A 230,686-nucleotide genomic window follows, 5' to 3' on the forward strand; every position below is an offset into this window, starting at 1 on the left:
TCCGCCCTCACCTACGACATGATCTTTACCCAACCCGTGCTGTACGAGTTCCAGAATATTACCGTCCCCACCCTCCTTATTATCGGGCAACGCGACCGTACCGCCTTAGGAAAAGCCAACGTTCCGGAAGAAGTGCGAAAAACAATGGGGAATTATCCTGAACTGGGAAACGCTGCCGCGAAAAAAATTCCACACGCCACGCTGGTACCTATCGAAGGTGTAGGACATCTTCCCCACATTGAAGCCTATACGAAATTTATTGCGCCCCTGCTGAAGTTCCTGAAAGAATAACCCTATTCCTCCAGCAGCTTTACGACATACTCCAACGCACTCTGATTCGCAGGATTGTCCAGCGCATGCGCAATATCCAGCTTTTCCCGGGAGGTAAGATGCCAGGATAAAGCCGCCGCCTTGTCCTGCTTCTGCGGCACATACTGGAAAATTACCCGGTGAAATTTATCCGGGAAATATCCTTCCATATAATTCAGTAAATCATCCTGGTCAAAATCCTGCATGGCGCTCCAGTGCTGCTGCATGGTAAACAACGGCTCAAACAACAGGTCGCTCAGATCCTTCGTTTTTTTGATCGGGGAAATGTCATTCTTGCGGGTATCGCGGATCTGGATATATATCACCCCGCTGGTATTTTCATTGATCCATTTATTAAACGTATATAAATATCGCAACGTGGTTTGCTGACCAAAATTATCGCGGATACCGGCGTCCATCACATCCACAATAGGATTGCTGGGAAGGAACGCATTAGGCAGTACATAAGGAAACGTAGCACACATACGGATCGCGCTGGTTACTCGCAGGTCCATCGCATCCTGTGCCGCAAAGTATTGTCCGAAATCCACCCCGTCGATATCCCTCACCTGCCGTGTAGGATACTGGTACTGCGGGCTGCATAAGTAACTGACTGGCTGCGGGGAAATCATTAACCGGCGCCCGTCTGCATTAATAGTAGCATTCCATATCAGCATGGGAATGTCTGCATGGGCTTCCGGCTCCCGGTAGTCTTTCAGCGTTTTATCCAACACACTGTCAGTATGCTCATTCAGCTGCATTTCAAATGCATAACCCCTATCCTTTGCGTAATGATTTTTCCCGATACTGAAACTTCTCCACGGTGTAATAAAATCATTCACGGCCATAGCAGAAAATACAGAATTGAGTAAGTCCTGTGATACCTTCTCTGCATATATATTATCAGACAGGCGGATAGGTTTCCCCTGCTGCTGTTCGTAATACAACTCCCGGAAATAACTGGCCCCCAGCATACCCCCGGAGGCGCCGGTCATCAGCACCGTGTGCTTCATCAGCCGGCCCTGCAGCATACTGTCCAGTCGCTGTAATACGTTTACGCTCCAGGTGGCTGAACGGCTGCCGCCGCCGCTGAAATTCATTACAATTAGCGGGGGCTTTTTTCCCGCCGGGAACTTCTTTCTCCAGTTCTCTAATATCAGCAGGGTTTGTTTCTTATCCGCTTCGTATCGCTCCCGGGTAAAAAATTGTTGCAGGGCCGCCACACTGTATTCCGGACGGGCCTTCTTCTCCCGGTAATTCAACCCGTAAGCCTTATTACGGTTATCCACCCAGTTATGTTCCACCATCCAGTTCAAACCAAACAACATCACCAGCAATATGGGAATAGACCAGGTTTGCAGCATATAGGAAAAGGCGCCCGCCACCCCGATGAGAAACGCAAAAAAGATGAGCACACTGGCGCCCGCAGGAATTCTGAACACATCATAATCCATCATGTAAGCCAGTATCACCAGGAAAACCAGCGAGCACCCTACGGTAATCATCGCAGCAAAGTGATGCTGCTTGAGGATACTGTCGAGGTAATGCTTATTGTAGTGATCCACATTCCTCGCCCTTCTGATACGCCAGGGCGTAGAGAAATAATTATGTACCGGCAGCGCATTTTCATCTGGATCCTGGTTGGGTTTCAGGATCATCCGCAGGAAGTTTCGCGGATTACCGAAACGCTTTTCCAGGCGTCTGCCAATATTTTTATCTGCATTAAAAAAATAGAAAAAACAGAAGAAGAATATAAACAACACTCCGCAGATAAACCCTTCCCCCAGCAACATGATATCCGGAACGGTATTGAGCTGTTCATACCGCTGGTATTCCCATCCGCGGTAAAGCATACTGAAAATAAATACCAGCGGTATGATGGCATTATTAAGGCAATACCTGAAAAATGGCTGCGAAGTGGTGGCCAGGAACTTAAACCGGCCGGTATGCAATATAAAGGTGGTAATCTGCCAGCTCATAATAAACATGCCGGTGGCTAGTCCCAGGATAGTAGTACTGTAGAAATTTACTTTGCCCAGGTATTCCGGCGCCAGGTAAAGTGCATCTCCACCAAACACCTTGGCAAAACCACCGTTGATGGTGCTGAACAGGATCACCCAAAAAATAAGTAATACCTGGTACTTCCTGAAATGCAGGAGCAGCAACTGTATAGGGAAAGAATAGTAAGTTTTTATCAGTAATAACTTCACCTTCATCAGACGATTATTACGAATAAACCTACGGAAAATTTACGGATTTATGACGGCGGGAATTTACACCGGGCGGAAAATCAATTCCCGCTTCTCACGCCCCGGCTGAGGAACAGGGTCCAGATCAGCGACAGCATCAGCAACATCCCCACACCCTGGTGTAAAATTCCATAACTGATGGGAATCTTCACCTGGCTGTTTAACAGGGTCAGCACGCCCAGCAGCACCTGCAGCAATACCAACAGCAATGGCAGGTAACGGATGGTGTGTAACAGGCTGTTAGCCGGTGTTTGTGCAGCTTTCCACCACCAGATGGCGATGAGAATAGTAATCAGGTAGGCCAGTCCGCGGTGAATGAATTGAATGGTAATCGGGTTATGCGCAATATCTGTAGCGAATCCGCCTTGCGAAAACATGCCGGCAGGTACCCAGGAGCCATTGATGTCCGGCCAGGTATTTGCCACCAATGCCGTATGCAATCCGGCCATGAAAGCACCGTACACCAACTGCACTACCAGTAATACCAGCAACCAGATATTCAGTTTGTATAAAGCCGGAACTTTTAATATTTCTATTGGATGCACACTCAGCTTCAACGCAAACCAGAACACATATGCCAGCAACGCCAGCGCAGATATAAAGTGAATGGCCAAACGGATATGGTTAACATACAAATTTTCCTCATTCAGGCCGCTCTTCACCATGATCCATCCTATCAAGCCCTGCAAACCACCTAACACAAACAGGATGATCATCGGGTTTATCATGCTCTTGTTAATCTTCTTCTTAATAACAAAGTAGATAAACGGAATAATAAACACAAACCCCATCAGCCTCGCCCAATCGCGATGCAGCCACTCCCAGAAGAAAATAAACTTAAAATCCGACAAGGTAAAGTGGCTATTAATATACTTATACTGCGCTATTTGTTTATAGCCATCAAATGCTTTCTGCCAGGCCGCTTCATTCATCGGCGGAAAAGCGCCCAATAACGGCTGCCATTCAGTAATGGACAGGCCCGAGCCGGTTAAACGGGTGATCCCTCCCAGCAATACCTGAACTATCAACATGCCCACGCCTATATATAACCAGATGGCCACGGGGCGGTTATTTTTTATTGTAACTGCTTCCATAAACGGTGCAAAAATAGGGAATGAATGCCTAACAAGCCGGTTAAATACTCACATTATTTTAACAAAGGCGTAATGTTCTGTTAATCCGCAGGTCGGAGCTTTGCATTGAAAATTTAAACGGCACCATTGTATTAGCTAATACCGCCCTAATTAAAAAAAGACGAACACATTAAAAAAATAATGTCATGAAACATTTACGTTTTGTTGTTTTAGCACCCAAAGTAGCTTTGTTGGTATTTGTTACTATCCTATCTCCGATTTTACATGCTGCGGCACAGTCAAAAACATTTGCTTACAATGCAGCACGACTGGCAAAGGAAAAACCTGTACGGGAAACTCCCATCGAAGCTTTCAACGTACATATCACGCAATTGCAAAAGGACCAGCTGTTATTCCAGCTTTCTGTGGATAATCCTTCCAACGAAAAGCTGACGCTCTACATAAAAGACAATTTCAATAACACGCTGCACCGCGAAACATTGCCTGCTACCCTGCGCTTCGAAGCACGTTACAACCTCGGTTCTCTTGAGGATGGAGACTACACCTTCGAAATCAGAAGCGGAAAAAACAAACTGGCAGAAAAAGCTATTGCCATAAAAACGCAGACCATGATCAACAGGAGCGTTTCCGTATCAGAGTAGTCCCACATCGCATAATTGAAAAATGAAAAGAGGTGGTATCCGTAAAACGGTACCACCTCTTCTTTTATTATTTCCTATCTCCTATTTACGTACTGATTCATACACGGCCTCAAACATTCTTTCCCGGGTATGCAGCGCCGTTATTTTCGTGTTAACGCCGCCGTTAGGATACACCCTGTTGCTCAGGAAAATAAATACCAGCCCCGATGTTGGATCCGCCCACACACACGTCCCCGTATAACCGGTATGCCCGAAGGTAGCCGCAGAAGCACTCCTGGCAGGGTACGGTTCCCGCCGGGTAGCATTGTCTTTTTCCGGCTTATCAAACCCAAGACCACGGCGGCTGATATGGCTGTTATACGCCGTAAACAACTGCACCGTTTCCGGCTTAATATACTGCACGCCATTGAAAGATCCTTTGTTCAGTAACATCTGCATGATTACCGCCACATCATGCGCATCAGAAAATAATCCGGCATGACCAGCCACCCCACCAAACATAGCTGCTCCCGGATCGTGCACATCTCCCCGCAATAACTGCATGCGGAAAGAATACTCACGCTCCGTAGGAACAATCTCCGTCAAAGGAAAACGCGTTCTCGGCAAAAAGCCCGTGGTCGCCAATCCCATCGGAACGTAAAAAGTTTCACTCACATATTCGTTCAACTTCTTACCCGTTAACTGCTCCACAATTTTCCCCAGGAAAATAAAATCACAGTCGCTGTAAACATACCCCTGCCGCGGCGATAACTTACTATCCAGTATCCGCTGCCACATGGTATCTACATAGCTGTTTTCCATGTACATCTCATCCGCCACGCGGATGCCGTGGGTAGCGTCCGGGCTGGCGTGATAGAGCACCGTATCGGGCTGCGCATTGTTATAAAGGGTTTCTTTATAAAACGGTATAAAGGCTACCAGTCCTGCCTGGTGCAAAAGAATATCGCGGATGCGCAATCCTGCTTTATCTGTACCCAACACCTGCGGCAGGTATACGCCCAGCGTAGCATCCAGGTTCAGTTTCCCTTCATCATATAACCGCATCACCGATAAAGTGGTAGCGCATACTTTGGTCACAGATGCCAGGTCATAAATAGAAGTGGGCGTTACCGGTTCCTGTTTGTTGTATTCGTAGTGGCCGAAGCAGCGGTTATAAATAATCTTCCCGTCCTTCAGGGCTAATACCTGCGCTCCTGGCGCGGCGCCGCGGGCAATCATATCGTTGGCCAAACCATCGATCTGCAGCAATGCCTGCTCATTGATGCCGGCTTCCAGCGCAGTAGCGGTAGGCAATAAATTAAACTTGTTCACTTCATAAGTGATGCCGGTGCCGGAAGGCAAATCCGGGCATACGGTTACCGGTAGTTTTCCGGATGGGCCCAGCTGCCCGAAAAGCAGGTCGGCAGCGGCTCTCTGGGTGGTGCTGTCATCTTCATACGCCGCCACCAGGTGAGGCGCGTCGCAGAAATACTGGATTGCATACGGGTTACCAAAAACAACCGTCACCGAAGGCATTTCCGATTGGAGCTGGCGGATAATCAGTCGCTCTGCCATCGACAACCCGAAGTTTCCGGCGGGCCGGCGGCTGTAGTCATGTAAACTGATAATAACCGCCTTATAGTCGCGCTGTATGCGGGATACAATAGGAGCAATCTGTTGTACGGACTGCCGCGAGGTGAAAATAAACGCATCCGTACCGGGTTTGTAATTCTTCACCGATTCCACGAAAGTGTTGCTGGCATCAGCTCCTACGGCAATTACCGCCAGCTTTTGCTGGGTCATGGCCGGTGAAAAAGGCACCAGTTTCTTATCGTTGCGTACCAGGGTGATGGCTTTCTCCGCAATACGTTTACGTAAAGTATCTGTTTTGGCGTTGATGTCTTCTGCCAGATGATCAGTATCGATGTGCTGCGGCTGCCCTAGTCCGAGGTTATATTTGGCGCGCAATACTTTTTTCACGCGTCCGTCTACTTCTTCCTGGCTGATTTTACCGGCTTTGATAGCCTTCTTAATAGCCTCCACGCTGCCTTCTGCGGTGGATGGAAGAATCATCAGGTCGTTGCCGGCAAGCAGCGACTGTAGGGATTCCTGTCCGTTGGTATAGAATTTTGCGATGCCTTTCATTTCAAGTGCATCAGTAACGATCAGTCCTTTAAACCCCATTTCATTCTTCAGCAGTTTAGTAACGGCATTATAAGAAATAGAGGTTGGTGTATTTGGTTTTTTATCGATAGAAGGAATATAAAGATGGCCAATCATTACAGATTGCACGCCGGCAGCAATAGCTTCGCGGAAAGGATACAACTCCAGGGAATCGAGCTGCGCTCTTGTTTTATTGATGGTGGGCAGGTCCAGGTGTGAATCTACATTGGTATCGCCATGGCCGGGGAAGTGTTTGGCGCAGGCCATAATGCCGGCATCCTGCATCCCCCTGATGGTAGCTACTCCCATGCGGGCTACCTGGTATTTATTTTCTCCAAAGGAACGGTCGTTGATCACCGGGTTGGAAGGATTATTATTCACGTCCATGTCGGGCGCAAAATCAATATGAATACCCAGGCGACGGCATTGTTCTCCCATGAGCTTTCCGGCATCATACGCCAGGGTGGTATCCTGCATAGCGCCTATCATCATGTTCCGCGGTAATGAAATAACACTGTCGAGGCGCATGCCAAGCCCCCATTCGCCGTCAATGGCTACCAGCAAGGGTACTTTTGAAATAGACTGGTAGTAGTTAGTGAGATTGGCCTGCCGCACCGGGCCGCCCTGGAAAAAAATGACGCCTCCTACTTTGTTATCCTGTATATCTTTAACGACGGCATTAATATGATCCTGCCCGAGATTGGAATGCGCGCGGATCATGATCAGCTGGGCGATACGTTCTTCGGGGGTGAGCGATTGAAACACACTATCTGCCCATTGTGAGGCTTTGTCCTGCTGTGGCGCCACCTTTTGTGTAGTCACTTTTTTATGCCTCTTCTTTTCCTTAAATACCAGGGGCGCAGAAATGGCGCTGCCTGTCATCATTAGGCCTGTAAGTCCTGCAACCAATAATTGTTTCCTCATATCATAAACTTACAAATATTCATGCGGAAATCCAGCCCGACAGCCCTGAATATCAAAGAATTACTAATAATAATCATATGATTTTGTCAGATCCAAACTATTTCATTAAATTAGAATACCCTGTTGAAGATATTTTATGGATTCTGGTAAAAAATTGAAATGTGTTCACTATTTTGTCAGAATATTTACATTTAGTTTAATCAATCGTAATTTTAATTACCAATACATTCATCTGTTTCTTATATTTGCAACCTTGCGAGTAAAGTAGATTTTAATAAAACATGGTCAATCTCATTTTATTTGGCCCTCCCGGTAGCGGCAAGGGTACACAAAGTGCTAACATTATCCAGAAATACGGACTTATTCATCTTTCCACGGGCGATTTGCTTCGCAGCGAGATCGGTGATAAAACACCCCTGGGACTGGAAGCCAAAAAGTTTATGGATCAGGGCCAGCTGGTACCGGATGAAGTGGTGATTGGCATGATCAGCTCTAAGCTGGACGCTAATCCTGATACACGTGGTTTCATTTTCGACGGCTTTCCCCGTACCACTGCGCAGGCAGAGGCTCTGGATAAACTGCTCGCATTGAAAAAAACGTCTATCTCAACCGTTCTCTCACTGGAAGTACCGGAAGATGCGCTCATAAAACGCCTGCTGAACCGTGGATTAACCTCCGGCCGCAGCGATGATGCCTCTGAAGATGTAGTGAAAGCGCGTATCGTGGAATATCATAATAAAACGGCTCCTGTGGCTGATCACTATGCCAAATTCGGCAAATTCAAAAAAGTGAAAGGCGATGGTACAGAAGAAGAAGTATTCGAACTGCTCTCCAAAGAACTGGATGAACTGGTAGGAGAAAAAGTGCAGTAAGCGGAATCCCGCTGTGATTAAGACTTTTAGCATCTTATTATACAACGCAAAGATTGTAAGTAAAGAGCTCCTGGCACATGATGGTGCTAATTAGCTCAAACTTCACGATCTTTGCGTTTTGTTTTTCTGTGGTAATGGACCCCAGAGTATTAAAAATTGAGAACTAGTGGAAAAAGCAAACTTTGTAGATTATATCCGTGTATTTTGTAAATCCGGGAAAGGTGGCGCAGGCAGTATGCACTTTATGCGTACCAAGTTTAATGCGCAGGCCGGCCCTGATGGCGGCGATGGCGGCAGAGGCGGACATGTTATTTTAAGAGGCAATTCACAGCTGTGGACCCTCCTGCACCTCCGCTGGCATAAAAACCTGCTCGCAGAAGACGGTGAAAACGGTAGCGGCGACAACTGTACCGGCCGTTTCGGTAAAGATATTATCATCGAAGTTCCACTAGGTACCCAGGCTAAAGACGAAGAAACCGGCCAGGTGGAAGCCGAAATCCTCCACGACGGCCAGGAAGTGATCTGGATTCCCGGCGGACAAGGCGGTAAAGGTAACGCCTACTTTAAATCTGCCACCAACCAAACACCCGAATACGCTCAACCCGGTATGCCCGGCAGGGAAGGCTGGAAAGTAGTGGAGTTAAAAGTTTTGGCAGATGTTGGACTGGTAGGTTTCCCCAATGCCGGCAAATCCACCCTCCTGTCTACTATCACCGCAGCTAAACCTAAAGTGGCCGACTACGCCTTTACTACGCTAACCCCACAACTCGGAATGGTGGAATACCGCGACAATAAGTCGTTTTGTATCGCCGACCTCCCCGGTATCATCGAAGGCGCCCATGAAGGAAAAGGATTAGGCCACCGTTTTTTACGACATATTGAAAGAAACGCCGTATTATTATTCCTTATTCCAGCTGATAGTGCAGACCACCGCAAAGATTTTGAAGTATTGGTAAATGAACTGGAACAATATAATCCCGAATTACTGGATAAACAGTTTCTGCTGGCCATCAGTAAAAGCGATATGCTGGACGATGAGCTGAAAACCGCTATATCAGCCGAGCTGCCGGAAGATGTTCCACATGTATTTATTTCCTCTGTTACAAACCAGGGCCTCAGTGAATTAAAAGATATCTTGTGGGAAGCCCTTAACAGGAAAGTAGATACTACCGACGCTGTAGACGCAGAATAACTGTTCCTTCCGTAAAAGGGGACTATGCCTGACGTCAATGTTCGTACAGTATCCCGTATACCATGAAGATATTTTTTCTCCCCGCAATCGCATTGCTGTTGCTGCCTGCCTGCCATCGAACCGTAACATCCGTAAAGGAAAAACCGGTGCAGATCGATACCATGCAGCTGATAGCCATGCCTGCACCAACAGCGAAAGTTGCCTCCAACGAAGTATACGTAGTGTGCCGCGACTCTACTACGTATATCCGTTTCGGTGACTGCTATTTCTCCCTCGACTGGATCATACCGGATACACAACTCAACGACTTTGAACTGCATCCGGATACCCTCTACTTCCGGCTGGCACACCTCCGTACCATCGAAGGCCAGATGCTGGCCGTTACCACCGGCGAATCAAACAGGATAAAAGTATCACAGTGCTACGAAACCAGCGCCGTTATTGAGCAGCAACCACTGCTCCTGTGGAAACATTACCGATCTCCCTGGGAAACACTGTTCCCCGAAGCCAACAACTTCTTCATCTGCAGAACATATACCGCTGCCGAAAAACGCCGGTTCCCATCAGCCACCCTCCACGCATTACAGCAACATGTAAAACAACATTATTCCCCCGCCGCTTATTCACGCGTTGCCCAAATGAATAACTTCCCGGAACCACCCCTGCAAATTGAAATCAGCCGGTACTATATACGGCTGGATGGTTGCTACAAACAAACAACCAACAGGATCAATAAACTACTCATCATTGATGTAAACTTTAATGGATAATACGCATGAATTAACCAGCAACGCAAAAGCATCGCCGGTTATTCATTGGCTGTATTTTCACCATAAGGGTACTCTTGTTTCAACTATTGAAAAGGCTGAAACAACATGGCAGTGCACAAACAATTCCTGTAATTTTTGCTTGCCAGGATGGGATAGTTTACACAACTTTTACAGCCCTCCCAAAAAAGAGGGTCCTGCGTAATTTCATGATAGGTAACCGGCTCGAAACCCAACCGGGTATTTAGTTTCATAACAGGTAAGCCCGTAGTAATGCTGAATATTTTTGACGCTGGATAAAGCAGCCGGCTTAACTCAAATATTTTCTGCTTGATGGCCTGTGCCACTTTCAATCCACGGAATGCCGGCGCTACAATTAAACCGCTGTTGGATACAAACCTGTTCTCTTCCCAGGATTGTATATAGGAAAATCCTGCCCATATGCCCTTCGCCGTAAAAGCAATAACGGCCTTCCCTTCCAGGATCTTTTCCTTTATTGTAAGGGGATTTCTTTTCGCAATCCCGGTACCTCTTGCCTTCGCAGAGGCTTCCATTTCTGCCACAATAGGCAGCGCAAAATCAACGTCCATAGCCGTAGCTAACCGGACGACAATTTCCTCATCTGTTTCCATTACCAGTAAGTTGATATTGTATGTAAAGTGGATAAATTGAATCCGGTATCAGTGAATACATCCGGATCCTGCTCACGGCATCTGCCAGGGGAACCCGGCAAAGTACCGGTAAAAAAATACGGGTAATCGCTTCTTTCACAACCGTATTACCCCGTTCGTATAACCGGCCGGCCAGCTGCAAACACTTGCCTGCTGCCGAAAAATTCTGTGCCCTCAGCTGCTTATCGGTATACTTCGTAAAGCAGCCCATGGTTTCGTTAATATGATGTACGGCAGGAAACTGGTGCAGTTCTTCTTTTAGTGCAGGTATTGTGTCCTCTATGCAAGCTGGCACTTCAAACTGATTAATCATGGTAACATCATTTTGCAGGTATATGCCAAATGCTATTCCATATTCTGTGTAGGAATGTTAAAACTTAGCGGGAGCAAGGGTTTGCAAAGGAAACGTTAAAAGCGAGAGATAAAAACGGCGTAAAAAACCTTCCGTTTCTGAAGGGTGTTTTCAAAAATGGAAAACCGGAAGGATGATCCTTTTTATGCTACCTGCGCAGGAACCGCTTTGGATACGGCCGGAGCCACTGCTTTCTTTTTCTTCTTGCGGGTTCTGTTCAGCCACATAAGGGTACCGGTGGTAGGGAAGATAGCGCCCAGCAGTGCGAGGATTAAAGCAAATATTTTAGACGGCGTACCAAAGATGGCGCCGGTGTGCAACGGTTTTATTGTTCCCCGGATCTGCTGCCCGAGGTTCCTTTGCGCAAAAGTTTGCGACGACAACACTTTTCCATTAAACTGATCCAGGTAGTAAGTGGTGGTGGCAGCTTCGTGCAGCGCGTCTGCCGGAAGCAGGCTTACCATAAAGGCCGCGGAGCTGTCTTTCGGCGCAGTAAACGAATAAAACAGCGCATCGGGAACGGCATGTTTGGCTACTGCCAATGCCGTTTCATAAGATATACTTTTACCATTCGCCTCCACTGCCGGAGCCGATAGCGGTGCTGCCGAAGGCTTGGGAGAGGTTCCCAGTGAAGCATACAACGCCTTGTTAAACCATTCAAACGACCAGGTTAAGCCCGTGAAAACAGATACAAAAAGGAAGATGGAAGTGTAAAAACCCAGTACAATGTGTAAATCATTGTTCACCCTTTTCCAGTTACCGTCCCATTTGATTTTAATCCGCTGCCGGAAAATATTGCGCGTTTTGGGCCACCAGAGAATGATGCCCGTAACCAGGATAAACAAAAATATAAGAGTGCTGATACCGGTAATCAGTTTACCTACAGCGCCCGCCAGCAGCCAGCGGTGCAGGGAAAATACCTGGTAGTAAAATGTTTGCTGATAGCTGTATAGTTCTATGACTTTACCGGTGTAGGGATTTACAAACGCAATACGTCCTTTTTCTTTCTTCGGGCCCGCGCCTTCTTTTTCACCAGCCTTAGCGGCCCCTTCTTTCTTTCCTGTCTTACCTCTCCGCTCCCCGCCTTCTTTTGGTCCACCTTTTTTACCTTCCTCCAGCTGCACCTGCAGCGCCCGTGTGGGGTCCGCAAACACCTGTATCCTTGCAATACCTGCACCCGGAACGGCCTGTTTTACCAGCGTAGCCACCTTGTCCAGCGGTAAACGCGCTCCTCCCGGCTCCACGAAATAACGGTCACGGTTAAACGCTTCCGTCAGCTCCTTCTCAAACACCAGTAAGGCACCTGTTAAACAGCTGATAGTGATCACCAGGCCGGCAGTAAGGCCCAGGTATAAGTGAATGCGCCGGAAAAATACTTTCATGTCAGAGTCGATCGTACCTGCAAAGAAAATCCACGCGCGGGGTATTATGGTATCGGAACCGGAATATTATTTACGCAATACAGAATTTCTTCAGTATTTCTATAAAATAAAATTGCCATATGTATGGTACACATATGGCAATTCCCTGTATTGAAAATATCTTACATCAACCCTCCCAGCATTCCGCCGGCAGCGTTTTTCATTTCTGCTTCCCAGGAATTCTCTGCCTCTTTCAGTGCACGGTTCAAAGCAGCCAGCAACAGGTCTTCCATTTCTTCCTTATGCTCCGGTGCGAAAAGACGCTCCGCAATATCAATACTTTTCACCTGGCGGTTACCATCCACGGTTACTTTTACTGCGCCATCGCCGGCCTCGCCGGATAAAGTTACGGTAGCCAGACGCTCTTTGCCTTCCTGCATTTTCTGCTTAATCTGCGTCAGCTTTCCAAATAAATCACCAAACATGTTTCTTGTGTTTTTAAGAAGAGCAAATATAGCAGATTTTTAACGGTGGCAATCCCCTCTGCTAAATCCGCACTATTCCGTATCTTACCAGCACGTAATCGTATCACTAATAATGGAAACAAAAGTTTGTATCATAGGCGCAGGGCCCGGTGGAGCCACCGCAGCATTGCAACTCGCCCAGCTTGGCATTGAATGTATCGTAGTAGATAAAGCCGTTTTTCCACGGGATAAAGTATGTGGAGACGGACTAAGCGGAAAAGTGCTCACCCTCCTGGAACGTATCGACAAAGGCATCGGACAACGCCTCCAGGAAGCAATTTTTAAAGCAGACAGCTGGGGCGTTACCTTCGTAGCTCCCAACCGCATCGGGATGGATATTCCCTACCGCCTCGGATACCAGGAAGATAAGAGCAACCCAAGGGGCTTCGTTTGCAAACGTATCGACTTCGATAACTTCCTCGTTGATGAAATAAAACGCCGCCCCGAAATCCAATTATTCGAAGGCAAAAGCATCGATAAATATGAGCTCAAACCAGACGGTTACCACCTCTCCAGCAAAGACGGCTCCTTCAAAGTAAAAGCCGACGTGGTAATAGTAGCCAACGGCGCCCACTCCGGCTTCACCCGCGATGTGGCCGGTATTAAAATGGAACCCAAACATTATGTAGCCGGTATCCGCGCCTATTATAAAGGCATCACCGGGCTGCATAAAGACAACTTCATTGAACTGCACTTCCTGAAAAATATGCTCCCGGGCTACATCTGGATATTCCCCCTCCCCAATGGCGAAGCCAACGTAGGCGTGGGAATGCTCAGCAACTCCGCCCGCAACAAGAAAGTAAACCTGAAACAGCTGATGCTGGATACCATCGCTACCGACCCGGTAATGAAGGAACGCTTCAAAAACGCGGAACTCACCGGCAGCATCGACGGATATGGCCTGCCCCTCGGCAGCAAAAAAAGAAAACTGCATGGCGAACGCTACATGCTGGTTGGCGACGCCGGATTCCTGATCGACCCCTTCACCGGGGAAGGCATCGGCAACGCCCTGTACTCCGGCAGGATCGCCGCCCAGCAAGCCGCTGCAGCCATCGCCGCCAACGACTATTCCGATACCTTCTTCAACGCATACGACGAGGCAGTATACCGCATCCTCGGACCGGAATTCCAGGTGAGCACCAAATTGCAGAAACTCATCAAATACCCGTGGCTATTTAATATGCTGATGAAAATGGGCTCCCGCAATAAACAGCTGAAAGACCTGATGTCATGCATGTTCCATGAGGTGGACCTTCGAAAGAAACTGGGCCAGCCCATGTTCTACGTAAAATTGTTATTTAACAGATAAAAGCACCACTCCGTCGTGAAATTTTTAGGCCAATTATCCGTCATCCTCCTTTTCTCATTCAACATGAGCGCACAGGTACCTTCCAATCCGGAACATACGCCAGCAGCCACCCTGCTAACAAAGGACATCGCCAATAAACTGGTGGAACTGCCCCTGAAATGCCTGGACCTGGAATTTCCCTATAAAACAGGGATCGTATTCACCGACAGCTCACTGCTCACAACGCCTAAAAATTATCATCCCGCTTTCTATGGCTGCTTCGACTGGCATAGCAGCGTGCACGGACACTGGATGCTGGTGCGCCTGCTCAAGTCTTACCCCGACCTGGCCAAAGCCTCCGTCATCAGAAGTAAACTGGCAGCGCATCTATCTTCAGAAAATATAAAAATTGAACAACAACTGTTCAGCAGCGCAGAAAATAAAAGCTTTGAACGCATCTATGGCTGGAGCTGGCTCCTGCAACTGCAAAACGAACTGCTCACCTGGAACGACCCATTGGGAAAAACCATGAGCCAGAACCTGCAGCCACTGGCCACTCAGTTCTCCATCGCCTATATCCAGTTCCTCGATAAAATCATGTACCCGATCCGCGTAGGAGAACATACCAACCTCGCCTTCGGATTATGCCTCGCCTGGGACTATGCCGTTACGGCAAAAGACGAACCCCTGCAAAAAGCCATACACAACGCCGCCATGCGCTTCTACGCCGCCGATAAAAACGCCCCCATACAATGGGAACCCGGTGGCTACGACTTCCTCTCCCCCTCCCTCGAAGAGGCCGACCTGATGCGCAGGGTAATGCCGCAGGCAGACTACCGCAAATGGCTATACGCATTTTTACCCGGTCTTTTTGAGAACAAGATAAGTATCCTGCAGGTGGCACAGGTAAAAGATAGAACAGACGGGAAACTCGTTCACCTCGATGGATTAAACCTGAGCCGCACCTGGTGCCTGGAGGCCATCGCGGAACACGGCGGCAAAAACCAGCAGGCCATTCAGCAACTGGCCCACGCACACATGGAAGCAGGACTGAAACAGGTTTTCAGCGGCAGCTATGCAGGCGAACACTGGCTCGCATCTTTTGCAGTTTATATGTTAACTATCGGAAAACAACCGTAAATTCATCAACAAAAATTTTTATTCCCCTATACCCGGCCGCCCATAAAGGGGTATCAATCAACATCACTATACTATGCACGTCATAAATTCCCGTGCCTGGAAGTTAGTATTATCCCTGCTGCTGATACTAACCCCCGCCATTGCACCCGCCCAAAAAGTAAATACCAGCCCCGCTCCGGCATGGCTCGTCCCCTTTACGCCCGATCTCTCCAAAAAACCCAACGCCAAAAATATCAGCGATGGCTATTACCTTCTGCTGCTGGAAGAGCAAAGACATACAGAACTGAAAAGCAATTACCAACACTTCATCCGGCAAATTATCTCAGAAGCCGGCATACAGAATGGCTCGGAAATTTCAGTGGAATACGATCCCCAATATGAAAAACTTACATTCCATAAAATAGTGATCCGCCGCGATGGAAAAGAAATCAACCGCCTGCCTGGCGCAGCATTCAAACTGCTTCAGAAAGAAAAAGACCTCTCGCGGTTCATCTACAGTGGTACCTACACCGCATACCTGATCCTCGAAGATGTACGGAAAGGTGACCAGATCGAATACGCCTATTCCATTAACGGCGATAACCCCATCTTCAACGGGAAACTGGATAGCCGCATCTATTTCGTTGCCTACGAACCCATTGTCAATTACTATAAAAATCTGATCGTTAGCCCTCAAAGGCAAATCCACTTTAAACGGTATAACAATGCAGTCGCACCCCTCCAAAAATCATGGAACGGCCTCACCGTATACGAATGGAATAAAGTAGACATCAGGGAAACGGATAACACCAACTTTGTTCCTTCCTGGTATAATCCTTTTACCTATGTACAGGTAAGCGAATACACCTCCTGGAAAGAGGTAGCGCAATGGGGCATGAAGGTCAATCAAAAGCCTGCACCCGGTCCGTTGCTGACCGGCAAAATCGCCGCTTTTAAAAAATCGGCCAATGGCGACCCCGCTGCCTATCTCCTGCAGGCATTACGATTTGTTCAGGACGATATCAGGTATATGGGCATCGAAATGGGAGAATACTCCCATCGTCCCAATAATCCGGACAGGGTACTGGCACAACGCTTCGGGGATTGTAAAGACAAAGCCCTGCTGCTTTGTACCATGCTGCGCGCCAATAATATTGTAGCCGACATGGCCTATGTTAATACGGATCTGAGAGGAACCGTCAGCGAATCACTCCCTTCCCCCAACGCCTTCAACCATGTTATTGTACATGCGGTACTAAACAATAAAACATACTGGCTGGATGGCACCATGTCCTACCAACGCGGAGGCCTCGTTGATTTATGCGAACCAGACTACGGGAAGGCACTCGTGGTAACCGATACCACCACGCAACTCACGCCGATCGTACCCGCTACCCGTGGCAAAATTGCCGTCCGCGAAGTTTTTACACTGCCGGACGATGAAAATAAAGATGGTAAACTGGAAGTAGTAACTACCTACCAACGTGATGATGCAGACGCACAACGTGCTGAACTGGCTGGCACCAGCATGAAGGACAAAGAAAAATCCTATCTCTCTTTTTATAAGAAGTTATATGGAGAAGTGGAGATCAGGGACTCCATCACCACCCGCGACAGCTTAGCCGGTAATACGATATATGTGAATGAAAGCTACCTGGTACACAACATCTGGGAAAGAGACAGCAGCACCAACAAGCTGAAATTCACGGCCAACGCGCAATCCTTTTATGACGTGCTTTCCTATATCTCCGACGATAAACGTAAAGTACCGGTGAGCATCCGCTATCCATACGACTTCGATTATCAAATCATCCTGCACACACCGGTGAAGTGGTCGCTGGATCAAACACCACTGCACCTGCAGAATGATTACTACTCCTTTGATTATACGGCCAGCATCAAAGGGCAACAGGTCCTGTTATCCTATCATTTCAAAACCTTCAGCGATCATATCCCCGTAAAGTTTATACCGCAATATGTAGAGGACCTGAAGAAGATGAATGAAATAACTTCTATGGATCTTACCTGGAACCCAGGCACTGCTGCCACGCGTCATCCGGAAGGGAAAGGAAACTGGCTGGCTATCGTACTGGCAGTTTTATCTGCCGCTGCATTTGCCGCCCTCGCATTTGTTTTTTATAAGCATTCTGTTACACCCGCCGGGGAAGCACCGGAATCGCAGCCGATCGGCGGCGGACTGGTACTGCTGGCCATCGGGTTATTGTTTGCGCCAATGGGAGAAATCACCGGGATCTGCAAAATGGATGTATTTGATTACTCCTACTGGATCAGCATTTCCGACCGGCAGGACCTGGGAAATATCACCCTGGTACAGCTTTTCCTCATCATGGAAATGATGATCAATGTATTTATGCTGGCATACAGTATCCTGCTGGCCGTGTTGTTTTTTCACCGTCGTGATACCTTTCCTTTTGCACTGGCAACTTTCTATTTCATTGCTACTATTTCTATTTATGCAGATAATTCCCTGAATCACTATTTCTTCAAAACAGAAAAACCGCAGGATATTTTCAGCGTTAATTCCATCCTCTGGCCATTAGTGCGCATGGCAGTATGGGTGCCTTACCTGCTCATTTCACAAAGGGCTAAAAACACTTTTACTGTACCATACCGGCCACCACAGGGCTAAATATTATTTACATACTTCCTCACCGTGAGGAGGTTTACAACATACACCAGTCCTAATACCAGCGCGATACCTGCAAATACAGGTATTCCCGGCCAGGTGCTCACCTGCATCTCATGCTGCGCCAGTTCACCTGCCGCCCAGTATTGCAGCCCCGTTACCAGCAGCAACGACAAAATTCCGATTACAATATACAGGGGTACAAACTGCCGCAGCAGGTACCGCTGCAATTGTTTGGGAGCAGTACCCAGTATCACCAGCAATTGAATTTCCCGCTTGCAGGACGCAATCACCAGTTGTATAAACATGCTGAAAACCAGCAAGGCAAAAAACAATAAGATCAGTCCAAAAAATCCAACCACAGATACGATCGTTTGTACAATCAGCCTTGTTTTGCTGAACTTCAGTTTATCCTGGTTCGTAGTATAACCATTGTCCTGTAAAAACTTCACCAGCTCCGGGTTAGATGGATCCGGCGTTTTAATGATCACACGGGAAGTACCCGCGGTGGTGGTCATTCCATACTTTTCATTGGCCCAGGACATAAAAGACGCCGGTACAAGAAAGGAAGAGATCCGGTCGGAGAAGCCAACAATATGCCCCATGTACTGATCGGATACCTGGTTGTTGGAAATATTTACCTGCAACGGCAATGCTTTTACGGTTTCCTGTGAAATCTGCGGCAGGTCCTGGCTCAGGGAAAAACCAAAGTTGTAAAGGTTCAGGAAGTCATTAGGCAAAATAATAGGAATAGTACGGTCGCCCTCACTCCATTTCCAGTCCTGCCCTTTCACATCCAGGAAGCTATCCGGTACTGCTTCAAAAAACATATCAGTAGCAAAGTGCAGGTCGCCCGGCGCCTGAACCACTACCTTATACTGGCTGGAGGTTACTAACCCAAACGACTGCACGAATGGCTGCTTTCTTATATTGGCAATTTCTTCGGGGGTAAAAATACTTTTAGACGATTGCCCCATCATGGCGTTGGTGATGGTTTTATTGATCACGAGGAAGTCGGCGGTTTCATTCTGGTTTTTGCTGCTGTACAGCAGCTGGCTGAAGTTGGAATGCGCCTGGATGGCGATGAGGATCAGCAGCATCGCAATGCCCAAACCAACTGCCGCCATCAGGAACCGGGTTTTTCCCACACCGGTTTGAATAATTTTCTTCAGTAATTCAAAAAATGGACGCATGAAATAACATTAAAGATGATAATGCACATCATAAGGGAAGTGCTGGTCATTATCCAGGTCTGTTAAAATGAACCCGGCATTGCGGGCTTTACATTCATCGGCAATCAGTGCGGCGGCGCGCTGTGTATTGTCTTCATCCAGGTGGCTGAAGGGTTCATCCATCAGGAGCCATTGAAAAGGCTGTACCAGCGCCCTGATAATGGCAATACGCTGTCTTTCGCCATACGAAAGGGTTTTGCCGCTTTGCTCCAGCACGTGCGACACATTGAGCCGGGCGGCCATTTCATCAATCTTTTCCGCAGGATAATAAGGCTTTGGCTCCATTACCCGCTTCAACGAAATGTTTTCCCTGGCACTGAGCTGCTCAAAAAGGCGAAGGTCCTGGAATACAATACTGATATCCTTTTGCCGCATCACGGCTATTTCGTTCTTATTATATGCCTGCCATGGCCGATCATTCACCTGCACTTTTCCCGTATAGTCGTACCGGATATGATAGAGGTAATGGATCAGGGTAGTTTTGCCGGTGCCGGAAGGCGCCTTGATTTTCACAAAACTGCCTGGCTGGAAAGTGACGTCCTGGTTCCAGATGTCCGACGACCGTTGCCGGAGCTTATCCTGCAATGGTATGGGCATGAGCTGATTGAGCTGAATCTGCATAGTGGCATTTACTGTTAACAGTAGCGAATATAAATGATATATTTTACGCAAAAGAAAAGGGCGCAACGGATATCCGGCGCCCTTTTCCTGGTCAGGTTATAAATTACTGTGCAACGGTAGTATCAACCGGTGCAGCAAATATGCTGTCTTCATACGCTTTGTCCTTGGCTTTCCTGGCCTGCATCACTTTTGCAGCTTCAGTGCCCAGGTTGATCAGCTGTACCAGGCTATTCTGATCCTTATTTTTAAAGGTCAGCACCGCTTCTCCATGCTGTACATCACCGCCATCAGCTTTGCTTACAAAGGTTACGTCTTTCAACAGTTCCTTTGCTTTCTTGGCTACTGGTTTCTCGTCTTCTTCCATTTTATCTTCAGGAATTACGCTGGCTATTTTTTCAATGTCTACATAACCACCCAGCATGCTGCCTTTTACTTTTCCTTCGATACCATCAGGTAATTTGATGTGGCCTTTGCCACCCAGGTATTCCTGCAGCAACACGCTGTCGGAGCCCAGTGTCACAAATTTCTCGTTGATGGACATCGCCGGCATGGTAGCCGCTGCCATTGGATTTACCACTACATAATGATCTCCTTCCTTGGTAAATACTTCTTTCAGCATCGGGGAAGTCATAATTTTATTGAAGGCATCCTTGTTACCAACTTTCAGGCTGAAGATCCATTTAGCGTCTGGTTTCTCAGTGAACTCGCCGGGGAAATAAGGAGATTCCTTTTTGGTGATAGCGAAGTCAGAAGCCACGTAGGTCAACTGGCCTTCAAATGCGTTCAGCACATCGTCCATAGACAGGCCGGATTTACCCATCATCAGGTTCACCATACCATCCATACCCGTTGCTTTCACGATATCTCCGATCATGCGGAAATCAAAGGCATAAGAAATGAAACCGGTGATATTCTGGGAAGGATACTTCTTCAGCATATCCATATCGATCTCTTTCTTACCATATTTTTTATAGATCGCCGCCATTTCTTTACCCATGTAAGAGTGACCGTTGAAAACGATTTTACCGTTTTCAAAGTTAACCGTACCGGTATAGAAAGAACCTTCCATCAGTTTCTTTACGTTGGCAGGTATCATGGTAAACTGACCGCTGTTGTAAATGGCTTCCGGGTTTACAAAGATACCGGCGTCGGCATCTTCTTTCAGTAACTTAGCGAAAGGCTCAATGGAACCGGCTGTTTCATCTTTTTTCAGGTGAAAGAGATGATCCACTTCTGCTACCCAGGTTTTTATCTGCGCATCGTCTTCTGTTGTCACCAGGGCAGCAGGAACGGCTACTGCGGTGTCTATTATTGCTGTTGCAGAGTCTATTATGGGATCTCCATAATCGGGAGATGAAGAACCGCCCGGGTTATACTTTTCCAGGTTGCTTGGATCTACTGCACTGATATAGATAACGGCAGATTTGTTCCATCCGATTACGGCATGTTGCTTTTCTTCCCAGATATATTTAAAGTCATTTTGTGTTTTCAGGGAGAAATTTGCGATGTTCTTTTTGAGATAGGCCTCAAATTTGTCGGCATCTTTCAGGCTGGCGGTAAGGCTGATGTAAGATTTATGTTCTGCCGGCTGGCCCTGGAACACAAAAGAGGCAAAGAAGTGGCTTTGCATGTCGATACCGGAGTTTTCGGCATCTTTCCAGGCCTTCATCACTTCATTGGAGGTGTCTTTACTTTGGGTGGCTTCAAACAGTTTATCCATGGTAATACCATTCGTCACCAGCTTGGTGGTCAGTTGTTTGGCATTCAGGTCCACTACCACACCAGCTGTTTTCGGGATGTACCGGCTCTCGTCAGGGGTTTTAGAGCAGGAAGACAGCATAACCGCTGTCGTCGCAGCGGCTAACAAAACTTTGGAAATTGATTTTTTCATAAAAGCGTTAAAAATTAAGAAAATTATTCGGAGCAACACTATATCGAACATGACATTCCCACTATCGTGGTATTTCATTCGTGCAAAAGTACGTATATTTTTGTAGCGCATATGTCTCATTTTTCCCTGGCACATACAATATTTCCATACTGATTAAGTTTATACCTTTGCTACTAACTATGAAACTATTACTAAATACCATAGAAAAACCATTATGTTCCTGATTATGCTACAATACATACGGCCCGTTGCGGCTGTAGAACACTACATGGAGGCGCATACCGCCTTCCTGCAAAAACACTTCGACAGTGGCCGGTTCATCTTATCAGGCAGGCGAAAGCCGAAGTCGGGGTCTGTTATCTTGTGTAATGCGGCTACCCGCAGGGAGGTAGAAGAGATTATGAGCGAAGATCCGCTGGAAAGGTTCCAGCTGGCCCTTTACGAGATCATAGAGTTTGAACCAACCAAGTATGCCAACACACTGGGAAAATAATATTTCCCCCTGTAATGCCGTGCCAATCGTTTTTGCTTCTTTACTTCCGGGATAATTACTTCATAAAGTAGATGACCTTCGTGAGCCATTTGCTACTGTCCTTTTCTTTGCCCGGACCAATCACATACATTTCTATAGTGGGTGGTACAATGGTCCTCCCTTTATCGGTAATAAAGTTTCTGATCGCCACATGCGCATTGGCTACCTTGCCGTGAGGCCCCACGTAATCGGCATATGCAGCCTGTGCTGCCGGCAGGGTAATAATTTCATAGCCCGGAGCCGGTTTACTTCCTTCCGGTACGGGGATCGCAGCGGCCATATCAGTTTGCCCCTGCTTCCGGTCCCAGCTGAAAAAAATGCCGCAGGGCACGCCTGGCTGCAACCGGGCAGCGGAAGCTGCATTAAAAATGGTCCGGAGGTTGGAATGGTAATAGTCGCTGATTTTGCTGATAGGGATGGTTTTTCGTACAGCCGCATACGTTGTTGCCGGGAAATTCATCTCTCTTACCGTCACATCAATGCCATTGGGTGCATTCGGGCCTTTTACCTCTGCTTCCGCCATACTCTTCAGGTTATTGAGCCCCTGCTCAAAGTCCTTCTCCAGTGCGCCTTTCATAAAAAGGGTCATTACATTCTGAGGCCGGTCGTAATGGGTATCAAATCCCCACACAACCTTTGTTTTCCCTGCCGCTTCCGATAACCGGAAAAACACATCTGACTCGGATGCAAACGGCGTGATAAAGGTAAGCTTCTGGGTAACCGACTTATAAGGGTCCATGGACAGGTGTTGCAGCTTTCCCTCCCCGATCTTGCTGCCTTTCCACGAGTCTACAGCGCCAATGGAGCCATCTTCACCAGTGATAGTATACCTGGCGCCGGGGTCCATCTGTTTCCAGGTGCTCCACTCATTAAACTTCTCGAATTTCACAATATCATTCCATACAATTGTCGCGGGGGCATTGATTTCCACTGAACGCTCCACATGCATGGTAGTGGGCGCAAAAAAGATCAGCGCAATTGCAATGAACAGGATGATTCCTATGATCCAGGCGAGCGTTTTAAGTACTTTCATGTCTGTCGGGGGTTGATGATAATAAAAATACATCTTTTTATTGTTCAACCGACAGATGATACTGACAATCAGGGCAGAAGAATGTTTGACTACTCCAGTTCTTTGTCACCGTTTTTTTTATCTTGCTGGTACTGTTCATCCGCTTCCTGCGCTTTTTCAAAGTCCAGGATCACCGAATTAATACAGTAACGGAGCCCGGTTGGCGGTGGTCCGTCGTCGAATACATGCCCCAGGTGGGATTTACAGCGGCCACATAATACCTCCGTCCTATGCATCCCATGACTGTTGTCCGGAGAATAAATAACACTGGTTTTGGTAAGTGGCTGAAAAAAACTTGGCCAGCCACAGCTGCTGTCAAACTTGGTATCTGAAACAAATAAAGGGTTACCACAAGCAGCACAGTAATAGGTTCCGTTCTCCCTGCTATTCCAGTATTTTCCTGTAAAGGCCCACTCTGTTCCTTTCTCCCTGGCAATATGATACACGTCTGTTGGCAGTACTTTTTTCCATTCTTCGTCTGTCAGATTTACTTTAGTGGCATCCGTATGGGAGTAAATCTCTCCCTTCTTTTTTCCATCTTCCATTGATTTCTTTTTTTCCCCATTTTTGGGGTAAGTATAGTTGGTATACCCTGATAGAGATAGTCAAAAATATCAGTTTCCATAGGTACATATGTAAAGTTTTGATTCGTTAACTTCTCATTAACACTATCATTGTGATTACTGGGTCGTTGGCCGGTTCCTTTTTTATCTCTACATAAATTACGTATGAACAAGCATAATGGATTGTTATTTCCTGCAAATCAAGGGGCTATTTAACAAAACAGTTAATTTTTTGTTTAAAACTGTCTGATAATCACCGATGAGCAACTGCATATAAATTGTTAACTTTACAGCAAAAGGCTAGTAAGTGGCGGATATCATCAATTTATTACCAGACAATATAGCGAACCAGATAGCTGCAGGGGAAGTGATACAAAGACCGGCATCAGCGGTAAAAGAATTACTGGAAAATGCAGTGGATGCAGGTGCTACCGATATTCAACTGATCATTAAAGATGCAGGCAAGGAGTTAGTGCAGGTAATTGATAACGGCGGCGGTATGAGCGAAACAGATGCCCGGATGTGCTTTGAACGACATGCCACCTCTAAAATACAATCCATAGAAGATCTCTTCCAGATCACCACCATGGGATTCAGAGGAGAAGCGCTGGCCTCCATTGCCGCAGTTTCCCAGGTAGAACTTAAAACCCGCAAAAGAGGCGCGGAAGTAGGCACCTACGTGGAAATTGACAACAGCTTCGTTAATAAACAGGAACCTTGTCAAACTGCTGAAGGTACCAGCATTGCCATGAAAAACCTGTTCTTCAATGTGCCCGCACGCAGAAACTTCCTGAAAAGTAATGCCGCGGAAATGAGACACATCGTAGACGAGTTCATCCGTGTGGCCATGTCATTCCCGCAACTGCAGTTCTCCCTGACAAGCAATAACCAACAGCTGTTCCACCTGGACAAAGGATCGCTCAAACAGCGCATCGTGGCCATCCTGGGACAACATTATAATGCACGCCTCGTAAGCGTTAAGGAAACTACCGACTACATGAATGTGTACGGATTTGTAGGAAAACCTGAAACCGCTAAAAAAACCAGGGGCGACCAGTTCTTTTTTGTCAATAACCGCTTTATCAAGAGCTCCTACCTGAACCACGCCGTGATGAACGCATTTGCAGACATCATCCCGGCCGACAGCTTCCCGCTCTATGTATTGTTTATTGACGTAAACCCCGAACATATCGACATCAACGTACATCCTACCAAACAGGAGATCAAGTTCGATGATGAAAAACTGATGTATGCCTTCGTGCAATCGGCGGTAAAACACTCCCTGGCCCAGTTCAGCATCACTGCCACACTGGATTTCGACCTGGACCCGAGCATTCAGGCCCTGGACGCGGTAAGTAAACCCTTCACCGCCCAGCAGCAGCATGAATCCATCCAGAGCCCCCTGTATAAATCATTTACACAGGCCAACCAGGCGCACATGATCGATAAAAGCAGCAACAGCAGCAACCTGAAGCACTGGAAAGATCTGTACGAAACAAACAGTAATAACGAAACTACTTATACCATCGCCCCGGAACCGGAAACACGGCCGGCTGTAACCTACGAAAGTCAGCCGCATGCCACCGCCTCCGTGATCGATGAACGCTGGCAGGATACCGCCACCGATCAAAAAGTACCGGTACAGGTGCACCAGCAATATATCCTGTCGCAGATAAAGTCAGGCTTTATATTAATAGATCAGCAGGCCGCCCATGAAAGAATCCTCTATGAACGCTACCAGCGTGCCTTACAGGAAGCTCCCATGGCCACCCAGCAAAGCCTTTTCCCGCAAACCCTGCAACTGCCCCCGGCAGATGCAGCCCTGGTCAGCGAAATGCTGGGCGACCTCCAAACACTGGGCTACGACCTGGAACCATTTGGAAACAATACCTTCATCGTTCGCGGTACCCCCGCCGATATCCAGAATGGTAACGATCACGCCACCATCCAGAGCCTGCTGGAACAATTCAAAAACTTCAGCCACGAACTGAAAGTAAATAACCGCGAGCAACTGATCCGCTCAATGGCACGTAATAACGCCATACCAGCCGGCAAAATACTGGCTGCCCGCGAAATGCAGAATATCATCGATGAACTCTTCGCCTGCAGCATGCCCAATGTTGCTCCCGGCGGCAAGTTCACGTTTATATCATTTAAACTCACAGACCTCGCGCGTATGTTTGAACGCGGGAACTGATGTCAGGATACTAAAAATCCGGGGAGACAGAGCAGGCATTGCCCAGCTTTACTCTCCGGATCTTTAAACAACGGCTCTGCCCGCATAAACCCGCTCTCCTGATAGCTTCCAAACCCTTTACAGCAGAGGATCTCCAGATCAAGTCCACCTCACCTCCAGCATTTCTCCGTGTTTAGTCCATGTGTAATGCAGCTCCTATCCATATGCAACGTAGGTTTGCGCCTACCGCAAGGTTAGTGCTATACCATCATTCTGCCATAAAGCATTCTTCTATCTGCCCGTACAACTTCAGGAACATCTTATACTTTTTACGATAAGCCTCAAACCGGGTGGCATCCGGCGTAAATACCGTTTGCGCCTGTTGTGAGGGCCGCTCCGGCCATCCCAGCACGTTAGCAGCCAACAGGATAGCACCAAGCGCAGAGGCGTCGCTTTCCTGCTGCAGGTGCATTTCCTGGCCAAAGATATCCGCCAGCAGCTGTATCCACCCCGGCGCATTGGTAAAACCACCGCTCACAGAGATCCTTTTCACCGGCCCGGCAGTTTCTTCCAGGGCCTCTTTAATGCTCAGCAACGCAAAACAAATCCCTTCCAGCACGGCGCGGGTGAAGTGCGCCGGCGTATGCTGGGGCTGAATACCGATGAAGGCCGCGGTAGCATGACTGTTCCACACCGGCGCCCTTTCCCCCAGCAGGTAAGGTAAACAAAGGAGTTTTCCGGGGTCAGTTACCAATGCCTCTGCCACCAGGTCGTTCAGCGCATCCAGTGGCTGCCGCAGGAAATCCCTCACCAGCCATTGCAGCACCACACCTCCATTGTTGGAGGCGCCACCGGTAATATAAATATCATCTGTCAGGAGATAGGTGAATAGCCGGCCACGGGCATCAGTGAGTGGTTGGGCGCCTGCCATCCTTACCGCTCCGCTGGTGCCAATGGTAAGCGTGGCATGTCCTGCATCCAGCGCACCACTGCCCAGCTGGGCCAGGCAGCCATCGCTGCCACCAATCACAAAAGGCGTACTGGCCGGGATACCCAGCATGGCTGCCATATCCGGCAACAGCCCGCTCACCACATGATTAGCCGGCACCGGCTGTGGCAGCTGCGCAGCCGTAATACCCGCCACGCCCAAAGCCGTTTCATTCCATTGAAGCGTGTGAATATCAAACAGGCCGGTCGCCGACGCAATGGAATGATCTGTTAACCAGCGTCCGAAAAAATGATGAAAGATGTATTCCTTAATACCGGGAAACATGGCCGTGGCAGCAAATAAGGCAGGCTGCTGCTCCCGCAGCCACATGATTTTGCACAGGGGCGACATGGCGTGTACCGGCGTGCCGGTTTGCCGGTAAATCAGCCTTCCTTCCGGCGTATCGCGTAATCCCAGCGCGTTGGGCTCGCTCCGGTTATCAGCCCAGATGATTAACGGTGTAAGCGCCACCCCCTCCCGGCTCACCGCCATTATGCTGTGCATGGCGCTGCTGAAGGAAATGGCCGCCGGCGCGCCTCCTGCCTGGGCTACCACTTCCCGGATGCTGGCTATTACCGCTTCCAGGATCACCCCCGGTTTTTGCTCGCTGTATCCCGGCTGCGGGTGACTGGTACCATATGCCTGCTGAAACACCGCCAGAATTTTTCCGTCCATTCCTTGCACAATCGATTTTGTACTGCTGGTGCCTATATCTACACCAATAATATATGCTGTATGATCACTCATAAAAAAAACCGTTCTTTTTCCGCATTTAATTTATAGATTTAAAACCGGTGTTCTTCTAAAAAGTCTAAAATATCCACGCAAATGGCTTTCGAAATCAAAAAACAGGGGAAGGTTTATGACGTTTGTATTGTTGGTTCCGGCGCCGGAGGAGGCATGGCCGCAAAAATCCTGTCGGATGCCGGCCTGAAAGTAGCCCTTCTGGAAGCGGGCCCTAAATACGATCCGGCCGACCCGGAGCAGGCAACACAGCTGAAATGGTCATATGAATCGCCCAGAAGAGGAGCCAGTACCACCCGTCCTTTCGGCGACTTCGACGCATCCTATGGCGGATGGGAGCTCAACGGTGAACCTTACACGAAAAAAAACGGAACTGAATTCGACTGGTTCCGCTCCCGCATGCTGGGAGGCAGAACCAACCACTGGGGCCGCATCTCACTGCGGTTTGGCCCCCGCGACTTCAAACACAAAAGTTATGATGGCCTCGGCGACGACTGGCCCATTACCTACGATGAGGTGGCGCCCTTTTACGACCGGGTAGATAAGATGATCGGCGTGTTTGGCAGCAAAGAAAACCTGCCCAACGAACCGGATGGCTTCTTTCTGCCTCCACCTAAACCCCGGCTCCATGAGCTGATGGTGAAAAAAGCAGGCGATCGTTTAGGCATCCCCGTTATTCCGGCGCGCTTATCGATATTAACCCGCTCCGTAAATAAAGACCGCAGCCCGTGCTTCTTTTGCAGCCAGTGTAACCGCGGCTGTACCGTGTACGGCGACTTCTCCGCTTCTTCAGTACTGGTGAAGCCAGCCATGAAAAGCGGACATGTGGACCTGTATACCAACGCCATGGTGCGGGAAGTATTAACAGACGGCAATGGCAAAGCCACCGGCGTAGCTTACGTAGATAAAACAGACCTGCAGGAATATTCCGTAAACGCACGGGTAGTTGTACTGGCCGCCAGCGCCTGCGAATCGGCCCGCTTGCTGCTGAACTCAAAATCAGCCAAACATCCTAACGGATTGGCCAACTCCAGCGGTGTAGTAGGTAAATACCTCCACGACTCAACCGGTTCTTCACGCGGAGGCTTCCTGCCCCAGCTGATGGACCGCAAACGATATAATGAAGACGGCGTAGGCGGCATGCATATGTATGTTCCCTGGTGGGGCGATAACAAGAAACTGGACTTCGCCCGCGGCTATCACATCGAATTTGGTGGCGGCATGCACATGCCGGGATATGGCTTCGGCTTCGGCATGGAAAATATGAACGGCCGGGCGCCTGGTCGTGATGGCCAAACCAAAGCAGCCGGTGGCTACGGCGCTTCACTGAAAGATGATTACCGCCGCTTTTATGGCTCCCAGATCGGCTTTGCCGGCAGGGGCGAATGTATTGCGCGGGAAGATAACTACTGCGAAATAGATCCGAACGTGGTGGATAAATTCGGTATTCCGGTACTGCGTTTTAACTACACCTGGAGCGATCATGAAATCAAACAGGCCAAACACATGCAGGATACGTTTGAACAGATCATTCATGAAATGGGCGGCATCGCCTTTGGTACCAAGCCGGGAGCCGATACCAAATACGGACTGGAAAACCCGGGCCGCATTATTCATGAAGTAGGTACCACCCGCATGGGTGACGACCCAAGCAAATCCGTGCTGAATAAATTTAACCAGGCACACGAAGTAAAAAATCTCTTCGTTGTAGATGGTGGCGCGTTTGTGTCACAGGCAGATAAAAACCCTACCTGGACCATACTCGCGCTATCTATGCGGGCATCTGAATATATCGTGGATCAATTGAAAAAACAGAATCTCTAATCTTTTAAGTTTTTTTCATGGATAGAAGAGAATCACTCAAAGCGCTTGCACTGGGAACGTTATCAGTTGGTACCATTTTATCTGCCACCAGTTGTGAAGATAAAAAAACAACGGCTGATAAAAATGATCATCCCAATGTGAAAACCACCGGCTATGGCCGTACTCCGGAAGAAGTGCTGCGGGATAAATCGTTAACAGAACAAAAGTTCTTTACCGACGCCGAAATGAAAACCATCACCATCCTGGCGGATATCATTATCCCGGCAGATGAACATTCCGGCAGCGCCTCCGATGCAAAAGTGCCGGAGTTTATAGAATTTATTGTAAAAGATATACCGGAGCATCAATTGCCTATGCGCGGCGGACTACGCTGGCTGGATATGCAATGTGCCAAACGGTATAATAAGTCATTTGCAGAAAGCAGTGCAGAACAACGTATCGCCGTAGTGGACCTGATTGCCTGGCCGGGAAAAGCGTCCCCGGAAAACAGCCAGGGCGTCGCATTTTTCAACCGCATGCGTAATCTCACTGCCACAGGCTTTTTCACCAGTAAAATGGGCATCAAGGATCTGAACTACATCGGTAATACGCCCAACGAATGGGATGGCGTACCTGACGATGTATTAAAGCAGTACGGTTATGCCTATGATGAAAAAACACTGGCTACCTGTCTGAAAATCGAAGACAGGGGCAAGCTGATGACCTGGGAATAACGATCAAACTTGCTATTTCATAATTTAAATCCAGAAAACTTCACATCAATGATTCCAGAAAAAAAGAATGAGGGAGAAAACGGTGTTTCCCGCAGATCATTCCTGAGAAACGGTGCGCTCGCCGCCGCCGGTTTCATGATAGTTCCACGTCATGTATTAGGCCGTGGCTTTGTAGCGCCAAGCGATCGCCTGCGGGTAGCAGGTATCGGCGTAGGCGGTAAAGGCTTCAGCGATATATCTGAATTTGCTAAAGGTCCGGCTGATATTACTTTCCTGTGTGATGTAGATAAACGTCGCGCAGCCGAAGCCGTGAAGAAATTCCCTAAGGCAAAGTTCTATACCGACTTCCGGGAAATGTTTGACAAGGAACACAAAAACTTCGATGCTGTGTCTGTGTCCACACCGGATCACACACACGCCGTAGCAACAATGGCCGCTATGCAGCTGAAGAAGGATGTATATGTGCAAAAACCATTAACCCACGACATCTACGAAGCACGTATGCTTACACAGGGCGCCAACAAATACAAGGTAGTAAGCCAGATGGGTAACCAGGGCTCTTCCGGCGATGGCGTTCGTCAACTGATGGAATGGTACAATGCCGGACTTGTTGGTGATGTACACACCATCTACTGCTGGACAGACCGTCCGGTATGGCCACAGGGCGTTCCCTGGCCAACCACCCGCGAGGAAGTTCCTGCAGAACTGAACTGGGACCTGTGGTTAGGTACCGCTCCTAAAAAAGATTACGTGGGTAACCTCGTGCCTTTCAACTGGCGCGGCTGGTGGGATTATGGTACCGGCGCTATCGGCGACATGGGCTGTCATATCATTGAACCTCCTTTCCGTGTATTGGGCCTGGGCTATCCCACTTCTGTTGAGTGCAGCGTTGGTAGCGTATACGTGGGAGAATTCACCCGCGGATATTTCCCGGAAAGCTGCCCTCCTTCTTCCCATGTAATTATGAAATTCCCCGGAAAGAATGGCAAGGAAGTAACCCTTCACTGGATGGACGGTGGTATTCAACCAGAGCGTCCGGAAGAACTGGGACCCAACGAAACAATGGGCGACGGTGGTAACGGCGCCTTGTTTATCGGTGATAAAGGCAAAATGATGTGCGGTACCTACGGTATGTATCCTAAGTTGCTGCCTACTTCCCGCACTACAGAAGCAAATGTGCCGCAAACTATTGCACGCGTACCGGAAGGCCACTACGTACAATGGGTAAACGCTGCTATTGCCGGTTACGGCAGCAAACAACAGAAAGCGCTGAGCTCTCCGTTCGATATTGCCGGTCCGCTTACAGAAACGATCCTGATGGCTAACCTGGCTATCCGTAGCTTCGATATCCGTAAGGCAAAAGCAAATGGTAAAGGCTTTGATTACCCGGGCCGTTATATCAAACTGCTCTGGGATGGTAACAATATGAAGATTACCAACTTCGACGAAGCCAACCAGTTTGTGAAACGCACTTACCGCGATGGCTGGTCACTGGGCGTATAAATGATATCCATATAAAAAGAAAATGCCGCGATAATCCGCGGCATTTTTCTTTTATGAAAAGCTGGTACATGAATCCCGCTATTGATAATCGTCTTGTTGTTTCAGGTTACTGTTCTTCCTGATTTCATTGGCAGGAATAGGCAGTAAGTAATTCTTCGCCTTATTAAATTTACGGGACTGGATACTGTATACATGGTATACAAAAGGATGTCCGGCAATCATTGATCCCAACACCTCAATGCCAAAAGCATTTTCATTAAAAGCCGTTTCGGCATCCCTCCACCTGCGGGCATCAAAGAAACGGTGTTCTTCATAAGCCAGTTCATACCGTCTTTCATATTTCAACACGGCCCATAAAGCGGCTCCGGATGCAGTAGTAGCAGGCATCCCGGCACGTTCGCGTACCTTATTCAATATAATACGGCCGTTCGCCTCATCGCCATATCCAATAGCTGCTTCTGCATAGTTCAGCAGAATTTCTGCATACCGGAAGAAGATCCAGGACTGGTCGCCTCGGAAGAACTGGGCATCCAGGTTTTTGTCCATAAACTTACGCAGGTAATAACCGGAGTAAGTACCATTCCAGTTTTCGATGGTACTGTTGCGGGTATCAAGTCCCCACACACTGTCCCTTCCATTAGCGGCTTCATATTTCCCGGTTTGTATCACTCCTACCGGGTCCGTTTTGGCGGCATCGGAAGGACGTGGTTTCCACTTAGCCCCATCATATAAAATGGTGGCGTAAAAGCGGGGATCCCGGTTTTCATACGGCGCCTTTGCCTGGGCAGCATTGCTCCATGAAAAAGCAGTACCATCTTTCATCTGGTAGCCGGTCACAAAATTCTCAATAGGCACATTTCCGCCCCAGTTGTGATACCCGTTAGGACCATTGTACAGGTCGTGAGAAGTACCCAGTAATGCTTTATCATATTGCTTAACAAAGATCATCTCCGGGTTATCTTTATCGAGGAACACCCGGGTATAGTTCTCTACCGGGTTGGCGGTAGGCTGGTAAAGGCTGTAAGTGTTAAGGTCCATTACCGCTTTTGCCGCATCCATTGCCAGTTTGTAGCGGTCTTTTTGTAAGCCGGATTTATACCCCATTAAGTCATTAGGCACTTTCGCATCATTGAACAGGTTGCTGGCGGCGTAAAGCAGTATCCTGGATTTCAGGGCCATAGCAGCGCCCCTCGTCACTCTTCCTTTGCTTGCCACGGCATCATAGGTGGCCGGTAGTTGTTGTGTAGCCAGGTCACATTCCGCTGCAATGAACTTAATACATTCGTCGAAAGTGGCTCGCTTCACACTCAGGATCTCCTGTTCATCTCCCTTAATATTAAAAGTTTTGGTGATCAACGGAACACCGCCATAGTATCTCACCAGCATGTGATAATACCAGGCCCGCATAAAATGCACTTCGCCTGTCATGCGTGTCCGCACGGCTTCATCGGTCAAAGGCACGTCTGCAATTTTCTCCAGGAACATATTACAGTTACGGATAGCCTTGTAGTGCAAATCCCATCTGGCAAAATCGTTGATGGCGCCCACATCATCGGCGGAGGCGTTACCCTGCACCACCCTGGAGGTATTGTAGTCGTGGATAAACCGGCTTTCGTCTGTCATGGAGGAAAGCATTACTTCAAGGAAACCGGGACGCATCTGTACATACAGGTCGTTTACAAATGCCTGTACCAGGCCCACATCTTTCCACACGTCATTTTCTTCATACTCGGTTAAAGGCTTCTTTTCGAGGAAGTCTTTATTGCAACCGGCGGAAACCGCACATAGTAGAAACGCTCCCGCTATATATCTGATAATTGTTGTTTTCTTCATGGCACATTAATTAAAAGGTTACGTTTAATCCCACATTATAAATCTTGGTTTGTGGATAGAACTGTCCGCTTCCACTTGGCGCTTCGGGGTCAAAAATCTTCACTTTGTCGATGGTAACCAGGTTCTGGCCACTTACATATACCCGGAGGTTTTGCAGTCCAATCCGTTTGCAAAGGGCGGTAGGTATGTTGTAACCAAGATCCAGGGTTTTTAAACGGACATAGTTGGTATTCCAATACCAGAAAGTATTCTGACGGTTTACCCAGTACTCACGGTCACGGTCGTACGCTCTTGGCCATGATCCGTTGATATTGTCTTCTGTCCAGCGGTCTTTTACATATGCCATCGGGAAGTTCCCAATCAAACCGGATTCTGTACGCAGGTACTGGCTTGCGCCTGTAGCGCCCTGCCACAGCATGGTGAAGTCGAAGTTTTTGAACTTGGCGGTCATGGTCAACCCGAAAATCCAGGTAGGATTTTCTGTACGGTCCATGCGAATACGGTCCAGGTCATCAATGGCGCCATCGCCGTTTTTGTCCAGGAAGATAACGTCGCCAGCTCTTGCGCCGCCAACGTGCGGGCTTTTATCCACTTCATCCTGTGTTTTATAAATACCAATGGCTTGGTAATACAGTGGTGCGCCTATCTGTTTGCCGGTAGCCTGCTGATATGCGGGCAGGTTCGGCGTTTCGTCGAAGAACAGTACTTTATTTTCTGCGTGAGTAACGGTTCCTATAATTTCATAATGGAATTTTTTGATGTCGTTCTTGTGGCTCAGCACCAGTTCAAACCCTTTGTTTTCCACCTTGGCAATATTTTCCTGCGGCAGGGTCATACCGGTATAGCCGGGCATCGACTGGCTGCGGCTGGCGAGGATATTGGATCTTTTAGTCAGGAAGTAATCTCCTTCAAAGGCCAGTTTATCTCCCAGTATTTTTGCTTCGATACCGAAATCATAGTTGTTGGCTACTTCCCAGGTAATAGACTCGTTGGGCGACCGCAGCTGGTAAAGGCCTTTATTCAGGTCTCCGCCCAGCATTACACCACCGGCACTGAATCCATAGGTGCTCAGGTACTGGAACGGATCGATCTGGTCATTACCCATTTGTCCCCAGGACGCGCGCACTTTAAAGTAGTCCAGTGTGCGGATGCTTTTTTTCCAGAAGGCTTCATTAGACAATACCCAACCTGCGGAAGCACCGGGAAACAGCCCCATACGGCGGCCTTCCGGGAAATTCTGGGAGCCATCGTAACGCATGTTGTAATCAAACAGGTAGGTTTCCTTGTAGTTATAGGATATACGCCCGAAGTAATTGCGGCGCGCATATTCAAAGCCGCTGCCGGCATTATTCTTTTCTTTGTCGCCACCCAAATTCAACTGGTCCAGCTTATCACTGATAAAGTACCTGCGGTTTGCAGAGAAGCCATCATTTTTCAGTGTGGCCTGTTCAAAGGCGATGAAGCTGCTGAGATTATGCTTCCCGAAAGAACGTACATAATTCACTTTGAAGTTGACAGTGGTTTGGCGCAGCGTACTAAACTGTTCCGTTAGTTCAGGCGCGCTTACACCCCTGGAACCCGCATTCAGCTTATGCGTAGGATCATTGGCATCTGCCAGCGTGTATAATGTCCAGGGTTTAATGTACGATTTGTAGAAGTCGAAGTTCTGATCGTAGGCAAAGCTACCATCTACAAACAATCCTTCTACTCCCGGAATATTTACAACGGCCGACATGTTGGTGTTGATCACATAGTTCTTATCGTTGGTGTAACCGATTGCATTTGTTCCTGTAACAACGGGGTTATCGCCGTATTCAATATCAGGTCCGGGCAGTCCGTTGGGCCAGATAGCGTTTTCTGTAGGACGGCCGCGCATCAGGGATCTGAAAATAGACCCGGCGCTGCGTGGAGGAAAGTTCCTGTTTTCCAGGCGTCCTGCCAGGTCGAAACGCAGGCGGATGTAATCACTCACTACTGCATCGAGGTTAGCCCTTACGTTCTGTTGTTTGTAATTGGTGGCACTGCTTTTATAAATACCGTCCTGGAATAAGGATCCGAGGGAAACGTAGTAAGACATTTTCTCTGTACCGCCGCTGAGCGACAGATCATGCCTGTTTTGCAAAGAGTATTTTTTAATCGCTGCATCGTACCAGTTGGTATTGGGATAGAGCCACGGATCGGAGCCGTCTCCAAATTTCTTGATCTGTTCATCTGTATACTTCGGAGCGTCTCCTCCATACTTTAAAATTTCGTTCACCACTTTGGCGTACGTAGGCGCATCCGCCATTTCCGGCAGCCTGGTAGGCGTTACAAACGACTGGTTGAAGCCATAGCTCAGGGTCGGTTTACCTCCTTTACCGCGTTTGGTGGTAACGAGGATAACGCCATTGGCCGCGCGGGAACCATAAATGGCCGCGGCAGCATCTTTCAGAATGGACACACTTTCGATGTCGTTGGGGTTCATGCGCTCAAAACCATCGCGCGGGAAACCATCAATTACAACGAGCGGATTACTGTTTCCTAAAGTACTGCGGCCACGGATAAAAATACGGGAGCCGTCGTAACCGGGCTCTCCACTGTTGTTAACGGCAATAATGCCGGGAATACGGCCAACAAGCGAGTTAGAGATATTAACGTTAGGTGACTGCTGTAACTCGGCGCCTTTTACAGAGGATACTGCGCCGGTTTTTGTAACTTTTTTCTGTGTACCATAACCTACTACTACGTACTCGTCCAGGGTTTTCTGGTTCTCTTTCAATACAACATTCTGGGTTGTCTTTCCGTCTACTTTCAGCTCCTGTGCATCAAAGCCAATGTACTGGAATACGAGTACCGCATCTTTTTTAACATCGGTTAATACATAGTTGCCTTTTTCATCGGAGGTGGCGCCTTTCTTGGTGTCTTTCACCAACACCGTAACCCCGGGCAGCGGGTTACCGTTGATGTCTTTAACCTTTCCCTTAACTGTTAGATTTCCTTGTTGCCATACACTGGGTAATGGCGCGCGCGCAGTGATGGCGCTGCTGGTGGTCGCAAACAGGCATAGCAATAGCATAGCCTTTGCATAACGTGGGTTCATGCTACAAGTGATTTTGGAAGATGATGAAAATTTGTCTGTTAACTAGCTTTTCATAACGACGAAACGGGTATTCATGTCTATGTAAGATAAACATGAAAAGTTTAATTATTTTCTAAAAATAAATGTCTCAAATACAATTATTTTAAAATTTCTTCCTTAAAAAAACGAATAAATGTAATTTCTACTCGTATGAGTATTTGAGCGGCTAACCGGAGCAGCTGGTTATTATATTATTAAAAAAACCACTGGCAAACAGCCCGGCGGTTTTTTTTGCATAATTTTATACCCTGAAGCGTTATTTAAACGTTATAGTAACATCAACCATATGGTTTTATGAAAAAACGTTACTTTCTCATAGCTATCCTTTCAATGGTTACCTTATTGTTCTCCTGCAGTAAGGAAATGAGCGATGAAGGAGAAGGTGCATTACCTTCCAACAGCAATTGCGAATATGCCCCCTATACGAACGGCTCCTCCTTTTCCTATATAAACGTAAATAGCTCCGAAGACACGACCAGCTACACCCTCACGGTTTCAGAAGATACTACCATCAACGGTGTAGTGTATAAAAAAGTGGGTAACGACAGTGTATTTACCTGCTCCAACTGTAAAGATGGCATCTATACGCAGGTGGCCAGCATCCTTACTTTCCAGGGTTACAGCGCCGACAGCCTCGAGCTTACTTATCTGAAAGACAATGTCCCCGTGGGCACCAGCTGGAAAGATACCATCACCGTGAACAACGGCGGAGTGACCACATCCGGCATCCTGGAATTTACGATTACAGAAAAGGATATCACCAAAACGGTGGGTGGCAAAAACTACGCCTCCGTGATCGCTGTAAAAATGGATGCCTATGCCATTGTTTTTGGCAACCCGGTTTCTGTGGGCACCATCTCCACCAGCTATTACGGCAAAGGGGTGGGACTGATAGAAGCTGATCAGCTGCACGACACCACCACCATCGTTTCCTATACCATAAAGCCTTAATAGGCTGTGCTTACCATCGTGAGCAACCGCTCTACCGCCCTTCTCACACTGGTAGCGGATTCATGATGATTATTCACCAATACACTGAATACCAGCGTTCTCTTTTTCTTCGTTTCCAGGTAACCGCTCAAGGCTACCACGCCATTCAGCGTACCCGTTTTGGCATGTACTTTCTGTTGCTGGTAGTAGTTCTTTAATGTTCCCCTCCCGCCGGTGGGGAAAATCTGCCAGAGGCGTTCCTGCGGGAACTGTTCGCGCATCAGGGTGAGCAGGGTTACAAAGTCGCGGGGCGTAAACAGGTTATACCGGGAAAGCCCGGAGCCATCCTCCCACTGCGGCGGATGCGGCAGGCTTTTGAGGTTGCCGGTAAGCAGGTAGCTAATTGTGCGGGCGCTGCTGATAGTGTCCCACAAAGCGGAAGCAGCCATCATCAGCGTTTGCTCTGCAAAAAAGTTATCACTGCGCTCCATCATCGGTATAAACAACGAATCTGCCGGGATACTTTTCAGTATTTTGAAGTTGCCGGCCGGCGGTATAACGGCCAGCCCTATACGCTTATGCAGCGTGTCTTCCAGCCGCTGCCGCAGCTCTTGTACAGACCCGGTAATAAAAGGAACTTCCGCATTCTCCAATGCCTTATCCTTCGGGTTGTATTTCAGGTAGAATAAATTATTGCGTTCGTCTCTCGATGTGATCGTTTCGCTCAGGGTATCATCTTCTGCAATATCCAGGTCATAGAAAGCAGGCACAATACTGTTGCTATTCCCCTGGTGACGGATACGTACCACATTACCGTACATGGGCCATTCATTCAGCTCCGGCTGATAGTCGTCGGCATAATCACCCCAGCCCCAGCCCGGGCCAAAACGTTGGTTGGTATTCACACCGGGTACCAGGTAAATCTTTTTAGTGGTTTGCTGCAACAACTGCAGCAGGGGTTGATAGTGATAGTCCGGGTGCAGAAAAGATGGGTCTCCCATTCCCTTTACAAAAAGGGCTGTATCATTTTCATAATACCGCGCCGCGGGAAGGGAATCTCCCAGCAACTTTAATCCTGCATACAACGAGAAGATCTTAGTATTGGATGCGGGGGTGAAAAACTTATTGTCCTGGTATTGATACCAGTATTTCCCGGTAGCCGGTTCATAAATACAGATGCCCACATGTGCCTGCTCCATTGGTATTTTATGAAGCAATTCTGCTTCCGCCCATTTCTTTATCGCTGCCACCTGGGCGGTTACACTTCCCCCGGTTATGACGGATATAATTACTACCAGTAATTTTTTCATAGATGGAAATTACGAATTGTGCATTACGAAACAGGGATTTGTGAGAAGACCATTTTATTGATCTTCCCCCAAATCCCTGATCCGTTCTTTACCTGGTAATTTTTATCAGGTAAAATATTTGGTAATACCTGGTTTTGCGTAAGCATAATTACCAGATGCATCCGGCATAACCGGTGGCTGCGCATCAAATGAGTATGATTTAGGATGCAGGTCCAGACCGGAGTTCAGCGCTACATTCCAGTCGATCACCTGACCGGAATAGGTTGCCAAACGGCCTATAATAGCAGAAAGGGTGGCTTGTGCGCCTCTTTCCGCATCTGCAAATTTGTATTCGCCTTTGGCAATGGCGGCAAACAGTTCATCGTGTTCCGTCTGGTAAGGATTGTTTTCCTTCTTCTTATCAAACTGGTATAACACTTTGCCTTTATGGTCCACTATCTGGGCTTTATCACAGAAGATACGACCCTTTGTTCCTACAATTTCCTCGTCTACTTTGCTGGGAGCGTCTTTCCAGTGGCGGCACTGGCTGTTCATTACTACGCCATTGGCATAACGGTACTCCACAAAGTGGTGGTCAAATATTTCACCAAACTCCTTGCCGGTACGCACGGCACGGCCGCCCATACCTCCTGCGGTAACAGGAGTAGCGCCCATAAACCAGTTGCCTACGTCAATATTGTGGATATGCTGTTCTACGATATGATCGCCGCACAGCCAGTTGAAATAATACCAGTTACGCATCTGGTATTCCATTTCAGTATATTCAGGTTTGCGTGGTTTTACCCAAAGTGCGCCCTGGTTCCACCACACCTGTGCCGACAGCATATCACCGATCATACCGTCCTGGAAGCGTTTGTATAGTTCGCGGTAAGAATTCTGGTAGCGGCGTTGTAAACCTACTACTACGTTCAGTTTTTTGGTTTTAGCTACCGCAGCAGCTTCCAGTACTTTTTTAATACCGGCGGGATCTGTTGCTACCGGTTTTTCCATGAAGATGTGTTTCCCCTGTTTAACCGCTTCTTCAAAATGAATGGGTCTGAAACCCGGAGGGGTGGCGAGGATCACTACATCTGCCAGCGCAATGGCTTGTTTGTAGGCATCGAAGCCGATAAATTTATTGCCTTCCGGAACGTTTACCCGGCTGGCTTTGTCGCCCAGTGCTTCTTTAATATCATTGAAGCTGTTATTCAACCTGTCGGGGAAGGCATCTGCCATCGCTACCAGCTGCACGTTTTCTTTTGTGCTGAGCGCCTGTGTAGCGGCGCCGGTACCACGGCCTCCGCAGCCAATGAGGGCTATTTTGATAACACCGGTAGATCCTGAGAAATAATTAGCTTTTGATAAAATAGGCATAGCCAGCAAACCGCCAGCAAGCAAAGTAGTTTGCTTTACGAATTCGCGGCGGCCTTCACCGTGGAATTTCTTTTCGTTGTCCATAAATGAATAAGATTTTTAGATTTTTGGATGTTGAATCTTTCTAGCGTGCACCTTTATATTTTGCGATCATCTCTTCAAAAAATGCTGTGGCTTCTGCTGCTGTTGGTTGTTTAACGGGTCTTACTATTCTGAAGCCAACAAAGGGGGCGTCTGCATTCCACCAGGAGCTTTTAGGAATCTGTGGGTCGCGGCGGTTCCAGATGGGGTCCGACTTCAGGCGGGCGGCGCTGCGGAGCAGCGGGGCTTCATCCTGGAAACTGCCGCCTTTCAGCAGCCGCGGGGTTTTAGCAGTTGGCTGTGTCCAGGGATCAGTAGCTGCCGCGTTGGCTACGCCATTTTCGTCGTATTGATCCAATGTCCATTCTTCCACATTGCCCAGCATATCATATAATCCCCAGGCATTGGGTTTCAGCTGTCCCACCTTATGGTATTTATTATCACTATTGCCCTGGAACCAGGCATACTCTTTCAGCTGACCGGCGTCGGCGCCAAAAGGATACGCGGTGGTGGAACCTGCCCGGCAGGCGTATTCCCACTCTGCTGCGGTGGGCAGGCGGTAAAAGACACCGGTTTTTATATACAGCCACTGGCAATACATCAGGGCCGCATACTGGCTCATACTGTTGGCGGGGAATCCACCGGATTTACCCATGCCCAGCGTAAGATCAATATATGGCGGGCTGGGACGGGTCATCCCGTCTGGTGTGGGTGTTTTATCCTTTTCCGCATCAGCATATATATCGTATTCGTCAAAAGTAACTTCAGTGGCGCCCATCCAGAAATCAGACACGCTTACCTTCTTTGCCGGGCCTTCATCTTTATTCCTTCCTTTTTCACTGTCGGGGCTTCCCAGTTGAAAGCTCCCCCCTTGTATAGGTACCATTTTAAAACTAACATCGGTTCCGGGGATCTGCTGGCTATAAGCTTCGAACGCCTGCTTTGATTGTGCTAAAACAACAACCTGGCTGAGCAATCCGCCCAGCATTAAGGTCACATACGGTTTAATCATCTAACGTGTTTGAAAATATAAGTGGGTGAATCTAAAAAAAACTAACGGGGAAAGCAATATTTTTTTATGAATGCGAAAATGAGCTGATGAATTGAAAAATTTTTATCAATATTAGTATTTCCTTAGAAAAGCGATTAAATTTAGCTCCCTGTCAATTATACAATCAATCAAACGTTATGGAAAGAAGAAAATTCCTGCAAAACGGCGCCCTGGCCGGTATTTCAGCGCTGGCAATGGGAGGCATCAGCAACACTGCACAAGCCGCCGGCGATAACAATGCCAGCCTGGCCGGAAAGCCGTTTAACATGAACTATGGCCCGCATGACGGCATGTTTAAAAACAGCGCCAATGGCGGTAACTTCCTGGACCAGATAAAATATATGTACGATCAGGGATTCCGGTCTATCGAAGACAATGGCATGCTGGGACGCTCTCCTGAGGAACAATCCAAAATAGGCGACCTCCTGAATAAATTAGGGATGACCATGGGCGTGTTCGTAGTAGATACCGGCAATAACTGGAAACCTTCCCTGGCCACAGGCAAACAGGAATTTAAAGATGCCTTTATTAAAACCTGCAAAGCCAGCGTAGAAACAGCCAAACGCTGCAATGCCAAATGGGCTACCGTGGTACCCGGCTACTTTGAACGCACACTTCCTATCGGTGTTCAAACCGCACATGTAATCGACGCACTACGCAGCGGCGCGGAAATTTTCGAACCGCATGGCCTCATCATGGTGCTGGAACCCCTGAGCGATAACCCCGACCTGTTTCTCCGTACCGCCGAACAAAGCTTTGAAATATGCAAGGCCGTTAAAAGCCCTTCCTGCAAAATATTATACGACATCTACCATATGCAGCGCAATACCGGCAACCTTATTCCTGTAATGGACTGGTGCTGGGACGAAATTGCCTACATCCAGATCGGCGATAACCCCGGTCGTAAGGAACCAGGCACCGGTGAAATCAATTATAAAAACATCTTTAAACATCTCCATAACAAAGGATATAAAGGTGTATTAGGCATGGAACACGGGATGGCCGGAAAAGGAAAAGAAGGCGAAGACGCACTGATAAAAGCATACCGCGAAGCAGACAGCTTTATATAACCACTGATATTTAGCTGTTGGCAGCAGATTACATGCCGGCCGCCAACAGCTAAACTTTGCCATTCACTTTTTTTTTCGCTAACTTAACTAGTAAAATGATCTACAATGGGTTTCCTGCTTCGTATACTAGTTAGTGCTTTGGCTGCCATGTTAACCGCTTACCTGCTGAAACCGGCAGTAAAAGTAGATAGCTTCATCACCGCGCTGATATTGGCGCTGGTGTTAGCACTGTTAAATGCCCTGGTTAAACCCCTGCTCATTTTACTCACGTTCCCGGTAACTATTGTTACCCTCGGGCTTTTCCTCTTTGTTATCAATGCCCTGATCATCCTGCTGGCCGCTAAACTGGTACCCGGTTTTAAAGTGGACGGTTTTTGGTGGGCCCTGCTTTTCAGTATAGTTATGACCATCATCAACAGCGTTATGATCAGCCTTGCCGGCGGTAACAACGATTAGCCATTACCTTTACTGCCTGTTAAAAAGCCAATTCATGCACTTTGACCGGTCAGACCTGAACGATGCGCAATTACAGTCTTTCTATAAAGCATTGGTATACCCACGGCTTATAGAAGAAAAAATGCTGCTGTTACTTCGGCAGGGTAAAATAAGTAAATGGTTCTCCGGCATCGGCCAGGAGGCTATTGCGGTAGGCGCTACCCTGGCGCTGGAAGCAGACGAGTGGATACTCCCCCTGCATCGTAACCTCGGTGTGTTTACAACCCGTGAAATGCCCCTCCACAAACTACTGCAGCAATGGCAGGGAAGTGAAAACGGCTACAGTAAAGGTCGCGAACGCTCCTTTCACTTTGGCAGCAAAGCACATCATATTTGCGGCATGATCTCGCATCTTGGCCCCCAGCTGTCTGTTGCCGATGGCATTGCACTGGCGCACCAGCTGAAAAAAGAAGAAAAGGTATCCCTCACTTTTACCGGTGAAGGCGGTACCAGCGAAGGAGAATTCCATGAAGCGCTCAATGTGGCGGCGGTATGGGGCCTGCCGGTCATCTTCCTGATAGAAAATAATGGCTACGGATTAAGTACCCCCGTCAGCGAACAATATCATTGCGCCAACCTGGTGGATAAAGCCATTGGCTACGGCATGGAAGGCGTACAGATAGATGGCAATAACCTGCTGGAAGTATATCAAACCATACGCACCGCAAGGGCCTATGCCATCAAGGAACAGAAACCCGTACTGATAGAGGCCATGACCTTCCGCATGCGCGGACATGAAGAAGCCAGCGGCATAAAATATGTGCCTCCGGAGCTGTTTGAAGCCTGGGGTAAAAAAGATCCCATTGCGCAATATGAATCCTTCCTGGTGCAGGCAAACATCCTTTCTGCAGAAAGTATTGCCGCCATCCGGGAAGAACTGAAGCATGAAATAGATGTACAGGTGGCCACGGGCTTTACCGATGTCCCTTTTTCCGCCGATACACAAACAGAGCTGAATGACCTCTATGCCCCGGCGCCCGCTCCGGTAGCCGCTTCTGGGCCGTCTTCAGAAAAACGGTTTATCAATGCCTTATCTGATGGTCTTAAACAGGCGATGGAACAACACCCTGAGCTGATCCTGATGGGGCAGGACATTGCAGCTTACGGCGGCGCTTTTAAAATCACCGAAGGCTTCCTGGAGCAGTTCGGCACAAACAGGGTGCGGAATACTCCCCTCTGCGAAAGCGCGATAATCGGCGCTGCGCTGGGCCTGTCTATCGGGGGATTCAAGAGCATGGTGGAAATGCAGTTTGCCGATTTTGTGACCTGTGGCTTTAACCAGATTGTGAATAACCTCGCCAAAATACATTACCGCTGGGGCCAGGCAGCCGATGTAGTGATCAGGATGCCCGCCGGTGGCGGTGTTGGCGCCGGTCCCTTCCATTCACAAACCAATGAAGCGTGGTTTACCCATGTTCCCGGCCTGAAAGTGGTATACCCTTCCAACCCGGCAGATGCAAAAGGCTTGCTGACCGCAGCTTTCGCCGATCCCAACCCGGTTCTGTACTTTGAGCATAAGGCACTGTACCGCAGCATCAGTGGGCCAGTACCTGATAATTATTACACCATTGAAATAGGAAAAGCCGCGCTGGTAAGGCCCGGAGAAGATATCAGCATCATTACCTGGGGCAGTGGCGTGCACTGGGCATTGGAGTATGCCCAACAGCACCCGGCGCTTTCGATCGCTATATTGGACCTGCGTACCCTGCTCCCACTGGATTACGCCGCTATCCGGGAAATAGTGGCCGCAACGGGTAAAGTGCTGATCCTGCATGAAGACACGCTGACAGGTGGCTTCGGCGCGGAAATCAGCGCCTGGATCGCCGAACACTGCTTTCCTCTCCTGGATGCACCGGTGATGCGGTGCGCCAGCCTGGATACCCCTGTGCCTTTTGCCGGCCCGCTGGAAAAAAATTTTCTCGCCAAAGCAAGGCTGGGCAAGTACATTCAGCAATTAACCAGCTGGTAACCGACCGTATGATTGGGAATATGCATTGAAAGTTTTAATTTGCATCCGGAATAATATAAAATCATTATACAATGTTGATGAATCTTTTAACAGTAGTACACACCACCAACTTCTATAAAGTTGGCGATAGTATCGGAGGCTTCCTGGCTCCTGTGGCCATTATCGTTTTTGCTGCCATGTTTATCTACGCATGGGTTAAGTACGCAAAGATCTAATTGCAATAGTTTTTCACATCGCATTATAAAAAGGGGCCATCTCAATGAGATGGCCCCTTCTATGTTTAGCGTATTATTCTTCGGGAGGTATATATTGATTATAATAGTGCCTTGTGTAACGTAAATTCTCTTCATCAAAACACACGAGGATCACTTCCTCTATTTCCGTGTTTTTCTCCAGGTACTTCACGATGGTATCCATGGCTATTTTCGCGGCAAGATCTTTAGGGAAATGGTAAATGCCGGTACTGATATTGGGGAAAGCGATACTTTTCAAATGATGCCGGGCCGCCAGCTCCAGTGAATGCCGGTAGCAATTGGCCAGCAGGATATCTTCTTCCCGGGTACCATTGTTCCAAACAGGTCCTACGGTATGTATAACATGTTTTGCCGGTAAACGGCCGGCAGTAGTGATTACTGCTTCTCCGGTTTTGCATCCTCCCTGCCGGGCAACAATAGCCCTGCAATCATTGAGTATTTCCGGTCCGCCTGCACGATGAATAGCGCCGTCTACACCGCCTCCGCCTAAAAGCGAAGAGTTAGCCGCATTAACAATGGCATCTGCCTTTACTTTCGTGATATCACCTTGAATGATACTGATCTTTCTATGTGCCATAGGATTATACAGTTCTTACATATACCAGTTTCCCGGTTTTCTTTCCACTTTCCCTGATGTCTATTTCAAAGTCCGGAAAACTTTTTAGCAATTGCACCAGTTTATTGAATCCAAAGTTACGGGAGTCAAAATCCGGTTGTTTCTTCAGCAACAGGTTCCCCAGTTCGCCCAGGTAGGCCCATCCGTCTTCGTCTGCAATATCATTGATACTGGTGGATATTAAAGATACCAGCTGCTTATCTGCTTTACTGATGCTGTTCCGTTTATCTTTAGTGGTTTTTGTGGTTTTCTCTGTATCTGTTTTCTTTTCTCTTACCTGTAAAATTTCCAGGTAAATAAATTTGTCGCACGCGGCCCTGAAGGCGCTGGGTGTTTTTTGTTCTCCCATGCCGTATACAATCATTCCGGCCTCCCGCAAGCGGGTAGCCAACCGGGTAAAGTCGCTGTCGCTGGATACGAGGCAAAAGCCATCCACCCTGCCGGTATACAGTATATCCATCGCATCAATGATCATAGCGGAATCGGTCGCATTTTTACCGGAGGTATAACTGTATTGCTGAATGGGAGTGATCGCATAGTCCAGGAGCACCCCTTTCCATCCTACCACCGTGGGTTTTGTCCAGTCGCCGTAAATTCTTTTAAAGGTAGGATTACCATACTTGGCTATCTCTTCCAGCATCCCTTTAATATTATGATACGGGATGTTGTCAGCGTCTATCAGCACTGCCAGGCGGAGGTCTTTCGTGGTATTATCCATTGTTTTAATTTTTGGGTTGAAGGGGAACACCAACAAATGTAGCCAATTACTGAAAACTAAAAACGTGCCGGCTGCAGTTATTTACTGCCACCAGCACGTCAGTTACTTCAAGTGATCTGTTTAGCTGAGGTATGCGCGGATCATCCAGGCCAGCTTCATGTGCTTTTGCAGCATTTGTGTGGCAAAATCTGCGGCTCCTTTATCTTTATATTTCTCATCGAATTCATCGATAAGCCTGCGCAGGTTACGGATAATGGTTTCATGATCATCCAGTAATTCCTTTAGTTGTTTTTTCTGATCGTTGGAATACTCCGACTCCAGCAGGTTGGTCAGTTTCAATACATCTGCATAGCGGCCTTCTGCATAATGTCCCAATGAACGGATGTATTCTGCTACTTCATCGCCAAAGTCCTGCAGCTCTTCATATTGTGCTTCATAGAACTTATGCATTTCCATGAAATTACTTCCTTCGATATTCCAGTGAGAATTGCGTGTTTTAGCATAAATCAGTAATTCGTCGGCCAGTACTTTATTCAATTCTAATGCTATTTGTTTTGTGTTTTCTGCTGAAACACCAATGTTTGCTTTCATATCATTGCGTTTTTTTGGTTACTATAAATTTAATATTTCCCTGGTTACCGGGCTATGATGATTATCATAATTTAACAACCGGTTAATATAAACAGGCTACTGCTGATTTTTGTTCATGAGATCGCCGGGGTGGCAATTACTTTGCTAAAATTGTACCATAGTTCCTAATTTTGTGTACATGTATCAGTCGAAGGAAAGCATCTACACGCTGCATTTTATACTACTTTGTCTTAGCAATGCGCTCTTTTCTGCCAGCTTCAATATGATGATCCCTGAGCTGCCGGCCTATCTTACCCGGATGGGTGGCGCGGATTACAAAGGATATATTATTGGCCTGTTCACCTTAATGGCGGGGCTGTCGAGGCCATTCAGCGGTAAGCTTACGGATACAATAGGACGTGTACCAGTTATGATTTTCGGGTCGCTGGTATGTGTAGTGTGCAGCCTGATTTACCCTTTAATCAGTACTGTAGGCGCATTCCTGTTACTGCGGTTCTTCCACGGGTTTTCTACGGGGTTTAAGCCTACGGGCACTTCTGCCTACGTATCCGATATGGTGCCGGTTACGCGGCGTGGTGAGGCTATGGGTATGGTAGGGTTATTCAGTACTATCGGTATGGCTATGGGGCCGGCTATTGGCGGATACGTGGCAGTACGATGGAATATTAACATCATGTTCCAGTTGTCTGCGGTGTTTGCGTTGTTGTCTGTAGTTATTCTCATAGGCATGAAAGAAACCCTTACCAATAAACAGCCGTTCCGGTTTTCCCTGTTAAGGATCTCCGGCAGTGAGATTTTTGAACCATTGGTTTGGTCGCCGGTGATCATCACTTTCCTTACTTATTTCAGTTATGGCGCTATTCTCACTATCATCCCGGATTTCAGCGCTTACCTGGGGATAAGCAATAAGGGTCTTTTCTTTACTTTCTTTACGGTGAGCTCTATCGGGATCCGGCTATTGGCGGGCAGGGTATCAGATCAGTTTGGCCGCGTACCTGTTTTAAAGATTTCAGCGCTGATGATGGCAGGTTCCATGCTGATGATGGCACTGGCGCACAATAGCATATTACTGCTTTCCTCAGCGGTGGTATATGGAATTTCCGTGGGGCTGAACTCCCCTGCCGTTACCGCCTGGACGGTAGATCTTGGCCGGCCGGAACACCGCGGGCGCGCGCTTGCCAGCATGTATATTGCTATGGAAGCCGGTATTGGCCTTGGTGCTTACTTTTCAGCCTTCATCTATAATAATCACGCGACTAATTTCCCTCTTACGTTCTATATATTTGCGGGCATTACGCTAATGGCCACTTTATATCTCAGTTTTATTTATAAGCCCCGGAAGGCCGCAGACGCTATTCACTAACATCTGCATCAGCAATCCCGGTTGCAGGAATTACGGTAATCTGCTCTTCTTCCTCAGGCAATGACAAGTCTGCTGCCGGATCTGACATCAAATCTTTTGGCAGCACCTTCTTATTATCAAGCCCCAGTTTCCGCATTCTTTCGGCGCGGCCTACGAGATTGCCATTCCCGGTGGAAAGCTTATTCATAGCGCTTTCATAAACATTCTGGCTACGTTTCAGGTGTTCCCCGATCAGGCCCATATCTTCTGCAAAGCCTACAAACTTATCATACAAGGCGCTTCCCTGTCGCACAATTTCTTCCGCATTCTTATTTTGTTTATCCAGCCGCCACATATTATCAATCACGCGTAAAGTGGCCAGTAAAGACGGCACGCTCACCAGTATGATTCTTTTACGGAAAGCGAAATCATACAAGTCCTCCTCCACCTGCATAATGGCCAGGGCATAAGCCGGCTCAATAGGAATAAACAACATCACAAAGTCGGTGGTGTTCTTGTATAGCGTATGATACGCTTTGGCGCTAAGTTCCGTTACATGGTTCTTCACCGATTGCAGGTGCATCCTGAGGGCATGCTTTTTTTCTTCTTCGTTGGTGGCACTGCAATATTGTTCATATGCCTTCAGCGATACTTTGGAATCGATCACCAGTTGCCTGTTTTCAGGCAATTGCAATACCAGGTCGGGTTTCCTCAGTTGCCCTGTTTCGTCACGCTGCGCATCCTGGGTAAAATAATGCACTCCCTTTTCCAATCCGGAAGCCTCCAATACCCTTTCCAGGATCATTTCCCCCCAGTTTCCCTGTTTTTTAGTGTCTGCCTTCAGAGCGTTCGTTAAGTTATTCGCCTCCTTGGACAATGTTTGATTGAGCAGTAACAGCCGCTGCAACTCATTCTTCAATTCGGTGCGCTGCGCCGTTTCCGCTACCAGCGATTGCTGCACACTACTGCGGAAGTTATCAATTTTCTCCGCCAGCGGCTTCAGTACGTCGTCCATTTTCACTTTGTTCTGCTCCATGAACGTACCGGAAATACGGTGCAACAGCTGCTGCGCTATATTCTCAAACTGGATTTTAAAATCCTGCTGTACCTGTTGCAGCCGCTCCTTTTCCCCGCTCAACTGCAGCTGGAGATATTTATTCTGCTCCATGATACGGCCCTGCTCCGACATCAGCACCGAAAACTCTTCGTTTAACCGTTCCAGTTGTTCCTGCTTCTCTTTTACTAACATCCCTTTATCATCCAGCATATTCTGCAGGTACTCCTGCCGGGCCTCCAGCAGGTTATATTTTTCCTGCAGGGCCGCCTGGCTGGCTTGCCAGGCCTGCTGCTGCTGCGCCAGCACTGCTTCCTGCACCCGCTGCTGCTGTTTAGCCGCGAATAAAAGATAGCCAAGCACCAGTATCGCAATTCCCGAAATGACTATTAGTATGATCATGATAATTTCCTCTGAAAGCAAAATAACTTATTACTACGCACTGAATCTGCGTTGCGGTGAACAGATAACTTCTTCAAACATCATTAAAAAAGCAGGAACAACCGGAAATGATCCGCCCGTTCCTGCTTTCAATATTATAAACCCTGTTATAAACGTTCGTACAGCTTACGCAGTCTTTCGCGGGTCATCAGCTGCTGCCAGTCTTTACCCAGCGCGTTTTCCCACAATGGGGCCATACCCAGCGATACATTGATCATGGTTTCAAACTGCTCATCTGTCAAGCCTTTGGTGATTCCCTGCGGAATATCAATCTTATGCTTTTTCACCATCTGCTTGAACTTTATCACTCCCTCAGGATAGAATTCTTCCAGCTTATCAAACACAATACAGTTACCAATACCGTGCTTGGTACCCAACAGGTAGGCCAAACCATAACTCACGGCATGCGCCACACCCACCTGGGAATAAGCAATACTCATCCCCCCCGCATAGGAGGCCATCATGAGTTTCTCGTCGGCATCGTCATCCCATTCATCCTTTTGCAGGAAAATTTCCTCACACAGCTCCTGTGCCTTTTCACCATATGATTTACTGAACGCATTCAGGTAAGTACCTTCCAGCGATTCCACACAGTGAATAAAGCAATCCATCGCAGTATAAAAACGCTGGTTTGCCTCCACGGTGCTGGTCAGCGCAGGGTCCAGCACAATCTGGTCAAACGGCGTGAAGTCAGAATTCATACCCAGCTTACGGGTTGGTCCCGTTAACACACAGGTACGGCTCACTTCCGCTCCGGTACCGGAAATAGTAGGAATACCCACTTTATATACACCGGCTACTTTCACAAGATCCCATCCCTGGTAATCAGCAGAAGAACCCGGATTGGTCATCATCAGGGATACCGCTTTGGCCATGTCCATTACAGAGCCGCCACCAATACCAATGATCCCGGATACCATACCGAATTCCGCTTTGAGCTCATCACGGATCTTATCAACCGTTTTTGTTTTGGGCTCATCGGTCACATCAATCACCACAATTTTGTCCTTGCCTTCCAGCGGAAGACGGGCCAAAAAATCATTCTTATCCTGGAAGTACTCATCCACGAAGAATATCATGGGAGCATCGCCTATGCGCCTGGGGGCCAGTATTTCACCCAGCTGATCAAAACATCCGCTGCCGTAAACTACATAGTCCACCATTTTAAAATTCCTGAATTTCATATATCCGTGTTAGTTAGGTATTATAAAAGTTTTGCTGCCTTTTCCAGGTCTTCCGGCGTATCTATTTCCACGCCCATATAAGAAGTCACTACCATTTTCATAGGAATGCCATTCTCCAGGTAACGCAAACATTCAATTTTTTCGGCCGCCTCCAGTGGCGTCATCGCCAGCTGGGTGAAATCCAGCAGGGTTTGTTTACGGAAGGCATAAATACCGATATGCTCGTAGTAAATGCTTCTGATCTCTTTATTCCGCGGATAGGGAATAACGGAGCGGGAGAAGAATAATGCGTTGAAGTTCTTATCTACCGCCACCTTCACGTAATTAGGATCTTCTATGGATGCGGGATCTTTCAGTTCCTGCATCAGCGAAGCCACCTGTACTTTCTTTCCTTCTTCCCCTTCAAATACCTTCAACAGCTTTTCCAGCGGCTCTTTCTGTGTAAATGGCTCGTCGCCCTGCACATTCACTACAATATCCACTTCCATATCTACAACGGCTTCAGCTATACGATCGGTACCGCATTCATGCTCTTTTTTGCTCATAACGGCTTTGCCGCCGTTACTTACAATTTCATTATAGATAAGATCACTGTCTGTCACCACCATTACATCGTCGAAAACACCGGTGTTTACTGCAGATTCATAGGTTCTGAGTATCACTGTTTTATCCCCCAGCTTAGCCATCATCTTACCTGGGAAACGGGACGCCCCATAACGGGCAGGTATCAACGCTATTTTTCTCATGTAGTATGGTTTTAACTGCAAAGGCGCAGGCAACAAATATACATTGCTGCCCGGCGCCTTCACCAGATCAATTATAATGCGCTTTTAACTGCCTTCACCAGTTTCTCTGCTCTTTCCCGGATCTCTTCTTCGCTCCAGCCCAGGTTAATCGGGGTGGAAATGTTTCTTCCGATGATATCATCTGAAGCAGGGAATTCTTTGGTTTTGTAAACCTCCATTGCCTGTTTCAGTTCTTTTGCAAAGGGAGTTAATACATGCCCTTCTTTAAAATGCTGCCACTGGCGGATGTAATGCCAGTTGTTATCATAATAATGGAAAGCGGCCAGTCCGGCGGCTTTCATTGCAGCAGCTGCTTTTGCTGCCTGGGCTGTTTCCGGCAGGAAAAACGACAGGAAGGTAGCGCTGTCGCCGGCTTCATCCGGCAACCGGCGGAAGGTTACACCCGGCACAGTGGCCAGTGCATCCTTGAATATTTTCTTGGTCTTACGCTGTATTTCCAGGAACGTATCCAGCTTGCGGATCTGCGCCAGTCCCACTGCAGCATGCAATTCGGAAATACGGTAATTGTAACCGATAAATGGATGAAGGTCAGCGCCACGGTCTACCCCGAGGTGATCATGACCATGGTCCGTATACCCGTCACATTTAGTATAAATGTCTTTATTATTGGTAATGATGGCGCCCCCTTCTGCACAGGTGATCGTTTTTACGAAATCAAAAGAAAACGTACCGGCATCGCCAATGGAACCCAGCGCTTTTCCTTTATAGGAAGCGCCAAAGCTCTGGCAGGCATCTTCCAGCAGGAACAGGTTATGCTTTTTACAAATGGCCTGTAACGCATCCAGATCGGCCATTGCGCCGCACATATGCACCGGCATTACTGCCTTTGTACGGGGAGTAATAGCTGCTTCCACCGCTTTGGGGTCCAGGGTCAGGGTATCGTCCACATCTACCAGTACCGGTGTGGCGCCTACGGAAAATACCGATTCAAAGCTGGCCACAAAAGTAAAGGTGGGCATAATGATTTCATCGCCCGCGCCCAATCCCAGGGCAGCCATAGCGGTGGTTAACGCGGCCGTACCACTGGAGGCAAGCTGGGTATACTGTACATTCAGTTTATCGCAAATAGCCTGTTCCAGCTCCTTTGCTTTCCAGATGCCTTTACGCGGACCGTCGAATCCGTAACGCATCATTATTCCTGTTTCCAGTACGTCGTTTACTTCTTTCCTTTCCTCGGCTCCAAATAGTTCATATCCGGGCATAAACTGTTGATTTTAAAATATAATTTGAATGAGTGCTTTTTCAATAGTGCTGCAAAGTTACTATAATAGGCATTGCGTTACATCGGAAAAACTGTTTATCTTTTGCTAAAAATTCACCATGCGTTTTATACTGTTCCTTACCCTGTTGGGGGTTTTAGCCGGAATGCCCGCTCACGCGCAGAAAGCCCTGCCCGCCGATCAGCAACAGATTGCTGCACTCATGGCCACGCAAACGGCCGCCTGGAATAAAGGAGATATCGACGGCTTCATGACTACTTACTGGCATTCCGATTCCCTGCTGTTCATCGGTAAAAACGGGGTTACCTATGGGTGGCAGGCCACGCTGGACCGCTATAAAAAAACATATCCGGACGCCGCGGCAATGGGCAAACTGGATTTCAAATTGCTGGAATTCAAGCCCCTGGCTTCCGATACCTACCTCTTAATCGGGAAATGGCACCTGGAAAGGACTATAGGCGACTTACAGGGCTACTTCAGCCTCATCTTACAAAAAATAAAAGGACAATGGAAAATTATTGCTGACCATAGCAGCTAAAAAAACCATCCCAGGAATAGGATGGCCGCTATACACCACAACATTAAAGAAGTTCTGGACTTCTTTTTCTTTAGAAGTAAAGTTTAAAAGTTTTCATCTGATATGGTAAAATGTTCAATGCTTTGATTTCTTACTGGCTTCACTATCCCTCACCGCTTTGTTCTCCTTTTCAGGTTTATCAGACAAATCGCCATGTAAGGGATTACGGTTAGTAGTGCCTTTATCCTGGTCTAATATGTCTACCGGTTTCTTCTTCCTGTCACGATACTCACCGGTATGATCTGTTTCCTTCTTTTTCATAATCTCTTTTTTTGAAGATGAAAATATGGGAGATACACCATGGGAATCACAAACACTATTCCACCCTCAAAACAGGCCATTTTGACGAGCTGGCGAAGGGTGTCCGGGGCATCAGTTCCACAAAACCCTGATGCACAGTGAGAAAGAATAACAACACACCGGCTGCGGAAATATTGCAGTTCTGATTAACATTAGATTTACAAAAACTATGATCATTATCTCATATCTACGCACTATCTTCGATGCCTCAAACAAGTTTTAACCCGTAACCTCTGATCAGCCACGAGTAGTTTTAATCAAGTTCCTGCCTAAAGCCAATTTTTTAGTTTTAATCCAAGTCCTGTTTAGAACCCGGTATCTATTTACTATAACTAATTACTGGTTATGCCCGGGAAAATTATGCGCGTTGCCACCGCTCTGATGGCTGTTGTTATTTATTGCAGTTGTACTAAAAAGACTGACCTGGCGCTGGATACGCCGGAAAAAACACCTCCTGCAGATACGTCGGTGGTGCCCGAAAACAAAGTGGACCGCAACGCCCTCTTACTGTTGGTAAACGGATTACGCAACCGTGGCTGTAACTGCGGTACAGAATCGATGCCTCCTGTAGGCGCCCTTACCTGGAATGGCCTGTTGGAAAGAGCGGCTTATGACCACAGCAAAGACATGGTACTGAATAAATATTTCGACCATACCGGGCTCAATGGTTCCACACCTGGTTCCCGCCTCGATGTAGCCGGATACAAATGGACCTATTATGGAGAAAATATAGCTACCGGCAGCCTGAACGAACAAGCCGTGATACTTGGCTGGCTAAACAGTCCGAAACATTGTCACAATATGATGGATGCTAATTTTAAAGAGATCGGTATTGGTCGCTATAACAACGACTGGACAATGGAATTGGGCAGGAGGTCCGTTGCCAACTAAATCAGGGGGCGCTCATCTTTTTGCGCCACATACGCCATACAAAGTAAAGATAGGCTGCCATGGAAACGCCAAACCAGCTGTAGAAGAAGATCATCCTGCCAGGAGTAGACTCCTCCGGCACAGCAAATCCAAGGTACAACCCGAGGAATACATTGATCATCAACCAGAAAAAGCCAATAAAGATGGTCCGCATTATTTTTATGAGGAAATGAAACAACTCATAATCCATCTTATTGGGATCCGGCGCCGGTTTTTCCTGTTCTTCTTCCATAATCTTTTATATCAGCACTACTAAGGTATGCACAGTTTGGCAAGGTCTGTACTGTCGCCCTTAAATACATTAAAATCCACAGTGGTCCGGATGCCGTTTACCCGGCCGATGTCGCTGTGCTGCCAAAACAACCAGGCCCTGTCGGAACGCGGCCGCTCCTTCTGATAGTAATGCGCGATCCACAAAGGATAGCGATCAAATTCGCTGCCAAGATAGGTTTCGTAAAAATGAATGTTAGTGTAGATGATGGGTTTTACCTTGTATACCTTTTCCATTTCCTCCAGCCAGATTTTCGCCGTGCTGCGGATAACGGCGGCAGGCTGGTTGTTGCTGGTTTCGATATCCAGTACCGGCGGAAGATCCCCTGACTGCAGGTCGGCCACATTGTGGAAGTTAATGGCTTGCTTCAACGGGTCACGGGTAGCATAAAAGAAATGGTAGGCGCCCCGGATTAAACCAGCCTTACCCGCCTTGTCCCAATTTATCCTGAAGGCGGCGTCCTGCCGTGTAATACCTTCCGTGGCTTTTATAAAGGCAAAGGATATACGAATTTTATCTACCTGCATTTGTTTTACTGCCGCCCAGTTGATGTCTTTCTGAAATTTAGAAACATCTATCCCATGTATCTTATAATTCACCGGCATGTCAATTCCAAACTCTTCATAGCGTACAAATTTCACTTGCTTTTCCCGCTGGCGCCACCATAAATAAGCCACTGCGGCCAGTACTACCAGTAATATTAATAATAATCGGATCCGGATGCTTTTCACTTTTGCTTCTGTTAGTTGCAGGGTAATTGGGTAAGGATGCTGTAATAAATGCCGGCAGTCCTATTTTTTACAGCAAGTATAGGTTATAATTTGTTTAAAGAAGCTACTTTTACAGCGGTCAAGTGATTTTTTATGCCCGATTTTAACCTGAAGGATACCCTTAATTTGTTTTCAAAGTTTACACTGCGCCGCGGTTTAAATGCCGGCAAAGTACTTGGAAGCTATTTCATGAGCAAGTGGACCAACAAACCGGTTCAGTGGGGCTATCCTATTTCTATATCTTTTGAGCCTACTACGTCCTGCAACCTCCGTTGCCCCGAATGCCCCAGCGGGCTCAGGGCCTTTACCCGCCCTACCGGCATGCTGGAACAGGACTTTTTCAGGAAAACGATCGATGAAATTTCCAAAGAACTGCTATACCTGATCTTTTACTTCCAGGGAGAACCTTATCTCAATCCCGGTTTCCTGGACATGGTGAGATATGCAGCCGATAAAGGAATTTACACCGCTACCTCCACCAACGCCCACTACCTCACAGACGCCAATGCGAAGAAAACAGTGGAAAGTGGACTGGACAGGCTCATCATCTCTATCGATGGTACTACCCAGGACGTATATACGCAGTACCGGGTAGGCGGCCACCTGGATAAAGTGATCCAGGGTGCAAAAAACATCGTAAAATGGAAAAAAGAGCTGAATTCATCCAAGCCTTTTGTCTTTTTCCAGTTCCTTGTAGTAAAACCCAATGAACACCAGATAGAAGATATTAAACGGCTGGCCAAGGAAATAGGCGTAGACCAGGTGCGGTTTAAAACTGCGCAGGTATATGATTATGAAGAAGGCAACCGCTTAATTCCTACCATCGATAAATACTCCCGCTACCATCGCAACGAAGATGGTACCTACGCCATAAAAAACAAGCTAAGCAATCATTGCTGGCGCCTGTGGCATTCCCCGGTGGTTACCTGGGATGGCCTGGTAGTACCCTGCTGCTTCGACAAAGATGCACAGCACAGGCTGGGCGATCTGAAAAAAGAATCCTTCAAAACACTGTGGCATAATAAAGAGTATATCCGTTTCCGTAGCCAAATCCTCGAAACCCGCAAAAACATAGATATCTGCGCTAACTGCAGTGAAGGCACCAAAGTTTGGGGATAATCACCTGCTGCAGAATTTTTTTCTCATTGACATTCAATCCATTAACTACATTTATAGTTTAATACTACAAAAATAGTTTTTAAACTACAGAAATAGTTATAGATTAGTGTTATGAAAAAGCTATCCCGTAAAGAAGAAGAATTAATGCAGGTAATGTGGGATCTCGAAAAAGCATTTGTAAAGGATGCCATCGAGCAGCTCCCCGACCCGAAGCCGCATTACAACACCATCGCTACGCTCATGAAGCGACTGGAAGATAAAGGGTATCTCGCCCACCATGAATATGGTGGCTCCTTCGAGTATTACCCCACCATTGCAAAGGAAAGTTATAAAGACACTTTTATGAAAAAGGTACTCAATACTTTCTTTGATAACTCCTATCTCAATATGCTGGCTTATTTCGCTAAGGAAGAAAAAATCAGTGCGGAAGACATGAAGACGCTGGTAAAGATGATCGAAAAAGATAAAAAATAACGTGTATGCCTACCCTGTTTATATATATTCTGCAAGCATCCTGTGCAATGACGCTTTTTTATCTCCTGTATATCAGCTGTTTTAAGAAAGAAACATTTTACCGGTATAACAGGATCGTTCTGCTGAGCGCTTTCATATTCTCAGCGATATTGCCGCTGCTTCCCCTCCCTGCATGGCAATGGACGCAAAAATCAACAGAAGCCGCAACACCGGTAAGCGTTTACTTTAGTGATAACGCGCACGCATCTACGCCGGTAACCGGTGTCGCAGTGGAACACCACTGGTGGGACCCGCTGATGCAGCATGGCGGTACCATATTGGTAGCAGCATACATAACAATAGCCGCTTTCCTGCTGTTGCTGCATATACTGCAGCTCTTAAAGATTCGCCGCCTGGTGCGGGCAGGCAATGTATACATGCGTAATAACATACGTTATGTACAGCTCCCCGGAATAACAGCGCCCTTCTCTTTTCTGAGAACCATTTTCTTCGATCCTAACGCACATGCCCATACGGAATTGCAACATGTTCTCAAACATGAAGAAGCGCATGTACAGCAATACCACTCTGCTGATATGCTGCTATCAGCCCTCTACTGCTGCATTTGCTGGATCAATCCCTTTGCATGGCGTTGTAAAAGAGCGCTGCAGCTGAACCTGGAGTTCCTGGCAGATGAAGCCGTCATCCAAACCACCGACGCCCCGGATGCCTACCAGTACAGTTTACTGAAGATAGGCCTGGCCGGCAGCCGCGTAACCATCGTGAATCATTTCAGCAAATCATTCATTAAAAACAGAATACTCATGATCAACAAAACCCAATCACCCCGGCTACGTACCTGGCGGTACCTCCTGCTGCTGCCGGTATTTGCACTGGCAGCGGGCCTTCTGGCAGCCACTTCTCCATCATCAAAAAACGACGCGGGCACTAAATACCTGGCCACAGAAAACGACCGGCTCTATGGAGTGGTTACGCCATTAACTTCTGATAAGGACTTCGCGGAGATGAAGGATGCATTGGAAAAAAAAGGTATAACGCTGAACATCCCGACCCTCAGACGTAATAAGAACGGGGAAATCACAGCAATTGATTTCAAACTGGTGTCGGGTACCTGGTCAATGCGGGAAACAATGGAAGTTCCGTTTACACCTTATTTCTTTTATTGTGCTGAGAAGGAAGGCGGAATAGGTCCTTTTCCAATGAAGAATTGCCCCCGGCACCTGCAGGACCTTGCATTGGCAGAAGGTAATGGAGCCGCTAAAGGGATTACTACCGACTCCACCTTTTTGAATCGCTTTCCAGGTGGAGAGCACGCATACCGCAAGGTGTTTGCAAAAAATGTCCGCTATCCGAGGGCAAGCCAGCAAAGCAAAACGGCCGGTGTGGTCAGGCTGCAATATAAAATTCAGCCCAACGGTGTCATCAATAATATAGAGTTGCTGGAAACGCCGGATAAAGCACTTGGCGATGAGGTAAAACGTGTTTTAGAACAGCTCCCTACCTTTGCAGCGGATCCTTCGGGGAAAACTGTTACCGTTTCCCTGCGCATATCATTTATGCTGGATAATGGCGCAGGTGGATTTATTAAAGGATCCGACGCAGATAACGCGGATATAATTGTAGTGGGATACCTGCCGAAACCGATTTCCTTTATTCAGCCACTGTCTCTTTCTTTTTTCGACGACCCTTCGTCACCTTGTTAAACAGGTTGATACCTAGTTGAACACCTATAAACTCAAGTGCTGTCATTAATGCCCCGGTAGCAAAATTCTTAAACTTACCACTTCCCCAGGCCATCTTAGCCACATTCATGGCTACGTTCAGGGCACCGCTATGTTTTGCGCTACCGGGGATAACAGCATTCAGGGCCATCTTTTTATAGTTGTCCCTGAAAAAATCCACCCTGTTTCCCATTTCATTTTCCAGCTGCCTGGACTTCATTTTTAGCCGGGTAATTTCCAGCTCCAGTGATTCGAAGCTGTCTATTTTCTTACTCATGTGTAAACATTTATCATTGTTTATCCTTTCATGGTGTTTTCAGTGGCTTCTTCATCAGGAACATACCCCGAATCTACAGGTTGCTCCGGATGTTCCTTTGTCCGCTGATTGTGAATATGATTGGAATGCTCATCCTGGTCCGTAATTTCATCTACCAGTTCAGTAATCAGCAATTTAGCCAGTGGCCGCTGTATCAGCTGCTTACGGAACAATAAAATAACCAGGAATAACAATATAAATAATCCTGCAGCACAGCTGAAACCAATGGTAAAACTATTGGTCATTTCCCCGATCCAGAAGCCTACTACCATGCCCAGGAACACAATCACAAAAAAGAACAGCAGGAAAGCCATCAAAAGAGAGAAAAACAATCCCAACGCTTTTGACAGCTTTCCTGCTGCCTGGAGCTTAATCAGGTCCAGTCTGGTTTCCAGGTATTCCCTGGCTACTTTTCCCGTTTGGGAAAAATAGTTGCTGAAATTATCTTCCATGCAAATCAATTTATTCAAATGGGGTTATGCCAACTCATTCTCTAACTCATCCTGGAACTGATCTTTCTTCTTTCTCCATTTTTCTTTCAGCTTTTCAGACTGATCTCTTAATTTTTCTACCAGCTCATCTTTTTTATCGGAATTGAGGAAATACCCTACTGCAACGCCCACGGCTGCACCTACAATAAATGAAACCACGGCTTTGGAACTGTTACTCATAACTAAAGGTTTTTAAGATGTTATAAATTAGGTTTTCTTTTTTGGTAACAGAGGTGCAACAAACATTATTCCATAAATGACAATTGAATAAAAAGCTGTGTTAAACCTCCGCCAAATAAGAACAAGCTCTCCGTAATTTTGTTTAGGGTTTATAAAAGTATAACGGTGCGGCCGGTCTGTTTTTTGACATACCGGATAATTACACGATATTATGTACTATGAGCTATCTTGACAACGACCGCCTTAAACAAATTGGCTTTTTACTCCTGATCCTATTTCTTGCTGTGCTCCTGTTTATGGAGATGTTCACCTTTTTTCCCGGCTTCCTGGGAGCTGTTACCCTGTATGTAATCAGCAGGAAATGGATGTTCAAACTGGTAGAACAACGTAAGTGGAGAACAAATCTTGCCGCTGCACTGCTGATGGTACTCTCCTTCCTGGTGATCCTGCTGCCCATAGGCATGCTGATAAACATGCTCGGGGCTAAAGCCGCTTATGCCGCCAACCACTCCACAGAACTCATCAACAGCCTCAAACAAACCAATGCCCGGCTGGAAAATAGCCTGGGATTCGGCCTGCTCACCGCAGAACGGCTGCAGAAAATACAGGAAAATATCACCGCCTTTTTACCCGGGTTCCTGGGCGCTACCTTCAATACGCTTACTACCATTGCCCTGATGTATTTCATGCTGTATTTTATGCTGGTAAACGGCCGGAAAATGGAAGAGAACCTCTATGAGTATATTCCCCTGAAAGATAAAAATGTGGAAAGACTGGGTAAAGAGTTCAACACTTTGGTAATTGCCAATGCCGTAGGTATCCCCCTCATTGCGGTGGTACAGGGTGTTATTTCTCTGATCGGCTATTTAATTTTTGGAATCCCCCAACCTTTTTTCTGGTTTGTGATCACCTGTTTTACCGCAATGTTGCCGGTGATAGGCGCCGCCGCTGTGTATGTGCCACTGGGAGTTTATTTACTGGCTTCCGGCAGCACCTGGCAGGGCATAGCGGTGCTGGTGTACGGATTCGGCGTGGTGGGCACCTCCGATAACGTTGCGCGGATGTTGCTGGCAAAGAGAATTGCAGACGTCCATCCCCTCATTACTATATTCGGTGTAATCATTGGCGTTAGCCTGTTTGGTTTCATCGGCCTGATTTTCGGCCCCTTACTCATCTCTATGTTTATCCTTTTGCTGGATATTTACGGAAATGAGTTTGTGATAAAAAGAAGGGATATCGCGCAGAAGAAACCGGCCACCGATACAGATGTCCGCGATACGCCCGGAACAAGGTAATCAGCGGTAATAATTATTTTCGGAGATATAATTAATCACATTATCAGGTACCATAAAACGGACAGATTTTCCTTCTTTCAGCCATTTTCGGATATCTGTAGCGGAGATGTCCAGCATAGGCGCATCCAGTATTTCAATCCGGGCGCCAAAGGTGTCTGTTATTTCATGCCCCGGCCGGCGGTAAACATAGATCGGATAATTTTTCACGATCTGTTCGTAATTTTTCCAGCGCGGTAAATTCTGAAAGCTGTCGCTTCCCATAATGATGGCAAATTCCTGTGTTGGAAATTTCTCCTGCAAATACGTGAGCGTGTCCACTGTATAGGACGGCCGGGGTAACGAAAACTCAATGTTGCTGGCCCGCAGCCGCACTTCGTCTTTGATGGCCAGCTCCACCAGGTGAAAGCGATCATGTTCATTCAGCAGGGCCGACTGTGGTTTCAGCGGGTTATGCGGCGAAACCACCAGCCATACTTTATCAAGATCAGTATTGTGCGCTACGTAATTGGCAATGATCAAATGCCCCGTGTGTATAGGATTAAAAGACCCAAAATACAAGCCTATTCTCATGTTTTCATCGTATAAATTGCCAATGGCTACTTCATAATGCGTGTAAAAATAGGTATTTATAGCGGGAACATGGAAATAAGGCTTATTCCAGTGGTTTGAATTGTTCAAACACCTGGCCGCAGTTCTTGCAAAAATGGATCGCACGGCACAACGTAGAGCCGAAAGGAGAACGTAAATAAGTTTGTTCGCTGCCGCAATGCGGGCAGGGAACCTCCATCATAAGTTCTGGGCTTACCTCTCCCGTCAATACTTTGGGAGGGGCTATGCCAAAGGTTTTCAGCTTTTCCTTGGCGGCAGGCGTCATCCGGTTGCTATGCCAGTGCTCCTGTTTGTCCACTTCAACGCTAACGGCTATACCAAGTTCTTTTTCCAGCACTGTTTTAATGTTATGCCGGATATAACTCACCGCCGGGCAGGCCGCAAAAGTGGGAATCATTTTAATATGCACCGCCGAGTCATTCAGATCCACACCGGTGATCATTCCCAGATCCACTACGCTCAATACCGGGATCTCCGGGTCCATCACCGTTTCCAGTGCTGCATATACATCGGCTATCGTAATTGTTTTGGAAGACATCATTTACCAGCTGGCCTCCGTATCCAGGTTAAACACTTCACTCATTTCTCTCAATAAAGGCTGCAGGTGCGGCGTATGAAGTCCATGACGGCCGCCATACACCGGAACAATAGCACTTATCTCCGGCAGGTTCAGGGAGGCCTTTACCAATACCGGGTAAATCCGATCCAGCCAGCGATGGTACAATCCCGTTTCACCAGGATATACCTTGTCTTCAATCAAAGCCTCTTCATATAGCTGCGAGGGTTCAAAAATTCCCGCCGCCAGTGCAATCGTTTGGTCGAGCGCCTGCTGCATACGGTCGTAGCTTTCTTCTCCCGCCCGGCTCAGTTGCATAATCCATGCATTTGCATGCAGCGTATGATATTTCAGCTCCCCCTTTACTTTTTTGCTCAATAGCCGGAAAGGTTCATAACTGCTGTCCTGTAAACTTTCATAACGGACTGATTCGGCCAGGTCAAATAAAAAGTGCCGCATCAGGCTGAAATCATATTCACCATTAGGCATCTCTACCAGGTGCGACGACTTGAATTCTTTCTCCGGACGGAGAAATGCAAATGTATCCGGATCTTTTCCTCCGAGATCTTCATGAAGCATGCGATACAACGCCCATGCATGGCCTATTTTGTCCTGCGCCATGGAAGAAAAAGCAATATCTTCTTCCATCACAGGTCCCAATCCCGTCCACTCAGAATTACGATGTCCCTGAATCAGTTCATCGTCTGCCATTTTTATAATCAGGTCTGTTAGTGCTGCGTTGTTCATTTGGATTGTTTGAATTTATTGATCTTCTCCATCACTTTAAAGCCACTGGCATCCCGGTAGGTTTTCTCCATATTGTTGGCAAACATATCTTCATCTTCCACATCAAAGGCCAGAATGTCTGCACTTTTCACGACCCAGAGATTGACACATTTTTTCCGGCGGGCAAATTGCTCTTTCGCAAAAACCAGTGCCAGCTGCGGGTCCGGCGCATGTACACAGCCCACGTGCTCATGATGAGCGCCTCTCTTCTCCTGGTGAAATACCTCGTATATGTTCCAGTTCTCTCCCTCCTCCACTTTCACTACTTCCCCGGCCGGGCCCAGTTTCAGCCTGTTTACACGGGGATCTAAAGAATCGTTAGACATGAATATTTGAATAGTTTTAATGATAAAGTTTGATGCCGCTTTCTCTGCCGGCACATCCTAGGCCACCGGCAATACCCGTTTTTCTGTTGGTTTCATGAGCGCTTTGCGTACCCAACGGCCCTTTTCTTCTGCCCACTTGCGCACCTGCAGCCGTTCCATATTACAGGGTCCGCCGCCGTTAATCACCCGGAAAAACTCGTCCCAGTCGGGGTCCGTGTATTCCCAACGGCCGGTCTCCCCGTTTTTGCGCAGCGCAGGATCCGGCAGAGTGAGGCCCAGCTCCCAGATCTTAGGCACATAGGACTCCAGGAATTGATTCCGCATATCATCATTACTCGCCATTTTCACTTTCCATTGCATCAGTTTTTCACTATGACTGGAACTTTTGTCCGGAGGACCAAAGAAATGCATAATAGGCTGCCACCAGCGGTTGAGGGCATCCTGCAGCATTTCCTTCTGCGCCGGCGTACCCGTTGCCAGTTCAATAAAAGCGTCATGGCCCTGTTTGAGGTGGAAGCTTTCTTCGTAACAAATACGCTCCAATGCCCTGCAATAGGGACCATACGAACCCTTCGCATTGGCAACCTGGTTTACAATGGCTGCGGCATCAATCAGAAATCCGATAACAGCTACATCTGCCCAGGTTTCCGCCGGATAATTAAATACGTTGGAGTACTTGGATTTACCGCTGAGCAGGTCGTTAATCATCGCCTCCCTTGATTTACCGAGTGTTTCGGCCGCATTGTACAGTAACTGCCCGTGCCCTATTTCATCCTGCACTTTGGCGATTAGCGCCAGTTTGCGCTTGAAGCCCGGCGCCCTCGTAATCCAGGTGCCTTCCGGTAATGCCCCGATAATTTCTGAGTGAGCGTGTTGTTCAATAAGGCGTATTAACTGCCTCCGGTATTCCACCGGCATCCAGTCGCCGGGTTCTATCTTTTCCCCTCTGGCAATACGTTCCTCAAAAGCAGCGAGCTTTTCCGGCTCATCATGCTGCTGTTCTTCCCGCAACTGATTTCTGTTGGGTTCGTCGAAAATATATCCACCGCCGTACATAGTGCGATTGTTTTGGTCGCTAGTAAATTACGGAAAAAAGACCGTTTCAGCAGGAATTGATTGTTAAAACAGCGGTATTCAAATGTTATAGAATCGCCAAATTTTTCCGTCATGAAACAGATAGCCGGCCATTCCCTTAATTTTATTACCTTCTAACCGATAATGCTGTCTGCTGCTACCATACTGAGCTTTTTGCTATTGTTCACCGGGCATAAAAATCCACGCCCGGAGGGCCGGCATTATACCGTCATACAGCTGAATTTCGAAGAAAAACAAACGCCCGCACCGCCCGGATCCGATACTATTTATTATGATTTCGAAAGAAAACTGCAATGGGAGGATTTTCAGGCAAAGCCTTCGCCCAACGGCCCCAGCGCTGCAGTTTCCTACACCAGCTTTGCCTATGAGGGCAACAGCAATCTCGTAAATGATACCCTCCGGATCACGCTAAACCTTCAGGTGTTCTTTATAAAAAGCGCGTCGTGGGTAAGGCCGGAAGCAAGGAACAGCTATGCCCTGGCACATGAACAACTTCATTTCGATATTACCCGCCTGGTGGTGGAACGGTTTAAACAGAAGCTCCGGCAAACCGCATTGAACCGCGACGACTACGATAGTATCATACAATATCAGTACCTTCAGTCTTTCCGGGAGATGAACCGCCTCCAGTACCGTTTCGACCAGGAAACCCACCACGGACTGAACGCTGCAGAACAGATCCGCTGGCGGGATAAAGTAAATGTGGGCCTGAAAAACAACGGCGTGCTTCCGGAAGAACTGGGTATTGAAGGCATTAACTTCCGACCCATACAATAACAACCCGTTTTAACGTTTATTCATAGCGGTTATGCAGCATAAAAAAGGATCTATGCAACCAAATAATTTTTACCACTCATTGCTCACTGGCTTAGTGCTCATTTTTTTGATGACTGCCTGTAATAAAAAAGATAGTAATGCCCCGCGAAACCGCGGAGGTGATGGCGTAACCGGCTCCGTCAACGACAGCGTCTTTTTCATCGCAAAAGATATATACCTCTGGAACGACGTTTTGCCCGACTCGGCAACATTCAAACCCAATCAATATGCAAATCCGATCGTGCTGTTTAACGCATTGAGAACCTATAAAAAAGACGCTTCCGGCAATAACCTCGACAGGTACAGCTTTGTAGACAACGGCGGCACCTCCAGGGCCTTACAGGAAGGAATTGCGGGCGATATGGGCTTTGAAGTCGGCTATCAAACAGATTCTACCTTGTTTGTGGTGTATGTATACCCCGGCTCTCCGGCCGGTAAAGCTGGTATTAAAAGAGGCTGGCAGTTAATTGACGTAAATGGGGTTACCCGCTTCCGGGTAAATGATGGTACTACGGATAATATGCTGAATACCGCCTTCGGCAGCGCCAGCGCCTCCTGGGGTTTCCGTAAACCAGACAACACTACCCAGCAGTTTAATTTAAGCCGTGTAGATTATAAGCTGAATCCTATTCTTTATTCTCACTTATATGACTTTAACGGCAATAAAATCGGCTACTTTGTTTTTAATAACTTCGTAGCATTATCCGACGTAAAAGCGCAGATAGACTCAATTTTTGATGCTTATACAAAGGCAGGAATAAAGCAGGTGGTTATTGATCTGCGATATAACGGTGGCGGGCTTATTGAAACAGCAGAATACCTGGCCAACATCCTGGTGCCTGCAGCCAAAAGCAATACCACCATGTATTCCCAGTATTTCAATAACAACGTGAATACTAACAATTATGGCCCCTACTTCAAATACATGAAGGCCGTACCTTATTATCCCAGCGTAAACTGGTCGGATATCTTCTACAGCGAAGCTACTACCTATAAAACAGCGAAGTTCCAAAAAAGCGGCGCACTTGCCTTAAACAAAGTTACATTCCTGGGTACACGTAATACCGTATCTGCCAGTGAACTGCTGTACAATGTGCTGAAACCGGTAATGACCACCAAGCTGGTAGGAAGCAACACTTATGGCAAACCTGTTGGTTTCATTAATATCTCTTTTGGTAAATATGATATGTACGCGGTTAACTTCCAGACAAAAAACTCGGCTAACGAAGGCGATTATTTCAGTGGCCTTCCGGCAGATATAAAAGCAGAGGATGATTTCTCGCTCGACTGGGGCGCCCTCAGCGACCCGTTATTACGCGCGGCACTCATTGATATGGGGGTTGACGCCGGTTCACTGGGCCGTGCAGCAAAATTAAACGGAAACAGGCTGGCTGTAACACCTGCCAACAGGCTGGAATCCACTAAATTTAAAGGGATGATACAAACCATCCGCCAATAGCCGGTAGTTTCTTTTGCGGAACTACCGGACTTCATTTTTACATCGTTTTAGCGCCGCTATATTTGTTCTCCGGCATATCGCTGTCCAGTTTCTTCACCACTTCCAGCACCGCCTGTACTGCCCTGTAATAGAAAGAATGATTAATGCGCGAATATTCATCAGAGAGATGATGGTAATCCGGGTGATCTTCCACGCCGAAGTACAGGAACGGGATCTTTTGTTTAAAGAATTCATACTGATCGCTCTGTTTCGTCCAGTCGTCTGTACCACTTTCCGGTTTATCATGACCAGCTATTAGTTTCACGCTGCTGCGGGCAGCCACATCATCGGTATACTTCTTCAGATCCGGAAACTGGAATGTGCCGCATACATACAATTCGTTTTTGTCGTTATGGGCAATCATATCCATGTTAATATTCTGCCGGATTTGTATAAGTGGCACCGGGGACTGTGCTACAAAGGCTTTAGCTCCCTGAAGTCCTTCCTCCTCTCCATCAAAAGCGGCGAAAATAAGGGTATAACGGGGCGGGTGCGTTTTAAAATAAGCAGCCATTGCCAATAATCCGCCTATGCCGGAAGCGTTGTCGTCTGCGCCGTTATACACGGTATCCGCACCATTTGTTTTGGAGGTAATACCAAGATGATCATAATGCGCAGAAATAACAATCACTGTATTCAGCTTACCGGGGATATAGCCGTACAGGTTAGTCCCCATAATTTTCTTATCTCCTTCCTGGAAATAGAAAGGATATTCGTAGGTATCGTGATAAGCGGATAAGCCAATTTTTTTGAAGCGGTCGAGGATATAAAATTGCGCCATACGGCTGCCGCGGGTACCCGTTTTCCGGCCTTCCATCTTATCGGCGGAAAGCGTTTTCACATCTTTCATCAATTGCATGGAATCAACGGAAGTTTGCGCAATCGCAGGCAGCGCAAAAAGCAGGCAAAAGCTGTAACAAAGCCATTTCATAAACATTGCATTTATGGTTAACTATACCTGCAATGTACAAGATATTATTTGAAGATATTAAAGATGATCAAACTGCACACATAGGCCAGTGCAGTCATGTAAACAAGTTGTATCAGCGGGTATTTCCAGGATTTGGTTTCACGTTTTACAATGGCCATTGTACTCATACACTGCATGGCAAACGCATAAAAAATCATTAAGGACAACCCGGAGGCCAGCGTGTATACCGGCGCTCCGTCAGGCCAGGTAGCCGACGACAGTTTTTCCCGGAGAGTAGCGTTATTGTTATCAGGATCTTCTCCCACACTATAGAGGGTAGCCATAGTACCCACAAACACTTCGCGGGCAGCAAAAGAGGTGATCAGTGCAATGCCGATTTTCCAGTCAAATCCCAGCGGACGGATGGCCGGCTCAATGGCATGACCGAGTACCCCTGCATAGGAATTGGATAATTTGGCAGATTGAAATTCCTTATTCAACACCGCTGCTTCGGGAGATTCAGCAGGCACTTTCGCGAGAAGTTGTTCATATTTGGCATGTACCGGTTCCATTCTGCTGGCAGGACCATAAGAAGCCAGGAACCAGAGGATTACAGATATTACCACAATCACCTTACCGGCGTCTTTCACAAATATTTTCGCTTTCTCCACCATGGTGGTTCCCACATTGGCCCAGCGCGGGGAGCGGTAAACCGGTAACTCCATGATGAAGTAACTCTTTTCTTTGATGCGTACAAACAGCTTCATGATAGCCGCAATGAAGATGGCCATGAAGAAACCCAGCAGGTAAAGCCCCATCATAATAAGTCCCTGCAGGCCAAGAATACCGAAGATCCGCTTGTCGGGGATGACCAACGCAATCATCATGGTATAAATAGGCAACCTCGCAGAACAACTCATTAAAGGCGTTACCATAATAGTGATAAGCCGTTCCTTTTTATTCTCAATAGTACGGGTGGCCATGATAGCGGGTACAGCACAAGCCACTCCGCTGATCAGCGGCATCACTGACTTTCCGTTTAATCCCACCTGCCGCATCAGGCGATCCGTCAGGAAACTGATACGGGCCATGTAGCCAGTATCTTCCAGTATGGTGATCAGGCCAAACAGGATCATGATCTGGGGAATAAACACGGCAAAACCGCTGATACCAGCCAGGATCCCATTGATGAAGAAGTCGGTAACTTTATTGTCGGGGAGGATATTGCTCAGCCATCCGCTCAGCGCGCCAAAGCCGCCTTCGATCCAGTCCATGGGGTATGAAGCCAGCCAGAAAATGCTTTGGAACAGGAGGAACATCACTACCAGCAAAATTACGTAACCCCAGAAACGGTGCAACAGGAGGTCGTCTATTTTTTCAGAACGCAATTGCTTCTGCAGCGGATCATTTTCCACTACCGTCGCTTTCATGATATGTTTGATCCGGCTATACCGCTGCATGATCTCTTCGGCCTGAATCTTTGTTTTATTAAACTGGTATGTTTCCAGTGCGCCATGAATCGCCTTTTTCTGTGTAATGTCTATAAAAGGCAGATCGTCTACGTTAACGGCTATATGTAAAGCGCCGTAATCACTTTTCACCGGTACTGTTTTACGTACCTCGTCAATCACGTCTTTAGCCAGCGCGTTGTTATTAATAAAATCCCTGGGAGGAGTGCTGTAATGGGAACGCATCGACAGGTCTATTACTTTCTTGATTTCCGTAACCCCTTTATTTTTTCTTGGATTGATGGCTACTACGGGTACGCCCAGTTCCCTTTCCAGTCCGTCCAGGTCTATCTCCACTCCCTTTTTACGGGCAATGTCCATCATGGTGAGGGCTATAATGACCGGGATTTTGAGATCGATGATCTGGGAACAGAATAACAGGTTACGTTTAAGGTTGGAAGCATCCGCTACAATGATCACGAGGCGGGGGGTATCTTCGTTTTGCTGGTTAATCAGCACATCATAGGTAACATATTCATCGGCGCTTTTCGGATACAGGCTATAAGTTCCCGGCAGGTCGATAATATTGGCTGTTACGCCTGATACTATCTGAGCTATCCCGGTTTTTTTATCTACCGTTACGCCCGGAAAATTACCCACCTTCTGGTTTAAGCCGGTGAGCGCATTAAAAAGGGAACTTTTACCACTATTCGGATTACCTACCAGCGCGATGTTTATGGGAGCCTGCATTCCTTATCTTATCCTATTTATTAATATTAATTGCTGAAGATGCAAAGTTAAACATTAATCAGCCGGCGGAATGATCCGATCGGGAAAATCTCAGAATGGTAATTTGCCGGAAAAGATAAAGCGAAAACAGTGGCTTGTTTTCGCTTTATCTTTTTAAAAATTAATTATTTATATAGATTAACTGTGAAACATGTTAATGAGGGAATAAGCCAGGAAAGATACATCGCCTTCGATGGGCTGGTTCTTTTTCACCGCTTTAACTGCATTTTCAGCGGCGGGTCCCTTGTAACGGTAGCCTTCATTGGAAGAGTCGGTATTCGCCTTTTCCGGCGCCGGTTTCTTTTCGTTGACGTCGTCGGTACCATCGGGTGTCATTTTCAGGTTCAATGGTCCGGGCTGGTCATTATCGAAATCGTTATCCCAGTCGCCATTGTCGTTACGGTCGTACCGGCTAAAGTCATAGTTACGGTATACTTCGCGGTCTATTTCAATATTCTTTCCTACCGGTACTTTAATGGTTACTGTAATACGCTGACCGCGGTACTTGGAGTGCGGCGGCAGGGAAAACCCTTCCGGCAGGTACAATACAGAGTCCTGTTGGTTCAGGTGGAACGCTATATCATGAGCCAGCATTTTTGCCTGTTGAACGGTACGGCCCCTGGAAAAGCGGGATACATCTACCGAGAAACTGTCGGTCGGGCTTTTTTCAACCCTTATCCGGATGTAGTTAATCAACACGGTATCGTCTGCGATCAGTAAGTGATCATCAAAGAAACTGATGTCGTCGCCATTGATTTCAGACAGGATACCAGGCGTTCTTTTCAGTATCAGCTTGCCTTTCGATGGCTGTTGAATGGCTATTGCTTCCGTTTCTGTTGCCGGTCTTCTGAAATCTTTTACAAAGGACGTAGCAATGATGGCGGCGAAAGTCAGTCCAAGTAACCAGAGGAAGGTTAAGGTATAACCTGCATAGCGGTTGCCTTCTTTTACACCGGTGAGTTTACGGATGATGAATATAACCAGTGCAACAATCGGGATGCCTATGAGCAATCCAACTGCAGGCCATAACAATGCGCTTTGCACCGGAGCGCCGAGTAACAGATCCTTGATGGGAAAAAGGGCCGCGGAAGTGGCTGCAATGGCTATTCCTGCCACTATCAGGCAGATCAGCATCACTACAGCGAAGAAGTAAAAGAACCCTTTGGTAACAGCTACCAACACTTTACCTAATCCACTTGCCAGGCTCACAAAAAAGCGTTCGATATCACTACCTACCTGCTTGCCGCGGCCCTGAGAAAAATTTCGGATATCATCTCCTACATTTTTCACCTGGCCTTTCATATGATTTAATTCTTCCTGGATGGTGGACTTGATAGTGTTCAGATCCACCTTCTCTCCTCTCATTTCCAGCTTTTCCGCTGCCGTGTCGGCAGACGGAGTTGCTATCCAGAGGATGAAGTATACAAGGATACCGGTACCAAAGCCACCGATCGCCAACAGGGCGAATATGATACGGAAGATCACCGGATCGATATTGAAATAAGCGCCTAACCCGCTACATACGCCACTTAGCACCTTATTTTCCGGATCGCGGTACAGGCGTTTGCGTGGGCGGGGAATATATCCTGCAAACGGATCGTCTTCCTTTGTTTGTTGAGTGCTTTCGCCGGCAGCGTCGTCGAATTGCTCTGGTGTACCCATGGAAGCTTTTACTGCAATTACATCTTCATCAGTAATACAATGAGCGCCTTTTTTCAATTTATCCTGGAATATTTCAGCAATGCGGCTTTCAATATCAGACACGATTTCATCCCCGCCTTCCTCTTTCGAGAAATATTTTTTCAGGCTCCCGAGATACTGATTCAGTATCTCATACGCGCTATCCTCGATGGGGATAAGGCGGCCTGAAAGGTTTATGTTGATTATCTTTTTCATTACCAGTTGATTTTAGGTTTTAGGTTAGTCTTCCTTTACAGGGGTGTACTATTTTGTGTTAATTGATGCACCGCATTGGCCAGTTCGTTCCAGGTACTTTCCAGTTCTTTATAAAAGGTTTCCCCTTTATCTGTCATGGAAAAATACTTCCGTGGGGGGCCTGAGCTGCTTTCTACCCAGCGGTAAGTGAGTAATTCCGCATTTTTTAATCTTGTTAATAAAGGATAAAGAGTGCCCTCCAGGATATCCAGCTTTGCTTCCTTCATCTTTTCGATGATATCTGAAGGGTAAGCTTCTCCTTGCTTAATGACGGACAATATGCAAAACTCCAGCACTCCCTTCCTCATCTGCGATTGTGTGTTATCAATGTTCATGGCAAGTGAGCTTTAATGTTTTTTTCTAATGGTGGTTTCTGATCAGTTATTAAAGTGTTTGATAGCTATTCTTTCAACTTTACGATACAAAAATAGGAAACTTTTACTACTATGCAATACACAATACCATAGAAAGCAAAATAACTTGTTTAGAACGTTACCCGGCAAAGCCTATAAAACGCAATACAGCTGCGGATCTTACAGAAAAATCAGGCTATAACACCGGCTGCAGGATAATGATGACCGGTTTTCAGCCGGGATAAACGGAAAGGAACAGTTGGGGCCGCCTTTTTATGTTAAAATCCTTTAACATTATTTTAATTGGGATTTTTTACCATTTATGGTTAACCTCTATTACATTTGCATTAAGCGTATTATACACATGAAGAAATTAATCGGCATATTCCTGCTGGCACTGATGGTGTCACAACTGCTTCCGATCAAGGAAGTAGGGAAGCTGTTATTTAATAACCAGATTGTGGAAGAACACCCGGTTGATTGTGGTGGTGATCATATAAAGATTGCGAAAGAGCTGAAATTTTGTAAACAGTTTGACGAGATTCAGTTTAACCCATTACTCATTCTTGGTATTTTACAATATCATTTAATGGAAGATATTCCCAGCAACCCTGCTCAGGAAATACACGCCCCTCCTCCCAATACGCACATCGCGTAATTTCGTTTTGCAGTTGTCATTACAACAGCTGTTTTTCTATTTTATTTATTACTGATTTTTTCAAACACTGCCCGCGCTACGTGTATCCATTAAGGCGATACCTGTATGTAGCCGTTAACGGGGTGTACTATTACATCATTGTAGCTTCCACGGTTGCAGCATTGGCTGCTATCCGGAAGTGTGATCCCTCAACGGAAAAGCAAATTTTATGAACAAGCAAATATCAATATTCTCCAATATAAAAGGCGATTTTTCAGCCGGCCTTGTTGTTTTCCTCATTGCGGTGCCATTGTGCCTGGGAATCGCCCTGGCCTCAGGAGCGCCCTTGTTTGCCGGTATGATTTCCGGTATCATCGGTGGCCTGGTAATCGGCTTTTTAAGCGGCTCGCAATTGAGTGTAAGTGGTCCTGCAGCAGGTCTTACCGCTGTTGTACTGGTGGCTATCACCAAACTTGGCGCCTTCGATGTATTCCTCCTGAGCGTGGTAATAGGCGGCGCCATCCAGCTTATACTGGGATTAATCAAAGCAGGGACGGTAGCCAACTACTTCCCTTCCAATGTAATCACAGGTATGCTTACCGCTATTGGTATCATCATTATCCTGAAACAGTTACCGCACGCATTTGGCTATGATGCCGATTCGGAAGGTGATTTCAACTTTATTCAGGTAGATGGCGAAAATACTTTCAGTGCCCTGCTTTCCACGATTAACCACATTAATCTTGGCGCAACATTGATCACCATTATCTCCATTCTCATTATTCTGTACTGGAGCAAGATCCCGAAGCTCAATGTAGTGCCAGCGCCACTGGTAGCAGTAATTACCGGCATATTGCTGAATACAGCATTTTCCGGCAGTGAGCTGCTGGCACTGGGATCTAATCACCTGGTAACTTTACCGGTAGCCGGTAGTTTTGGTGATTTCGTGAACCAGTTCACGCTCCCGAATTTCAGCGCCATCACTAACAAAGATGTTTGGATTACCGGCGCTACTATAGCAATAGTAGCTTCCGTGGAAACCCTGCTGAATGTGGAAGCCACCGAAAAACTGGATCCTCTGAAACGCCATACTTCTCCTAACCGGGAATTGAAAGCACAAGGTATTGGTAACATGATCAGTGGCTTAATTGGCGGTTTACCAATCACCTCTGTAATTGTACGCTCCAGCGCTAATATCAATGCCGGTGGTAAAACCAAACTGGCAACAATGACGCATGGTGCATTATTACTGGTTTGTACGGCCCTGATCCCTGCATTATTAAATAAAATTCCGCTGGCTACCCTGGCGGCAGTATTGCTGGTAACTGGTTACAAATTGTGCAAAATTTCCATTTTCAAGGAAATGTTCAAAAATGGTAAGTACCAATGGGTGCCTTTTGTTGTAACCGTATTAGCCATCGTGTTTACCGATCTGCTGGTAGGTATTGCATTGGGTATGATTGTAAGTGTGCTCGCCATTTTACGTGGTAATATGAAAAGCTCTTACTATTTCCGCAAGGAAAAATACCACAGTGGCGACAGCATCCGCCTGGAACTGGCACAGGAAGTTTCTTTCCTGAACAAGGCCAGCATCCTGCTTACGCTGGATCATATGCCTGAAAATATTACACTGGTGATTGATGCACACAAAACTGCTTATATCGATTTTGATGTATTGCAGACCATCCGCGAATTCAAAGACATCAAAGCGCCACAAAAAAACATCAAAGTAATCCTGACGGGATTTAAATCCGTGTACAACATTCAAAATACACCAGACCTTTCTGTTGAAGAACAGTCGAGGCTGAATTCCCCGCAGGTACACACTATTTCTTCCGGTAACCATAAAGAGTTACTGAAAGAGCTGCAGTTAAATTAAAGGCAGGTACACCTTTAATGTAAAAACGTAACGGAAACCATGCTTACATCCGTTCATTTTTCAATTTCAAAAAATGACAATTATGAAGACATTGAATAAAATATCTCAAGCCAATATATCTCCTAAAAAAGCACTGGAATTGCTGCAGGCCGGTAACACCCGGTTTGTGGAAAACCTTCGCCTGAACCGCAACCTGCTGCAAATGGTGAACGATACTTCCGACGGACAATGGCCCATGGCGGCTATCGTTAGCTGTATGGACTCCCGTACCTCTGCAGAGCTGATCTTTGATCAGGGATTGGGCGACATCTTCAGTATCCGTTTAGCCGGCGCCGTTATTTCCGATAATGTACTGGGCAGCCTCGAATATGCCTGTAAGGTAGCTGGCTCCAAATTCATCGTGGTGTTGGGCCATACGAAATGCGGCGCGATCAAGGGTGCCTGCGATTCCATTGAAATGGGTAACCTCACCGGGCTGTTAAACAAAATAGCCCCGGCTGTATTTGCAGAGAAAACTATTAAACAGGACCGCAACTCCCATAACGGCGAATTTGTGGAAGCGGTAAACGCGATCCATGTACAACGCTCTGTGCAGGCCATTATGGAACAAAGCAACATTCTCCGTGAAATGATCCAGAAAGGAGAAGTCGGTATTATAGGCGCGATTTACGACGTAGAAACCGGGATCGTAAGCTTTATGGAGCAAACGCTGATCCTGGAAAATAACATACCGGAAGGAGCAACAGCAGTAGCTGTTTAAGCTGTCCGCCTTTTATAGAAGAGAATAAATTTGCTTTTTCATAAAAAGAGGGAGACTCTGATAACACGTTAGATCAATTATTTAAAGGCATTGATCTGGCTGTTATCAGCGGTCTCCTTTTTTTATATCTGTTGCAACCGCGCGGCAGCCTGTTCCAGCGTAGCCTGTTTCTTCGCAAAACAAAACCGGATGACATGATCATCTTTTCCGTCCTGGTAAAACGCAGACACGGGGATCACCGCCACACCAAATTCTTTGGTCATACGGATCGCAAAATCCTTATCCCCTTCATCTGATATCCGGTCGTATTTCATCAGCTGGAAATAGCTTCCCTGGCTGGCCAGCGGGGTAAAACGGGTACCTTTCATTAACTCAAGGAAATAGTCTCTTTTCTGCTGGTAAAACGCCGGTAACTCCAGGTAATGAGATGGCGTTTCCAGGAATTTTGCCAGTCCGTACTGCATGGGGGTATTTACAGAAAAACAAAGGTATTGGTGCACCTTCCGGTACTCCTTCATCAGGTGCTCCGGCGCTACACAATAGCCCATTTTCCAGCCGGTATTATGAAACACTTTTCCAAAAGAGAAGGTAACAAAGCTATTCCTGAAAATAGCGGGATAACGCAATACGCTGTGATGCTGTGCGCCGTCGAAAACCAGGTGTTCATATACTTCGTCTGATAATACGATCAGGTTAAACTCATCCACCAGTTTTTCCAGTTCCTGCATATCATTTTCCTGTAAGATGCTCCCTGTTGGATTATGCGGGGTGTTCAGCATAATCATCCTGGTGTGGGGTGTGATTTTACTTCTTACTTCGTCCCAGTTGATCCGGTAGCCCGGAAACGAAAGGGAAATGAGCACGGGCACTCCCCCGTTTACCAATACATTGGGAATATAGCTGTCGTAGGCCGGTTCAAAAATGATCACTTCATCACCCGGATGTATACACGTAGCAATGGCCGTAAAAATAGCATAGGTGCCCCCGGGTGTAATGGTAATTTCCGAATCGGGATGTACCTGCTGCTGGTAAAGACTACTGATTTTTGTGGCAATAGCATTACGCAACTGCGGAAGGCCCGGCATAGGGGCATATTGGTTATGCCCTTGCTGCATGGCTTCATTTACCATAGCTTTCAGTTCATCACTGCAATCGTAATCGGGAAATCCCTGGGAGAGGTTAATTGCCTGGTGGGAAGCCGCCAGTGCGGACATGACGGTAAATATGGTGGTGCCTACGTTGGGCAGTTTTGAGATCATTGCCGGATTTTTTGATATTGAAATTCAGACATCTGCTGGTGAGAAAGTCTTTTCAGCCACTAAATATCTGAATTTCAATATCAAAAATCACAAAAATATTTACAGGAACTTCTCGCCTTTGTTGCGCTTGATTTCCCCTACATATTCTTTGATCTGTTGTTCATTTTCTTTTTTGCAGATGAGCAGTACATCGTTTGTATCGATTACGATGAACTCATCCAGGCCCTGTAACAGCACCAGTTTATCGTTAGGTACTTTCACCATGCATTTGGTAGCGTCTATCACCACCACGTTTTTACCCTGCACTGCATTGCCGAGGTAATCCTTTTCGAGGTTCTCATAGGCGGAAGCCCAGGTACCCAGATCACTCCATCCGAAATTGGCGGGGATCACATATACGTTGCTGGCTTTTTCCATGATACCGTAATCGATAGAGATATTGGTACACTGCGGATATACTTTCTCCATTACCTCTTTTTCCTGGGGGGTATTGAGTGCGGGTGTAGCCTGTTCAAACAGTTCATCTATCTCCGGAAGATATTGTTTAAAAGCTGCCAGGATAGTTTTTACATTCCATACAAAGATGCCGGCGTTCCAGAGGAAATCACCGCTTTGCAGGAACGTTTTGGCCAGTTCCAGGTTGGGCTTTTCTGTGAAGGTTTTCACCTGGTATACGTTATCCGCCACGTGTTGTGGTTCAAACTGGATATAGCCGTAACCGGTATCCGGGCGGGTAGGTTTGATTCCCAGTGTAACCAGGGCGCTGTTTTTCTGCACAAACAGCAGTGCATTTAAACAGGAATTGGTAAACGCCGGTCCATCCATGATCAGGTGATCTGCCGGGGCACAAATAATGTTGGCCAGCGGGTCCTGTTTATGGATTTTATGGGAAATGTAAGCAACACAGGGAGCTGTATTTTTACGGGATGGTTCGCTCACAATATTGGCTGTGGGCAACTCCGGCAACTGATCACTCACCTTGCTGTTATATTGATGGTGGGTTACCACGAATATATTTTCCTTTGGGATGAACTGCGCGAAGCGTTCATAAGTCCATTGGAGCAGGGTTTTTCCTGTGTTCAGGATATCCAGGAACTGCTTGGGATTGTCTGTGCGGCTATGGGGCCAGAACCGGCTGCCTATTCCCCCTGCCATTATTGCCACGTAAAAATGGCTGTTCAGCTGTGTCATTTCTAAATAATTCCTTCTCTGATTAAATCATGTAAGTGAATAATACCTTGATACCGTTCACCGTCCATTACCAGCAGTTGGGTAATATCGTGCTGGCGCATCATCTCTAAAGCGTTGATGGCCAGTTGATCCTGCTGGATCATTTTCGGGTGAAGCGACATTATATCTTTTGCCGTTACAGCTGCTGTAGGAACATCTTTCTCCAGCATTCTGCGCAGGTCGCCATCTGTAATGATACCCTGAAGTAATCCATTTTCATCCACTACGGCAGTAACACCCAGCATTTTGGATGAAATTTCCACAATCACCTCTCTCAATGAGCTGTTTGCTGATACCTGCGGGGCTTTGTGCTGTTTGCTGAGATCCCCGACCTTAAGGTACAATTTCTTTCCTAAAGCGCCTCCGGGATGGAACTTGGCAAAATCTGCAGCAGTAAATCCGTGCCATTCTATCAGGCAAACGGCCAGGGCGTCTCCCATCACCAGCTGTGCCGCCGTACTGGTAGTGGGCGCCAGGTTATTTGGGCAGGCTTCCTTACTAACCGTGGTATTAAGTACAAAATCGGCTTCCTGGGCTAAAAACGAGCTTGTATTCCCCACCATGGCAATTAAAGTGTTGCCAAAGTTCTTCACCAGGGGAACAAGCACCTTTATTTCGGCGGAAGTACCGCTTTTGGAGATGCACATTACCACATCTTCCTCGCGGATCATGCCCAGATCTCCGTGGATGGCATCTGCTGCATGCATGAAAAGGGCCGGCGTACCGGTAGAATTAAATGTAGCCACTATTTTCTGGGCAATAATGGCGCTTTTACCAATGCCTGTCACCACCAGTCTCCCCTGGCATTGAGCGATCTTTTCAACAACTCTTTCAAAATCTGCATCTATAAAATGCTGCAAATCATTAATAGCTGATGCCTCCATCGCAATTGTGCGCCTGGCTACCTGTCCTATATTGATAGTTTGATTCCTTTTCATGTCGATTTACAAATTTATCATTTTTTAACCAGCACTGGAGCGGTCAAGTAATTTATATTGATACTCCGCGCTTTTTTAAGTAACTTCGTGTCCCCTAAAAAACATATAAATATATTTCGTCATTTGTTGGTTCTTTAGAGTTAAAATTTGAATGCAATGGCTGTTGTTAAGGAACGTTTGATGGATGCATTACGCGAACACTTCGGGTTCGATTCCTTTAAGGGAAATCAGGAAAAAATTATAAATAGCATCCTCTCAGGCAAAGATACTTTTGTGATAATGCCAACCGGCGGAGGTAAATCATTATGCTATCAACTACCGGCGCTGATGAGGCCGGGTTGTGCGCTAATCGTTTCACCCCTTATTGCGCTGATGAAAAACCAGGTAGACCTGGTTAGAGGCTATAGCAGTAAGGACAATGTGGCACATTTTCTAAACTCCACCTTATCCAAGGCGCAGATCAAGAAAGTGCGGGCCGACCTGACGGCGGGAAAAACCAAGCTGCTCTATGTAGCTCCGGAAACCCTCACCAAACAGGAAAACCTCGATTTCTTCAAGGAACTGGAAATCTCTTTTATTGCAGTAGATGAGGCACACTGTATTTCTGAATGGGGGCATGACTTCCGGCCGGAATACCGCCGCCTGAAGGAAATGATCGACCAGATCAGCGATAACCTGCCCATTATTGCCCTGACCGCTACTGCTACCCCGAAGGTGCAAAGCGACATCGTAAAGAACCTGTGTCTGAACAAGGCCAATATCTTTATTTCTTCCTTTAACCGCCCAAACCTGTATTACGAAATCAGGCCCAAACGCAAAAAGGATCAAACCATCAAGGATATTGTTAAGTTCATTCATCAGCATAAAGGCAAAAGCGGTATCATTTACACGCTGAACCGTAAAACCACCGAGGAACTGGCGGATATGCTGGTAGCCAACGGCGTTAAAGCGGTAGCCTACCATGCCGGCCTGGACCCTACTACCCGGGCACAACGCCAGGATATGTTCCTGCATGAAGATACTGAGGTAATTGTAGCCACCATTGCATTCGGAATGGGAATCGACAAGCCCGACGTACGGTTCGTGATCCACTACAACATTCCTAAAAGCCTGGAAAACTACTACCAGGAAACCGGCCGTGCCGGCAGGGACGGACTGGAAGGACATTGTATCTGCTACTACTCCCATAAGGATGTGCAGAAACTCGAACACCTTATGCGCGATAAGTCGCTCAGCGAACGTGAAATGGGCGCACAGCTCATTAACGAAACCGTTGCATACGCCGAAAGCGCCGTATGCCGCCGCCGGGTTATCCTTCACTACTTCGGAGAACATTACGAAACGGAGAATTGCGGCCAGTGCGATAACTGCCGTAACCCGAAAGAAAAAATAGAAGTCAGAAACCGCGTGGTGATCATGCTGAAAGCCATCCGCTCCCTCGAAGAGCGCTTTGGCAGCGAATATGTGATCAATATCATCACCGGGAAAACCAGCCCCCAGATCAGCACCTACCGTCATGATAAACTGGAGGTGTTTGGAGAAGGAAAAGAATTTGACGCGCACTTCTGGAACTCCCTGATGCGCCAGATGATGCTGGAAGGACTGATAGAAAAAGATATTGAGGAATACGGCCTGCTTAAAGTAACCGATAAGGGCGCCAAATTCCTCAAAAAGCCCTACTCCATCATGGTTGCACTGAATCACCAGTTTGATGAAGACACCCTGGATGAGGAAGAGGAAGCCGCCGCGGAAGCACAGGCATCTGCAGACCCCGCATTGTTTGAAATGCTGAAGGAACTGCGCAAGAAAGTATCCAAGGAAAAGAACCTTCCCCCGTTTGTTATTTTCCTGGAAACTTCCCTGGAAGATATGGCCACCCAATACCCTACTACCGTTCAGGAACTGGAAAAAATCCAGGGCGTGAGCAAAGGGAAAGCTGTTCGCTACGGCAAACAGTTCCTGGATGTAATCACCAAATACGTAGAGGAAAATAATATCACCAAGCCGGACGATTTCGTTATGAAAAGCGTGGTGAATAAAAGCGGGATGAAAGTATTTATTATCCAGAATATCGATAAGAAAATACCGCTCGAAACCATTGCTAAAAATAAGGAACTCTCCCTCTCCCAGTTACTCGACGAAATGGAAACCATTGTTGCCAGTGGTACCAAACTGAACATCGATTACTGCCTGGATGAAGAACTGGATGATTATGCACAGGATGAAATCATGGAGTATTTCAAAGGCTGCGAAACCTCCAGTCTCGCCCTGGCCAGGGAAGAACTGATTGAAAATGATTATTCGCTGGAGCAACTGAAGCTGATGCGTATAAAATTCCTGGTGGTATACGGCAACTAGTCCGGCTATAAGTACAACTGATGAGCATTAAACAAATACAGGAAACGATTGCTTCCGGGAGGGAGAAAGTAGTATCACACCCGTTATACGCGGAGCTGCAAACATTGGATGATGTTCGCACTTTTATGCAGTATCATGTATATGCTGTATGGGACTTCATGTCTTTATTGAAAGGACTGCAGCAACAACTTACCTGTGTAAATGTACCATGGATACCCGTGGGCAATGCCGCTACCCGTTACCTGATCAATGAAATTGTTACCGGGGAAGAAAGCGACGTGGATAAAGAAGGTAACCGCTGCAGCCATTTTGAACTGTATGAACGCGCCATGCAACAGGCTGGCGCCGATACCAGCCCGATAGAGGCGATTATAGCTGATATAAAGGCTGGAAAGCCTATTGAAAGGGTGCTGGCCACCGCCGACCTTCCTGAGGCCATAAAGGGTTTTCTTAGCTTTACATTTGAAGTGATTGCTACCGGTAAGGCACATATTATGGCAGCGGTGTTCACCTTTGGCAGGGAAGACCTGATTCCCGACATGTTCCTCGCACTGGTAAAAGACCTCGATCAGAAGTTTCCGGGCAAGCTGGATACCTTCATTTATTACCTGGAAAGACACATAGAAGTAGACGGTGACCACCATAGTCAACTGGCCATGCAAATGGTCAATGAATTATGTGGCACGGACAAAAATAAATGGGATGAAGCTGCTGAATACGCCCGCCAGTCGCTGTATTGGCGGCATGAACTTTGGAGCAGTATTCTCAATGAAAAAGTGATTTCGTAAAATTTTCTCAAAAAAATTTTGCAATTCGAAAGAATGTATTACTTTTGCAATCCCCTCACGAGAGAGGGCAATAAAAAACGGATGGTGCGGTAGCTCAGTTGGTAGAGCAAAGGACTGAAAATCCTTGTGTCGCCGGTTCGATCCCGGCTCACACCACAGAAGCGGGAACATTACTGTAAAAGGTTTTGTTCCCGTTTTTCATTTCCCCTAAAAGCCGTACCAGGCCCGTCATTTGGCGGAATACTTCATTCACCCGCGGGGTTCGACACTGTTCATTTTCCTATTATATAGAATTGGGGTAAAAAAAATTAAACCTTATTGGTTTTGCTATCTACTAATAAGTCTGGCAGACTTTTTTTACGACTTTTAAATAATGGAACATTGGATGTATGAATAATCTTCCGGCACTATAATACTGCGCCATATTAATGGAGAAGAATCTTTCAGGCTTATATGTAACTGGAACGCTTTACTTTTCATAGTGTAAGCAATTATAAACGGTAGACATCTTTATTGGAATATTTCCTGGTATTTATTTTCGATTTCAATAACCTCTTTATCTGTCAAAGCTTCGAACTCTTTTGCTCTCGCTCTTTCAGATAGTTGTCCTCTTCCTTGTTCCAGAAAACGGACAAGCAAAGCAACTGTTTTATCTGGCATTTCAAAGTAGTTGTCCAGATAATCTTTCATAAGATCATACTTTTCGAGATAATCAACTTCTTCAGGAATGGTTTGCTCGATGGTTTGCTGAACGCAACTATATAAAAACTCCACCTGCTTGGTTGCATCAAAATACCGGTAAAAATCAATTGTATCATTCAGTACTTCAACGTTATTATTTTCAGTGGGTTTCCATTCCACCAAATTAAGACGCGGCCTTGAAAAACCCTCTAACACCCGGCGGTACTCATCCAATCGCTCCAAAATGATGGCAGAAACAGGAAAGATTATTCCTTTTGAAATATATTCTTTTCTTAAAAGCACATGATGGATCAGGTACCGGTGAATCCTACCGTTTCCATCCGCGAAGGGATGTATAAATACAAATCCAAAAGCAATCAATGCTGCAGCTAATACGGCATCAAAGGAACCATCCTTTTCCAATTTTTGGTTGGCAGCGATCCAACCATCTATTAATGCATCAAGGTCCTGCCATTTGGCTGAAATATGATCTGGAATGGGTGTCCCATGTCGTCTGTCATGTTCACCAATAAACCCTTCGTGATCGCGGAATCCCATCTTGGTGAATCGCGGGTTATCTATTACTATCTGTTGTAACCGGATTAGTTCGTCTTTCGAGATTGGTGTTTGACCTGCCTGACCGATAGCCCGTCCCCAACGCTGTGCCCGGTTCTGCGGTGGTCTTTCTCCTTCAATGGCATAAGACGCTTTTGAATCTTTTAATAACAAAAAAGCCGATGTTCTCGCCATAACATCCGGGTGAATTTTTCCGATGATCCTTTTTATCTGTTGGGATAAATCAAGACTGATATATTGCTCTAATAAAGCAGTCTTTCTGATCATAGGACAAAAATCTTTAACGCCGGGAAGGTTATTTCTTATCCGATGCCTTTTAGAAGTCTCCAGTCTATCACGACAAGCATATTGAATGTCTTCATCAACCAGGTTAATATAATTACCAGCTATCAGATCAGGAATTTCCAGTTGAAAACCCATCAACCACTCGTACAAGAACCATATTTTCCTGCTGTATTGGCCCGTTGGTTCATTGCTGATCACCTTACTAATCTCTTCTGCATCCAGCTTTTCAAATAATTTTTTTAGTAGCCCAAGTTCAATTCCTTCATACTTTAATGCAAAAGTCAGGTGCCCCATGAGAGTATCTTCAGGCATATGTCTGGGTGTAAAAACAATCCATTCTTCCGTTTTGTATTGCTTGTGCTTTTGGCTTATAAGAGCCAGGATATCAGGAAGCGGAGCCTGTAAATTATAGGCCTTTAATATCGCCCCATATCCTACTAAATAACCTTTTTCAGGCGAAGTTCTCTCCTGAAATACCGTTATTAATTGTGAAAAGCTGTTAATTCCCATCTTATTTCATGAAATATAGTTATATCTAATTTATGAAAATTATTTAGAAAACATGAAATGTGATTAAAAATTAAGGCTATTTGTGAAAACTAGTTATTTGATATATCTAATATATTCACAAATTTCTGAGTGAATGGCTCACTCATATGAAAAGCCCAACTTGTATTCCGGGTAATCTTTAATATCTCATTCGCTCCCACTTATTCACCGCAAGCTTACCCCACTCAATGATTTTGCAAATTTTCGAACATCCCCTGCAAATAGATCTGGTTGTTCCATTGCCGTAAAGTGTCCTCCCCTGGGCATTTCAGTCCATTGCTGCACATTAAAGAGTCGTTCCGCGAATTCCCTGGGAGCCGGTACAACGTCTTGGGGGAATATAGCCACGCCCGTAGGAACTTCCACTTTCTTAATTTCCATACTTTTTTCCTCCTGTTGTATTGAAACGGCCGCCTCATAATAGAGGCGCATTGCTGAAGTTATTGTTTGCGTAGCCCAGTATATAGTAAGATTCGTAAGTAATTCATCTTTGGTAAAAGTATTTTCAAGCTTGCCATCACAACCACTCCAACTAAAGAACTTTTCTATCAGCCATGCAGCAAGCCCCACAGGCGAATCATTCAATCCATATGCCAGCGATTGCGGCTTCGTAGATTGTATTACGGCGTAACCTCCTTCGGTTTGACTCCATTGCTGACCGGTTTGCACGTATTTCTTTTCAGATGCCGTCAACGCATCCGGGGAGATAGAGAACAGATGACGCCAGGGGATATCGGTAAGATGAATACCTTTAAGAATTTGAGAATTATTAACCGCAATTTGCTCCGCTATGGTGCTACCCCAATCCCCACCATGCACTATAAAGGAGGAATAACCCAACTCCTCTGTCATCAATTTTGCAAACAAGGATGCTATGTGTTTTGGATTCATACCCGGCGATGTCGGAATATCCGAAAAACCATAGCCTGGTATGGATGGAACAACCACATCAAAGGAAAACCCATCATCAGGAGCAACCAACAGCGGAATTGCTTTCAGGAACCGCATAAACGAATCCGGGTAACCATGTATCAACAAAAGAGGCACGCTTGTTTTGCCTTTGCCTTTTTCATGGATAAAATGAATCCCTTCGTTGTCGATAGCAGTTCTAAAATGCGAAAACGAATTAAGGAAGGCTTCATTCTTTTTCCAATCGAAGTTATGCAACCAATAATAGCATAACTCTTTCAAATATGTTGTGTTTGTGCCCGTTTTCCAGTTGTCGTTGTTAATGTCATTGGTCCAGCGTGTCATCGCCAGGCGGTGACGTAAATCGTCGAGTAGAGATACGTCGATGTTTATAACATAAGGCTGTTTCATAATTTCTGTTTATCCTCTCCCAACAAAAATTGTGACACCTTGAATTGGCTGATTCCGATTTATCAGATGAATGCCCAAATAGAACGTTTCATCATTGCCCTTCTATGTTAACGGTTATTCCAAGTATTCGTCCTATGGCCTCTTTCACCTCCTCCGCCCGCTCATTAAACCGCAACCCCGATTGTGTCACCAATCTTTCAAATGTATGAATACTTCCATTTTTTACCAGCTGCTGCAGTTGCAACATACTCTCCGGGCTTATCACTTTTTTATCATACCAGCTCGAATATAAAACAAGGTAGTGAACCTCAAAAGCAGACTGGTTAAAATAAGACACGATTTGCCCGATGTCAAATGCGCTGTTATCTATTACCAGGCTGAGGCTAAAAAGAAAAGAGGTATCCGATACTGCATGATACTCTATAACCGATTTAATGCGGCTGAGCTGGTCGTCTGACCGGCAGTACGGGTCCGGAGTATTTACGACAATAAATTTCTCCTTCCACAAAGCATCCAGTTTTATGGGTTGTTTGAAGAGATAAAACCGCTTTCGCTGAAACAAGTTTTGTATCGTTCTTGTTTTGCCTGAATGAGGATCACCAACAATGACAAATAATTTTCGTGGGTTAAAATTCATTCTCAAAAAAACACGGAAAACATCAAAAAAATGTTAACCAATTGTGAACGGACTATACTTTTTCTGCCAGCCAGGCAATCAATTGCGCACAGGGGAAAAGTAACAGCTGTGCAAGTACCGTTCCGGCAATACGGGCAATTACCATATAGGCAACAAATCTTCTGAAAGCGCCCTGTGAAAGCTTCCCTAATACCACATCATCCGTGAGTATAGATAAATGCGGATCAATAAACAATACCATCAGCACCGTGGCCATACCGTTTATAACACCCGATAAATTACTGGCTGTTGTTCTGTATTCTGGATTCAGATATGCAGCATACACACACGATAAAACCGAAATTGTTATTACTGCGCTGGCCAATACATTGTAGATAAAAATACGCCAGGGCATATCCCTGTTAGCAGGCAATTCCAGGAATTGCTCTTTTGTGGGCATCCGCATGCTCTCTTTCATGAACTGCATACCGGCGCCGGATAAGCCAACATAAAATAACCTGGGAATAGATTTATGTACACTAAAATGCACCACTGCCTTAGACAATAACCGCTGAAAAGTTGGGATCAACAGTGCGCCAATTATAGCGCCAATAGTACACGACAGAATAATATACCTGAATATCTCCATATTGGAGGAAAGCCCCTGTTTCAGGTCCCGTTCTACCGTTTTGGCCAGTAACGGCGCCTGCAACGTATTGGCGGTGCGGGATAAAAGAGCAAGGATATTAAATAAAGAAAAGGTAATGGCAATTCTACCGGTTTTTACACCTACCAGTCTTACAGCATAAGACAACGTAGTTATCCCGTTAATAAACATCGTAAGGATAAGCACAATAATAATCTGAGTGGCCATTTTAGTAATCCTTTAAAGGATTACTAAAATAATCATTATTCCGTTCTCAGGCTCTTTACCGGGTTAATAGCCGCTAACCGGTGAGTCATCCACACAATGATCACCCCTACCAGTATTGCCAGGGTTAAGCCCACAATCAGGAAAGGCAATACCCCAATGTTGATCCGGTAGGCATAGTCCATCAGCCAGCCATGTAAGAGATACCACGATAATGGCCAGGCAATGATATTGGACACAACAATGATTCCTGAAAACTCTTTTATAAAAAGCAGGAGGACGTGTAAGCCCGATGCACCGAGTACTTTTCTTATTCCCATCTCTTTATTCCTCTTTGCAATACTCATAGTAACAATTCCCAGCACCCCCAGCAACACAATCATCAGTGATACTGCAGTGGCAGCCTTTGCAGCCTTCCGCATTTGTGTTTCCGTATCGTATAACTGCGCTATACTATCATCCAAAAATTTGAAATCAAAAGGAGCATCCGGGAAAACCTGCTGCCATTTTCGTTGCAATGCAGCCACTTGCGTCGCCGTATTTCCAGGATTAAAGCGGAACGATAAATAGCGGTATATATTTATTCCCCGTACCGGCTGAAAATAAACCGGGCCTATGGCATCATGCAGACTTCCAAAATGAAAATCCCGGGTAACACCACTCACATACAGCACCTGGTTAAAATTATGCAACCGCAGCGGCTTATTGATGGCTTCTTCCGCACTCCTCCAACCTAATGCCTTTACCGCCGCTTCATTAATAATAATTTTGGCAGCATCTTCCGGGGCGCCATTATAAAAGCTTCCTGCATCCAGTTTGATATCGTAAGTGGCGAGGTAGCGCTCATCTGTAATAAGTGACACCGCCGAAACAGCAGTACTGGAATCATTTTCCGGCCTGTAAATCCTGCTGGCGCCACTGGCTGCCCCGTCGGGGATCACATAGGCAAAGGTGGCATCTTTTATTTCCGGCATTGCCCGGAACTCCTCCCTCATTCGTTCCATATGTGCTACTCCCGCTATGGTCCAGTCGCGCGGCACGGCAACAGTCACCAACTTTTCCTTATTATACCCAAGGTCTGAATTGAAAAAGAAAGCCACTTGCCGGTCTATTACAATCGCAGCAATAAATACCACGATGGCTGTCACAAATTGTACGGTTACAAGCGACCGCCTGAATAATAATTTCTCCTTTACATCCTTTAACTTCCCTTTCAATGCGGTTACAGAAGGTTGCGCAGATAATACAAACGCAGGATAAATACCTGCCAGTAAGCCGGTAAACAGGATTACCAACAATGGTAACACGGCAAACCAGGCAGGAAAAGAAGATAACGCTGGAATGTCTTTCCCGATCAGTTCTCCAAACCAAGGTCTTACTATAAAATACAAACCCAGCGATACAATAAAAGAAAAAGTAACGACTAACACCGACTCGGTAATAAACTGAAGTATTAACTGCAGCCGCTTTCCTCCCATCGCCTTTCGTACGCCTATCTCCTTTAATCTTGTTAAAGAATTACCGATAGAAATATTGACAAAATTTATAATCGCCATCAGCAGGATAAACAATGCCACTAATGAAAATACGGTGATCATTTTTCTCGCCAGCCCTTTATTCATAAGGAGGTACCAGTGCTTCAAAGATACCGGCGTTACCTCCAGCGTACGTTGAATTTCTGCGTCCGTATTGGTAGCCAATAATGTTTTTATTGGCCCCTGGAGCTGGTCAGCAGTAACACCCGGTTTTAGCATTACATAGCCCACAATATAGGGCGATAACCAGCTGTTAAATCCAAACTCCCTTCCAAAATAACGTATGCTGGCGGGTGAAAGAAATATTTCATTTCCGGGTTTAAAAAAGTTGGTGATGGTATTAAAAGGAAGATCTTTTATTACAGCTGTTACTTCAAAATTATCATTCCTTCCATCGAAGGATTGTATCCTTACTAACTTCCCTACCACATCTGTTTTGCCAAAATACTGCTTTGCTTTCTTCTCCGTAAGCACCACCGCATTTGGCTTATCCATTGCGGTGTGCGGATCACCATAGGCAACCGGAAAATTAAACATCTCAAAAAAAGTTGAATCCCCTGGCTGTGCCCCTTCCCTGAAATGCTTATCTCCCACTGAAATAACAACATTGATTCCATCGTGGGCATAAGCTTTTTCCACCAGCGAGGGATAATTATCCTGCAGTGCCTTGGTTAGTGGTCCTAATGTTGTTAACTCTGTTCCTGTTTCCGGATTTGCCCATTTGCTTCTCAGTAGAAAAATGCGGTCACTATTCTTCACAAAGTGGTTTACCTGGTATTCTCCCCAGGCATATGCACCGATCAACAATACAAATGTGATCCCGATAGCTAATCCCCAGATATTCACGATAGCAAAAAAACGGTTCTTCGCCATATTTCTCCAGGCAATCAGAAAGTAGTTCTTTATCATAAACAAATGAATAGTGGTTTGTTCTTCCCGCGAAAAAAATGCCGCACCCCAACGTATTGATGATCAATAACCTTATAAAAGATTTTTGTCCGGTACCGGACAACTTTTGTTCACTTTTGTACGGGCACATCCTGACCGGAATAGTACCTGTCTCCCGTAAATTACCATATACATCCTTTCTTTTTATTTGTATTTTGTACACTTATTCCTCGTTAGTAAATATTAAAACATGAGAACACTGTTTTGCATAAGCTTTCTATTGTTAACCCACTGGGTATCTGCACAGGAAAAAAATATCCGCATTGCTACCCGCAACATTAGCCTGGTATACAGCATTAACCCGGAAGGCCGGTTAATACAACAATACTTCGGACAACAGTTACAGCCCGATATGGCGGATACCCTTGCAAAAGGGAAACAGGAGGCCTATATAACCGCCGGCATGGAAAGCCTGCTGGACCCGGCTATCCGCATCGTTCACAACGACGGAAATCCTTCCCTGGAGCTAAAATATGATACCCATACATCCGCAAAAACCAGCGATGACATCATTGCAACTACCATTACACTTAAAGATCCCGTATACCCGGTAACCGTTATCCTCCACTTTGAAGCGTACTATAAAGAAGATATTATCAAAGCATGGACGGAAGTAAAGCACAACGAGAAAAAACCGGTACAGCTAACAGCCTACGCCTCCTCCATGTTGCACCTGAAAGCAGATAAATACTGGTTAACGCAATTCCACGGCGATTGGGCAAAGGAAGCTGATATGCAGGAACAATATCTTACCACCGGGATGAAAATCCTCGACAGCAAACTGGGCGTAAGGGCTAATATGCTGCAATCGCCCCTGTTCCTGCTGTCATTAAATCATCCTGCTGAAGAAGAGAATGGAGAAGTATTGGCCGGAACATTAGCCTGGACAGGAAATTTTAAGTTTGGATTTGAGGTAGATGAACACAACTCACTCCACATTAATTCCGGTATTAATCCTTACGCAAGCGACTATACGCTAAAACCAAACGAAGTTTTCACCACGCCGGCATTCATCTTCACCCTGTCGGCCAAAGGCACAGGACAAGCCAGCAGAAACTTTCATCACTGGGCACTCAACTACGGCATCCTTGATGGACATTCCCCACGTTTAACCCTGCTCAATAACTGGGAAGCAACCGGCATGGACTTCAACGAACAACGGCTGACCGGTCTTTTCAGCGGGGCCAAAAAACTGGGGGTCGATCTGTTCCTACTCGACGACGGCTGGTTTGCCAATAAATTTCCACGCAATGCAGACAACGCAGGCCTGGGCGACTGGGAACACAACACCACCAAACTTCCGCATGGATTGGGCTACCTCGTACAGGAAGCAGAAAAACAAAACATAAAGTTCGGTATATGGCTGGAACCGGAAATGGTAAATCCAAAAAGTGAGTTGTATACAAAGCATCCCGACTGGATACTTCGCCTGCCAAACCGCGCTGAAAACTATTACCGCAACCAGATGGTGCTGGATCTTACCAACCCTACAGTACAGGATTTCGTGTATGGTGTAGTAGATAAAACCATGTCGGAAAACCCGGGCATCGCTTATATCAAATGGGATTGTAACCGGATGCTAACCAATACCTATTCTCCCTACCTGAAAGAAAAGCAGTCGCACCTTTTTATCGATTATACCCGTAGCTTATACAAAGTGCTCGACAGGGTAAGAGCGAAATATCCTCACCTGCCAATCATGCTTTGCTCCGGTGGCGGCGGCCGAACAGATTATGGCGCCATGAAATACTTCACCGAATTCTGGCCCAGTGACAATACCGACGGACTGGAAAGAATTTATATCCAGTACGGATACTCACACTTCTTCCCGGCCAATACAATGGCCGCACATATCACCAACTGGGGCAGCCAATCCCTGAAATTCCGTACCGATGTAGCCATGATGGGCAAACTGGGATACGATATCAAAGTGGACGATTTTACAGAGAAAGAATTACAGTTCAGTCGTGATGCAGTAACTACGTATAAGCGTATCAGTGATATTGTGTGGTATGGCAATCTTTACCGGCTTATTTCTCCCTATAAGGAAAACAGGGCGGTATTCCAGTATACCAGCGATGATCAGCAAAAAAGTATTGTTTTCAGCTACCTGATGAACATTGCAAAAAACGACGTATTTACACTCGTAAAACTGCAGGGACTGGATCCTCAGAAACGTTACCGCATCAACGAAATAAACCTGTTCCCGGGAACACATTCTTCCTATCATTTTGATAGGCTCTATAGCGGCGATTTCCTGATGAAAGAAGGCATTCAGCTGGTACCTGGCAATGGCAGATCACTAAGCAGCAACATCCTTGAAATAACAGCCGAATAAAGTACCGTATATTTAAATGGCCTGTTTCCGGTAACGATGGAAACAGGCCATTTTCTTTTGAAAGAAAATGAATCGCAGGTGATTTATTATCTTCAATACTTCAAACTACAGGGATATGCTTCCTTTCGCCAATATGCCTTATGGTAATGCCCCTGGATACTGCTTTCCGCTAACGGAGATCTGTATGTATATCCTTTTGCTTATTTGCGGCTGGCACGCCCTGAAAAAAGGAACCGCACATATGGCGTGGTTACTGGGGGCACTGTGTTTCGGGTTGTTGCTGGAATATGTAAATGTAGCCACCAGCAGCGGCTATGTGTACGGGCAATTCTGGCTCATGTTGGGCAAGGCGCCGCATAATATTCCGTTTTGTATTGGCTGTGGTTGGGCGGTCATTATTTATTCGTCGCGTTTATTTACAGATAACTTTGGGTTGCCGTTATGGGCGGCAGCGGCGCTGGACAGCCTGCTGGCATTGAACATCGATGCAAGTATGGATGTGGTAGCCTATCGCCTGCATATGTGGCACTGGGATTGGGTGGGCAGGGGCTATCCTTCGGAAACGCTTACCGGTCAATGGTTCGGCGTGCCATACGCTAATTTCTATGGCTGGTTGCTGGTGGTATTTTTCTATTCCCTCTTTGGCCGGCTGCTGGAAAAAGTAGCCGTCACCCGGGTATGGAAGGCATTGCTGCCTTTACTTTCCATTCTCCTTTCACAGGCTGCCCTGTGGATATCCTTATTTCCATTGGCCGATTTACTGAAACAGGCATTTGGCATCAGCAGTATGCATCGGCTCATTGCCTTGATAATACTACTGTCGTTAATGGTAGCAACGGGTTTTGCCAGGAGAAATAGCACCAGTGCCCATTACTTTCCGCTGGCCGCATGGATTGTTCCGTTATGGTTCCACGTGTATTTCCTGGCCTGGTTATTCCTGGGTGGGTTCTCCCGCGAAAATAGCTGGATGACGGCTTTCTCGCTGCTAAATGCAACGATTGGTATATTGATACACGTACCCATGTTGATAAAAAAGCAGCCTGTAACTATTTTAACGGAAACATGTTAATATTAATACTTAAATAATTTTTACTGGTGAAAACACTGATCGGTTATCTAACAGGTGCAGAATGGCATATTTACATCAAAATAGGCAGTATCGTCTTACTGATCCTTATTTTCATCGGATTGATTGCTACCATTCTGCTTGAAAACCGCAACCCGGTAAAGGCTATCGGTTACATCCTGGTGCTGGTATTTATTCCCGTTGTTGGTTTAATTGTTTACTACTACCTGGGACGAGACCTGCGTAAAAGAAGGCGGTTTACGCTGAAAGGCAGTAAAGATGAAGTATTGTTTTCGAGGTACTGGGAGTCACAGAAACCACTGATAGAACAAATGCAGGTAGAACTCCGGCGGCTGGCAGGAAATAAACAGGAGATTTCAGCCATGCTGCTTAATACGCGGCAGTCTATCCTCAGCAAAAATAACAGGGTACAACTACTGATCAACGGAGAAGAAAAGTTCCCGGTGGTTTTCAGCGCACTGCGTGCTGCGAAACATCATATCCATATAGAGTACTACATGATTGCAGATGATGATGTGGGAAATGAAGTAACCAACATCCTGATCGAAAAATTAAACCAGGGTGTACAGGTACGTTTTCTGTACGACGATATGGGCAGCGACCGGATCGGGGATATTCCTGAAAGGTTAAAAGCACATGGCGCCAGTGTATACCCTTTTTCTCCTGTGCTTGTAGATTTTTATCTGAACGCCAATTACAGAAATCACCGGAAAATTATCGTGGTAGATGGCAAGGTCGGCTTTGTGGGCGGCATCAATCTCGATGAACGGTACATCAACAATGGCAAGCATCCTACTTTCTGGCGGGATACCCATCTGAAAATTGAAGGCGATGCGGTAAACATACTGCAGCTGCAGTTTCTGATGAGTTACCGTTATTGCAGTAAAGAAGTATTTCCTTTTGCAGAACCGTTCTTTGGCCGGTCAGATTTAACGGGTACCTGCTTTGTAGATATCGTTGCCAGCGGGCCCGATTCAGAATGGCCTGTTGCCATGCAGAGTATTCTTATGGCTATTAATATTGCCAAGAGAAGAATCAGGATCTCTAATCCCTATTTTATTCCTACTGAAGAGCTGCTCACCGCGCTGCAAATGGCGGCGCTGGCGGGGAAAGATGTACAGCTGATGCTGCCGTTAAAAGGCGATTCCTACATTGTACAACATGCCGCCCTCTCCTATCTGAAACCTTTGCTGGCGGCAGGTATCAAAATATATTTTTACACGCGTGGTTTTATTCACGCGAAAACGATGGTGATAGATGATAATCTCGCCTGGGTAAGTTCCGTTAATTTCGACAACCGCAGCTTTTATCTGAATTGTGAAATAGGTGCTTTGATCTATGATACAGAGGTGGCTACCCGGCTGAATAAGGTGTTTGAAGAAGACCTTTTATATTCAGTTCCTGTTCAGGAAACCCGCTGGAACAGGCGCAATATTCTAAAGCGGTTTATGGACGCTGTTTGTCGCCTCCTTACACCGCTATTATAAGCCCTAATCCTTGTCTTCATCCAGGTTGAGGAACTCACCGTTATCTTCTTCCAGATCTTCGTGTCTGTCGCCTCCTATGCTGTAAATATTGTTTTCCTCATCCTCCTCTCCGATAGCTTCTGCTTCATCGTCGAGTTCAGCACCGGGAATATCAAGGTCATCTCCCACTTTATCCTGGCGCCAGGTTTCTTCCTGTTCATTATTTTCCCTGGACTTCTTTTTATCAGGCGATAATTCACTGTTTCTACGGAAAGAGCCGGTTACCTCGTTAATATCCAGGTCTACTTCTTTATCCCGGTTCTTTTTGTTCATGATATCTTCGCTGGCAGGGTATTCGGGGTATCCAGGAAACTGATCATCTTCATTTTTAGATAGTTGTTGATCTTCCTTTCCGGTTTTATTCTTTTTGTTGCTCATAATCAAATCTTTTATTGAGTAGGAAAGCAGAAAATGCCGTGCCACATAAAGCAGCAGGCATTGTATCAGGATGATAACAACGCAGCAGAATGATTGTTTACAGGATGGATCAGCGTTTTTTTCCTACCAGGTTTAACTGTACTGATAAGCCGGCAGAGTACAGTTTCACCTGTCCCAATCCGACCCCATGCAGGGGAATTTTTGCATATGGCTGTAGCCCAACAATTAACCTTCTTCCGGCAGGGTGCTGGTAAAGGGCGCCAACATTCAGTATGGCAAGATAATGCTGGTTTTCATTATCTACCGTTCTTTCCTTTTCGGGAGAATACTTGTATACATATTCATACTTTTCTTTCAGCATAAAATAGTTAGAGATACCGAGTGTGGCACTCACCGTATTATTTTTTACCTGTAAGAATGTATAGTTGATATTCACTGGTATATCGAGTACATCACAATTCGCATTTACCTTAACAACAGGATCCCACGGATTATTGTAAAGATTTTTATAATCACCGTTTGTAGCGCCATATAGCTTCTTACTGTATACAACTCCACTTGTAACAAACCAGTGCTGGCTAAAATAATAATGCGCCAGCACACCAGCGTTAAAGCCGACGTTTCCATATTTAAAAGAGGGCGCAACGTTCAGATCTGGTCCGAAAGTTACTCCTATATACAATCCTTTTGAGTTGATCTTCCGACGTACGGGTTTTTTATCCTGATCCGGCTGTAACTTAGTATCTACGGGTATTTCAACAGGTCTTCCTATTTTCGTATATACGTTAAAGTTATTACTGTTCTTTGTTTTCAGCAGATCAAAAGCGGTGTGATTAATTGTTGGGGGTACACCTTTATCATTTCCTGTTTCTTTTCCTGCATCTGCAGTAATATCTGGTGTAGTTGTTTTTTCCGGTATATCCTGACCTGTTGTTTTATTTGCCTTCGGCAGATAGGTGTTTGTCTGCGAAAAGGTTTGCTGACGGCCGGTGTTTACGGCTGTTGTATTTGTTTTTGGCAGATGGATTCCTGACGGGGAAATCGTTTGCTGTTGGGCGGAATTTTCTGTCGTAGTATTTGTTTTTGGCAGCTGTTTACCTGATGATAAGTCGCTGTTTTGCTGCGTTTTTGTTGCTGTTGACGTAATTGTTCTTGTTCCGGGCAGTTGTACTGCACTGCTATCCGGCGTGGCAATACGCTGTCCGTCTGTTGTGATGGTATGCTGTTGCTGATCCTGTGAAGAAACTATTGTTGCACGTGAAACCGCTTTATCCGTTGCTGATGGTTGCATGATCCACCAGCCTAAGCCACCCAGCACAGGCAATAACAACAGCCACCACCAGCCTGCTGGTCGTTTCTTATTATTTCCTGCATCAAGCTTCGATTCCATTTTTTTCCATGCATCCTGGTCAAAAGGAATATCAGCTTCATTCAGCTTATTACGGATACTATTTTCAAACGCGTCATTCATTTTTGTATAAGGGCATATTTATGTCTATTCCATCAGCAGTGCTCATGGATGCTTTAATAATTCTTTCTTTCAGTATTTTCTTTGCTTTAAATAGATTCGATTTGGAAGTTCCTTCTGAGATTCGCAACATACCTGCTATTTCCTGGTGCTGGAAGCCTTCCATTATATACAGGTTGAAAACAGTTCTGTAAGCCGGAGGCAAAGCCTGTACATGTTTCAGCAATTCATCATAGGATAGTTTGTCAATAATTTTTTCATCCGTTCCTGGTTCCGGTACCTGGTTGATATCATCAGTAAAAACCAGTTTCTTTTTACCTCTTAAAAAATCGATGGCGGTATTCACCATAATTCTGGCCAGCCATGTTTTAAAAGGCCGGGAGGTATCGAATGTTTCAATGTGTTGGAATATTTTAAGAAATCCGTCGTTCATAATTTCAACTGCCTCATCTCTGTTCTGTGCATATCGCAAACAAATGCTGAGTCCATACCCGAAAAAGTTCCGGTATAACGCTTCCTGACTGCTGCGTTCTTTTCTGCAGCAACCGGCAATCACTTCATTAATATTATTCAGCTCATGCACAAAAATATTCTTACCTGCTTTTGGTATTAGGTGCTGTTATTTTTTTGTCAGGGAATAATTGTTTAAATAAACTCCAGGCTGAAGATAGATACGGTGGAAAATCAAAAAAGGTTGCTTTTTCCGGAAAAATAAAGTTCTGGTTCAAAAACATGCATTTTTAGCCGTTTTTATCCCTTTTACCCCTTTTCTAACACTTATATCCACCAAAGAAGAGATCATTAAAATTTACCGCGTTTCTGAAGGTCGATTTTCGGGCATTTTTGGTCATTTTTTGTCTGTGCCCGGTGATAAACCAAAAAAAACGGGCAGATTGTAAAAACAACACTACCCGCTATAAAAGCTTTATATTTTTATCGTCCCATATAAACCATCAGGATTTGTACATCACTTGGATTAACTCCACTAATGCGACTTGCCTGGCCAAGGGTATGCGGACGAATTTTATTAAATTTCTGTCTTGCTTCGTTCGACAATGAAACCAGTTTTGCATAATCGAAATTGGAAGGTATCACGAGATCTTCCAGTTGGCTCATTTTCTGCACCAGTTCATTTTCCTTTTCAATGTATACATCATACTTGATCTGGATTTCTGCCTGTTCCAAAATATCCTTACTAAATCCGGCGAGTGCCTGTCCTATTTTTTCCACCTGGTCTTTCATGGCAAAAATATCGAGTCCCGGACGTAATAAAATCTGGTGCGCTTTCTGTTTTTGGGTTAACGGAGCAGATGATTTCTCTGCAAGTAGTCCGCTGATTTCGTCCGGCTCTATGGACAATTCTTTCAGGATGCGCTTAATTTGTTCTACGCCTTGTCTTTTTTCCTGCACCTTCTGCATTCTTTCTTCAGAGGCCAGCCCCATTTTATAGCTCCTTTCTGTCAGGCGCAGGTCGGCATTGTCCTGGCGTAACAGGGTGCGGAATTCTGCCCTGGAGGTAAACATACGGTAAGGTTCTTCGGTGCCTTTATTAATCAGATCATCGATCAGCACTCCAATATATGCTTCACTTCTTTTCAACACAAAAGGTGCTTCTTCCCGGGCCTTCAGGTGGGCATTTATGCCCGCCATGATACCCTGGCATGCAGCTTCCTCATATCCGGTAGTGCCGTTAATCTGCCCGGCAAAGAAGAGGTTTTGAACATGCTTGGTTTCCAGGGAGAACTGAAGCTGGGTTGGTGGAAAGAAATCGTATTCAATGGCATATCCCGGCCGGAACATCCGGCAGTTTTCAAATCCTGGTACCAGGCGAAGCGCTTTCATTTGCACATCTTCCGGCAAAGAGGTAGAGAATCCGTTTACATAAATCTCCACGGTGTCCCAGCCTTCTGGTTCCACAAATAACTGGTGGCGTTCTCTTTCTGCGAAGCGGTTTATTTTATCTTCAATGCTGGGGCAATAACGGGGACCTGTTCCCTGGATACGTCCCTGGAACATGGGCGACCTGTCAAAACCAGTACGGAGCATTTCATGTACGGCATCGCTGGTATAGGTAATCCAACAACTTCTTTGTTGTGCGGGTTTAATTCTTTCGACATCCAAATAGGAGAATCCAACAATCTCTTCATCCCCTTTCTGTTCTTCCATTTTTGAATAATCGAGGCTCCTTCCATCAATACGTGGAGGTGTACCTGTTTTCAAACGGTCGCTTTCAAAACCCAGGGAAACGAGTTGTTCTGTAATGCCCGTAGCCGCTTTTTCTGCTACCCTGCCACCGCCAAATTGTTTATCCCCGATATGGATTACACCGTTGAGGAAAGTCCCGTTGGTGAGCACCACCGCCTTCGCCTGGATCTCATGGCCTAGTCCGGTAACAACGCCGTGGCATCTTCCATCCTTCACTAAAAGGCCTTTTACCATATCCTGGTAGAAGTCCACATTCGGTGTTTTTTCCAGTGCTTCCCTCCATTTTGCGGCGAAAAGCATGCGGTCATTTTGCGTACGGGGGCTCCACATAGCGGGGCCTTTCGACCGGTTGAGCATACGGAACTGGATCATAGACTGATCCGTTACTATCCCGGAATATCCTCCAAGCGCATCTATCTCTCTTACAATTTGTCCTTTGGCAATGCCCCCCATAGCGGGGTTACAGCTCATTTGAGCAATGGTTTGCATATTCATGGTTACCAACAAAACCTTGGACCCCATATTGGCAGCAGCGGCAGCGGCTTCACAACCTGCGTGTCCTGCGCCTACAACAATTATATCGTATGATGGAAACATAATAACTTTAGAAAGTGCAAAATTACGTAGAAGAAAGGAGAATGTGGTTGCCAATGTGAATGTTCCACGTGGAACATTCCGTGGAGGATTCAATAGCTCATCCTTAGCATCTTCTTTATCCTGTTAATGTTTCACGTGGAACATAATTAGCGGGCAAGAGATGTAAGTTCCCATTAGAAAAGGATGCTATCCTGATTCAAAACCTTTTCATTAGTTATGAATCACCTATTAGAAGATCCGGTAAACATCAGAAGTATGACGACGAATACGCTCTTTTTTTCATCGATTTTAATTATCTCTTAGTCTTTCCCTTTAGACACTTATTCAAATCCTCCTCTCCTCGCATAATAATACACTGGAGAATCCCCTGCGGGAAGTATCTCTTTAAGTTGTAAAACACTTCCTCCGGAAATGAAAATTGCTTCCCGGGTGATGGGTACCTATATCTTTAAGACCCTCCAACAAACAGGGAATCCAAAGCACGATTATCGTTTGTAGCTCTTGCAGTTTCTTGATACAAATGCAAGAAGCAATTAAGAATACACTTGAGACACCCCGGCTCAAAGTCCATCCACTGTCATAGAAACTCAGTTATATAAAATCTGGTAAATGCTGCTCTCCTGCATCATTTATTACGCAGATAAAGCTACTCTTAGCATGGAAAAATTGCTCAATAGTAATTCTGTGATAACAAGCCGGCTGGCAGAAAATAAACTCCAGGAAACCAGGCATCCTAGGTTTCTCTCCATTATCTAAATCCTGTACCTTTTCAATCTGCATAACTAAATGCAAAAGCCTACAGTTTGCTTCTGGTATTATCAACAGATTCCTCAAACAACATCTATAGGCAAAGCCGGAATAGCAGTCCTAAATTGGCTCACAGGCATGGAATATCAAATGATATTCAGCAGAGCTGCGCATAAGAAGAATGTCCCTATCCTTCCAAAGCTTGTTAACATCACTTGGTTGTTTTGGAAAAAGAATTGAAGGTCCTGTGTCGCTAAATTCGGTAAAGAGTACCAAATGTCTTACCATCAACAAATACGGCTGAGGAAAAATACAGCGGCGCCTACCTCCTATGAGCATTACCACTATAGCCATCATCTAAACCAATCTGGCGATATCATGTTCACTTAAAACGGCATGCATAGATCATCATATGACTTGATAGAAATCAAAAGTCCAGATCATGAAGGAAACAGCATTACCATGCTTATTATATGCCCGGTTCCCCCCTTGTGAATTACGCCCACCTCTTAAACCTTACAAATCAAAGCTCGGTTTTTAAATAAATCCCTTTTTAGATGTTCCACGTGGAACATCTAAGTTTGTTCTTTCTTATAGTAAATCTTTTATTGGAGGCACTTCATGAAATGTAAAGAATTCTGTCCTTGCTTATGAACACCATAACAGAATATCTGCCGGAATAAGATTAACGGCGCCATTCGCAATATTAAACAGGAAATCGTTTCACTTGATTCCAAGCCTATTCATTCCCATAACCCTAAATGGGAATCCCCTCCCAAAATGCTACATGCAGAAAAATTGAAAAGATTTATAAGCACAACACTTGCCTAGCGGATAATATCCAGTAACACAATGTTGCCCTGGTTGTACTGTACAAACATATAACCAAATGCCTCTTACCCCGGTCAATATCCCTTCCTCCTGCCCCGTTATATCGGAGGTCCAGGCCAAACGAAAACTAGTGCCGTAAACCAAATACAGGATTTACAACCCACACTGTAAACTTATTTCAGGACTTAAAACCTAAACAGTAAACTTTAAACAGGATCATCAAGCAAAAATGCAATCCAATTCCAGGACCTTTGAATAAAAGATGGAAAATCAAAAAGAAAGCCTTGGTTACTTTGTTACTGTAAAGCTATTACTGCACCGAAAAGCAACATTGTAAGCTAAATCTGTGTTCGACGCTGGGGGGTGTAAAGTTTTTCCAGTATAACCACCCTGAGCTGTAAGGTTCTTTTCGGTATAAAACAGGGCATAGTGTATTGTAAGTGTATGGGAAGTGTATAATGAGTGTATGAGGAGTGTATTGTGAGTGTATGGGAACTATATGGGAACTATATAGGAACTATATAGGAACTATATAGGGACTATATGGGGACTATATGGGGAGTACGACACATACGCTACTCCTAGGTAACTGAGAAGTAACTGAGAAGTATCCGAGAAGTATACCACGGGTAATAACGCTATATGCAGGATCCCCAGGTTTTATAACGCCCAGGTTAATCATCTCCAACGATTCCAAACAATGAATGTTCCACGTGAAACATTGTAAGGCTCAAAAGCCTATTTACTACCAAAATACTTTACCAGGTACTCATCCTCTTTACTTCTCATAAGGACAGCGTCCTTTTTACTTTTGTCTTTAAAACCACATAAATGTAGTGCACCGTGAAAAATAACCCTGTGCAGCTCCTGGGCTACCGGTACCTTAAACTTATCTGCATTCTCCAGCACCCTATCCACGCTAATGTATATTTCACCTTCCGTAATGGCCGGGTTCTCCCCCATTTCAAAAGTTACGATATCCGTATACGTGTCGTGCTGCAAAAACTGTTTGTTGATCTCCAACAAGTAAGCATCTGAACAAAAAACGTAGTGTAAACTCTCCAATCCCTGTCCTTCTGCAGAAAAAAGATCACTTAAAAACACCTTTAGCTTCCTCTTTTCTTTTAAATAATCCTTTACCTCGTGCGATGTAAACTGAATAGCCATCTATACTGAAAAAATTTATGTAGATGTAAAAGTAAAGTGAAATTTTGGATTGGATGACCTTTCTTTTTGCATATTGGCTATACAGCGGTAACTTTGCTTATCATTCATAAGTATGCTCCCCATTGTGCTGGTACTAAGTTTAAACAGATTAACAAGCAGGAAATGAAAAAAGGCATTATAAAACTATCGTCCCTGTCGACAGGAAAAAGCGCGATCATTATAGAATTTGCGAAAGACGATCTTCATATTAAACTGATGGAAATGGGCTGCGTACCAGGTGAAACAGTAAAAATTGAAAAAATTGCCCCGTTGGGAGATCCGATTTCAATTATGGTGGCTGGCTATAATTTGTCACTTAGAAAAACAGAAGCAGATCATATTTGGGTAGAGGAAATTTAGTTTTCCTCTACTTTTTTCTTGTTTTTATCCCCAAAAACCAAGAAAATTTTATAACAAAAAGAGCATTTTCCGGAAAAAACACACTTTTACCGCTATTTTTCCACACATTCTTGAGCTTTTTTCTTCCTTCAATGAAATTTTGATGGACTCCCCCACTTATTAACAAATCTTCCAAAAGAAATTCAGCTTTCTCTTTAGTTTCTTAGCCGAATTTTCCCTGATTTATTAATAATTTTCCTTTTTTACCCCTATTCCGACATTTTATACCAAGAAATTTTTGAGGGAAATTCTTCTTCTTAATGTCGCCGGCCAGATTCCGTTGTGAAACATTAACAATTTGCAGAGCGTTTAGAATGAATCCAGCCAAAATTCTCCGGCGTTCCCCTGCACAATTGAAAAACACGCAAATCTCAGCACCTTCTCAAAGCGCCTACAATGCATCCCCAGTGTATAATTCCCGAGGTATAAAAATATCCCCGATTCTCAAAGCCTACCCAATGAGCTGAGCGCGCCTCCGTTTTACAAAACCTGATCCGAGCCACGAAGAATAAAAATATTCAATTCTCAGCGCCCTCCTGAGCCGCTCAGAATTACACCGGAATATCATATCCGGGCTTATACAACAAATCCTGTCGAATATTAGATTCTCAGATCACTACTTGCATCCTGACAATCGCCTGAAAATTTCCAGCGTGCATTTTTAAAAGCGGGTAAACAAATATTCAATTCTCAGGGCACTACAAGTGAAGTGAGACTGCGATGTAAATTGAATAAACAGGAACAAGTGCAAGGAGCTATTAAATATCAGATTCTCAGCGCCTTGACAAAGCGCTGAGAATCGCATGAAATATGTGTTGACAAGGCTACCCCAATCAACACTCTATTCTCAGCAAACTACAAGTCAGCTGAGAATTGCATGAAATATAAAATCTCGGGATAACCCCAGTAAAAAGAAAAAGAATCAATCCTCATAGCCTTCTTTAAAAATCAATAAGCTGCCGGGTCAGAAAGCATTTATTTGTTTCAAAAAACATGGCTGAAGATCTCCTAACAACAGAAATAGAAGGTCACTAAAGAGAGAAAAACCGTATGGATCAAGGTAGTTGCAAAAAAAATAAGGGGTTGACATTGTAATGAAAATCAAAACCATGGGGTATCCCTGTCTTCTAAAAAAATATTGAACTGTCAGGGCCTTAAAAAAATAACTACTGAGACTTCCTTAAAAGAAAAATTACACACACGATTCCATGCAAATAAGAAATATCTCATTCTCACGCCAATATCAACGCGCTGAGAATCAAATATTCTCTCAAATCCTTCACTTACCCAATACCTCCTTTTTATTTTTAATTCTCAGGGCACTAAAAAACTATTTCAAAGGGTTTTTAACATCAAACAAATCAGGGGTCCCTGTATTGTTGCGCTTTTATGGAGAATGGTGTAGTCCAATCACAGATAAGAGATTCTCAGGGCCTTTGTAACACGCTGAGAATTAATCGGTTCGTACATACATACGAAGGCCGTCAGAATACAAGATTCTGACGGCCTTCGGTAAATACCTACTTTCCTATATATAAAAAATAAAATTTAAATAGTGTTGTTAATCAGTCAGTTAAACTAAAGCCCGGCTTGTGCACTAATTTCCAGCATACGCTCAATTGGCTTTTTAGCGGCTATTCTCAGACTTTCTTCCATTGTAATTTCCGGTTGTTCGTATTCCATGCACAGATACAATTTCTCCAGTGTATTCAGTTTCATGTGTGGACAGTCGTTGCAGGCACACGCGTTATTGGGCGGAGCAGGAATAAATGTTTTGCCCGGATTTTCCTTTTGCATCTGGTGCAGTATACCGGTTTCTGTAACAACGATATATTCCTGCGCATCATCTTTCTGACTAAACTTCAGCAAACCAGTGGTGGATCCGATATAATCCGCAATAGCCAAAACTGCCGGTTCGCATTCCGGATGCGCTATCACTTTAGCTTTGGGGTGACGGATTTTCAATTTTGTGATCTTTTCCAGGGAGAAAATCTCATGGACCATGCAGGCGCCGTTCCATAAAACCATGTCTCTACCCGTTTTTTTGATCAGATAGGCCCCTAAATTCCTGTCGGGGGCAAATATGATCGGCTGGTTGTGTGGCACGCTTTCGATGATTTTCTCGGCATTGGAGCTCGTGCAAATGATATCGCTGAGCGCCTTGATACCCGCGGAGCAGTTAATGTACGAAATCACAATATGGTCCGGGTAACGGTCCCTGAACTTCTTAAACAGCTCCGGAGGGGCACTGTCGGCCAAGGAACACCCCGCCTTCAGGTCCGGTAACAGCACTTTCTTCTGGGGACTGAGAATTTTTGCGGTTTCAGCCATAAAATGCACACCCGCGAAAACAATCATGTCGGCATCTGTTTTGGCAGCCTGCTGACTGAGGCCTAAACTATCTCCGATGTAATCGGCGATATCCTGGATATCGGGTTCCTGGTAATAGTGAGCCAGGACGATAGCGTTTTTTTTCTTTTTCAAATTTTCTATCGCTTCAAACAAATCCAGAGAAGGATCGACTGATATATCCAAAAATCCGTTGCGTTGCAAATTTTTTTTCGCGTCAGCGATTTCCATAATCATAGCTATATACTTCTTTAAATATTTAAAAGAAAAGCCCACTACTATTAGGGCTGTGAATATGTGGAAATTTAATTTCCAGCTCACGTACAAATGTAGTTGTTATTCCTTTTTATTACGCTTTCCACACGAAATTAACATGCCATTTCCGCGCCAATACTGGGTTTTACTACTTTCATCCACATACGTGGATATCCTCCAAGGTTAAAATCTTTTTCGTGTGTAGTGTATTAGGAAAATGTTAAAAGAAGACATTTCGTATCCACATTTCCACCTCCGGGTTTTTAAGGGTAAATTTAACCACAATAACAAAATTAGTTTTACCTGTGGACAGAGGCACCTTTTCCCACCTTATTTTGCGTTTTACAGGGGTTTTTACACATCAATTGTGGAAAAGAATCTCTTGGAGATGAAAAATGGTCAAAATGCATACGGGCCTAAATTAGCCCCGTTTTATTCACAAATTTATGTGAATTAGAAAATCTGCTTTTTTCACATTTGTGAATAACCTTTTTTTAGGTTTTGACACTTAATTTCGGCCAAATACCTGCTGTAATCAGTGTTTAAAAATATTGGGCCCACAAAAAAAAGGAAGATGTTAATTGGCCCTTCATGTGGAAAACCTGTGAATGTTACATAGCCCACAAAAGTGTTATAAGCACCTGTAACCCTTTACTGTATTGAGTTTCAGAGTAAAAAATACTCTTTTGCAGTTACAGTTTATTTATTCTATTTTTGCTATCCTTAAAAATGTAGACTATATAATATATGTCAGTAATTCAGAAAATCAGGGACAAGTACGCCGTCATGATCGTTGTAGTGATTTGCCTGGCTATTGTTAGTTTCCTGTTGCAGGATGCCTTTTTTGGCAAAAGTTCTCTATCCCGTCGCGATACCAGCGTGGGTAAAGTAAATGGTGAAGATCTCGATTTGGCAGAGTATCAACGTCGAATTCAGGACGCAGAAAACAACGCGCGTCAGCAAATGCCTAATATTGACGAACAGACCCGTCAGTATATCCGCGAGCAGGTTTGGAACGAATTTCTGAATGAACAAATTATGCAGGCTCAATACAAAGTATTGGGTATCGACGTAACTGAGGCAGAAGTGGTAGACCAAATCAAAGGTAAAAACCCTAACCCGGTTGTGGTGCAGCAATTTACCCGCGATGGCCAGTTTGACCGTAATGCTTTGCAACAGGCTATTTCACAGGCAGGCAGCAATCCACAGATCCGTGAAGGCTTGCACCAGCTGGAAAGCTATATTGCGAAATACCAGGAGCGTTTGAAATACGTGACCCTTGTTAAACAAGGTATCTACTATCCAAAATGGCTGGCAGCGCAACAGCAAAAAGATAACAGCCAAACAGCGACTGTATCTTATGTAAGCGTTCCCTATGCTACCATCTCCGATTCCACTATTAAAGTAACTGATGCAGAACTCGATCGCTTTATCCAGGATCACAAACAACTGTTTAAAGTGGAAGAGTCCCGTAAAATTGAATATGTATCCTTTGACGCTATCCCTTCTGCTGCCGACTCAGCAGCTGCTATTCAGCAGATAATGGCGATGAAGCTGGAACTGGATACTACAAAAGACAATATCGCCGGTTTTATCAACCGTAATTCAGATATTAAATATTACGACGGATATATTTCCAAAAATGAAGCAAAAGTTCCGATGAAGGATTCTATCGTGAATCTGCCTGTAGGAACTGTTTTCGGACCATACTACGATAATAACCTGATCGTTTTTGCGAAAATGATTGATCGTAAAAATATGCCCGACAGCGTAAAAGTACGCCATATCCTTATCGCTTCCGGCGCTCAGGGTGGTTTACCGGATTCCATCGCTAAAAAACGTGCAGATAGCCTTGAGCTGGCTGTAAAAGGCGGTGCAGACTTTAAAGCCCTGGTTGACCAGTTTTCCGATGATCCGGGTAGCAAACAAACCGGTGGTGAATATGAGTTGACTCCATCTTCCCAATTTGTTCCTGAATTCAAAGACTTCGCCTTCGATGGTTCAAAAGGCCAGGTGAAAGTAGTAAGAACACAGTTTGGTTACCATGTTATTGAGATCCTGGATCAGAAAAATATTGGTCCTGCTATTAAAGTAGCGTATCTCGGTAAATCTGTAGAGGCCAGCAAAGAAACTAACAACAACGCATTTAGCGCTGCCAGCGGTTTTGCCGGTAAAAGCGGCACTGCTGCTGCTTTTGAGAAAACAGTACAACAGGAAAAGCTGAATAAAAGAATCGCTGATAATGTACGTCCAATGGATTTCGTGATCCCCGGTATCGGACAATCACGCGAACTGGTACGCTGGGCTTACGAATCCAAACAAGGTGATGTAAGCAAGGTATTTACCTTCGATGATAAATACGTAGTGGCTGTTTTAACCAATGTACGTAAAGAAGGTACTGCTCCGCTCGCAGATGTACGTCCCCAGGTAGAAGCTGAAGTTAAGAAACACAAGAAAGCAGAACAGATCATCGCTAAACTGCAAACTCCGGCTACCCTGGATGCAGCGGCTAAATCTACTAACCAACCGGTGCTGAATGCAGAAGGCGTTTCTTTCGCTACTCCATTCATCGCTTCCCTTGGCTTTGAGCCACGTGTTGCCGGCGCATCTTTCAATAAGAACTGGGGCACTGCAAAAGTATCTGCTCCAATTGAAGGTAATGCAGGTGTATATGTGATTAAAGTAGACAGCTTCCAGCCGTCTGCCCAACCAGCCCAAGATATCGCTTCCCAACAGGCGGCTTACGAACAAGGTGTTAAATCCATGCTGGATCAACAGCTGTTCGAAGTGCTGAAAAAGAAGAGCGATGTGAAGGATACCCGTGGTAAATTCTTCTAAATCACTACATTTTTTACTGACATAAGAAAAGGGAAGCACTACTGCTTCCCTTTTTTATTTCCCCCTTTTAGTGCCTTTCTGCCCTTATTCCTATTCCTGCGCCGATATTCGTAAATTTGTATTCTTAAATAGGGACAAAAATGGAAGAAATCATAAATAAAGTAGCGCAGAGTGGACTGGAAACCATTGATTTAGAACAGTTTTACCCAAAAGGGGAAATTGTTGTTTTTGATATGAAGGATTACCTGTTTATGGAGCTCATTCTGAAAGAAAAGGATTTCCGGGCGGCTATGCAGTCGCACGACTGGGAGCAATACCGCGGAAAGAACGTGGGGCTTATTTGCTCTGCAGACGCCGTTATTCCTTTATGGGCTTATATGCTGGTGATGACCAACCTGGAACCGGTGGCGGCCTATGCTGCTTTCGGAGACGCAGCATTTATACACAATACATTATATCTCAGAAACCTGGGAGAAATTGACCTTTCCGCTTTTACAGATAAAAGAATTGTTATTAAAGGATGCGGTGATAAACGGGTAGGAGAAATTGCTTACGCGGAAATTACACGCCTGTTGCGCCCGGTAGTAAAGAGTATTATGTATGGAGAGCCTTGCTCCACCGTGCCCGTGTATAAGAAGAAAAGCTAAAACCAGCCTCTTTTCCGGAAAAATAATACCATCAGCACCAATAATATCCCCATACCTCCCAATGTAAAATAATATCCATTGGGGGATGCCAGTTCAGGCATATGCTGAAAATTCATTCCGTAGATACCAGCAAGCAGTGTTGGCGGCGCCATTAATGTAGTTACCACCGCCAACACTTTCATGATTTCATTCATCTTCAGGTTCAACTGCGTATGATACATCTCCTGTAAGTTCAGCACCATATCGCGGTAGTTATCCGCCAGATCATTACATTGAATGATGTGATCGTAGATGTCCTTGTAGTATTTAGTTACTTTATCATCCAGCAGATCGCTCTCACTTTTCAGAAAGCCATTTACCAACTCCCTTACCGGAGCAATAGCCCGTTTGAACAGGAAAACCTGGCGGCGTAAATAATTAATCCGCGCCAACGTACGGGTGTTGGGTTGATGTTGAACCAGGTCTTCCATCATTTCAATCCGTTCCCCCAGCTTATCCATAACAATGAAGTAATTATCAATAATTACATCCAGCAATGAATAACAGAGGTAATCGGCGCCACCATTGCGGATCCTGGATCCGGTTATCAGCAGCTTGGCCCGCACAGGGTCAAATACATCCCGTGCAGGGTCCTCCTGGAAAGAGATCACAAAGTTTCTGCCCAGTACAATACTCACCTGTTCCAGGTCGATAGATGAGGTTTCACTATTGAAATAAATCATGGGAAGCAAACAAAACATCCGGTCATTGATTTCATCCATCTTTGCCCGTTGGCCCACACTCAGAATATCTTCCTCAAGTAACGGGTGGATGATGAATTGTTCACATACCGCATGCACCTCTTCTTTCCTGATACCATCAATGTTGATCCAGCTTAATTGGGGAGCGTTGGCATATTTAAAGGTGTCCTCTATTTTGTTCAGCACCAGCTCTGAGCAAAGATTAATATTATAATCAAAAACAGTGATCTTGGTTTTTTCCACCGGCTTGCGGGATGGGACTCCTTCCGCCGGATTAAAGTTCATGATGCGTTGCTTCTTCACCTTGAACGGGTTTAGTACTTGTACTACGCCGGGAATAGGCAATTTATTTTTGAAGGCCATATATGCTGATGTTAGCAGGATTGATTACCGAATTTAAAGCAAAAATCCGTTAATAGTAGTGAGCGGAACTATCATACCGGGTTAATTCTATTTGTTTGAAGGGAAAGAGATTAGGTGCCGCGGTTGTTTGAAATCACTCGTACGGTGCCGAAAATATATGCGTAATTTAAATCCTATAGGACATGTGGACTATTTGTAGGTGTTTGATAAATGAGATTATTTTTTTAGAGAGATAAAAAAAGTCGCCCGTCATATTTACAGCCGGGCGACTTTTTTTCAAATTCTGTGAAGGATAACAATATCCTTAGAACTTTGGCAACTCAATTACCGGAGGAGTGCCGGTGGCAGGGCGTTCAAACAAATCGCCATACTGTGCATTGGCTGGTTTGAAACCACTGTTCCATAAATAGAACCATCCGTTTTCTGAGCCGCCGCCATAATCAAGCCTGTCTTTTGCTTTAGCGGTGGCATCATTGGAGAATTTGGCCTTGGTAAGTTCTATCCATTCGCCGGTATTGGTTTTAATCCAGTGGTTACCGAAATATCCTTTGCGGCCAAGATGACCATTTTCAAAAGAGAAATTTTCCAGGAAGGAATAAAGGTGTCCCATGTACTTTCCGTCTTTTGGCGCCCTGAAGCTGGCAATCAGTTTCCACTCTTTGTGTTCCGGCACATAAAAGTATGCGGTGTAAGTAGTGGTATTTCCCGTTGGCACGCTGTGCATCAGGAAACGATAGGTGTCCCCGGCTTTCCAGTTGTACACCCAATGGCTATGTCCACCGGTGCCTTCGCCGCCAAACCCGCTGGCGTCTACACTGTCTCCTTTTGCCAGCATTACTACCTGGTCTTCATACTTTACCTTGCTGCGTTCCTCTGGTTCTCCACCGGCATCCCATACAGAAAAAATAATTCTTCTTTCTGTGGGAGAATTTACCTGCATACCAAAATAGCCCCTGTGAAAACCACAGGACATGAAATAGGTACCCAGTTTATCTTCTCCTTCCGGCACCTTAATTTCTCCATAAAACCATTCTACATTTTTACCTTCGGGAACAGGATAGTTTAAATGTACAGAAGCCGCACGGCGCCAGGGTTTGGCGTTATACTGCATATCTTTTACCGCGGATCCGGAAAGGCTTACGCTTTTTACATCTGCATATATACTTCCCTTCTTCTCCACTCCTTTTAATGACACACAGTAAAAGCCTGCTTTTTTTATTGTTGTTTGTAATACGGGTACCGTTACAAAATCTGTATTGTTAGGTATGCTTACTATTTTTTGAGCGCCATTTACGGAAACAGATACCTTACTTTCTGCATCGGCTTTTGCCAGTAACGACACTTTGAGGGTGCCGGGATTCGCCACATGGAAATAAAAATTAACGGTATTGCTGTTATCCGTCCAGTTTACAACGCCGTGGCGTTCACTGATTTCTACATGTTCTTCCACCGGATCGGCATAGGCGGCAAAGCCGGGAAGCTCAGCCACAGGCGCCTGTGCAAAGGCCCTGTTGGCAGCAAAGCAAATAGCCAGCGATGCTGCAAGGAGTGTTTTCTTGTTCATTGTTCTTAATTGTATGTCAACAAATAAAGCTGCATCTGCTTCCAAATGCAATTTTGCCGGAAAAAAATTACAATCGAATGAGATTCCTTTTTATATCCCATGCAATCAACGGTATGTGCATTAATTTATACAGGCGCAAACGTGCTGATCTTGTGAGAGGTACCGTGCACGTAGGTGAATGCAAAGGGAATTGTTTTTGTGGCAGATGGGATGCTGCCGCGGTATTTATCTGCCGGAGGCAGCATATTCCAAAAACTATAAAATATTATTTTATGGCAAACCAGTTAAAAGATAAGAGAATAGCGGTTTTGGTAGCAAACGGATTTGAAGAAGTGGAGCTTACAAAGCCCGTGGAGGCGCTGAAGGAGGCAGGCGCTACAGTAGATATTATTTCTCCCGAAGGGAAAACTGTTCGTGCCTGGGCGGAAAAAGACTGGGGAAAGGACTACCCGGTGGACAAGGACATAAAAGAAGTGGTGGCATCTTCGTATGACGCGTTGGTATTGCCCGGTGGTGTAATGAACCCGGACCGTTTGCGTACCAATGACCGCGTGGTGGCTTTTGTTACCGGTTTCTTCGACGAAAGCAAACCTATTGCCGCCATTTGCCACGGTCCCTGGACGCTGATTGAAACCGATGAACTTGATGGCCGGAAGGTAACGTCTTATCCGTCTTTAAAAACGGATCTTGAAAACGCAGGTGCATTATGGGTGGATGAAGAAGTGGTGACCGATAAGGGATTGGTTACCAGCCGTACGCCAAAGGATTTACCTGCGTTTTGTAAGAAGATGATTGAAGAAATTGCAGAGGGTCCGCATGATCAGCGCGGCAATGAAGCACGTAAAGATGGTGTACATCAATTGGGATAATACCCGGGAACAGGAGTGAGCAACCTCACTCCTGCTTTTATTTTTTCTTCTTTTTGTATTTCACTTCTACATTAGCCACCCCAGTGTTCAGCATGCCTATTTTGGAGGCGGCTTTGTGCGACAGATCAATAATGCGCCCTGGTACAAACGGTCCGCGGTCATTGATACGAACCTTTACGCTTTTTCCATTTGCGATATTGATAACAGTAACGCGCGTTCCGAAAGGAAGTGTTTTATGTGCGGCAGTAAGCGACCGCTGGTGGAAGGTTTCGCCACTTGCGGTACGTTTTCCATCGAATGAGTTGGCATAATAGGATGCTTTCCCCGTTTCGGTAATTTTCCGGCTACAGGAAGAGGCGCCTGTCATTATCAGGATAATGAACAGCAATACCCAATTGCGTTGTGAGGGTGCAGGGATATACATGACGGATAGCGATTTAGACAATGACCTAAAAATAAGTCAATTTCCCGACGCTTTCAGTAGCTCGTGGCGGGGAATTTGATGAATGGCAGGCGGCTGAACAATGTGAGAGATCAGCTGTTTTTATCTGGCACTCATCCTAACAAATTACTTATGGCAACACTTGTAGCGGATCAATTAGTAGATATGCTGGCAAATGCCGGTATCAAGCGCATTTATGCGGTAACCGGCGATAGTTTGAATCACATCAACGATGCTGTGCGTCGTGATGGACGGATCCAATGGATTCATGTCCGGCATGAAGAAGTGGGGGCTTATGCTGCAGGAGCGGAAGCACAGCTGAACGGGCTGGCTTGTTGTGCCGGCAGCAGCGGACCCGGGCATGTTCACCTGATCAATGGATTGTATGATGCGCACCGGTCGGGCGCATCGCTGGTAGCCATTGCGTCTACCTGCGCTACCAATGAATTTGGCAGCGACTATTTCCAGGAAACCAACACCATTAAGTTGTTTGACGATTGCAGTCATTATAACCAGGTAGCGGCAACAGCCGAGCAGGCACCCCGCATGTTGCAGGCTGCCTTACAGCATGCGGTGCATAAGCACGGCGTGGCGGTTTTAGGATTGCCGGGAGATGTAGCAGCCGCTGATGCAAAGGAGATCCCTACTGCCACGAAGCTGTATCATCCTAAGCCCGTTGTTTGTCCGTCGGCACCAGAATTAAAGCAGCTGGCCGGGTTACTCGGCGATGCGAAGAAAATTGCGATCTATTGCGGCCTGGGCGCCGTAGAAGCACACGATGAAGTAGTGGCTTTGTCGCAATTGTTAAAAGCGCCTATTGCATACTCGTTCCGCGCAAAAATGGGTATTCAGTACAATAATCCCAACGAAGTGGGCATGACGGGTTTGCTGGGATTGGCATCGGCTTATAAAAGCATGCATGAAGCCGATGTGTTGTTACTGCTGGGAACAGATTTTCCGTACACGCCATTTATTCCTGAGAAGGCGAAGATTATCCAGATAGATATCCAGCCGGAAAGGCTTGGCCGCAGGGCCACACTGGAGTTAGGTTTGTGCGGGGATATTGCAGATACACTGAAAGCGCTTCTGCCAATGCTAAAGGAAAATACCGACCGGCAATTCCTGGACGAAATGGTAGCATTTTACCGGGAAGTGCAAAAGAAAATGCAGACTTATGTAGAAGACACCGGCAAGGAGAACGCCATCAGCCCTGAGTATGTAGCGGCTACCCTCAATAAAATTGCAGCAGATGACGCTATTTTTACTGTAGATACGGGCATGACCAATGTTTGGACAGCCAGGTACCTGGAAGGCACCGGCAAACGTACCTTGCTGGGATCTTTTAACCATGGCTCTATGGCGAATGCCATGCCGCAGGCAATAGGAGCTGCGTTGGCGCAACCAGGCCGGGAAGTGTTTGCTTTGTGTGGCGATGGCGGGTTAACAATGTTGCTGGGCGACCTGATGACCATTAAACAATATCAACTGCCGGTAAAAGTAATCGTGTTTAATAACCGCGCCCTGGGCATGGTGAAGCTGGAGATGGAAGTGGCGGGGCTCCCCGATTGGCAAACGGACATGGTGAATCCTGATTTTGGGGCGGTAGCAGTGGCCATGGGCTTCACAGCGTTTACCATCCGTAAACCGGAAGAGGTGGAAAGCATATTGGCCCAGGCAGCAAAAACGGCAGGACCCGTGCTGGTAAATGTATTTACTAATCCAGAGTCCCTGGCTATGCCGCCAAAAGTGGAATTTGCCCAGATGAAAGGATTTGCGCTCTGGATGGGGAAACTGATCCTCAGCGGAAGATATGAAGATGTATTTGATGCGGTGAAGTCGAACTACAAGCACCTGAAAGATGTGCTGTAAATATGAATTTATGGGGAGATGATTTCAGGACCATCTCCCCATAATATTAAAACGGATAACCGATGGCAATGTTAAGAATGAGATTTTTTTTGCGCCAGTCGGGATCGCTGAAATCTATTTTATCAAACACCCAGCGTTCGTTCTCCGGCAGGTAAGGAACACGGAATGGGATAGCCAGATCGAGGCGTACTACTACAATAGAGGCATCAATGCGCAAACCTACCCCACCGCCAACGGCAATGTCTTTATAAAAAGTATTGAAGGCAAATTTACTACCCGGCTTGTCCGGAACATCTTTCTGTAACCAGATGTTACCGGCATCCACAAAGGCTGCCACATTAAACACACTGGCCACGTGCACCCGCAGTTCAGAGTTGAATTCCAGCTTGATATCGCCGGCTTCATTAGCCAGCAAGGCGGAAGTATCCACGGCGGGGTTGTGATAAGATCCCGGACCGAGGGTACGCGCCCTGAATGCCCGGATGCTGCTGCTACCACCGGTGAAAAACTGTTTTACAAAAGGCAGGGTGGCTGAGTTGCCATATGGCAAACCGTATCCAATCAACAGGCGGTTTACCCATTGTTTGCCTTTGCCCAGCTGCCAGTAGTGGCGCGCTTCTGCAGTGAATCTTTCATACTGCGCAAATGAATTCCCAAGTAATGTTTTTTGCCCGGTATCATTTTTCGGAATGATCAACCCGGCAATGTTTCCTGAGATATCTATATTGCCGCTCAGGTAGAAACTGTGTACCCGGTTGGCTTGCTGGTTATTGTAGGTGATCGTATAGTTGCCGCCGAGGATAAATTGTTTTTCAATAGCGTTGCGCTGACTTGGATCGTTTGCCAGGATACTGTCGTATGCCGGTGTTGTTTTGGTAGGCAACACATAGGTAAGCGCAACGGGTGCAAAGATATGACTCAGGTATTGTGTCCGTTGCCACAGGTATTGCAGCTGTAGCGTATATGCGTTAAGGTTATACAGATCGGCGCGGCTGTATAACTCATAGCTGGCGCTTATTCTTGTTTTAGGTACATAGGGTGTGCGGATGTTCAATCCACGGAAGGGTGTGATGAACCTCGGAAAAGTAACAGCTGCTTCTGCACCGAGGCCATACGAATTGGAGCCTCCTGCATTTTTATTACCGGTTTGCCATTCCAGTCCGCCACGCAACCCAATTTCAAGCAATGCTGCAGAATGGAGCCAGTTGCGATTTTTAGCGGTAATCTGTATTTGTGATCCAATGAACCCGTTAGATTTAGAGGTACCACGTAGTTCTGTTTGAAGGGAACGGCGTTTATATGGCGTAAGGAAAAGTTTTGCGTCCAGCCACCCGCTGTCGAGTGCCACCCGGTTGTTTACCATGGCCCTGTAGTTGTTGGCCTGGGAGGTATCACGGGCGTAGGTGCTATCGCGCCGGTTCAGGTTCCTGCCGGAGGTATCGCGCCGCCTGGAGCTGTCCCTGTTGCCGGTAACATTGGGGCCGCCGCCCACTAAGTTGTGAATAGAGGTATCCCTTACCGGCGAAAATTGTCCCTTTACAAATTTGAATACGCCCAGGTTAATCAGTCTTTGCAGGGTAATATTATGTGAACTCAGGCGATACAGGCTATCTGGCCGTAAAAACACGGAGCGGTCAAATGCGGATGATTTAAACCGGTGGGCGGAGTCCACAATGTAAATGCCCTTGTATCTTACCGGAGTTCCCTGTGTAGAAGCGGAGTCGTTATCCAGCGAATAGTCCGGGAACAGAACGATGTCATGCATCCTGTAAGGCCGGAGCGCCAGCAGTGGCGTGTTGTCTTTTATCTTTACAAAGAGGTCAACCGTACCGCTATTGGTACTATCTACCTGTACCAGTAAATAATCAGGTGTAAAATAATAATAACCTTGTTCTTTCAGCGCGGCGTGTATCCGTTCCCGTTCGGCTTTAACTGAATCGAGCGAATAATTGGCGCCAATGATCAAAGAGCTTTCCGGTTTGGTATAAGTAACGGTTTTACCGATGGCGCTACTATCTGTCAAATAGGTGACACTTTTAATGGTATACCGGTGATTGGGAGTGGCTGTGTATTTGATGGAAGCTTTTTTCTTGCCAGATAACTTAATAGCAGAAACAACGCCGGCCTGGAAATAGCCGTTATCCACCAGGTATTCTTCCAATACCTGTGAGGTGTAGTCGGGTTTTGCCTGGCTCAGCAACACGGGCGGTTCCCCCCATTTTCTTCGCAGCAGGTAGTTCAATCCTTTCCCTTTGGGTTCATTGCCTAAATTGTACAGCCACAACTTAATGGGCATACCGAGAAATTTACGGTTCCTGTTGGGACGGATTCTTTTATCCATTCCTTCCATGAGCGAGCTATAATCTTTCGGTCTTTTTTTAGTAATGGTGTCAGTGATCCATTTTACGTCGCTGCCAGTATATAGCCGGTCTCCTTCAGGTACGGTACGTGTGGTACTGCAGGAGCTGACTGCCAGGATTACCAGGCATAACAGGCTACAGCAAATAATGATATGGCTACTTACTTTTCGCATCAGGCGTTGTCGTATTTTTATCGTTCTTCTTTTTGGTATCGCGTAACCGCTGTTTTTTAGTATCAGTTTTGGACCGCTGCAGAATTTCGCGGAACTCATCATAATCCATGATCAGTGCAAAGGCAACTCCTGTTTCCACTACCTGTCCTTCGAGCACTGTTTGACTGTCGTTGCGCTGATATACCCTTATCCGGTAACGTCCGTCGCGGGTAAGTTTATATTCTACGGAGATATCACCGATCAGGGAGCTGGCATTTTGCTGGCTTCCCTGCAACATGATATTGGAACCTACGGAAACGGTTAAGCGATCATTAAATAACTGTTTGGAGGCGCCAACTTTCAGGTTGGTGGATTCCTGGGCGGAGCCGGAGGAATAATCTTCCTGGTTCTGCAGGTCGAAGTTGAGATCCACTCCTTTGATCAGGTTGCCCGCCATGTTATTGAGCTGTTGTGAAAGTATTTTACTTACACTGTTTTTCGCTGCCTGTCCTACTCCACCGCCGGAGCCGCCATCGAGTGTACTCATAGGGTCATCCGGGATAAAGGAGTTCAGCACCAGCAGTCCCATTACCTGTTTATTCAGCTCAGAGGGCACCTGGTTAATTTGTTTCAGGCGGTTATATGGTGTTCCGTTCAGGGTATTCCTGTCGTTCTCTGCCAGGTCCAGGCGGAAGCTGATATCAGGCTTCATGAGATTGCCTTTGATCATCAGGTATACCTGGAAGGGCATCCGTTGTTTATAGGTATTTCGTTGTTCGGCAGACATGCTTTGAAGCTGATCTGCCACCAGGTCGTAGGCCGGCGCATTCACCGTGTATTTGGCGGTGATATCCAGGTCGGCGCTGGTAGCGTCTCCATTGAACGATACGAAGCTGCCCTTTTCTATATCGAAAGAGCGTTTAATGAGCTGGTTCAGTGACATCTCGTATTTACCTTCCGTTATTTCGTAGCGGCCGGTAAGACTTAACTTACTGCTGGGATCCAGCGTGGCATTAATGCTGGCGGTACCTTTTGCCTGTACATAATCACCGTTTTGTGAATCGATGATAATTTTAAGGACAGATTCCGGAGTAATATCGAGGTTACCGGATAAGAACATGCCTTTTAACCGCGTGGTTTTAAACCGAAGGCTATCTTCACGGGCGAGTAGTGCAGAATCGACAGGATTGGATTTATCCACAAATTCGATCACGCCTTCCCTGTTGGCGAGTCCCGGCTCCTCTTGCGGCAGCGTCATGGTAACGCTGGATTTGTCGCGCAGCTTTACGATGGCATCAATTCTCGGCAGGTCGAGTGTGCCGCGGATCTTCACTTTACTATCTATATAAGCGGGTCCATAAATCCACTGGTCCGGGTTTTGCTGCCGGCCAAGAGCCATGAAGTTATCGGCAGTAACATCGAGGTTAAAGCTATACCGGGTGAAATTCCTGGTATTAATGCGGCCATCTACCACCAGTTCATTATTGGCGCTGTCGGCTATTACCAGGTTATTCAGTTGTATTCCTCTTTCATCCAGTACAATATCTTCATCCGGTAAATGGAAAGTGCTGCCGATCATGGTTACCATGCCTGCAGCATTATCGAAATGCAGGCTTCCCAATACTTTGGGGGCCGACGGTGTACCTGTAATATTGAACTGCCCGGTGGCACTGCCGGACATTTTAGTAACATTGCCCATCGTGAATGGTTCCAGCGAGGCGATGCTCAGTTTATTGATATCCAGCTGGGCATTGATAGTAGTGTCGTAGGTGCCGTCCACCTTTACATCATTATCGTTGCCGGTTAATCCGGCTGTAAGTTTATATTGGCCAGGGCCGCTGTTTTCCACATTGGCGTCTAATGTTCCCATGCGTGTATTCTTCACCGTTAGACTGTCTACTTTCAGCGTGGCGTGAATCAGTGGTGTTTGGTTCCAGTTACGTACAGTCGCTTCTGCATTCAGGATGCCGTTGGCCAGCAGGGTGTCTGTTGCCAGTAGGGCGGTGATGGTCGACAATTTAAAATTGGCGATGTTGGCCTGGAGTGCAGGAGTGGCGCTGGTATCAGGCTTGGTGGCCACCTGGATGGACTGATCGCCCTGCGACAGTTTGATATTCGCCGTATCCGGTGCGCCATTTTTCATCCGGAGAATATTGTTCTCTGCCACAGTCCATTCCTGTTTGTTTAACAGCAGTCCGGGTTTGAGTGACAGCTGCATGGCATTATCTTTCAGGAACGTAAAAATGCCGCCCAGTTTATACTTGGGCTGCCGTTTAACATCATCCAGTACTACGTCAAAGTCAACCACACCAGTGTTGGCATAAGCCGTAAGATAGGTATGTTGCAGCGGGAATGTAGGGTGCGCCATGCGGGCCAAAGATGCCCCGAGCCGCAAAGAGGTGTCCTGGATAGATACGCCTATGCGCAGGCTGTCGACCTGCAGGGAATCATAATTAATTTTCGGAAGATATGCGTTTGCGATCAGCAGGCTGCTGTCGCTGTTGAGGCGGCCATTCATCACCAGCGGCACTTCCATGCGCAGTGTTGGAATCATCTGGTGTAAATTCTTTGGCCACTGTAAAGAGGCATTCCACTGCAGTGATTGTCCGCCGGGGACCTGTACAATAGCGCCGGAATCGGCCGGCATTAATGGTTTATTGATAATATTGGCGAAGGCGGCCCCCACTTTTGTATAATCGATATGGCCGTTGGCGCTGATCAGGCCAAACGGACTTTTTAAGGTGAGGTATTGCTGATCCTTGTATTCGGCTACCAGGGAGATGCTGTCCAGCGGAAATACCTGTCCCTGTGTGGCTATCTGCCATTTTGTTAAAAAGGCATTGCCTTCTATGCGCTGTGGTTCTATGCTGTTGAAATCTGCCAGGAGATTGCCCTGTACCGTTAACGGTTCTGAATACCAATGGGTGGCATACAGGTCGGCTTTGGCCAGTTCCATATTTACTTTCAGTCCCTGGATGGTAGTATCCACCATTTGCCCGCTGATATCGAAAGTGGCGGTGATGCTGCTATCTGCGCTTTCGCCCTGCGCTTCAAAATCGCCTTTGTTGATACCGGCGATTACGCTTACGTCGTGATACGTATAGGCGTTATAGGTAGCTTCATCCAGTTGTGCCGTGGCTTTGGCTACCATTTGTTTTAGCGTATAGCCCTCACCGGTAGCGCTCAGTTTGCCGGACATCCAGCCGTAGGTAGTATCGTATAGCATTGCTCCCGGGTTTATGCGGAAGTATGGAATGCTGATGGTGTAGCTGCTGCGGATGCTGTCGGTAATATTGACGAGGCGTGCGTTGATATTGGCGTTGGCGGTTTCGCTTTTCAGTTGTAATTGGGTAACGAGGTCCTTCATGCCGCCTTTGAACATACCGGTAATCAGCATGTTTTCCGGCAGGCGTGGCGTATCCGGGAGGGTACCCGCGGGTAGCCAGGCGCGCAAGGGTTTGTTGCCCGTTTGTATATAAAGCGCAGGAAGATCGGCGCTGAGCAGATCCGGGTTTGTAGCATGGAGCACCTGGCCATTGTCTGTTTTGATCAGGTTGCCTTCATGATCGTTGACGTAGAGCTGTTTAATATTCAGTTCTCCCAGGTTTCCTTTTAATATAGCCGCCAGCGTTAGTTGTTTATTCCATAGCTGGTCGAATGATTTGTTTTTGCGTGCGTTGGGAACGAAGGGGAGCCACTCTCCCAGTGCTACATGCACAGAATCGAGATTGGCATCCAGTCCGAGCTGGTCCAGATGGTCGGAAATGCCGGACCAGGAAGGCACTGTTACGATGATCTGTTTGCGGAAAATGCTTTTATTGGTTTGCAGCAGGAAGTTGCGCAGCGCCAGTGTATAAGGCGTGAACAATACGTCCATATTGGCTTTGCGGATGGTAAAACCGGACTTATCCCGGGCAGTCAATGATTTTATTCCCACCATAATACTATCCGGCTTATACCGGATATGGCTGATTTTACTGGAGAATTGAGTTAGCAGCAGGTGATTATAGTCAGGATCTGGTCCCGCGGCTTTAGGTGCGGGGCCACCGTTATCGTAGCGCAGGGCAAGTTTATCAAGATTTACCTGGGTGGCAAATACCTGCCAGGTATTTGGCGTGGTATCGTTTGGCGCGGCGGGAACGGAGTCCTTTCCGGCAACCATCATTACCAGGCCGGCGGTGTTGCTGATGGAAAGATCGCCCATCTGTATACGGGTAGAGTCCTGGTCCAGGTTGCTGTTGCGTAATTGCAGGGCGCCTATTTTCCAGGCGGTGGTAATACCGGAGCCTTCATCTGCATACAGGAAATGACTGTTGTTGATCTGTAGTTTTTTCAGGAGCAGATGGAGTGATGCGCTGCTGGTATCGGCCGGTGGTGGCGGCGGGGCGGCAGAGGTAACAGCCGGGGCGATGTACTTTTGCCGGAAAAAGCCTTTCAGTCCATCGAGGGTAATGCCCCTGAACGCGTAAATGCCATCATCTATGAGGAGGTCGTCCGGATCAATGTGTAAACTATCCCAGGTGAGCACTGCAGACATGCCGCCCTGCGCATCTTCATAGCTTACTTTCACTTTACGAAATGAAATGTCTTTCAGCCGGAATTGCAAGGTGGTGCCGGTTTCCGGCGCCAGGGTATCCTTATCCCCGGAAGGGGTTACAAAGGCATCTATGGCAAACTGGTAATTAAAGGCGGAATCGCCGGGGTGCCGGTAGGCATTTACCAGCAGGGTGTCCCACTCGAGTTTATCTATTTTCAGTTCATTGCTGATCAGCGACAGGAGGTTGTAATGTACTTTGAGGGAGCCGGTATAAAAAAGGGCCTGGTTGGCGGTGTCGGCCACATATACATTCCGAAGTTCCAGGTACTGCCAGCCACGTGCGCGCAGGTAGCCGATCTGCACTTTGGTGTGCAGTTTTTTCCGGAGGTATAATTCTCCCTGTTCTCTTAAGTAATTCTGGACGCCGTTCAGTTGTAATAATAAAACAGCCATTACGGGCAATAGGAGCACCGCAACAATAATCCATATAAGCCATCGCCACCAGGGGCGGCCGTGTTTTTCTCCGGTTTCTGCTGGTTCTGTCACTATGATGTATTACAAAAGTAAATTACTGAATATAAACGCAAAAGCACGTTTATGGTTTACTTTGCCGGCAGGATAGTGCAACCGGGCGCTTGCCTGCGGGTACAACAAAATCCATACCTCAGGGGTACCGGCAACGAATCGTTATTGCAAGAATACATCAAATACGGTAACGGACATACTTTTTTTGGCGATGGAAACAGAATGGGGTGAGTAGTAATATGCACAGATTGGCGAAAAGGAAATGGACCGGACGGGTTGGTTTTTATTACTTAGTTATCCTGATTCAGGGCATTTTTATCTTCTTTTTCAATTCTTCTTTTTACTTTATCCACATCTTCTGCCGGGGGAAGGCTTTCTGGTTTTACACCTCTTTCCAGGAGCACATTTCTAACGGCGGTATTGTTGTCAACATGTTCTTCGGTAATATCCTCTTCTCCTTTCAGGTCTTTTTCCAGTACATTATGACTGGTGAGTTCTGTGGCGAGGTCTTTTGCTTTAATGGTAATAGTGGGAAGGAAATCGGCCAATGCCCTGTTTTCGGGAATGACCAGTTTTCTCTTCATATCGCGGGTGGTAAATCCTCCGAAAAGAGCCTCATCGCCCTTCGAGCGGATCCGGGCAAATCCTTTATCGTCCACCCCTCTTTCGTAAATAATACCGGATAATGCCTTTTCTGACTTCGATAGCTTTTCCCGGGCATTAATACGGTCAATATCCAGCAATCTTTTTTCAACAATTTCCTGTTTGCGGGTTTGCACGGCAAAGTAGGTTTGGGCAAATGCAATCGGATCTTTTTGGGTGTCGCCACTTTGAGCGATCAGGTAGCAGGCGTAACGGGTAAGCGCGATGTCCTGAAGTTCCCTCGTTGCATCACTGCCAACAGCGACCATTTTGCTGATGTCAGCAAAATGGTCTGAAACCAATACACCACTGTTTTCACAGGAGGCTTTTGCTTTGTCAATTACTTTCAAAAAGTTTCTCCACTGCGTATAGCCAAGAATTTGCTGCAATTCCCTGGCGCTCCAGCATTCGATACCCTTGTGTTCATAACAAGCCTGTTCAAATTGTTTAAACAGCGCTTCAATTAATTCTTTTTTCATGAAAAAATATTTATTCATCTCACAATATTGTAATAGGCACAATATACCAAAGCCATAACAGCAGTGGGTTAACGAAACTTAAACAGTATCATTTTGAAAGAAGAATAATTACTTTGTTCCGGGTTTATTCCGTTGATTAAACCGGAAGATATAATACTCCAGCTGATCTTTCTTTTCCCTGTCGCCCCTGAATTCGTCGAGCAATACGCTGTCTTGCGGGAGAATATATTTTTTGAGATTGTAGGCAGATAGTTCCAATATCTGGCCTGTCACCACATTCAGCACTTTTTTGAGTACCACCGGTGTGCTGATGCTGTTTGTTGTCATATCGGCCTGGTTTAAATAGCCCCGGGAGGGTTGGATGCCGTGCAGGGCATATATGCAGTAGTAGCCGATTTCCTGTAGTTTATTAAGACCGTTGTCTTTGATGTAGATGTTCCTTCCGTCGCAAAAGCCCCAGTAGTTTTTCAGTTTGTGTTCCTGGCCGGCGCCATCCCGGAGCACCAATTCATTCCTGTTGGCCAGCAGATAGATCTGCGCGGCGGAGCTGCGGTTTTTTATAACCAGGTCTCCTTCTTCCGAAGGATTATTTGATTGAAATTCCTCAAAGGTTTTATACAGGCCTTTCTTTAGTTGAGGTGCGTCTGTAATCAGCACATTTTGCGCTGCTACGGAAATACCGAGTAACAGCAGGTTCCAAAAACACAACAGTTGTTTCATAATAAACAAATGTATTGGGTTTAGGAAGTGAGGTTAGCCGGAAATAGCTGAACACCGGCTTTGTTTCTGCTGATGTTTGAATTATGTCTTTAAAATCAGGAGAGGGTGGCGTTAACAGCAGGCATTAAGCAGAAGCTGGCGGTTTCCCGGGAGGGAATCCTGTCTTTTAAAAAAATATAGGCCGGGTAAAAACCCGGCCCGGCTGAAGGTTACAACAAAATCTAAACCTGCTTATGAGAAAAATTTTGATTTACAGTTTTGAATTATAAAGCCATTGCCTGCAGTGAATGGTCTTTGCTTTCCAGCTGGGAGCTGCCCATCAGGAATTCGTCCACTTTTCTTGCGCACTCACGACCTTCGCTTATTGCCCATACCACCAGTGACTGTCCGCGGCGCATATCGCCGGCAGTGAACACTTTAGGAATAGATGTCAGGTAGTCTTTTTCGGTAGCTTTTACATTACCGCGTTCATCTCTTTCCACTTCCAGCTGATCCAGTAAGCCGGTATGCTGCGGATGTACGAAGCCCATAGCCAGTAAGGCCAGTTCGCAGGGTACATCTCTTTCTGATCCGGGAACTTCCGTGAATTTTGCCGGTCTGCCGTCGGCGCTGGCGGTCCATTGCAGGTCTACCAGGCGCAGGGCTTTCAGGTGGCCGTTATCATCTCCGATAAAGGATTTGGTGGCGATGGCCCATTTACGGTCTGCTCCCTCTTCGTGGGAAGACGATGTTTTTAAGACCATCGGGTAGGTAGGCCATGGCATATACGGCGTACGTTCGCCCGGAGGTTTTGGTAATAACTCCAGCTGTGTAACGCTGTTGGCGCCATGACGGTTACTGGTTCCCACACAATCGGAGCCGGTATCACCACCACCAATTACAATTACATTTTTGCCGGTTGCCAGTATATCGCTGCCTTCTACTGCAATATTGCTTACTCTTTTATTCTGCTGCTTCAGGAAGTCCATCGCATAGTGTACGCCTTTCAGCTCACGGCCCTGGATAGGCAGGTCGCGTGGAATGGTGGAACCACCAGCCAGTACAATTGCGTTGTATTCTCTCAGCAGATCATTGGTACTAACGTTAACGCCTACATTGGCATTGCATTGAAACACCACGCCTTCTTCTTCCATCAGTTTCACACGGCGGTCTACTACCCATTTTTCCAGTTTGAAGTCCGGAATACCGTAGCGTAAAAGTCCGCCCGGTGCATCGTCGCGTTCAAACACGGTAACGGTATGGCCGGCATAGTTCAACTGTGCTGCTGCGGCTAAACCGGCGGGGCCGGAACCAATAACAGCTATTTTTTTGCCGGTACGCATACGGGGCGCTTTTGCCTGTACCAAACCTTTATCGAAAGCTACTTCAATGATGTGTTTTTCTATTTCCTCGATAGCTACCGGAGGCTGGTTAATACCGAGCACACAGGCGCTTTCGCAGGGAGCCGGGCAAATACGGCCGGTAAATTCCGGGAAGTTATTGGTCGAGGACAGTATATCATACGCTTCTTTCCAATCCTGGCGGTATACGGCATCGTTAAATTCCGGTATCACATTACCCAGCGGGCATCCGCTGTGGCAAAAAGGCACGCCGCAGTTCATACAGCGGGCAGCTTGCTGATTTAATTTATTATCGGGGAAGCGTTCTACAAATTCATTATAGTGACCAACCCTTTCCCGGGGATCCGCTTTCCCGGGCAGCTCGCGTGTAAATTCCAGGAATCCTGTAGGTTTACCCATAATTTTCCTCCACAAGTCCCTTACCTGCAAGGGATATTTTGATGATGAATGTTAATTGTTCAATTAATGACCTACTTTCTGACCCTGTACTTTGTCTGATTTCAACGCTGCCTTGTATTCTTTCGGGAACACTTTCACAAAATGACGCAGTTGGTTTTCCCAGTCTTTCAGGATAAACTTCGCCACGGTGCTGTTTGTGTAGGCGTGATGTTTTGTGATCAGATCCTGCAACATGGCTACATCTGCCTGATCCAGCGGATCGAGGTCAATCATATCCCGGTTGCAGTAGTTGGCGAAAGTGCCTTTCACATCGTATACAAAGGCAATACCACCGCTCATACCTGCTCCGAAGTTGCGGCCGGTTTCACCCAGTATCACCGCTTTACCACCGGTCATGTATTCACATCCGTGATCACCCACTCCTTCTACTACTACGGTAGCGCCGGAGTTACGTACACAGAAACGCTCGCCAGCCTTACCGCGGATGAAAGCTTCACCGGAAGTTGCTCCATAGAAGCAAACGTTACCTGCAATGATATTTTCTTCCGCCTTGAATCCTGCTTCTCCGTGTGGATAGAGGATCAGTTTGGAGCCAGACAAGCCTTTACCAAAGTAGTCATTGGCTTCCCCTTCCAGTTCCAGCGTTAACCCCTTAGTGGTGAAAGCGCCGAAGCTCTGGCCTGCAGATCCGATAAATTTGAAATGCAGGGTGTCTTCCGGTAATCCTTCGCTCTTGTAGCGTTTGGATATTTCGTTAGACAAGATGGTACCGATGGTACGATCTGTATTTTTTACAGGGAACTGCTGATATACCCTGGCTTTCTTTTCCAGTGCAGGCTGTGCAGCCTTCAGCAGTTGCCAGTCGATTACCTCGCTGATGCCGTGATCCTGTTCTTCCTGTTTGTACAGGCCGGTTTCGGCAGAAGCTTCTTCTTTATATAAGATCGGTGACAGATCCAGTTTTTGTGTTTTCCAGTTGGTGATGTTATCACGCATCTGGAGGCATTCTACCTGACCCACCATTTCATTGATGGTGCGGAAGCCCAGGTCTGCCATGATTTCGCGGAGTTCTTCCACGAGATAGGTGAACAGGTTTACCACGTGCTGCGGATCGCCGGTGAAGCGTTTGCGCAGTTCAGGATCCTGGGTAGCCACACCAACAGGACAGGTGTTTACATGGCATTTACGCATCATGATACAACCTTCTACCACGAGGGCAGCGGTAGCAACACCCCATTCTTCAGCACCTAATAAGGTAGCAATCGCAATGTCGCGGCCGGTTTTCAGCTGGCCATCTGTTTGCAGTACTACCCTGCTGCGGAGCTTATTTTTTACGAGGGTCTGGTGTGATTCGGCCAAACCGAGCTCCCATGGCAAACCTGCGTGTTTGATGGAGCTTTCAGGAGAAGCGCCGGTACCGCCATCGAAACCTGAAACCAGTACCACATCGGCGTGTGCTTTTGCAACACCGGCAGCGATAGTACCAACACCAGCCTTGGATACCAGCTTCACGCTGATACGGGCGGCACGGTTAGCATTTTTCAGGTCATAGATCAGCTGTGCCAGATCCTCAATAGAATAAATATCGTGGTGAGGAGGTGGAGAAATGAGGCCCACACCGGGTGTGGAGTGCCTTACTTTTGCGATCCACTCATCCACTTTATGGCCGGGCAACTGCCCGCCTTCGCCGGGTTTTGCACCCTGCGCCATTTTAATCTGTAATTCGTCGGCATTGGTCAGGTAGTAGCTGGTAACCCCGAAACGGGCGCTGGCAACCTGTTTGATGGCAGAACGCATAGAGTCGCCGTTTTCCAGCAATTCATAACGCAGCTCATCTTCCCCACCCTCACCGGTATTGCTTTTTGCGCCGATACGGTTCATGGCAATGGCCAGTGTAGAGTGTGCCTCATGGGAAATAGATCCAAAGCTCATAGCACCGGTAGCAAAACGCTTGAAGATGCTGGATGCTGGTTCTACTTCATCAATGGAAATAGAAGGACGATTCTTTTTAAACGTAAACAGGCTCCGTAAAGTGGCTGCTTTTTCGCTTTGATCGTTTACTGCTTTTGAATACTTTTTGAAAGCAGCATAGTCGCCCATACGGGTAGCCAGCTGCAGATAGTGAATAGTAGTGGGGTTAAAGAGATGGAATTCTCCTTTACGTTTCCACTGATATACGCCACCCTCTGTTAAACGCTGCACCGGTGTTTCTTTACGACCGTAGCCCATCCAGTGTTTAGCCAGTGTTTCACGGGCAATTTCATCGAGCCCCAATCCCTGGATACGGGAAACGGCGCCGGTGAAATATTTATCAACAGTTGCCTGGTTGATACCCAATATTTCGAAGATCTGTGCACCCTGGTATGATTGCAGGGTGGAGATGCCCATCTTGGAGAATACTTTCAGGAGGCCGTCACAGATAGCTTTGATATAATTTTTCTTCAGTTTATCTACGTCGAGCGCGGTGTCCAGTTTGCCATTCAGCTTCATATCGCGGATGGTGCTGAGGGCCAGGTATGGGTTGATGGCGGTTACGCCAAAGCCCAGCAGGCAGGCAAAGTGGTGTACTTCCCAAACATCACCGGCTTCCACGATCAGTCCTACCTGGCCACGGTAACCCTTGCGGATCAGGTGGTGGTGAACGGCGGATGCAGCCAGGATAGATGGAATGGCGGCGTGTTCTGAGTCGATAGCACGGTCAGAAAGGATGATCACTTCAAAACCGTCTTCCACGGCGTCTACCGCGTAGCGGCATAAGCGGGCCAATCCTTTTTCCAGGGAGCCGGGCTTACCGTCTGCCTTGAAATAAGTGTGCAATGTTTTGGCCTGGAATAAGCCGGTATCGATACTGCGGATCTTTTCCAGTTCGTGGTTGTTGAGGATCGGGTGGCGCAGCGCCAAACCATGGCAGTGCAGCGGATCTTCATCCAGCAGGTTACCGTTGTTGCCTACAAAAGTAGCCAGCGACATCACCAGTCTTTCCCTGATAGGATCAATCGGCGGGTTGGTTACCTGTGCAAATAATTGTTTGAAATAGTTACAGAGATGTTGTGGCTGATTGCTCAGGACTGCCAGCGGAGTATCTGTACCCATGGAGCCAACAGGTTCCTTGCCATCAATTGCCATTGGGGCAATGATGTGATCCAGGTCTTCTGTGCTGTAACCGAAAGCGCGCTGGTATTTAAAGATCTGGTCGTGTTCCAGGTGAGTAAAGGTTACTCTTGGTTCCGGCAGTTCTTCCAGGCGGATCTTATATTTATTCAGCCATTCGCCATAAGGTTGCTGGGAGCAGATCTGTTGTTTCAGCTCTTCATCACCTATGATGCGGCCCTGGTCCATGTCTACGATAAACATTTTACCAGGTTGCAGGCGGCCTTTCTCTTTAATATTTTTTGGATCGATGGGCAATACACCGGCTTCAGAAGCCATGATTACGCGATCGTCTTTTGTTACCACGAAGCGGCTCGGACGTAAACCGTTACGATCCAGGGTCGCGCCAATAATTTTACCATCGGTGAAAGAAATGGAAGCAGGACCATCCCATGGCTCCATAAGGGAGGCATGATATTCATAGAACGCTTTCTTTTCTTCGCCCATGTCTTCGTTGCCGTCCCAGGCTTCCGGTACCAGCATCATCATTACATGCGGCAGGGAGCGGCCGGTCATGGTGAGCAGCTCAATCACATTATCCAGGCTGGCAGAGTCGGACTGGCCTTCTTCCACGATGGGAAGCAGCATTTCCATCTCTTCTTTGCTGAAATATTTGGAAATAAAGTCCCTTTCGCCGGCGCGGAGCCAGTTAAGGTTACCTTTCAGCGTATTGATTTCCCCGTTGTGGGCAATGTACCTGTAAGGGTGGGCCAATCTCCAGCTGGGGAAAGTGTTGGTGGCAAACCGGGAGTGGATGAGGGCAAAAGCCGACACCATTTTCTCATCGCTGAGGTCTGTATAATAATGACGCACCTGGTAGGTGGTCAGCTGACCTTTATATACAATTGTTTTATAAGAGAGGGACGCAATGTAAAACAGCGATTTCTCTTTAGGAACGGTATTGCGAACAGTTTTGGAAACGTAGTTACGGAGCACAAACAATTTGCGCTCAAAAATTTCCGGATCGCTGATATGATAAGGACAGGCAATAAATACCTGTTCAATTTCCGGTTCTACAGAAAGGGCTGATTCACCAATACCATCCGGGCGTACCGGTACTTTACGGTAACCCAGAATTTCCAGGCCCAGTTTCTCTGCGCTGCGTTGAAATATTTCACGGCATTCTTCACGCCAGCGTGGCTCTTTCGGAAAGAAGACCATGCCTACACCGTATTTTCCAAACTCCGGTAAGGCGATGCCCAGTTTCAGGCATTCATCATACAGGAACTCATGGGGCGTTTGAAACAGTATTCCTGCACCATCTCCCGTGTTCTGCTCACAACCGCAGGCTCCGCGGTGTTCCATGTTTTCCAGCATGGTTAAGGCATCACGTATAATATGGTGGGATTTACGACCCTTGATGTGGGCAGTAAAACCTGTTCCGCAGGCATCATGTTCAAATTCCGGACGGTATAAACCTTGCGTTTGCTTCACTTCATCCATTTGGTTTAGATTTTTTGCTTTGGCACACCCTTCCCTTCTGACTTGCGCCGCGGGTGATGGTGTACGATATAATTCGGGAACGGTTTAAAGATACTAAAGGAACGCGGTATTTTTTGTATAAACTTTTGTTAGACGGTTAAAATTTAGAAAAACATAAAAAGATGGCGGTAATTGTTAGAATATTTGAAAAAATGGCTGCTCCCTCAGGACAAATTGGTTCCATTTTAAGGCTCAGACCGGCACCTTTAAAGTGACCCGGATTATAACACTTTTGTGCGAGGTGCTTTTTCAACCGCCCTGTATTATATTTGAATGATACCCTTTACTAACATAAACGCCTATACCAATTTTATGCTCCCAAAGCTATTCATGAGTGCGTTTTTAGTGTCTGCCGGATTTCTGCTGCCGGCCCGCGCACAGGATGCCGCCGAAGCGCCGGCTGCCATCTCACAAAAAAAAGTAAGCCTGGCGAAGGCCTCCCCCTTTACCGCCGACAGCCTGCAGGCGAAAGTATCCGGAATTGCCATTGTCAGCGCGGTATGGGATACCGCCCGCATTGGCTTTTTACAAACCGGACTTTTCAATAATAAGGCAGAAGCCATCCCTGATAAGGAAATGGGCAGGTACCTGCAGGAGTTCGTAAACAATACCTTCGGAGGCATATTCACCCCCGGTAAGCCCCGGCTTATATGGGTGGTAGAAGATCTTCGCATTGGGGAACGTACTCAGATGATGGGAGAAAAAGCCTACGTCCGTGTAAAGGCAACCGCCTACGTACAAACCGGCGACGACACCTACAAATTGCTGAAAGCCATGGATATAACACATTTGAACAATGGCTTTGATGTAACCCACCAGCACCGGAACAATATCTCAAATGCATTCAAGGAATTTTATGCGGCCGGCGCCGGGGTCCTGGATTCAGTGCTGGCGGACGCCGGGCCGGGACTCTCCTATGCCGCGACCACAGGAATTTATGCAAAAAAGCGGGAACTGCCGGCGCTGAAGGACCCTGTTATGAACGATGGTATATACCTGTCATTCGCCAGTTTCCTGGAGAACAAGCCTGATATCCTGCAATATGAAACAAAAGGGAAAGCGGGCAAAGTAAAGGTGTATGCTATTCCCGGCGATGGCCAGAAAACAATTGTTCCTGCCTTATGGGGTGTGGTAAAAAACGGGGCGGTGTTTAAATACAATGATAAATCACTGGTAGGGCTTTCCCGCAGCGGTTATGGCTATGTGATCACTTCTTATTTGTCGGCCTATGAAAGGAGGCAAAGCGCTATTATAGGCGGGGCCTTAATGGGCGGCGTTGCCGGCGGGTTGCTGGGGTCTACTGTTGCACTGCAGCACACAGATGCCTTCCCGGAATTAAAACTTCCTGCAGAAGCCACCGCGATAGATATGGAAACAGGCGCACTGATTTTTTAATGCGCCTGTTTCCCGCTGCTATGGCTCGAAAAGGAATTGTACTTTTCCATTTAACTGCCGCATACGCAGTGGCTCGCTGATATGACTCTCATTCTGTAATCTGTCGAGTGCGGTGACGATGTAGGTATACAGCTTCCCTTTCACATAAGTGAGGTCCTTAAATTCAGGATCGGACGATTGCGACAGGATGCTGATAATTTTCGTAGGGTCGCTGACGTTAATCGCTTCGTTTTGCTCAAACCGGTACAGGACATACTGTTTGGTGTGGCCGCTGGTATCATCATCTGCCCAGTGTATTTCCAGTCCTCCCGGCCGTTCAAAGGCATCAATAAAGTAAGGCGCTTCGGGTGTTTCCTTTGGCAGCCACGGCATAATGGGCCGTAATGCAGGGTACTTATAAAGACGGGTACGCAACGCATCTTCAATGCCCAGCGGGTTGCCGCGGAAAGAGGCCGCACTGTAAAAAATACTGCCCTGGATAGTGTTCAGTGTTCTCGCTTCTTCTATTTGTGCCGGTAATTCATTTGGATTTTTCCAGGCCGCATTGCTGCCAATCCGGTACACGCCGTGGCCAATATACACGTGGCGGCCATAGCCATGTTGGCTCCACCAGTTCAGTAATATTTCGTAGTCGGCCAGCCGGTGTCCGCGCTCCCAATAGATCTGCGGCGCCACATAATCGATCCAGCCGTTTTTCAGCCATTTCAGGATATCGGCAAACAGATCGTCGTAGTTGGTTTGACCGCCTTTGGTATAGGATCCTTCCTGGTCTTTGTCTTTGTTACGCCAAACGCCAAAGGGACTGACACCAAACTTTACCCAGGGTTTTTCTGCTTTGATGGCTACGCTCAGCATTTTTATGATGGCATCTGTATTGGCGCGGCGCCAGTCATCTTTCATCATATTGTTGCCATACAGGCGGTAGGAGCTGTTATCCGGGAATTCTTTTCCCGGAACCCGGTAAGGATAAAAATAATCATCGAAATGTACGGCGTCGATATCGTAGCGTTTTACCACGTCGCGGATAACCATCGTTACATATTCGCGCACTTCCGGAATGCCCGGATCAAAATATTTTTTATTGTCGTAAACAACGAACCATTGTGGTTTCAGGCGGGTAATATGATTGGCTGCCACGCTGCTGCGGCTTGTATTAAATACAGCCCTGTATGGGTTAAACCAGGCATGAAATTCCATGCCGCGTTTATGCGTTTCTTCCACCATGAACTGTAACGGATCATAGTACGGGTTTGGCGCCTGCCCCTGCACGCCCGTGAGGTATTCAGACCAGGGCTCATATGGAGATGGATAAAAGGCGTCGGTAGCCGGGCGCACCTGCACCACTACCGCATTCATACCATTTCGCTGTTGCTGGTCGAGTATGGCAATGAATTCCTGCTTTTGCTGCTCTGTACTCAGGCCCCGCCGCGATGGCCAGTCAATATTTTCCACAGTGGCAATCCACACCGCTCTTAGCTCGCGTTTGGGGGGCAATTGCGCCCATGCCTGCTGCATTCCGATAATCAATAGTATTGCGCCTGCTATAAATTGCTTCAACATCTGCCTGACTTTTTAACCGTAAGATGCGAAAATAGCAAAAAGCAGGGCTGATCCGATACAAATATGTGATTCTTATGAAGATAGGGAACTAATCTTTCTCCATCTTCAGCTTCGTAGCAGGCGCCTGGTAATCTTCCGGCAAATATTCTGTTGGGACCGTGGTCATATTTCCATCGCGGTGTGCAATGAAATGCGGCGACATAATTTCAATACCCGCAGCATTAAACTCATCTATGATATGCCGGTGCAGATCAGAATAGATGACTGCCATTTTATGGGAATGATCGGTATATACATTGATTTCGTAAGCGATGGCAAAATCATCCAGGCTGGTTTGTAAAACAAAGGGCGTTTTGTCTTTCATAACGCCGTCTGTTTCTATAGCAGCCTTGATCAGCATTTCATGTACTTTTTTCCAGGGCACTTCATAGCCGATAGTAACGGTAGTATGTAAGATGAGGCCAAGGTCTTTGCTGGATGTGGTGAAGTTAATGGTATGGCCACTTAATATGCTGGCGTTGGGCACTGTAATTTCTTCGTTCTTAATCGTGCGCAGCCTGGTTACCAGCAGGTTCTTTTCAATTACATCTCCCGTAATTTCCCCGATTTTTACCCGGTCTCCGATCTTAAAAGGGCGCATGTACGTAATTACAAAACCCGCTATCACATTGGAAATGGCGGAAGAAGAACCCAATGAAAACAAGATGCCGAGGAAAACAGAAACGCCCTGGAATATTTTTGAATCTGATCCGGGCAAATAAGGAAATATGACAACGAACATAAAGGCGTACAGCAGGAACTTGATCCCGCTTCCGGTGGGTCTTGCCCAATCGGCATAAAAACCTTTGAGCGAGAGGTTGCCGGTGGCCACTTCTTCCGAGAGATAGTTCACCAGTTTTACCAGGTACCGCGTGATAAGATAAATTACGATGATGGTGAGTAATTTGGGAAGATAATGCAGGAAGCCCACCAGGATGGATTTGATGGGGGATAATGTCCAGTTGATCAGTTTATCGGCGATGCCTTTTGTCCATGGAAAGATGCTGAATACAAAGGGCAGCGTAATATAAAAGACAAAAAGAATAGCCACGATCCTTACTATACGCAACGCGTTAAAAACAATACCGATCTGCTTTTGCTGGTTCAGCAAAGCGTAATCTTTTACTTTTACGCCTTTGAAATAGCGGTCTTTTTCACGGACAATCCTTTTGCGCAGGCGTTTGAACAAGCGGTTGATGCCGTATACGATAGCGGAAAATATAACGATGATCAGTAACAGCCAGGCGATCCTGACAAGGACATTCTGCAGGCTGCTGTCTTTCTTTTCCTGTAATATCGCGTTGCGTACAGCGGCGGCATACTTTTGCGCAACAGGTTCTTTTTCCTGGTCCAGCCAAAGAGCGTCGTCATTTGTTACGCTTAGCAGCACCAGTTCATTATAGGTAACGTCTATATTGTTTTCGTTGGGTATAACTTTAATTGAATCAGGTATAAAAAAGGGATCGTCGGCCAGCTGCGACAGTTTATGTTCAATGTTTGCTGCACGGTCGCTTGGGTTCAGTGGTCCCAGTTTGTTATAAATATAGAAGAGGGTATCACGGCGGAAGGGTACTACGGGAATGCCTTTGCTGGTAGCTTTCAGCTGGATAATCCGCTGGCGGGCAGCTACTTTTTTCAGGGAGTCGGCCTGTTCAAAAGCGGAGAGTTTCTGTTGCAGTTCTTTTTTGCGGTTGTCGTTGTCGTTACTGATCAGCAGCAGTTGTTGCTGCAGCTGTTTTTTCTGTTCGTCGTCCGCTTTCTGGAGAGAATCGTTTTCCCGGAGCAGGCGGGTGGTAAGGATCAGTTGTGAGTTTGTGAGGGAGTCGCGGGTGGCTTTGCTGCTATCATTTTGTGCGTTGCACAGCAAAGCCAAACCAGTCAGAATGGTAATAAAGTAGAGGGTAAAAGCAGTTTTCATTCCCGGAGCTTTTCTTTAATGTACGGAAAATCCGGGTAGTAAAACGCCTATATCTTCCTTTTTGTATACTGGCTGTAGTCCGGCAAACTTGCTTCGTATTCCTGGTGCATGAGCGGGGATGTGAGGAGGAAGTCGGCCGATGCGCGGTTGCTCGCCATCGGGATATTCCACACCACACCTAAGCGCAGCAGGGCTTTGATATCCGGGTCATGAGGCAGGGCTTCCATTGGGTCCCAGAAGAAAATGATTACATCGAGTTCCCCGGTGGCCACGAGTGCGCCAATTTGCTGATCGCCGCCCAGCGGGCCACTCAGGAGTTTTCTTACAGATACATCCAGCGCCTGTTCTATCAGCAGACCGGTAGTGCCGGTTGCATACAGTTCATGGCGGCTCAGTACCGTTTTATTATAAGTGGCCCATTCAATTAACTCCGCCTTTTTGTGGTCGTGAGCGATGAGGGCAATTCTTTTGCGGGCTTTTAAAACTTTTGATGTTTGCATATGTGACCACAAAAGTAATAAGTGACGCGCAATAATTAAATCTAATGTTAGTGTTTATCGTTGCTGTCCAGAACAGCCAGGTCGCGGTCAAAAATGTAAAGACCGCCCTTGTCTTCCCCGATCAGTTTTAATTTATCAAGAATATGCCGGGCCAGGCGTTCTTCTTCAATTTGTTCGGTCACATACCATTGCAGGAAATTGTGAGTGGCATAGTCCTTTTCGCTGAGGCACAAATCCACTAGGTTGTTGATCTCTTTGGAAACCAGCAACTCATGACTAAACACTTGTTCAAAAATGGCATGTATGCTTTTGAATTTCACGGTAGGTTGCTTTAATGCAGGAACCAGGCCATGACCACCTCTTTCGTTAATAAATTTCAGGAGCTTCAGCATGTGGCCCCTTTCTTCATCGGAATGGCGGTACAGGAACTGGGCCACGCCATTGTACCCCTGCACCTCTGACCAGGAGGCCATTGCCAGGTAATATTGGGAGGAGGCTGCTTCCATTTCCACCTGCTGGTTCAGTGCGTCATAAATTTTTGGAGAGAGTTCTTTCAATAACATAATGAAAAATTTGTATAATATGAAGAAGATCGAGGTGTGACGGGGATATCACCGGGAACTATACCGGGATTGTAAATTTCGATAGACTACATTTAGATGCATCCCGGAAATCTGCCTGAAAAATGCTACCTTTGCATAAGTAAATTAGGATAAAATGATTAAAACAGGAAATCCAATCATCAGCATATATACGGAGATGACGCCAAACCCGGAAACCATGAAGTTTGTGGCAAACAAGCTTCTGTACCCTGGCAAAAGCATTGATTTCCCGGATGAAGCCAGTGCCAAACCGTCTCCTTTAGCCATAGAGCTGTTTAGCTTCCCTTTCATCAGGGGCGTATTTATTATGGCTAACTTTATTACGCTTACAAAAACCAGCGAAACTGACTGGAACGATATAATTCCTACTGTTAAGGCCTTCCTGAAAGAATACCTGGAAGACTCCCGTCCTGTTATCAACGAAGATGAGGTGATTATTACCAAATCTACCGCGAGCAATGAAGTGAGTGCAGACGATACAGATGTGGTAAAACGGATTAAGGAATTACTTGAAAACTATGTGAAACCTGCGGTTGAAATGGATGGCGGCGCCATTCAGTTCAAGGACTATGAAAATGGTACGGTTACACTGATGTTGCAAGGTTCCTGCTCAGGCTGCCCCTCCTCCATGATTACGCTGAAAGCCGGCATTGAAGGCATGATGAAGCGTATGATCCCTGAAGTGAAGGAAGTTGTGGCAGAAGCAGAATAAGCCATAGTTGAGTGAATGATAGTGTTAAACGAAAGCACAGTCTTTATGGCTGTGCTTTTTTTTGGCGTTTAACCGGGAAATAAATGCCAGCTACTCCTATACAACACAAGCAAACAGCTACAATGAGAAAATTACTACTGATCGTTACCGGCATCGCCCTCGCCCTGCAACCGGTACAGGCGCAAAAAAAGAAGAACGTGGACAGCGCATCGGCTGTTATTACCTATGGTTTCAGCAGCAATGGGAAAGCCATCCCCGGCAACGAACAGCAATTGATGATTGATCATCACCGTGCACACATTGTTAGCGGTAGCAGGAAACAAAAAGAAGAGCAGTTCCTGGAATTGCAGGAGCAGGCTACCCTGCAGGTGTTAAGTCTTCCCAACGGGGAAGTATATACGTTAAAAAAAGCCTTTTCTGAATATACCACCCCGGAGTTACTGCCGGATACCGCTACTATCCTCGGATATGTATGTAAAAAGGCAAAGCTGCTTATCCGTTCCAATACCATAGAAGTATGGTATACCAATGATCTCCCGCTGAAAGGCACTCCCAATCTTACTATTGCGCCCGGCCTGGGCCTGGTGCTTAAAACGGTACGTAACGGCAACAGCGAAACGGTTGCAAAGAAAATTACCTGGCGTAAAATAACGGCTGAAGAACTGGCCTGGCCATCCAATACCGGTACCCTAGTAAACGATGCCGCGTATACACGGCAGGTAATAGACAGCCGCTATACCACCCTCCCCGTGTTTAACCAGGAACAGATCAGCTGGGGCAATAATTCGCCTAACCCTCCCGGTGAGCAACTGAACCAAACCTATCATTTCGCGGGCGGCACCGTGATCCTTAAAAAAGTAAGCCTGCCGGCAGTGAAGAAGGGCCAGACATTATTTGCGGAACTCACGCAATACTCCAACGGGGATGCGTACGACAGAACCGGTTCCGTATTTATGATCCCCGCAGATAAAGCCATCTCTTTCCTGGATGGTTTGCAAAAGGGCGTTGGGACGTTACCGTTATTTACGGCTAAAAACGGCAAGCAATACCAGGGCATGGTGGCCACTGATAATTATTTGCCGGCACTGGAAGTATTGCGCTTTTTTACGCCATTCGGCGTACGGCAGTTTAACAACCAGGTAAAGATTGCCGGTTACAACTGGGCGGACTCTGTGATTTACAAACAAGACATCACTGAGCTGCACAGCCGCCTTCAGGGCGATGTGTGGCTGGGCGTATATATTGGCAATTACGATAAAGGCGGGCATAAAGTAAGTCTTAGTCTTAAATACTACCCAGGCGATCCGGAAGATGAAAACCGGCCGTCAGCCAACTGGATATACCCGGTTTTCAATACCACCAACCTGATGGAAATGGCCGGGCAGGAGTATGCTACCCTGTTTGATAAAGACTCCCTGAAAGTAACCGTGACCATTCCGGAAGGGGTTAAAAATATTCAGTTAAGGTTCCTGACTACCGGCCATGGTGGCTGGGGCGGAGGCGATGAGTTTAATCCTAAACAGAATGAAATTTTTGTAGATGGGAAACGGGTGTATCATTTTATTCCGTGGCGCACAGATTGTGCGACCTATCGTTTATCTAACCCGGCATCCGGCAACTTTGGCAACGGGCTTTCCTCCTCTGATCTAAGCCGTTCCAACTGGTGCCCGGGCACGCTTACTTCACCGGTATTCATTTCGCTGCCAGATATCACTCCCGGACAGCATACCATACAGGTGGCTATTCCGCAGGGAAAGCCGGAAGGGACCAGCCAGAGCTTCTGGAACGTATCCGGTACACTGATCGGAGATAAAAAATAATTTTTCCGGGATGCAGTATCTGCTGCATCCCGGATGCCATAATCCGGAATTATTTATCCACTTTCGCACTATGAACGATTTATACCAGGGCATATTAGAAGGTCTTCACCAGATGACCTGGCTGGAAGCAGTAGCTGTTTTTTTTGCTGTCTTGTCGGTCATCTTTCAAAAAAATAATAACATACTGGTATACCCTACCGGCATCGTGAGCACGGGTATTTATACCTATCTCCTGTCGAGAGAGCATTTCAAGCTATATGCTGATGCCGCGCTGAACGCGTATTACCTGGTGATGAGCGTATACGGCTGGATCTATTGGGCAAGGAAAGGCCCGGAGGAGCCGGCAACGCCGGTAATGCGCAGTACCAGTAAAGAATTGACCACCGCCGTTTTCATTGCACTGGCCGGCTGGGGAATTTTCTATTTCCTGCTAAGCCGCTTTTCCGATTCCAATGTGCCGGTGATGGATGCCTTTGTATCCGCTACTGCCTGCGCGGGTATGTGGTTGCTGGCCAGGCGGAAACTGGAAAACTGGATATTCCTCAATATTTCCAACCTGGTAGCCATCCCGCTGTTAATATATAAGCATTTGTATCTTACTGCCGGGTTAACCGTCTTTTTATTTACCATTGCCATATTCGGGTATCTTAGCTGGAGAAAAGAAGTGTTGCAAAGAGAAATGTCTCATAAATGAAGAAAGTAGTTGTTATAGGACCTGAATCTACCGGGAAGAGCACCCTCAGCGAAAAGCTGGCGGCACATTTTAATACCGTATGGACGCCGGAATATGCGCGTGAGTATCTTGATCAACTCCAACGGCCGTACGAAGAATCCGATCTGCTGGAAATTGCCGCCGGCCAGATAGCGCTGGAGCAGCATATGGCCCGGCAGGCCAATGGGGTGTTGATCTGTGACACAGACCTGTATGTAATTAAGGTATGGAGCGAACATAAATACGGCCGCTGTGATCCGCGGATTTTACAGCAAATTGCCCGCCAGCAGTGCGATTTGTATCTGCTCACCTATGTTGATTTGCCGTGGGAAGAAGATCCGCAGCGGGAATATCCCGACCCGGAAATGCGCCATTATTTTTATGACATTTACCGGGAAATCGTCAGTAATTCCGGTGTTGAATGGAAAGATATCAGGGGTACTTATGAAGAGCGGGAAGCCCTGGCAATAGCTGCCGTGCAGCAGTTACTGAACCGGCCCTGATTATTTTCTGCCGGTAACCAACTCCATAATATCAGGGTCCGGCGAGAGGTTACGCATTTGCACCAGTATCTTACGCTGCCGGTAAGCCGTGATCCGCGCAGGCGGATTAATGGTATATTTAAGCGGGTTAGGTAAACAGGCGGCAATCATAGCGGCTTCCTCCCTGTTAAGGCTCGCGGCGCTTTTTTGATAGTTGGCCTGGGCGGCCGCTTCCACCCCAAACACGCCCTCTCCCATTTCTGCCACATTCAGGTACACTTCAAGGATACGCTGCTTACCCCAAATTTTTTCAATCATGAAAGTGAAGTATACTTCCAGCCCTTTGCGGAACCAGCTGCGTCCCTGCCAGAGGAAAACATTTTTTGCTACCTGCTGACTGATCGTGCTGGCGCCTTTGATTTTTTTGCTTTGCTGGTTGTGCTTCATCGCCTTTTCGATGGATTTGAAGTCGAAACCATTATGATCTGTAAAAAGCTGGTCCTCGCTGGCTATCACGGCCAGTTTGGCGTGTTGTGATATTTCATCGTAATTCACCCAGGATTTCTGAAGTTTTTTATCTGTTCCCCAAAGGCTGAACCAGCTGGAGATTTCTGTAATGGTAATAGGCGGGTTCACCCATTTCAGCAAGAGGATGTATAAAAATTGTGCAACAATTAAAACCAGTACTACTCTCTTCAGTCTCCTCCACGTTCTGGGAACAATGCCTTTTAAATTCATTGCGTAGGTTTAGAAAAATCGGGACGAAAGGTAGGCTAAAAACCTGAAAGTGAAACACAATCGTTAACTTTATATATGCTATTAAACGTACACCCGGATAACCCGAATCCCCGTCATTTAAAAACGATTATTGAATGTTTAAAAGACGGGGGAATTATTATTTATCCAACTGATACGGTTTATGGTTTAGGCTGTGATATTACCCAACACAAGGCCATAGAACGTATTGCGAGGATTAAACAGATAGATCCGAAAAAAGCAAACTTTTCATTTATCTGTTACGACCTGAGTCATTTGTCGGACTACGCGAAAAGTGTGGATACGCCCATTTTCCGTATGCTGAAAAAGGCATTGCCTGGTCCGTACACCTTTATTTTGCCTGCCAGCCGCATGGTGCCCAAATTATTAAAAACGAAGAAAGACACCGTGGGTATCAGGGTACCGGACAATAATATTTGCCGCACTATTGTAAAAGAACTTGGCAATCCCATTATGAGTACTACGTTGCCGATAGAAGATTACGTAGAAGAATATACGGACCCGGAGATCATTTATGAGAAATTCGGTAACCAGGTAGATATTGTAATAGACGGAGGACCCGGCGGTATGGGTTTTTCTACTGTTGTGGATTGTACCGGTGCAGAACCGGTGTTGGTCCGTGAAGGCATTGGCAGTTTTGAAGAAATATCCTGATATATGCAGCGATGGTGGATAAGTGTGGTTTGTTTATTCCCCGGCATGATAGCCGGGGCGCAAACGCTTACGTTGAAACCCGCAGCCCCGGTGTTGTCGGTGGCAGTGAAGCCACTGCCGTTTACGTTGTGTGATACTACCGGATTCCTGTTAAAACCGGCAACACTGCTTTCCGCTTCCACCCGGAAATTCCCCACTCCTGTTCCTGTAACTGCCCCGGTTTACCGCCTTGCAGCCGATGAATATTACCAGCAGCACTTTGGTTTTTTTTGTAAGAAAGAGTGGGTTTGGCAAAAACAAACAGGCGTGCCGCTCAAGTTCCGTTTAGGAAGCTATTCTTACGCCCAGCAACAGGAAGGAAAACGTTAATTTCTTTTACTGTATTTGTTTTGGAAGATAATAATTGACGAAGTCAATAATTATTAGTTGACCATGGCAAATATTTTTTAAAAAGATAAATATGATTAGCCAGGATAAAAAGGGCCACTAAACGGCCGATTCTGATAAATATTTTGGGGAGATAAAAGCGAATATATCCGCTTATATCTCCCCCAATCTTTTAAAATCAAAACTGATCAAATCAAGACAATCAGTATAATCAATCTAATCCTGCTCCAAGACAATTTAAAATCGCCGGAGGCGATCCTATTTAATCCCCAGTTTCTTTGCAACATCTGCTGGTAACGCTTTTTTGTTTACCATGTAGCAGGTGGTTTTATAGGCAAAGTAAGGCTCAGAAGCGTAGAAATATCCCTGACCCGGATTATCGGTACCCCAGGAGTTTTTCACGCGGAAGTATTTGTTTCCGTTCTGATCTTTTACCAGGCCTACAATATGCATACCGTGATCATCCTGTGTTTCGAAGTTATCGAAAGCCTGTTGGCGTACTTCAGGGGTGATTGTTTTTTCTTTGCCTGGTTCCAGGAAAGCATTTTTTCTTTCTTCGGCGGTCATATCCGTCCAGTCTTTTTCAGGAACGATAGCCAGTCCGTCTTTAAAATTGAATCCTTTTTCGCTTACATCAGCAGCCCATGCAATGGAATAGCCGTTCATGATAGCATTTTCAGCGATGGCGGTAAAGTCATTCAGGTTTACGTTATATACTTTTTCCCAGTTCCAGTTATCCGGTACTTCCAGTACAAACTGTGAATTGTACGGGTGGTGTGTGAAGGAAGAAATCAGTACGTAATCATCGGCGTTCAGGCCCAGTTCTTTTGCGAAGGTCTGCGGCGTATAGGTTTTACCGTTATACTGGAATTTTTCCGGAGCGTCGCCCATATAGGCATTCAACACGCCATCGAAAGCTTTTGACCAGTCGGGGTTGATAGTGCCCTGTGCATTGCCTATTTTATTCACCATACCTTCCAGGAGGCTTTCCATTTCAGCGTGGTTGTACATTTTACCTTTATTGCCATCGTAGGCTGTTTGTGGCACCAGTCCATATTCACGTAGGCAGAGCAGATCATCCGGGAAACCGCCGCCTTCACCGAAGTTGGCTTTTCCATGCATGCGTACATAGTTAGCGGCTTTCAGCGGATACATTTTGCGTACCACGTACATTTCACTGAGGTTCAGTCCTTTATTTTTACCGGTGCGAAGTATTTCTGATTCAAAGAAAGACAGGCCGGAAAAAGACCAGCAGGTGCCGGTACGGCCCTGGTTTTGCACATCACCTGCGTCGAGGTTCTTTAAAACGGTAAACTGATAGTGGCTTCCCTCTGTGTTGGTACTGCTTTGTGCATATGCGCCTACGCTGCAAAGCATGGCTGCACACATTATCCATTTCTTCATGAGTATATCAATGATTGGTTTAAAACAAAGGACCAAAAATAAGGGAAAGCGGGTATTTGACAGACGAAAAGATGGATGAACGGGGCTTGCTACAGCTACTTTTAAAGATTGTTCACGTGAATTACAGTTATTTCTCCTGGTAATGATTGCGGGTGATTTCCCATTCCCAGAGATCTTCTCCTTCTTTATTTTTAAATGTACCTACAAATCGCATCCCCGCTTTTTGTAATATTTTAACGGAGGCGTTATATTCTTCTTCAGTGTGGGCAATGACCCGGTGAACATAAGAATGTCCGAAGGCAAAGCGGATAAGGCCTTCAGCCATTTCAGTGCCCAATCCTTTTTCCCGGTAGGCGGCTGTTATTTCATACCCCATTTCCACAAGCCCATCTTCATTGGGCTTGCCTTTGAAGCCGCCGGCGCCAATCAGCCGTTTATCGGCGCGGTGAATCACCAGGTAAAAGAACCAGCCAAGCATGGCGGGGTCGTTGCGTAATTTATCATACGCCACCAGAACCATTTCGGGATACTCCGTCCAACCTTCCGGAACAGAAATGCCAAGCAGGTCGGCCAGGTGATCGTTGCCCTGTAATAGCAATTCGAAATGCTCCAGTGAGCACGGCAACAATTGTAGTCGAGGTGTTTGGATCATGTTTGAAAACTAGTAAACTGTTTTGGGAAATACAATAGCGGCTTTTAGCATTTAATTCATTAGCTTTTAGCATTTAACAATCCCGCCGGGGAAATATTCCCGCGAATCAGATGTTACCTGCTAAAAGCTAATTGCCACAGCCGAATTTAGTGCGCCTCCAGCCAGTTATTGCCGGTGCCCATTTCCGCTTCAACCGGAACCGACAGCGGTAAGGCGTTACGCATAAGATCTAATATAAGGGGTTTAATAATCTCCAGTTCAGAACGGTGCGCATCAAAAACCAATTCATCATGTACCTGCAACAGCATGCGGGACTTGAGGTTTCGTTCTTTGAATGCTTTATGTATAGCGATCATCGCCAGTTTAATCATATCTGCAGCAGTACCCTGGATAGGCATGTTAATGGCGTTCCTTTCGGCAAAGCCACGTACCACCGCGTTAGAGGAGTTGATGTCCTTTAACCAGCGTTTGCGTCCCAGCAGGGTTTGAACATAACCATTTTCTGACGCAAATTTTATCTGGTCATCCATATATTTTTTGATAGATGGATACTGTGCAAAATAGTTATCAATCAGCATTTTGGCCTCACTGCGCGGAATGCCCAGGTTTTCTGACAGGCCAAAGGCGCTTACGCCATAGATGATGCCGAAGTTTACGCTTTTAGAATTGCGGCGCATATCGGACGTAACTTCTTCCAGGGGAACGTTATACACTTTTGCTGCCGTAGCCGCGTGGATGTCTATTCCCTGCTGAAACGCGGCCATCATTTCTTTGTCTTCGCTGATGGCGGCAATAATGCGTAGCTCAATCTGCGAATAATCGGCAGAGAGCAACACAAATTCCTCGTTGCGCGGAATGAAGGCTTTCCTTATTTCGCGACCCCTGTCTGTACGAATTGGGATGTTCTGGAGGTTGGGGTTATTGGAGCTTAAACGGCCGGTTACTGCCACTGCCTGGTTATAGGAGGTGTGTATCCGGTTGGTGCGCCTATTCAGCAATAACGGCAACGAATCTACGTAAGTGGATTTCAGTTTGCTAAGCTCCCTGAAAATAAGGATGTCCTCTACTATTTTATGTTTGCTGGAAAGCTTTTGCAGTACATCTTCACCGGTGGCATACTGGCCGGTACGTGTTTTCTTTGCTTTCGGGTCCAGTTGTAATTTTTCAAACAACACTTCTCCCAATTGCTTGGGCGACGCCAGTTTGAAACGAACGCCTGCCTGTTCGTACACACTTTCTTCTGCCCGTTTGATTTCTATTTCCAGCTCCTTTGAATAGTCTGCCAGCGCGGTGGTATCGAGGGCAATGCCTTCGTACTCCATGTCGGCAAGAACTTTCACGAGTGGGTTTTCAATATCGTAGAATACTTTGTCCACAGCCTTTTCGGGCAACAGCGGCGCAAATCTTTCTTTCAGCTGCAATGTTATGTCGGCATCTTCCGCAGCATATTCTTTGATCTTTTCTATTTCCACATCCCGCATGCTGCCCTGTCCTTTTCCTTTTTTGCCAATCAAGGATTCTATGGAAACCGGCTCATACTGAAGGTATTGCGCGCTCAGCACATCCATGCTCCTGCGGCCTTCCGGCTCAATCAGGTAGTGGGCCAGCATGGTGTCAAACAGGGTGGTGGTAATTTCCATGCCGTACCATTTCAGGATCAGCATATCATACTTGATATTCTGCCCGATGAGTACAATGGAGGGGTGCTGGAACAGCGGTGTAAATTCATGAATGATGGCACGGGCAGCAGTGTTGTCTGCCGGCATGGGAATGTAATACGCCGAACCTTTTTTAAAGGAAAAGCTCATACCTACAATTTCCGCATCATTGGCGTCGGTGCCGGTTGTTTCGGTATCAAAAGACACTTCTGACTGTTGCAGTAATTGCTGCAGCAGGGCCGTTCTTTTTTCCAGGGTATCAATTACCTCGTATTCATGCGGGGTGTTGTGAATATTTTTATCTGCCAGCAGGATGTTGCCGGTTTCCACTGTTTCTGTGGTGACGGTTACTTCTTCTGTAACAACAGTGCCGAAGAGATCTGTTTGTACCACCCGCGCTTTAGCTTCCACACTGGCGCTGCCGGCAAAACCATCTCCCAGTATTCTTTTACCAAGTGTTTTAAATTCCAGCTCCATGAAAATGTCGGTGAGCTTTCCTTTATCGCAATCTTTGATACAGAAATCTTCTTCATGGAAGGTAACCGGAACATTTGTGATGATAGTCGCCAGTTCTTTGGACAGCAGGGCATTTTCACGACCGGCTTTGATTTTCTCTCCCATTTTACCGCCAATGGTATCGGCGTTATCCAGCACATTTTCAAGGGTGTGATATTGTGCCAGTAATTTCATCGCTGTTTTTTCACCGATGCCTGCAATGCCGGGGATATTATCCACTGCATCACCCATAAGGCCGAGGATATCAATCACCTGGTGTACATCTTTGATCTGCCATTTTTCACACACTTCCTTGGGCCCCATGATTTCTTCCTTGTTGCCCATGTATGGTGGCTTGTAGATAAAGATATTATCACGGACCAGTTGCCCGTAATCTTTATCCGGGGTTACCATATAAACGGTGTAGCCTGCATCTGCGGCCTGCCATGCGAGTGTACCTATTACGTCGTCCGCTTCATAGCCATCCAGCTCTACTACAGGAATATTGAAGCCTTCAATGATCCGCTTGATATCCGGTAATGCATCCAGCAGGTCTTCCGGGGCATCTTCCCGGTTGGCTTTATAGTCAGTATAAGTGGTGTGACGCTCGGTAGGCGCGTGCGTGTCAAACGCAACGGCTATGTGAGTAGGCTTTTCTTTATTAATGAGGTCCAGTAAAGTAGTGGTAAAACCAAACTGCGCATTGGTATTTCGACCCGCACTGGTGATGCGGGGATTCCTGATCAGGGCGTAATAAGCCCTGTAAATCAGTGCCATGGCGTCCAGTAAAAATAATTTCTTTTCCATTGCTAAACCTACAAGATTTAATTTGAATCTGCAAAATTAAGATAGTACTACCATATACGGTGAGGATGTAACTTTACAAATAAAAAAAATCAAAAAAGAATGAATAAAATTTATCATTTGTCGACCTGCGGAACCTGTAAGAAAATCCTGGAAGAAACGAAGGCAAAGGAGCGCGGATTTATTTTGCAGGACATCAAGAAAGATAAGATCACGCCGGCGCAGCTGGATGAAATGAAGGCGCTTTCCGGCAGTTATGAATCTTTATTCAGCCGCAGATCGCAGCAGTACAGGCCGATGGGACTGCATGAAAAGAATTTAACGGAAGATGATTACCGCAGCCTGATATTACAGGAGTATTCTTTTCTGAAACGCCCGGTGGCTATTACCGGCGGAAAGATCTATACCGGTGCGGAGGTGAAAAATATTTAGCAGGAGAACATTTTACGGATACTGAAGAAAAAAGGGACGGCTGAATTCAGCCATCCCTTTTTTAATAATCTCAGAGGGATTGTACGAACTGTTGTACGACCTGTTTGTACTGGTTCATATCCTGTTCATGATGAAAAGACCGGAAGGGGAAGCGGGCTGCTTCGTCCAGTGCCGTTTTCAGGTGAAAACGTTCCTGCGGAAGCGAATAGAAGTACCCTTTCTCCATCAGGTATTCACCCAGGTATACCTGCTCTGATTGTCCGGGTGTAGGGATAAGAATTGCTTTTTTATTCAATTTGGCCAGATCCATGAGGGTGGTATACCCGGAGCGGCTTAATACCATATCTGATGCCAGCATGGCATCGTTTAATTCGCTGGCGTTGAGGTGATTAATTTGTGTAACACCGGGGGCCACCTGTTCATGTTGCGGGATGCCGGGTTTTCCACTTACGATCAGTGCGGTGATGGACAAGGATTTGATCTGGTCCAGGATCAGTTTTTCCAGGTTGGTGCGTTGTGGCTCCGGCCCGGAGATCAGCACCAGCAGATCGTACTTCTTTTCCACGCCCGGTTTTTGCTCAAACCGGCTAAGACAACCGATATAAGTGGTATGCGCAGGTAATTGGCCGGGATGCGCCAGTTCGCCGGAGAGATTGTTACTGCCGGGATAATCGGGAATCCAGCAGGCGCTGTATTTGTTAATGAAACGATAATTTATTTTTTGCAGGGTCCGCTCTATCCAATCGCCAAAAGGTGTTTTAATCAGCAGTTGGTGGGTAATGAAAACAGTGGGGATATTTTTGTGATATAAACCGAAACGGTTGTCTGAAATAACTGCATTGATTTGATACTCAGCGACTATCTTCTTCAGCCATCGTTGTTCATAGTTTACCGCACGGAAAATTTTAGGTATTTGCTGAATGATTTTCAGTCCAAAAAACTGTCCTTTTTGTGCATATTGGATACGGTAGCCGGGGAGCGGAAGTATGGTCAGTTGCGGGAATTCCTGCTGTAGCAGGGCAGCGTGTTTGCCTTCAGCCGCAATAAAAACCTGGCAACCTGCGTTTAGCATTTCACGGATGAGCGGAATATCCCGGGTGGCGTGTCCAAGGCCCCAATCCAGGGGAACGATTAAAATTTTTCGGGACGAAATAATTGTGGACAAATATTTTAAAATTTTTTACGAATTTAGCTTAAATTACAAAAGGGCATTGTTAAGAAAAGGTAAACACTTCAGGAAGGTATTCAAAAATAGCCAGTATATAATTAGCAGTATGAAAAGTATAAAATGGATCGTAGTCTTTTTTCTTTGCGGATGCCTGGTGATGGAAGGGTGTAAAGTTTTTAAGAAAAACGATTGCGGTTGTCCTACCATGAATAAAAAAAGAATGCACTAATACGACGATCTGTTTGATAGCAACGACGACTTTGACAACGACTGACAACTAAACAATTTTTGCCTTATCTTTTTGAACTATCCTTTGATACCTGGCCAAACAATATTTCGGGGAACAGTCAAATTTTTTATTCATGAAACCTGTAGATAGAGATTTATTAATCCTGCTACATGAAGATAGGTACACGGAACAGCAGATTCAATCTGCGGTGAGACAAATCAGCGAAATGCTTTCGTTGATTGAGACGATGGATTATCTCTGTGCAGTTATGGAAGTTATGGATTGTAACAAAAGCCGGATTACCAGCAAACGAACCGTGCTGGAAAAAGCAATTTCACGTAAGTCGCATAAGCCTTTCGAATTTATTATTCACAAGAACTAGTAGCCTTACCTCTACAAATTCCCGTTATAGTAGCTTTGACCCGCTGCCCTTATCTGCCTGGTTTTGCTTTTTTTTAAATTCTTGTTGTACGTTTGCCATCAAATAAACGCAATTTACTGATGGCAGATTTTTCGCATCTGCAGGATTTCCTACATCCTGTTTCAAAGGCATTTTTAAACGATGACCAGGAATACGATCCATTCCAGGTGGGCGGTGTAATTGACGCATACGAAGATGACCATCATCCGGATATAGACGCAGCAGATATTATTCTGCTGGGTGTAGGAGAAGAAAGAGGCAGTGCATCCGGCAAAACGGATACACACGGTCCTGATGCCATCCGCCGCGAATTTTTCCGCTTGTACAACTGGCACCGCGATATTAAACTCGCAGATGTTGGCAATTTGTTGCCAGGTGCATTTCTTGCCGACGCATATGCAGCCATGAAAACTGTTGTTGCAGAATTATTAGCCGCCAATAAAACCGTGATCATCCTGGGCGGTTCACACGATCTTACCTACCCGCAATATAAGGCCTATGCGGCGCAGCAATTAATTATTGAAGCCACTGTTGCTGATGCGCTGATAGACCTGAAAGAAGACTCCAGTATCCGCAGCGAACGCTTTTTAATGGACATACTCACGGAGCAACCCAACTACCTGCGTCACTACAATCATATCGGTTTCCAGAGTTATTTTGTACATCCGCGGATGTTAGAAACACTGGATAAACTTCGCTTCGACTGCTACCGTCTTGGCCGCATCCGTGAAAACATGGAAGAAGCGGAACCGGTACTGCGCCATTCAGACCTGTTCAGTCTTGATATCAATATCATCCGGCACACCGATGCACCGGCTAACCAGCTTTCACCAAATGGATTCAGCGGTGAAGAAGCCTGTTCCCTGGCCAGATACGCCGGCATGAGCAGCCGCCTCTCCTCTTTTGGTATTTACGGCTACCGCCCCGAAAAAGATAAAGAACACCTCACCGCCCGGCAAATTTCCCAGATGATGTGGTACTTTATGGACGGACGCGCCGTGAAAAATAAAGAAGCCCTGCTGGACGACCGCGATGCTTTCTGGGAATTTCATATAGCCTTTTCCGATATAGAAACAGTTTTTCTGAAGAGCAAGAAAACAGGCCGCTGGTGGATGCAGCTCCCCGACCGGGAATTTGTGCCGTGTGCGTATAACGACTACCTGATGGCCAGCAACAATGAAATGCCGGAACGCTGGTTGCGTCACCAGGAAAGACTCTGACCGTTGTTTTCTCCGTACAGGAATGTTCCCTGTACGGAGAAAACACTAAATATTGAGAAGGGTAGTTAATCTCTCTTTGATGAAAGCTGCTTTATGATCGGTAGAAATCATTTCATCATCCAATCCTTCCATCGTGCGTTTATGCATCTTTTCTACCCGCTCATCTATCTTCCTAAAATATTCTTCTTTCTTTGTTTCCCACGCCAGCTGTTCTACCTGGAGCTTTTGCTGCCGCCCGGTATTCAGGCTGGAATAGAGATGCCGGAGGGTGGTATTCAGTAAACTATCCAGTTGTTTATAGTAGGTAACAGCACAGTTGTACATGTTGTGGCTGTTGCCAAGGCATTGCTGGTAGCGGTTTTCAAGTGTGTCCAGCGCTGTTTGTTGTGATTGGGAATACGCTTTCGTGCACAGGAATACCGCGAGAAGGATGATCAGGTTTCGCATAGGGACTGTGTGATCATCAAATATACAAATTATATTTAATAATATACTAGTATCAGTAATCCTTCTCAACCAGAGGGCTTATTAATTGCCCAGTTTATCACCGATAGAGCCGGTACAGATATCTCCCTGTGGCAGCCCGTTCAGCCAGACTCTCAGGGATTCGGTACGCTGATTCGTCAGTTCGGTGAGGTAACCGGCGCGGCACATGGGAAATGCGCTGCCATAGCTTTTGGCTGCAGCGGGGTACATTGCCTGTACCTGCGCATCGCGGAATTGTATCCAGAGCCGCTGCGCGTCTTTCAGGTTTTTAATGAATGCTTTGTTGGCGGCATAGTCTTTCAGGATCAGCTGGTAAATATCATTCAGCTTCTTGTCGGCCTCCTTATATTCCTGGCCGGCTTGTTTATTCATTTCTGACTGTGACTGTGAAAAGGCGGCCATGCTGCCTGTAATCAATAAAAGAAAAAGAATAAGAGATTTCATGTTATAAAGGTTTGAAGAATTTAAAAGCATATACCATTGGCAGTTTTTCTTCCATTCCCCGGATATAGAAACGGCCATCTTTTTCAATTGTGTTACTGAAACAGTTATAGGGAGAATAATCAAATTCCTGGAATACCTGCAACTGCAATCCCTGCGCGGTTAATGCCGTAACTATTTCACTCAGCGGATGGTTCCAGGAATAGGAAGTATGCCGGATGCCGCTGCCGCCATCGGTATAAGTTCCGGTTGTTTCTTCCACAATGGTTTGGGTGTTAAAATAGCTGTAGATGATCTCTTTAATGTTGTCGTCAAACATCCATATAACAGGATGAAAATCCGCCATCACGAATGATCCGCCGGGCTTCAGAAAATGATTTACTACAGCGGCCCATTTGTCGAGGTCTGGCAGCCAGCCAATAGTACCGTAAGAGGTGAATACGATGTCGAAAGCGCCTTCCAGGTGATGGGGCGTGCTATAAAGGTCGCAGCAAATGAAGCGGGCTTTTTTCTCCAATCCGGATTTAATGGCGAGTTCGTTTGCCAAAGTAATGGCTGCATCGGAAAGGTCCACTCCTGTTACCGTGGCGCCCATCCTGGCAAGAGATAAGGTATCTTGTCCGAAGTGGCATTGCAGATGAAGGATCTCCTTTTCCTGTACCGTTTCAAGTAACCGCAATTCTATCTCTTTCAGTGAATTTTTTCCACCGAGGAAGCCGGGCAGGTCATAAAAATCAGACTTAACGTGAACGCCCGTACGTTTATTCCAGAGCTCTTTGTTTGTTGAAAGATAATCAGGCAATGGGTCCATGACCATAGTATTTAAAGGGTACCTTAAAAGTTCTTTGATTCCCGGTGGAAGGGATAATACAGGTTATCCAAAAATAAAAGGTTTCCGTTAATGGAAACCTTTTATTTTTTAGCGGGATATTTCTTTTTAAATCACTACCAGCTCATAAAAATCGCCTGGCGTGAAATATTGTTTTGCCAGCTGCTGCAATTCTTCCGCGGTAATGGTTTTAATAGTTTTGATGTTATTATAGAAGTAATTCTCGTCCAGGTCGTTCAGGATGAGGTTTTTCCAGCGTTGGATCAGCTGGAAAGCGCCATCCAGGTCGCCGAGGATGGATCCGATCATATAGTTGCGAACGAGGTCCAATTCCTCTTTGGGCACCGGTTCGTTCTGCAGGCGGAGCAGTTCCTTGTAAATTTCATCGATGGTAGCTTCGCAAACATCGCGGCCGGCCTCTGTTTGAATATTCAGGGCACTGGTTTGACGGAAGTTATACAACTGTGAATAAATGCCGTAGGTATACCCTTTTTCTTCCCGGATGTTGCTCATCAGGCGGGAACCAAAGTAGCCGCCAAAGATGGTGTTTAACACCAGCATCTTCGGGAAATCGGGATGGTAACGGTTCGGGAAATGACGGGCCACACGCACGGCGCCCTGTACCCCATTTTCGTCATTAAAGATCCTGAATTTTTTCTCTTCTGCCGGCTGTATTGGCAGATCGAGTTTAACCAGGTGAGTATCCCCGTTCCATTGGGTGGTGCCAAAATATTGGTTCAGCAACGGGATCATGTTGGCGGGCAGGTTACCAGCCACAAAGATCTTGCAGTTGTTGTAAGTATAATGCTTTTTATAGAACGCCTGCAGTCCTTCAGATTGCAATGCATCATATGCCATCATGGAGCTTACGCGGCCATATGGATGGAATTCCCCGAACAGGTATTTATCAATGAAACGGTTGCCTACAAAATCGCATTTCAGCAGGTTTACTGCCAGCTTTTGTTTCTGGTTCTGCTTATACAGGTTCAGTTCTTCTTCCGGGAATATTGGGTCCAGGATCACTTCCTGCAGCATGGGCAGCAGTACTTCCGTGTGCTTGGTGAGGCAGTGAAGCGTATAGGTTGCATTTTCATGGTATGCATTACGGTTCAGGTAAGCGCCGTGATAGTCGATGTTTTCATTGATTTGTTGCGACGTATGTTTGCTGGTACCATTTTTCATGAGAAAGTTGGTAGCTGTAGCTTCCAGGCTTTCGCTTTCGTACCAGCTGCCTGCAGGAAATACCAGCTCCAGCTGTAATGTTTCCTGTTCGTCAGATTTCATTACGTATACCGGGATGCCATTGTCCAGGGTGAACTGTTCATATGGCTTCAGTTTTATATCGAAATCCACCGCATCTTTAATGGGAGGGGCAATCGTTCTGTTCATCGTGTCTTATTTAAAGGGTGAGGGCCGAAAACAAGCCACTGCACTAATTTGCAGCGTAATAGTAAATGGTATTTGAATTCTTCTCATCAAAAAGCAGTTTCGCTTCCTCATGTATTTCTGCTGCGGTTACCACTTCATAATTTTCAAATTCGTGGTTCATCAGTGCGGCATCGCCCAGCAGTTCGTAAAATGCCAGGTTATTGGCACGGTTGAGTAAGCTCATGTCTTCAAAGGCCAGCAAGCTTTCCACGCGGTTTTTTACTTTTTGCAGTTCTCTTTCTGAGATGACTTCCTGTTGCAGTTTTTCCAATTCCTGCTGAATAGCTTTTTCTGCATCTTTCATTTTTACTCCTTTTACCAGTTTACCTTCTATGGTTAGTAAGCCGGCATCGAGGCTGCCAAAATGATAGCATTCAATATTGCTGAATAGCTTTTTTTCTTTTACCAGTACCTGGTTCAGGCGGGAGGAGCTGCCACCACCAAGGATGTCGGAGATGAGATCCGCTGCATAGTAACGTTTGTCGGTGCGGGCGTACATGTGGTAGCATTTATACAGTGCATCCAGTGGTACATTGGCTTTTACTTCCAGTTTATGTGCTGCTGTTTGCGCAGGTTCAACCGGCAGGTTGCGATAATACTTTTCGCCGGAAGGGATATCACCGAACCATTTTTCCGCGAGCGCTTTCACCTGCTCCACGGTAACGTTGCCGCCTACAGAGAGGATTGCGTTTACCGGGCGGTAGTACTTAAAGAAAAATGCTTTTACATCTTCCAGTTTAGCATTCTCAATATGTGATAATTCTTTACCGATGGTCATCCAGCGATAGGGATGAGTAGTGTACGACAGCTCGCGCATTTTATGCCATACATCTCCATAAGGTTTATTGATATAATGTTCTTTAAACTCTTCCGATACAACTTTGCGTTGCACATCCAGGCTTTTTTCATCAAAGGCCAGGGAGAGCATGCGGTCACTTTCCAGCCAGAAACCGGTTTCAATATTTTCTGCCGGAAGCTGAATGTAGTAGTTGGTCAGATCGCTGGTGGTGTACGCGTTATTTTCGCCACCGGCCATTTGTAACGGCTCATCGTACGAGGGAATATTGATGGACCCACCAAACATCAGGTGTTCAAACAGGTGGGCGAAGCCCGTTTGTGCCGGATTTTCATCTCTCGCTCCCACATCATACAGCACATTTATTACCGCCATCGGCGTCGTATGGTCTTCGTGAACAATTACCCTCAGTCCGTTTGCCAGCGTAAACTTATTATAATGGATCATATCTTTTTATTGGTCAATACGGTAAAAATAGGGAATTACGGTAAGCTTTCAGCTCAAAGCGGCAAAAAGCTACTCCAGGTACAGTTCCTTCTTGTCGTAATTAATGGTAAGCGTGTAGTCTTTCCAGATATCATAACCAATAGAGCCGGCTACTTCTGTAAATACGCCGAGGTCGTCTATATCCTTGCTGTAGCTCACCGGCACATTGGGGATACTGCGGCCGCCCATTTCCAGTGAGGGCACCGAACTATTGATATAGTACAATACCTTCAACATATCCTGTACGCGGTCTGTATTGATGGTGGGGAGCAGGGTATTGAGTTTGTATTTATCTACATAGGGCCAGTTAAAAAGGATGCCGTAGTCGCCGCCGGTGGTGATGTGATAGTGGCCGGGTAACCGGCGACCATCGGGCAGCTGGATGGAGGCGTCAATAACCGGGGTGCTGAAATTAAGCTGAAAATGCAGCAGCCTGCCGGTATTGCCGGTGGGGGTTTTGCCGGCCTTGTACAGTACGAGTTGTTTGGCCCGGTAGTCTATTTTAACGATGTATAGCTTTAGCAAAGCGATTCCTATGATGCCGTCCACCGGCCCCAGGGTACTGAGGTTTTCCAGGTATACTTTCACATAAGGTAACCGGAGTTCTTTGAGATAAAGGGCATTTAGTGTAGCCAGTTCTGTTTTGGCCATCGCATTGTTGGTGCCGGTTAAAAAGGCATTGCCGGCATTTCTTAGCTGTAGTTTAGCGGCAGTAGCGAGATTCATTACCGTTACTTCTGCTCCGCTGTCGAAAATAAAATGCAGGGTATCCGTACTACCGGAAACGGTAACAGGAATGATCAACTGGCGGTTTACCAGTTCAAAGGGAATGACGGCTACCGGTTTGCTGTTATCTGTTGCTGCTACTGACGAGCCTCTGCGCTGGGCATGGGCAGGCATTAGGGCATAGCTGAATACGATGGTTACTGTCAATAAAAAGCGCCACATGACACAAATAACGTCAAAGAATACTTTTTATTGGCAATTTTTTAATGAGGAGTTCTTTATCCCGGCTCACCAGGCAGGTAGCGCGTGTGCCGATGTTTTTCAGTAATTCGCGGAACAGCTGAAGATTTGGGCCCAGGTTATTATTGATGCCCATGATAATATCGCCTGTCCGGAAGCCGGCTTTTTCCGCAGGTGATCCCTTGATAATATCGGTTACTTCTACCTTTCCGTCGATCAGGTAGATGATCAAACCGGTGTAAGAATAGTCGAACATATCACGGAAATGCGTGTTGGGCAGCATGTATATTTCCTTTTTGCTGTAGTTGAGGGTGATATTGAAACGGCGAAGCAAATCGTTCCCTATCATTCCGCCAAGAAAAGGATAAGCGGTAACGTTGCTTTTATCGTCAAACACATAAGTGGGCACATTCCGGAAACTATAGTTGCCGATACGGAATTCATTTACCGTGGTGAGCGACATGGTCATCTTCCCTCCCAGGCCCTGTGCTTCTGTTTGTATGATCTTTTTGGTGCGGCGTTTTTTGCCTTGTAATACGCTGCTGTCGTTTACAAACTGGGATGACAGCAACAGGCACATACCGGCGCCGGTGTCGAAATAATAGCGGTTGGTGATAGTGCGCACAGCGTTCTTCAGCGGAGCAGATATCAACGGGATCTGCGTGAGAGAAGGACGTAGCAGTTGACCTCCCCGGGGATAAGTATATTTTCCTTTGGAATAAATAATAATTTCTTCTGTATCGTAGTCTATTGTAACAATATACCGGCTCAGTAAGCTATACCCGATGATGCCATCTACCTGTATACCGTACACCTGGCTGATCAGTTCATAATCGTTGATGTGGAAATCAAGGCTGTCTACCTTTAATCCCGGGAGTTTCAGTGAGTGACGCCGTGCAAAGGATACCGGTTTGGAACTGCCCAGCCCTTTTATGATCCGGTCGGAAGGTTCCATGCTTATTCCCAGCCTGAGGCAGGTGGTGGTATCAAGTGAAATGCCTGCGCTGCCGGTGTCGAGAATGAACTGAAGCGTGTCCGGATAATTGCTGACCAGTGCCTGGATGACTACTACTCCCCCGTAATATTGTTTGAAGTGGAAGCGCGTGAGCAGCATGGCTTCGCGAGTACTATCGTTTTCAGGCGTGGCATTTCCGGCTTGGGTGCTCATCGATATACCGGCGGCTGCCAGAAGCAGCATAACGTGTAACAGAATTGGTCTAAGCATACTTGGTTGATGCAGGGGATGTGTATACCTATAAATTTAACATTAAATAGTGTTCGTATAAAATATTTTTATTACAGGCGGTTAATTGCCTAAATACTACCTTTGTCAAAGTTATTCAGGGTTAGAAATATAGCACATGGAACTTCAGGATTTATACAAAAAGGCGCAGAACTTTGAGTTTCTGACAGCAGCAGAGGGCGTTTACCTGTTTGAAAATGCTCCGCTGGCAGAATTGATGGAAATAGCCAACGAGTTACGCAAGCAACAGGTTCCGCATGGAAAGGTAACCTGGCAGATCGACAGGAACGTAAATACCACCAATGTATGCACGGCCAACTGCAAGTTTTGTAACTTTTACCGCATTCCCGGCCATAAAGAGGCCTATATTACGCCAATTGAAGAGTACAAAAGGAAGATCGAGGAAACCCTTAAGTATGGCGGCGATCAGCTGCTGTTACAAGGCGGGCACCACCCGGAACTGGGTCTCAGCTTCTACGTAAATCTCTTCAGGGAACTAAAACAATTATATCCTGCATTAAAATTACATACCCTCGGGCCCCCCGAAGTTGCACATATCACCAAACTGGAAAAAAGCACCCATATAGAGGTGCTCCGTGCCCTGCAGGAAGCGGGTATGGACAGTCTTCCCGGCGCCGGTGCTGAAATACTGAACGACCGCGTACGCCGCCTTATCTCCAAAGGAAAGTGCGGTGCACAGGAGTGGTTGGATGTAATGCGTGCGGCACACAAGCTGAACATTGCCTCTTCGGCAACCATGATGTTTGGTCACGTGGAAACCGTGCTGGAACGTTTTGAGCACCTGGTGGATATCCGGCAGGTACAAAGCGAAAAGCCGGAAGGACACTATGGCTTTACCGCGTTTATTCCCTGGACTTTCCAGGATGTGGATACCCTGCTGGCAAGGATCCGTGGCGTACACAACATGACTACCTCGGAAGAATATATCCGCATGATCGCCATGAGCCGCATCATGCTGCCGAATATTAAAAATATCCAGGCATCCTGGTTAACCGTAGGTAAACAGGTGGCGCAACTTTGCCTGCACGCCGGCGCCAACGATTTTGGCTCTATCATGATCGAGGAAAACGTGGTAAGCGCTGCCGGCGCCCCGCATCGCTTTACCTACCTGTCTATGCAGGAGGCGATCCGCGAAGCTGGTTTTGAACCGCAGTTACGCACGCAACTGTACAAATTCAGAGAGCTGCCTGCTGCTATCGAAGAGCAGGTGATCAACTACTAATGCAGCGGAGGTTGTCTTACTCAGGATTACGCTGATTAGCTTTTGGAGATTTGGGGAGAATTTAGCGGAGGTTGTCTTACTCAGGATTACGCTGATTTTATGATTAGATTTTTGGGATTGGGGAGATTGGTGGGGATAACAGGGTTGGATGAAGATTGCTTAAAGATGGACGGTAAAATGCTTTGTGTATACTTTGTATATGCTTAGTACATGCTTAATACATGCAGTTAACACGGAGGTGATGCGGAGGTGACGTGGACTTGATGCCAGGATCGCTTACCACAGGGCTTTACAGGCGAAATTTTTTCGGGCGTTATATGGAATACTACCCTATTAAGAGAAACGGTGCGCTGATATACCGGTGAAAGTGAGTGAACGACATTCAGTAAATCTTTGCTGTAAATACCGCTCAGCTTTTTTAAATTATTTAAGGAATATTGATGGAGAAGGCCGTTTAAATTTACTGAATTTTCCGAAAATCCTGTAAAAAGCTAAAAATATACCAATATTCCATAGAAAATGCCGGATACCAAATTAAAATCCGGCCAGTGCCTTCATCTTCCAAAATCCTTCTAAAATCAAAATAGTATCAGCAAAATCAGCGTAATCAGTGTCCAAGACAACCTCCTCTCCCATCTCCGCAAATCCCAAAATCTAATCATAAAATCAGTGTAATCCTGAGTAAGACAACCTACGCTAAATTCTCCCCAAATTTCCAAAAGCTAATCAGCGTAATCCTGAGTAAGACAACCTACGCTAAATTCTCCCCAAATCTCCAAAAGCTAATCAGCGTAATCCTGAGTAAGACAACCTCCGCTGTGCATAAACTATTCATTAGCAAATTATTAACAAGTCTCAAAGATTTGTTAAAACTGCCGGGGTGATGTTACAAATTGCTCTGTTCCACGTCTAACAGATACAAACTAACAATCAAACTAAAGGAGGGAATATGAAAAAGCTGGGTCTTATCATGGCAGGATTTGCAATCATCGCCATGGCAGCCTGTTCAAGCACCAAAGTAACGTCTTCCTGGCGTTCCAATGATGCACAGCAACTGCAAAAGGATAATAAAATAATGGTAATGGCGCTGGTACCTCAGAGAGATCGTACCCTGCGCAGCCAGATGGAAAATTACACCGTATCGGAACTGAGAAGAAAGGGATATAATGCCATGTCTGCACTGCAGACCTATGGCCCCAACGACATGGCTAAAATGACGGAAAAGCAGGTGTTGAAGCAATTACAGGGAAGTGATGTAAACCAGATCATGACCATTGTAATGCTGGATAAAGGCAGGGAAAGAAACTTTGTTCCCAGTTACTCACCTTACGGTTATTATGGCTTCTGGCCCTATTACTCTATGTGGTCATCCAGGATGTATGCTCCCGGATATTATACTTACAATACCAAGTATCAATGGGAAGCCAACCTGTATGATATGAAGAGCGGACAAATGTTGTACTCTGTACAATCACAGTCTTTCGATCCGCCAACAACGGAAAGAATGGCCGTATTATATGCACAACAGGTAGTAAAAGATATGGCTAAACAACAGTTGTTAGCAAAACAGTAACGGTAATAAATAGAGAATAAACAGCCGCTGGCTCTTAGTTTTTATACAATAAAGCTAAAGGTCAGCGGCTATTTACTGCCCGCAGGTTGGATTTTACGGGAAATCGGTGTAAGTTTAACGCCCTTTTAAATCCAGTTATGTTCGAAATAACCGTTAATGAAAACATATACCTCCGGCAGCTCCAGGTGCAGGATGCTCCCTTGGTATATAAACAACTGGATGCATCCCGTAAAAGCCTGCGCAGATTTTTACCCTGGGTAGATTATAATACCAACGAAGAACATTCCCTCCGCTTTATACAGTTGATGTTACGCAAAGCTGAAGAACAGGAAGCCATTGCGCTGGGCGTATGGTACAAGGAGCAATTTTGCGGGGTCATTGATCTCCACGGATGGGACCACCAGTTGCAGAAAGCAGAAATAGGTTATTGGATAGGAGAAGAGTTCCAGCGGAAAGGCATTGCTACCGCCGCGTGCAAAGGACTTATTTCCTTTGCCTTCAGAAAACTCCACCTGAATAAGATAGAGATCCGCTTTGTATTGCAGAACGAACGTAGCGGGCAAATCCCGATCAGACTGGGATTTGCCAAAGAAGGAATATTGCGCCACAGCGCCAAACTGCACGGGCAGTATGTGGATATGGTGGTAATGGGTGTACTGCGGCAGGACTGGAAATATTAGCTTTTCAGCTGCTTACGCACTTTACTGTGCTTCTTACCATAAAATTCATAGATCACCATGCCTATTGCCATCCATACGATGAGACGTAACCAGGTATCCCAGGGCAGAAAGGCCATCATAACGGCACAGGTGATAATACCCATTAATGGCACAAAGGGAACCCACGGTGTTTTAAATGCGCGCGGTGCATCCGGCATGGAATACCGCATTATCCAAACCCCCGCACATACGATCACAAATGCCAGCAGGGTACCAATGCTGGTCATCTCCCCTACTACCCTTACCGGTACCAGTGCGGCAAACAAACTTACAAACACACAGAAAAGGATATTCGATTTCCAGGGAGTACGGTAACGGGGATGGACATCCGAAAATATCTTTGGCAGCAGGCCATCTTTAGCCATACTGTAAAATACTCTCGATTGCCCCCAGAGATCCACCAGGATTACGGAGGTATAACCGACTATGATGGCGAGGATAATCATTTGCCCAAGCCATTTGTAGGGCGTGTGCGCAATGGCAATGGCTACCGGCGCTGCGCTGTTTTTAAACTCTTTATAGGGCGCCAGTCCGGTGAGTACATGGGAAAAAAGAATGAACAGGACCGTGCATACCGCCAGTGATCCGAGAATGCCAATAGGCATATTACGCCGTGGATTTTTGGTTTCCTGGGCGGCTGTGCTCACAATATCAAAACCGAGGTATACAAAGAAGATGACACCTGCTCCCCGCAAAATACCGGATATGCCATATTCTCCAAAGGTGCCTGTGTTTTTGGGAATATATGGGGTGAGATTAGCCGGCTGTATATACTTCCAGCCCAGGGCGATAAAAACAAGCACTACGCCCACTTTGAGCGACACCACTATCGCGTTCCATATGGCCGAGCCTTTGGTGCCACGCATGAGGATCGCCGACATGAGGATAATGACCAATGCTGCAGGGAGATTGAAATAGCCATGGGTGGTTACGCCGTTTGCCAGCGTGATGGTTTCAAACGGGGAGTGTGAAAACTGTGCGGGAATGTAAATTTTATATCCTGCAAGGAATGCTACCAGGTAATTGGACCAGCTGATAGCCACGGTGGCGGCTCCCACGGAAAATTCGAGGACCAGGTCCCAGCCTATGATCCAGGCAAGCCGCTCTCCCATTGTCGTGTAGGCGTAGGTGTATGCGCTGCCAGCCACCGGGATCATGGAGGCAAATTCGGCATAGCAAAGACCGGCAAAAGCGCAGCCAACACCAGCCACTATAAAGGAGAGTGTTACTGCCGGCCCGGCGTTATTGCCGGCTGCGGGTCCCGTAAGGGAAAATAATCCCGCACCGATAATAACGCCCAGGCCCAGCATCAGCAGCTGAAAGCCATTCAGCGTGCGTTTGAGGGTATCTTTGCTTTCACTGGCCGACTCGTTGAGCAGCCATGATAAAGGCTTTTTGTAATTTTGGTTCATGTTATATACCCTACTGGTTTAGTAGACTGGTCCGCGAAAGTAGGATATATTTATGAATTTAAGCCAGATCGCAGATTCCTACTGCCTGGCGGAGCGATGCGATCTGGTCTTTATGGGCAGGAATAAACTCCTGGGCCACGTGGCCTTTAAAGCCGGTTTCGTAGATCGCTTTCATGATGGCCGGATAGTACAGCTCCTGGGTTTCGTCAATTTCATGACGGCCCGGTACCCCGCCGGTGTGGTAATGCGCAATATAATCGTGGTGGTCGCGGATATTACGGATTACATCCCCTTCCATGATCTGCATATGGTAAATGTCGTATAGCAGCTTAAAATTGGGAGAACCCACTGATTTACATAGCTCTACGCCCCAGGCGGTATGATCGCACTGGTAGTCGTGGTGATCCACTTTGCTGTTCAGCAGTTCCATTACCAGCGTTACCTTTTTCTTTTCTGCATAGCCGGTAATGCGTTGCAGGCCTTTGGTGCAGTTTTCAAGGCCCTGCTGATCGCTCATGCCGTTACGGTTGCCGGAAAAGCAGATCAGGTTGGTGAAACCGGCTTTTGCGGTTTCATCTATATAATGTTTAAAATATTCTTCCAGTTTATCGTGGTGGGCTACGGTGTTAAATCCTTTGCCGATATTCCAATCCGGGCCATTACTGGCCACCATAGCGGTGATCATGTCATTTTTCTTCAGGATGTCGAAGTCTTTCGGATCAACGAGGTCGATGGAATGAATGCCGATTTGTTTAGCAGCTTTACACAGTTCATCCAGTGGAATGTTATAACACCAGGCACATACCGAGTGGTTGATTTTGCCTTTTAGTTTTTCATCTACTGCCAGATCGTGTGCAGATACCCTGCTGGAGAGGGATGATAGCGCGGTGGATGCGAATGCCATTGTGGCTACTTTCTTAATCATATCGCGGCGTGAGTTTTCCTGATGCATAAAAAAGGTTTGCTTTAAAACTGCCATCAATGTAGGCGAAATTATGTTTACTTACAAGCTCCTGCCGCCTTTTTAAGGCAAAAGGGCGTGGAAATACGGATTTTATTTTTTCCGTAGAACCAACCGCGCTCATCCTGCGTTTATATAGTAACTTACAGTTAGTTTGGAATTTGGTAAGTAATTTGTTTATGTATTGAAAAGCGGAGGTTGATATGGAAAAAAAATATACTCCCAGTTTATGGATCTGCATCCTGATGGACGTGTTAGGATGCGCCAGTTACGCAGTTCCGGTATTAGGAGACGTCAGTGACTTTATCTGGGCCCCGATTTCTGCCATCATTTTCTACCGTATGTTTGGTGGCACGATTGGTACTTTCGGTAGTGTTTTTAACTTCATGGAGGAATTATTTCCAGGTACAGATTTTATCCCCACGTTTACTCTTTCCTGGATACTGAAGCGGGTAACGGCTCCAAGAAGAACGATGTCTATTTAAATTAGTCTCTAAATAACAAGGGCATTATTAATCATACGGATTAATAATGCCCATTTTTATATAGATGGTCAACTTAGAAGCCTCTTGGTCTCATGCCGCCGCGGCCACCTCCCGGAGGAAAGCCCATCATACGGTTGCCTCTTTCGCCTTTGCCGCTATTACCGCCAAACTTATTCAGGAAATAGGTGAAGCTCACCATAAAGTATTGCTGTAATACATTGCTCTGTACGTCCTGGATGTAGTTGTCTGCCACGGTGCGGGATACACTGATATATTGTCTCAACAGGTCAAATCCCTGGATCTTGATCATCCCCTGTTTCTTTGGAAATACATACTTTGATACGTTGGCGTTCCACATGGTGGAGGTGAGGTTATAACCCGGCTGCCGGCCACGGTTCATTGTACAGGTGATATCGCTGCCGATCAGGAAGCCGAGCGGGAGATTGATATTGAAATCCGTGTTGATATTGTAATCCAGGTAGCGGGTATCACTTGCACCGGCGCTGGCCTGGGAGTAGTTGGTGGCATTGAAATTAATGCTGCCGCCCAGTGAAATATCAAACAATTCCTTGTACATATAGCTTACGTTGGCCGACTGTGATAACTGCAACGAATTGGTGTTGCTGTTAATGCCATTGCTCACAATTACATCTTTATTATAACTCACGGAAGTTCCTGTGTTCAGGTTTTGCCCTGGCGTTTTGGATAAGGGAATGGAGTTGTGTACCATACCCGAAATATTGTAATTACCATTTACGTTTACCGGTCTCACGGTTTGCCTGCCGGTTTCAGGATCCAGTGTAGTGGAGTTGATAATTTTATTTACCGTATAACCGCCGTTCAACCGGGCAAACATTCCCCGGAAGGTGATGTTGTTAAACGAGTTGTAGTTAACGCTGAGGTTATTGGTAAAAGATGGTTTCAGGTCCGGGTTACCCAGCTGTATATACAACGGGTTACTGTTGTCCGGAACGGGCGCCAGCTGTTGTACAGATGGTTGCTGTGTATTACCGTTGTAGTTTATGCGTAGCCGTTTGTTCTTGGAAAATGTATAGTTAAAAGATGCCTGTGGGGAGAAGTTAACCGTGTTTTGTGTGATCAGGCTGTCTTTCCCCTTCAGGAATGAATACGTGTTATTATCAAGGCTGTTAAACAGCACATTCAGTCCTATGGAATAATCATATTTCAGTTTGTTGGTGCGTATGGCAAAGCCGGTCTGCTGGTTCAGGGTACTGTTGGTAAAAGAATTGCTCAGTGAGTCGTTCATGATGTTGTACTGTCCTTTCGCATCATCATAGTCGTAAGTATATTTTGTGCTGGTGCTATTGTATTTTGTGATACCATAATTTGCTTCGAGGAAGCGATCCCTTCCCAACGGTTCTGTGTAGGTAACATTCACGCCTTCGTTGCGGCTATTGGTATTTATTTGATTGCGCTGGTTGAAGTTAACGATGCTGTCGGCAGAAACATAATTGATACTTGATTTTACATAGTTCTCCTGGTCATTATCGCTGTTGTTGTAATTAAAGTTAAGGCTCAGTGTGCGGCCTGCTTTTCTAAACCGTTTGCGGAACAGCAGTGAGCCGCCATAATTTTCATTGTTGCCCTGGCCATCATTGTAAGTGAGTCCCCTGTTCAATGTATCCTTATTGGTGTTCAGCGACAGGTTTTCTGTAACGCTGTAGTTGTTGCCGTTTGTAAGGGAATAGGTTGGTGAAAAGATCAGTGAATGAAAGGAGTCGATCGTATATTCCACCCTGGCAGAAAAGCGGTTGTTACTGTTATCTGTTTGAGAGGTGGAATTGGTATTGTCGTAGTTGGTGGTGGCGTTGCCTTGTTTATCGGTACTGAATGTTTGTTTTGCTGTTTTTTGTTCTGTATTATTCTTGGTATCATTAAAAAAGTAGCTGCCGTTCACGATCAGGTTTTTGCTGAAGTCCTGGTTGAAATTCAGGCCGGTGTTCCAGTTGCGGGTGATACCGCTGTTGTTGCCGCCACCCATGAGCTGTTGCATGCCTCTTCCGCCGCCGCGGCCACCACCTCCTCTTCCGCCACCGGCAGAACTGAAGCTCATGGCATCCTGTTGGGTATAGCCCATATTGTTTACGTTGTTACCGCCACCGAGCAACGACATCTGCTGGTTTTCCCTGAAGCGGTTTAAGCTGAGGGATACGCCATAGCGGTCGTCGGTACCATAGCCGGCAGTAGCGCGGCCAAACAGTCCTTTCTTTTTATCTTTTTTAATGGTGATGTTGATCGTTTTTTCTGTTTGCCCGTCGTCGATTTGTGTGAATTGAGCCTGGTCTGATTTGCGGTCTATCAGCTGTACTTTGTCGATAATATTGGCTGGCAGGTTTTTGGTGGCCAGTTTGGGGTCGTTGCCAAAAAACGGTTTACCATCTACCAGTACCCTGGTAACGGTTTCTCCCTGTGCGGTGATAGCGCCGTCTTTATCTACTGTAACGCCCGGAAGTTTCTTTAAAAGGTCTTCTACCACTGCATTTTCGCGGGTTTTAAATGCATCGGCATTAAATTCAAGGGTATCTTTCTTAACTACAATGGGTGGTTTTTCGTCCAGTATTTCTACTGCATTCAGGTTTACTCCTTTTAATACCATAGGGATGTTGCCGAGGGATATTTCCTTATGGTCCTGGTTAATCTGCAATGATTTATTGATAGGTTTATAGCCCAGGAAGCTTACGTACAGCCGGTATGCGCCATCGGCGACGTTGGTCAGTTCAAAGTTGCCTTTGTTGTCTGTCATAGTGGTGGTAGCAACGCTGGAGTCTTTTGCATTCAGTAACACTACCGTGGCAGCGGGCATGGCATCCCTGGAGGTAGAGTCAGTCAGTTGGCCTTTAATCTTTCCTTGTTGTGCCTGGGCCTGTACATGTATAATGCCCAAACCCAGTACCAGCAAGAGTTGTATAAGTTTCTTCATATATGAATTTAACAGGAAAGGGGAAGTTAGGATGAAATTTATTTATTGTTGTTGCCGCTTACGTAATTTCTCCATTTCCTGTCTTCTGATTTCTCTCATTTGGTCGGGGCTCACTTTTTCTGCACCCGCGGGTATGCTGAGATCCGTATCTGTTACGGCTTTCAGGCTAACATTTTTTGCGATGAAGGCGCGTTTGCCGCCTTCCGCAGAAAGCACAACGGCATTGCTGTCGGGTAATAATCCGTTCACCGGGGAGAAAGCGAAGGGCAATTCGTTGGTGTACCAAACGGTGTACGTATCGTCTTTTAGCTGTATGGTGGCCTTTTTACAGGTATAGCCCGCAATTTTTTTTGTTTTGTCGGACGACTTGTTATTAGCGGTAAAGATGAAGTCTTCTTCTGTGTAATAAGTTTTCTTATCATCACCAAAGGTGCTGAACACCTGTTCATACTTCTTATTGGCCAGGTCTACATACTGGGCGTTGCCACCCCGTCCCATGCCCATGCCCATACCACCTGGGCCTTGTCTGCGCCGGGTGCTGGTATCTCCGTCGGGGCGCTGTCTTCTGCCGCCGAAGCCGCCGCCTTCAGGCCGCTCGGTGGTGAGCTTACCGAGGTTGTTGCTGAAAGTAAATACCTGTTTGAAGGTGATGACATCCGGAATTTCGGGTGCGTCGTCGCCACCGCGCTGGAATCCGCGCATGCGTTCGGGATCTGTTTTGGCGGTTACTTCATATTCTATCACTCCTGATTGCTGAGCATATACCTGGCTGGTGGCAGATAGCAGCGTGGCTGCTGCGATGAATAAACGGATAGTTCGGTTCATACCTGATTGATTTTAGTACAAATGTGAATCTTCGTCTTCATTTTTTGGGTTAAAAAGCTTTATTTACTGTTATTTACTGTTAAGGGCTGTCTGTAAGCGTTAATCTTCCTTATTTACTGTTAATTACTGTTAAGGGATTGCCTTCTTTTCCCCGTGGAATGGATAGTTTTGTAAGGATCTTAAAATCTTTCATGCGACAAAGAATCAGAAATATTCTCATCCTCATGTCTGTTTGTATCCTCGGAATATTTCTGTTCCAGGGGTACTGGCTGTATAATTCATACAAATTAAGAGAGGAACAGTTCAATAAAGAGATCAATGAATCGCTGCGGATGGCTGTGTTTAATAAGCAGTTTTCTGATGTGCGCCGCTATATCCGTTACTATGGTAAAGATAAAGATTCGTTGAAGTCGCCTATGCGCGGACTGGCAGATCAGCTGGAAGAAATAGGCATGCCTAAAGGCAGGCGTTTCAAGGGGCAGCATTTCGACCGCTACCCCGAGCGACCTCCGGCAGCTGCTTTTAAGGGCGATTCTTCCAGCAGGATATATGTGGATACACTGGCCCGGCAGATCTCCGAGTTCCTCATTACCAGCAACTTACACGACGATAGTACCAATCTTAAAAAACTGGACTCTGTTTTCAAAGTGGAGCTGGCCAATCGCCAGATAGCCACGCCCTATGAACTGGATACTTTTCATCTGAACTACAGCGGTTTTGAAAGGGAAACGTTTAGAGACAGCATCCGCCGGAGGGAACCCAGGCAAACGGCGAAAATTCCTTTTAACCCCGCCAGCAACTTGTTCGTACAGGCCAGCTTCGATTCCCCCCTGCAGTTTATTTTACAAAAGATGATCTGGACCCTGCTCAGCTCACTGGTATTACTGGTGCTTACCACCCTCAGTTTTATTTATATGCTCAGAACAATTCTCAAGCAGAAAAAGCTGTCGGAAGTAAAAAACGATTTTATCAACAACATGACGCATGAGCTGAAAACGCCTATTGCTACCGTATCTGCGGCAGTAGAGGCGTTACAGAACTTCAATGCACTGAACGACCAGCGTAAAACACAAACGTACCTGGATATATCAAAAAATGAATTGCAGCGCTTATCAGATCTCGTGGAAAAAGTACTGCATATTGCTGCCGAAGAAAAAGAAGATATTGAATTGTTCCGGGAGGAAACAGACCTGAATGAAGTAATTGACAACATCCTTTCCAACCACCAGCTTAAAGCAGGAAAGCAGCTACAGTTACGCTATGATAATAACCTGGCCGGCAAAGCCGTATTTGTTGATAAAACACACCTGGCCAGTGCGATTAATAATCTCGTGGATAACGCGATTAAATATTCCGGCGAACACGTACAATTATACCTGCAAACCAGCATGGAAAACGGTATCTTAAAGATCCGGGTAAAAGATAGCGGCATTGGTATCCCGAAGGTATACCAGGGCAGTATCTTTGATAAATTTTTCAGGGTGCCTACCGGCAACCTGCACAACGTAAAGGGGTTTGGCCTGGGATTAAGTTATGTGCGGAAAATAGTGGAAATGCATGGCGGCTCCATACATGTGCAAAGTGAACCGGACAAAGGCAGCGAATTTACCATTATCATCCCTTCTGCTTAACCATATAAAAGAGATTTATGCCCAAAGTATTATTGATAGAAGATGAAGTGCAGCTCGGACAAATCGTGAAAGACAGCCTTGAAATGCGGGGGTTTGAAATGCTGTACGCAGCCGATGGCAAAGAAGGGCTGCGTATATACCAGCAGGAACACCCCGATGTGGTGGTGCTGGACATCATGATGCCTAACATGGATGGATTTACGGTTACGGCAGAAATCCGTAAGCAGGATAAATTCACGCCCATCATTTTCCTGACCGCCAAATCGCAGACTGCTGATGTGGTGAAAGGTTTTGAACTGGGGGGAAACGACTACCTGAAAAAGCCTTTCAGCATGGACGAGCTGATTGTTCGTATTACGGCGCTGCTGAAACGTTTTGGCGATAACCCCGGCACCAGGGAAATGGAAGAAGGCGCTGTAACCATCGGGCAATATGTTTTCAACTACACCAAGCAAACCCTTGCCCGCAATAATTCCATCGAGTTCCTGTCACACCGCGAGGCGGCTATTTTACGGCGGTTATACGATAACAAAAATGAGGTAATGGAGCGGAAAGCTGTATTGCTCGATCTTTGGGGAGATGATAATTTTTTCAACGCCCGCAGTATGGACGTATTTATCACGAAGCTCCGCCGGTATTTGAAAGATGATTCCCGTGTACAGATCGTTAATATCCGGGGAGTGGGTTACAAATTGATTTTTTAGTGGTTCATGGCCGGATCGGATTCAAAAGTAATGTACACACGGGTGCCTTCTACGGTGTTCTCCGCTCCCGGCAGATCGGAGATTTCAATGTTAAATTGTTTATGGTACATGGCGCGGTAAAGGGTGGCCCTTTCCATACATATTTCCATGCCCCTGGAATGGTGGTTGTTACTTTTTAGCCCGTCGTGATGATATTGCAGTGCCTGTACCCTTCCGATACCGTTGTCTGTTACCTCGCACGCATACAGGTCCGGACCCAGCTGCATCCACTGAACGTGTAGCTGCCTGTTTGTACGCTTGTGCATCAGGCCATGCCAGATAGCATTTTCCACAAAAGGTTGTACCAGCATACAGGGTACATACAGGGCCGCCGCAGAGATCTGCGGATCGGTATAGAGCGTATACTCAAACCCGTTATTGGTGCGCAATTGTTCCAGTTTGAGGTACTGCTCCAGCAGATCGGCTTCTTCCTGCAGGGGAATAAAATCTTTATCAGCCAGCATTAACACTTTCCGGAGCAGGCCGGCAAAACGGGAAATATATTCCTGTGCCAGCGCCGTTTCGCCGGTCATGAGGGCGGTGTATATGCCGTTTAGGCAATTAAACTGGAAATGCGGGTTCACCTGTGATTTCAGGTTCACCAGTTTTAGTTCTGTAATTTGTGTGCGGAGAAGGAGCATTGCGGCATCCTGCTGGTGGCTGTTTTGGATCAAAGCTTCGCTACTGCCTTTGAGAAGAAGGTAACGGGAACGGTAATGCAGACAAAGGAGAAAAAAAATGACAATGCCGGCTGCAGCCAGTATCAGCATAACAGTGTGTGTGGTGACAGGCATAACCCCCTCGATTTGCTCATGAAAATATACGTCATTTCCGTGAAAAAAGGAGCAATGGCTAAACCTCTTCAGTTTACACCTAAACGCTTATCTTTGTTGTTTATGGAACAGTTAGTACAGCAAATAGCAGCCTACAAAGAAGAAATAGCGGCTTTTACGCCTGCCGGCGCAGCGGATCTGGAACAGTACCGCATAAAATTCCTGGGTACAAAAGGTATCGTGAAAGCTCTTTTCGGGGAGATGAAACAGGTACCGAATGACCGTAAGAAAGAATTCGGGCAGATTTTAAACGAATTTAAACAACTCGCGGAATCCCGCTACGAGCAGTTCAGCGATCTGAAAGATGCTGGTGGCGCCGATGCCGGCGATATAGATTATACTTTACCGGCCGCGCCTCACCGGCTGGGCACCAGGCACCCTATCAGCCTGGTAAGGAATAAGATCATCCGCATTTTTGAGCGGCTGGGCTTTACCATTGCCGAAGGACCAGAAATTGAAGACGACTGGCACAACTTCACGGCATTGAACCTTCCGGAAAATCATCCGGCCCGCGACATGCAGGATACTTTCTTTATCAGCAAAAATCCCGACTGGCTGCTGCGCACCCAAACTTCCTCCGCCCAGGTAAGGGTAATGGAAGAAGGCAAGCTGCCTATCCGTATCATCAGCCCGGGAAGAGTATACCGTAATGAAACCATTTCCGCCCGTGCACACTGCTTCTTCCACCAGGTAGAAGGATTGTACATAGACGAAAACGTTTCTTTCGCAGACCTCAAACAAACGCTGTATCACTTTGTTCAGGAAATGTTTGGCGAGAATACGGGCATCCGTTTCCGCCCCTCCTATTTCCCGTTCACAGAGCCCAGCGCGGAAATGGACATTGTATGCTTCATTTGCGGAGGCACCGGTTGTAATGTATGTAAACAAACCGGCTGGGTAGAAATACTCGGTTGCGGAATGGTACATCCGAAAGTACTGGCCAACTGCGGCATTGACCCGGAAAAATATTCCGGCTTTGCCTTCGGTATGGGAATAGAACGTATTACCATGCTGAAATACCAGATTAAAGATCTGCGCCTGTTCTCTGAAAACGATACCCGTTTCCTGGAACAATTTGAAGGAGCAGTATAAATATTATTACCAGGCTATTTGGCTATTACATAAATGCAGCGGAACTTCCCGCTGCATTTATGTAATAGCCGGATGAAAAACCTCAAAAAAGTGATTCAAACTATTGCCGTATGCGGCGCAGGTACTATGGGCGCCGGAATAGCACAGATAGCAGCCTACAGCGGATTTACTACTTTGTTGTTTGATATCCGGCAGGACGGCCTGGACAGGGCAAAAGCACAGATTGAGAAAAGCCTGACGGTTGCCGTGGAAAAAGGAAAGCTGGCTCCTGCGGATAAAGACAGCATCCTGCAACGGATCCGTTTCACCGCAGCTATCGAAGACTGTGTAGCCGATGTGATCATAGAGGCTATTGTAGAAAGAATCACCGCCAAAACAGCACTCTTCAACCAGCTGGCCGCCATCAATACTGCAGAAACCATTTTTGCTTCCAATACCTCTTCCCTGTCTGTTTCTGAAATAGCCTCGGCTGTAAGCGTTCATCCATCAAGAGTGGTGGGTATGCACTTTTTTAACCCCGCCCACCTGATGAAACTGGTGGAAGTGGTAAGCGGAAAGGAAACAGCACCAGCAGTAGCAGACACTATTTATGAACTGGCGGAAAAGATGGGTAAAGTGCCGGTAAGGGTAAAAGATGCTCCCGGTTTTATTGTGAACAGGGTGGCCAGGCATTATTACCTGGAAGCCATGCATATTGCGGAACAGGGTCAGGCAGATTTCAGCACCATTGACCAGCTGCTGGAAGCAGCCGGGTTTAAAATGGGTCCTTTTGCATTAATGGACCTGATAGGTAACGATATCAACCTGGCGGTAACGCAATCCCTGTATGATGCTTTTGAGCAGGCGCCCCGCTTTAAACCTAATGCGCTGCAGGAACAAAGGGTGAAGGATGGTAAGCTGGGACGTAAAACAGGATTGGGTTTTTACAGGTACGAACAATAACAGGTTTTAGTTATTTTTGAACCTCTTTTTGGAAAAAAGAATTTTAGTCTTCATGATTTTAGTCACCGGCGGTACAGGTTTTTTGGGTAGTCATTTAATCCGGGCATTGGTTGCCGCAGGGAAACCTGTGAGAGCATTGTACCGTAAACAACCTTCACCCCGGTTGCAGGATATTTCAGATAAAATAGAATGGGTACCAGGCGACATCCTGGACGTGTGCTCGCTGGAAGACGCTATGACGGATGTAACACAGGTATATCACTGTGCTGCAGTTGTTTCTTTTCAGGCAGCGGATAAAGACCGCCTGCTGAAAATTAACGCCGAAGGCACTGCCAACGTAGTGAATATGGCATTGGATGCCGGCGTTAAAAAGCTCCTGTATGTAAGCTCTGTAGCCGCTATCGGAAGAGCAAAGCCAGGTGCGGCCGTAAACGAGGAATGTGAATGGGAAGACAGTAAGAATAATTCCCGTTACAGCATCAGTAAGTTCCAGGGAGAAATGGAAGTATGGAGAGGTATTGCAGAAGGACTGGATGCGGTAATTGTAAACCCTTCCATTATCCTGGGTGCAGGCTTCTGGGAGGAGGGTTCCGGCACCCTGATCAAAAATGCCTGGAAAGAATTTCCCTATTACACACAGGGCGTAAATGGATTTGTTGATGTGGAGGATGTGGTAATTGCCATGATCCGGTTAATGGACAGCGACATCAACGAAGAGCGGTTTATCCTGTCGGCAGACAACTGGAGTTATCTGCAGTTATTCACCCATATGGCGCAGGCGCTCGGTAAAAAACCGCCGCATATTGCGGCCAAGCCCTGGATGGCCGAAGCAGTGTGGCGACTCGAAAAGGTGAAGGGAATGCTTACGGGCAAACACCCGCTTATCACTAAAGAAACGGCCCGTACTGCCCAGCTCAAAGTATACTACGAAAACAACAAGATCTTAAATGCCTTACCGGGATTCCGTTTCCGGCCACTGGAAGAAACAATCCAGCATATTTCTGCCGCCTACCTCCGGGAGCGCGGAGCTGGTTTTTCGCGGGATTAACGCGGATGTTGTCTTTCTCAGGATTAAACGGATTTTACTGATTACTTTGATTTTACTTTTTGGATTTTATAAAGGATTTTTAATGATTCGGGGAGATAAAAGCGGATATATTCGCTTTTATCTCCCCGAATCATTAAAAATCCAACGTGATCAAATCCCCTAAATCAGTAAAATCCGTTTAATCCTGAGAAAGACAACATCCGCGCGCGCCACTTAAAAAAGGAATGCAGCGATAGCCGCTGCCAGTGTTTTGGAGAGTTCGGGAGGGGCGTCCCTGCTCATCCATACCCGGGGTTTTTCGCCTGGTATTACTGCTGCGATGGGTTGCCCGCGGTATTGAAACTCGTAGCACACACTTTCGTAGGAATTTACCTTACCAAAACGGTTATGGGCGGTAATGCGTATATCTGTATCCGTAGACCGTAACACGCCTGCCGGTTTGTTTTCATTCAGCTCCAGGTAATGAGGGCTTTTAACGATCATTTCCCAGCGTTTTAACGGCTCATTCCTGGTGCCGTTGATCAATGTGTAGCGAAGGTCCGTTGCTCCCGGCAAACTACTTAAATAAGCCGGCAAGTCGCGGTTGGAGAACACAATGGCTGTAGTGTTCATGGTTTGTATCAACAGGTGTTCCTCATTGCCGTTCAGATAAAAATTAAAGGCGTTTTTAGGGTCTTTAACGAAGGTGGCTTCCGCTACGCCGTTTTTACGGGAAGTAGTGGAATAAAGGCCAAAAGAAATGGTTTTAGCGCTAAGCCAGCCGTCTTTCACCTTTACCGCCCATTCCTGGTCGCTGGTGTATAGGGATGATTTAACGGCAGTGGGTTTGGTGGTGCTGCAACTCCAAAGTAGCAGGGGGAGTAAGGCGGCAAACAAATACTTCATGAAGCGGGTGGTTTTGAATATGCTGAAACGCCGGGAACAGGTGATATTGTTTCCCGGCGTTGATGATTACCTGGTTTCTTTGAGTTTCTCCCACATCTCGGGGATGCGTTTGATCCAGGCAAGTTCTTTCTTTTTTACCCTGGCATCTTCTACCGGGGAACCAAAATATGTTTTGCCTCCTTCCACGGAAGCCGGCACCCCGCTTTGTGCGAGAATAACAGCGCCTTTCCCGATGGTAAGATCTTTATTCACGCCTACCTGTCCCCAGAGGATCACATTGTCTTCAATTTTAGCTTTACCGGCAATGCCTACCTGCGCAGCAATGAGGCAATTTCTGCCGATAACGGTACCGTGACCTACATGGATCATGTTATCCAGTTTGGTGCCACGGCCAATGATGGTATCGCCGCTTACGCCTTTGTCGATGGTACAGCCGGCGCCAAGTTCCACATCGCTTTCAATGATCACTCTTCCGCAACTTTCCAGCTTATCATAGATCACTTCACGCTCCGCCCTTTTCTTAAAGTAAAAAGCATCTGCCCCGAGTACCGTTCCTGCATGAATAATTACGTTGTCACCGATCTCACAGTAGTCATAAATCGTTACGTTGGGATGAATGAGACAGTTGCGGCCAATGCGCACATGATTGCCAATGAATACGTTGGGTTGAATAACAGTGCCTTCTCCTATCACGGCGCTGTCGCTGATGGCTTTGGTTGCTGCCTCAAAAGGCCTGAATCTTTTAACCAGTTTTACATACGCACTGAATGGGTCGTCCAGTACCAAAATCGCCTTGCCTTCCGGACAATCTACCTTTTTGTTTATGATAATGATGGTTGCTGCCGACTGCAGACTGGCGTTATAGTATTTCTCAAAGTCAACAAAGGAAATATCTCCCGGTGTAACCTTATGTATTTCATTGATGCCAGTGGCCATCAGGTGGCTGTTGCCAACCAGCTCTGCGCCTATATATGCTGCTATTTCCGTTACTGCAACAGGTGCTTCGAACTTCATATACTCTGAATTATTGAATAATGTTTAAGAGCAACAAAGGTAGTAAATCGGCAATTGCAACCATCAAAATATGAAGGCATGATAACGATGATCGGAAAGTTTCGATCTGCTGTTATCCACAATTATTTTCGTAGTGTGAATAAAATTTTTTGTAAATTTTTTCTTTTGTGATGAAATTCTTTTTAATATTGTGTAGGGAATTTTGTTTCCCTGTACTTACTAACCCATTCACATAACAAGAAAGTCTGATTGTTCCAACGGTCAGACTTTTTTTATTGCCTCTGAAACCCGCATGAATAAAGCGTTACAGCAGATCACATTTTTATCGCACTAAAATTCATCACTACATCTTCTTCTTTCTCATCCCCATTTCCCGGTAAATGGATAACCCGGTAGAGGACCCCGTTTTTTCAATTTTTGGGTTTTTCTGGCCTAAAAGCGAAAAAAAAACGCGGATTTTGTCTTTCTCAGGATTAAACGGATTTTACTGATTACTTTGATTTTACCTTTTGGATTTATAAAAGATTCGGGGAGATATAAGCGAATATCCTCGCTTATATCTCCCCGAATCTTTTCAATCCTTTATAAAATCCAAAAGAGTAAAATCAAAGTAATCAGTAAAATCCGTTTAATCCTGAGAAAGACAAAATCCGCAATGCTTTATATGGCGCGGCTAAACAATTGTGAATGTGGTACTTGTCGCCACAGCCGGGCATCAAAAGCCATACAAATGTTGCGGATAAAAGGCCTCCCCTCAGGCGTTACCACCACCTTCTGAGGCAGTACCTGCACCAGCCCGTCGCGCTCCATCTCCTGCAATCGCTGCAGGCCATCAATGATCGCATCACACTGCGTGTCTGCCTTGTTCCAGGTAGTTTCAAATCGACACATCAGCTCATGAATATGCTTTCGCAGCAACCCGTCTTCTTCGTTCAGGATATGACCGCGTACAACCGGAAACTCCCCTTTGTTCACCAGGTCCTGGTAAAGATCCACCTTCTTCTCATTTTGTGCATAAGCATACCAGCTGTCGCCAATGGAAGAAGCTCCCAAACCAACCAGCAACGATGTGGGAGAATCAGTATAACCCATGAAGTTCCGGTGCAGCCGCCCTTGCAGGAAAGCTTTGTGCAAGGCCTCTTCCGGCAGCGCGAAATGATCCATACCAATCTCCGTATAACCATTGCTGTCGAACAGTAACTTACCCAGTTCATACAACTGCCGCTTCTCTTCATCTTTTGGCAGATCTGCTTCTGTATAACGACGCTGACCGGTTCCCTTTATCCAGGGCACATGTGCATAACTGTAAAAAGAGATCCTGTCGGGGCGTAACCGGACAACCTTATCAATCGTATGCTGCATGCTTGTAAGCGTTTGCAACGGTAAACCATAGATCAGGTCGAAGTTGATGGAGGTAAATCCAATCTTCCTGGCGTTCTCTACTACGGATGCCACCATTCCAAAAGGTTGCAAACGGTTAATGATTTCCTGTACCCGCATATCAAAGTCCTGTATGCCTAAACTGATCCTGCGGAAGCCGAGGTTATACAACGATTGAAGATGCTCCGGCGTGGTATTGCCCGGATGACCTTCGAAGCTTAAACTGGCATCAGGCAGCAGCTCCGCAGTGCGGTAAATGCCATTCAGCAACATCGCCAGATGTGCTGCACTGAAAAAGGTAGGCGTGCCTCCGCCAAGATGTATTTCCCGGATGCGCGGACGCCCGCCGAAAGTATCCACATACAGCTGCCACTCTTTCAGCAGGGTTTCAATATAAGGCCCCTCTACCCCGTGGTTAACGGTGATGTGTTTATTACAACCGCAATACGTACACATACTCTCACAGAAAGGCAGGTGAATGTATAAGCTGATCCCATCTTTACCGTTCGATTCGAGGAATGATTTTTTCAACAGCGTTTTCCACTTCTCCGGATGAAAAGTTTGCTCTTCCCAATAGGGAACAGTAGGGTAACTGGTGTACCGCGGTGCGGCTACGTTATATTTACTGATGAGGCTCATGATGTAATGGTTTATGACAACAATTTTCAACTACATGTTCACTATTGGGCGTCAGCACCGGGCTGATGTAAGGAATGCCCAGGTTTAGTCCCCGGAGGATCAGCAACACGCCCATGATGCTGATCACCACCGGTATCAAACTGCGCATCCGGTTACGCACCTGCATATTGACCAGGTGACTGAACCAGGTAATACCCACCATTGCAGGTAAAGTACCTGCACCAAAGGCAGCCATGAACAACATCCCTTTCAGCACATCACCGGAGGCAACGGCGCCGGCAATACCGAGGTACACGAGTCCGCATGGAAGGAGTCCGTTCAGAAAGCCAATGGCATATAAAGTATGGAAGCGCTGTTGCCTTAACAGGCTGCCCAGCCGGAATTTTATTTTTGAAGTGAAAATATCCGGGAGATGCCTGCCTTTTGTTAATCTTATGCCGGCGTATTTCAATATTACCAGCACAAGCAATAAGCTGCCGGTGATGATCGACAACCATTGCTGTAATCCACCCAGGTATAACTGTTTGCCCAGCCATCCAAAAAGCAGTCCGAGGATGGCATAAGCACTGATGCGGCCCGCGTTGTATAACAGTATGCCCCCTAATTTGCGGATACCGTTAAGATGTTGTACCGGCAGCGTTAATGCAATAGGACCACACATACCTATGCAGTGAAAGCTGCCCACAAAACCAAGTATAAATGAAGCGATCATAGTGCGTATATCTTTTGTAATTTTTTAAATAACTATCCTGCTCCGTTATCTCAATTAATATTTACCAGTTGTTCCTGGTAGTATGGCTGGTCGTTCATCGTCCATGCTATCTTCACTTTGTACGGCCCCCTGATGAATAATTGCCGGCTCACTAACTGCCGTCCCGATTGATCCGGTTGAAGCGGCATCAATACATCCTTGCCGGAATCAGAAGGCCGGTAAAAGGTTACTTTACCATTGAGCGCTTTGTTCCGCAGCTCAGATGGAAGAGAAATCATTACACCTGCGTCTTCCTGTGATATAGTAACAGGAGCAGATAATCTTCCGGCATTTTCTTTTCCATCAATTACCTGCTGGTATTTCAATTCTTCGCCGTAGTAATCAGGCGTTACCATATCAATCCTGGTATGCATGCTTTTGGTAACAAGCGTCAGAATGCCGGCGGCAAATACTACAAACACTATAATGATCTTATGTCCCCAGTTCATGGTAATAATTTTTTAAGATGTGAATGCGCTGTCTTGTTTATTGTACCGGTCCTAAAAACGTGGTGCGTAAACGGGTAATCCTTTTGTTGTGTTCATACAGCCCGATGTATAAAGTTGACTTACGCTGATGCACGGAAGCTTTGGGCAATACAATAAAGAAAGTACCCTCCCCCTGCCCTTCGGCCTTTATATGAATCACGGCATTGCCTATCATGGACACCACGCCGTTTTCGTTTTCCAGTTTCAACCCGAGCGGAATATCCCGGCCGGTTTTATTGAGGAGTTTAATACGGTACAGGTTCGACAAGCTATCAGTGCCTCTTTCCTGGTACAACATACCTGCTGTGCGCATAATAGTGCCGCTTACCGGTTTCCGGCTGCCCAGCATAAAGCTGATAGCAGTAAGCAATACCACCAACACCCCGGAGTATACTTTGAGCCGCGGCGTAAACCGCAGCTTTTGTTTGCTGGCGATGCCGTTTTCGGAAGCATACCGGATCAGTCCTTTCGGCCGGCCGGTTTGTTCCATCATGAAATCGCATGCATCAATACAGGCGGTGCAGTTCACACACTCCAGCTGGGTGCCGTTCCGTATATCTATTCCCGTAGGGCAAACCTTCACGCACTGCATACAGTCGATGCAATCGCCGTGTGCCCTGGAATCGTCTTTACGGAACTTTCCACGGGGCTCTCCCCTTTCGTAATCGTACGCCACCAAAATGGAGTTCCTGTCCAGCAATACCCCCTGCAAACGGCCATACGGACATACAATCGTGCAGATCTGCTCCCTCATAAAGGCAAATACGCCATAGAACACGCCTGAGAACACGATGATGGCGATAAAGCCGCCGGTGTGTGCAGATAACGGCTCGGTGATGATCTTACCCAGCGCTTTAGCCCCGATGACATAGGCGAGGAATATATTGGCAATGAGAAATGACAGGGCATAGAAGGCAATGTGCTTCCCTGTTTTCCGCATGATTTTATTGGTATTCCATGGCGACTGCTGCAGCATTTTTTGCGCAGCGGCATCTCCCTCTATCCAGTATTCCAGGCGGCGGAATAACAGCTCCATAAAAATGGTTTGTGGGCACATCCACCCGCAGAAGAGCCTTCCAAAGGCCATCGTAAATACCACAATAAAAAGAATGAATGCCAGCATAGCCAGCCCGAAAATGAAGAAGTCCTGCGGCCAGAAGATGGCGCCAAAAAGGATAAACTTTCCCTCCACCACATTCAGCATAAATAAAGGCCTGCCATTTATGGAAATAAACGGCAGGCTGAAGAAAACACTAAAATACAGGAGACTCACCCAACTGCGGATATTATACCAGCGGCCTTTTGGCTGCTTTGCGTATATCCAGTTGCGTTTGCCTTGCCCGTCAACGGTAGCTATTGTATCTCTGAAGGTGCTGTTAGCCATAACTGCTGCTTTATTCTTTCTGCCCCTGTGGTTCTTTGGCATTCGGCGGATTAGTGCCGCGTAACGTTTTGATATAGCAGGCTACCTGCGCCAGTTGCTTGGGCGAAAAATCTTCCTGCCAGGATTTCATTCCTTTATCGGCCACGCCGTATTTTATTGTTTTAAAGACTTCATTGAGTTTGCCGCCATGCAGCCAGTAGTCGTCGGTGAGATTAGGCCCTACTACACCCTGTCCCTGCGGGCCATGACAAGGCGCGCAGTTGGAAACGAACATCTTTTGCCCGGCAGCGATATCAGCCGGATCGGTGAGCATGACTACATTGTTTTCATCGATGTTATTGGCGGCTTTTTTCAGGTATTCCTGTTTGGCAACAGCCGCTTTTTCTTCTTCTGCCGCCAGCTCTTCCAGCTGGCTGGGCGCCGAGTGAGTAACTTCCGTACGCCAGAAGTATACGATGCCAAAGCAAACGGTGAATACAAATCCCCATTTCCACCAGGGAGGTGTAGGGTTATTGAGTTCATGGATGCCATCAAAATCATGGCCCATGTCTTCCTCTGCTTCTGCCACCGCATCCACGGTCCGTGTTTTATTGATTTTTTCCAGCCATGATACCCGGGGTTTACCAGGCGCCACTGCTTTCGCGGGTGTACGTTTTCTTTTGATGCCCACCAGGTAGCGCAACAGGAATAAAAGACTGATGATCACCGCCAGTTCCAGTATAATAACCGATATCAGCAGGTAGAAAGAAGTTTGCGACAGCCTCGTAAAATAAGGACTGGCAGCAGTAGTGGCCGTTTGTGCAAAAGCGTTGCTGCTCAGGAGTGACAGCATAACAACACCACCAGTTATTAAAGCTTTACCGGCATCTTTCTTCATCTTTTCCCTGAAAATATCCATAGCGCCCAGCACCGCATTAGCCAGGATGCCGATAGCCAGTAATAGTCCTCCTGCTACCACCAGTAATACCAGGGCTACCGGGTCAGATAATTCTGAAGGGGTCCCCGCTCCGCCATCTGCAAAGGCAGGGATACTGCATAATAAACCGCCAGTGAGTAGCTGTATAAACTGTTTATTCATTGTTTTTCTTTTATTGGGCATTTGTGTCGTCATTATCTAAAGGAATACGGCTGATATGATCCACCATTTTCTTATCGGCTTTAAAAGCCCATAGCGAGGCCGCCACAAAAAAAGTGGTAAACAACAGCAGCGATGCCATCGGGTAAATACTGATACCGGCTATAGATCCCAGGTAATTAATGAACTTCATGACGTTGCGGTTTAGAATTCAGCGTTATTGGCTACCGGTGCAGGTTTTGGGGTCGACTTAATATCTTTCCCCATCCTTTGCAGGTAGGCTATTAATGCAATAATTTCACGGTCTGCTTTAATGGGCAGCTTATCCTTTTGCAGGGATGCGGCAATGCCCTGTGCCTGTTTCTCCAGGTCGGCAATAGCCTGTTGTTCGTAGCCGGCTGCATAAGGCACCCCCAGTTTCCGCATCACGTTGATCATGGCAGGCGTTTTACTTTTATCCACTCTTTCTTCAAAGAGCCAGGGATAAGCCGGCATAATAGAACCCGGCGACATGGACGTAGGATCGAGCATGTGATTAAAGTGCCAGGAGTCCGGATACTTGCCACCAATACGCGCCAGATCGGGACCGGTACGCTTGGACCCCCATTGGAACGGATGGTCGTATACAAATTCGCCGGCTTTGGAGTATTCGCCATAGCGGGCCACTTCATCCCGGAAAGGACGGATCATCTGTGAGTGGCAGTTGTAGCAACCTTCTCTCAGGTAAATATCGCGACCGTGTAATTCCAGCGGTGTATATGGTTTTACGCTGCTGATAGTAGGAATATTGCTGCGGATCAGGAAGGTGGGCATCATTTCCAGCAGGCCGCCAACGGCTACCACTACCAAACTGAATACCACCAGTTGTATAGGGCGGCGTTCTATCCAGTTGTGCCAGTGCGCTTTACCATGTGTAACAATCTCTTTGGGTAATGCAGGTGCTTCCGCTGCTTCGTTGGCAATAAATGCACCTTTGCGGATTGTTCTGGTAAGGTTTACAATCATCAGTATCAGGCCGCTGATATACAACATGCCACCCACTGCGCGCAGCGCATACATCGGAACAATGGTGGTAACTGTTTCCATGAACTGGTACTTCAGTTGTCCTTCTTCGGTAAACTGTTTCCACATCATACTCTGCGTAAAGGCCGCCCAGTAAAGCGGGATTACATAAAAGATAATGCCCAGTGTACCGATCCAGAAATGCGTATTGGCCCATTTGCGGGAGAAAAGCTGCGTACCAAAAATGCGCGGGATCATCCAGTAAAGGATACCAAAAGTAAGGAACCCATTCCAGCCCAATGCGCCAACGTGAACGTGTGCAATGGTCCAGTCGGTGTAATGACTGATGGCATTCACATTTTTCAGTGACAGCATCGGTCCTTCAAAAGTGGCCATACCGTAACAGGTAAGCGCTACCACAAAAAATTTAAGGATAGCATCCTCCCTCACCCGGTCCCAGGCGCCGCGTAGGGTCAGCAGGCCGTTGAGCATACCACCCCAGGATGGAGCGATCAGCATAATGCTGAAAGCCGTTCCCAACGATTGGGCCCATTCGGGCAAAGCGGTGTACAGCAGGTGATGCGGGCCGGCCCAGATATAAATAAATATCAGCGACCAGAAGTGGATGATGGACCAGCGATACGAATACACCGGCCTGTTGGCGGCCTTAGGTACAAAATAGTACATCAGCCCCAGGTAAGGCGTGGTGAGAAAAAACGCCACCGCATTATGTCCGTACCACCACTGTACCAGCGCATCCTGTACACCCGCATACCAGCTGTAACTCTTGAACAGGGATAAAGGGAATTCAAAAGAGTTAATAATATGTAGCATGGCAATAGCTACCCAGGTGCCGATATAGAACCAGATAGCTACGTATAAATGTGATTCGCGCCTGCGCAGGATAGTACCCAGCATGTTGGCGCCAAACACTACCCAGATAAGGGTGATGGCAATATCAAATGGCCATTCCAGCTCTGCATATTCTTTGCCGGTAGTGTAGCCCAGGAACAGGGTAAGGGCGCCGCCGGCGATGATGGCCTGCCAGCCCCAGAAATGTATTTTACTCAGCAGATCACTGAACATGCGGGCTTTACAAAGCCGTTGCAGGGAATAATATACTCCCATGAAAATACCATTGCCCACAAATGCAAAGATGACGGCATTGGTATGTACGGGTCTTAACCTGCCAAAAGTAATGGGGGCAAATCCCATGTTAAGGCCGGGGATCACCAGCTCCAGCGCTGCCCATAAACCGGCCAGCATGCCTATCAGCCCCCAGAACATACAAGCGTAGGCAAACCATTTCACCGTGCGGTTGTCGTAATAAAATTTTTCGAGTGACATAGTGGTATTTAAAGGTGTTGATAAATGCGTTTATTCGTTAACGTTATCGGGCTTATCCTCGAAGAGGATGCGGTGCGCCGGTGAAAAATCATCTTCAAACTGCCCGTTTTTTACTGACCAGATAAATGCTGCCAGGAATCCTATGGCTACCAGTAAACTAACACCGAGTAAAATGATGATAACGCTCATGGCTATTTATTTAATGAGAATAAACCTGGCTGTTTCCAACGCCTGCAGGGCATGTATTTCGTTGGCGCCAAAGGAAAAAACATCGCCGGATTCCAGGATGGTTATTTCTTCGTTGAGCATAAATGCGATCCTCCCTTCCAGTATAAGGATCATGGCATGGGCCGGCGATGTATGCGGCGGAATCTGGTGCCCCTGCTGCATAATGAGCAGGGTGGCATCAAAGCGTTTTGTTTTCAGGATACCACAACTCTTCACTTTTTCATTTCCCGCTATCTGCATTACGTTCATTCCTTTCATGGATGGTGTATTGTGATGTAATACCATACTTCTTTTCCGGCATGCCTCACCCGTTGCGTGTAAACAGCCTTTTCAGCGGCTGTTTACACGCCCATTTCATCCGGGCTTATCTGAGGTTGGGCTTAGATTTACTGTGTATGTTTCATGTGATAGCAAAGGTAACAGCACTGCACCTTTACTACTATGACTTTACTCAATCAGGAATATGACTTTTATCATTCATTTGCTGTAGTGCATTGCTGTAAAGCTTTTTGCCCTGCCATTCGCTGCAACCGAAAGTGATCAGGATAATGCTGATAGAACTGGCTGGCATCAGGACAGCGGCTACCAGCGGCGATAAAATTCCCTGCACCGCAAAGTATAAACCGGTGATGTTATAGAGGAGTGACAATACAAAACTAAAGAGGATAATACGCTTGTTGGCTTTGCATAAGCGGATGAAAGAAAACAGCAAAGGCAGTTGATCCGCATGCAGTATACCATCGCTGGCAGGCGTAAAGTTGTTGCTGTCTTCTGTTAATGAAATACCAATATCACTTTGTTTCAGCGCACCGGCATCATTTAATCCATCACCAATCATCATTACCTTTTCGTTTTTCTTTTGCAGGGAGATGATATAAGCGAGTTTATCTGCCGGTTGTTGCTCAAAAAGAAGGGTGGCATCGTTGCCCATCAACCGACCTAATTGTGGGAGCGTATGATTATTATCTCCTGATAGTACAGATAATGGGTAAGAAGTTTGCAGCTGCTGCATCAGTTGCCGTAAACCGTTCCGGTAGCTGCTGCGGATAGTAAATAATCCGTACAGTTTTTCGTTGATGGATACGTACACCACGCTTCCTTCCTGCTCACTTTTGTGGTGTGCGCCCGTGAAGCCTGCATTGCCCAGCCGGATAAAAAATCCATCTACCCATCCGCATACACCTTTGCCTGTAAAGTGCTGAAAGTCGTGGATATGCCGCGATGCGGGATCCCCGCAATACTGAACAATGGCCCGGCTTAAAGGATGGGTGGACTGCGCTGCAAGGGTAGCTATCATCACTTCCTGTATAGGTGTAAGCGCATTGCCGTAATAGATAACCGAGCTGCCTGTTTTGCCGGTGAGCGTACCGGTTTTGTCGAATACAATATGTGTGGCGTTGGCCATGTTTTCAATGGCTTGTGCATTACGCAGGTAAAACCGGTGCCGGCTGAGGATTCTTAAAATATGTCCGTTGGTAAATGAAGATGCCAGCAGCAGGGCACAGGGGCAGGCAATGATCAGGATGGCGGTAACAGCAGGCCATATACGCGCAGGTTCATTCACCCACCAGTAAGCGGCAGTAGCAGCTGCAATCAACAACACCGCCCACGTAAAATAGCGGCTCAGCAGGTGAACAAAAGACACCTGTTTTTCCGCTTTATTTTTCAGTTCATCACGGTTCCATAAGCTGGTCAGGTAACTCTGCGCTACCTCTTTAATGGTAAGTATTTCGAGGTTACCATTAAGCTGTCTGCCGCCGGCATAAATAATTTCCCCGATCGATTTGCTGACCGGCACCGATTCTCCGGTTACAAAGCTGTAATCTATCAGGGCTTTTCCTCTTACAATAATGCCATCTGCCGGTACCAGTTCATTGTTGTGAATACGGATGGTATCGCCGGTTTTCAGCTCAGGAAGCGTGGTAGGAATTTCTTTATCTTCCCTTATAACGCTTACGGCTATAGGAAAATAGGCAGTATAATCCCGGTCAAACGAAAGCCCCTGGTAAGTTTTATCCTGTAATATTCTTCCTATCAGCATAAAAAATACGATGCCTGTCATGGAATCAAAATACCCCGGCTGACCGTTAATTACTTCCACAAAGCTGCGTATAAAAGTAACGAAGATGGCAAGCACAATAGGTACGTCTATATTAAGGAATCCATGCTTTAACCCGTTCCAGGCCGGCTTATAAAATGCCTGTGCGCTGTAAAGTAATACCGGCAATGCCAGTATCAGGTTCATATACCGGAACAGGCGGTTAAATATTTCATCAAGACCACCGGCGCTGGCAAAATAATCGGGAAAACTCAGCAACATGATATTGCCGAAGCAAAAGCCCGCCACGCCCAGCTGGTATACCAGCTGCCGGTTAACCGCAGGTTTTTTGCGTTGCAGATCCTGCAGGCTGATGTACGGTTCATACCCGATGGCGGTTAATATTTCTGCCACCCTTCTTAAAGAGGTGCCGGTATGTGAGTAGATGATCAATACCTCTTTCTTACTAAAATTAACGGTGACCCGCTGTACCCCTTTCTCCAGCCGGTGCAGGTTTTCAAGCAGCCATAAACAGGAACTGCAATGGATTTGCGGGATATAAAAGGAAACATGCGTGTGGGTATCATCCCTGAATAGATAGAGTTGTTGCGCTATTTTTTCGTCATCGAGGAAAGCAAACTTATCGCTTCGCACGGCTACCCGCTGACTGATACCAGGTTTGCTGTTAAGATGGTAGTATTCACAAAGGTCGTATTGGTTCAGTATTTCGTATACCGTTTTGCATCCCATACAGCAGAATACTTTCTCCTGCAGGGTGATATCGTTGTCAGTACAGTTTTCCCCGCAGTGATAGCAGGTGGTATTGGTTTGAACATGCGAAGAAACGGCCATCAGTCAATAGTTGTGTTATTGCAAAAGTACCGGTCGCGGCAGAAGGGCGCAATGATATGCGTCAAGCGGGAATATGATATTTGTCAGGATTGGGGCTACTCCTGCAGGTTTGCAGTTCTGATAATTTCGGCCAGGTCAAGCAGGCGGATCTTTTTGCCTTCCAGTTCTATCATGCCATCTTTTTTGAATTCAGAAAGCAGCCTGATAGCGGATTCTGTGGCTGTGCCTACGAGGTTGGCAATTTCTTCACGGGAGAGGCGTACGCTGAGGGTGTGGCCATCTGCTTCCAGTCCGTAAGTTTCCTTGATAAAAAGCAGGGTTTCTGCGAGGCGTTCCCGTACCGGCTTTTGTGCCAGGTGGGTTATTTTCAATTCGGCTTTGCGCAGTTCGCTCGATAAGATGCGCATCATTTCAAATGACAGGGATGCATCTTTCTGCAGAATATTGAGAAACAGGTCTTTAGGTATAAAGCAGATAGAAGAATCTTCGAGGGCTGTGGCGGTAGCAGTGTACCTTTCGTTGCTCAGCAGGGCTTTGTAGCCCATGATATCGCCGTCTTTGACCAGGCGTATAATCTGTTCCCGGCCGTCATCACCACTGTGCGAGAGCTTTATTTTACCGTCGTTTACGCAGTACACACCGAAGGGATAGGCTCCTTCATGGAAGATAACCTGTCCTTTCCTGTATACGGAGCATACTTTGGCTTCTGCAATCTGATCGAGATTGCATTGTTCCGCCTTGCAGAATATTGATGAGAAGCGATCCTTGCAATGATGACATGAAGGATTGTGGAACGATGTAGCCATAATCAATTTGCAAAAGTACTAATTTACGGCTCCTTAACCAAAGCAAAAGCATTCGTGTCTCTTTATTATTATATTATATATAAACCATATGAAGTGTTAACCCGGTTTACACCGGAAGGTAACAAGGCCTGCCTGGCGGATTATTTTAAGGTTCCTTCGGATGTATATCCCGTAGGGCGCCTGGATTACGACAGCGAAGGGCTGCTGATCCTTACAAATGATAAGACATTGAACCAGCAACTGCTATTGCCGCAGCATGCCCATGAACGGGAGTACTGGGTGCAGGTGGATGGCGCCGTAACTGCGGAGGCGGTGGAGCAGTTGGCGGCAGGGGTGCAGATCAATGTAGATGGTAAGATGTACCGCACCAAACGGTGCCGGGCAGAAATATTTGAGGAAGAACCGTTGTTGCCGCCACGGAACCCGCCCATCCGTTTCCGTAAAAGTATTCCCGCACCATGGATCAGGATGGTGCTGCAGGAAGGCAAAAACAGGCAGGTGCGACGGATGACTGCCGCGGTGGGCTTTCCTACGTTGAGGCTTGTCCGTTACCGCATGGAAGATATCACCATTGCAGGCATGCAATCAGGAGAGATGGTGGAGATGAGCAAAGAAGAGATCTACAGGAAGTTAAAGCTAAGGGCAAAGTAGTGATGGCGGCTCTCAGCGCACTATTAGCATAGTCGCGTCTCTGAGGTGGGGCTGCAGCTCCCGTCCTCCTGCACCCGCTTTTTGCTTTAAGCTTTATGCTTTCAGCTTTTTTAACTAGGTTTGTCACCTACAAATTTCTATTATGCTGAAATCAATGACCGGCTTCGGAAGGGCAGAAAGCGCAAGAGGCGAAACTAGTATCGTAGTGGAGATCAAATCGCTGAATGGAAAGCAGTTTGAGGTGAATCTGAAGTTTTCTCCTTTGTTAAGACCCTATGAATTTGACATCCGTACCCTAATGCAGCAAACGTTGCAGCGCGGCACCCTTGATGCAACAATCAATATCCGCCAGAATGGCGCCACCCGCCCGGTTGTGATCAATACAGACCTTGCAAAATATTATTACCAGTCTATCACCATGCTGGCCAACCAGCTGGAACTCCCCCAGGGAGATATGCTCAACGTGCTGATGAAATTACCGGAAGTGGTAAGTCCGGCTTCAGAGCAAATGACCGAAGAAGAATGGAAAGATGTGGAAGATACACTGCGTGAAGCCCTGATCGACCTGGATACACATCGCCAGGATGAAGGCCTCATGCTGGAAGCCGATCTGAAGTTACGCATAGAAAACATCGATAGCTATATGCAGAAGGTCCGCGAACTGGACCCGCTCCGTAAAGACCGTATCCGTCAGCGCCTCGAAGGATTGCTGGCCGAGCATGTAGGAAAAGAAAATGTGGATGGCAACCGCCTGGAACAGGAACTGATCTTCTATCTGGAAAAACTGGATATCTCTGAAGAACTCTCCCGCCTGGAAAACCACCTCCGTTATTTCACGGAAATACTGAAAGACAGTGACTCTGCCAAAGGCAAGAAACTGGGGTTTGTGTTACAGGAAATAGGCCGTGAAATCAACACTACCGGTTCCAAAGCCAATGATGCCGGTATACAGCAATGGGTGGTGCTGATGAAAGATGAACTGGAAAAAGCCAAAGAACAAGTATTAAACGTTTTATAGTAAGGCGAATACCGTATGAACAAACTTTTCCTGGCCACAGCAGGCTTGTTACTTTTGGCTGCCGCCTGCATGCCGCCTAAAATGGACACTTACGAGAAAAACCTGGAGATCCCCAGGCATGAGTGGGCATATGATTATAAACCGTCTTTTGAAGTAAAAATACAACCGGAAGATACTGCGTACCTTTACAATATCTGCGTGAACGTGAGGCATACGGATGCTTATCCGTACAGTAATATCTGGTTATTGGTAGGTACACAGTATCCCGGTGACAGTACCATAAAGGAACAACGGGTGGAACTGCCGCTCGCAGATGTAACAGGCAAATGGTCCGGTACCGGACTGGATGATATTTATGAACACCGTATCTTCATTCAGCAACGGGCTGTTTTTAATAAACCAGGGACCTATAAGTTTACCTTTGAACAAAATATGCGGCAAAATCCGCTCCCCCATGTAATGAATGTTGGCTTGCGGATTGAGAAAGCCGGCACAAGGCCATGATGAAAAGAATTTCCAATAAAATGCAGGAAGGGAAATCCGTTTCCTTCGTTTATTTTTTAGTAATGGCGTACACAATTGCCGCACTGGTTTGGTGGGGCATTTTGCTGTTCAGGCAAAGTGAACAGATCCGCCGCTTTGAACAACAAAATCTTTCTTTGCGGGTAGACAGCCTCGCACAACCGGTAGAACATCAGCTGCAACTGGAGCGGATCAACAAAGAAGAGCGTATGCGCTCTTTTAAATACCTGGGCGAAGGCCTCATCTTTTTAGGGATCATTTTACTCGGCGCACTCTTTGTATACCGGGCTGTATGGAAATATATGAAGCTCAGCAGGCAGCAACAGAATTTTATGATGGCGGTAACACATGAACTGAAATCACCCATCGCTGCCGCCAAACTGAATCTCGAAACCATCCGTAAACATAAACTCGACGAAGAAAAACAACTGAAGCTGATCAATAATACGATCCGTGAAACCAACCGCCTCGACCAGCTGTGCAACAACATCCTGCTGGCGGCGCAACTGGAAACACATAAATACGAGGTGTTTAAAGAACCGCTGGATTTTTCAGCCCTGATAGAAAACAGTATCAAAGACCTCGATGGCCGCATTGGTACCCATCAGATCATCGCGGATATTTTACCGGACGTATGGATGGACGGCGATAAGCTGACTTTACAAATTGTACTAAGCAACCTGGTGGAGAATGCCGCGAAATATGCCCCGAAAAATACCACCATCTCTGTAAAACTATTTGAAAGTAACCAGCAACTGAAATTACAGGTGATCGACGAAGGCCCGGGCATCCCGGAAGAAGAGAAAAGCAGGATCTTCCTGAAATTTTACCGTGTGGGTAACGAAAATACCCGCAAGGCTAAAGGCTCCGGACTGGGCCTGTTCCTGACCGCTAAAATCGTGGAACAGCACCACGGACGCATTGAAGTAAAAGACAATGTACCTGCCGGCAGCTGCTTTGAAATATCATGGCCTGAATATTCCGTTCAAACGGCGTAAATTAGATGACGGATTGATGAATACCGGAATCCGGATTCGATGTAAAATCAAACAATAACACATGAAGGAAGCGACAAAGGCATCAATACTGCTGGTGGAGGATGAAGAAAATCTCCAGGAAGCCCTGAAGCTGAACCTGGAGCTGGAAGGTTACGAGGTCACCGCAGTGGACAACGGCACTGCTGCTCTCAAAGCAGTAAAAAACGAATATTTCGATCTCATTATACTGGACATTATGCTGCCTGAAATGGATGGTATCGCGGTATGCGAAAACATCCGTATTCAAAATAATGAAATCCCCATCCTTTTCCTGAGCGCCAAAAACAGCAGCGCCGATCGCGTGCTGGGCCTCAAAAAAGGCGGCGATGACTATATGACTAAGCCCTTTAACCTGGAAGAGCTCCTGTTAAGGGTGGAAAAGCTCATCGTAAAAAATAAAAAGATCCAGGACAAAGACAGCGTACCCAACGTATACCGCTTTGGCGATAACGTAATCGACTTTGCCGCGCAGGAATGCGTTGGTAAAGATGGAAAACACTACGAACTGAGTAAGAAAGAAGCCATGCTGCTGAAACTGCTCATCGAAAATAAGGGCGAAGTAGTTACCCGCGAAAAAATCCTCCAGGTGGTTTGGGGTTATAACGTATATCCTACTACCAGGACCATCGACAACTTTATCCTCAATTTCCGTAAGTATTTTGAAGAAGATAGCCGGAATTCCCGCTATTTCCACTCCGTAAGAGGAGTGGGCTATAAGTTTACGGAAGCCTAAATACCAGCCGTTTGGCAAATGCAGCAGTAGATAAGTATAACCATCTTTGCTGTATTTGCTAAAGGCTAAATACCTGTAGCAAACAGCCACTTTTCACCTCATTCTCCCCAGTTTCCTTTAAAATCCGACCTCGTAGTAAATCCCACTTTATAGTGGAGATTAATTAGCCGATATTTATTGAGCTTATAAGCGTAGAGAAGTACTTCCTATAAACCTAGTTAGTGACACATTATACCGATATCGTCTTTGCTGCGGAGTGGCCCTTCTGGCTGTTTTTTTTGTTAAGTCTCGTTACCCTAATAGTATTTTTTACCCTGCGGGAAAGAAGAATCAGGAGAGCCTCAGCGAAAGAAATCACCAAGAACCATGCGTTGATTAACCTGGAGCTACATGCTTTCCAGGCGCAGATGGACCCTCATTTTATTTTTAATAGCCTCAATGCTATTCACCACTACATCCTTACCACCAGTACGGACATGGCCTCCCTTTATCTCACCCGCTTTTCGCGCCTCATGCGCCTCATGATCGGTAATTTCAATAAAGAATGGATTTCCCTGCAGGATGAACTGGATGCCCTGGAACTGTATATACAGCTGGAACAGTTGCGCTTTGATGAACAGTTCGATTACCAGCTCATCGTAATGCCGGAAGTAAACCGGCAGTTTACCCTCATCCCTCCCCTGATCATCCAACCCTATGTGCAATATGCCATCTGGCACAGGATCCTGCTGCGCCCCGAAAAATCAGGCGGACTGCTCCGGATCACCATCTCCAAAGAAAATGACCGGCTCCAGATCCAGCTGGAAGATAATGGGATACTGATCACTGAAATGCTCGACAGCACCGGCGAACGGCAGGCCTCCGGCATCGATATCGCTTCGGAACGGCTGTACATGATGAGCGAAAAATATCACATGCAGGCCAGCATCAAATCCCTGCAGATGTATGACGAAGAGCGTGAACCCTCCGGTAACCGCCTTATTATCAGCATGCAACATGTTGCCGCCCGGCAGTCCCTAGCCGGATAGCCTGAATTGGAAATGTCCGGCAAATTGCTTAATTTCTACATGGATTAATAGAATCAATGACCATATACTTTCCACAACAGTAAATCTGAAACCACCTTTCATTAATCTGATCTCAAATGCGTACCATTATCGTGGACGACGAGAAGCATAGTCGGGATGCGCTGCACATGATGCTGGAGAGGTATTGCCCGCAAGTTTCTGTACAAGCCGTTTGCAGCAGTGGTCCTGAAGCCCTGACTGCCATTCATGAACTACATCCCGAACTGGTATTCCTGGATATCGAAATGCCGGGAATGGATGGTTTTCAGGTGCTGGAAGCCAGTGAATATCACTCCTTTGCCGTTATTTTCATCACTGCCTATGATCAGTATGCCCTGCAGGCTATTCATCACAGCGCGTTAGATTATCTTCTCAAACCCATCGATAGCCAGGAATTAAAAGACGCAGTGGAAAAAGCCAGCACCCAATCCACCGTTATTACCGCCGGAAAAGTAGAAGACCTTCTCCGCTTTCTGCAACAGCACCTCAACCAGGACGAACGGCTGGCATTGCCCACGTCAGACGGACTGCGCATGGTAGTTGCAAAGAACATTATTTATTGCAAAGGTGCGGGCATGCAAACCCGGTTGCATTTACAGGAGCCGGAAAAGCCCGTAATGGTATGCCGCACGCTCGTGGAAATGGAGCAATGGCTCGCAGATAAAGGATTTTTCCGCGTACACAGCAGCTTCCTTATCAACCTGTCTTTTATGGAGAAATATATTAAAGGAGATGGCGGGGAGATCATTATGTCCGATGGCTACAGCGTTCCGCTGGCACGGGACAAGAAACAGGACTTCCTGCAAAGGATCGAAAGACTATAACCGCCTGATATAGTTACAACTGATCCAGCCGTTTTTCCCATCGGCCAGTTCAATCTTACAGAAGTCGCGTGTGGCATCGGTGATACGCACTTTCATGCCCTCTCCCACTTCAAAGGCATCCTTGCTGTTTTCATCAGGCGACGTTTTGGCCCTGATGTTACCGTTCATTACAACACCCGCTTCATGGTTGTTGGACCACAGGTAAGTATCTACAGACATGATCAGGTATAAGGCACACAATACTCCCAACACATAAGTGCCCCAGCGCAAAAATTTATTTCTCCATCCGGGGATATATACATTGAGCATAATGGTGGCAATAAACAACCAGAAAAAGAGGATAGTGCCTGTAGCCCAGCCGTTGGCTTTATGAAGATGTTGCAATTGTAACCACCACTGCTGGAAAAATACCATCGGCAGCTCTTCCACAAAACCATTTACTTTCTGATTGGCAATAGCGAGGTTATGTTTCACCGCAGCGTCATTGGGCGACAACTGCAATGCTTTCTCATAGTTATAAACAGCCTGCCCGGTTTTACCTGCTTTGTACCAGGCATTGCCGGCATTAAAGTAAAGTGCCTTCTGCGTATGACCTTCATCCAGCAACTGCTGGTAAAGCCTGGCAGCTTCTGTAAACTTGCTCTGGTTAAAGAGTTTGTTCGCTTCTTCAAACCGTTGTTGCTGATTCTGTGGCGGCGTTTGTGCGCGGCTTCCGGTGAAAGAGAGCAGGCATATAACAGCCAATAATACCGGTTTCATTTTTCTGTAGTTCAGCATTTCGCCTTTCGTTAAGTAGTTAGTTCTTCAACGCATCTTCCAGGTTGGTGATAATGCTCACCGCCTGTTCATATGTACCCTGCATTTTACGGTTATCCTGTCCGGGTGCATATAAAGCCACTTCGCAATTATCGATCAGGTTAAACAGGTCGTGCGTATTGCTGCCGTTGATATGACGGGCGCTCAGCTTATCCTGTATCAGTTGTTTACTCAGATCGGCCATTGGTATTTTCAGTTTGGAACTGAGATAACCCCAAACGGCGCGGGAAGTTTCTTCATAAAATGCCTTGTCCTTGCCTTCTTTCAGATAACGGGCAGCCAGTTCCAATCGTTTCAGGGCTACCTTATTGGCGTAGCGGTGTTTCAGCACTGCGGCGTTGGTGGTGTTGTAGTCTTTGCGGCGTTTGTAGAAAATAATACCTGCAGCTATCAGCAGCGGCAATAACAACAGGATATAGAACCATGGGCTGAGAATAAACCAGCTGTGATTTTTTGTCCAGTCGAGGATACCGGTTTCATTTTTCACCAGTTCATTTTTACCGGCGCCATAATCCTGTTTATCCTGCTTAATATGTTTGCCCTGTTCGATATGGATATCGAAAGGTTGGGAACGCAATGTTTTATAGCTGTTGGCGGCGGGGTCAAAGTAAGAGAATTCTACTGCCGGTATGGTGTGATCGCCGGCTTCCTGCGGCATCAGCACATATTCAAAAGTACGGCTGCCGGAAAGCGGGTTGCTGTTCTTTTCAATGTCGTCTGTTACTTTTGGATCATATTTTTCAAAGCCGGTAGGCGTTTCCACCTTTGGAGAGTTCAGGAGGTTTACGTTTCCTTGTCCGCTAACGGTTACTTTCAGCGTGAGGGCGTCATCTGTGGTAAGCTTCTTCTTATCCACTACCGCTGTCATGTTAAAGTTACCCACAGCGCCGTTGTAGCTGAGCGGGCGCCCGTCGACCGGAACCGGTTTAACATTGATCTTTATCGGATTGCTTTGGATTTTGTAGGGAACATCCTGGTATTCCACTTCCGGGCGGTTAAAGAAATCATCAAAGAAAGGATCTCTGAATGCGGGATCGTTGAAGAAATCTTCAAAGGGATCCCTGCCCCTGCTGCCACCTTTTTTGCTCACCATTTTTACAAGGCGCACCTGGTTGTCCACTTCTACAGGGTCCAGTTCCAGGGTGCCCGACTGTAGTGGGAAAAGCAATGTTTTGCGGATGGTAAACACTTTATACGGAATGCCGTTAACCCTTTCCTCGGTAGCCTGTGGCGGGTTAGGCAGCTCAATATCCTTGGCAGAAAATCCTTTGAATGCCGGGACTTTAGTTACACTGGAATTGGTTGGAAGGCGTGTAAAAAGTTTATACGTGGCCGTTAGTTGTTCTCCTTCGTATAAATTGGTTTTATCTACTTCTACTTTCAGGAAAATATTTTTCTTCAGCTTTTCATTGATGTCTTCTCCTTTCTTCAAAATACCTTCCTGGATATCTTCGTTACCACCGGGGGAGCCGCGATGCGGCGGGTAGCCGGCAGAAGGAGGTGCGGCCTGCTGCTGTTGTTGCGCATTGCCCTTTCTGACTTCAATTAAAACCGGGTTTGATTTTACGATATTCCCGTTTACACGGGCCTGGGCGCCGGCGATGGTAAAACTGCCCACATGCTTTGGTTGCAGCAGGTAGCTTAGTGCAATGTATTCAGACCGTTTTCCATTGAAAATAGATTGACCCTGCATTTGAGAGGGGCCCTGTAATACTTCAAAATCCTTGAAACTGGGTGGTGTAAAGCTGGAGACGTTTACGCCGTTTTCCAGCATAAACTGGATCTGGAATGGTTCATCCTGCGTCACGGCATTATTGCTCACAGTGGTAGTAAAGCGGAAATCCTGGGCGTGGGCACAAGCTACCAGTCCTATACAAATCAAAATGGCGTAAATACACTTCCTTATGCAAAATCTGTACATCATAATTATGTCAACAAATTTAACCAAAGCCGCGCCGGAAGCGCTGTAAGGCCCCGTTAAAAGTTAGTTAAAACATTTTAATATGTTCTTATTTAGTTATCCGGAGAAAGAACAATTACCATCCACTAAAAAGCCAATATAATAAGATGTTTAAATATCTCCCAACATAGGTCTCAGTACAATTTCCTCTACAACGGTTTGTTTGGCCATTGTCCATGCGGCCCATATTACGCTGGCTATATCTTCGGGGGGCATCATTCTGTCGGGAGGGGCGTCAAAGCCTTCCCAGGAAGCGGTTAAGGTTGGGCCCGGGCTTACCGCCGAAACCCCGATGTAGTGTGCCTTTAGCTCCTCCCTCAGGTTTTTGGTGAAGCCAAGCAGGGCATATTTGGTAATGCTGTAAGCGCCGCCATTGGGGTATGCGCGGTAGCTGGCAGTGGAACACATGTTAAAAATATATCCTTTACGCCGGGTGATCATGGCGGGTAATAATGCCCTGGTAAGATGATAAGCGCTGTATACATTTACCGCCATCATCTTTTCGAGTAACCCTTCTTCTTCCTGGTGAAGGGCGCCAGGTACAAAAATACCGGCATTGTTCACCAGGATATCCACCTGCGGAAATGCCGCATTTATTTTATCTGCAAAAGCCAGTACCTGTGCTTTATCTCCCATATCCACCACCTCCGCCAGCACCGTTACTGCCGGGTTTTTCCGCTGAATATCCGCTTTGGCCAAAGCCAGCGTGTCGGCATGTCTTGCACAAATAGCCACATTAAATCCTTCCAGCGCCAGTTTTTCCGCTATAGCCTTTCCAATCCCCTTGCTGGCGCCCGTAATTACTGCATTCATAGTTTCTTTCATTGATGCAGTAAAATAAGGAATTTACTTTGAATACACCGGCGCCTTCCACCCATCTCTGAGGTATTTTGTACCTTTGCGCCGTCATGAAATACAAACATCTTTTCTTTGACCTGGACCATACCCTCTGGGACTTTGAAACAAATGAACAGGAAACCTTGCTGGAGCTTTATAACAGGCATGGTTTAGAGAGCAGGGGAATACCATCTTTTGAGGCGTTTTCCGTTTCTTATGTGGATCATAACGAGCGCCTGTGGGATCGCTTCCGTAAAGGGTTCATTACCCGCCGGGAATTACGCGACAAGCGCTTCCGCCTTACATTGATCGACTTTAAAATAGGAGATGAAAAACTGACCCAGAAAATCAGCGAAGAATTCCTGGAAATACTGCCATATAAAAAAGCATTATTCCCGGAAGCAAAGGAAACGCTGGAATACCTGGCAGCAAAGGAATACCCTATGCATATGATCACCAACGGTTTCGAGGAAACACAGTTGCTGAAAATGAAGAATGCCGGGATCGACCACTATTTCACGCACATCGTTACATCGGAAGTGGCGGGCAGCTTAAAGCCTTACCGGGAAATTTTTGATTATGCCATCGGCAAAGCCAATACCAGTGCTACAGAAAGTATTATGATCGGAGATGCCATGGAGCTGGATATCAAGGGCGCCCATGGTGTGGGAATGGACCAGGTATATTTTAATCCGGCTAAACCACCGGTTGATTTTCAACCTACCTATGTGATCGGGCACCTTGGGGAGCTGAGAAATATTCTGTAAGAAAGAAGGAGATGTGATAACCACATCTCCTTCTTTCTTTATTGTGCTTTCGCTTTTGTTTTGGTAGCGGCAGCCATTCTCAGGCTGGCGGTTTTAGACGGCTGCTGACAACAGCTTTTACCTTTTGCGGTAGTTTTACACGAGGCAGCCGAACAATCCTTTTTAGATTTAGCGGCTGTTTTGGTTTTCTCCTGTGCCAGCGCTACGCCTGCTATCAGCAGTAAGGCAGTCAGGCCGGTAAAAGCTTTCTTTATCATAATAATGCCGTTTAGCTACTAAAGATACCTAGATTTTAGCAATAACAGTAATGCCACCCTGCACTACCTGTTCCAGCTGTACCGCTACTTCTGTACCGATAGGCAGGTAAAGGTCTACACGGGAGCCAAACTTGATAAAGCCCATTTCTTCATTCTGATTTACTTCCATGCCAGGTTTCAGGTAGTTCACAATCCTGCGGGCAAGTGCACCGGCAATTTGTCTTACCAGGATATCCGTTTTACCGTTACCGATTACTACGGAATGCCTTTCGTTTTCAGTGGAAGACTTTGGATGCCAGGCCACCAGGTATTTGCCGGCGTGGTATTGCGATAATTTTACCGTACCCCTGATTGGGTTCCGGTTTACATGCACATTGGCAGGACTCATAAAAATAGACACCTGCAAACGCTTATCCTTGAAATATTCCGGCTCATATACTTCTTCAATGACCACTACTTTACCATCGCAGGGAGAAACAACCAGCGAATCACCTGTTGTATATTGACGGGAGGGAATACGGAAGAATGAAACGATGAACAGGAAGAACGCAAGGGAGATAATGGATACCGTCCAGCATAGCGCCGGCGCGTTACCGAACCAATAAAATACTGCTCCGTTTATTAACGCCAGTACCAGGAATACAAGGGAAATAGTAGCAAATCCTTCACGATGGATCTTCATTGTTTTTTTATTAGATGTTTGATTTATGTGTTTAATCTGGGTGCAAAGTTACTTTAATTCAATTTTTTTAGAATACGAATATTTTGTTAACGTATTACAGCATAAAAAACTGAACATAGATCCAGGCGAAGGGAGCCGCCAGCAGCAGCGAATCGAACCGGTCCATAAAGCCGCCATGGCCGGGCATGATCCGGCCGGAATCCTTCACGCCGGCCATCCTTTTGAGTTTCGATTCAATCAGGTCGCCAATGGTGCCAAATATGGCGGCGATGAGCGCCAGCGCTATCCAGTGTTGTAAGGCCAGGTACTGGTAGCCCCAGAAATGGCCATAAATGCCGGCAGTAGCTACCGCGAGGATCATCCCTCCTACCGTCCCTTCAATCGTCTTTTTTGGAGAAATAGCCGGGGCAAAAGGGGTACGCCCTATCAGCGACCCAACTATATAAGCCATAGTATCATTTATCCAGATGAATATGATCAGCAGCAAAGGAATGAGCCAGCCGGGAGCGGTGCCTACGTTTTCGGGTGTATAGTGAATGTTGATGGCATTCATCCGGATATGGATCAGCAACCCAAACGGAATAATCACATACAATAGCCCGATAGCCGAATACCCGATATTCTTTAAAGAAAAATCTTTACTCATCAATACTTCTCCCAAAGGCATTACCAGCAGGAAAATAACGGCTGTCCACCAGCCAATCAGCCCGGTGGGCATGCCGCCTATTTGAAAATTATCTCCGGTAAAAGTAAGCAGGATGGCGGCTCCCGCGATGGTAGCGCCCCATTTATGCCAGGGCGAAACGCCGGCATAGTCAGCATCGATCCCACGCAGCAGCCTGAAGTACTCCTGGAGGGCAAAACAGCCTATCAGAAAGAAAAGCAGGAAAAAGGTGTAGTCGGCCCATAGGATCCCTCCCAGCATTACTGCCACAAACACAAGCGCAGAGGCAGTGCGGGTGAAAAATGTCTTCATTATGGTTGTATCTGTTGATTAAGTTCTACCCGCAAAAGTGGATAAAAATAGCCTACGGAGCAAATCCCGTTCTGGAACTGCCCGGGGGCGCCATTCCACGGGAGCTGTCACTTACGCTTCCCCATCTATTTCATTAGGATCGCCGGTAGGCAGGTTGTTGTGATTGTGTACAAGATCCCTGGCTAATTGTTCCTTTGATTCATGTACATACAATTCCACCTGTCCCGGCAGCGTGATATTATAGGAAGACGACTGACGGTTGAGTAAAACCGCCTCAATGTCGTTGTCCAGTAACATACCCTTTACAATTTCGGCTTCAAATGGCCTGTCGCTCGAAAAAACTTTAACCCAGTCCTTCTCCATAATGATTGTTTTTAGTGTCTTTTATTAAGATTAAAAATTTTCGTCTGTTCCAATTTCATCCACCTCTTCCCCTTCTTTTTTATCCACGGGATCTGTCATCAGCATGGGGGTGGATTTTTTACTTAACGCCCAAAACAGTCCAATGGTTACGGGAACGCTTAAAGCGATATAATACCATTCCACGGGAGTGTTTTTCATCGGATCGTCTTTTATCATGCCATGCTGGAACAGGTACAGCAGCGTTACCTGCAGCCCGTTGTTCAGGATATGGGCAAAGATGCTTAACCACAGGTTACCACTGATCACGTAGATAGCTCCCAGCGCAAAACCCATTAACACACGGGGCAGAAACCCCAGCATTTCGCCATGGATGGCGCTGAATAAGATAGCCGTGATAAATACACTCAGCCATACCTTTCCGGTAGCTTTAATAATGAGCCGCTGTAAAACGCCGCGGAAAAACAGTTCTTCCGCAATAGCCGGTACAATGGCTACCAGTATCATGTTAATGAAAAGATCTTTCAGGGTAGGCATCTTCAGCATAATGCCCAGCAGCTTTTCCGCCATATCCTGGAGGTCGCGGGCCGATTGGGAAATAGGCCAGGTTTCGTTCCACTCACCCAGCAGGCTGGCCAATGGTAAACTGCCGTACATAGCCAGCAGCGCCAGTATAACCTGTAAGCCGGGGGGCGTTTTAAGCCCCAGGTATTTCATCGGATAAGGCTGCCAGAGGTAGGCAAAAATTGCCGCCGGCACAAAGAAGGCGACCACGGTATAAAGGAATTGTGTTATTTTCAGATAGCCGATCGAGTTAGGGTCGGTAAGCGTGCCGGTTTGAAGCGCTTCCAGCGTTTGACCGGTAACACCTGGCGTAATTGCCTGAAGCGCATAAAGGTACAGGGCAAAGAACCCAAAGGAAAAGCCCAGGAAAGAGACAAACTGCAATGAAACGGGAGACTGCTTCAGATAACCGGACATAAGAAGATACTGTATTTTTTTGCGTAAATTTACAGCGCGAAATTAAGTTTTTGCAGATGCTTACCGCTTACCGCAACTGCTGAACGATAGCCGTTACTGCAAAGAAATCCTGCTTGTAAAAGAAATAGTATATAAAATATTAAAATAATAACTCCGGCAAAAGCTGCTGTGGTTATATAAATTATGGTGAAGATAGGAAATATTGAATTGGGAGAATTCCCTTTATTACTGGCGCCCATGGAAGATGTGAGCGATCCGCCTTTTCGTGCGGTGTGCAAGGATAATGGGGCCGATCTCATGTATACGGAGTTCATTTCTTCGGAAGGACTGATACGTGATGCCATCAAAAGCCGCAAAAAACTGGACATTTTCGACTACGAACGTCCGGTAGGAATCCAGATTTTCGGCGGAGATGAAGAATCCCTGTCGCTGGCCGCACAAATTGTGGAAGCCACTAATCCCGATCTGCTGGATATTAACTTCGGCTGCCCGGTTAAAAAGGTTGCCTGTAAAGGCGCCGGTGCGGGCATCCTGAAAGATATTCCTAAAATGGTAAAACTTACCGCTGCCGTTGTAAAGGCAACCAGGTTGCCGGTAACCATTAAAACCCGCCTGGGTTGGGACGACGACACCAAAAATATTGAAGATGTAGCGGAAAGGCTCCAGGACGTAGGCATCAAAGCCCTTACTATTCATGGCCGCACCCGTACACAGATGTATAAAGGCAGCGCTGACTGGACCCTCATCGGAAAAGTAAAAAACAATCCCCGCATACAAATTCCTATCTTTGGTAACGGTGATATATGTACGCCGGAACAGGCAATCGCCGCCAGGCAGAAATATGGCGTGGATGGCGTTATGATCGGGAGAGCCGCAATCGGCTATCCATGGATTTTCAGGGAGATCAAGCATTTTATGAAGACAGGCGAACATTTACCCCTGCCAACTGTTTTGGAAAGAGTAGAAGTTTGCAAAAAACACCTTCACCAGTCGGTTTCCTGGAAAGGTGAAGTAGTAGGCATACTGGAAATGCGCAGGCATTATACAAATTACCTCAAAGGTTTGCCGCATATCAAGGAATTCAGACAACAATTAGTAACTTACAATACATTAGCTGAGATTGAGGAAGTACTAGACGCGGTTGTGTTACAATACAAGGACCATATATTCGAGCGGGCCGCTCCCCAATTAGCTGCACACGATTTTCTGCCGGCTGATAATGAAATGGCCGGTTGTAACGTTTACGGATAAACGGATAAACCCCAGGATATAAAAAAAATAAAAAATACTTTCACATGACCACAATTAAAAATCTGAAAAATGAAGTCTGGAAAGACTTACAGATTAAAAACAAATCTGCCCTGCGTAAAAAATACGCCGTTTCAAACATGGGGAGAGTGATCAGTTATCATGAAAGTACCGAAGATGGTAAGCTGCTCACGGGGTCTACCGTAGAAGGCTATACGGTATTAAACGTAAAGCCCGCAGACAGCTACCAGTCACTGTACCTCCACAGGGAAGTGGCCAAACTTTTCAGCAAAAAAGGAGGACGGGCACATAAATATGTGATACACCTGGACTACGATAAAAAAAATAATAAAGCCTCCAACCTCCAATGGGCTACCAAGGAGGAAATGGAAGAACATCAGCAAAAAAGTCCCGCCAAGCTCGCCTACAAAGAAAAGCAACGCAACCGCGTGAAAGGACTCAAACTGAATGTTACCAAAGTAAAGAGCATCAAACGCCTGCTGAATAAACCCGGCAAGAAAACAATGAAGCAAATCGCTGAACAGTTCGATATCAGTGAAATGCAGCTCTACCGCATTAAAAGCGGCGAAAACTGGGGGCACGTTACACTGGATTAAAGCCTGGTTTACCAGGACTGATCATATATGATGTTGTCTGACGATGGCCATACTAACCGTATGGCCATTGTTACTTGGAGCCGTAACGTATAGTACCTGCCGTTAGAGTACGCCTCTGCTCATCTCCCCCAATACCTTCCGGTAATGAGCGCTATCCTGCAACACTGGCTCGTATCCCAGCAATATCACCTGTTTTCGTGCACGCGACAACGTTACCAACAACTTCCGGTCTACCTCTATCTCCTCTTCTTCCCAGTTAAACTGCCCCAGGCACTGCAACGTTTGCACCTGCGCTGCATGATATACCGCCAGCGACACAATGATAATATCGTTTTCAGAACCCTGGAACCGCTCCACGGTATCAATATTAATGTCCTGCAACGCTTCATCATCCGCAATCAACTCCCGGATCAAGCTGATCTGCGTTCGCCATGGCGTTACCACCCCCACGGTATCTTTACTGAAACCCGCACCATAACGGTTCTTCAGGTGATGCAGCAGCGACACTACCCACGCCGCCTCCGTCCTGTTCATCTTGGAACTCGGCTCATACGGGCTGCCAATAAATACTTTTCTTCCTAAAGATAAAACCCGCTCCCAGCCTAAATTCTCATGACCGTCATACAAATCGAAACCGGCTTTTTGCTCCTCTCTTCCGGAAGATAACTGACCAGCATAGTAATGATTTACCAATGCCGCAATGCTGTCATGCATCCGGAAGTGGGTATTCAACATGCCCCAGGCATGCCGCCACTGGCTGGTTTTACAGCGTTGTATGAGCCGCTCGAAAATAGAGGTCCGCAAATCCCCGATACCCAGCTCCTGTAAACAGGGCGCTTTCACCTGGCAGAAATGCGCTTCCTGCGCCACCACCGGCGGCAACTGGTTCTGGTCTCCTATCAGGATAAATTTACGAAATGGCATCAGCAACCCCAGTAGCTGTGGCTCGGTTAACTGGGAAGCTTCATCCACAATTAAAGTATCGGCAGGAATCCCCATCATTGTAAGCTGCTCCAGCCGGGTGGCCATAGTAGCCACCGTGGCTACAAACACACGGTGACTGGTAATATAATTCCGCGCCTCATCCAGGGAGCCTTCCAGGCAATATTGCCGGAGCGTGAGTGAAGCGGAGGAGTTACGCCCGCCCATACGGAGATGCGTAATATTTTTAGCCGTCAGCTTATGGCATATTTCTTCCACCGCCTTGTTGGTAAACGCAACAATGATCACATGGTGATCCTGTTTTACCATCTCCCCCACTATAGTAGTAAGCATGGAAGATGTTTTACCGGTGCCCGGCGGACCCTGTAACAGGTAATAATCCTGCGCCTCCAGGGCATGCTTTACCAGCTGTTCCTGGTTAGGATTAAACATGGCCGGAGTAGTGTGCTGTAAAGGATACCAGCGGGGTGTAGTAAGCCCCAACAGCATATTGGTACGCTCACGGTAAAGCGGGGAAATCACATGAAAAAGCGACGCCGTTGCTATCCAGTAGTTGGATTCATAAATATCATGCTCTATGATCCACTCATCAAATTGCCGGAAAAAGTCGAGCGTCATCTGCCGGTTATTCAGGGAAAAGCTTAACTGATTTTTCCCGAGATCCTCTATCCTGCCTTTCAGCAACTGTTGCTGCAACGGCTGTAGTTCAGTGCTGGTACGCGGATAAATAATAGCGGTATCTCCCTTGCGGAAATTATGGCTAACGGGAACGACTATATTAAATAACACGGAGCTGTTAACAGTATCAAACTCCCGGAAGCGGAGCGCTGGTATAATATTGAAGCGGGATAGCTTATCTTTTTCCTGTTGCAGCCATAGCGCTGCAAAGCCGTCTGCATCTTCCTCCCGGTTAATTTCTGAAAACATGCCGCACTTCGCCTGCAGGTATTCCCGCAGCATAAAGGCGAGGAACTCGTGATAATAGGCCTTTGCCACAGGAGGCGCCGTTTGCCAGGCCTGTTCAAAGGTGGTGAAATGCGCAGCACTGAAAGAAGGCAGGCCCAGGGCAGCTGCGGTGGTGATAGTGGACAGTATTTCAAATTCCCCGCCCGCAAGCCGCAGCAACATACCCACGACTTCATTGCGCAATAGCAGCAGATCATTTTCGGTGTGATGTGTACTGCTCACGTTTCGCAGAGGATTGGTGGCGGCGGCAGAATACAGGATGGCGGATCCTCCCTTTCGTTGACGGCCAAAAGCAGAGCGCAGCAGGAGATTATACCCCACTACCTGCATTTCGTGGTTTTTCCAGGTATTAAAGTCGGGGCATTTCCCGCTTTTCAGCTCAAAAATCTCCTTCCGGTATTCATCGGTATCATCTTCTGCCATGAGATCCAGTCGCCCCTGCAAACCGTACTGGGCGGACAAAAAGGTGGGTTCTATCTTCACCGGTTTATCCTGCAGTTCTTTTACGGTATTATGCAGGTTGCCCCAGTGTTGCTGCCGGATATCGCGAAACATGTCGTTGATCTTTTCCCGGCCGTAAGCGGCCGCCTGCAGTACATTTTCTGCCACGGCTTCCACAAAAGAGCTTTTGAAATCTATGTCCCGGTTGCGGAGCATTTCATCCAGGAGGGCATTTACCAGGTTTCCCTTAAATGCCGCCGGGCTGGATTGCTGGGGAGTAAGTTTTTTAACAAGATATAATAGCCGGTTAGGTCCTTTATGGGTGAAACATTCTGCCAGGTCGCTGATATCTATCAGCAGATCCGGCTCCAGTACAACCTGGCTTTCGCTGGTGGTAGTGTATTCGTGTCCGTTGGTCCCCTGGCGGCAGTGGAGTACGTGAATGGTGTCGTAAGGGCGTAGCAGTCCATGCAGGGATATTACCGCTTCAGGGTCCATATGTTCCAGCAGCAGCTGGAAATCTCCCTGCTCGTCATTTTTTACATCCAGCAGCAGGGTATATTTTCCGAGCGTGGTGGTGGTGAGCGTGCCTACTGTGGTAACCATACATTTCAGCAATGCCAGGCTGCCGGGGCGGTGTTGCCATGCAAGCGACAGTTTATGTGAGCCTGCGGAGGCGTATAGTGCGGTGAGTTCTGCAGGCGGCGCTATTTGGTAGCACCAGGCCACAGATTCCGTAAGGGCTTTGATGCACAGGAGGTGTTCGGCGTCCTGCAGGGGAAACATTCCCCGTGTAGCCTTATTAGTTAGTATGCGGAGCGCCGTCAGCTGCTGATGGATATCCGGTGGCACGGATTGCCGGTCGAAATAAAACTGCATGCGTGCAAACAGGTTTCCGAAAGAGCGGGTTTCTTTGCGGGTCAGCTCCCGGAAAAGGATTTCCAGTATCTGTTTATAGTGACGGGTTTTATCTTCCGTATCAGGAATGTTGTGGGCTTCTTTTATTCTGGCGTAAAACGCAGTTGCTGTATGTAATGCCTGCATATCCGCAAGTTAATGAATCGTTGCCGTTTGCATGGATGCAGCATTTGTTATACCTTTCTTACGATTTATAATGTAATCTTCATTTTTTATGTCAGCCAAAAAAATAGCCATTATAGGTGGAGGAAATCTGGGATCGGCCATCGCCCAGGGATTGCTGAAGAGCGGGTTTTCAAAGGCCGGCGATATCATTGTTACCAAGCGTAACACCAGTACCCTTACGGATCTGCGTGACGCAGGTGTGCGGATAGAAACGGACAATGATATTGCCATCCGCGAAGCGGAAATTATTGTGGTAGCTTTAAAACCGTACAATGTGCGGGAAGTATTGCAGGAGTTCAAAGGGTCCTTTAACCCGGCAAAACATATACTGATCAGCGTGGTTACCGGCGTAAGCATCGACGACCTGGAACATGTGGTACCCGGCATGCCGGTAGTGCGGGCCATGCCTAATACAGCCATCGCCATACAGGAGTCAATTACCTGTATTTCCCATAAACACGCCACCGAAGAACAGATCCGGTATGTAAAAACCATGTTCGATCAGCTGGGAGCTACCGTAACGATCGATGAGAAACTGATGGATGCCGCCACAGTGCTGGGCGCCTGTGGTATCGCCTTTGCGCTGCGCTATATCCGGGCAAATATCCAGGGCGGTATTGAAATCGGATTTGATGTGCGCACGGCCAGTTTAATTGCCGCTCAAACGGTAAAAGGGGCTGCAGAGCTGCTGATCCGTGAAAACCGCCATCCGGAAGAGGAAATCGACAAGGTAACTACCCCGAAAGGCTGCACTATTGCCGGTCTTAACGAAATGGAACACCAGGGCTTCAGTTCTTCCCTGATCAAGGGAATTACCGCTTCTTACAATAAAATTGTGAAAGACTAATCTTTACGGGGATACTCGAAGAAGAGGAACTTTTTCTTTGCCAGGTCAAAATCTTTCCAACTATCGGTGTCTGCCTGGATACCAAAGATACCGGTAGTAGGTACATTATCTATCCTGATTTCTTCGGTGAGGTAATTGGCAAAATCGGTGATGCCTGGGTTATGGGCAAAGATAGCCACGGCGCCGAAGTCGTCATCAATTTTGGTGATTACCTTCAGGAAGGTGGCGGCATAGCAGAGATACAGTTCTTCTTCCAGCAGGATCGCCTGTTTGGGATAACTCCACTCATTCGCCATTATTTTAGCGGTAGTTCTGGCTCTTTTGGCCGGGCTGGAAATAATTAATTCCGGCACCATGCCGCGGGTAATAAGGCGTTGTGCCATTTCGGGCGCGTTCGCTTTTCCCCGTTTATTGAGGGGCCGGTCAAAGTCATCCATATCCGGATCGGTCCAGCTGGATTTAGCATGACGTATAAGTAGTAATGTTTTCATGGGCTGAAAACCTATAATTAACTATTACGAAAATACAGATTTTACAGGAAGTTAACTTGTTAGACTTATACAGTCAGGAGGAAGGGGGTTATTTAAGATAAAATTAACATGAAAACAAATAGTCATTTAAAAAATCAGAGATCTGATTATTCAGCTCAAAAGAAGAATTTCTTCTGATAACCAAATGACCAGATCTCTGATTATTTATACGATTAATATCCTCTTTCGTTTTTGCCTTCCATATAGTTCATGAATGCTTTATTCACCACACGGTTGCCGCCCGGAGTAGGGTAATTACCGGTAAAGTACCAGTCGCCCAGGTTGTTCGGACAAGCCAGATGGAGGCTTTCGATAGATTGATAAATGACTTCTATTTCTGCTTTAATACCGCCTGGGTTGAGGATTTCTGCGATCTTGGCTGAGATCTGTTCAGGGGTAAACGGCTTATAGATATTCTTCACTACGTTTTGTGCGTGAAGGGTATTGGTGCGTTGCAGTTCCTTGCAGAGGCCGTAGGCTTCGTTCAGGATATGTTCCTTGCCATGATCTTTCAGGAGGGCAATAGCGGCCTGGAAGGCTACGAAATCGCCCATCTTGCTCATATCAATACCATAGCAATCGGGGTAGCGGATCTGCGGCGCAGAAGATACGATGATGATCTTTTTGGGTCCTAAGCGGTCCAGCATCTTAACGATACTTTCTTTCAGGGTGGTACCACGTACAATTGAATCATCGATCACCACCAGCGAGTCAATACCGGGTCTTACCTTACCGTAGGTGATATCGTACACGTGTTGTACCATTTCATTACGGCTGGAGTCTTCGGTGATGAACGTACGCATTTTTACGTCCTTGGTGGCTATTTTATCGATGCGGATACGGCGGTTCACCATTTCGGTGAGCTTTTCCTCATCAAAATCATTACCCCAGGAAAGGATGCGTTCTACTTTTATTTTGTTGAGATATTCTTCCAGTCCTTTTAACAGGCCATAGAAGGCTACTTCAGCAGTATTTGGTATAAAAGAGAAGATGGTATTGCGGAGGTCATTGTCGATCGCCTTTAATACGGTGCCGGACAGATGACGGCCCAGATCAGTGCGTTCTTTGTATATTTTTTCGTCGTTACCACGGGAGAAGTAAATCCTTTCAAAGCTGCAGGCCTTACGTTCTTTAGGTTCGAGAATTTGTTCGATGGAGTAGTCGCCGTTGTTTTTAACGATCAGCGCATTACCCGGCATCAGTTCCAGTACTTCATTTTCGCCTACATTGAAAGTAGTGCGGATAGCGGCCCTTTCGGAGGCGGCTACAATCACATCTTCATTAATATAGTAGTAAGAAGGACGGATACCATGTGCATCTCGGATGACGAAAGCATCGCCGGAGCCGATCAGGCCGCAGGTATGGTAACCACCATCAAACATGGAAAATGCCTGTTGCAGGATCTTTTTGATATCCAGGTCGTTGCTGCCTTCATTGTCCTCTTTAGCGAGGAAATGGTGTACAACTTCGAGCATGGCGGCAAGGTCACTGTTTTTGTGTACTTCGCCGGGTTGTGCCTTGGAAAACTCGAACAGTTCGTCCGTGTTAATCAGATTAAAGTTACCGGCCATGGCGAGGTTGCGGGCAGGAATGGTATTGTAGCGTACGAAGGGATGGCAGAGTTCCACGTTGTTTTTACCCTGGGTGGCATAACGGATATGTCCCATCATGAGTTCACCGAGAAAACGAACATGGCCTTTCATCAGGCCGGGGTATTTGGTGATTTCCGGCTGATATTTTTCTATCTCCTGTATCTCATCACGTACTTTCGCGAAAATATCTCCGATGGCTTGTGGAGCAGCACTGCGGATACGGTGCATGAAGGGGACGCCTGGTTCGGTATTCAGTTTCACGGTAGCCAAACCAGCGCCATCCTGGCCTCTGTTGTGTTGTTTTTCCATGAGCAGATACAGTTTGTTCAGCCCATAGAAAACGCTCCCATATTTTTGTTGGTAGTAGGAAAACGGTTTTCTTAATCTTATAAATGCCAGACCGCATTCATGTTTGATCGCATCACTCATGGCAGAAAATTGAAGTCGCAAAGGTACGCCAAAAAAGGAGAAAACCAGAAAGCGATTGTAAAGCTATCAGCCTTTGCCTATTCAGTATCAGGGCATAAAAAAAGCGGAGATAAGAGCTTCCGCTCCTATCTCCGCTTTGTATAAATAGTATTGTTATTGCTTGGCCAGGGCAGCCATCCACTGGCTGATATGGTTACAGTCTTTGTATTGATCATCTACGTGAACGTAGAAGGTCGGGATCTTTTCGATGAGCCATTTGTTAATGGCTTCCGCGCGTTTGATATCCAGTGTTCTTTGCTGGATGCGGGAATAATCATCTGTAAGGTTCTCCCGGTGTGGCTGGGTACGTGTTTTCAGGTATACGATCCGTACTGCTGCACGGCCGTTTTCGTCTGTATACTGTACGGGGGCGGAAATCTGACCTGCTTTCAGGGTATCGAGCATCATTACGATATCCCTTTCGGTTGGATCATCCAGCTGATCAATAGTGATCAGGGTGCTTCCGTCGCCGGTTTTGGACTGCATCATACCGCCATCAAATTTGGCGCTTGGTGCGTCGCTGTATTTAGCTACGGCTTCTGAGAAAGTGATTTTGCCTGCTACGATGCTTTTACGGATGGAATCCAGTTTGGCAGTGTTGCTGGCCAGGTCGGATTTGGTTACTGCGGCTCTTACGAGGATGTGTTGTACAGTAACGTTATCGCCGGAGCGTTTCAGCATCATGATCAGGTGGTATCCGTGTTGCGACTTCACCGGGGAAGAAATTTCCCCTTCTTTCAAACGGAAGGCAGATGCCAGGAAGTCGGGATCCCAGGTATTTTTATCATTACGGTTCAGGGTATACACACCTTTGTTATCCTTTACGCCCGGATCTTCGGAGTACAGGATAGCGAGGGAGCCGAAATCTGATTCTTTATTCTGAACGCGTTTTTTGAAATCGAGGAGGCGGTCAATGGCGTATTGGTCCATTTCGCGGGTAGCTTTGGGCTGCAGCACGAGGGTACCTATTTCCAGTTCTGACTCGTAAAAATGGAGGCTATCTTTAGGGATAGCGTCAAAGAAGCGTTTTACTTCTGAGGGTGTTACTTTTACCGGTTCAATGATTTTGTTACGCATTGCCTGGGCCAGCAAACCTTCTTTGATAGGCTGACGGAAGCGTTCGCGAAGCTGGTAAATGGAGTAGCCGGTAACTTCTTTCATTTTCTCCTTACTGCCGTACATGGATTCGAAGTAGCGGATACGGTTTTCCATCTGGGCTTCCACGTCGCCGTCACTTACCGGTAAACTGTCTCTTTCCGCCTGTAACACCATTACTTTCTGGGAAATCAGCATTTCCAGTGTTTTGCAAGCAGCATCAGGCGCCAGATTGCCATCGGGTGAGTTGTGTTGCTGATCGCTGAGTGCTCCGTCCATATCGGATTTGAGGATAATTTTATCCCCTACAACGCCGATAATCTTGTCTGCCACCAGTTTCTGGGCCGTAGAAGCCTGCCATAGCAGCAAGGCACCTGCGGATAATGCTAAAAGTTTCTTCATACAAAAGCGGTAAAAACCAAAAATAACCATTTAAAAGTCAGTAGCATAGGGAATGTCGATGGATTTAACAAAAGTTTAGATAAGCTGCCGCCTTTTAACCATAAGCATCTTAGCCAAAAAAACAGCGAAGAAAATAACGATGATAGGTTTTACACTATGGATCGTTCTTTTCTTCGCTGTATGTTATTTTAAAGCGGGTAGTTTTTGGCTACAGGCTTCTTATAAAGTTCTCTTCACTTCTACTTCTTCAAACCCTTCGATGTTATCGTTAGGTCTCAGATCGCTGTATCCGCGGACACTCAAACCACACTCCATGTTAGCGGCCACTTCTTTCACGTCATCTTTATAACGTTTCAGGGAGCCGAGTTCGCCGGTGTGAACCACGATACCGTCGCGCACCACGTTGATACGGGTGTTTCTTGTCAGCTTGCCATCGATAACGAAGCAACCTGCCACGGTAACCTTCTCGAATTTGTAAGTTTCGCGCACCTGAACGTTGCACACCACTTTCTTCTCGATTTTTGGTTCCAGCATACCTTCCATGGCGCTCTTGATTTCGTCGATCGCGTCATAGATGATGGAGTAGTTACGGATTTCGATATTCTCTTTCTCCGCGAGCTTGGCAGCCTGGGAGGAAGGTCGTACCTGGAATCCGAGGATGATGGCGTCAGAAGCGGTTGCCAGCAATACGTCGGATTCTGTAATCTGACCTACTGCTTTGTGAACGATGCTGATCACGATTTCTTCGGTAGACAGTTTCTGCAGGGAGTCACTCAACGCTTCTACGGAACCATCAAAGTCGGCTTTGATGATGAGGTTCAGCTGTTTAAAGTTACCCAGTGCCAAACGGCGGCCGATTTCATCCAGGGTGATATGTTTCTTGGTACGGATACCTTGTTCGCGAACGATTTGTGCTCTGCGGTTAGCCACTTCTTTGGCTTCAGATTCTTCGGAGTACATCTTGAACTTCTCACCTGCCTGTGGTGCACCATTCAAGCCGAGTACCTGTACTGGCATGGATGGTCCTGCTTCTTCCATTTTCTGGCCGCGTTCGTTGAACATGGCTTTGATTTTTCCGAAGAAGGAGCCGGATACGATGGTATCGCCCTGACGGAGGGTACCATTTTGTACCAGGAGGGAGGCAACGTAACCGCGACCTTTATCCAGGGTAGCTTCCACGATACTTCCGGAGGCTTCGCGGTCGGGATTGGCTTTCAATTCCAGCAGTTCCGCTTCCAGTAATATTTTTTCGAGGAGCACATCAATATTTAATCCGCTTTTGGCAGATATTTCCTGGCTCTGGTATTTACCGCCCCAGTCTTCTACCAGGAGGTTCATGCCGGCCAGTTGTTCCTTGATTTTCTCAGGGTTGGAGCCTTCTTTATCCACTTTATTGATAGCGAACACCATTGGTAGTCCGGCTGCCTGTGAGTGGGAGATGGCTTCTTTTGTTTGCGGCATGATAGCATCATCAGCAGCGATCACGATTACAGCGATATCCGCTGCTTTGGCACCACGGGCACGCATCGCGGTAAACGCTTCGTGACCTGGGGTATCGAGGAAGGTGATCTTTTTGCCGCTGGCAGTTGTTACCTGGTACGCACCGATGTGCTGGGTGATACCACCGGCTTCACCGGCTACCACGTTTGCACTACGGATGTAATCGAGCAGGGAGGTTTTACCGTGATCGACGTGACCCATGATGGTTACGATCGGTGCACGTGGAACCAGATCTGCAGGATCATCTACTTCATCTTCATCATCGGTTTCTTCTGCATCTTCCAGACCAATGAATTCAACTTCGTATCCGAATTCGCCGGCCACCAGTTCTATTACTTCCGCATCGAGGCGTTGGTTGATAGATACCATGATACCGAGGCCCATACATTTAGAGATTACTTCCGCGAAGCTTACATCCATCAGGTTAGCCAGTTCGGATACAGAAACGAATTCTGTTACCTGGAGTTTGTTGTCTCCGTCGCCCTGGTTAATTTTCTGGTTGGCTCTTTCCTCACGTTTTTCTCTACGGTGTTTAGCTTTCACGTTTTTACCGCGACCGCCGCCACCGAGCTTGGCCATTGTTTCCTTGATCTTATTCTGGATCTCGTTCTTATCGATTTCTTTTTCTTCGGTAGTACGTTTATCCTCACCGCGGTGTTGACCTGGTCTGTTGTAGCCGCCACCCTGGCCTGGCCTGTTATAGCCACCGCCTTGTCCGGGTCTGTTGCCGCCACCACCTGGTCCGCCACCTGGACGGTTGTAACCGCCACCTTGTCCGGCTGGTCTGTTACCTCCGCCGCCTGGACCGCCTTGTCCGGCGGGCCTGTTATAGCCTCCGCCCTGACCCTGGCCTTGTCCGGCAGGTCTGTTGTAGTTACCTCCGCCGCCGGTACCTGTGTTGGTGCCGCCTGGACGGTTATGGGTACGGTTATCGCCTTGCGGACGATTTCCGCCGCCCTGGCCCTGATGTCCTCCTCCGCGGCTATCGTGGTGAGGGCGATTGCCGCCTTGTCCACCATGCTGATGCGGGCGGTGTTCGCCTGGGGCGCCGCCTTCTTTGCGGTCACCTTCTTTAAAGTCTTTAGGCTGAACGGGTTCAGGTTTCTTTTCCACGATGATACGCTTGCGTTTGCGTTTCTCATCCCGGCTAAAGTTGCTGTTCTTATTATTATCGCGTCTGTCAGACTGAACTGGCAGCTCAATTTTGCCGATCACTTTAGGGCCGGTCAGTTTTTCGGCCTGGATGTTTTCGATCACCGCAGAGCCAGCAGCCTCGTCCTGTGCCTGTGGGGCAGCGGGGGGAGGTGTTGGTGGGGTGTTTTCGGCAGTAGAGGGTTTGCGATTTTCCGTTTTTACGACATGTTTAACAGGAACGTGCGCCGGTTCTTTGACTGCAGCCGGTTTTGCGGCTTGTAATACTTCTTCCACTTTTTTAACTACAGGTTTATCTTCAACCGGTGCGGCTTTTTCCGTTTTGTCTGTCGTATCGGTCTTTTCTGTTTTCGCTACTTTCTCTGCTGATGGAGTGTTTTCGGCTTTAGGGGCCTGTTCCACGTTTTCAGCTTTATCAGCTTTCTCAACTGGTTTTTCAGTTGGTGCTGTAGTTGCTTCCTGTACGGGAGGGGCAGGAACGGGTTTAGGTTCCGGTTTTTCAGCAACTGGGGGAGCGGGTGTAACGGGAGCCGGTTTTTCTTCTTTTACCGGTGGTTTCACTGCTTCTGGTTGCGGAGCCGGGGTTTCTTCCTGGTCTGCTTTTTTAGCAACTGGTTTTTTATTGCGGTTTAATGCGTCCAGATCGATAGTGGTGATCACTTTAGGGCCGTTGATTTTCGGCGAATCCGTTTTCTTCACTGCGTCTGGTTCTGCCGGAGGAGGCGTTGCCGGTGCTTTGGGAACTTCCGCAACAGGGGGAGCTGTAACAACGGGTGGTTCAGGCTTCGGTTCAGCTTTTTCCTTTGCGGGAGGCGGAGTTGCCTGGGCAACATTCGCCTGTGGTTGCAGTTGCGGTTTAGGGGTTTCCTTAACTGGTTCCGGTTTAGGTTCAGGTTTTGCTTCCTGTTTAGCAGCAGGAGCAGCCTCTTCTTTTTCTTTGGTGGTATTCTTTTTAGCCGCCGCTTCCGCTTCCTCCTTCTCTTTCTTCTTCATCGTTTCTAACACGCTTCCTTTAGGCAGGGCTATCTGGTCGCTTTTGCGCTTGTTAGCCTTGTCCTGCTGGAACTCCGACTGCAGTGCTGTGTACATAACAGCCGTAAGACGGGCATTGGGAGAACCAAAGCCGTCCATATCAAAGCCTTTATTGCCAAGGAAATCGATGAGGGTCTCCTTACCAATATTAAACTCTTTGGCTGCAGCCAGCAATCGTGGTGTGTTGTTTGTTGTTTCAGGCATATCGTATTTCGGGCCTCCCCTGTTTCCCGTTTCTTCAAAACGGGATGTTTTTTTACGTTTAAACAATAACTCGAAAAAATCAATTCCCTTTCTAATAAGGCCTTTACCTGGGAAGGGTTGTGGCTCGGCTTTATTCTTTGTCAAACTCTTCCTGTAATATTCTTCTTACATCCTGCACTGTCTCTTCTTCCAGATCCGAACGGCGAACCAGTTCTTCAACGGTCAGCTCCAATACGCTGCGGGCAGTGTCACAACCTATTCGTTTAAGCTCATCTATTATCCATTCTTCGATTTCATCCGAGAATTCTTCCAGATCGATATCAAATTCAGACTGTTCCTGCGCTTCATCACGGAATACATCAATCTCGAAACCAGTCAGTTCACAAGCCAGCTTAATGTTTACTCCTTTTTTACCGATAGCCAGTGATACCTGGTCAGGGTTGAGGTAAACGGAAGCGTATTTGTTTTCGTTATCCACTTCCATGCGGCTGATCCTGGCGGGCGTTAAAGAACGCTGGATCAACAATTGAATGTTGGTGGTAAAGTTAATGATATCTATATTTTCATTTCTCAATTCGCGCACGATGCCATGTATACGGCTTCCTTTCATACCCACACAGGCTCCTACCGGATCTATACGGTCATCGTAGGATTCAACAGCCACTTTGGCTCTTTCTCCCGGTTCACGAACAATTTTCTTGATCACTATAAGCCCGTCAAAGATCTCAGGCACCTCAATTTCCAGCAATTTAGCCAGGAAGGATGGATGTGTGCGGGAGAGAATGATGAGTGGGGCATTGTTTTTCATTTCTACCTTCTTCACCACCGCTCTTACGTTCTCCCCTTTTTTGAAATAATCTGTGGGGATTTGTTCAGACTTAGGCAAAATTAACTCATTCCCTTCATCATCAAGCAATAAAACTTCTTTTTTCCAAACCTGGTATACTTCACCGTTTACAATTTCACCTGCTTTGTCGGCATATTTCTTTACCAGGATGTTCTTTTTCAGATCGCCGATACGGGCAGATAAAGTTTGTTTTGCCGCCAGGATAGCCCTGCGGCCGAAATCCATGATCTCTACCTCTTCATATAAATCCTCACCGACCTGATAATCCGGTTCTACCTTAATAGCTTCGGAATATGCGATCTGTGCATTATCATCTTCTACTTCCCCATCCGTTACGATGGTTCGACGGCGTAATATTTCAAGGTCACCTTTTTCGGTATTTACAATCACGTCAAAATTCTCATCTGAGCCATACTTTTTCCGCAGAAGCGTTTTGAACACATCCTCCAGGACCTTCATCAATGTAGGACGGTCAATGTTTTCCGCCTCCTTGAACTCGGTAAATGACTCAATCAAGTTAATACTAGCCATGTTTAGTTGTTATATTTTAAAACACGATGCACACCTTTATGTGCTTTATTTCATTAAGTTTTAAATCAGTTGACTTCTTTTCTTTTTTCTTGCCAATCAGTTCCTCGATGTTAATAGCATCTTCGGTTACCGTTTGCAGGGTGCCCTCTTTTACAGAGCCATCCAGCAGGGTAACTTCCACTTTGCGTCCAATATTTTTAAGGTATTGTCTGTGCAGTTTGAGCGGTTCATCCAGGCCTGCGGACGAAACTTCCAGGGAGAAATCGTTATTTGGGAACAGTTCAGCCGCTTCCAGCAAAGGATATAACTGACGGTTGAATGACACCAGCGTAGCCACCGGCACCCCTTTATCCCCGTCCAGAAAGAGCTTGATATTGTTAGTGGGCTTAATTCTGATGTCTACCAAAAAATTGTCGGGATTATTCGCCAGCAGTCCTTCTGCCATTTCCCGGATAGTTTTTATCACGTGTTCGTTTGCCATACAAAAAGCGCGAAGGGGACAATATCTCGTCCCCTTCGTTTGAATCATTTTTCCTTATACAAAATTAGGATTTTATTTTGATTGAAAAACTATTTCTTTAACTTGTATGTAAATATTTATGTAAGATGCTCTGCCATCATTCATATGTGTTTTTAAAATATCTGACGTGGCGACCGCTTTCTGGCGAAAAATAAATATCGAACTGCTGGCATGGCCCCTGGGCCTGACCCTCCTGTATATGATGCCGCCCGACGAAAATGCCGGCAGCCTGTGTTTCTTTAAAAATATAGGTCTCCCTATTTGCCCCGGTTGCGGATTAGGTCATGGTATCCACTATTTTTTACACGGACAATGGACTGCCTCCATCCAACACCACTGGCTTGCTCCCCTGGTAGTAGCCGTGCTGCTGTACCGCACCGTGCAACTGGCCCGGTATCAATATACTGATTTCAAACAATCATAAACCCAACACTATGAACGACTTTTCATTTGCGATGCTCCCCGGAATTGAAGCCGAGGAAATGATGTGGCTACAGGAACTGACCAAGAGCTATTCTGCCGAAAACAAGCAGCGGTTCCTGGCCGTATACCAGGGCAGACGCAAAGATCCGCAAACAATCCTTATCTGCAGCCTCATAGGTTTCCTGGGCGTAGCCGGTGTGCAACGCTTCCTGGTAGACCAGATCGCCATGGGAATTGTATATTTTATCACCCTCGGTTTCTGCGGCATCGGTACCATTATAGATGCCATCAATGCCCGCAAAATGGCCTGGCAGTTCAATAAAAAAGAATCCCTGGCATCAGCCGCTTTACTCGGACTTTAAACGCTCCCAGAAAGTTAAAAAAACCTTAAAATGAGGTGGTTTTCAGGAGGTCGAAAAGGATATTCCGCTACCTTCGTGTCACTATGTTTAGATTTTTTCTTTCTATATTTCTGGCCTGGCTGCTGTACAAACTGGTATTCGACCTGATCATACCAGGCTACAGGGTTACCAAACAAGTGCGCAGACAAATGAGCGATATGCAGGATCATATGCGTCAGCAGTATGAACAGCAAAACGGCGGACCAAAAGGTCCACAACCTCCTCCTACCCCACAACCCAAAAATGTGGATAAGGGAGATTACCTCGATTTTGAAGATGTTAAATAGAAAAAGGCCGGTGCATCACCGGCCTTTTTTATAACACCTTTTTAGGCTGAAAAATATCCATAATCGTTCGGGGCGCCTGCAGATGAATGGTTTGCAACCCTACCGCCTTCGCTCCTTCTATATTGGGCAACGTATCATCTATAAACAACGTTTCCTCCGGCAATAACCCGTTTTCCTCCATCACCATCAGGTACGACTCCTTGTCCGGCTTGCGATGTCCCATCAGGTGCGAATAGTAAGCCCTGTCGAAAAAGCTGCCCAGCGAAGGAATTCCCCTGCTTTCCTGCAACAACCGGTTGAAAGCCTCCAGGTGTATCGCATTGGTATTACTCAGTAAATACAGGTTATAATGCTGCCGCAACTGCTGTAATAACTGCAGCCGCTGTAAAGGAAAATCGAGCAACATCGCATTCCAGGCCGCTGTTATCTGCTCACCCGTAACCCCCTCCGGCACATGACGCTGCATTTCCGTCAGAAATTCTTCCTCGGAAACATGTCCCGTTTCCAGGCCATTAAATAAGCTGGAACCATGAAACTGTGAATACAACTCATTGAAGTTCTTCACGCCAAGAGCAATAAATGCCTCGTTGGTAAGCTGGTAGTTGATGTTCAGAATAACGCCACCCAGGTCGAAAATAATGTTCTTTATGCCTTGCATGCCGCAAATTTATTAAGTATATGCGTAAGCGTTGGGATTAAAAAAAAATTTAGGTTAATTCAATAAAATAATTAATTTTGCCGTCCCCTGAAAAGGGGAAATTAGTTCTTCGGAACAGGTCCTATAGCTCAGTTGGTTAGAGCACCTGACTCATAATCAGGGGGTCCCTGGATCATGCCCAGGTGGGACCACGCAACAGGAAAGGCTTTCAGCGGTGAGACGCGGAAAGCCTTTTTTCATTTGATACATGTTAACTGCCCATTTTAATATTATTCTATAGAATACGCTTAATTACCAATCCCATCCCTCAATAAGGAAGCCTATTGAATTATAACCCAGTAACATTTCTCAATAAGTTTTTATTACGCAAATAGGGTACATATCCTATGCCTATTTTCAAGTAAATCTTTGTTAACCACAAACCCTTATTTATGACAGTTACGTCCATTAATGCCCTTAAAAGCCTGAGTACTCCCCAGGCAAACACTATTTACCACGTTTTAGGCTATGCAACTGCCAACGATGGCGGTGGCGGAGAATTCTACTGGGACAGCAGCGACACCACTTCTCCTGAAAATGGAGGAACAATTTTTATTGCTTCAACAGGTCGTTGGAAAAGACTACATGACGGCGAATTAAATGTAAAATGGTTCGGTGCAAAAGGTGATAATTCTATTAATGATTCTCCGGCAATCAATAAATGTCTTGACTACGCCAAACAGATATTTACGAATGGAGGCAAACTGGTGTTCCCTAGGGGCCGTTATCGCATCTCCGAAACCCTGAATATGACCAATGCCACTTTTTGGCAGATTATCGGAGAAGGTGCCACAATTGCTCCTGATAGCGCCATTACCGCCATTAATATACAGGCTAGCCGATCTACCTACACTGGATTGAATATTAGTTTCGAGTCCCTACACTATGATCAGATCAACGAGAACTGCGTTGCTATCTGGCTCCACAAAGGTGGCAGCACCGTAAATGACCAGGTGAACAACACCACTTTTGAGTGTTTTACTATTATTGGCGCTCATACTGGTATCAAATCGACACCAAATACCGGCCTGATTTGGCAGTTGGATTTTAAATCTATTTACTTCGATATCTATGAAGGGGTTTCCTCCATACAGGCAATAGGATTTGATATTGCCAGTGGTTTTAACCAGGGAGGCAGCACCACCATAAGGATTTCAAAATGTTGCATTCAAAGCTTTATAGTAAACCGATTGAACAGTAATAACGAACCGGTTTTTCCAAAAGGTGTTGGATATAGAGGATATAGAATTTACTATTCTACAGATGTTTATATTGTTGATTCTTCCTATGATGGTTATCTGGGCGCAACCCTCCAGCTGAATCAAAATGGCCAGATCATGGATATTTTTTCGAAAAATATTCATATCGATGGATTTCACTGTGAGGCCCTAACAAATACGCTAAACGCCAATAATACACAAGCCCCGTTCCGGATCAACAGTACCGGATTTCTCGATATCAAGAATGTTGTAATATTGGATTCCTTTATGAATTGTGGAGGTCCAACGGCTGCCGGTGCCTGGTTCCTTTTCTTTGGTGGTGGCGTTTTTAACTTTGGAACCTACAACAACAACAACATCGGTTCTGTAGACAATACCCCCATTTACATTATTACACTCAGCAACTTGCTGGATGGTGATGATGTTACCAATAAAAGATCCCAGATCAATTTATCCAATTCAATACAGCCATCTCAGGTTCACCTGTTGAACAGGAACTATAACAGTATTCATTTTGATTCTCTGGAAGTAAATGGTTTGGTTACTGCTGTAACAGGTACTGCTCCGGTTACAATTTTAACCATGCCAACTACACGCGCTTCCTGTATGATTGCTGTAAGAGGATTCTCACAGATAGATGGCACTTCTTATTTTATCGACTACCTGGTAATATCCCGTTCAAGGACCAGTGGAATCGTGAAAATAAAATCACTACTCAATGATAACAATAGTTATACAAGTGTCGTGAATACTTACAGCGTTACATCTGATGGAAATATCCAGCTTGCTAGAAATATTTCCACTGGTTTTTGGGTAACGGCTAAAGTTGTAAACATGATCTAACCAGAATAGAATTACGTCAGGCGAAGGCAATTCAGCTTTCGCCTGACTATTCGCCATATACTACGGAAAGGAATCGGTCAATCACAATGATTGAAATTATGTATCACAATTACTCCCATCTCCCCAAATTACCACCCCCACCCCAAATGAACCCAAAAAATACCCGTTTCAGTCATATATTCACCGGATATTCAGTCAGCTTTACCGTTTGCTAAGTGGATGTAAACCCAGGCGTCTGATAAAGATAGCTTTGGTACAATAAAATTATTGTATCATGAAAAGAACAGTTTATCTATGGTTGCTGCTTTGCCTGCCCTACCTGCTGCCCGCACAGGACAAGCCCGGCTACTTTGCCCTGAAACCCGGCGACTGGTTTGATATGCAGATCACGAAGCATAAGGATAATAATTACTATCCGGTAATGGAGCCATTATTACAGTTTCAACGCCGGTATGTGCTGCGGTACCGGTTGCAGAACCAGTTGCCTAATGGCAACCAGCAATACAGCATCACTCATGAAAGAGTGGTAGCATATACTCCATATGATCAGAAGTTTGGCTGGATGGGGTACGATAGTTATTATCCGCCTTATAAACAGGGGTTAGACAAAAAGCCGCCTAAAGGGATGTTCCGGCTGGAAATTACAGCCAACGGCGAAATCGTATCATTGACCACCGACAAAGATCAACCACCGTTGCCGGTGTTGATGACGAGTTATAGTCCTCAGAAGCAGGTCGGCATATCCATCCGTTCAACTTTCTCACCTATGCCGCCGGAGGAGCTGCGCCCCGCGATAGAAGCGATGCTGAAATGGCGCAGCACCAATAACGGCATACCCAGCCTCATTCCCGCCAAAACCGAATATCAATACGCCCAGTTGCTTACCGGCGCGTCCTTTCCGGTTGCAGGCAATGCATTGATAAAAGGCACGTTGGCACACGCTCACAAAAAGCAAGTGGAAATTGAACTGGGAGACAGCACCCTCAGCTTTCCTGTTAATAGCCGGGGAGAATTTTATTGCCCGTTGCTGTTAACAAAACCGGAACGCCGGTATATTGCTATGGAAAATAACGGAGGGTATGTTTTCTTAGCGCCTGGCGATACGCTGATTATTGAAGCAGATGCTGATACTTCCCTGCGACCCAGAAAGCTGTCGGGCAGTGCCAAATGGGGTTCCATGCTGGCAGAGGATATGGATAGCATCTTTTACGGTGCCGAGGGCATGAATACCATGTACAGAAACAAAACATTGCAGGAAGTGCTGGCCGCACAGGAAAACGCAAATGCCAGATTCAAAGCAGTGCTGCAAAGCTATGAGGGGAAAGCATCTCCCGAAAGTATCGACTACTATAAAACCAACTGGCAATACCGTATTGCGGATGACTGGCTGGTTTTTCTGTATAATCATGGCTACCGGGTAGCCCCGGAAAAACGGCCATTTGAGGGCATACCGGAAATGATTACCACCGGTATTGATACCATGCCGGTGACAATGAATTCTTATCACGACAATCACTTCTCCTTCTATCATCAATACCTCGATTGGCTCCTGATTTATCAGCAGTCACGCATCGGACTCTCTGCTGGCGGCAGTTCAGAAGAATCTTCCTTTTACAGTAATTACTTTGTCCTGCTTTCTATGCTGAAGGGATACCCGTTGTACTATAAATTATCAAAAGGGATCAGCGAGAGCATGAAAGCAAATAGCTTTGCAAAAAATCAGCGGCTGAAACCTTATTTCGAAGACTTTATTCGTAACTGCGACGACAGCAGCATCATTAAACCCATTATAAAAGATTGGAAGTTCATGGAACACTGGGCGCCGGGTAATACAGCGCCATACCCAATCCTATCGCTAGCCAATGGCAAAACGTATGATTTGAAAACTCAGCATGGTAAAACGACCTGCCTTATATTTGACCATGCCAGCTACTTTCAGGATAGTGCGTTGGTTAAAATGGTTAAAAAGCATCCCGAAGTAACCTTTGTGTTCGCATGGATCAATGAGCCTGGCCTTAACCGCCAACATGATCCGGAACTCGCAACACTGCCCAACTTTAACAGTATTGAAATAAAAAACCAGGGAGATAAAAACTATGAAGTATATGGGATATCCGAAATGGGCAAGAAAAATGTTGTTGTACTGGATCAATGGGGAAAAATAATATCAGATCATATCTATTCCGACGACAACTTATGGGATGACCTGAATACGGCCATCGATGATGCCGCAAAAGCACCGCGCTTTTCGGTCCTGCAAAAAGCCGGCGTGATGAATATTATTGGATGGAGCCTTGGCTCCATCCTCTTTACTGTGCTGGTGGGCATCTGGATTTACCGGGTGCGCATTCAGCGGATCAAGCGGGCGGAGGCCATGAAAACCGCGATCCGGGAGCTGGAAATTAAAGCCATTCGCTCGCAGATGAATCCGCATTTTATTTTTAATGCGCTGAACTCCATTCAATCGTTGATCAACACCAGCCAACATAAAGCTGCCAATACCTATCTTGTAAAATTTTCGTTGTTATTAAGAAGTGTATTGCATAATGCGGAAAAGAATATGATCACGCTGGCAGATGAACTGGCTACCATACGCCTTTACTGCGAGCTTGAACAACTGCGTTTTGATTTCTCCTTTGAAATAGATATCCCTGAAGAACTGGCTACTGACCTGGTAGATATCCCCGGCATGATTTTACAACCGCTGGTGGAAAATGCGATCCTGCACGGTATTTCTTCCAAAGGAAAAGCAGGCTTACTCCGCATTACGGTGGGAAAACAAGGCGCGGCATTACTGATCGCAGTGTACGACAATGGCCCGGGATATCATCCGGAAGTTGGTAACGGCACGCATAAAAGTGTAGGATTAAAACTGGTACAGGAAAGGCTGCAGCTTTTTAGTATCGCCGGACAAACAGCCAGTTTGCATATCAGTAACGGAAACGGCACAACGGCATTACTCACTATTCCAATTGAAAGTGTATGAAGATAAAAAGTATTCTTGTAGATGATGAGGCAAAAAGCAGGGATAACCTGCGCGTACTCCTGGGCGAATACTGTCAGGCTATTGACATAGTCGGGGAAGCCGATTCTGCGGCGAGTGCGCTCAGGCTCATCAAGCAACTGGAACCAGACCTTCTTTTCCTCGACATTGAAATGCCCGGAGGCTCAGGGCTTCAGCTGCTGCAATCACTTCCTGCCAACAGGCGCTTTGAAGTTATTTTTGTTACAGCCTATGACCACTACGGTATTGCGGCAGTAAAAGCCTGCGCTATCGACTATGTGCTGAAACCTATAGATGTACTGGAACTTTCCGGCGCAGTGGAAAAAGCGATCGCACAGATTGTACCCCAGCAGGAAAACAGCCGTTTACGGGAACTGGTAGCCAATATGGGCAAGCCCATGGCAGAAAACCGTATTGCATTCCCACTGGCCGATAAAATTATTTTTGCCCTGCCGGAAGATATCGTACGCCTCGAAGCGGCAGGAAACTACACGCATGTATACATCTCCGGTCAAAAAAAACTGATTGTTTGTAAAACCCTGAAAGAATACAACGACCTGCTGGCTGATAAACATTTTATACGCACCCACCAGTCCCACCTGGTCAACAGCCACAAAATTACAGCCTGGATAAAAACAGAAGGTGGCGCCATTTCCATGGAAGATGGCAGCCAGGTGCCTGTTTCCCGTCAACGCAAAGAAGAAGTATTAAAGCTGCTGATGAAATAGCTACCATGTGTCCTGATCAAGTCCACCTTTAAGCCGTGCTTAAGCCCGGTATGATCCGTCCCTAAAGCGTCACGGCCTTCTTTATTTTCTCCGTTTCTGCGGAAGTGTCTTTTACCCGCAACGACAGGTAATAATGCCACAATATCATCGTGGCAACGGTCCGGTAAGGCTGCCATGCTGCCGATATTCCCAGTAGTTTCTCTGGAGGAGTGTCTTTAGGTAATTTCTTCACCTGCTTGAGTGCATTTACGGCGGCCAGGTCTCCAATGGGGAAAATATCCGCGCGTTGCAATACAAACATCAGGTAAACATCCGCCGTCCAGTTGCCGATTCCTTTCAGCGCTACCAGCGCTTTCCTTACCTCTTCATCCGGCAGCTTTTCCATGGCTTTAGCGTTGAATGCTTTGCTTTGAATGGCCTGGGCTAAAAACCGGGCATACGACATCTTCTGCCGGCTGAAATAACAGGCCTTTAATTCTTCGTCCGTGAGTTCCAGCAGTTTGGCGGGTGTAATTTTTGTGAGTTTCTCTCTTAATTTATTGAGCGCCGCTAAGGCGGAAGCCAGCGATACCTGCTGTTCCAGGATAATGTGTATCAGGCTTTCAAATGTATTGGGTCTTGTCCACATCGGCGGATAGCCATATGTTTTCACAATGAAGGCTAACTCCGGATCCTGGGTACATAGTTGATCACAGATGGAGTGAAAGTTTTCTGTTGAAAAGGTATGCAACACTTATTTCTGGTTTGTGGAAAGATAGTATAAACTCCCCACGTCAGCAAGTGCCTAAAACAACGTAGGACTAACACTGTTTTCTAGTTGAAGTAAGCGGTTTTTGTTGGCTATACCACCTGCAAATCCGACTAATTTTCCGGAAGCGCCTATCACCCGGTGACAGGGAGCAATAATAGAAATGGGATTTTTATTGGCTGCACCGCCAACAGCACGTACTGCTTTCGGATCACCAATTTGTTTGGCGATCTCGCCATAGGTCCTCGTTTCACCGAAAGGAATTGTCAGCAGTGCTTTCCATATCTTCTTTTGAAATTCCGTTCCCACAAAGTCCAGTTCTACAGTAAAAGAAGTTCGCTTTTTGGCAAAGTATTCATTGAGTTGTTCTTCTGCCTGGCAAAGAATAGGATGATGTATATCGTTTGCACCGGCGCTTATGGGTACGCGGTCTGCAAGTTCATTTTCCCACAGCACTGCGGCCAAACCTTTGTCACTCGCTATCAGCGTAAGCTGCCCTACGGGAGAAGTCATTTTTTTATGATAGTATGTCATCTTTTTATTTTTTTATGATGATACAAATTTACCATCCACACCCATCTGAAAGAACCCGTTTCTTGCCCTTAATCCTATTAAATGGCCATTTGAGGAACATAGCCTGCCCTGAAGGCATTCACCACAGAGGCCGGCGTTAAAACAGGTAGTTTCCCACTCCCCGGCAAAGGGATGCCTTTTGCATAACCACCGGGCGACCATAAATACAGCAACCCCTTATTAAGAAGATAAGGCTCCTCCCCGATGCGCACAAATGTGCCGTCGGGCAGGTTTTCCGGATGTTCCCCGAATGTAATCTTTAGGTTATGCTCATCTATCCTTTCTGCATGAAGGGTGCTATCTATCTCTTTAATAAGTGTTTTTTCATTAAACCCTTTATCCGGATTACCTTTCAACCAAAGGGATTTAAATTGATGCGCTTCTGCTTTGCGGCATTCAAAACAAGGCCGGTGGCCGGCAGCAAAGGAAGTTGCTTCATCCATAAAAAAGAGTTCCGTATACCGGTTAGGAGCCATTACGGGTCTTCTCCTGTTTTTAAATGCCAACATACAAGTAATCCAGGTCTTGATCTTATAAGGCCTGACAATTTCTTTGTTGTCGTTGTGTAAAACGCCCCGGTTACCCATAAATAGTCCCCTGGCCTCTGTCCTGATAATATTACCGGATGGATCAACTCTGTTCTGCAACATGCCGATGCACTTTAAATTATGCTGACCACAAGTTACATATATCCGGAAAGAATATTGATGAAATACTAATTTATTTAGTATTATTGCTAAATAAATTAGTCATGAGTATTTAAACCAGCTGTCAACTATGCCCGCAGATAAAGCAGCTATTATTGCCGGCTTGCAAAGGGATATTCTCCATTTGCAGGGCTTTAAACAAGCCAGTAATACGAGTGTGGATATGGGACTTGGGCGGGTTACAGCTGCTTTTCCGAATGCAACATTTCCAACCGGAGCAATACATGAGTTTATGAGTGCGGCAGCAGAACATACTGCCGCGGCCACCGGGTTTATCGGTGGTTTATTAAATGCGTTAATGCAGGGCGGCGGCGCCTGTATATGGATCAGCACCTGCCGCACGCTTTTTCCTCCTGCCCTGAAAACCTTTGGTATCGAGCCTGAACGGATCATCTTTGTAGACCTGAAACGGGAGAAGGATGTACTCTGGGCAATGGAAGAAGCATTGAAGTGTGAAGGACTCGCCGCAGTTATCGGGGAAGTAAGAGATATCAGTTTTACCGCCTCCCGCCGCCTGCAACTCGCAGTAGAACAAAGCAGGGTAACAGGGTTTATTATTCGCCGGGAATCCACTGCTGTTAATACCACTGCCTGTGTTTCCCGCTGGCGCATCACACCATTAGCCAGCGAACCGGAAGATGGGTTGCCTGGTGTTGGCTATCCCCGCTGGAATGTTGAACTGCTGAAGATCCGGAATGGTAAGCCTGGCACCTGGCAAATAGAATGGTCTGCCGGCAGGTTCAGGTTGATGGATGAGCAATTGTCTTCCGCACCACCGGAACTGATCCGCAAAATCGGGTAGTATGGCCAGGCGTTTTGTTTCCATATGGTTTCCTCATCTGATGACCGATTGGTTAATCCGTTGCCGCCCGGCGTTGCAACAGGAAGCGTTTGTGCTGGCTACTCCCGATCATGGCCGGATGATTGTAACAGCAGCCAGCAGAGCCGCGCAGTTGCAGGGCATCACAAAGGGAATGGCCGTGGCGGATGCACGCGCGCTCATCGGCACACTGGAGGTAATTGATGACAAGCCCGGGCAATCGAACCGCATATTAAACGCACTAGGGGAATGGGCTATCCGCTTTACACCTGTAACCGCAACAGATCCCCCCGATGGCCTGCTGCTGGAAGTTACCGGCTGTGCACACCTTTGGGGCAGCGAAGAATTATATCTGAAAGATATAGTGACCAAACTTACGCATATTGGATACCAGGTGCGTGCAGGCATGGCCGATACGATTGGCGCAGCATGGGCCATGCCACGGTTTAGTCAAACACTGGCTGTGATTCCTGCCGGTGAGCAGTCTGCTGCATTAATGGACATGCCTCCGGCTGCATTACGACTGGAACCCGCTATCTGCGAAAGGTTAATGAAATTAGGCCTGCGCGAGGCAGGAAGCTTTATAGGAATGCCCAGAACAGTGCTCCGCCGGCGCTTTGGCCAGGAGCTGCTACTCCGGCTTGATCAGTTCACCGGACAGGAAGATGAAGTAATTCAGCCCCTGCAGCCGGTTGAACCCTACCAGGAACGGCTGCCATGCCTGGAGCCTATTGTAACAGGTACCGGTATTGAAATTGCGCTCAGGCGATTGCTGGAAGCCCTTTGCCACCGCCTTTCCCAGGAAGAAAAAGGTCTCCGGAACGCTGTGCTGAAATGCTATAAGGTAGACGGGGCCATTGAACAATTGGAGATCGGCACCGGGCATCCATCACACAATATCAACCACCTGTTCAAATTGTTTGAGGCGAAAATACCAACGATCAAACCAGACCTGGGGATTGAATTATTTGTACTGGAAGCGCCTAAAGTGGAAGAGGTGCGGCCCTTGCAGGAAACATTCTGGAATGCTGCAGGGGGACTGGAAGATGTGAGTATCGCGGAGCTGGTCGACCGGCTGGAAGGTAAGGCTGGCAAGGGAACTGTTCACCGCTATCTGCCTGCTGAACATCATTGGCCGGAGTGGTCCGTTAAACCCGTTACCAGTCTTATTGAAAAAACAGCTACTTCATGGAAAACAGACAGGCCCCGTCCCATTCAACTGCTTTCCAAACCTGAACCGATAGAAGTAGCGGCGCCCATACCCGATTATCCACCGATGCATTTCCGTTATAAAGGAAAAGTACATAAAGTAAAGAAAGCGGATGGCCCTGAACGGATTGAAAGTGAATGGTGGCTGCAACAAGGACAGCACCGGGATTATTATGTAGTGGAAGATGATGCTGGCAGCCGCTACTGGTTGTTCAGGCTGGGGCATTATACCGGTGATAAACCCCATGCCTGGTTTATTCATGGTTTTTTTGCGTGAGAAAAAAGAGGAGATATGAGCTACACAGAATTACAGGTCACTAGCAACTTTAGCTTTTTAAGAGGCGCGTCACACCCGGGAGAACTGGTAGAACAGGCTGCAGCACTGGGTTATAAAGAAATAGCGATTACAGACCGAAATAGTCTTGCTGGTATTGTTCGCGGACATGCAGCTGCAAAAACCAGCGGTATACGCATCATACCCGCCTGCCGGATCGATCTGCTGGACGGACCTTCCTTACTTGCTTATCCCACTGATACACAGGCATACGGACGCCTTTCTGCATTGCTCACCAAAGGCAATCTGAGAGCAGAAAAAGGACAATGTCACTTATACAAAACAGATGTATTTGAACATGCCGCCGGTATGAAATTTATTGCATTATCACCCGCATCCCTGAATTCAAGGTTTGAATTTGATGACGCCTTCAGCGTAGCTATGAAAGAGTACCGGGAGGCACTGGGAACAAACCTCTATCTTGCTGCCACCCGCTCTTATCAGGGAGATGATTTTAAAAAGCTACACCGTCTTTCACAGTTATCTTCTCAATATAATATTCCTTTAGTAGCTACCGGCGATGTACATTATCATATCCCCGAACGTCGGCAGCTGCAGGATATTGTAACCTGTATCAGGGAGAAATGTACCATTTATACCGCGGGTTATCGTTTGCATGAAAACGCAGAAAGATACTTAAAGCCACAACAGGAAATGTTACGCCTCTTCCGGCAATATCCTGATGCGATCCTGCGTACAAAAGAGATTGCAGAAAGCTGTTGTTTTTCTCTTGATACACTTAAATATGTATACCCGGAAGAAATTACCAGCAATGGCCGCACACCACTGGAAGAACTTACACATTTAGCATGGGAAGGCGCCAGGGAGTACTTCGGAGATGATATCCCTGAAAAAATTACTACTGCGATTCACTATGAACTCTCTTTTATAAAAGAGATGAATTACGCATCTTATTTCCTCACCGTATATGACATCGTCCGTTTTGCGAGGCAGCAGGGAATTCTTTGCCAGGGCCGCGGTTCAGCAGCAAATTCCACGGTTTGTTATTGCCTGGGCATTACTGCTGTAGATCCTACAAAAATTGACCTGCTGTTTGAAAGGTTTATTTCCTCCGCCCGTAACGAGCCCCCTGATATTGATGTGGATTTCGAACATGAACGCAGGGAAGAAGTGATTCAATACATTTATGAAAAGTATGGTCGCCACCGCGCCGCCATTGTAGCCACTGTTACCCAACAAAGGCAAAAGGGCGCTATCCGCGATGTAGGAAAAGCAATGGGCTTGTCTGTTGATACTATCAATCGTCTTTCTGCTTCCGTATGGGATTTTACCGCCGAATGGCTGGAAGGGGAAGGCCTTGCAGAACAGGGATTTGATCCCAGTGATGCGCATCTGCGGAAGATGCTGGAACTCACGCAGGAGTTCAT

195 protein-coding genes and 2 tRNA genes (2 of these 197 cut by a window edge) are annotated in these 230,686 nt (G+C 46.5%); 81 read left to right on the plus strand and 116 right to left on the minus strand.

The genetic code is table 11. The features are described 5' to 3' along the window. Positions 1–291 carry the final stretch of an alpha/beta fold hydrolase gene (locus tag ACLHR0_RS07025; RefSeq protein ID WP_436485549.1) on the plus strand. 708 nt of this gene lie to the left of the window's left edge, so only the last 291 of its 999 coding nucleotides appear in the window; its start codon lies beyond the left edge, outside the window; the stop codon is at positions 289–291. A gap of 2 nt (positions 292–293) precedes the next feature. Here the strand turns inward: ACLHR0_RS07025 and ACLHR0_RS07030 are convergent, their stop codons facing one another. Together ACLHR0_RS07030 and ACLHR0_RS07035 are read right to left on the minus strand one after the other, a co-directional pair. Further along, the gene (locus ACLHR0_RS07030) at positions 294–2,525 is read right to left on the minus strand and encodes a patatin-like phospholipase family protein (RefSeq protein WP_429062323.1); all 2,232 of its coding nucleotides are present in this window, start codon (positions 2,523–2,525) and stop codon (positions 294–296) included. Between the two features lie 74 nt (positions 2,526–2,599). Beyond that, a complete protein-coding gene (locus ACLHR0_RS07035; RefSeq protein ID WP_429042961.1) occupies positions 2,600–3,652 on the minus strand; it encodes a COX15/CtaA family protein in 1,053 nt (350 codons plus the stop codon). A 185-nt stretch (positions 3,653–3,837) separates the two neighbouring features. Here ACLHR0_RS07035 and ACLHR0_RS07040 point away from each other — a divergent pair, with 185 nt between their 5' ends. Continuing rightward, entirely contained in the window at positions 3,838–4,293 is a 456-nt protein-coding gene (locus tag ACLHR0_RS07040) for a hypothetical protein (protein ID WP_429042962.1), read from the plus strand. Between the two features lie 81 nt (positions 4,294–4,374). On the opposite strand, the gene ACLHR0_RS07045 is transcribed toward ACLHR0_RS07040, so the two are convergent. Further along, positions 4,375–7,359, minus strand: coding sequence for a glycoside hydrolase family 3 N-terminal domain-containing protein (locus tag ACLHR0_RS07045; RefSeq protein WP_436485551.1), 2,985 nt, complete (start codon positions 7,357–7,359; stop codon positions 4,375–4,377). 281 nt (positions 7,360–7,640) lie between these two features. Between ACLHR0_RS07045 and ACLHR0_RS07050 the strand changes: the two genes are divergently transcribed. The 3 genes from ACLHR0_RS07050 (at position 7,641) to ACLHR0_RS07060 (ending at position 10,193) form a co-directional block, all read left to right on the plus strand. Next, positions 7,641–8,231 carry an adenylate kinase gene (locus ACLHR0_RS07050; RefSeq protein ID WP_370908791.1) on the plus strand — a complete coding sequence of 197 codons (591 nt, stop codon included), beginning with the start codon at positions 7,641–7,643 and terminating at the stop codon, positions 8,229–8,231. Between the two features lie 166 nt (positions 8,232–8,397). Beyond that, on the plus strand, positions 8,398–9,423 hold the full coding sequence (obgE, locus tag ACLHR0_RS07055) for a GTPase ObgE (protein WP_370908792.1): 1,026 nt from the start codon (positions 8,398–8,400) through the stop codon (positions 9,421–9,423). Between the two features lie 62 nt (positions 9,424–9,485). Next, positions 9,486–10,193 carry a hypothetical protein gene (locus ACLHR0_RS07060; RefSeq protein WP_436485554.1) on the plus strand — a complete coding sequence of 236 codons (708 nt, stop codon included), beginning with the start codon at positions 9,486–9,488 and terminating at the stop codon, positions 10,191–10,193. Between the two features lie 83 nt (positions 10,194–10,276). Here the strand turns inward: ACLHR0_RS07060 and ACLHR0_RS07065 are convergent, their stop codons facing one another. The 4 genes from ACLHR0_RS07065 to ACLHR0_RS07080 form a co-directional block, all read right to left on the minus strand. Beyond that, on the minus strand, positions 10,277–10,822 hold the full coding sequence (locus tag ACLHR0_RS07065) for an N-acetyltransferase (protein ID WP_370908794.1): 546 nt from the start codon (positions 10,820–10,822) through the stop codon (positions 10,277–10,279). Next, positions 10,809–11,174 carry a DUF7674 family protein gene (locus ACLHR0_RS07070; RefSeq protein WP_370908795.1) on the minus strand — a complete coding sequence of 122 codons (366 nt, stop codon included), beginning with the start codon at positions 11,172–11,174 and terminating at the stop codon, positions 10,809–10,811. Before ACLHR0_RS07070 ends, ACLHR0_RS07065 begins: the two co-directional genes overlap by 14 nt. Positions 11,175–11,356: 182 nt before the next feature. Further along, on the minus strand, positions 11,357–12,595 hold the full coding sequence (locus ACLHR0_RS07075; RefSeq protein ID WP_436485555.1) for a PepSY-associated TM helix domain-containing protein: 1,239 nt from the start codon (positions 12,593–12,595) through the stop codon (positions 11,357–11,359). A 161-nt stretch (positions 12,596–12,756) separates the two neighbouring features. Continuing rightward, the gene (locus ACLHR0_RS07080) at positions 12,757–13,059 is read right to left on the minus strand and encodes a YbaB/EbfC family nucleoid-associated protein (protein ID WP_436485557.1); all 303 of its coding nucleotides are present in this window, start codon (positions 13,057–13,059) and stop codon (positions 12,757–12,759) included. Between the two features lie 112 nt (positions 13,060–13,171). Here ACLHR0_RS07080 and ACLHR0_RS07085 point away from each other — a divergent pair, with 112 nt between their 5' ends. The 3 genes from ACLHR0_RS07085 to ACLHR0_RS07095 all read left to right on the plus strand — a co-directional run bounded on the left by ACLHR0_RS07085 (position 13,172) and on the right by ACLHR0_RS07095 (position 18,155). Next, a complete protein-coding gene (locus ACLHR0_RS07085) occupies positions 13,172–14,407 on the plus strand; it encodes an NAD(P)/FAD-dependent oxidoreductase (protein ID WP_436485559.1) in 1,236 nt (411 codons plus the stop codon). A 63-nt stretch (positions 14,408–14,470) separates the two neighbouring features. Then, the gene (locus tag ACLHR0_RS07090; protein ID WP_436485561.1) at positions 14,471–15,526 is read left to right on the plus strand and encodes a DUF2891 domain-containing protein; all 1,056 of its coding nucleotides are present in this window, start codon (positions 14,471–14,473) and stop codon (positions 15,524–15,526) included. Positions 15,527–15,599: 73 nt separating this feature from the next. Then, positions 15,600–18,155 carry a DUF3857 domain-containing protein gene (locus ACLHR0_RS07095; RefSeq protein WP_436485563.1) on the plus strand — a complete coding sequence of 852 codons (2,556 nt, stop codon included), beginning with the start codon at positions 15,600–15,602 and terminating at the stop codon, positions 18,153–18,155. Here the strand turns inward: ACLHR0_RS07095 and ACLHR0_RS07100 are convergent. From ACLHR0_RS07100 to ACLHR0_RS07110, 3 genes are all read right to left on the minus strand, one after another. Next, a complete protein-coding gene (locus tag ACLHR0_RS07100) occupies positions 18,152–19,345 on the minus strand; it encodes an FtsX-like permease family protein (protein WP_436485564.1) in 1,194 nt (397 codons plus the stop codon). The two genes, ACLHR0_RS07095 and ACLHR0_RS07100, sit on opposite strands and share 4 nt — an antisense overlap. A gap of 9 nt (positions 19,346–19,354) precedes the next feature. Beyond that, positions 19,355–20,005 (minus strand): ATP-binding cassette domain-containing protein, encoded by a 651-nt coding sequence (locus tag ACLHR0_RS07105; RefSeq protein WP_436485566.1) that lies wholly within the window; start codon positions 20,003–20,005, stop codon positions 19,355–19,357. Positions 20,006–20,108: 103 nt separating this feature from the next. Continuing rightward, positions 20,109–21,896, minus strand: coding sequence for a DUF4836 family protein (locus ACLHR0_RS07110; RefSeq protein WP_436485568.1), 1,788 nt, complete (start codon positions 21,894–21,896; stop codon positions 20,109–20,111). A gap of 226 nt (positions 21,897–22,122) precedes the next feature. Here ACLHR0_RS07110 and ACLHR0_RS07115 point away from each other — a divergent pair, with 226 nt between their 5' ends. Then, a complete protein-coding gene (locus ACLHR0_RS07115) occupies positions 22,123–22,389 on the plus strand; it encodes a YciI family protein (RefSeq protein ID WP_370908804.1) in 267 nt (88 codons plus the stop codon). 55 nt (positions 22,390–22,444) lie between these two features. On the opposite strand, the gene ACLHR0_RS07120 is transcribed toward ACLHR0_RS07115, so the two are convergent. Together ACLHR0_RS07120 and msrB are read right to left on the minus strand one after the other, a co-directional pair. Continuing rightward, positions 22,445–23,461, minus strand: coding sequence for an SRPBCC family protein (locus ACLHR0_RS07120; RefSeq protein WP_370908805.1), 1,017 nt, complete (start codon positions 23,459–23,461; stop codon positions 22,445–22,447). A gap of 89 nt (positions 23,462–23,550) precedes the next feature. Then, positions 23,551–24,045, minus strand: a complete 495-nt coding sequence (gene msrB, locus ACLHR0_RS07125) for a peptide-methionine (R)-S-oxide reductase MsrB (RefSeq protein WP_429042999.1) — start codon at positions 24,043–24,045, stop codon at positions 23,551–23,553. A gap of 325 nt (positions 24,046–24,370) precedes the next feature. On the opposite strand from msrB, the gene mutL reads away from it, so the two are divergent. Then, positions 24,371–26,260, plus strand: a complete 1,890-nt coding sequence (gene mutL / locus ACLHR0_RS07130; RefSeq protein ID WP_436485571.1) for a DNA mismatch repair endonuclease MutL — start codon at positions 24,371–24,373, stop codon at positions 26,258–26,260. Positions 26,261–26,507: 247 nt separating this feature from the next. On the opposite strand, the gene ACLHR0_RS07135 is transcribed toward mutL, so the two are convergent. Then, positions 26,508–27,974, minus strand: coding sequence for a gluconokinase (locus ACLHR0_RS07135; protein WP_436485573.1), 1,467 nt, complete (start codon positions 27,972–27,974; stop codon positions 26,508–26,510). Positions 27,975–28,055: 81 nt separating this feature from the next. Between ACLHR0_RS07135 and ACLHR0_RS07140 the strand changes: the two genes are divergently transcribed. From ACLHR0_RS07140 to ACLHR0_RS07150, 3 genes are read left to right on the plus strand one after another with little or no spacing between them, the layout of a single operon-like run. Then, positions 28,056–29,795 (plus strand): GMC family oxidoreductase, encoded by a 1,740-nt coding sequence (locus ACLHR0_RS07140; protein ID WP_436485575.1) that lies wholly within the window; start codon positions 28,056–28,058, stop codon positions 29,793–29,795. 17 nt (positions 29,796–29,812) lie between these two features. Beyond that, complete coding sequence (locus ACLHR0_RS07145) at positions 29,813–30,508, plus strand: gluconate 2-dehydrogenase subunit 3 family protein (RefSeq protein ID WP_436485577.1); 696 nt, start codon at positions 29,813–29,815, stop codon at positions 30,506–30,508. A 48-nt stretch (positions 30,509–30,556) separates the two neighbouring features. Next, the gene (locus ACLHR0_RS07150) at positions 30,557–32,011 is read left to right on the plus strand and encodes a Gfo/Idh/MocA family protein (RefSeq protein ID WP_429043008.1); all 1,455 of its coding nucleotides are present in this window, start codon (positions 30,557–30,559) and stop codon (positions 32,009–32,011) included. 78 nt (positions 32,012–32,089) lie between these two features. On the opposite strand, the gene ACLHR0_RS07155 is transcribed toward ACLHR0_RS07150, so the two are convergent. Continuing rightward, positions 32,090–33,844 carry a RagB/SusD family nutrient uptake outer membrane protein gene (locus ACLHR0_RS07155; RefSeq protein WP_436485580.1) on the minus strand — a complete coding sequence of 585 codons (1,755 nt, stop codon included), beginning with the start codon at positions 33,842–33,844 and terminating at the stop codon, positions 32,090–32,092. Between the two features lie 10 nt (positions 33,845–33,854). Next, positions 33,855–36,923: a SusC/RagA family TonB-linked outer membrane protein gene (locus tag ACLHR0_RS07160; protein ID WP_436485581.1), complete on the minus strand. Its 3,069-nt coding sequence runs from the start codon at positions 36,921–36,923 to the stop codon at positions 33,855–33,857. Between the two features lie 333 nt (positions 36,924–37,256). Here ACLHR0_RS07160 and ACLHR0_RS07165 point away from each other — a divergent pair, with 333 nt between their 5' ends. Continuing rightward, entirely contained in the window at positions 37,257–37,913 is a 657-nt protein-coding gene (locus ACLHR0_RS07165) for a hypothetical protein (protein WP_436485583.1), read from the plus strand. Here ACLHR0_RS07165 and ACLHR0_RS07170 read toward each other — a convergent pair. The 3 genes from ACLHR0_RS07170 to ACLHR0_RS07180 all read right to left on the minus strand — a co-directional run bounded on the left by ACLHR0_RS07170 (position 37,910) and on the right by ACLHR0_RS07180 (position 41,648). Continuing rightward, positions 37,910–39,202, minus strand: coding sequence for a D-alanyl-D-alanine carboxypeptidase/D-alanyl-D-alanine-endopeptidase (locus ACLHR0_RS07170; protein ID WP_436485585.1), 1,293 nt, complete (start codon positions 39,200–39,202; stop codon positions 37,910–37,912). The two genes, ACLHR0_RS07165 and ACLHR0_RS07170, sit on opposite strands and share 4 nt — an antisense overlap. Before the next feature lie 105 nt (positions 39,203–39,307). Beyond that, positions 39,308–40,639: a Gfo/Idh/MocA family protein gene (locus ACLHR0_RS07175; protein WP_429043018.1), complete on the minus strand. Its 1,332-nt coding sequence runs from the start codon at positions 40,637–40,639 to the stop codon at positions 39,308–39,310. 40 nt (positions 40,640–40,679) lie between these two features. Next, entirely contained in the window at positions 40,680–41,648 is a 969-nt protein-coding gene (locus ACLHR0_RS07180) for a formylglycine-generating enzyme family protein (RefSeq protein ID WP_370908817.1), read from the minus strand. Positions 41,649–41,824: 176 nt separating this feature from the next. Here ACLHR0_RS07180 and ACLHR0_RS07185 point away from each other — a divergent pair, with 176 nt between their 5' ends. From ACLHR0_RS07185 to ACLHR0_RS07200, 4 genes are all read left to right on the plus strand, one after another. After that, a complete protein-coding gene (locus ACLHR0_RS07185) occupies positions 41,825–42,757 on the plus strand; it encodes a hydroxypyruvate isomerase family protein (RefSeq protein WP_370908818.1) in 933 nt (310 codons plus the stop codon). 105 nt (positions 42,758–42,862) lie between these two features. Beyond that, positions 42,863–43,213 (plus strand): phage holin family protein, encoded by a 351-nt coding sequence (locus tag ACLHR0_RS07190; protein WP_370908819.1) that lies wholly within the window; start codon positions 42,863–42,865, stop codon positions 43,211–43,213. A 34-nt stretch (positions 43,214–43,247) separates the two neighbouring features. Next, positions 43,248–45,221 carry an alpha-ketoacid dehydrogenase subunit alpha/beta gene (locus ACLHR0_RS07195; RefSeq protein WP_436485588.1) on the plus strand — a complete coding sequence of 658 codons (1,974 nt, stop codon included), beginning with the start codon at positions 43,248–43,250 and terminating at the stop codon, positions 45,219–45,221. Between the two features lie 71 nt (positions 45,222–45,292). After that, complete coding sequence (locus tag ACLHR0_RS07200; protein ID WP_370908821.1) at positions 45,293–45,436, plus strand: hypothetical protein; 144 nt, start codon at positions 45,293–45,295, stop codon at positions 45,434–45,436. A gap of 73 nt (positions 45,437–45,509) precedes the next feature. On the opposite strand, the gene ACLHR0_RS07205 is transcribed toward ACLHR0_RS07200, so the two are convergent. The 3 genes from ACLHR0_RS07205 to ACLHR0_RS07215 form a co-directional block, all read right to left on the minus strand. Further along, the gene (locus ACLHR0_RS07205; protein ID WP_429043028.1) at positions 45,510–46,052 is read right to left on the minus strand and encodes an O-acetyl-ADP-ribose deacetylase; all 543 of its coding nucleotides are present in this window, start codon (positions 46,050–46,052) and stop codon (positions 45,510–45,512) included. A gap of 4 nt (positions 46,053–46,056) precedes the next feature. Continuing rightward, positions 46,057–46,809 carry an NYN domain-containing protein gene (locus ACLHR0_RS07210; protein WP_079471435.1) on the minus strand — a complete coding sequence of 251 codons (753 nt, stop codon included), beginning with the start codon at positions 46,807–46,809 and terminating at the stop codon, positions 46,057–46,059. 120 nt (positions 46,810–46,929) lie between these two features. Then, positions 46,930–47,400 (minus strand): Dps family protein, encoded by a 471-nt coding sequence (locus ACLHR0_RS07215; RefSeq protein ID WP_370908823.1) that lies wholly within the window; start codon positions 47,398–47,400, stop codon positions 46,930–46,932. A 178-nt stretch (positions 47,401–47,578) separates the two neighbouring features. On the opposite strand from ACLHR0_RS07215, the gene ACLHR0_RS07220 reads away from it, so the two are divergent. After that, positions 47,579–48,763, plus strand: coding sequence for an MFS transporter (locus ACLHR0_RS07220; RefSeq protein WP_436485591.1), 1,185 nt, complete (start codon positions 47,579–47,581; stop codon positions 48,761–48,763). On the opposite strand, the gene ACLHR0_RS07225 is transcribed toward ACLHR0_RS07220, so the two are convergent. The 4 genes from ACLHR0_RS07225 to ACLHR0_RS07240 all read right to left on the minus strand — a co-directional run bounded on the left by ACLHR0_RS07225 (position 48,753) and on the right by ACLHR0_RS07240 (position 53,429). Beyond that, positions 48,753–50,198 (minus strand): DNA recombination protein RmuC, encoded by a 1,446-nt coding sequence (locus ACLHR0_RS07225; protein WP_436485593.1) that lies wholly within the window; start codon positions 50,196–50,198, stop codon positions 48,753–48,755. The genes ACLHR0_RS07220 and ACLHR0_RS07225 overlap by 11 nt on opposite strands. Before the next feature lie 146 nt (positions 50,199–50,344). Beyond that, positions 50,345–51,421, minus strand: a complete 1,077-nt coding sequence (locus ACLHR0_RS07230) for an iron-containing alcohol dehydrogenase family protein (protein ID WP_429043039.1) — start codon at positions 51,419–51,421, stop codon at positions 50,345–50,347. Positions 51,422–51,441: 20 nt separating this feature from the next. After that, complete coding sequence (gene kdsB / locus ACLHR0_RS07235; protein ID WP_429062281.1) at positions 51,442–52,167, minus strand: 3-deoxy-manno-octulosonate cytidylyltransferase; 726 nt, start codon at positions 52,165–52,167, stop codon at positions 51,442–51,444. Between the two features lie 71 nt (positions 52,168–52,238). Continuing rightward, positions 52,239–53,429: a DegT/DnrJ/EryC1/StrS family aminotransferase gene (locus ACLHR0_RS07240; protein WP_370908828.1), complete on the minus strand. Its 1,191-nt coding sequence runs from the start codon at positions 53,427–53,429 to the stop codon at positions 52,239–52,241. Between the two features lie 118 nt (positions 53,430–53,547). Between ACLHR0_RS07240 and ACLHR0_RS07245 the strand changes: the two genes are divergently transcribed. Then, positions 53,548–53,985 (plus strand): YybH family protein, encoded by a 438-nt coding sequence (locus tag ACLHR0_RS07245; protein WP_436485596.1) that lies wholly within the window; start codon positions 53,548–53,550, stop codon positions 53,983–53,985. A gap of 114 nt (positions 53,986–54,099) precedes the next feature. On the opposite strand, the gene ACLHR0_RS07250 is transcribed toward ACLHR0_RS07245, so the two are convergent. Next, complete coding sequence (locus ACLHR0_RS07250; RefSeq protein WP_436485597.1) at positions 54,100–54,285, minus strand: hypothetical protein; 186 nt, start codon at positions 54,283–54,285, stop codon at positions 54,100–54,102. A gap of 384 nt (positions 54,286–54,669) precedes the next feature. On the opposite strand from ACLHR0_RS07250, the gene ACLHR0_RS07255 reads away from it, so the two are divergent. Next, positions 54,670–55,215, plus strand: coding sequence for a CAP domain-containing protein (locus tag ACLHR0_RS07255; RefSeq protein WP_436485599.1), 546 nt, complete (start codon positions 54,670–54,672; stop codon positions 55,213–55,215). 1 nt (position 55,216) lies between these two features. On the opposite strand, the gene ACLHR0_RS07260 is transcribed toward ACLHR0_RS07255, so the two are convergent. Both ACLHR0_RS07260 and ACLHR0_RS07265 read right to left on the minus strand, forming a co-directional pair. After that, positions 55,217–55,486 carry a hypothetical protein gene (locus ACLHR0_RS07260; protein ID WP_370908832.1) on the minus strand — a complete coding sequence of 90 codons (270 nt, stop codon included), beginning with the start codon at positions 55,484–55,486 and terminating at the stop codon, positions 55,217–55,219. 20 nt (positions 55,487–55,506) lie between these two features. Continuing rightward, positions 55,507–56,256, minus strand: coding sequence for a glycoside hydrolase family 25 protein (locus ACLHR0_RS07265; protein WP_370908833.1), 750 nt, complete (start codon positions 56,254–56,256; stop codon positions 55,507–55,509). Between the two features lie 132 nt (positions 56,257–56,388). Between ACLHR0_RS07265 and ACLHR0_RS07270 the strand changes: the two genes are divergently transcribed. The 3 genes from ACLHR0_RS07270 (at position 56,389) to ACLHR0_RS07280 (ending at position 59,591) form a co-directional block, all read left to right on the plus strand. After that, positions 56,389–57,414, plus strand: coding sequence for an SPASM domain-containing protein (locus tag ACLHR0_RS07270; protein ID WP_429043048.1), 1,026 nt, complete (start codon positions 56,389–56,391; stop codon positions 57,412–57,414). Between the two features lie 111 nt (positions 57,415–57,525). After that, positions 57,526–57,888, plus strand: coding sequence for a BlaI/MecI/CopY family transcriptional regulator (locus ACLHR0_RS07275; protein WP_370908835.1), 363 nt, complete (start codon positions 57,526–57,528; stop codon positions 57,886–57,888). A 5-nt stretch (positions 57,889–57,893) separates the two neighbouring features. After that, positions 57,894–59,591: a TonB family protein gene (locus tag ACLHR0_RS07280; RefSeq protein WP_436485603.1), complete on the plus strand. Its 1,698-nt coding sequence runs from the start codon at positions 57,894–57,896 to the stop codon at positions 59,589–59,591. Here the strand turns inward: ACLHR0_RS07280 and ACLHR0_RS07285 are convergent. The 3 genes from ACLHR0_RS07285 to ACLHR0_RS07295 are packed head-to-tail and all read right to left on the minus strand — an operon-like array spanning position 59,539 to position 60,596. After that, on the minus strand, positions 59,539–59,886 hold the full coding sequence (locus ACLHR0_RS07285; RefSeq protein WP_429043052.1) for a hypothetical protein: 348 nt from the start codon (positions 59,884–59,886) through the stop codon (positions 59,539–59,541). The genes ACLHR0_RS07280 and ACLHR0_RS07285 overlap by 53 nt on opposite strands. Positions 59,887–59,906: 20 nt before the next feature. After that, positions 59,907–60,377 (minus strand): hypothetical protein, encoded by a 471-nt coding sequence (locus ACLHR0_RS07290; protein WP_436485605.1) that lies wholly within the window; start codon positions 60,375–60,377, stop codon positions 59,907–59,909. Between the two features lie 24 nt (positions 60,378–60,401). Beyond that, entirely contained in the window at positions 60,402–60,596 is a 195-nt protein-coding gene (locus ACLHR0_RS07295) for a YtxH domain-containing protein (RefSeq protein ID WP_291916028.1), read from the minus strand. A 218-nt stretch (positions 60,597–60,814) separates the two neighbouring features. Here ACLHR0_RS07295 and ACLHR0_RS07300 point away from each other — a divergent pair, with 218 nt between their 5' ends. Continuing rightward, complete coding sequence (locus ACLHR0_RS07300) at positions 60,815–61,891, plus strand: AI-2E family transporter (RefSeq protein WP_370908839.1); 1,077 nt, start codon at positions 60,815–60,817, stop codon at positions 61,889–61,891. On the opposite strand, the gene nadD is transcribed toward ACLHR0_RS07300, so the two are convergent. From nadD to paaA, 5 genes are read right to left on the minus strand one after another with little or no spacing between them, the layout of a single operon-like run. Beyond that, the gene (gene nadD / locus ACLHR0_RS07305) at positions 61,892–62,569 is read right to left on the minus strand and encodes a nicotinate (nicotinamide) nucleotide adenylyltransferase (RefSeq protein WP_436485608.1); all 678 of its coding nucleotides are present in this window, start codon (positions 62,567–62,569) and stop codon (positions 61,892–61,894) included. Then, positions 62,544–63,038, minus strand: coding sequence for a 1,2-phenylacetyl-CoA epoxidase subunit PaaD (paaD, locus tag ACLHR0_RS07310; RefSeq protein ID WP_436485609.1), 495 nt, complete (start codon positions 63,036–63,038; stop codon positions 62,544–62,546). The genes nadD and paaD overlap by 26 nt, the downstream gene beginning before the upstream one ends. Positions 63,039–63,041: 3 nt before the next feature. Beyond that, entirely contained in the window at positions 63,042–63,803 is a 762-nt protein-coding gene (paaC, locus tag ACLHR0_RS07315) for a 1,2-phenylacetyl-CoA epoxidase subunit PaaC (protein ID WP_436485611.1), read from the minus strand. Continuing rightward, positions 63,800–64,168 (minus strand): 1,2-phenylacetyl-CoA epoxidase subunit B, encoded by a 369-nt coding sequence (locus tag ACLHR0_RS07320; protein ID WP_079471456.1) that lies wholly within the window; start codon positions 64,166–64,168, stop codon positions 63,800–63,802. The genes paaC and ACLHR0_RS07320 overlap by 4 nt, the downstream gene beginning before the upstream one ends. Before the next feature lie 57 nt (positions 64,169–64,225). Beyond that, on the minus strand, positions 64,226–65,224 hold the full coding sequence (gene paaA, locus ACLHR0_RS07325) for a 1,2-phenylacetyl-CoA epoxidase subunit PaaA (RefSeq protein ID WP_436485614.1): 999 nt from the start codon (positions 65,222–65,224) through the stop codon (positions 64,226–64,228). A gap of 162 nt (positions 65,225–65,386) precedes the next feature. On the opposite strand from paaA, the gene ACLHR0_RS07330 reads away from it, so the two are divergent. Continuing rightward, positions 65,387–66,040 carry a hypothetical protein gene (locus ACLHR0_RS07330; RefSeq protein ID WP_429043068.1) on the plus strand — a complete coding sequence of 218 codons (654 nt, stop codon included), beginning with the start codon at positions 65,387–65,389 and terminating at the stop codon, positions 66,038–66,040. Positions 66,041–66,092: 52 nt separating this feature from the next. Beyond that, positions 66,093–67,538, plus strand: coding sequence for a S41 family peptidase (locus ACLHR0_RS07335; protein ID WP_436485616.1), 1,446 nt, complete (start codon positions 66,093–66,095; stop codon positions 67,536–67,538). Between the two features lie 37 nt (positions 67,539–67,575). Here ACLHR0_RS07335 and ACLHR0_RS07340 read toward each other — a convergent pair whose 3' ends face one another. The 4 genes from ACLHR0_RS07340 to ACLHR0_RS07355 form a co-directional block, all read right to left on the minus strand. Further along, a complete protein-coding gene (locus ACLHR0_RS07340) occupies positions 67,576–68,508 on the minus strand; it encodes a M28 family peptidase (RefSeq protein WP_436485618.1) in 933 nt (310 codons plus the stop codon). Between the two features lie 44 nt (positions 68,509–68,552). Continuing rightward, positions 68,553–70,685 (minus strand): ferrous iron transport protein B, encoded by a 2,133-nt coding sequence (gene feoB / locus ACLHR0_RS07345; protein WP_436485620.1) that lies wholly within the window; start codon positions 70,683–70,685, stop codon positions 68,553–68,555. A 177-nt stretch (positions 70,686–70,862) separates the two neighbouring features. Then, entirely contained in the window at positions 70,863–72,620 is a 1,758-nt protein-coding gene (locus ACLHR0_RS07350; protein WP_436485622.1) for a PspC domain-containing protein, read from the minus strand. 35 nt (positions 72,621–72,655) lie between these two features. Continuing rightward, complete coding sequence (locus ACLHR0_RS07355; protein WP_079471462.1) at positions 72,656–72,994, minus strand: PadR family transcriptional regulator; 339 nt, start codon at positions 72,992–72,994, stop codon at positions 72,656–72,658. Between the two features lie 382 nt (positions 72,995–73,376). Here ACLHR0_RS07355 and ACLHR0_RS07360 point away from each other — a divergent pair, with 382 nt between their 5' ends. The 3 genes from ACLHR0_RS07360 to ACLHR0_RS07370 all read left to right on the plus strand — a co-directional run bounded on the left by ACLHR0_RS07360 (position 73,377) and on the right by ACLHR0_RS07370 (position 76,288). Further along, positions 73,377–73,670, plus strand: a complete 294-nt coding sequence (locus ACLHR0_RS07360) for a hypothetical protein (RefSeq protein ID WP_370908849.1) — start codon at positions 73,377–73,379, stop codon at positions 73,668–73,670. 208 nt (positions 73,671–73,878) lie between these two features. Then, on the plus strand, positions 73,879–75,528 hold the full coding sequence (locus ACLHR0_RS07365) for a SulP family inorganic anion transporter (RefSeq protein ID WP_436485625.1): 1,650 nt from the start codon (positions 73,879–73,881) through the stop codon (positions 75,526–75,528). Positions 75,529–75,610: 82 nt separating this feature from the next. After that, positions 75,611–76,288: a carbonic anhydrase family protein gene (locus tag ACLHR0_RS07370; RefSeq protein ID WP_429043085.1), complete on the plus strand. Its 678-nt coding sequence runs from the start codon at positions 75,611–75,613 to the stop codon at positions 76,286–76,288. 122 nt (positions 76,289–76,410) lie between these two features. Here the strand turns inward: ACLHR0_RS07370 and ACLHR0_RS07375 are convergent, their stop codons facing one another. The 3 genes from ACLHR0_RS07375 to ACLHR0_RS07385 all read right to left on the minus strand — a co-directional run bounded on the left by ACLHR0_RS07375 (position 76,411) and on the right by ACLHR0_RS07385 (position 79,715). Further along, positions 76,411–77,547: a methionine aminotransferase gene (locus ACLHR0_RS07375; RefSeq protein ID WP_436485627.1), complete on the minus strand. Its 1,137-nt coding sequence runs from the start codon at positions 77,545–77,547 to the stop codon at positions 76,411–76,413. Positions 77,548–77,646: 99 nt separating this feature from the next. Continuing rightward, the gene (locus ACLHR0_RS07380; protein ID WP_370908853.1) at positions 77,647–78,738 is read right to left on the minus strand and encodes a mannose-1-phosphate guanylyltransferase; all 1,092 of its coding nucleotides are present in this window, start codon (positions 78,736–78,738) and stop codon (positions 77,647–77,649) included. Positions 78,739–78,740: 2 nt separating this feature from the next. Beyond that, positions 78,741–79,715, minus strand: a complete 975-nt coding sequence (locus tag ACLHR0_RS07385; RefSeq protein ID WP_429043091.1) for a KpsF/GutQ family sugar-phosphate isomerase — start codon at positions 79,713–79,715, stop codon at positions 78,741–78,743. A gap of 156 nt (positions 79,716–79,871) precedes the next feature. Between ACLHR0_RS07385 and recQ the strand changes: the two genes are divergently transcribed. The 3 genes from recQ to ACLHR0_RS07400 all read left to right on the plus strand — a co-directional run bounded on the left by recQ (position 79,872) and on the right by ACLHR0_RS07400 (position 83,017). Beyond that, the gene (gene recQ / locus ACLHR0_RS07390) at positions 79,872–82,073 is read left to right on the plus strand and encodes a DNA helicase RecQ (protein ID WP_370908855.1); all 2,202 of its coding nucleotides are present in this window, start codon (positions 79,872–79,874) and stop codon (positions 82,071–82,073) included. A 20-nt stretch (positions 82,074–82,093) separates the two neighbouring features. Further along, a complete protein-coding gene (locus tag ACLHR0_RS07395) occupies positions 82,094–82,861 on the plus strand; it encodes a DUF3050 domain-containing protein (RefSeq protein ID WP_436485629.1) in 768 nt (255 codons plus the stop codon). An 83-nt stretch (positions 82,862–82,944) separates the two neighbouring features. Then, positions 82,945–83,017 (plus strand) — tRNA-Phe (locus ACLHR0_RS07400). A gap of 354 nt (positions 83,018–83,371) precedes the next feature. Here ACLHR0_RS07400 and ACLHR0_RS07405 read toward each other — a convergent pair. From ACLHR0_RS07405 to ACLHR0_RS07425, 5 genes are all read right to left on the minus strand, one after another. Further along, positions 83,372–84,913, minus strand: coding sequence for a Fic family protein (locus tag ACLHR0_RS07405; protein ID WP_436485631.1), 1,542 nt, complete (start codon positions 84,911–84,913; stop codon positions 83,372–83,374). 204 nt (positions 84,914–85,117) lie between these two features. Then, positions 85,118–86,272 (minus strand): epoxide hydrolase family protein, encoded by a 1,155-nt coding sequence (locus tag ACLHR0_RS07410; RefSeq protein WP_436485633.1) that lies wholly within the window; start codon positions 86,270–86,272, stop codon positions 85,118–85,120. Between the two features lie 91 nt (positions 86,273–86,363). Beyond that, positions 86,364–86,834 (minus strand): hypothetical protein, encoded by a 471-nt coding sequence (locus ACLHR0_RS07415; RefSeq protein WP_436485635.1) that lies wholly within the window; start codon positions 86,832–86,834, stop codon positions 86,364–86,366. Positions 86,835–86,961: 127 nt separating this feature from the next. Beyond that, positions 86,962–87,762, minus strand: coding sequence for a lipid II flippase Amj family protein (locus ACLHR0_RS07420; RefSeq protein WP_429043106.1), 801 nt, complete (start codon positions 87,760–87,762; stop codon positions 86,962–86,964). Positions 87,763–87,797: 35 nt separating this feature from the next. Further along, entirely contained in the window at positions 87,798–90,203 is a 2,406-nt protein-coding gene (locus ACLHR0_RS07425; protein ID WP_436485637.1) for an ABC transporter permease, read from the minus strand. A gap of 229 nt (positions 90,204–90,432) precedes the next feature. Here ACLHR0_RS07425 and ACLHR0_RS07430 point away from each other — a divergent pair, with 229 nt between their 5' ends. The 3 genes from ACLHR0_RS07430 (at position 90,433) to cls (ending at position 95,154) form a co-directional block, all read left to right on the plus strand. Further along, positions 90,433–92,580 (plus strand): alpha-galactosidase, encoded by a 2,148-nt coding sequence (locus tag ACLHR0_RS07430; RefSeq protein ID WP_436485639.1) that lies wholly within the window; start codon positions 90,433–90,435, stop codon positions 92,578–92,580. Positions 92,581–92,764: 184 nt separating this feature from the next. Next, positions 92,765–93,649, plus strand: coding sequence for a carotenoid biosynthesis protein (locus ACLHR0_RS07435; RefSeq protein WP_436485640.1), 885 nt, complete (start codon positions 92,765–92,767; stop codon positions 93,647–93,649). A 26-nt stretch (positions 93,650–93,675) separates the two neighbouring features. Next, positions 93,676–95,154 (plus strand): cardiolipin synthase, encoded by a 1,479-nt coding sequence (gene cls / locus ACLHR0_RS07440; protein ID WP_429043117.1) that lies wholly within the window; start codon positions 93,676–93,678, stop codon positions 95,152–95,154. Between the two features lie 3 nt (positions 95,155–95,157). On the opposite strand, the gene ACLHR0_RS07445 is transcribed toward cls, so the two are convergent. The 5 genes from ACLHR0_RS07445 to ybeY form a co-directional block, all read right to left on the minus strand. Further along, positions 95,158–95,571 (minus strand): hypothetical protein, encoded by a 414-nt coding sequence (locus ACLHR0_RS07445; RefSeq protein ID WP_436485642.1) that lies wholly within the window; start codon positions 95,569–95,571, stop codon positions 95,158–95,160. A 109-nt stretch (positions 95,572–95,680) separates the two neighbouring features. After that, entirely contained in the window at positions 95,681–97,042 is a 1,362-nt protein-coding gene (locus ACLHR0_RS07450) for an outer membrane beta-barrel protein (RefSeq protein WP_436485644.1), read from the minus strand. Next, on the minus strand, positions 97,035–97,622 hold the full coding sequence (locus ACLHR0_RS07455; protein WP_370908866.1) for an RNA polymerase sigma factor: 588 nt from the start codon (positions 97,620–97,622) through the stop codon (positions 97,035–97,037). The genes ACLHR0_RS07450 and ACLHR0_RS07455 overlap by 8 nt, the downstream gene beginning before the upstream one ends. Before the next feature lie 350 nt (positions 97,623–97,972). Continuing rightward, positions 97,973–99,841 carry a tRNA uridine-5-carboxymethylaminomethyl(34) synthesis enzyme MnmG gene (gene mnmG, locus ACLHR0_RS07460; protein WP_370908867.1) on the minus strand — a complete coding sequence of 623 codons (1,869 nt, stop codon included), beginning with the start codon at positions 99,839–99,841 and terminating at the stop codon, positions 97,973–97,975. A 2,316-nt stretch (positions 99,842–102,157) separates the two neighbouring features. After that, a complete protein-coding gene (ybeY, locus tag ACLHR0_RS07465) occupies positions 102,158–102,586 on the minus strand; it encodes an rRNA maturation RNase YbeY (RefSeq protein WP_429043128.1) in 429 nt (142 codons plus the stop codon). 162 nt (positions 102,587–102,748) lie between these two features. Here ybeY and ACLHR0_RS07470 point away from each other — a divergent pair, with 162 nt between their 5' ends. After that, positions 102,749–102,985 carry a FeoA family protein gene (locus ACLHR0_RS07470; RefSeq protein ID WP_429043131.1) on the plus strand — a complete coding sequence of 79 codons (237 nt, stop codon included), beginning with the start codon at positions 102,749–102,751 and terminating at the stop codon, positions 102,983–102,985. 1,617 nt (positions 102,986–104,602) lie between these two features. Here ACLHR0_RS07470 and nadA read toward each other — a convergent pair. Further along, a complete protein-coding gene (gene nadA, locus ACLHR0_RS07475; protein WP_429043133.1) occupies positions 104,603–105,610 on the minus strand; it encodes a quinolinate synthase NadA in 1,008 nt (335 codons plus the stop codon). Between the two features lie 765 nt (positions 105,611–106,375). On the opposite strand from nadA, the gene ACLHR0_RS07480 reads away from it, so the two are divergent. Together ACLHR0_RS07480 and ACLHR0_RS07485 are read left to right on the plus strand one after the other, a co-directional pair. After that, complete coding sequence (locus ACLHR0_RS07480) at positions 106,376–108,466, plus strand: peptidylprolyl isomerase (RefSeq protein WP_429043136.1); 2,091 nt, start codon at positions 106,376–106,378, stop codon at positions 108,464–108,466. Between the two features lie 140 nt (positions 108,467–108,606). Further along, complete coding sequence (locus ACLHR0_RS07485) at positions 108,607–109,113, plus strand: DUF2480 family protein (protein WP_436485648.1); 507 nt, start codon at positions 108,607–108,609, stop codon at positions 109,111–109,113. Here the strand turns inward: ACLHR0_RS07485 and corA are convergent. Then, complete coding sequence (gene corA / locus ACLHR0_RS07490; protein ID WP_429043139.1) at positions 109,110–110,216, minus strand: magnesium/cobalt transporter CorA; 1,107 nt, start codon at positions 110,214–110,216, stop codon at positions 109,110–109,112. The two genes, ACLHR0_RS07485 and corA, sit on opposite strands and share 4 nt — an antisense overlap. A 304-nt stretch (positions 110,217–110,520) precedes the next feature. Then, positions 110,521–111,780, minus strand: a complete 1,260-nt coding sequence (locus tag ACLHR0_RS07495; protein ID WP_436485651.1) for a DUF3472 domain-containing protein — start codon at positions 111,778–111,780, stop codon at positions 110,521–110,523. A 272-nt stretch (positions 111,781–112,052) separates the two neighbouring features. On the opposite strand from ACLHR0_RS07495, the gene ACLHR0_RS07500 reads away from it, so the two are divergent. Then, complete coding sequence (locus ACLHR0_RS07500; RefSeq protein ID WP_436485652.1) at positions 112,053–112,649, plus strand: type 1 glutamine amidotransferase domain-containing protein; 597 nt, start codon at positions 112,053–112,055, stop codon at positions 112,647–112,649. Between the two features lie 37 nt (positions 112,650–112,686). Here ACLHR0_RS07500 and ACLHR0_RS07505 read toward each other — a convergent pair whose 3' ends face one another. Beyond that, entirely contained in the window at positions 112,687–113,073 is a 387-nt protein-coding gene (locus ACLHR0_RS07505; RefSeq protein WP_436485654.1) for a septal ring lytic transglycosylase RlpA family protein, read from the minus strand. A gap of 150 nt (positions 113,074–113,223) precedes the next feature. On the opposite strand from ACLHR0_RS07505, the gene ACLHR0_RS07510 reads away from it, so the two are divergent. Then, entirely contained in the window at positions 113,224–114,960 is a 1,737-nt protein-coding gene (locus tag ACLHR0_RS07510) for a thiamine pyrophosphate-dependent enzyme (protein ID WP_429043152.1), read from the plus strand. 46 nt (positions 114,961–115,006) lie between these two features. Here the strand turns inward: ACLHR0_RS07510 and ACLHR0_RS07515 are convergent, their stop codons facing one another. From ACLHR0_RS07515 to gltB, 6 genes are all read right to left on the minus strand, one after another. Then, on the minus strand, positions 115,007–117,493 hold the full coding sequence (locus ACLHR0_RS07515) for a BamA/TamA family outer membrane protein (protein ID WP_429043153.1): 2,487 nt from the start codon (positions 117,491–117,493) through the stop codon (positions 115,007–115,009). Further along, entirely contained in the window at positions 117,477–122,555 is a 5,079-nt protein-coding gene (locus tag ACLHR0_RS07520) for a translocation/assembly module TamB domain-containing protein (RefSeq protein ID WP_436485656.1), read from the minus strand. The genes ACLHR0_RS07515 and ACLHR0_RS07520 overlap by 17 nt, the downstream gene beginning before the upstream one ends. A 269-nt stretch (positions 122,556–122,824) precedes the next feature. After that, a complete protein-coding gene (gene dinD, locus ACLHR0_RS07525; RefSeq protein ID WP_436485658.1) occupies positions 122,825–123,655 on the minus strand; it encodes a DNA damage-inducible protein D in 831 nt (276 codons plus the stop codon). 108 nt (positions 123,656–123,763) lie between these two features. Further along, positions 123,764–124,375 (minus strand): hypothetical protein, encoded by a 612-nt coding sequence (locus tag ACLHR0_RS07530; RefSeq protein WP_436485660.1) that lies wholly within the window; start codon positions 124,373–124,375, stop codon positions 123,764–123,766. 263 nt (positions 124,376–124,638) lie between these two features. Continuing rightward, the gene (locus ACLHR0_RS07535) at positions 124,639–126,114 is read right to left on the minus strand and encodes a glutamate synthase subunit beta (RefSeq protein ID WP_079471497.1); all 1,476 of its coding nucleotides are present in this window, start codon (positions 126,112–126,114) and stop codon (positions 124,639–124,641) included. A gap of 63 nt (positions 126,115–126,177) precedes the next feature. Next, positions 126,178–130,707 (minus strand): glutamate synthase large subunit, encoded by a 4,530-nt coding sequence (gltB, locus tag ACLHR0_RS07540; protein ID WP_370908884.1) that lies wholly within the window; start codon positions 130,705–130,707, stop codon positions 126,178–126,180. Positions 130,708–131,076: 369 nt separating this feature from the next. Here gltB and ACLHR0_RS07545 point away from each other — a divergent pair, with 369 nt between their 5' ends. Then, on the plus strand, positions 131,077–132,141 hold the full coding sequence (locus tag ACLHR0_RS07545) for a hypothetical protein (RefSeq protein WP_429043164.1): 1,065 nt from the start codon (positions 131,077–131,079) through the stop codon (positions 132,139–132,141). An 18-nt stretch (positions 132,142–132,159) separates the two neighbouring features. Here ACLHR0_RS07545 and ACLHR0_RS07550 read toward each other — a convergent pair whose 3' ends face one another. The 4 genes from ACLHR0_RS07550 to ACLHR0_RS07565 form a co-directional block, all read right to left on the minus strand. Further along, positions 132,160–133,701 (minus strand): family 10 glycosylhydrolase, encoded by a 1,542-nt coding sequence (locus ACLHR0_RS07550; protein WP_429062248.1) that lies wholly within the window; start codon positions 133,699–133,701, stop codon positions 132,160–132,162. 88 nt (positions 133,702–133,789) lie between these two features. Beyond that, positions 133,790–135,658: a mechanosensitive ion channel family protein gene (locus ACLHR0_RS07555; protein ID WP_436485663.1), complete on the minus strand. Its 1,869-nt coding sequence runs from the start codon at positions 135,656–135,658 to the stop codon at positions 133,790–133,792. 47 nt (positions 135,659–135,705) lie between these two features. After that, positions 135,706–136,158, minus strand: a complete 453-nt coding sequence (locus tag ACLHR0_RS07560; protein ID WP_332004585.1) for a methylglyoxal synthase — start codon at positions 136,156–136,158, stop codon at positions 135,706–135,708. A gap of 47 nt (positions 136,159–136,205) precedes the next feature. Continuing rightward, on the minus strand, positions 136,206–136,721 hold the full coding sequence (locus ACLHR0_RS07565; protein WP_436485666.1) for a ferritin: 516 nt from the start codon (positions 136,719–136,721) through the stop codon (positions 136,206–136,208). 154 nt (positions 136,722–136,875) lie between these two features. Between ACLHR0_RS07565 and ACLHR0_RS07570 the strand changes: the two genes are divergently transcribed. From ACLHR0_RS07570 to ACLHR0_RS07585, 4 genes are all read left to right on the plus strand, one after another. Beyond that, positions 136,876–137,472 carry a NifU family protein gene (locus tag ACLHR0_RS07570; protein ID WP_370908889.1) on the plus strand — a complete coding sequence of 199 codons (597 nt, stop codon included), beginning with the start codon at positions 136,876–136,878 and terminating at the stop codon, positions 137,470–137,472. Between the two features lie 122 nt (positions 137,473–137,594). Further along, positions 137,595–139,292, plus strand: coding sequence for a PNGase F N-terminal domain-containing protein (locus tag ACLHR0_RS07575; protein WP_436485667.1), 1,698 nt, complete (start codon positions 137,595–137,597; stop codon positions 139,290–139,292). A 70-nt stretch (positions 139,293–139,362) separates the two neighbouring features. Next, positions 139,363–139,986 (plus strand): nicotinamide riboside transporter PnuC, encoded by a 624-nt coding sequence (pnuC, locus tag ACLHR0_RS07580; RefSeq protein WP_436485669.1) that lies wholly within the window; start codon positions 139,363–139,365, stop codon positions 139,984–139,986. After that, positions 139,983–140,507, plus strand: a complete 525-nt coding sequence (locus tag ACLHR0_RS07585; RefSeq protein WP_436485671.1) for an AAA family ATPase — start codon at positions 139,983–139,985, stop codon at positions 140,505–140,507. The genes pnuC and ACLHR0_RS07585 overlap by 4 nt, the downstream gene beginning before the upstream one ends. On the opposite strand, the gene mtgA is transcribed toward ACLHR0_RS07585, so the two are convergent. Next, entirely contained in the window at positions 140,508–141,224 is a 717-nt protein-coding gene (gene mtgA / locus ACLHR0_RS07590) for a monofunctional biosynthetic peptidoglycan transglycosylase (RefSeq protein WP_429043183.1), read from the minus strand. A 75-nt stretch (positions 141,225–141,299) separates the two neighbouring features. Here mtgA and ACLHR0_RS07595 point away from each other — a divergent pair, with 75 nt between their 5' ends. Next, on the plus strand, positions 141,300–141,917 hold the full coding sequence (locus ACLHR0_RS07595) for an L-threonylcarbamoyladenylate synthase (protein WP_370908894.1): 618 nt from the start codon (positions 141,300–141,302) through the stop codon (positions 141,915–141,917). Between the two features lie 3 nt (positions 141,918–141,920). After that, a complete protein-coding gene (locus ACLHR0_RS07600; RefSeq protein ID WP_436485674.1) occupies positions 141,921–142,286 on the plus strand; it encodes a hypothetical protein in 366 nt (121 codons plus the stop codon). Between the two features lie 276 nt (positions 142,287–142,562). On the opposite strand, the gene ACLHR0_RS07605 is transcribed toward ACLHR0_RS07600, so the two are convergent. From ACLHR0_RS07605 to polA, 3 genes are all read right to left on the minus strand, one after another. Beyond that, entirely contained in the window at positions 142,563–143,708 is a 1,146-nt protein-coding gene (locus tag ACLHR0_RS07605; protein WP_429043189.1) for an aminopeptidase C, read from the minus strand. Positions 143,709–143,835: 127 nt separating this feature from the next. Then, a complete protein-coding gene (locus tag ACLHR0_RS07610; protein ID WP_370908897.1) occupies positions 143,836–144,360 on the minus strand; it encodes a GNAT family N-acetyltransferase in 525 nt (174 codons plus the stop codon). Positions 144,361–144,506: 146 nt separating this feature from the next. Beyond that, complete coding sequence (gene polA / locus ACLHR0_RS07615; protein WP_429043192.1) at positions 144,507–147,320, minus strand: DNA polymerase I; 2,814 nt, start codon at positions 147,318–147,320, stop codon at positions 144,507–144,509. 99 nt (positions 147,321–147,419) lie between these two features. Between polA and ACLHR0_RS07620 the strand changes: the two genes are divergently transcribed. Next, positions 147,420–147,749 (plus strand): arsenate reductase family protein, encoded by a 330-nt coding sequence (locus ACLHR0_RS07620; protein WP_370908899.1) that lies wholly within the window; start codon positions 147,420–147,422, stop codon positions 147,747–147,749. 70 nt (positions 147,750–147,819) lie between these two features. Here ACLHR0_RS07620 and ACLHR0_RS07625 read toward each other — a convergent pair whose 3' ends face one another. Continuing rightward, entirely contained in the window at positions 147,820–148,914 is a 1,095-nt protein-coding gene (locus ACLHR0_RS07625; RefSeq protein WP_436485677.1) for a glycosyltransferase, read from the minus strand. 365 nt (positions 148,915–149,279) lie between these two features. Between ACLHR0_RS07625 and ACLHR0_RS07630 the strand changes: the two genes are divergently transcribed. Continuing rightward, complete coding sequence (locus ACLHR0_RS07630) at positions 149,280–149,528, plus strand: hypothetical protein (RefSeq protein ID WP_079471515.1); 249 nt, start codon at positions 149,280–149,282, stop codon at positions 149,526–149,528. Positions 149,529–149,647: 119 nt separating this feature from the next. Next, positions 149,648–150,787: a formimidoylglutamase gene (locus tag ACLHR0_RS07635; protein WP_429043200.1), complete on the plus strand. Its 1,140-nt coding sequence runs from the start codon at positions 149,648–149,650 to the stop codon at positions 150,785–150,787. 45 nt (positions 150,788–150,832) lie between these two features. Here ACLHR0_RS07635 and ACLHR0_RS07640 read toward each other — a convergent pair whose 3' ends face one another. The 7 genes from ACLHR0_RS07640 to ACLHR0_RS07670 all read right to left on the minus strand — a co-directional run bounded on the left by ACLHR0_RS07640 (position 150,833) and on the right by ACLHR0_RS07670 (position 157,417). Further along, the gene (locus ACLHR0_RS07640) at positions 150,833–151,234 is read right to left on the minus strand and encodes a lysozyme inhibitor LprI family protein (RefSeq protein ID WP_429043203.1); all 402 of its coding nucleotides are present in this window, start codon (positions 151,232–151,234) and stop codon (positions 150,833–150,835) included. Positions 151,235–151,315: 81 nt separating this feature from the next. Continuing rightward, positions 151,316–151,717: a lysozyme inhibitor LprI family protein gene (locus tag ACLHR0_RS07645; protein WP_429043205.1), complete on the minus strand. Its 402-nt coding sequence runs from the start codon at positions 151,715–151,717 to the stop codon at positions 151,316–151,318. 1 nt (position 151,718) lies between these two features. After that, positions 151,719–152,525 (minus strand): class I SAM-dependent methyltransferase, encoded by an 807-nt coding sequence (locus ACLHR0_RS07650; protein ID WP_429043207.1) that lies wholly within the window; start codon positions 152,523–152,525, stop codon positions 151,719–151,721. A 126-nt stretch (positions 152,526–152,651) separates the two neighbouring features. After that, a complete protein-coding gene (locus ACLHR0_RS07655) occupies positions 152,652–153,932 on the minus strand; it encodes a M16 family metallopeptidase (RefSeq protein ID WP_370908905.1) in 1,281 nt (426 codons plus the stop codon). 43 nt (positions 153,933–153,975) lie between these two features. Then, positions 153,976–155,214 (minus strand): M16 family metallopeptidase, encoded by a 1,239-nt coding sequence (locus ACLHR0_RS07660; protein ID WP_429043211.1) that lies wholly within the window; start codon positions 155,212–155,214, stop codon positions 153,976–153,978. A gap of 69 nt (positions 155,215–155,283) precedes the next feature. Then, complete coding sequence (locus ACLHR0_RS07665) at positions 155,284–156,201, minus strand: aspartyl protease family protein (RefSeq protein ID WP_436485683.1); 918 nt, start codon at positions 156,199–156,201, stop codon at positions 155,284–155,286. 13 nt (positions 156,202–156,214) lie between these two features. Then, positions 156,215–157,417: an aspartyl protease family protein gene (locus ACLHR0_RS07670; protein WP_429043215.1), complete on the minus strand. Its 1,203-nt coding sequence runs from the start codon at positions 157,415–157,417 to the stop codon at positions 156,215–156,217. 163 nt (positions 157,418–157,580) lie between these two features. On the opposite strand from ACLHR0_RS07670, the gene mqnC reads away from it, so the two are divergent. The 3 genes from mqnC to ACLHR0_RS07685 all read left to right on the plus strand — a co-directional run bounded on the left by mqnC (position 157,581) and on the right by ACLHR0_RS07685 (position 160,958). Then, entirely contained in the window at positions 157,581–158,705 is a 1,125-nt protein-coding gene (gene mqnC, locus ACLHR0_RS07675) for a cyclic dehypoxanthinyl futalosine synthase (protein WP_436485686.1), read from the plus strand. Positions 158,706–159,654: 949 nt separating this feature from the next. Beyond that, on the plus strand, positions 159,655–160,278 hold the full coding sequence (locus ACLHR0_RS07680; protein ID WP_429062237.1) for a hypothetical protein: 624 nt from the start codon (positions 159,655–159,657) through the stop codon (positions 160,276–160,278). A 137-nt stretch (positions 160,279–160,415) separates the two neighbouring features. After that, on the plus strand, positions 160,416–160,958 hold the full coding sequence (locus ACLHR0_RS07685) for a GNAT family N-acetyltransferase (RefSeq protein ID WP_429062235.1): 543 nt from the start codon (positions 160,416–160,418) through the stop codon (positions 160,956–160,958). Here the strand turns inward: ACLHR0_RS07685 and ACLHR0_RS07690 are convergent. Together ACLHR0_RS07690 and ACLHR0_RS07695 are read right to left on the minus strand one after the other, a co-directional pair. Next, positions 160,955–162,409 (minus strand): amino acid permease, encoded by a 1,455-nt coding sequence (locus ACLHR0_RS07690; protein ID WP_436485688.1) that lies wholly within the window; start codon positions 162,407–162,409, stop codon positions 160,955–160,957. The two genes, ACLHR0_RS07685 and ACLHR0_RS07690, sit on opposite strands and share 4 nt — an antisense overlap. 58 nt (positions 162,410–162,467) lie before the next feature. Beyond that, positions 162,468–163,361, minus strand: coding sequence for a hydroxypyruvate isomerase family protein (locus ACLHR0_RS07695; RefSeq protein WP_370908913.1), 894 nt, complete (start codon positions 163,359–163,361; stop codon positions 162,468–162,470). A gap of 212 nt (positions 163,362–163,573) precedes the next feature. Between ACLHR0_RS07695 and ACLHR0_RS07700 the strand changes: the two genes are divergently transcribed. Beyond that, the gene (locus ACLHR0_RS07700; protein WP_429043229.1) at positions 163,574–163,855 is read left to right on the plus strand and encodes a hypothetical protein; all 282 of its coding nucleotides are present in this window, start codon (positions 163,574–163,576) and stop codon (positions 163,853–163,855) included. A 73-nt stretch (positions 163,856–163,928) separates the two neighbouring features. Here ACLHR0_RS07700 and ACLHR0_RS07705 read toward each other — a convergent pair whose 3' ends face one another. Continuing rightward, positions 163,929–166,796, minus strand: a complete 2,868-nt coding sequence (locus tag ACLHR0_RS07705; RefSeq protein WP_436485690.1) for an outer membrane beta-barrel protein — start codon at positions 166,794–166,796, stop codon at positions 163,929–163,931. A 42-nt stretch (positions 166,797–166,838) separates the two neighbouring features. Further along, positions 166,839–167,621 (minus strand): hypothetical protein, encoded by a 783-nt coding sequence (locus tag ACLHR0_RS07710; RefSeq protein WP_436485692.1) that lies wholly within the window; start codon positions 167,619–167,621, stop codon positions 166,839–166,841. Between the two features lie 191 nt (positions 167,622–167,812). On the opposite strand from ACLHR0_RS07710, the gene ACLHR0_RS07715 reads away from it, so the two are divergent. Both ACLHR0_RS07715 and ACLHR0_RS07720 read left to right on the plus strand, forming a co-directional pair. After that, positions 167,813–169,252, plus strand: coding sequence for a sensor histidine kinase (locus tag ACLHR0_RS07715; protein WP_370908917.1), 1,440 nt, complete (start codon positions 167,813–167,815; stop codon positions 169,250–169,252). A 17-nt stretch (positions 169,253–169,269) separates the two neighbouring features. After that, the gene (locus ACLHR0_RS07720; RefSeq protein ID WP_370908918.1) at positions 169,270–169,956 is read left to right on the plus strand and encodes a response regulator transcription factor; all 687 of its coding nucleotides are present in this window, start codon (positions 169,270–169,272) and stop codon (positions 169,954–169,956) included. Here ACLHR0_RS07720 and ACLHR0_RS07725 read toward each other — a convergent pair. Next, positions 169,953–170,789 (minus strand): sensor histidine kinase, encoded by an 837-nt coding sequence (locus ACLHR0_RS07725; protein ID WP_429043240.1) that lies wholly within the window; start codon positions 170,787–170,789, stop codon positions 169,953–169,955. The genes ACLHR0_RS07720 and ACLHR0_RS07725 overlap by 4 nt on opposite strands. 102 nt (positions 170,790–170,891) lie before the next feature. Here ACLHR0_RS07725 and pheS point away from each other — a divergent pair, with 102 nt between their 5' ends. The 3 genes from pheS to ACLHR0_RS07740 all read left to right on the plus strand — a co-directional run bounded on the left by pheS (position 170,892) and on the right by ACLHR0_RS07740 (position 173,910). Then, positions 170,892–171,920 carry a phenylalanine--tRNA ligase subunit alpha gene (gene pheS / locus ACLHR0_RS07730; RefSeq protein ID WP_089896762.1) on the plus strand — a complete coding sequence of 343 codons (1,029 nt, stop codon included), beginning with the start codon at positions 170,892–170,894 and terminating at the stop codon, positions 171,918–171,920. A gap of 72 nt (positions 171,921–171,992) precedes the next feature. After that, positions 171,993–172,862, plus strand: a complete 870-nt coding sequence (locus ACLHR0_RS07735) for a 3-hydroxyacyl-CoA dehydrogenase NAD-binding domain-containing protein (protein ID WP_436485695.1) — start codon at positions 171,993–171,995, stop codon at positions 172,860–172,862. Between the two features lie 52 nt (positions 172,863–172,914). Further along, a complete protein-coding gene (locus ACLHR0_RS07740) occupies positions 172,915–173,910 on the plus strand; it encodes an NAD-dependent epimerase/dehydratase family protein (protein WP_436485697.1) in 996 nt (331 codons plus the stop codon). Positions 173,911–174,123: 213 nt separating this feature from the next. On the opposite strand, the gene ACLHR0_RS07745 is transcribed toward ACLHR0_RS07740, so the two are convergent. The 13 genes from ACLHR0_RS07745 to ACLHR0_RS07805 all read right to left on the minus strand — a co-directional run bounded on the left by ACLHR0_RS07745 (position 174,124) and on the right by ACLHR0_RS07805 (position 187,799). Then, positions 174,124–174,795, minus strand: coding sequence for a hypothetical protein (locus ACLHR0_RS07745; protein WP_429062224.1), 672 nt, complete (start codon positions 174,793–174,795; stop codon positions 174,124–174,126). Positions 174,796–174,861: 66 nt separating this feature from the next. Next, positions 174,862–175,809 carry a UDP-3-O-(3-hydroxymyristoyl)glucosamine N-acyltransferase gene (locus ACLHR0_RS07750; protein WP_429043254.1) on the minus strand — a complete coding sequence of 316 codons (948 nt, stop codon included), beginning with the start codon at positions 175,807–175,809 and terminating at the stop codon, positions 174,862–174,864. A 660-nt stretch (positions 175,810–176,469) separates the two neighbouring features. Continuing rightward, a complete protein-coding gene (gene hemN, locus ACLHR0_RS07755) occupies positions 176,470–177,828 on the minus strand; it encodes an oxygen-independent coproporphyrinogen III oxidase (protein ID WP_436485699.1) in 1,359 nt (452 codons plus the stop codon). Continuing rightward, positions 177,812–178,540, minus strand: coding sequence for a sulfite exporter TauE/SafE family protein (locus tag ACLHR0_RS07760; protein WP_436485701.1), 729 nt, complete (start codon positions 178,538–178,540; stop codon positions 177,812–177,814). Before ACLHR0_RS07760 ends, hemN begins: the two co-directional genes overlap by 17 nt. Positions 178,541–178,590: 50 nt before the next feature. Further along, positions 178,591–179,028, minus strand: a complete 438-nt coding sequence (locus tag ACLHR0_RS07765) for a FixH family protein (RefSeq protein WP_436485703.1) — start codon at positions 179,026–179,028, stop codon at positions 178,591–178,593. Between the two features lie 37 nt (positions 179,029–179,065). Next, on the minus strand, positions 179,066–180,493 hold the full coding sequence (gene ccoG, locus ACLHR0_RS07770) for a cytochrome c oxidase accessory protein CcoG (protein ID WP_436485705.1): 1,428 nt from the start codon (positions 180,491–180,493) through the stop codon (positions 179,066–179,068). After that, entirely contained in the window at positions 180,462–181,529 is a 1,068-nt protein-coding gene (locus ACLHR0_RS07775) for a cbb3-type cytochrome c oxidase N-terminal domain-containing protein (protein ID WP_436485707.1), read from the minus strand. Before ACLHR0_RS07775 ends, ccoG begins: the two co-directional genes overlap by 32 nt. A 10-nt stretch (positions 181,530–181,539) precedes the next feature. Further along, complete coding sequence (locus tag ACLHR0_RS07780) at positions 181,540–181,719, minus strand: CcoQ/FixQ family Cbb3-type cytochrome c oxidase assembly chaperone (protein WP_370908929.1); 180 nt, start codon at positions 181,717–181,719, stop codon at positions 181,540–181,542. A gap of 11 nt (positions 181,720–181,730) precedes the next feature. Further along, a complete protein-coding gene (ccoN, locus tag ACLHR0_RS07785; protein WP_436485709.1) occupies positions 181,731–183,875 on the minus strand; it encodes a cytochrome-c oxidase, cbb3-type subunit I in 2,145 nt (714 codons plus the stop codon). 30 nt (positions 183,876–183,905) lie between these two features. Then, entirely contained in the window at positions 183,906–184,064 is a 159-nt protein-coding gene (gene ccoS, locus ACLHR0_RS07790; protein WP_436485711.1) for a cbb3-type cytochrome oxidase assembly protein CcoS, read from the minus strand. 6 nt (positions 184,065–184,070) lie between these two features. Then, complete coding sequence (locus ACLHR0_RS07795; RefSeq protein ID WP_436485713.1) at positions 184,071–184,361, minus strand: cupin domain-containing protein; 291 nt, start codon at positions 184,359–184,361, stop codon at positions 184,071–184,073. A 193-nt stretch (positions 184,362–184,554) separates the two neighbouring features. Continuing rightward, positions 184,555–186,993 (minus strand): heavy metal translocating P-type ATPase, encoded by a 2,439-nt coding sequence (locus ACLHR0_RS07800; protein WP_436485715.1) that lies wholly within the window; start codon positions 186,991–186,993, stop codon positions 184,555–184,557. Between the two features lie 95 nt (positions 186,994–187,088). Further along, on the minus strand, positions 187,089–187,799 hold the full coding sequence (locus tag ACLHR0_RS07805) for a Crp/Fnr family transcriptional regulator (protein WP_429043284.1): 711 nt from the start codon (positions 187,797–187,799) through the stop codon (positions 187,089–187,091). Positions 187,800–187,853: 54 nt separating this feature from the next. On the opposite strand from ACLHR0_RS07805, the gene ACLHR0_RS07810 reads away from it, so the two are divergent. The 7 genes from ACLHR0_RS07810 to ACLHR0_RS07840 all read left to right on the plus strand — a co-directional run bounded on the left by ACLHR0_RS07810 (position 187,854) and on the right by ACLHR0_RS07840 (position 193,651). Then, the gene (locus ACLHR0_RS07810; protein WP_429043287.1) at positions 187,854–188,450 is read left to right on the plus strand and encodes a pseudouridine synthase; all 597 of its coding nucleotides are present in this window, start codon (positions 187,854–187,856) and stop codon (positions 188,448–188,450) included. 142 nt (positions 188,451–188,592) lie between these two features. After that, positions 188,593–189,468 (plus strand): YicC/YloC family endoribonuclease, encoded by an 876-nt coding sequence (locus tag ACLHR0_RS07815; protein ID WP_429062211.1) that lies wholly within the window; start codon positions 188,593–188,595, stop codon positions 189,466–189,468. 15 nt (positions 189,469–189,483) lie between these two features. Then, positions 189,484–189,972, plus strand: coding sequence for a gliding motility lipoprotein GldH (locus tag ACLHR0_RS07820; protein WP_429043293.1), 489 nt, complete (start codon positions 189,484–189,486; stop codon positions 189,970–189,972). Then, positions 189,969–190,988 (plus strand): sensor histidine kinase, encoded by a 1,020-nt coding sequence (locus tag ACLHR0_RS07825; RefSeq protein WP_370908938.1) that lies wholly within the window; start codon positions 189,969–189,971, stop codon positions 190,986–190,988. The genes ACLHR0_RS07820 and ACLHR0_RS07825 overlap by 4 nt, the downstream gene beginning before the upstream one ends. A gap of 61 nt (positions 190,989–191,049) precedes the next feature. Beyond that, positions 191,050–191,760, plus strand: a complete 711-nt coding sequence (locus tag ACLHR0_RS07830; RefSeq protein WP_079471554.1) for a response regulator transcription factor — start codon at positions 191,050–191,052, stop codon at positions 191,758–191,760. A gap of 221 nt (positions 191,761–191,981) precedes the next feature. Continuing rightward, positions 191,982–192,788, plus strand: coding sequence for a sensor histidine kinase (locus ACLHR0_RS07835; protein WP_436485719.1), 807 nt, complete (start codon positions 191,982–191,984; stop codon positions 192,786–192,788). A 116-nt stretch (positions 192,789–192,904) separates the two neighbouring features. Next, complete coding sequence (locus tag ACLHR0_RS07840; protein WP_429043301.1) at positions 192,905–193,651, plus strand: LytR/AlgR family response regulator transcription factor; 747 nt, start codon at positions 192,905–192,907, stop codon at positions 193,649–193,651. Here the strand turns inward: ACLHR0_RS07840 and ACLHR0_RS07845 are convergent. The 3 genes from ACLHR0_RS07845 to ACLHR0_RS07855 all read right to left on the minus strand — a co-directional run bounded on the left by ACLHR0_RS07845 (position 193,646) and on the right by ACLHR0_RS07855 (position 197,240). After that, on the minus strand, positions 193,646–194,428 hold the full coding sequence (locus ACLHR0_RS07845; RefSeq protein ID WP_436485722.1) for a tetratricopeptide repeat protein: 783 nt from the start codon (positions 194,426–194,428) through the stop codon (positions 193,646–193,648). The genes ACLHR0_RS07840 and ACLHR0_RS07845 overlap by 6 nt on opposite strands. 19 nt (positions 194,429–194,447) lie before the next feature. Further along, a complete protein-coding gene (locus ACLHR0_RS07850; RefSeq protein ID WP_436485724.1) occupies positions 194,448–196,391 on the minus strand; it encodes a BatD family protein in 1,944 nt (647 codons plus the stop codon). Positions 196,392–196,538: 147 nt separating this feature from the next. After that, the gene (locus tag ACLHR0_RS07855; protein WP_429043307.1) at positions 196,539–197,240 is read right to left on the minus strand and encodes an SDR family oxidoreductase; all 702 of its coding nucleotides are present in this window, start codon (positions 197,238–197,240) and stop codon (positions 196,539–196,541) included. Between the two features lie 95 nt (positions 197,241–197,335). Here ACLHR0_RS07855 and ACLHR0_RS07860 point away from each other — a divergent pair, with 95 nt between their 5' ends. Then, entirely contained in the window at positions 197,336–198,031 is a 696-nt protein-coding gene (locus ACLHR0_RS07860) for a YjjG family noncanonical pyrimidine nucleotidase (protein ID WP_429043310.1), read from the plus strand. A gap of 38 nt (positions 198,032–198,069) precedes the next feature. Here ACLHR0_RS07860 and ACLHR0_RS07865 read toward each other — a convergent pair whose 3' ends face one another. The 5 genes from ACLHR0_RS07865 to ACLHR0_RS07885 form a co-directional block, all read right to left on the minus strand. Next, entirely contained in the window at positions 198,070–198,288 is a 219-nt protein-coding gene (locus ACLHR0_RS07865; RefSeq protein WP_436485727.1) for a hypothetical protein, read from the minus strand. A 28-nt stretch (positions 198,289–198,316) separates the two neighbouring features. Further along, on the minus strand, positions 198,317–198,970 hold the full coding sequence (locus ACLHR0_RS07870) for a phosphatidylserine decarboxylase family protein (protein WP_370908946.1): 654 nt from the start codon (positions 198,968–198,970) through the stop codon (positions 198,317–198,319). Between the two features lie 94 nt (positions 198,971–199,064). Beyond that, positions 199,065–199,946, minus strand: a complete 882-nt coding sequence (locus ACLHR0_RS07875) for a phosphatidate cytidylyltransferase (RefSeq protein ID WP_436485729.1) — start codon at positions 199,944–199,946, stop codon at positions 199,065–199,067. 111 nt (positions 199,947–200,057) lie between these two features. Then, positions 200,058–200,309, minus strand: a complete 252-nt coding sequence (locus ACLHR0_RS07880) for a DUF2007 domain-containing protein (RefSeq protein ID WP_436485730.1) — start codon at positions 200,307–200,309, stop codon at positions 200,058–200,060. Between the two features lie 30 nt (positions 200,310–200,339). Next, complete coding sequence (locus tag ACLHR0_RS07885; protein WP_436485732.1) at positions 200,340–201,287, minus strand: CPBP family intramembrane glutamic endopeptidase; 948 nt, start codon at positions 201,285–201,287, stop codon at positions 200,340–200,342. Positions 201,288–201,470: 183 nt separating this feature from the next. Here ACLHR0_RS07885 and dusB point away from each other — a divergent pair, with 183 nt between their 5' ends. Both dusB and ACLHR0_RS07895 read left to right on the plus strand, forming a co-directional pair. Beyond that, complete coding sequence (dusB, locus tag ACLHR0_RS07890) at positions 201,471–202,538, plus strand: tRNA dihydrouridine synthase DusB (protein ID WP_370908950.1); 1,068 nt, start codon at positions 201,471–201,473, stop codon at positions 202,536–202,538. A 44-nt stretch (positions 202,539–202,582) separates the two neighbouring features. Next, entirely contained in the window at positions 202,583–203,152 is a 570-nt protein-coding gene (locus ACLHR0_RS07895) for an NUMOD4 domain-containing protein (protein ID WP_079471790.1), read from the plus strand. Positions 203,153–203,254: 102 nt separating this feature from the next. Here ACLHR0_RS07895 and ACLHR0_RS07900 read toward each other — a convergent pair whose 3' ends face one another. After that, positions 203,255–206,545 (minus strand): AAA domain-containing protein, encoded by a 3,291-nt coding sequence (locus ACLHR0_RS07900; RefSeq protein WP_436485735.1) that lies wholly within the window; start codon positions 206,543–206,545, stop codon positions 203,255–203,257. 88 nt (positions 206,546–206,633) lie between these two features. On the opposite strand from ACLHR0_RS07900, the gene proC reads away from it, so the two are divergent. Beyond that, a complete protein-coding gene (proC, locus tag ACLHR0_RS07905) occupies positions 206,634–207,431 on the plus strand; it encodes a pyrroline-5-carboxylate reductase (RefSeq protein ID WP_429043329.1) in 798 nt (265 codons plus the stop codon). Here proC and ACLHR0_RS07910 read toward each other — a convergent pair. From ACLHR0_RS07910 to rimP, 6 genes are all read right to left on the minus strand, one after another. Next, positions 207,428–207,922 (minus strand): SixA phosphatase family protein, encoded by a 495-nt coding sequence (locus ACLHR0_RS07910; protein ID WP_370908953.1) that lies wholly within the window; start codon positions 207,920–207,922, stop codon positions 207,428–207,430. The genes proC and ACLHR0_RS07910 overlap by 4 nt on opposite strands. A gap of 212 nt (positions 207,923–208,134) precedes the next feature. Next, complete coding sequence (locus tag ACLHR0_RS07915) at positions 208,135–209,862, minus strand: amidophosphoribosyltransferase (protein WP_429043331.1); 1,728 nt, start codon at positions 209,860–209,862, stop codon at positions 208,135–208,137. A gap of 273 nt (positions 209,863–210,135) precedes the next feature. Beyond that, positions 210,136–211,518, minus strand: a complete 1,383-nt coding sequence (locus tag ACLHR0_RS07920; RefSeq protein WP_370908955.1) for a peptidylprolyl isomerase — start codon at positions 211,516–211,518, stop codon at positions 210,136–210,138. Positions 211,519–211,737: 219 nt separating this feature from the next. Beyond that, complete coding sequence (gene infB, locus ACLHR0_RS07925; protein WP_436485738.1) at positions 211,738–215,550, minus strand: translation initiation factor IF-2; 3,813 nt, start codon at positions 215,548–215,550, stop codon at positions 211,738–211,740. Beyond that, the gene (nusA, locus tag ACLHR0_RS07930) at positions 215,537–216,784 is read right to left on the minus strand and encodes a transcription termination factor NusA (RefSeq protein WP_079471571.1); all 1,248 of its coding nucleotides are present in this window, start codon (positions 216,782–216,784) and stop codon (positions 215,537–215,539) included. Before nusA ends, infB begins: the two co-directional genes overlap by 14 nt. A 16-nt stretch (positions 216,785–216,800) precedes the next feature. After that, the gene (rimP, locus tag ACLHR0_RS07935) at positions 216,801–217,265 is read right to left on the minus strand and encodes a ribosome maturation factor RimP (RefSeq protein ID WP_370908957.1); all 465 of its coding nucleotides are present in this window, start codon (positions 217,263–217,265) and stop codon (positions 216,801–216,803) included. Positions 217,266–217,431: 166 nt separating this feature from the next. Between rimP and ACLHR0_RS07940 the strand changes: the two genes are divergently transcribed. From ACLHR0_RS07940 to ACLHR0_RS07950, 3 genes are all read left to right on the plus strand, one after another. Beyond that, positions 217,432–217,728 carry a DUF2752 domain-containing protein gene (locus tag ACLHR0_RS07940; protein ID WP_436485741.1) on the plus strand — a complete coding sequence of 99 codons (297 nt, stop codon included), beginning with the start codon at positions 217,432–217,434 and terminating at the stop codon, positions 217,726–217,728. A gap of 10 nt (positions 217,729–217,738) precedes the next feature. Next, positions 217,739–218,089 (plus strand): TM2 domain-containing protein, encoded by a 351-nt coding sequence (locus ACLHR0_RS07945; protein ID WP_370908959.1) that lies wholly within the window; start codon positions 217,739–217,741, stop codon positions 218,087–218,089. Between the two features lie 83 nt (positions 218,090–218,172). Beyond that, a complete protein-coding gene (locus ACLHR0_RS07950) occupies positions 218,173–218,415 on the plus strand; it encodes a hypothetical protein (RefSeq protein ID WP_436485743.1) in 243 nt (80 codons plus the stop codon). Between the two features lie 28 nt (positions 218,416–218,443). Here ACLHR0_RS07950 and ACLHR0_RS07955 read toward each other — a convergent pair whose 3' ends face one another. Further along, entirely contained in the window at positions 218,444–219,073 is a 630-nt protein-coding gene (locus tag ACLHR0_RS07955) for an HAD family hydrolase (protein ID WP_436485745.1), read from the minus strand. Positions 219,074–219,190: 117 nt separating this feature from the next. Here ACLHR0_RS07955 and ACLHR0_RS07960 point away from each other — a divergent pair. The 4 genes from ACLHR0_RS07960 (at position 219,191) to ACLHR0_RS07975 (ending at position 224,907) form a co-directional block, all read left to right on the plus strand. Beyond that, positions 219,191–219,264, plus strand: a tRNA-Ile gene (locus ACLHR0_RS07960). Between the two features lie 240 nt (positions 219,265–219,504). Beyond that, positions 219,505–221,175, plus strand: a complete 1,671-nt coding sequence (locus tag ACLHR0_RS07965; protein ID WP_436485747.1) for a glycosyl hydrolase family 28-related protein — start codon at positions 219,505–219,507, stop codon at positions 221,173–221,175. 274 nt (positions 221,176–221,449) lie between these two features. Next, the gene (locus tag ACLHR0_RS07970) at positions 221,450–224,161 is read left to right on the plus strand and encodes a sensor histidine kinase (protein ID WP_436485749.1); all 2,712 of its coding nucleotides are present in this window, start codon (positions 221,450–221,452) and stop codon (positions 224,159–224,161) included. Next, positions 224,158–224,907, plus strand: coding sequence for a LytR/AlgR family response regulator transcription factor (locus ACLHR0_RS07975; RefSeq protein ID WP_429043344.1), 750 nt, complete (start codon positions 224,158–224,160; stop codon positions 224,905–224,907). Before ACLHR0_RS07970 ends, ACLHR0_RS07975 begins: the two co-directional genes overlap by 4 nt. A 61-nt stretch (positions 224,908–224,968) precedes the next feature. On the opposite strand, the gene ACLHR0_RS07980 is transcribed toward ACLHR0_RS07975, so the two are convergent. The 3 genes from ACLHR0_RS07980 to ACLHR0_RS07990 all read right to left on the minus strand — a co-directional run bounded on the left by ACLHR0_RS07980 (position 224,969) and on the right by ACLHR0_RS07990 (position 226,878). After that, positions 224,969–225,640, minus strand: coding sequence for a DNA-3-methyladenine glycosylase family protein (locus ACLHR0_RS07980; protein WP_436485751.1), 672 nt, complete (start codon positions 225,638–225,640; stop codon positions 224,969–224,971). A 51-nt stretch (positions 225,641–225,691) separates the two neighbouring features. After that, positions 225,692–226,189: a methylated-DNA--[protein]-cysteine S-methyltransferase gene (locus ACLHR0_RS07985; RefSeq protein ID WP_436485753.1), complete on the minus strand. Its 498-nt coding sequence runs from the start codon at positions 226,187–226,189 to the stop codon at positions 225,692–225,694. Between the two features lie 77 nt (positions 226,190–226,266). Then, on the minus strand, positions 226,267–226,878 hold the full coding sequence (locus ACLHR0_RS07990) for a hypothetical protein (RefSeq protein ID WP_436485755.1): 612 nt from the start codon (positions 226,876–226,878) through the stop codon (positions 226,267–226,269). 127 nt (positions 226,879–227,005) lie between these two features. Here ACLHR0_RS07990 and ACLHR0_RS07995 point away from each other — a divergent pair, with 127 nt between their 5' ends. The 3 genes in view from ACLHR0_RS07995 to ACLHR0_RS08005 are tightly spaced (at most 15 nt apart) and all read left to right on the plus strand, a layout consistent with a single transcriptional unit that may run on beyond the window. Further along, positions 227,006–227,737 carry an ImuA family protein gene (locus ACLHR0_RS07995; RefSeq protein ID WP_436485757.1) on the plus strand — a complete coding sequence of 244 codons (732 nt, stop codon included), beginning with the start codon at positions 227,006–227,008 and terminating at the stop codon, positions 227,735–227,737. Between the two features lies 1 nt (position 227,738). Next, a complete protein-coding gene (locus ACLHR0_RS08000; protein ID WP_436485758.1) occupies positions 227,739–229,241 on the plus strand; it encodes a Y-family DNA polymerase in 1,503 nt (500 codons plus the stop codon). Between the two features lie 15 nt (positions 229,242–229,256). After that, positions 229,257–230,686, plus strand: partial view of an error-prone DNA polymerase gene (locus tag ACLHR0_RS08005; RefSeq protein WP_436485760.1) — the 5' end (the start) only. The gene runs 1,747 nt beyond the window's last position; the window shows 1,430 of its 3,177 coding nt (coding positions 1–1,430); the start codon lies at positions 229,257–229,259; its stop codon lies off the right edge, out of view.

Origin of the sequence: Chitinophaga sp. ARDCPP14 (genome assembly GCF_051362515.1) — a bacterium.
GTDB lineage: Bacteria > Bacteroidota > Bacteroidia > Chitinophagales > Chitinophagaceae > Chitinophaga.

Coding starts and splice junctions, on each gene's coding strand:
- ACLHR0_RS07030 (WP_429062323.1), bottom strand. CDS start 2,525: ATGAAGGTGAAGTTATTACTGATAAAAACTTACTATTCTTTCCCTATA.
- ACLHR0_RS07035 (WP_429042961.1), bottom strand. CDS start 3,652: ATGGAAGCAGTTACAATAAAAAATAACCGCCCCGTGGCCATCTGGTTA.
- ACLHR0_RS07040 (WP_429042962.1), top strand. CDS start 3,838: ATGAAACATTTACGTTTTGTTGTTTTAGCACCCAAAGTAGCTTTGTTG.
- ACLHR0_RS07045 (WP_436485551.1), bottom strand. CDS start 7,359: ATGAGGAAACAATTATTGGTTGCAGGACTTACAGGCCTAATGATGACA.
- ACLHR0_RS07050 (WP_370908791.1), top strand. CDS start 7,641: ATGGTCAATCTCATTTTATTTGGCCCTCCCGGTAGCGGCAAGGGTACA.
- ACLHR0_RS07060 (WP_436485554.1), top strand. CDS start 9,486: ATGAAGATATTTTTTCTCCCCGCAATCGCATTGCTGTTGCTGCCTGCC.
- ACLHR0_RS07065 (WP_370908794.1), bottom strand. CDS start 10,822: ATGGAAACAGATGAGGAAATTGTCGTCCGGTTAGCTACGGCTATGGAC.
- ACLHR0_RS07070 (WP_370908795.1), bottom strand. CDS start 11,174: ATGATTAATCAGTTTGAAGTGCCAGCTTGCATAGAGGACACAATACCT.
- ACLHR0_RS07075 (WP_436485555.1), bottom strand. CDS start 12,595: ATGAAAGTATTTTTCCGGCGCATTCACTTATACCTGGGCCTTACTGCC.
- ACLHR0_RS07080 (WP_436485557.1), bottom strand. CDS start 13,059: ATGTTTGGTGATTTATTTGGAAAGCTGACGCAGATTAAGCAGAAAATG.
- ACLHR0_RS07085 (WP_436485559.1), top strand. CDS start 13,172: ATGGAAACAAAAGTTTGTATCATAGGCGCAGGGCCCGGTGGAGCCACC.
- ACLHR0_RS07090 (WP_436485561.1), top strand. CDS start 14,471: ATGAGCGCACAGGTACCTTCCAATCCGGAACATACGCCAGCAGCCACC.
- ACLHR0_RS07095 (WP_436485563.1), top strand. CDS start 15,600: ATGCACGTCATAAATTCCCGTGCCTGGAAGTTAGTATTATCCCTGCTG.
- ACLHR0_RS07100 (WP_436485564.1), bottom strand. CDS start 19,345: ATGCGTCCATTTTTTGAATTACTGAAGAAAATTATTCAAACCGGTGTG.
- ACLHR0_RS07105 (WP_436485566.1), bottom strand. CDS start 20,005: ATGCAGATTCAGCTCAATCAGCTCATGCCCATACCATTGCAGGATAAG.
- ACLHR0_RS07110 (WP_436485568.1), bottom strand. CDS start 21,896: ATGAAAAAATCAATTTCCAAAGTTTTGTTAGCCGCTGCGACGACAGCG.
- ACLHR0_RS07115 (WP_370908804.1), top strand. CDS start 22,123: ATGCTACAATACATACGGCCCGTTGCGGCTGTAGAACACTACATGGAG.
- ACLHR0_RS07120 (WP_370908805.1), bottom strand. CDS start 23,461: ATGAAAGTACTTAAAACGCTCGCCTGGATCATAGGAATCATCCTGTTC.
- msrB (WP_429042999.1), bottom strand. CDS start 24,045: ATGGAAGATGGAAAAAAGAAGGGAGAGATTTACTCCCATACGGATGCC.
- ACLHR0_RS07135 (WP_436485573.1), bottom strand. CDS start 27,974: ATGAGTGATCATACAGCATATATTATTGGTGTAGATATAGGCACCAGC.
- ACLHR0_RS07140 (WP_436485575.1), top strand. CDS start 28,056: ATGGCTTTCGAAATCAAAAAACAGGGGAAGGTTTATGACGTTTGTATT.
- ACLHR0_RS07145 (WP_436485577.1), top strand. CDS start 29,813: ATGGATAGAAGAGAATCACTCAAAGCGCTTGCACTGGGAACGTTATCA.
- ACLHR0_RS07150 (WP_429043008.1), top strand. CDS start 30,557: ATGATTCCAGAAAAAAAGAATGAGGGAGAAAACGGTGTTTCCCGCAGA.
- ACLHR0_RS07155 (WP_436485580.1), bottom strand. CDS start 33,844: ATGAAGAAAACAACAATTATCAGATATATAGCGGGAGCGTTTCTACTA.
- ACLHR0_RS07160 (WP_436485581.1), bottom strand. CDS start 36,923: ATGAACCCACGTTATGCAAAGGCTATGCTATTGCTATGCCTGTTTGCG.
- ACLHR0_RS07165 (WP_436485583.1), top strand. CDS start 37,257: ATGAAAAAACGTTACTTTCTCATAGCTATCCTTTCAATGGTTACCTTA.
- ACLHR0_RS07170 (WP_436485585.1), bottom strand. CDS start 39,202: ATGAAAAAATTACTGGTAGTAATTATATCCGTCATAACCGGGGGAAGT.
- ACLHR0_RS07175 (WP_429043018.1), bottom strand. CDS start 40,639: ATGGACAACGAAAAGAAATTCCACGGTGAAGGCCGCCGCGAATTCGTA.
- ACLHR0_RS07180 (WP_370908817.1), bottom strand. CDS start 41,648: ATGATTAAACCGTATGTGACCTTAATGCTGGGCGGATTGCTCAGCCAG.
- ACLHR0_RS07185 (WP_370908818.1), top strand. CDS start 41,825: ATGGAAAGAAGAAAATTCCTGCAAAACGGCGCCCTGGCCGGTATTTCA.
- ACLHR0_RS07190 (WP_370908819.1), top strand. CDS start 42,863: ATGGGTTTCCTGCTTCGTATACTAGTTAGTGCTTTGGCTGCCATGTTA.
- ACLHR0_RS07195 (WP_436485588.1), top strand. CDS start 43,248: ATGCACTTTGACCGGTCAGACCTGAACGATGCGCAATTACAGTCTTTC.
- ACLHR0_RS07200 (WP_370908821.1), top strand. CDS start 45,293: ATGTTGATGAATCTTTTAACAGTAGTACACACCACCAACTTCTATAAA.
- ACLHR0_RS07205 (WP_429043028.1), bottom strand. CDS start 46,052: ATGGCACATAGAAAGATCAGTATCATTCAAGGTGATATCACGAAAGTA.
- ACLHR0_RS07210 (WP_079471435.1), bottom strand. CDS start 46,809: ATGGATAATACCACGAAAGACCTCCGCCTGGCAGTGCTGATAGACGCT.
- ACLHR0_RS07215 (WP_370908823.1), bottom strand. CDS start 47,400: ATGAAAGCAAACATTGGTGTTTCAGCAGAAAACACAAAACAAATAGCA.
- ACLHR0_RS07220 (WP_436485591.1), top strand. CDS start 47,579: ATGTATCAGTCGAAGGAAAGCATCTACACGCTGCATTTTATACTACTT.
- ACLHR0_RS07225 (WP_436485593.1), bottom strand. CDS start 50,198: ATGATCATACTAATAGTCATTTCGGGAATTGCGATACTGGTGCTTGGC.
- ACLHR0_RS07230 (WP_429043039.1), bottom strand. CDS start 51,421: ATGAAATTCAGGAATTTTAAAATGGTGGACTATGTAGTTTACGGCAGC.
- kdsB (WP_429062281.1), bottom strand. CDS start 52,167: ATGAGAAAAATAGCGTTGATACCTGCCCGTTATGGGGCGTCCCGTTTC.
- ACLHR0_RS07240 (WP_370908828.1), bottom strand. CDS start 53,429: ATGCCCGGATATGAACTATTTGGAGCCGAGGAAAGGAAAGAAGTAAAC.
- ACLHR0_RS07245 (WP_436485596.1), top strand. CDS start 53,548: ATGCGTTTTATACTGTTCCTTACCCTGTTGGGGGTTTTAGCCGGAATG.
- ACLHR0_RS07250 (WP_436485597.1), bottom strand. CDS start 54,285: ATGAAAAAGAAGGAAACAGATCATACCGGTGAGTATCGTGACAGGAAG.
- ACLHR0_RS07255 (WP_436485599.1), top strand. CDS start 54,670: ATGCCCGGGAAAATTATGCGCGTTGCCACCGCTCTGATGGCTGTTGTT.
- ACLHR0_RS07260 (WP_370908832.1), bottom strand. CDS start 55,486: ATGGAAGAAGAACAGGAAAAACCGGCGCCGGATCCCAATAAGATGGAT.
- ACLHR0_RS07270 (WP_429043048.1), top strand. CDS start 56,389: ATGCCCGATTTTAACCTGAAGGATACCCTTAATTTGTTTTCAAAGTTT.
- ACLHR0_RS07275 (WP_370908835.1), top strand. CDS start 57,526: ATGAAAAAGCTATCCCGTAAAGAAGAAGAATTAATGCAGGTAATGTGG.
- ACLHR0_RS07280 (WP_436485603.1), top strand. CDS start 57,894: ATGCCTACCCTGTTTATATATATTCTGCAAGCATCCTGTGCAATGACG.
- ACLHR0_RS07285 (WP_429043052.1), bottom strand. CDS start 59,886: ATGAGTAAGAAAATAGACAGCTTCGAATCACTGGAGCTGGAAATTACC.
- ACLHR0_RS07290 (WP_436485605.1), bottom strand. CDS start 60,377: ATGGAAGATAATTTCAGCAACTATTTTTCCCAAACGGGAAAAGTAGCC.
- ACLHR0_RS07295 (WP_291916028.1), bottom strand. CDS start 60,596: ATGAGTAACAGTTCCAAAGCCGTGGTTTCATTTATTGTAGGTGCAGCC.
- ACLHR0_RS07300 (WP_370908839.1), top strand. CDS start 60,815: ATGAGCTATCTTGACAACGACCGCCTTAAACAAATTGGCTTTTTACTC.
- paaD (WP_436485609.1), bottom strand. CDS start 63,038: ATGTCTTCCAAAACAATTACGATAGCCGATGTATATGCAGCACTGGAA.
- paaC (WP_436485611.1), bottom strand. CDS start 63,803: ATGAACAACGCAGCACTAACAGACCTGATTATAAAAATGGCAGACGAT.
- ACLHR0_RS07320 (WP_079471456.1), bottom strand. CDS start 64,168: ATGTCTAACGATTCTTTAGATCCCCGTGTAAACAGGCTGAAACTGGGC.
- paaA (WP_436485614.1), bottom strand. CDS start 65,224: ATGTACGGCGGTGGATATATTTTCGACGAACCCAACAGAAATCAGTTG.
- ACLHR0_RS07330 (WP_429043068.1), top strand. CDS start 65,387: ATGCTGTCTGCTGCTACCATACTGAGCTTTTTGCTATTGTTCACCGGG.
- ACLHR0_RS07335 (WP_436485616.1), top strand. CDS start 66,093: ATGCAACCAAATAATTTTTACCACTCATTGCTCACTGGCTTAGTGCTC.
- ACLHR0_RS07340 (WP_436485618.1), bottom strand. CDS start 68,508: ATGAAATGGCTTTGTTACAGCTTTTGCCTGCTTTTTGCGCTGCCTGCG.
- feoB (WP_436485620.1), bottom strand. CDS start 70,685: ATGCAGGCTCCCATAAACATCGCGCTGGTAGGTAATCCGAATAGTGGT.
- ACLHR0_RS07350 (WP_436485622.1), bottom strand. CDS start 72,620: ATGAAAAAGATAATCAACATAAACCTTTCAGGCCGCCTTATCCCCATC.
- ACLHR0_RS07355 (WP_079471462.1), bottom strand. CDS start 72,994: ATGAACATTGATAACACACAATCGCAGATGAGGAAGGGAGTGCTGGAG.
- ACLHR0_RS07360 (WP_370908849.1), top strand. CDS start 73,377: ATGAAGAAATTAATCGGCATATTCCTGCTGGCACTGATGGTGTCACAA.
- ACLHR0_RS07365 (WP_436485625.1), top strand. CDS start 73,879: ATGAACAAGCAAATATCAATATTCTCCAATATAAAAGGCGATTTTTCA.
- ACLHR0_RS07370 (WP_429043085.1), top strand. CDS start 75,611: ATGAAGACATTGAATAAAATATCTCAAGCCAATATATCTCCTAAAAAA.
- ACLHR0_RS07375 (WP_436485627.1), bottom strand. CDS start 77,547: ATGATCTCAAAACTGCCCAACGTAGGCACCACCATATTTACCGTCATG.
- ACLHR0_RS07380 (WP_370908853.1), bottom strand. CDS start 78,738: ATGACACAGCTGAACAGCCATTTTTACGTGGCAATAATGGCAGGGGGA.
- ACLHR0_RS07385 (WP_429043091.1), bottom strand. CDS start 79,715: ATGAAAAGGAATCAAACTATCAATATAGGACAGGTAGCCAGGCGCACA.
- recQ (WP_370908855.1), top strand. CDS start 79,872: ATGGCTGTTGTTAAGGAACGTTTGATGGATGCATTACGCGAACACTTC.
- ACLHR0_RS07395 (WP_436485629.1), top strand. CDS start 82,094: ATGAGCATTAAACAAATACAGGAAACGATTGCTTCCGGGAGGGAGAAA.
- ACLHR0_RS07405 (WP_436485631.1), bottom strand. CDS start 84,913: ATGGGAATTAACAGCTTTTCACAATTAATAACGGTATTTCAGGAGAGA.
- ACLHR0_RS07410 (WP_436485633.1), bottom strand. CDS start 86,272: ATGAAACAGCCTTATGTTATAAACATCGACGTATCTCTACTCGACGAT.
- ACLHR0_RS07420 (WP_429043106.1), bottom strand. CDS start 87,762: ATGGCCACTCAGATTATTATTGTGCTTATCCTTACGATGTTTATTAAC.
- ACLHR0_RS07425 (WP_436485637.1), bottom strand. CDS start 90,203: ATGATAAAGAACTACTTTCTGATTGCCTGGAGAAATATGGCGAAGAAC.
- ACLHR0_RS07430 (WP_436485639.1), top strand. CDS start 90,433: ATGAGAACACTGTTTTGCATAAGCTTTCTATTGTTAACCCACTGGGTA.
- ACLHR0_RS07435 (WP_436485640.1), top strand. CDS start 92,765: ATGTATATCCTTTTGCTTATTTGCGGCTGGCACGCCCTGAAAAAAGGA.
- ACLHR0_RS07445 (WP_436485642.1), bottom strand. CDS start 95,571: ATGAGCAACAAAAAGAATAAAACCGGAAAGGAAGATCAACAACTATCT.
- ACLHR0_RS07450 (WP_436485644.1), bottom strand. CDS start 97,042: ATGAATGACGCGTTTGAAAATAGTATCCGTAATAAGCTGAATGAAGCT.
- mnmG (WP_370908867.1), bottom strand. CDS start 99,841: ATGTTTCCATCATACGATATAATTGTTGTAGGCGCAGGACACGCAGGT.
- ybeY (WP_429043128.1), bottom strand. CDS start 102,586: ATGGCTATTCAGTTTACATCGCACGAGGTAAAGGATTATTTAAAAGAA.
- ACLHR0_RS07470 (WP_429043131.1), top strand. CDS start 102,749: ATGAAAAAAGGCATTATAAAACTATCGTCCCTGTCGACAGGAAAAAGC.
- nadA (WP_429043133.1), bottom strand. CDS start 105,610: ATGATTATGGAAATCGCTGACGCGAAAAAAAATTTGCAACGCAACGGA.
- ACLHR0_RS07480 (WP_429043136.1), top strand. CDS start 106,376: ATGTCAGTAATTCAGAAAATCAGGGACAAGTACGCCGTCATGATCGTT.
- ACLHR0_RS07485 (WP_436485648.1), top strand. CDS start 108,607: ATGGAAGAAATCATAAATAAAGTAGCGCAGAGTGGACTGGAAACCATT.
- corA (WP_429043139.1), bottom strand. CDS start 110,216: ATGGCCTTCAAAAATAAATTGCCTATTCCCGGCGTAGTACAAGTACTA.
- ACLHR0_RS07495 (WP_436485651.1), bottom strand. CDS start 111,780: ATGAACAAGAAAACACTCCTTGCAGCATCGCTGGCTATTTGCTTTGCT.
- ACLHR0_RS07500 (WP_436485652.1), top strand. CDS start 112,053: ATGGCAAACCAGTTAAAAGATAAGAGAATAGCGGTTTTGGTAGCAAAC.
- ACLHR0_RS07505 (WP_436485654.1), bottom strand. CDS start 113,073: ATGTATATCCCTGCACCCTCACAACGCAATTGGGTATTGCTGTTCATT.
- ACLHR0_RS07510 (WP_429043152.1), top strand. CDS start 113,224: ATGGCAACACTTGTAGCGGATCAATTAGTAGATATGCTGGCAAATGCC.
- ACLHR0_RS07515 (WP_429043153.1), bottom strand. CDS start 117,493: ATGCGAAAAGTAAGTAGCCATATCATTATTTGCTGTAGCCTGTTATGC.
- dinD (WP_436485658.1), bottom strand. CDS start 123,655: ATGAAAAAAGAATTAATTGAAGCGCTGTTTAAACAATTTGAACAGGCT.
- ACLHR0_RS07530 (WP_436485660.1), bottom strand. CDS start 124,375: ATGAAACAACTGTTGTGTTTTTGGAACCTGCTGTTACTCGGTATTTCC.
- ACLHR0_RS07535 (WP_079471497.1), bottom strand. CDS start 126,114: ATGGGTAAACCTACAGGATTCCTGGAATTTACACGCGAGCTGCCCGGG.
- gltB (WP_370908884.1), bottom strand. CDS start 130,707: ATGGATGAAGTGAAGCAAACGCAAGGTTTATACCGTCCGGAATTTGAA.
- ACLHR0_RS07545 (WP_429043164.1), top strand. CDS start 131,077: ATGAGTGCGTTTTTAGTGTCTGCCGGATTTCTGCTGCCGGCCCGCGCA.
- ACLHR0_RS07550 (WP_429062248.1), bottom strand. CDS start 133,701: ATGTTGAAGCAATTTATAGCAGGCGCAATACTATTGATTATCGGAATG.
- ACLHR0_RS07555 (WP_436485663.1), bottom strand. CDS start 135,658: ATGAAAACTGCTTTTACCCTCTACTTTATTACCATTCTGACTGGTTTG.
- ACLHR0_RS07560 (WP_332004585.1), bottom strand. CDS start 136,158: ATGCAAACATCAAAAGTTTTAAAAGCCCGCAAAAGAATTGCCCTCATC.
- ACLHR0_RS07565 (WP_436485666.1), bottom strand. CDS start 136,721: ATGTTATTGAAAGAACTCTCTCCAAAAATTTATGACGCACTGAACCAG.
- ACLHR0_RS07570 (WP_370908889.1), top strand. CDS start 136,876: ATGATTAAAACAGGAAATCCAATCATCAGCATATATACGGAGATGACG.
- ACLHR0_RS07575 (WP_436485667.1), top strand. CDS start 137,595: ATGAGAAAATTACTACTGATCGTTACCGGCATCGCCCTCGCCCTGCAA.
- pnuC (WP_436485669.1), top strand. CDS start 139,363: ATGAACGATTTATACCAGGGCATATTAGAAGGTCTTCACCAGATGACC.
- ACLHR0_RS07585 (WP_436485671.1), top strand. CDS start 139,983: ATGAAGAAAGTAGTTGTTATAGGACCTGAATCTACCGGGAAGAGCACC.
- mtgA (WP_429043183.1), bottom strand. CDS start 141,224: ATGAATTTAAAAGGCATTGTTCCCAGAACGTGGAGGAGACTGAAGAGA.
- ACLHR0_RS07595 (WP_370908894.1), top strand. CDS start 141,300: ATGCTATTAAACGTACACCCGGATAACCCGAATCCCCGTCATTTAAAA.
- ACLHR0_RS07600 (WP_436485674.1), top strand. CDS start 141,921: ATGCAGCGATGGTGGATAAGTGTGGTTTGTTTATTCCCCGGCATGATA.
- ACLHR0_RS07605 (WP_429043189.1), bottom strand. CDS start 143,708: ATGAAGAAATGGATAATGTGTGCAGCCATGCTTTGCAGCGTAGGCGCA.
- ACLHR0_RS07610 (WP_370908897.1), bottom strand. CDS start 144,360: ATGATCCAAACACCTCGACTACAATTGTTGCCGTGCTCACTGGAGCAT.
- polA (WP_429043192.1), bottom strand. CDS start 147,320: ATGGAAAAGAAATTATTTTTACTGGACGCCATGGCACTGATTTACAGG.
- ACLHR0_RS07620 (WP_370908899.1), top strand. CDS start 147,420: ATGAATAAAATTTATCATTTGTCGACCTGCGGAACCTGTAAGAAAATC.
- ACLHR0_RS07630 (WP_079471515.1), top strand. CDS start 149,280: ATGAAACCTGTAGATAGAGATTTATTAATCCTGCTACATGAAGATAGG.
- ACLHR0_RS07635 (WP_429043200.1), top strand. CDS start 149,648: ATGGCAGATTTTTCGCATCTGCAGGATTTCCTACATCCTGTTTCAAAG.
- ACLHR0_RS07640 (WP_429043203.1), bottom strand. CDS start 151,234: ATGCGAAACCTGATCATCCTTCTCGCGGTATTCCTGTGCACGAAAGCG.
- ACLHR0_RS07645 (WP_429043205.1), bottom strand. CDS start 151,717: ATGAAATCTCTTATTCTTTTTCTTTTATTGATTACAGGCAGCATGGCC.
- ACLHR0_RS07650 (WP_429043207.1), bottom strand. CDS start 152,525: ATGGACCCATTGCCTGATTATCTTTCAACAAACAAAGAGCTCTGGAAT.
- ACLHR0_RS07655 (WP_370908905.1), bottom strand. CDS start 153,932: ATGAACAGAACGATTGCCCCTCCCATTAAAGATGCGGTGGATTTCGAT.
- ACLHR0_RS07660 (WP_429043211.1), bottom strand. CDS start 155,214: ATGATCCATTATAATAAGTTTACGCTGGCAAACGGACTGAGGGTAATT.
- ACLHR0_RS07665 (WP_436485683.1), bottom strand. CDS start 156,201: ATGTGGCGCTTTTTATTGACAGTAACCATCGTATTCAGCTATGCCCTA.
- ACLHR0_RS07670 (WP_429043215.1), bottom strand. CDS start 157,417: ATGCTGCTTCTGGCAGCCGCCGGTATATCGATGAGCACCCAAGCCGGA.
- mqnC (WP_436485686.1), top strand. CDS start 157,581: ATGGAACTTCAGGATTTATACAAAAAGGCGCAGAACTTTGAGTTTCTG.
- ACLHR0_RS07680 (WP_429062237.1), top strand. CDS start 159,655: ATGAAAAAGCTGGGTCTTATCATGGCAGGATTTGCAATCATCGCCATG.
- ACLHR0_RS07685 (WP_429062235.1), top strand. CDS start 160,416: ATGTTCGAAATAACCGTTAATGAAAACATATACCTCCGGCAGCTCCAG.
- ACLHR0_RS07690 (WP_436485688.1), bottom strand. CDS start 162,409: ATGAACCAAAATTACAAAAAGCCTTTATCATGGCTGCTCAACGAGTCG.
- ACLHR0_RS07695 (WP_370908913.1), bottom strand. CDS start 163,361: ATGCATCAGGAAAACTCACGCCGCGATATGATTAAGAAAGTAGCCACA.
- ACLHR0_RS07700 (WP_429043229.1), top strand. CDS start 163,574: ATGGAAAAAAAATATACTCCCAGTTTATGGATCTGCATCCTGATGGAC.
- ACLHR0_RS07705 (WP_436485690.1), bottom strand. CDS start 166,796: ATGAAGAAACTTATACAACTCTTGCTGGTACTGGGTTTGGGCATTATA.
- ACLHR0_RS07710 (WP_436485692.1), bottom strand. CDS start 167,621: ATGAACCGAACTATCCGTTTATTCATCGCAGCAGCCACGCTGCTATCT.
- ACLHR0_RS07715 (WP_370908917.1), top strand. CDS start 167,813: ATGCGACAAAGAATCAGAAATATTCTCATCCTCATGTCTGTTTGTATC.
- ACLHR0_RS07720 (WP_370908918.1), top strand. CDS start 169,270: ATGCCCAAAGTATTATTGATAGAAGATGAAGTGCAGCTCGGACAAATC.
- ACLHR0_RS07725 (WP_429043240.1), bottom strand. CDS start 170,789: ATGCCTGTCACCACACACACTGTTATGCTGATACTGGCTGCAGCCGGC.
- pheS (WP_089896762.1), top strand. CDS start 170,892: ATGGAACAGTTAGTACAGCAAATAGCAGCCTACAAAGAAGAAATAGCG.
- ACLHR0_RS07735 (WP_436485695.1), top strand. CDS start 171,993: ATGAAAAACCTCAAAAAAGTGATTCAAACTATTGCCGTATGCGGCGCA.
- ACLHR0_RS07740 (WP_436485697.1), top strand. CDS start 172,915: ATGATTTTAGTCACCGGCGGTACAGGTTTTTTGGGTAGTCATTTAATC.
- ACLHR0_RS07745 (WP_429062224.1), bottom strand. CDS start 174,795: ATGAAGTATTTGTTTGCCGCCTTACTCCCCCTGCTACTTTGGAGTTGC.
- ACLHR0_RS07750 (WP_429043254.1), bottom strand. CDS start 175,809: ATGAAGTTCGAAGCACCTGTTGCAGTAACGGAAATAGCAGCATATATA.
- hemN (WP_436485699.1), bottom strand. CDS start 177,828: ATGAGCCTCATCAGTAAATATAACGTAGCCGCACCGCGGTACACCAGT.
- ACLHR0_RS07760 (WP_436485701.1), bottom strand. CDS start 178,540: ATGATCGCTTCATTTATACTTGGTTTTGTGGGCAGCTTTCACTGCATA.
- ACLHR0_RS07765 (WP_436485703.1), bottom strand. CDS start 179,028: ATGAACTGGGGACATAAGATCATTATAGTGTTTGTAGTATTTGCCGCC.
- ccoG (WP_436485705.1), bottom strand. CDS start 180,493: ATGCCAAAGAACCACAGGGGCAGAAAGAATAAAGCAGCAGTTATGGCT.
- ACLHR0_RS07775 (WP_436485707.1), bottom strand. CDS start 181,529: ATGAATAAACAGTTTATACAGCTACTCACTGGCGGTTTATTATGCAGT.
- ACLHR0_RS07780 (WP_370908929.1), bottom strand. CDS start 181,719: ATGAAGTTCATTAATTACCTGGGATCTATAGCCGGTATCAGTATTTAC.
- ccoN (WP_436485709.1), bottom strand. CDS start 183,875: ATGTCACTCGAAAAATTTTATTACGACAACCGCACGGTGAAATGGTTT.
- ccoS (WP_436485711.1), bottom strand. CDS start 184,064: ATGAGCGTTATCATCATTTTACTCGGTGTTAGTTTACTGGTAGCCATA.
- ACLHR0_RS07795 (WP_436485713.1), bottom strand. CDS start 184,361: ATGAAAGGAATGAACGTAATGCAGATAGCGGGAAATGAAAAAGTGAAG.
- ACLHR0_RS07800 (WP_436485715.1), bottom strand. CDS start 186,993: ATGGCCGTTTCTTCGCATGTTCAAACCAATACCACCTGCTATCACTGC.
- ACLHR0_RS07805 (WP_429043284.1), bottom strand. CDS start 187,799: ATGGCTACATCGTTCCACAATCCTTCATGTCATCATTGCAAGGATCGC.
- ACLHR0_RS07815 (WP_429062211.1), top strand. CDS start 188,593: ATGCTGAAATCAATGACCGGCTTCGGAAGGGCAGAAAGCGCAAGAGGC.
- ACLHR0_RS07820 (WP_429043293.1), top strand. CDS start 189,484: ATGAACAAACTTTTCCTGGCCACAGCAGGCTTGTTACTTTTGGCTGCC.
- ACLHR0_RS07825 (WP_370908938.1), top strand. CDS start 189,969: ATGATGAAAAGAATTTCCAATAAAATGCAGGAAGGGAAATCCGTTTCC.
- ACLHR0_RS07830 (WP_079471554.1), top strand. CDS start 191,050: ATGAAGGAAGCGACAAAGGCATCAATACTGCTGGTGGAGGATGAAGAA.
- ACLHR0_RS07840 (WP_429043301.1), top strand. CDS start 192,905: ATGCGTACCATTATCGTGGACGACGAGAAGCATAGTCGGGATGCGCTG.
- ACLHR0_RS07845 (WP_436485722.1), bottom strand. CDS start 194,428: ATGCTGAACTACAGAAAAATGAAACCGGTATTATTGGCTGTTATATGC.
- ACLHR0_RS07850 (WP_436485724.1), bottom strand. CDS start 196,391: ATGATGTACAGATTTTGCATAAGGAAGTGTATTTACGCCATTTTGATT.
- ACLHR0_RS07855 (WP_429043307.1), bottom strand. CDS start 197,240: ATGAATGCAGTAATTACGGGCGCCAGCAAGGGGATTGGAAAGGCTATA.
- ACLHR0_RS07860 (WP_429043310.1), top strand. CDS start 197,336: ATGAAATACAAACATCTTTTCTTTGACCTGGACCATACCCTCTGGGAC.
- ACLHR0_RS07865 (WP_436485727.1), bottom strand. CDS start 198,288: ATGATAAAGAAAGCTTTTACCGGCCTGACTGCCTTACTGCTGATAGCA.
- ACLHR0_RS07870 (WP_370908946.1), bottom strand. CDS start 198,970: ATGAAGATCCATCGTGAAGGATTTGCTACTATTTCCCTTGTATTCCTG.
- ACLHR0_RS07875 (WP_436485729.1), bottom strand. CDS start 199,946: ATGAAGACATTTTTCACCCGCACTGCCTCTGCGCTTGTGTTTGTGGCA.
- ACLHR0_RS07880 (WP_436485730.1), bottom strand. CDS start 200,309: ATGGAGAAGGACTGGGTTAAAGTTTTTTCGAGCGACAGGCCATTTGAA.
- ACLHR0_RS07885 (WP_436485732.1), bottom strand. CDS start 201,287: ATGTCCGGTTATCTGAAGCAGTCTCCCGTTTCATTGCAGTTTGTCTCT.
- dusB (WP_370908950.1), top strand. CDS start 201,471: ATGGTGAAGATAGGAAATATTGAATTGGGAGAATTCCCTTTATTACTG.
- ACLHR0_RS07895 (WP_079471790.1), top strand. CDS start 202,583: ATGACCACAATTAAAAATCTGAAAAATGAAGTCTGGAAAGACTTACAG.
- ACLHR0_RS07900 (WP_436485735.1), bottom strand. CDS start 206,545: ATGCAGGCATTACATACAGCAACTGCGTTTTACGCCAGAATAAAAGAA.
- proC (WP_429043329.1), top strand. CDS start 206,634: ATGTCAGCCAAAAAAATAGCCATTATAGGTGGAGGAAATCTGGGATCG.
- ACLHR0_RS07910 (WP_370908953.1), bottom strand. CDS start 207,922: ATGAAAACATTACTACTTATACGTCATGCTAAATCCAGCTGGACCGAT.
- ACLHR0_RS07915 (WP_429043331.1), bottom strand. CDS start 209,862: ATGGAAAAACAACACAACAGAGGCCAGGATGGCGCTGGTTTGGCTACC.
- ACLHR0_RS07920 (WP_370908955.1), bottom strand. CDS start 211,518: ATGAAGAAACTTTTAGCATTATCCGCAGGTGCCTTGCTGCTATGGCAG.
- nusA (WP_079471571.1), bottom strand. CDS start 216,784: ATGGCTAGTATTAACTTGATTGAGTCATTTACCGAGTTCAAGGAGGCG.
- rimP (WP_370908957.1), bottom strand. CDS start 217,265: ATGGCAAACGAACACGTGATAAAAACTATCCGGGAAATGGCAGAAGGA.
- ACLHR0_RS07945 (WP_370908959.1), top strand. CDS start 217,739: ATGAACGACTTTTCATTTGCGATGCTCCCCGGAATTGAAGCCGAGGAA.
- ACLHR0_RS07950 (WP_436485743.1), top strand. CDS start 218,173: ATGTTTAGATTTTTTCTTTCTATATTTCTGGCCTGGCTGCTGTACAAA.
- ACLHR0_RS07955 (WP_436485745.1), bottom strand. CDS start 219,073: ATGCAAGGCATAAAGAACATTATTTTCGACCTGGGTGGCGTTATTCTG.
- ACLHR0_RS07965 (WP_436485747.1), top strand. CDS start 219,505: ATGACAGTTACGTCCATTAATGCCCTTAAAAGCCTGAGTACTCCCCAG.
- ACLHR0_RS07970 (WP_436485749.1), top strand. CDS start 221,450: ATGAAAAGAACAGTTTATCTATGGTTGCTGCTTTGCCTGCCCTACCTG.
- ACLHR0_RS07975 (WP_429043344.1), top strand. CDS start 224,158: ATGAAGATAAAAAGTATTCTTGTAGATGATGAGGCAAAAAGCAGGGAT.
- ACLHR0_RS07985 (WP_436485753.1), bottom strand. CDS start 226,189: ATGACATACTATCATAAAAAAATGACTTCTCCCGTAGGGCAGCTTACG.
- ACLHR0_RS07990 (WP_436485755.1), bottom strand. CDS start 226,878: ATGTTGCAGAACAGAGTTGATCCATCCGGTAATATTATCAGGACAGAG.
- ACLHR0_RS07995 (WP_436485757.1), top strand. CDS start 227,006: ATGCCCGCAGATAAAGCAGCTATTATTGCCGGCTTGCAAAGGGATATT.
- ACLHR0_RS08000 (WP_436485758.1), top strand. CDS start 227,739: ATGGCCAGGCGTTTTGTTTCCATATGGTTTCCTCATCTGATGACCGAT.